Origin of the sequence: Planomicrobium okeanokoites (assembly GCF_003428875.1) — a bacterium.
Taxonomy (GTDB): Bacteria; Bacillota; Bacilli; order Bacillales_A; family Planococcaceae; genus Planococcus; species Planococcus okeanokoites.
On sequence record NZ_QQRS01000004.1, the window covers coordinates 57672 to 288357 of the forward strand.

The 230686-nt window shown below is 46.3% G+C and carries 236 protein-coding genes, 1 pseudogene, 1 riboswitch and 1 other annotated feature (2 of these 239 only partly in view); of the genes and pseudogenes, 66 read left to right on the forward strand and 171 right to left on the reverse strand.

The window, feature by feature from the left end:
- Both D2910_RS10205 and murB read right to left on the reverse strand, forming a co-directional pair.
- A protein-coding gene (locus D2910_RS10205) for a potassium/proton antiporter (RefSeq protein WP_084243071.1) crosses the window boundary here: on the reverse strand, positions 1–1311 show its 5' portion. 168 nt of this gene lie to the left of the window's left edge; the window shows 1311 of its 1479 coding nt (coding positions 1–1311); the start codon lies at positions 1309–1311; its stop codon lies beyond the left edge, outside the window.
- A 92-nt stretch (positions 1312–1403) separates the two neighbouring features.
- A complete protein-coding gene (murB, locus tag D2910_RS10210) occupies positions 1404–2321 on the reverse strand; it encodes a UDP-N-acetylmuramate dehydrogenase (RefSeq protein WP_084243072.1) in 918 nt (305 codons plus the stop codon).
- Positions 2322–2525: 204 nt separating this feature from the next.
- Here murB and D2910_RS10215 point away from each other — a divergent pair, with 204 nt between their 5' ends.
- The gene (locus D2910_RS10215) at positions 2526–3050 is read left to right on the forward strand and encodes a YceI family protein (protein WP_084243073.1); all 525 of its coding nucleotides are present in this window, start codon (positions 2526–2528) and stop codon (positions 3048–3050) included.
- A 597-nt stretch (positions 3051–3647) separates the two neighbouring features.
- Here the strand turns inward: D2910_RS10215 and D2910_RS10220 are convergent.
- From D2910_RS10220 to D2910_RS10235, 4 genes are all read right to left on the reverse strand, one after another.
- Entirely contained in the window at positions 3648–5189 is a 1542-nt protein-coding gene (locus D2910_RS10220) for an FAD-dependent oxidoreductase (RefSeq protein ID WP_117313431.1), read from the reverse strand.
- A gap of 115 nt (positions 5190–5304) precedes the next feature.
- Positions 5305–5934 carry an FMN-dependent NADH-azoreductase gene (locus D2910_RS10225; RefSeq protein ID WP_117313432.1) on the reverse strand — a complete coding sequence of 210 codons (630 nt, stop codon included), beginning with the start codon at positions 5932–5934 and terminating at the stop codon, positions 5305–5307.
- A 104-nt stretch (positions 5935–6038) separates the two neighbouring features.
- Positions 6039–6749 (reverse strand): DsbA family oxidoreductase, encoded by a 711-nt coding sequence (locus tag D2910_RS10230; RefSeq protein ID WP_084243397.1) that lies wholly within the window; start codon positions 6747–6749, stop codon positions 6039–6041.
- Between the two features lie 129 nt (positions 6750–6878).
- A complete protein-coding gene (locus D2910_RS10235; RefSeq protein ID WP_117313433.1) occupies positions 6879–7805 on the reverse strand; it encodes a manganese-dependent inorganic pyrophosphatase in 927 nt (308 codons plus the stop codon).
- Between the two features lie 377 nt (positions 7806–8182).
- Here D2910_RS10235 and D2910_RS10240 point away from each other — a divergent pair, with 377 nt between their 5' ends.
- Complete coding sequence (locus D2910_RS10240) at positions 8183–8995, forward strand: GNAT family N-acetyltransferase (RefSeq protein ID WP_233208568.1); 813 nt, start codon at positions 8183–8185, stop codon at positions 8993–8995.
- A 390-nt stretch (positions 8996–9385) separates the two neighbouring features.
- Here D2910_RS10240 and D2910_RS10245 read toward each other — a convergent pair whose 3' ends face one another.
- The 19 genes from D2910_RS10245 to D2910_RS10335 all read right to left on the reverse strand — a co-directional run bounded on the left by D2910_RS10245 (position 9386) and on the right by D2910_RS10335 (position 29228).
- Complete coding sequence (locus D2910_RS10245) at positions 9386–10681, reverse strand: arsenic transporter (protein WP_372869774.1); 1296 nt, start codon at positions 10679–10681, stop codon at positions 9386–9388.
- A gap of 15 nt (positions 10682–10696) precedes the next feature.
- Complete coding sequence (locus D2910_RS10250) at positions 10697–11035, reverse strand: ArsR/SmtB family transcription factor (protein WP_240633600.1); 339 nt, start codon at positions 11033–11035, stop codon at positions 10697–10699.
- A 236-nt stretch (positions 11036–11271) separates the two neighbouring features.
- Positions 11272–11799: a type 1 glutamine amidotransferase domain-containing protein gene (locus tag D2910_RS10255; protein ID WP_117313435.1), complete on the reverse strand. Its 528-nt coding sequence runs from the start codon at positions 11797–11799 to the stop codon at positions 11272–11274.
- Positions 11800–11868: 69 nt separating this feature from the next.
- Entirely contained in the window at positions 11869–12459 is a 591-nt protein-coding gene (locus tag D2910_RS10260; RefSeq protein ID WP_117313436.1) for a DNA-3-methyladenine glycosylase, read from the reverse strand.
- Positions 12460–12480: 21 nt separating this feature from the next.
- Positions 12481–13251 (reverse strand): tryptophan synthase subunit alpha, encoded by a 771-nt coding sequence (gene trpA, locus D2910_RS10265; protein WP_117313437.1) that lies wholly within the window; start codon positions 13249–13251, stop codon positions 12481–12483.
- The gene (gene trpB, locus D2910_RS10270) at positions 13248–15053 is read right to left on the reverse strand and encodes a tryptophan synthase subunit beta (protein WP_117313438.1); all 1806 of its coding nucleotides are present in this window, start codon (positions 15051–15053) and stop codon (positions 13248–13250) included. Before trpB ends, trpA begins: the two co-directional genes overlap by 4 nt.
- A complete protein-coding gene (trpC, locus tag D2910_RS10275) occupies positions 15050–15826 on the reverse strand; it encodes an indole-3-glycerol phosphate synthase TrpC (RefSeq protein WP_117313439.1) in 777 nt (258 codons plus the stop codon). Before trpC ends, trpB begins: the two co-directional genes overlap by 4 nt.
- Positions 15823–16815, reverse strand: a complete 993-nt coding sequence (trpD, locus tag D2910_RS10280) for an anthranilate phosphoribosyltransferase (protein WP_117313440.1) — start codon at positions 16813–16815, stop codon at positions 15823–15825. The genes trpC and trpD overlap by 4 nt, the downstream gene beginning before the upstream one ends.
- A 61-nt stretch (positions 16816–16876) precedes the next feature.
- Positions 16877–17110 (reverse strand) — a binding site (T-box leader).
- Between the two features lie 110 nt (positions 17111–17220).
- Positions 17221–18369, reverse strand: a complete 1149-nt coding sequence (locus D2910_RS10285; protein WP_117313441.1) for an acyl-CoA dehydrogenase family protein — start codon at positions 18367–18369, stop codon at positions 17221–17223.
- Between the two features lie 11 nt (positions 18370–18380).
- Positions 18381–19151 (reverse strand): 3-hydroxyacyl-CoA dehydrogenase, encoded by a 771-nt coding sequence (locus D2910_RS10290; RefSeq protein WP_117313442.1) that lies wholly within the window; start codon positions 19149–19151, stop codon positions 18381–18383.
- A gap of 19 nt (positions 19152–19170) precedes the next feature.
- Complete coding sequence (locus D2910_RS10295; RefSeq protein ID WP_117313443.1) at positions 19171–20319, reverse strand: thiolase family protein; 1149 nt, start codon at positions 20317–20319, stop codon at positions 19171–19173.
- Positions 20320–20459: 140 nt separating this feature from the next.
- Positions 20460–21365: a glycine betaine ABC transporter substrate-binding protein gene (locus tag D2910_RS10300; protein ID WP_117313444.1), complete on the reverse strand. Its 906-nt coding sequence runs from the start codon at positions 21363–21365 to the stop codon at positions 20460–20462.
- Between the two features lie 16 nt (positions 21366–21381).
- Positions 21382–22020, reverse strand: a complete 639-nt coding sequence (locus D2910_RS10305; RefSeq protein ID WP_276310422.1) for an ABC transporter permease — start codon at positions 22018–22020, stop codon at positions 21382–21384.
- A complete protein-coding gene (locus D2910_RS10310; protein ID WP_117313445.1) occupies positions 22017–22985 on the reverse strand; it encodes an ABC transporter ATP-binding protein in 969 nt (322 codons plus the stop codon). The genes D2910_RS10305 and D2910_RS10310 overlap by 4 nt, the downstream gene beginning before the upstream one ends.
- A 446-nt stretch (positions 22986–23431) precedes the next feature.
- Positions 23432–25072, reverse strand: a complete 1641-nt coding sequence (abc-f, locus tag D2910_RS10315; protein WP_117313635.1) for a ribosomal protection-like ABC-F family protein — start codon at positions 25070–25072, stop codon at positions 23432–23434.
- A gap of 238 nt (positions 25073–25310) precedes the next feature.
- Positions 25311–26150 (reverse strand): GNAT family N-acetyltransferase, encoded by an 840-nt coding sequence (locus D2910_RS10320; RefSeq protein ID WP_117313446.1) that lies wholly within the window; start codon positions 26148–26150, stop codon positions 25311–25313.
- A 133-nt stretch (positions 26151–26283) separates the two neighbouring features.
- Complete coding sequence (locus D2910_RS10325; RefSeq protein WP_084243092.1) at positions 26284–27513, reverse strand: MFS transporter; 1230 nt, start codon at positions 27511–27513, stop codon at positions 26284–26286.
- 159 nt (positions 27514–27672) lie between these two features.
- The gene (gene zupT, locus D2910_RS10330) at positions 27673–28482 is read right to left on the reverse strand and encodes a zinc transporter ZupT (RefSeq protein WP_101802129.1); all 810 of its coding nucleotides are present in this window, start codon (positions 28480–28482) and stop codon (positions 27673–27675) included.
- Between the two features lie 101 nt (positions 28483–28583).
- Positions 28584–29228, reverse strand: coding sequence for a uracil-DNA glycosylase (locus D2910_RS10335; protein ID WP_084243094.1), 645 nt, complete (start codon positions 29226–29228; stop codon positions 28584–28586).
- A gap of 150 nt (positions 29229–29378) precedes the next feature.
- Here D2910_RS10335 and D2910_RS10340 point away from each other — a divergent pair, with 150 nt between their 5' ends.
- Positions 29379–29720 (forward strand): P-II family nitrogen regulator, encoded by a 342-nt coding sequence (locus D2910_RS10340; protein WP_084243095.1) that lies wholly within the window; start codon positions 29379–29381, stop codon positions 29718–29720.
- A 12-nt stretch (positions 29721–29732) separates the two neighbouring features.
- The gene (locus tag D2910_RS10345; protein WP_084243096.1) at positions 29733–31016 is read left to right on the forward strand and encodes an ammonium transporter; all 1284 of its coding nucleotides are present in this window, start codon (positions 29733–29735) and stop codon (positions 31014–31016) included.
- 61 nt (positions 31017–31077) lie between these two features.
- On the opposite strand, the gene D2910_RS10350 is transcribed toward D2910_RS10345, so the two are convergent.
- From D2910_RS10350 to D2910_RS10380, 7 genes are all read right to left on the reverse strand, one after another.
- A complete protein-coding gene (locus D2910_RS10350; protein WP_117313447.1) occupies positions 31078–31713 on the reverse strand; it encodes a phosphatase PAP2 family protein in 636 nt (211 codons plus the stop codon).
- Between the two features lie 399 nt (positions 31714–32112).
- Positions 32113–32415, reverse strand: a complete 303-nt coding sequence (locus D2910_RS10355) for an antibiotic biosynthesis monooxygenase family protein (RefSeq protein WP_084243099.1) — start codon at positions 32413–32415, stop codon at positions 32113–32115.
- 304 nt (positions 32416–32719) lie between these two features.
- Complete coding sequence (locus D2910_RS10360) at positions 32720–33679, reverse strand: siderophore ABC transporter substrate-binding protein (protein ID WP_117313448.1); 960 nt, start codon at positions 33677–33679, stop codon at positions 32720–32722.
- 21 nt (positions 33680–33700) lie between these two features.
- Positions 33701–34462 (reverse strand): iron ABC transporter ATP-binding protein, encoded by a 762-nt coding sequence (locus D2910_RS10365; RefSeq protein ID WP_117313449.1) that lies wholly within the window; start codon positions 34460–34462, stop codon positions 33701–33703.
- Complete coding sequence (locus D2910_RS10370) at positions 34459–35409, reverse strand: iron chelate uptake ABC transporter family permease subunit (RefSeq protein ID WP_117313450.1); 951 nt, start codon at positions 35407–35409, stop codon at positions 34459–34461. The genes D2910_RS10365 and D2910_RS10370 overlap by 4 nt, the downstream gene beginning before the upstream one ends.
- Positions 35402–36352: an ABC transporter permease gene (locus tag D2910_RS10375; protein ID WP_084243103.1), complete on the reverse strand. Its 951-nt coding sequence runs from the start codon at positions 36350–36352 to the stop codon at positions 35402–35404. Before D2910_RS10375 ends, D2910_RS10370 begins: the two co-directional genes overlap by 8 nt.
- A gap of 241 nt (positions 36353–36593) precedes the next feature.
- Positions 36594–37457: a DUF6612 family protein gene (locus D2910_RS10380; RefSeq protein ID WP_117313451.1), complete on the reverse strand. Its 864-nt coding sequence runs from the start codon at positions 37455–37457 to the stop codon at positions 36594–36596.
- Positions 37458–37653: 196 nt separating this feature from the next.
- Between D2910_RS10380 and D2910_RS10385 the strand changes: the two genes are divergently transcribed.
- Positions 37654–39372, forward strand: coding sequence for an ABC transporter ATP-binding protein (locus D2910_RS10385; protein ID WP_101802140.1), 1719 nt, complete (start codon positions 37654–37656; stop codon positions 39370–39372).
- Between the two features lie 323 nt (positions 39373–39695).
- Here D2910_RS10385 and hflX read toward each other — a convergent pair whose 3' ends face one another.
- Positions 39696–40967 (reverse strand): GTPase HflX, encoded by a 1272-nt coding sequence (gene hflX / locus D2910_RS10390; RefSeq protein ID WP_117313452.1) that lies wholly within the window; start codon positions 40965–40967, stop codon positions 39696–39698.
- Positions 40968–41055: 88 nt separating this feature from the next.
- Positions 41056–41760 carry a VOC family protein gene (locus D2910_RS10395; protein ID WP_117313453.1) on the reverse strand — a complete coding sequence of 235 codons (705 nt, stop codon included), beginning with the start codon at positions 41758–41760 and terminating at the stop codon, positions 41056–41058.
- Between the two features lie 187 nt (positions 41761–41947).
- Between D2910_RS10395 and D2910_RS10400 the strand changes: the two genes are divergently transcribed.
- The gene (locus D2910_RS10400) at positions 41948–43498 is read left to right on the forward strand and encodes a BCCT family transporter (RefSeq protein ID WP_101802143.1); all 1551 of its coding nucleotides are present in this window, start codon (positions 41948–41950) and stop codon (positions 43496–43498) included.
- A 335-nt stretch (positions 43499–43833) separates the two neighbouring features.
- On the opposite strand, the pseudogene putP reads toward D2910_RS10400, so the two are convergent.
- Positions 43834–45354 (reverse strand): annotated as a pseudogene (gene putP / locus D2910_RS10405) (sodium/proline symporter PutP).
- A 109-nt stretch (positions 45355–45463) separates the two neighbouring features.
- Here putP and D2910_RS10410 point away from each other — a divergent pair.
- Complete coding sequence (locus D2910_RS10410) at positions 45464–45829, forward strand: DUF2188 domain-containing protein (RefSeq protein ID WP_084243110.1); 366 nt, start codon at positions 45464–45466, stop codon at positions 45827–45829.
- Positions 45830–45867: 38 nt separating this feature from the next.
- Here the strand turns inward: D2910_RS10410 and D2910_RS10415 are convergent, their stop codons facing one another.
- The 3 genes from D2910_RS10415 to desA all read right to left on the reverse strand — a co-directional run bounded on the left by D2910_RS10415 (position 45868) and on the right by desA (position 48713).
- Positions 45868–46467 (reverse strand): response regulator transcription factor, encoded by a 600-nt coding sequence (locus D2910_RS10415; RefSeq protein ID WP_084243111.1) that lies wholly within the window; start codon positions 46465–46467, stop codon positions 45868–45870.
- Entirely contained in the window at positions 46464–47600 is a 1137-nt protein-coding gene (locus D2910_RS10420) for a sensor histidine kinase (RefSeq protein ID WP_101802145.1), read from the reverse strand. The genes D2910_RS10415 and D2910_RS10420 overlap by 4 nt, the downstream gene beginning before the upstream one ends.
- A gap of 90 nt (positions 47601–47690) precedes the next feature.
- Entirely contained in the window at positions 47691–48713 is a 1023-nt protein-coding gene (gene desA, locus D2910_RS10425) for a Delta(5) desaturase DesA (protein WP_084243113.1), read from the reverse strand.
- A gap of 265 nt (positions 48714–48978) precedes the next feature.
- Here desA and D2910_RS10430 point away from each other — a divergent pair, with 265 nt between their 5' ends.
- Positions 48979–49209, forward strand: coding sequence for a hypothetical protein (locus D2910_RS10430; protein WP_084243114.1), 231 nt, complete (start codon positions 48979–48981; stop codon positions 49207–49209).
- A gap of 39 nt (positions 49210–49248) precedes the next feature.
- Here the strand turns inward: D2910_RS10430 and cydC are convergent, their stop codons facing one another.
- The 6 genes from cydC to D2910_RS10455 form a co-directional block, all read right to left on the reverse strand.
- Positions 49249–50955: a thiol reductant ABC exporter subunit CydC gene (cydC, locus tag D2910_RS10435; protein ID WP_101802146.1), complete on the reverse strand. Its 1707-nt coding sequence runs from the start codon at positions 50953–50955 to the stop codon at positions 49249–49251.
- Positions 50952–52697 (reverse strand): thiol reductant ABC exporter subunit CydD, encoded by a 1746-nt coding sequence (gene cydD / locus D2910_RS10440; protein ID WP_338088690.1) that lies wholly within the window; start codon positions 52695–52697, stop codon positions 50952–50954. Before cydD ends, cydC begins: the two co-directional genes overlap by 4 nt.
- 178 nt (positions 52698–52875) lie before the next feature.
- The gene (locus D2910_RS16915; protein WP_165850171.1) at positions 52876–53052 is read right to left on the reverse strand and encodes a hypothetical protein; all 177 of its coding nucleotides are present in this window, start codon (positions 53050–53052) and stop codon (positions 52876–52878) included.
- A 109-nt stretch (positions 53053–53161) separates the two neighbouring features.
- A complete protein-coding gene (locus D2910_RS10445; protein ID WP_084243116.1) occupies positions 53162–53887 on the reverse strand; it encodes a hypothetical protein in 726 nt (241 codons plus the stop codon).
- Between the two features lie 125 nt (positions 53888–54012).
- A complete protein-coding gene (gene wrbA, locus D2910_RS10450) occupies positions 54013–54630 on the reverse strand; it encodes an NAD(P)H:quinone oxidoreductase (RefSeq protein WP_117313636.1) in 618 nt (205 codons plus the stop codon).
- 210 nt (positions 54631–54840) lie between these two features.
- Complete coding sequence (locus D2910_RS10455) at positions 54841–56484, reverse strand: AMP-binding protein (protein ID WP_205854609.1); 1644 nt, start codon at positions 56482–56484, stop codon at positions 54841–54843.
- Positions 56485–56670: 186 nt separating this feature from the next.
- Here D2910_RS10455 and D2910_RS10460 point away from each other — a divergent pair, with 186 nt between their 5' ends.
- The gene (locus D2910_RS10460) at positions 56671–57828 is read left to right on the forward strand and encodes a class I SAM-dependent methyltransferase (protein WP_117313455.1); all 1158 of its coding nucleotides are present in this window, start codon (positions 56671–56673) and stop codon (positions 57826–57828) included.
- Positions 57825–58082, forward strand: coding sequence for a hypothetical protein (locus tag D2910_RS10465; protein ID WP_117313456.1), 258 nt, complete (start codon positions 57825–57827; stop codon positions 58080–58082). Before D2910_RS10460 ends, D2910_RS10465 begins: the two co-directional genes overlap by 4 nt.
- 43 nt (positions 58083–58125) lie before the next feature.
- On the opposite strand, the gene D2910_RS10470 is transcribed toward D2910_RS10465, so the two are convergent.
- Positions 58126–58548, reverse strand: coding sequence for a hypothetical protein (locus D2910_RS10470; RefSeq protein ID WP_101802149.1), 423 nt, complete (start codon positions 58546–58548; stop codon positions 58126–58128).
- Between the two features lie 142 nt (positions 58549–58690).
- Here D2910_RS10470 and D2910_RS10475 point away from each other — a divergent pair, with 142 nt between their 5' ends.
- The 5 genes from D2910_RS10475 to D2910_RS10495 are packed head-to-tail and all read left to right on the forward strand — an operon-like array spanning position 58691 to position 62359.
- Entirely contained in the window at positions 58691–59455 is a 765-nt protein-coding gene (locus tag D2910_RS10475; protein ID WP_117313457.1) for a hypothetical protein, read from the forward strand.
- 1 nt (position 59456) lies between these two features.
- Positions 59457–59816 (forward strand): GntR family transcriptional regulator, encoded by a 360-nt coding sequence (locus D2910_RS10480; protein ID WP_084243122.1) that lies wholly within the window; start codon positions 59457–59459, stop codon positions 59814–59816.
- A complete protein-coding gene (locus D2910_RS10485) occupies positions 59813–60517 on the forward strand; it encodes an ABC transporter ATP-binding protein (protein WP_084243123.1) in 705 nt (234 codons plus the stop codon). The genes D2910_RS10480 and D2910_RS10485 overlap by 4 nt, the downstream gene beginning before the upstream one ends.
- Complete coding sequence (locus D2910_RS10490) at positions 60514–61437, forward strand: ABC transporter ATP-binding protein (RefSeq protein WP_117313458.1); 924 nt, start codon at positions 60514–60516, stop codon at positions 61435–61437. The genes D2910_RS10485 and D2910_RS10490 overlap by 4 nt, the downstream gene beginning before the upstream one ends.
- Positions 61406–62359, forward strand: a complete 954-nt coding sequence (locus tag D2910_RS10495) for an ABC transporter permease (protein WP_240633601.1) — start codon at positions 61406–61408, stop codon at positions 62357–62359. Before D2910_RS10490 ends, D2910_RS10495 begins: the two co-directional genes overlap by 32 nt.
- Before the next feature lie 334 nt (positions 62360–62693).
- Here the strand turns inward: D2910_RS10495 and D2910_RS10500 are convergent, their stop codons facing one another.
- On the reverse strand, positions 62694–63308 hold the full coding sequence (locus tag D2910_RS10500) for an NAD(P)-dependent oxidoreductase (RefSeq protein WP_117313459.1): 615 nt from the start codon (positions 63306–63308) through the stop codon (positions 62694–62696).
- 20 nt (positions 63309–63328) lie between these two features.
- Complete coding sequence (gene nfsA, locus D2910_RS10505; RefSeq protein ID WP_101802154.1) at positions 63329–64060, reverse strand: oxygen-insensitive NADPH nitroreductase; 732 nt, start codon at positions 64058–64060, stop codon at positions 63329–63331.
- A 104-nt stretch (positions 64061–64164) separates the two neighbouring features.
- Between nfsA and D2910_RS10510 the strand changes: the two genes are divergently transcribed.
- Together D2910_RS10510 and D2910_RS10515 are read left to right on the forward strand one after the other, a co-directional pair.
- Complete coding sequence (locus tag D2910_RS10510; RefSeq protein WP_084243128.1) at positions 64165–64722, forward strand: M15 family metallopeptidase; 558 nt, start codon at positions 64165–64167, stop codon at positions 64720–64722.
- 57 nt (positions 64723–64779) lie between these two features.
- On the forward strand, positions 64780–65358 hold the full coding sequence (locus D2910_RS10515; RefSeq protein ID WP_117313460.1) for a hypothetical protein: 579 nt from the start codon (positions 64780–64782) through the stop codon (positions 65356–65358).
- A gap of 46 nt (positions 65359–65404) precedes the next feature.
- Here the strand turns inward: D2910_RS10515 and D2910_RS10520 are convergent, their stop codons facing one another.
- A complete protein-coding gene (locus tag D2910_RS10520) occupies positions 65405–66703 on the reverse strand; it encodes an ABC transporter permease (RefSeq protein WP_117313461.1) in 1299 nt (432 codons plus the stop codon).
- On the reverse strand, positions 66693–67391 hold the full coding sequence (locus D2910_RS10525; RefSeq protein WP_117313462.1) for an ABC transporter ATP-binding protein: 699 nt from the start codon (positions 67389–67391) through the stop codon (positions 66693–66695). Before D2910_RS10525 ends, D2910_RS10520 begins: the two co-directional genes overlap by 11 nt.
- Before the next feature lie 219 nt (positions 67392–67610).
- Between D2910_RS10525 and D2910_RS10530 the strand changes: the two genes are divergently transcribed.
- From D2910_RS10530 to D2910_RS10550, 5 genes are all read left to right on the forward strand, one after another.
- The gene (locus D2910_RS10530) at positions 67611–68657 is read left to right on the forward strand and encodes a bifunctional glycosyltransferase family 2/GtrA family protein (protein ID WP_117313463.1); all 1047 of its coding nucleotides are present in this window, start codon (positions 67611–67613) and stop codon (positions 68655–68657) included.
- Positions 68658–68811: 154 nt separating this feature from the next.
- Positions 68812–69633, forward strand: coding sequence for an STAS domain-containing protein (locus tag D2910_RS10535; RefSeq protein ID WP_117313464.1), 822 nt, complete (start codon positions 68812–68814; stop codon positions 69631–69633).
- 156 nt (positions 69634–69789) lie between these two features.
- On the forward strand, positions 69790–70614 hold the full coding sequence (locus D2910_RS10540; RefSeq protein ID WP_117313465.1) for an amino acid ABC transporter substrate-binding protein: 825 nt from the start codon (positions 69790–69792) through the stop codon (positions 70612–70614).
- Positions 70601–71305, forward strand: a complete 705-nt coding sequence (locus tag D2910_RS10545; RefSeq protein WP_084243135.1) for an amino acid ABC transporter permease — start codon at positions 70601–70603, stop codon at positions 71303–71305. Before D2910_RS10540 ends, D2910_RS10545 begins: the two co-directional genes overlap by 14 nt.
- A gap of 35 nt (positions 71306–71340) precedes the next feature.
- Entirely contained in the window at positions 71341–72090 is a 750-nt protein-coding gene (locus D2910_RS10550; RefSeq protein WP_084243136.1) for an amino acid ABC transporter ATP-binding protein, read from the forward strand.
- 377 nt (positions 72091–72467) lie between these two features.
- Here D2910_RS10550 and D2910_RS10555 read toward each other — a convergent pair whose 3' ends face one another.
- From D2910_RS10555 to D2910_RS10595, 9 genes are all read right to left on the reverse strand, one after another.
- The gene (locus D2910_RS10555; protein WP_117313466.1) at positions 72468–73247 is read right to left on the reverse strand and encodes a SurA N-terminal domain-containing protein; all 780 of its coding nucleotides are present in this window, start codon (positions 73245–73247) and stop codon (positions 72468–72470) included.
- A 129-nt stretch (positions 73248–73376) separates the two neighbouring features.
- Positions 73377–74372, reverse strand: coding sequence for a GNAT family N-acetyltransferase (locus D2910_RS10560; protein ID WP_117313467.1), 996 nt, complete (start codon positions 74370–74372; stop codon positions 73377–73379).
- 14 nt (positions 74373–74386) lie between these two features.
- On the reverse strand, positions 74387–75040 hold the full coding sequence (locus tag D2910_RS10565) for a Dph6-related ATP pyrophosphatase (protein WP_117313468.1): 654 nt from the start codon (positions 75038–75040) through the stop codon (positions 74387–74389).
- Between the two features lie 122 nt (positions 75041–75162).
- Positions 75163–76545 (reverse strand): class II fumarate hydratase, encoded by a 1383-nt coding sequence (fumC, locus tag D2910_RS10570; protein ID WP_101802165.1) that lies wholly within the window; start codon positions 76543–76545, stop codon positions 75163–75165.
- A gap of 257 nt (positions 76546–76802) precedes the next feature.
- Positions 76803–78296, reverse strand: coding sequence for a UDP-N-acetylmuramoyl-L-alanyl-D-glutamate--2,6-diaminopimelate ligase (locus tag D2910_RS10575; RefSeq protein WP_117313469.1), 1494 nt, complete (start codon positions 78294–78296; stop codon positions 76803–76805).
- Between the two features lie 279 nt (positions 78297–78575).
- Positions 78576–80090 carry a flotillin family protein gene (locus tag D2910_RS10580; RefSeq protein WP_117313470.1) on the reverse strand — a complete coding sequence of 505 codons (1515 nt, stop codon included), beginning with the start codon at positions 80088–80090 and terminating at the stop codon, positions 78576–78578.
- Positions 80091–80110: 20 nt separating this feature from the next.
- Positions 80111–80650 carry an NfeD family membrane protein gene (locus D2910_RS10585; protein WP_101802168.1) on the reverse strand — a complete coding sequence of 180 codons (540 nt, stop codon included), beginning with the start codon at positions 80648–80650 and terminating at the stop codon, positions 80111–80113.
- 440 nt (positions 80651–81090) lie between these two features.
- On the reverse strand, positions 81091–81804 hold the full coding sequence (locus D2910_RS10590) for a hypothetical protein (RefSeq protein WP_084243144.1): 714 nt from the start codon (positions 81802–81804) through the stop codon (positions 81091–81093).
- A gap of 127 nt (positions 81805–81931) precedes the next feature.
- Positions 81932–82441, reverse strand: a complete 510-nt coding sequence (locus D2910_RS10595; protein WP_117313471.1) for a P-loop NTPase family protein — start codon at positions 82439–82441, stop codon at positions 81932–81934.
- A gap of 228 nt (positions 82442–82669) precedes the next feature.
- Between D2910_RS10595 and D2910_RS10600 the strand changes: the two genes are divergently transcribed.
- A complete protein-coding gene (locus D2910_RS10600) occupies positions 82670–82870 on the forward strand; it encodes a cold-shock protein (protein ID WP_006830093.1) in 201 nt (66 codons plus the stop codon).
- Between the two features lie 297 nt (positions 82871–83167).
- Here D2910_RS10600 and D2910_RS10605 read toward each other — a convergent pair whose 3' ends face one another.
- From D2910_RS10605 to D2910_RS10635, 7 genes are all read right to left on the reverse strand, one after another.
- Positions 83168–84820: a serine hydrolase gene (locus D2910_RS10605; protein WP_117313472.1), complete on the reverse strand. Its 1653-nt coding sequence runs from the start codon at positions 84818–84820 to the stop codon at positions 83168–83170.
- Between the two features lie 96 nt (positions 84821–84916).
- The gene (locus tag D2910_RS10610) at positions 84917–85948 is read right to left on the reverse strand and encodes a P-loop NTPase family protein (protein WP_117313473.1); all 1032 of its coding nucleotides are present in this window, start codon (positions 85946–85948) and stop codon (positions 84917–84919) included.
- A gap of 273 nt (positions 85949–86221) precedes the next feature.
- Complete coding sequence (locus tag D2910_RS10615) at positions 86222–86674, reverse strand: GNAT family N-acetyltransferase (RefSeq protein WP_117313474.1); 453 nt, start codon at positions 86672–86674, stop codon at positions 86222–86224.
- Complete coding sequence (locus tag D2910_RS10620; protein WP_117313475.1) at positions 86674–87126, reverse strand: hypothetical protein; 453 nt, start codon at positions 87124–87126, stop codon at positions 86674–86676. Before D2910_RS10620 ends, D2910_RS10615 begins: the two co-directional genes overlap by 1 nt.
- Positions 87127–87263: 137 nt before the next feature.
- The gene (locus tag D2910_RS10625) at positions 87264–89894 is read right to left on the reverse strand and encodes an MMPL family transporter (RefSeq protein ID WP_117313476.1); all 2631 of its coding nucleotides are present in this window, start codon (positions 89892–89894) and stop codon (positions 87264–87266) included.
- Positions 89895–89897: 3 nt separating this feature from the next.
- A complete protein-coding gene (locus tag D2910_RS10630) occupies positions 89898–90341 on the reverse strand; it encodes a MarR family winged helix-turn-helix transcriptional regulator (protein WP_084243151.1) in 444 nt (147 codons plus the stop codon).
- A 110-nt stretch (positions 90342–90451) separates the two neighbouring features.
- Positions 90452–91531 carry an AI-2E family transporter gene (locus D2910_RS10635; protein ID WP_117313477.1) on the reverse strand — a complete coding sequence of 360 codons (1080 nt, stop codon included), beginning with the start codon at positions 91529–91531 and terminating at the stop codon, positions 90452–90454.
- Positions 91532–91681: 150 nt separating this feature from the next.
- On the opposite strand from D2910_RS10635, the gene D2910_RS10640 reads away from it, so the two are divergent.
- Positions 91682–92512, forward strand: coding sequence for an undecaprenyl-diphosphate phosphatase (locus tag D2910_RS10640; RefSeq protein WP_084243153.1), 831 nt, complete (start codon positions 91682–91684; stop codon positions 92510–92512).
- Between the two features lie 282 nt (positions 92513–92794).
- On the opposite strand, the gene D2910_RS10645 is transcribed toward D2910_RS10640, so the two are convergent.
- The 4 genes from D2910_RS10645 to D2910_RS10660 all read right to left on the reverse strand — a co-directional run bounded on the left by D2910_RS10645 (position 92795) and on the right by D2910_RS10660 (position 97894).
- Positions 92795–93922 carry a CAP domain-containing protein gene (locus tag D2910_RS10645; protein ID WP_117313478.1) on the reverse strand — a complete coding sequence of 376 codons (1128 nt, stop codon included), beginning with the start codon at positions 93920–93922 and terminating at the stop codon, positions 92795–92797.
- A gap of 188 nt (positions 93923–94110) precedes the next feature.
- On the reverse strand, positions 94111–95790 hold the full coding sequence (locus D2910_RS10650; protein ID WP_117313479.1) for a hypothetical protein: 1680 nt from the start codon (positions 95788–95790) through the stop codon (positions 94111–94113).
- A 115-nt stretch (positions 95791–95905) separates the two neighbouring features.
- Entirely contained in the window at positions 95906–96733 is an 828-nt protein-coding gene (locus D2910_RS10655) for a DUF368 domain-containing protein (RefSeq protein WP_084243156.1), read from the reverse strand.
- 90 nt (positions 96734–96823) lie between these two features.
- Positions 96824–97894, reverse strand: coding sequence for an NAD(P)H-dependent flavin oxidoreductase (locus D2910_RS10660; RefSeq protein ID WP_117313480.1), 1071 nt, complete (start codon positions 97892–97894; stop codon positions 96824–96826).
- A 132-nt stretch (positions 97895–98026) separates the two neighbouring features.
- Between D2910_RS10660 and D2910_RS10665 the strand changes: the two genes are divergently transcribed.
- Positions 98027–98281: a hypothetical protein gene (locus D2910_RS10665; protein WP_117313481.1), complete on the forward strand. Its 255-nt coding sequence runs from the start codon at positions 98027–98029 to the stop codon at positions 98279–98281.
- 251 nt (positions 98282–98532) lie between these two features.
- On the opposite strand, the gene D2910_RS10670 is transcribed toward D2910_RS10665, so the two are convergent.
- Positions 98533–99492: a nuclease-related domain-containing protein gene (locus D2910_RS10670; RefSeq protein ID WP_117313482.1), complete on the reverse strand. Its 960-nt coding sequence runs from the start codon at positions 99490–99492 to the stop codon at positions 98533–98535.
- A 133-nt stretch (positions 99493–99625) separates the two neighbouring features.
- Entirely contained in the window at positions 99626–100477 is an 852-nt protein-coding gene (locus D2910_RS10675; RefSeq protein ID WP_117313483.1) for a VOC family protein, read from the reverse strand.
- A 135-nt stretch (positions 100478–100612) separates the two neighbouring features.
- Between D2910_RS10675 and D2910_RS10680 the strand changes: the two genes are divergently transcribed.
- Entirely contained in the window at positions 100613–100951 is a 339-nt protein-coding gene (locus D2910_RS10680) for a winged helix-turn-helix transcriptional regulator (protein WP_117313484.1), read from the forward strand.
- Between the two features lie 34 nt (positions 100952–100985).
- Here the strand turns inward: D2910_RS10680 and D2910_RS10685 are convergent, their stop codons facing one another.
- The 10 genes from D2910_RS10685 to D2910_RS10720 form a co-directional block, all read right to left on the reverse strand.
- A complete protein-coding gene (locus D2910_RS10685) occupies positions 100986–101780 on the reverse strand; it encodes an STAS domain-containing protein (protein ID WP_240633602.1) in 795 nt (264 codons plus the stop codon).
- A gap of 54 nt (positions 101781–101834) precedes the next feature.
- Complete coding sequence (abc-f, locus tag D2910_RS10690; protein ID WP_117313485.1) at positions 101835–103469, reverse strand: ribosomal protection-like ABC-F family protein; 1635 nt, start codon at positions 103467–103469, stop codon at positions 101835–101837.
- A gap of 100 nt (positions 103470–103569) precedes the next feature.
- On the reverse strand, positions 103570–103707 hold the full coding sequence (locus tag D2910_RS16920; RefSeq protein WP_165850172.1) for a hypothetical protein: 138 nt from the start codon (positions 103705–103707) through the stop codon (positions 103570–103572).
- A gap of 112 nt (positions 103708–103819) precedes the next feature.
- A complete protein-coding gene (locus tag D2910_RS10695; RefSeq protein ID WP_084243163.1) occupies positions 103820–104773 on the reverse strand; it encodes a magnesium transporter CorA family protein in 954 nt (317 codons plus the stop codon).
- 80 nt (positions 104774–104853) lie between these two features.
- Positions 104854–105009, reverse strand: a complete 156-nt coding sequence (locus D2910_RS16925) for a hypothetical protein (protein ID WP_165850173.1) — start codon at positions 105007–105009, stop codon at positions 104854–104856.
- A gap of 64 nt (positions 105010–105073) precedes the next feature.
- A complete protein-coding gene (locus D2910_RS10700) occupies positions 105074–106243 on the reverse strand; it encodes a PstS family phosphate ABC transporter substrate-binding protein (RefSeq protein ID WP_240633603.1) in 1170 nt (389 codons plus the stop codon).
- Positions 106244–106259: 16 nt separating this feature from the next.
- Positions 106260–106673, reverse strand: a complete 414-nt coding sequence (locus tag D2910_RS10705; RefSeq protein WP_233208572.1) for an NUDIX hydrolase — start codon at positions 106671–106673, stop codon at positions 106260–106262.
- Entirely contained in the window at positions 106673–107179 is a 507-nt protein-coding gene (locus D2910_RS10710; RefSeq protein ID WP_117313486.1) for a GrpB family protein, read from the reverse strand. Before D2910_RS10710 ends, D2910_RS10705 begins: the two co-directional genes overlap by 1 nt.
- A gap of 127 nt (positions 107180–107306) precedes the next feature.
- On the reverse strand, positions 107307–107780 hold the full coding sequence (locus D2910_RS10715) for a GNAT family N-acetyltransferase (protein ID WP_101802184.1): 474 nt from the start codon (positions 107778–107780) through the stop codon (positions 107307–107309).
- A gap of 211 nt (positions 107781–107991) precedes the next feature.
- Positions 107992–108774, reverse strand: a complete 783-nt coding sequence (locus tag D2910_RS10720; RefSeq protein WP_084243168.1) for a LysM peptidoglycan-binding domain-containing protein — start codon at positions 108772–108774, stop codon at positions 107992–107994.
- 383 nt (positions 108775–109157) lie between these two features.
- Between D2910_RS10720 and D2910_RS10725 the strand changes: the two genes are divergently transcribed.
- A complete protein-coding gene (locus D2910_RS10725; RefSeq protein ID WP_084243169.1) occupies positions 109158–110666 on the forward strand; it encodes a BCCT family transporter in 1509 nt (502 codons plus the stop codon).
- A gap of 61 nt (positions 110667–110727) precedes the next feature.
- Here the strand turns inward: D2910_RS10725 and D2910_RS10730 are convergent, their stop codons facing one another.
- On the reverse strand, positions 110728–111366 hold the full coding sequence (locus D2910_RS10730; protein ID WP_165850174.1) for a Type 1 glutamine amidotransferase-like domain-containing protein: 639 nt from the start codon (positions 111364–111366) through the stop codon (positions 110728–110730).
- 437 nt (positions 111367–111803) lie between these two features.
- Positions 111804–112790: an NAD(P)/FAD-dependent oxidoreductase gene (locus tag D2910_RS10735; RefSeq protein ID WP_084243171.1), complete on the reverse strand. Its 987-nt coding sequence runs from the start codon at positions 112788–112790 to the stop codon at positions 111804–111806.
- A 182-nt stretch (positions 112791–112972) separates the two neighbouring features.
- Between D2910_RS10735 and D2910_RS10740 the strand changes: the two genes are divergently transcribed.
- Together D2910_RS10740 and D2910_RS10745 are read left to right on the forward strand one after the other, a co-directional pair.
- Positions 112973–113764, forward strand: a complete 792-nt coding sequence (locus D2910_RS10740; RefSeq protein ID WP_101802186.1) for an SDR family oxidoreductase — start codon at positions 112973–112975, stop codon at positions 113762–113764.
- 75 nt (positions 113765–113839) lie between these two features.
- Positions 113840–114283, forward strand: a complete 444-nt coding sequence (locus tag D2910_RS10745) for a peptidylprolyl isomerase (protein ID WP_084243173.1) — start codon at positions 113840–113842, stop codon at positions 114281–114283.
- 96 nt (positions 114284–114379) lie between these two features.
- Here D2910_RS10745 and D2910_RS10750 read toward each other — a convergent pair whose 3' ends face one another.
- The 8 genes from D2910_RS10750 to D2910_RS10785 all read right to left on the reverse strand — a co-directional run bounded on the left by D2910_RS10750 (position 114380) and on the right by D2910_RS10785 (position 120280).
- Entirely contained in the window at positions 114380–115108 is a 729-nt protein-coding gene (locus D2910_RS10750) for an amino acid ABC transporter ATP-binding protein (RefSeq protein ID WP_084243174.1), read from the reverse strand.
- Positions 115105–115749 carry an amino acid ABC transporter permease gene (locus tag D2910_RS10755; RefSeq protein ID WP_084243175.1) on the reverse strand — a complete coding sequence of 215 codons (645 nt, stop codon included), beginning with the start codon at positions 115747–115749 and terminating at the stop codon, positions 115105–115107. Before D2910_RS10755 ends, D2910_RS10750 begins: the two co-directional genes overlap by 4 nt.
- 237 nt (positions 115750–115986) lie before the next feature.
- Positions 115987–116778, reverse strand: a complete 792-nt coding sequence (locus tag D2910_RS10760) for a transporter substrate-binding domain-containing protein (RefSeq protein ID WP_101802187.1) — start codon at positions 116776–116778, stop codon at positions 115987–115989.
- An 89-nt stretch (positions 116779–116867) separates the two neighbouring features.
- A complete protein-coding gene (locus tag D2910_RS10765; protein ID WP_084243177.1) occupies positions 116868–117956 on the reverse strand; it encodes an AI-2E family transporter in 1089 nt (362 codons plus the stop codon).
- Positions 117957–118039: 83 nt separating this feature from the next.
- Complete coding sequence (locus D2910_RS10770) at positions 118040–118324, reverse strand: hypothetical protein (protein WP_084243178.1); 285 nt, start codon at positions 118322–118324, stop codon at positions 118040–118042.
- A gap of 95 nt (positions 118325–118419) precedes the next feature.
- Positions 118420–119139, reverse strand: coding sequence for a type 1 glutamine amidotransferase domain-containing protein (locus tag D2910_RS10775; protein ID WP_117313488.1), 720 nt, complete (start codon positions 119137–119139; stop codon positions 118420–118422).
- 119 nt (positions 119140–119258) lie between these two features.
- A complete protein-coding gene (locus tag D2910_RS10780) occupies positions 119259–119705 on the reverse strand; it encodes a YaiI/YqxD family protein (RefSeq protein WP_117313489.1) in 447 nt (148 codons plus the stop codon).
- Positions 119705–120280, reverse strand: coding sequence for a DUF1836 domain-containing protein (locus tag D2910_RS10785; RefSeq protein WP_117313490.1), 576 nt, complete (start codon positions 120278–120280; stop codon positions 119705–119707). The genes D2910_RS10780 and D2910_RS10785 overlap by 1 nt, the downstream gene beginning before the upstream one ends.
- 138 nt (positions 120281–120418) lie before the next feature.
- Between D2910_RS10785 and trhA the strand changes: the two genes are divergently transcribed.
- A complete protein-coding gene (gene trhA, locus D2910_RS10790) occupies positions 120419–121066 on the forward strand; it encodes a PAQR family membrane homeostasis protein TrhA (protein WP_117313491.1) in 648 nt (215 codons plus the stop codon).
- Between the two features lie 474 nt (positions 121067–121540).
- On the opposite strand, the gene D2910_RS10795 is transcribed toward trhA, so the two are convergent.
- From D2910_RS10795 to D2910_RS10825, 7 genes are all read right to left on the reverse strand, one after another.
- Positions 121541–122374 (reverse strand): STAS domain-containing protein, encoded by an 834-nt coding sequence (locus D2910_RS10795; protein WP_165850175.1) that lies wholly within the window; start codon positions 122372–122374, stop codon positions 121541–121543.
- 80 nt (positions 122375–122454) lie between these two features.
- On the reverse strand, positions 122455–123630 hold the full coding sequence (locus tag D2910_RS10800) for an MFS transporter (RefSeq protein ID WP_117313493.1): 1176 nt from the start codon (positions 123628–123630) through the stop codon (positions 122455–122457).
- The gene (locus D2910_RS10805) at positions 123623–124057 is read right to left on the reverse strand and encodes a MarR family winged helix-turn-helix transcriptional regulator (protein WP_117313494.1); all 435 of its coding nucleotides are present in this window, start codon (positions 124055–124057) and stop codon (positions 123623–123625) included. Before D2910_RS10805 ends, D2910_RS10800 begins: the two co-directional genes overlap by 8 nt.
- 194 nt (positions 124058–124251) lie before the next feature.
- Positions 124252–125520, reverse strand: coding sequence for an acetyl-CoA hydrolase/transferase family protein (locus D2910_RS10810; RefSeq protein ID WP_084243403.1), 1269 nt, complete (start codon positions 125518–125520; stop codon positions 124252–124254).
- A gap of 113 nt (positions 125521–125633) precedes the next feature.
- On the reverse strand, positions 125634–125849 hold the full coding sequence (locus D2910_RS10815; protein ID WP_084243186.1) for a hypothetical protein: 216 nt from the start codon (positions 125847–125849) through the stop codon (positions 125634–125636).
- Positions 125850–125979: 130 nt separating this feature from the next.
- Positions 125980–129066, reverse strand: a complete 3087-nt coding sequence (locus D2910_RS10820; protein ID WP_117313495.1) for an AAA family ATPase — start codon at positions 129064–129066, stop codon at positions 125980–125982.
- Positions 129063–130229 (reverse strand): exonuclease SbcCD subunit D, encoded by a 1167-nt coding sequence (locus tag D2910_RS10825; protein ID WP_117313496.1) that lies wholly within the window; start codon positions 130227–130229, stop codon positions 129063–129065. The genes D2910_RS10820 and D2910_RS10825 overlap by 4 nt, the downstream gene beginning before the upstream one ends.
- 422 nt (positions 130230–130651) lie before the next feature.
- Between D2910_RS10825 and D2910_RS10830 the strand changes: the two genes are divergently transcribed.
- The 3 genes from D2910_RS10830 (at position 130652) to cyoE (ending at position 132524) form a co-directional block, all read left to right on the forward strand.
- Positions 130652–130873 carry a transcriptional regulator gene (locus D2910_RS10830; protein ID WP_101802199.1) on the forward strand — a complete coding sequence of 74 codons (222 nt, stop codon included), beginning with the start codon at positions 130652–130654 and terminating at the stop codon, positions 130871–130873.
- Between the two features lie 59 nt (positions 130874–130932).
- Positions 130933–131373: a YtoQ family protein gene (locus tag D2910_RS10835; RefSeq protein WP_084243191.1), complete on the forward strand. Its 441-nt coding sequence runs from the start codon at positions 130933–130935 to the stop codon at positions 131371–131373.
- 254 nt (positions 131374–131627) lie between these two features.
- Complete coding sequence (cyoE, locus tag D2910_RS10840; protein WP_117313497.1) at positions 131628–132524, forward strand: heme o synthase; 897 nt, start codon at positions 131628–131630, stop codon at positions 132522–132524.
- Between the two features lie 173 nt (positions 132525–132697).
- Here cyoE and D2910_RS10845 read toward each other — a convergent pair whose 3' ends face one another.
- The 18 genes from D2910_RS10845 to D2910_RS10930 all read right to left on the reverse strand — a co-directional run bounded on the left by D2910_RS10845 (position 132698) and on the right by D2910_RS10930 (position 149020).
- The gene (locus D2910_RS10845) at positions 132698–133402 is read right to left on the reverse strand and encodes a class I SAM-dependent methyltransferase (RefSeq protein ID WP_117313498.1); all 705 of its coding nucleotides are present in this window, start codon (positions 133400–133402) and stop codon (positions 132698–132700) included.
- Between the two features lie 589 nt (positions 133403–133991).
- Complete coding sequence (locus D2910_RS10850; protein ID WP_117313499.1) at positions 133992–134492, reverse strand: HEAT repeat domain-containing protein; 501 nt, start codon at positions 134490–134492, stop codon at positions 133992–133994.
- Between the two features lie 83 nt (positions 134493–134575).
- Positions 134576–135259: a hypothetical protein gene (locus tag D2910_RS10855; protein WP_117313500.1), complete on the reverse strand. Its 684-nt coding sequence runs from the start codon at positions 135257–135259 to the stop codon at positions 134576–134578.
- A gap of 138 nt (positions 135260–135397) precedes the next feature.
- Positions 135398–135922 (reverse strand): hypothetical protein, encoded by a 525-nt coding sequence (locus D2910_RS10860; protein ID WP_117313501.1) that lies wholly within the window; start codon positions 135920–135922, stop codon positions 135398–135400.
- 158 nt (positions 135923–136080) lie between these two features.
- Entirely contained in the window at positions 136081–136371 is a 291-nt protein-coding gene (locus D2910_RS17105) for a hypothetical protein (RefSeq protein WP_117313640.1), read from the reverse strand.
- Between the two features lie 1229 nt (positions 136372–137600).
- Positions 137601–137909 (reverse strand): DUF4870 domain-containing protein, encoded by a 309-nt coding sequence (locus tag D2910_RS10870; RefSeq protein WP_117313502.1) that lies wholly within the window; start codon positions 137907–137909, stop codon positions 137601–137603.
- Between the two features lie 70 nt (positions 137910–137979).
- Positions 137980–138963 (reverse strand): zinc-binding dehydrogenase, encoded by a 984-nt coding sequence (locus D2910_RS10875; protein WP_117313503.1) that lies wholly within the window; start codon positions 138961–138963, stop codon positions 137980–137982.
- Positions 138960–139901, reverse strand: a complete 942-nt coding sequence (locus tag D2910_RS10880) for an ArsA family ATPase (protein ID WP_101802542.1) — start codon at positions 139899–139901, stop codon at positions 138960–138962. Before D2910_RS10880 ends, D2910_RS10875 begins: the two co-directional genes overlap by 4 nt.
- Positions 139902–139924: 23 nt before the next feature.
- Positions 139925–140188 (reverse strand): cory-CC-star protein, encoded by a 264-nt coding sequence (locus tag D2910_RS10885; protein WP_071152079.1) that lies wholly within the window; start codon positions 140186–140188, stop codon positions 139925–139927.
- A gap of 89 nt (positions 140189–140277) precedes the next feature.
- Positions 140278–142023: a carbon starvation CstA family protein gene (locus D2910_RS10890; protein ID WP_101802561.1), complete on the reverse strand. Its 1746-nt coding sequence runs from the start codon at positions 142021–142023 to the stop codon at positions 140278–140280.
- A gap of 109 nt (positions 142024–142132) precedes the next feature.
- Entirely contained in the window at positions 142133–143053 is a 921-nt protein-coding gene (locus D2910_RS10895) for a ketopantoate reductase family protein (RefSeq protein ID WP_117313504.1), read from the reverse strand.
- Between the two features lie 73 nt (positions 143054–143126).
- A complete protein-coding gene (locus D2910_RS10900) occupies positions 143127–144101 on the reverse strand; it encodes a quinone oxidoreductase family protein (protein WP_117313505.1) in 975 nt (324 codons plus the stop codon).
- 13 nt (positions 144102–144114) lie between these two features.
- Entirely contained in the window at positions 144115–145887 is a 1773-nt protein-coding gene (locus D2910_RS10905) for an acyl-CoA dehydrogenase family protein (RefSeq protein WP_117313506.1), read from the reverse strand.
- A complete protein-coding gene (locus tag D2910_RS10910) occupies positions 145877–146299 on the reverse strand; it encodes an acyl-CoA thioesterase (protein WP_084243203.1) in 423 nt (140 codons plus the stop codon). The genes D2910_RS10905 and D2910_RS10910 overlap by 11 nt, the downstream gene beginning before the upstream one ends.
- A gap of 9 nt (positions 146300–146308) precedes the next feature.
- Positions 146309–146881, reverse strand: coding sequence for a TetR/AcrR family transcriptional regulator (locus D2910_RS10915; RefSeq protein WP_117313507.1), 573 nt, complete (start codon positions 146879–146881; stop codon positions 146309–146311).
- Between the two features lie 18 nt (positions 146882–146899).
- Positions 146900–147673 (reverse strand): SDR family oxidoreductase, encoded by a 774-nt coding sequence (locus D2910_RS10920; protein WP_117313508.1) that lies wholly within the window; start codon positions 147671–147673, stop codon positions 146900–146902.
- A gap of 163 nt (positions 147674–147836) precedes the next feature.
- Positions 147837–147995: a YfhE family protein gene (locus D2910_RS10925; protein WP_084243206.1), complete on the reverse strand. Its 159-nt coding sequence runs from the start codon at positions 147993–147995 to the stop codon at positions 147837–147839.
- Between the two features lie 74 nt (positions 147996–148069).
- Positions 148070–149020 carry a threonine ammonia-lyase gene (locus D2910_RS10930; protein ID WP_117313509.1) on the reverse strand — a complete coding sequence of 317 codons (951 nt, stop codon included), beginning with the start codon at positions 149018–149020 and terminating at the stop codon, positions 148070–148072.
- Positions 149021–149167: 147 nt separating this feature from the next.
- Between D2910_RS10930 and D2910_RS10935 the strand changes: the two genes are divergently transcribed.
- On the forward strand, positions 149168–149725 hold the full coding sequence (locus tag D2910_RS10935; RefSeq protein WP_117313510.1) for an SLOG family protein: 558 nt from the start codon (positions 149168–149170) through the stop codon (positions 149723–149725).
- Positions 149726–149802: 77 nt separating this feature from the next.
- Complete coding sequence (locus D2910_RS10940) at positions 149803–151182, forward strand: Glu/Leu/Phe/Val family dehydrogenase (RefSeq protein WP_117313511.1); 1380 nt, start codon at positions 149803–149805, stop codon at positions 151180–151182.
- A gap of 360 nt (positions 151183–151542) precedes the next feature.
- Here D2910_RS10940 and D2910_RS10945 read toward each other — a convergent pair whose 3' ends face one another.
- Positions 151543–152472, reverse strand: coding sequence for a catalase family peroxidase (locus D2910_RS10945; RefSeq protein WP_117313512.1), 930 nt, complete (start codon positions 152470–152472; stop codon positions 151543–151545).
- Between the two features lie 115 nt (positions 152473–152587).
- On the opposite strand from D2910_RS10945, the gene D2910_RS10950 reads away from it, so the two are divergent.
- Together D2910_RS10950 and D2910_RS10955 are read left to right on the forward strand one after the other, a co-directional pair.
- Positions 152588–152857, forward strand: coding sequence for a GNAT family N-acetyltransferase (locus D2910_RS10950; RefSeq protein WP_117313513.1), 270 nt, complete (start codon positions 152588–152590; stop codon positions 152855–152857).
- A gap of 81 nt (positions 152858–152938) precedes the next feature.
- Positions 152939–154186 (forward strand): erythromycin esterase family protein, encoded by a 1248-nt coding sequence (locus tag D2910_RS10955; protein ID WP_117313514.1) that lies wholly within the window; start codon positions 152939–152941, stop codon positions 154184–154186.
- A 66-nt stretch (positions 154187–154252) separates the two neighbouring features.
- On the opposite strand, the gene D2910_RS10960 is transcribed toward D2910_RS10955, so the two are convergent.
- Positions 154253–154930, reverse strand: coding sequence for a hypothetical protein (locus D2910_RS10960; RefSeq protein ID WP_084243213.1), 678 nt, complete (start codon positions 154928–154930; stop codon positions 154253–154255).
- Positions 154931–155057: 127 nt separating this feature from the next.
- Between D2910_RS10960 and D2910_RS10965 the strand changes: the two genes are divergently transcribed.
- Positions 155058–155354 (forward strand): hypothetical protein, encoded by a 297-nt coding sequence (locus D2910_RS10965; protein WP_117313641.1) that lies wholly within the window; start codon positions 155058–155060, stop codon positions 155352–155354.
- A 299-nt stretch (positions 155355–155653) separates the two neighbouring features.
- On the opposite strand, the gene D2910_RS10970 is transcribed toward D2910_RS10965, so the two are convergent.
- The 3 genes from D2910_RS10970 to D2910_RS10980 form a co-directional block, all read right to left on the reverse strand.
- Positions 155654–156358: a hypothetical protein gene (locus D2910_RS10970; protein ID WP_117313515.1), complete on the reverse strand. Its 705-nt coding sequence runs from the start codon at positions 156356–156358 to the stop codon at positions 155654–155656.
- Between the two features lie 120 nt (positions 156359–156478).
- On the reverse strand, positions 156479–156865 hold the full coding sequence (locus D2910_RS10975) for a DnaJ family domain-containing protein (protein WP_084243215.1): 387 nt from the start codon (positions 156863–156865) through the stop codon (positions 156479–156481).
- 21 nt (positions 156866–156886) lie between these two features.
- Complete coding sequence (locus D2910_RS10980) at positions 156887–157366, reverse strand: PaaI family thioesterase (protein ID WP_084243216.1); 480 nt, start codon at positions 157364–157366, stop codon at positions 156887–156889.
- Between the two features lie 177 nt (positions 157367–157543).
- On the opposite strand from D2910_RS10980, the gene D2910_RS10985 reads away from it, so the two are divergent.
- Positions 157544–157741, forward strand: coding sequence for a DUF2188 domain-containing protein (locus D2910_RS10985; RefSeq protein ID WP_084243217.1), 198 nt, complete (start codon positions 157544–157546; stop codon positions 157739–157741).
- Here D2910_RS10985 and D2910_RS16930 read toward each other — a convergent pair.
- A complete protein-coding gene (locus D2910_RS16930) occupies positions 157738–157899 on the reverse strand; it encodes a hypothetical protein (protein ID WP_165850176.1) in 162 nt (53 codons plus the stop codon). The two genes, D2910_RS10985 and D2910_RS16930, sit on opposite strands and share 4 nt — an antisense overlap.
- A gap of 470 nt (positions 157900–158369) precedes the next feature.
- Here D2910_RS16930 and pepF point away from each other — a divergent pair, with 470 nt between their 5' ends.
- Positions 158370–160181 (forward strand): oligoendopeptidase F, encoded by a 1812-nt coding sequence (pepF, locus tag D2910_RS10990; protein WP_117313516.1) that lies wholly within the window; start codon positions 158370–158372, stop codon positions 160179–160181.
- Between the two features lie 868 nt (positions 160182–161049).
- On the opposite strand, the gene D2910_RS10995 is transcribed toward pepF, so the two are convergent.
- The 5 genes from D2910_RS10995 to D2910_RS11015 all read right to left on the reverse strand — a co-directional run bounded on the left by D2910_RS10995 (position 161050) and on the right by D2910_RS11015 (position 165350).
- On the reverse strand, positions 161050–162339 hold the full coding sequence (locus D2910_RS10995) for a purine/pyrimidine permease (protein WP_240633605.1): 1290 nt from the start codon (positions 162337–162339) through the stop codon (positions 161050–161052).
- 85 nt (positions 162340–162424) lie between these two features.
- On the reverse strand, positions 162425–162688 hold the full coding sequence (locus D2910_RS11000) for a hypothetical protein (protein ID WP_117313517.1): 264 nt from the start codon (positions 162686–162688) through the stop codon (positions 162425–162427).
- Positions 162689–162820: 132 nt separating this feature from the next.
- Positions 162821–163465: an NAD(P)-dependent oxidoreductase gene (locus D2910_RS11005; RefSeq protein WP_117313518.1), complete on the reverse strand. Its 645-nt coding sequence runs from the start codon at positions 163463–163465 to the stop codon at positions 162821–162823.
- A 47-nt stretch (positions 163466–163512) separates the two neighbouring features.
- The gene (locus D2910_RS11010; RefSeq protein WP_084243221.1) at positions 163513–164499 is read right to left on the reverse strand and encodes a cation diffusion facilitator family transporter; all 987 of its coding nucleotides are present in this window, start codon (positions 164497–164499) and stop codon (positions 163513–163515) included.
- A 116-nt stretch (positions 164500–164615) separates the two neighbouring features.
- Positions 164616–165350 carry an MBL fold metallo-hydrolase gene (locus D2910_RS11015; protein WP_084243222.1) on the reverse strand — a complete coding sequence of 245 codons (735 nt, stop codon included), beginning with the start codon at positions 165348–165350 and terminating at the stop codon, positions 164616–164618.
- Positions 165351–165470: 120 nt separating this feature from the next.
- Here D2910_RS11015 and D2910_RS11020 point away from each other — a divergent pair, with 120 nt between their 5' ends.
- The 3 genes from D2910_RS11020 (at position 165471) to D2910_RS11030 (ending at position 167442) form a co-directional block, all read left to right on the forward strand.
- Positions 165471–165797 (forward strand): YflT domain-containing protein, encoded by a 327-nt coding sequence (locus D2910_RS11020; RefSeq protein WP_084243223.1) that lies wholly within the window; start codon positions 165471–165473, stop codon positions 165795–165797.
- Positions 165798–165991: 194 nt separating this feature from the next.
- On the forward strand, positions 165992–167053 hold the full coding sequence (locus tag D2910_RS11025; RefSeq protein ID WP_117313519.1) for a YkvI family membrane protein: 1062 nt from the start codon (positions 165992–165994) through the stop codon (positions 167051–167053).
- A gap of 86 nt (positions 167054–167139) precedes the next feature.
- Positions 167140–167442: a DUF3219 family protein gene (locus D2910_RS11030; protein WP_117313520.1), complete on the forward strand. Its 303-nt coding sequence runs from the start codon at positions 167140–167142 to the stop codon at positions 167440–167442.
- Between the two features lie 501 nt (positions 167443–167943).
- Here D2910_RS11030 and D2910_RS11040 read toward each other — a convergent pair.
- From D2910_RS11040 to glgB, 7 genes are all read right to left on the reverse strand, one after another.
- The gene (locus D2910_RS11040) at positions 167944–168204 is read right to left on the reverse strand and encodes a DUF3006 family protein (protein ID WP_117313522.1); all 261 of its coding nucleotides are present in this window, start codon (positions 168202–168204) and stop codon (positions 167944–167946) included.
- 4 nt (positions 168205–168208) lie between these two features.
- Positions 168209–169291 carry an MBL fold metallo-hydrolase gene (locus D2910_RS11045; RefSeq protein ID WP_240633606.1) on the reverse strand — a complete coding sequence of 361 codons (1083 nt, stop codon included), beginning with the start codon at positions 169289–169291 and terminating at the stop codon, positions 168209–168211.
- 108 nt (positions 169292–169399) lie between these two features.
- Positions 169400–170209, reverse strand: coding sequence for an SDR family oxidoreductase (locus D2910_RS11050; RefSeq protein ID WP_117313523.1), 810 nt, complete (start codon positions 170207–170209; stop codon positions 169400–169402).
- Between the two features lie 42 nt (positions 170210–170251).
- On the reverse strand, positions 170252–171700 hold the full coding sequence (gene glgA, locus D2910_RS11055) for a glycogen synthase GlgA (RefSeq protein ID WP_117313524.1): 1449 nt from the start codon (positions 171698–171700) through the stop codon (positions 170252–170254).
- Positions 171697–172719, reverse strand: coding sequence for a GlgC family sugar phosphate nucleotidyltransferase (locus D2910_RS11060; RefSeq protein ID WP_117313525.1), 1023 nt, complete (start codon positions 172717–172719; stop codon positions 171697–171699). Before D2910_RS11060 ends, glgA begins: the two co-directional genes overlap by 4 nt.
- A complete protein-coding gene (locus D2910_RS11065) occupies positions 172697–173863 on the reverse strand; it encodes a glucose-1-phosphate adenylyltransferase (RefSeq protein ID WP_084243233.1) in 1167 nt (388 codons plus the stop codon). Before D2910_RS11065 ends, D2910_RS11060 begins: the two co-directional genes overlap by 23 nt.
- Positions 173860–175743, reverse strand: coding sequence for a 1,4-alpha-glucan branching protein GlgB (glgB, locus tag D2910_RS11070; RefSeq protein WP_240633607.1), 1884 nt, complete (start codon positions 175741–175743; stop codon positions 173860–173862). Before glgB ends, D2910_RS11065 begins: the two co-directional genes overlap by 4 nt.
- A gap of 280 nt (positions 175744–176023) precedes the next feature.
- Between glgB and D2910_RS11075 the strand changes: the two genes are divergently transcribed.
- Positions 176024–176593, forward strand: a complete 570-nt coding sequence (locus D2910_RS11075; RefSeq protein ID WP_117313644.1) for an SCO family protein — start codon at positions 176024–176026, stop codon at positions 176591–176593.
- A 3-nt stretch (positions 176594–176596) separates the two neighbouring features.
- Positions 176597–176926, forward strand: coding sequence for a hypothetical protein (locus D2910_RS11080; protein WP_117313527.1), 330 nt, complete (start codon positions 176597–176599; stop codon positions 176924–176926).
- A gap of 370 nt (positions 176927–177296) precedes the next feature.
- On the opposite strand, the gene D2910_RS11085 is transcribed toward D2910_RS11080, so the two are convergent.
- Both D2910_RS11085 and D2910_RS11090 read right to left on the reverse strand, forming a co-directional pair.
- Positions 177297–178343 (reverse strand): lactonase family protein, encoded by a 1047-nt coding sequence (locus tag D2910_RS11085; protein WP_117313528.1) that lies wholly within the window; start codon positions 178341–178343, stop codon positions 177297–177299.
- A 122-nt stretch (positions 178344–178465) separates the two neighbouring features.
- Complete coding sequence (locus D2910_RS11090; protein WP_117313529.1) at positions 178466–179875, reverse strand: hypothetical protein; 1410 nt, start codon at positions 179873–179875, stop codon at positions 178466–178468.
- Between the two features lie 310 nt (positions 179876–180185).
- Here D2910_RS11090 and D2910_RS11095 point away from each other — a divergent pair, with 310 nt between their 5' ends.
- A complete protein-coding gene (locus tag D2910_RS11095) occupies positions 180186–181094 on the forward strand; it encodes a proline dehydrogenase family protein (protein WP_117313530.1) in 909 nt (302 codons plus the stop codon).
- 49 nt (positions 181095–181143) lie between these two features.
- On the opposite strand, the gene D2910_RS11100 is transcribed toward D2910_RS11095, so the two are convergent.
- Together D2910_RS11100 and D2910_RS11105 are read right to left on the reverse strand one after the other, a co-directional pair.
- Complete coding sequence (locus D2910_RS11100; RefSeq protein WP_117313645.1) at positions 181144–182091, reverse strand: ring-cleaving dioxygenase; 948 nt, start codon at positions 182089–182091, stop codon at positions 181144–181146.
- Positions 182092–182188: 97 nt separating this feature from the next.
- Entirely contained in the window at positions 182189–182914 is a 726-nt protein-coding gene (locus D2910_RS11105) for a hypothetical protein (protein WP_084243239.1), read from the reverse strand.
- A 191-nt stretch (positions 182915–183105) separates the two neighbouring features.
- Between D2910_RS11105 and D2910_RS11110 the strand changes: the two genes are divergently transcribed.
- Positions 183106–184101, forward strand: a complete 996-nt coding sequence (locus D2910_RS11110) for an alpha/beta hydrolase (protein ID WP_240633608.1) — start codon at positions 183106–183108, stop codon at positions 184099–184101.
- Positions 184102–184143: 42 nt separating this feature from the next.
- Here the strand turns inward: D2910_RS11110 and D2910_RS11115 are convergent, their stop codons facing one another.
- Together D2910_RS11115 and D2910_RS11120 are read right to left on the reverse strand one after the other, a co-directional pair.
- Positions 184144–185475 (reverse strand): nucleobase:cation symporter-2 family protein, encoded by a 1332-nt coding sequence (locus D2910_RS11115; RefSeq protein WP_117313531.1) that lies wholly within the window; start codon positions 185473–185475, stop codon positions 184144–184146.
- Positions 185472–186059 carry a xanthine phosphoribosyltransferase gene (locus D2910_RS11120; protein ID WP_117313647.1) on the reverse strand — a complete coding sequence of 196 codons (588 nt, stop codon included), beginning with the start codon at positions 186057–186059 and terminating at the stop codon, positions 185472–185474. Before D2910_RS11120 ends, D2910_RS11115 begins: the two co-directional genes overlap by 4 nt.
- A gap of 147 nt (positions 186060–186206) precedes the next feature.
- Positions 186207–186308, reverse strand: a riboswitch (purine riboswitch).
- Positions 186309–186515: 207 nt separating this feature from the next.
- On the opposite strand from D2910_RS11120, the gene D2910_RS11125 reads away from it, so the two are divergent.
- On the forward strand, positions 186516–187772 hold the full coding sequence (locus D2910_RS11125; RefSeq protein WP_117313532.1) for an MFS transporter: 1257 nt from the start codon (positions 186516–186518) through the stop codon (positions 187770–187772).
- 401 nt (positions 187773–188173) lie between these two features.
- On the opposite strand, the gene D2910_RS11130 is transcribed toward D2910_RS11125, so the two are convergent.
- From D2910_RS11130 to D2910_RS11155, 6 genes are all read right to left on the reverse strand, one after another.
- Positions 188174–188788, reverse strand: coding sequence for a PH domain-containing protein (locus tag D2910_RS11130; RefSeq protein ID WP_084243411.1), 615 nt, complete (start codon positions 188786–188788; stop codon positions 188174–188176).
- A gap of 167 nt (positions 188789–188955) precedes the next feature.
- Positions 188956–191199: an outer membrane protein assembly factor BamB family protein gene (locus tag D2910_RS11135; RefSeq protein ID WP_117313533.1), complete on the reverse strand. Its 2244-nt coding sequence runs from the start codon at positions 191197–191199 to the stop codon at positions 188956–188958.
- Positions 191200–191346: 147 nt separating this feature from the next.
- Entirely contained in the window at positions 191347–192642 is a 1296-nt protein-coding gene (locus tag D2910_RS11140; protein WP_117313534.1) for a DUF4139 domain-containing protein, read from the reverse strand.
- A gap of 15 nt (positions 192643–192657) precedes the next feature.
- Positions 192658–192879 carry a hypothetical protein gene (locus D2910_RS11145; protein WP_117313535.1) on the reverse strand — a complete coding sequence of 74 codons (222 nt, stop codon included), beginning with the start codon at positions 192877–192879 and terminating at the stop codon, positions 192658–192660.
- Between the two features lie 173 nt (positions 192880–193052).
- Positions 193053–194018 (reverse strand): hypothetical protein, encoded by a 966-nt coding sequence (locus D2910_RS11150; RefSeq protein WP_117313536.1) that lies wholly within the window; start codon positions 194016–194018, stop codon positions 193053–193055.
- Positions 194019–194476: 458 nt separating this feature from the next.
- Positions 194477–194872: a hotdog fold thioesterase gene (locus D2910_RS11155; protein ID WP_084243246.1), complete on the reverse strand. Its 396-nt coding sequence runs from the start codon at positions 194870–194872 to the stop codon at positions 194477–194479.
- A gap of 280 nt (positions 194873–195152) precedes the next feature.
- On the opposite strand from D2910_RS11155, the gene D2910_RS11160 reads away from it, so the two are divergent.
- A complete protein-coding gene (locus tag D2910_RS11160) occupies positions 195153–196238 on the forward strand; it encodes a C40 family peptidase (RefSeq protein WP_117313537.1) in 1086 nt (361 codons plus the stop codon).
- Positions 196239–196288: 50 nt separating this feature from the next.
- On the opposite strand, the gene D2910_RS11165 is transcribed toward D2910_RS11160, so the two are convergent.
- Together D2910_RS11165 and D2910_RS11170 are read right to left on the reverse strand one after the other, a co-directional pair.
- The gene (locus tag D2910_RS11165; protein WP_117313538.1) at positions 196289–196498 is read right to left on the reverse strand and encodes a hypothetical protein; all 210 of its coding nucleotides are present in this window, start codon (positions 196496–196498) and stop codon (positions 196289–196291) included.
- On the reverse strand, positions 196476–197870 hold the full coding sequence (locus tag D2910_RS11170; RefSeq protein WP_117313539.1) for a protoporphyrinogen oxidase: 1395 nt from the start codon (positions 197868–197870) through the stop codon (positions 196476–196478). The genes D2910_RS11165 and D2910_RS11170 overlap by 23 nt, the downstream gene beginning before the upstream one ends.
- A 173-nt stretch (positions 197871–198043) precedes the next feature.
- Here D2910_RS11170 and D2910_RS11175 point away from each other — a divergent pair, with 173 nt between their 5' ends.
- A complete protein-coding gene (locus tag D2910_RS11175; RefSeq protein WP_117313540.1) occupies positions 198044–198604 on the forward strand; it encodes a nitroreductase family protein in 561 nt (186 codons plus the stop codon).
- Between the two features lie 173 nt (positions 198605–198777).
- Here the strand turns inward: D2910_RS11175 and coaW are convergent, their stop codons facing one another.
- Complete coding sequence (coaW, locus tag D2910_RS11180) at positions 198778–199614, reverse strand: type II pantothenate kinase (RefSeq protein ID WP_338088695.1); 837 nt, start codon at positions 199612–199614, stop codon at positions 198778–198780.
- Positions 199615–199748: 134 nt separating this feature from the next.
- On the opposite strand from coaW, the gene D2910_RS11185 reads away from it, so the two are divergent.
- The gene (locus D2910_RS11185; RefSeq protein ID WP_117313541.1) at positions 199749–200309 is read left to right on the forward strand and encodes a chloramphenicol phosphotransferase CPT family protein; all 561 of its coding nucleotides are present in this window, start codon (positions 199749–199751) and stop codon (positions 200307–200309) included.
- A 59-nt stretch (positions 200310–200368) separates the two neighbouring features.
- Here D2910_RS11185 and D2910_RS11190 read toward each other — a convergent pair whose 3' ends face one another.
- The 6 genes from D2910_RS11190 to D2910_RS11215 all read right to left on the reverse strand — a co-directional run bounded on the left by D2910_RS11190 (position 200369) and on the right by D2910_RS11215 (position 206042).
- Positions 200369–201370, reverse strand: a complete 1002-nt coding sequence (locus D2910_RS11190) for a S8 family peptidase (protein WP_117313542.1) — start codon at positions 201368–201370, stop codon at positions 200369–200371.
- A 121-nt stretch (positions 201371–201491) separates the two neighbouring features.
- Entirely contained in the window at positions 201492–203027 is a 1536-nt protein-coding gene (locus D2910_RS11195) for a solute symporter family protein (RefSeq protein WP_117313543.1), read from the reverse strand.
- On the reverse strand, positions 203024–203431 hold the full coding sequence (locus tag D2910_RS11200) for a DUF485 domain-containing protein (RefSeq protein ID WP_117313544.1): 408 nt from the start codon (positions 203429–203431) through the stop codon (positions 203024–203026). The genes D2910_RS11195 and D2910_RS11200 overlap by 4 nt, the downstream gene beginning before the upstream one ends.
- Positions 203432–204003: 572 nt before the next feature.
- Entirely contained in the window at positions 204004–204756 is a 753-nt protein-coding gene (locus D2910_RS11205; RefSeq protein WP_084243254.1) for an ABC transporter permease, read from the reverse strand.
- Positions 204753–205484, reverse strand: a complete 732-nt coding sequence (locus D2910_RS11210) for an ABC transporter ATP-binding protein (RefSeq protein ID WP_084243255.1) — start codon at positions 205482–205484, stop codon at positions 204753–204755. Before D2910_RS11210 ends, D2910_RS11205 begins: the two co-directional genes overlap by 4 nt.
- Before the next feature lie 60 nt (positions 205485–205544).
- On the reverse strand, positions 205545–206042 hold the full coding sequence (locus tag D2910_RS11215; protein ID WP_117313545.1) for a ferritin: 498 nt from the start codon (positions 206040–206042) through the stop codon (positions 205545–205547).
- 256 nt (positions 206043–206298) lie between these two features.
- Between D2910_RS11215 and D2910_RS11220 the strand changes: the two genes are divergently transcribed.
- From D2910_RS11220 to D2910_RS11230, 3 genes are read left to right on the forward strand one after another with little or no spacing between them, the layout of a single operon-like run.
- On the forward strand, positions 206299–207057 hold the full coding sequence (locus tag D2910_RS11220; RefSeq protein WP_117313546.1) for a GTP cyclohydrolase II: 759 nt from the start codon (positions 206299–206301) through the stop codon (positions 207055–207057).
- Complete coding sequence (ribD, locus tag D2910_RS11225) at positions 207044–208132, forward strand: bifunctional diaminohydroxyphosphoribosylaminopyrimidine deaminase/5-amino-6-(5-phosphoribosylamino)uracil reductase RibD (RefSeq protein ID WP_117313547.1); 1089 nt, start codon at positions 207044–207046, stop codon at positions 208130–208132. The genes D2910_RS11220 and ribD overlap by 14 nt, the downstream gene beginning before the upstream one ends.
- A gap of 13 nt (positions 208133–208145) precedes the next feature.
- Positions 208146–208718, forward strand: a complete 573-nt coding sequence (locus tag D2910_RS11230; RefSeq protein ID WP_240633609.1) for a 5' nucleotidase, NT5C type — start codon at positions 208146–208148, stop codon at positions 208716–208718.
- 180 nt (positions 208719–208898) lie between these two features.
- Here D2910_RS11230 and D2910_RS11235 read toward each other — a convergent pair whose 3' ends face one another.
- Positions 208899–209198: a hypothetical protein gene (locus D2910_RS11235; protein WP_101802490.1), complete on the reverse strand. Its 300-nt coding sequence runs from the start codon at positions 209196–209198 to the stop codon at positions 208899–208901.
- 153 nt (positions 209199–209351) lie between these two features.
- Between D2910_RS11235 and D2910_RS11240 the strand changes: the two genes are divergently transcribed.
- Positions 209352–210086 (forward strand): YwaF family protein, encoded by a 735-nt coding sequence (locus tag D2910_RS11240; protein WP_084243261.1) that lies wholly within the window; start codon positions 209352–209354, stop codon positions 210084–210086.
- Between the two features lie 33 nt (positions 210087–210119).
- Here D2910_RS11240 and D2910_RS11245 read toward each other — a convergent pair whose 3' ends face one another.
- Both D2910_RS11245 and hisC read right to left on the reverse strand, forming a co-directional pair.
- Positions 210120–211037 carry an NAD(P)/FAD-dependent oxidoreductase gene (locus D2910_RS11245; protein WP_244896206.1) on the reverse strand — a complete coding sequence of 306 codons (918 nt, stop codon included), beginning with the start codon at positions 211035–211037 and terminating at the stop codon, positions 210120–210122.
- Between the two features lie 109 nt (positions 211038–211146).
- Positions 211147–212256, reverse strand: a complete 1110-nt coding sequence (gene hisC / locus D2910_RS11250; RefSeq protein WP_117313549.1) for a histidinol-phosphate transaminase — start codon at positions 212254–212256, stop codon at positions 211147–211149.
- 149 nt (positions 212257–212405) lie between these two features.
- Between hisC and D2910_RS11255 the strand changes: the two genes are divergently transcribed.
- Positions 212406–213137 (forward strand): SurA N-terminal domain-containing protein, encoded by a 732-nt coding sequence (locus D2910_RS11255; RefSeq protein ID WP_117313550.1) that lies wholly within the window; start codon positions 212406–212408, stop codon positions 213135–213137.
- A 46-nt stretch (positions 213138–213183) separates the two neighbouring features.
- Here D2910_RS11255 and D2910_RS11260 read toward each other — a convergent pair whose 3' ends face one another.
- The gene (locus D2910_RS11260; RefSeq protein ID WP_117313551.1) at positions 213184–213468 is read right to left on the reverse strand and encodes a DUF6509 family protein; all 285 of its coding nucleotides are present in this window, start codon (positions 213466–213468) and stop codon (positions 213184–213186) included.
- Between the two features lie 169 nt (positions 213469–213637).
- Between D2910_RS11260 and D2910_RS11265 the strand changes: the two genes are divergently transcribed.
- Together D2910_RS11265 and D2910_RS11270 are read left to right on the forward strand one after the other, a co-directional pair.
- The gene (locus D2910_RS11265; RefSeq protein WP_117313552.1) at positions 213638–214285 is read left to right on the forward strand and encodes an SDR family oxidoreductase; all 648 of its coding nucleotides are present in this window, start codon (positions 213638–213640) and stop codon (positions 214283–214285) included.
- Positions 214286–214365: 80 nt separating this feature from the next.
- Positions 214366–214743, forward strand: a complete 378-nt coding sequence (locus D2910_RS11270) for a nucleotide excision repair endonuclease (RefSeq protein WP_084243267.1) — start codon at positions 214366–214368, stop codon at positions 214741–214743.
- A gap of 72 nt (positions 214744–214815) precedes the next feature.
- Here D2910_RS11270 and D2910_RS11275 read toward each other — a convergent pair whose 3' ends face one another.
- Positions 214816–215238: a GNAT family N-acetyltransferase gene (locus D2910_RS11275; protein ID WP_084243268.1), complete on the reverse strand. Its 423-nt coding sequence runs from the start codon at positions 215236–215238 to the stop codon at positions 214816–214818.
- Positions 215239–215363: 125 nt separating this feature from the next.
- Here D2910_RS11275 and D2910_RS11280 point away from each other — a divergent pair, with 125 nt between their 5' ends.
- The 4 genes from D2910_RS11280 (at position 215364) to D2910_RS11295 (ending at position 219349) form a co-directional block, all read left to right on the forward strand.
- Positions 215364–216221 (forward strand): dimethylarginine dimethylaminohydrolase family protein, encoded by an 858-nt coding sequence (locus tag D2910_RS11280; RefSeq protein ID WP_084243269.1) that lies wholly within the window; start codon positions 215364–215366, stop codon positions 216219–216221.
- 155 nt (positions 216222–216376) lie between these two features.
- A complete protein-coding gene (locus tag D2910_RS11285) occupies positions 216377–217645 on the forward strand; it encodes an ABC transporter substrate-binding protein (RefSeq protein ID WP_101802483.1) in 1269 nt (422 codons plus the stop codon).
- 4 nt (positions 217646–217649) lie between these two features.
- Positions 217650–218525, forward strand: a complete 876-nt coding sequence (locus D2910_RS11290) for a carbohydrate ABC transporter permease (RefSeq protein WP_084243271.1) — start codon at positions 217650–217652, stop codon at positions 218523–218525.
- 14 nt (positions 218526–218539) lie between these two features.
- On the forward strand, positions 218540–219349 hold the full coding sequence (locus D2910_RS11295) for a carbohydrate ABC transporter permease (protein ID WP_233208596.1): 810 nt from the start codon (positions 218540–218542) through the stop codon (positions 219347–219349).
- Positions 219350–219410: 61 nt separating this feature from the next.
- Here D2910_RS11295 and D2910_RS11300 read toward each other — a convergent pair whose 3' ends face one another.
- Both D2910_RS11300 and D2910_RS11305 read right to left on the reverse strand, forming a co-directional pair.
- The gene (locus D2910_RS11300) at positions 219411–219845 is read right to left on the reverse strand and encodes a DUF2269 family protein (RefSeq protein ID WP_117313553.1); all 435 of its coding nucleotides are present in this window, start codon (positions 219843–219845) and stop codon (positions 219411–219413) included.
- A gap of 117 nt (positions 219846–219962) precedes the next feature.
- Positions 219963–220586, reverse strand: coding sequence for a cell wall hydrolase (locus D2910_RS11305; protein WP_117313554.1), 624 nt, complete (start codon positions 220584–220586; stop codon positions 219963–219965).
- Between the two features lie 268 nt (positions 220587–220854).
- Between D2910_RS11305 and D2910_RS11310 the strand changes: the two genes are divergently transcribed.
- Positions 220855–221226: a PaaI family thioesterase gene (locus D2910_RS11310; protein ID WP_084243274.1), complete on the forward strand. Its 372-nt coding sequence runs from the start codon at positions 220855–220857 to the stop codon at positions 221224–221226.
- Positions 221227–221301: 75 nt separating this feature from the next.
- On the opposite strand, the gene D2910_RS11315 is transcribed toward D2910_RS11310, so the two are convergent.
- The 3 genes from D2910_RS11315 to D2910_RS11325 all read right to left on the reverse strand — a co-directional run bounded on the left by D2910_RS11315 (position 221302) and on the right by D2910_RS11325 (position 222963).
- Positions 221302–221928 carry a cell wall hydrolase gene (locus D2910_RS11315; RefSeq protein WP_117313555.1) on the reverse strand — a complete coding sequence of 209 codons (627 nt, stop codon included), beginning with the start codon at positions 221926–221928 and terminating at the stop codon, positions 221302–221304.
- Positions 221929–222073: 145 nt separating this feature from the next.
- Positions 222074–222610, reverse strand: coding sequence for a dihydrofolate reductase family protein (locus D2910_RS11320; RefSeq protein WP_117313556.1), 537 nt, complete (start codon positions 222608–222610; stop codon positions 222074–222076).
- Positions 222611–222675: 65 nt separating this feature from the next.
- Positions 222676–222963: a hypothetical protein gene (locus D2910_RS11325; protein WP_084243277.1), complete on the reverse strand. Its 288-nt coding sequence runs from the start codon at positions 222961–222963 to the stop codon at positions 222676–222678.
- Between the two features lie 152 nt (positions 222964–223115).
- Here D2910_RS11325 and D2910_RS11330 point away from each other — a divergent pair, with 152 nt between their 5' ends.
- On the forward strand, positions 223116–223613 hold the full coding sequence (locus tag D2910_RS11330) for a metallophosphoesterase family protein (RefSeq protein WP_084243278.1): 498 nt from the start codon (positions 223116–223118) through the stop codon (positions 223611–223613).
- An 81-nt stretch (positions 223614–223694) separates the two neighbouring features.
- On the opposite strand, the gene D2910_RS11335 is transcribed toward D2910_RS11330, so the two are convergent.
- The gene (locus D2910_RS11335; protein ID WP_117313557.1) at positions 223695–224087 is read right to left on the reverse strand and encodes a hypothetical protein; all 393 of its coding nucleotides are present in this window, start codon (positions 224085–224087) and stop codon (positions 223695–223697) included.
- 160 nt (positions 224088–224247) lie between these two features.
- On the opposite strand from D2910_RS11335, the gene D2910_RS11340 reads away from it, so the two are divergent.
- Complete coding sequence (locus D2910_RS11340; RefSeq protein WP_117313558.1) at positions 224248–225450, forward strand: DUF3238 domain-containing protein; 1203 nt, start codon at positions 224248–224250, stop codon at positions 225448–225450.
- Positions 225451–225781: 331 nt separating this feature from the next.
- On the opposite strand, the gene D2910_RS11345 is transcribed toward D2910_RS11340, so the two are convergent.
- The 4 genes from D2910_RS11345 to D2910_RS11360 all read right to left on the reverse strand — a co-directional run bounded on the left by D2910_RS11345 (position 225782) and on the right by D2910_RS11360 (position 228259).
- Positions 225782–226180: a thiol-disulfide oxidoreductase DCC family protein gene (locus D2910_RS11345; RefSeq protein WP_117313559.1), complete on the reverse strand. Its 399-nt coding sequence runs from the start codon at positions 226178–226180 to the stop codon at positions 225782–225784.
- A 65-nt stretch (positions 226181–226245) separates the two neighbouring features.
- Positions 226246–226596, reverse strand: coding sequence for a nuclear transport factor 2 family protein (locus tag D2910_RS11350; protein WP_101802474.1), 351 nt, complete (start codon positions 226594–226596; stop codon positions 226246–226248).
- Between the two features lie 114 nt (positions 226597–226710).
- Positions 226711–227259 carry a TraR/DksA C4-type zinc finger protein gene (locus tag D2910_RS11355; RefSeq protein ID WP_117313560.1) on the reverse strand — a complete coding sequence of 183 codons (549 nt, stop codon included), beginning with the start codon at positions 227257–227259 and terminating at the stop codon, positions 226711–226713.
- Between the two features lie 67 nt (positions 227260–227326).
- Positions 227327–228259, reverse strand: a complete 933-nt coding sequence (locus D2910_RS11360) for a phosphotransferase family protein (RefSeq protein ID WP_117313561.1) — start codon at positions 228257–228259, stop codon at positions 227327–227329.
- A gap of 209 nt (positions 228260–228468) precedes the next feature.
- Here D2910_RS11360 and D2910_RS11365 point away from each other — a divergent pair, with 209 nt between their 5' ends.
- The gene (locus tag D2910_RS11365; protein WP_117313562.1) at positions 228469–229776 is read left to right on the forward strand and encodes a cytochrome P450; all 1308 of its coding nucleotides are present in this window, start codon (positions 228469–228471) and stop codon (positions 229774–229776) included.
- 104 nt (positions 229777–229880) lie between these two features.
- Here the strand turns inward: D2910_RS11365 and D2910_RS11370 are convergent, their stop codons facing one another.
- Positions 229881–230686, reverse strand: partial view of a cation diffusion facilitator family transporter gene (locus D2910_RS11370; protein WP_084243286.1) — the 3' portion only. It continues 97 nt past the right edge of the window; 806 of the gene's 903 nt are visible here — the last part of the coding sequence; the start codon falls outside the window, past its right edge; it ends in the stop codon at positions 229881–229883.

Below are 230686 nucleotides of genomic sequence, written 5' to 3' on the forward strand. Positions count from 1 at the left end.
GATCGTCTGCACAAGCTGGCCGGCAAACGGTGACTTGCTGGTCAATTCAACTTCCAGCATTTCTGCATTCGCTTTATCCATCGACACCAACTCCAGTGAGTGGATGCGTTTGGGCGATGGCCGTCCATTCAATTTCAATTTATTTGCAAAGAAAGGAATGGTTGAACCTTGCAGCAAAGCGGAGGTTAAAACGATAAAGAACACGACATTGAAGAACAGGAAACTATTTTCCAGACCGGCAAGCATCGGGAACGTCGCCAACACGATCGGCACCGCACCACGAAGCCCTGCCCAGGACATGAACAATTTTTCATTCAATGAATAATCGAAGAAAATCGTCGATGCGAAGACAGCGATCGGCCGGGCGATAAAGATCAGCACAAGCGACAGGACAAGTCCTTTCCAAATGAGGTCCCAGTCAGCCAGCTGGCTTGGGAAAACGAGAAGCCCCAAGATGACGAACATCAGGATCTGCATAAGCCATGCAAGTCCTTCATTGAAACTGATGATCGAATAGCTGTGCGTCAAATCGCGCGTTCCGATGACAAGTGCCGCCAGGTAGACCGCCAACAGGCCGCTGCCGCCAAGAATAGCCGTAAAGCTGTAGATGAATATGGCAAAGCCGACAGACAGGACAGCATACAGACCTGAAGCATTCAATTTGATGCGATTGATTGTCCACGAAGCGAGCAGACCGAGCCCCACTCCTAAAATCCCGCCGACGCCCATTTGCAGCACAAAGCTGCCAAGCATCGTGAAGACAGAGGAGTCAGGCGTCAGGATCAATTGGATAAAGGCGATTGTCAGGAACATCGCCATCGGGTCATTGGTACCGGATTCCGCTTCCAGAGTCGAAGAAATCCGTCCTTTGATATTCTGCCCCGCCAGAACCGAGAAAACGGCAGCCGCATCGGTCGATCCGACAATCGAGCCAAGCAGAAGAGCTTCCAGAACGGATATGCCCAAAACATAATAAGCTGCAGCTGCCACTACTGCAGTTGTTATCAGAACGCCAAGCGTGGCCAGGACCAAAGATCCGCCAAGCACCGGACGTATATTCTTCCATTGCGTCTGCAGTCCGCCTTCAAACAATATGATGATCAAGGCCACTACACCAACCAATTGCGCAACTTCAGCATTGGAGAAATAAATGAGGCCGGAAATATCGCTGCCGAGGATCATTCCGATAATCATGAAGAGAACTAGGGAAGGGACTCCAGCACGTGCTGAAATTTTTGTCATCAGCACCCCCATTAACAGGAAAGCGCCGCAGATAAGGATGATTCCATTAATTGTATAGTCTATCACCATCAGCTCCCACGATTATTTATTATTCAATTATAGCATGATTTTGCGCCATTAAAAAAACGGGAGCCCCTTATTAAGGGCTTCCCGCTAATTATTCACACTGTATCGTCGCCGACAATTTTCACTTCAAGCTCCAAATCGATGCCGAATTTTTCCCGGACAGCCGATTTCACCATTTCAATTGTCTGGATATAATCATTGGCCGTCGCATTGTTTTTATTGACAATAAACCCTGCGTGCTTGGTCGAAACTTCCGCACCGCCGAATCCTTTGCCTTGTAAACCACTTTCCTGGATCAGCTTGCCCGCAAAATTGCCCGGCGGACGTTTGAAGACACTTCCGGCTGAAGGGAATTCAAGCGGCTGCTTGGATTCCCGCTGATGCGTCAAATCGGCCATTTTCGCGTCAATGACGTTTTGGTCCCCTCTTTCAAGACCGAATTCAGCCGACAAAACATAATAGCCTTTTTTCGTTATGACACTCTTGCGGTAATCCAGTTCAAGCTCTTCTTTGGATAGAAGAAGTTTATCGCCCGTCTTGGTCAGGACGGTCGCCTGAACAATGATGTCTTTGATCTCTCCGCCGTATGCTCCGGCGTTCATCGCCATCGCTCCGCCGACAGAACCCGGGATCCCGCATGCGAATTCAAAGCCCGTCAACGTGTTCAAAGCAGCGGCTTTAGAAACTTCCTTGATGTTTGCGCCGCCTTGCGCGTAGACATTCATACCATCGATGCGGATTTCGTTAAGGCTTTTCAGGTTCAATACAATTCCCCTTACTCCGCCGTCACGTACGACCATGTTCGAGCCATTCCCCAACAATAATAGGGGAATATTATTTTCATATGCATATTTCACTGTATAAGCAGTTTCATCTTCGTTTGTAGGTGATACAAAAATATCAGCCGGTCCGCCCATTCTTGTCAATGTATGGAGATGTAGCGGTTCGTCGATTTTCACGTGGCTGTCCGCCACAAATCGGCGAAGGTCTGATAACCATCTTTCTTTCGTCATTCCAAGCAAATCCCTTCTAAACGTTTAACTTCTAATAGTATCCGATTTTATTGCCCATTTGACAAGCTTTTATGGTCAGTTACGTTCAAAAGTCCAATAAAATATTTATCTCGAATTCGAGAATAATTAATTAAAGTATATTGACATCATAGTTTTATTGTTTTATAGTTTGGTTAGACATAAAAATATTGGAGGAAATCAAACATGAAAAAATGGACAGTAGACGCAGCGCATTCAGAAATCGGCTTTTCAGTAAAACACATGATGGTATCAAAAGTGAAAGGCTCTTTCGCATCATATGACGCAACAGTTGAAGCCGATGAAACGGATCTTCAAGGCGCATTGATCGATTTCAAAGTCGACGTGGCAAGCATCAATACAAACAACGAAGACCGTGACAACCACTTGCGTTCGGCGGATTTCTTCGATGCTGAACAGCATCCTCATATCACTTTCAATGCAAACGAAATCGTCAAAAAAGGTGACGACGAGTACGAATTGACAGGCGACTTAACGATGAAAGGTGTTACTCGCCCAGCCACTTTTGATGTGGAATACGGCGGCAAAGGCGTTAACCCATGGGGCGTGGAAGTTGTAGCATTCAGCGGCGAAGGCAAAGTGAACCGCAAAGATTTCGGCCTTACTTGGAACCAGACGCTTGAAACAGGCGGCGTGCTTGTAGGCGAAGACATCAAGATCACGTTGGAACTGCAAGCTAATCCAGCATAATTTATAAATCCATAGTAAAAGGAGCTGCAGATTTAATTGCAGCTCCTTTTTCAGGCTGTCGAGAAACATCAACTTCTTCAACCATTTCGCTGCAGCCGGACGCGTTCCGCAGGGAGCTGCCTGAGCCTCCTCGTCGCTTTGCGCCTGCGGGGTCTCAGGACTCGCTCTGTTTCCTGCAGGAAAGACATTGGCCGAAGCTTGCGAGGATAGGTCTTTGCGACGAAGCAGCGAAGCGATGCAGGAGCACATCTTTGCACTTCGCCGGCTGCTGCTACACTTTATATCTGTACAAGTAAATGAATATATTCTCAGAAAACAAAATTCTCATACCATGTCTTTATAGAAAGCGATTCTGAGATATGAAGCAAAACAGCGAAGACTCCCAGGGGATTAGAACCGGAGTTGGCTTTTCAACTCCGGTTCGAACGAAGTGCTGAGATCCACTCGGGCGAAGGGGACCGAGCACGAGTTAGCTCAGCTCGAGTCCCCAGGAAAGCGGAGCTGTTTTGTGGAATATCGGTTTTCTTTTTCTACAAATATTTAAAGGAGCTGCAGATTTCCTGCAGCTCCTTTCTCACTTTTTATTTCTATAATTAATTATTCTTCAATCCGCTTCAGCGGTTTGACGGCCGGGCCTTCCAGTACTTCACCTGTGTAAGAGAAGCGCGAGCCGTGGCACGGGCAGTCCCATGACCGTTCCGCGTCATTCCATTTCGTTTCACAGCCCATATGGGTACAGGTCGTATCAACAAGATGCAGCTGGCCATATTCATCACGGTAGCCGCCGGCCGCTCCTTTTGATGTTTTGACGCTTGCCCCTTCCCCTTTCTCAAGGGAGTCGGCCGTCTTCGTCGGGCGCTGCAGCTTGCCTTTGACCAGTTCTTTCGCAACCGATGCGTTGTCTTTTGCGAAACTTGCCATATCGGCAGGCTTCATCTTAGTGCGGGTCGGATTATATAAAGAGGCGTAGCGGTTTTCATTGCCAAGGATCTGATCACTTAACAGCATCCCCGCTAGAGCACCGTGGGCCATTCCCCACTTGTGAAAGCCGGTAGCGACCAGGATCTTCTCATAGCCAACCGTACTTGTACCTATATAAGGGACTTTATCAAGCGTCGTCATATCCTGGGCTGACCACCGATATGGAATATTTTCGATGCCGAAATATTCATCTCCCCACTCCGCAAGCTTTTGATAATTTTCCAGTGTATCTCCTTTATGCTTGCCCGAGCCATGGTCTTCCCCGCCGATCAGCAAAAACCTTTCTCCGTTGCCATCAGTTGCATACCGCAGTGAACGGCTCGGCTTATCCGTGCTGATGTACATATGTTTCGGAAGATCGCCTTTTACTTTTGCCGCCACCACATATGAACGTTCTACTGACATCCTCGCGAAATACATCCCGTCAGCGTCATTAAATGGATAATGGGTAGCCACAATCACTTTCTCACAGGACAGGTGTGACATGTTTTCCGTTTGGACTACCGGATCTTGTTTGCTGAGAATTTTTATAGCCCGTGTTTTTTCATAAACCGTGCCGCCGAGCCGTTCAAATTCCTTCACGAGTCCCGCCAGAAATTTCACTGGGTGAAATTGGGCCTGGTCGCGCATGACAATCGCTTCTTTGATGTCAAACGGCAACTCTGCTTCCGATTTCGCCAAACCACCGGGCAGTCCAAGCTGTTCATACGCTTCCGCTTCCTGCTCAATCAATTTGGCTCCGGCTTCCGTATTGGCATAGACAAACGCATCGTGATGCTCGAAGTCACAATCAATACCAAGTTCTTTTGCCGTGTTTTTGATGAATTCAAGTCCTTCGATGTTGGCATCATAATATTTTTTCGCTTCCACTTCGCCGGACATCTTGATTAAATCAGAATAAATCAAGTCATGCTGGGCTGAAATTTTCGCCGTAGTGTAGCCGGTGACGCCGTCAATCAGTTTTCCGGCATCGATCAAGGTCACTTTTTTCCCGGCCTTTGCCAAGAGATAAGCACTGATGATGCCGGCAATGCCACCGCCGACCACCCCAACTTCCGTCGATTCGTTCTTTTGCAGCTGCGGATAATTCGGTACATCTTTAAATGCGCGCCAGTAGGATTCTTTCGATTCTGGAATGTTCATGTTTTCATTCGTCATCGCCGCATGATACCTCCTAATATTTTCATTTACTTCCTATGTACCCTTCCGTCTGAAAATTAAGCGCAAAGAAAAACCCGGAAACGCATTTGCGCTTCCGGGTAAGTCCCTTCTGTTACACTCTTATTTTTTCAAGTGACTGAGCCATTTCTTCGACACGTTTCATGCCGTCCTCAATGATTTCCTGCGCTTTGTCAGGATACATGTTATGGCCTTCGATAATCACTTCTTCGATGTCTTCGATGCCGAAGAAGTTCATGATCATGCGCACATAGTTGACGCTCATTTCGCTTGGTGCCATTTCCGGAGTCGAGTAGACGCCGCCGCGGGCATTTAGGATGATGACTTTCTTTTCAGGTACAAGGCCTTGTGGACCTTCTTCCGTATATTTGAATGTTACGCCTGCGCGGTAGATGTAATCGATGAATGTCTGCAATGGCGCTGGAATTGTTTTATTCCATAACGGGAATGCGAATACGACAACATCAGCATCAAGGAAAGCGTCCATCGCTTTGTTCGCAGCTGTCAAAATGCGCTGCTCGATGTCATTCAATTCTTCAGCTTGCGCTGATTTCTGCATAGCGTCGAAGAAATCCTGGCCGAAATACGGCATATCTTCTTTGAACACGTCGAACGTTTTCACATTCGCGCCAGATCCCACATTATCCATAAATACGTCGTACATTTTACTTGAAACGCCCTCTGATGCGGGACGGTTATTGGCTTTTACTACTAAAACGTTCATGAAAAACAAAACTCCTTTATTTCTTAGTATTATTTATCTCAAATTAAAGACTTCTTAATTCTAATTAATTTTTATGACCTGGTCAATTAAGTTGCCTGGCAGACTCAGTCAGAAGAACAGGAATCTCCAGTGCAATAGCTGGTTTTTTTGCTGCCCAAGGGTTTTAAAGCAGGACGCAAGCCTTCTTCATCGGCGATTTGCTTGATGGAATCAACAAAAGCATCCAAAGGCTGTGCACCGGATATAGCGTATTTCCGATTGATGACGAAAAAAGGAACTCCCTGAACGCCCAATTGACCGGCTTCCGCTATATCCTGCTCCACATCGGCCATGAACTCATCAGAATCCAGGACGGCTTTGGCTTCATTGCGCGGCAATCCTGCTTTTTCTGCGTGATCCAATAACACATCATGCTTGCCGATATGCTCGGCATTTACGAAATATGCGTTCAGCAGCTGTTCTGTCAAAACTGCTTCAAGATTTTTCGTTTCTGCAAATTTCACCAGGCGGTGAGCGGCCAGTGTGTTTGCCTGCACCATATTGTCAAAGTCATAATGCAACCCGACTTGCTGTGCATGCTGAGCTACACCTTTCGTCATCTCTTTCGCCTGTTCCACGGACTGGCCAAATTTCGCGGCCAAACTTTCATATACTGGCATGCTGGAATCTACCGGAGTAGCGGGATCCAACTGATAAGCTTTAAAAGTAACTTCGGCCTGATTATTAAAGCCTGTTTTTAGAAGTGCCTGTTCCAGTGTACGTTTGCCTATGTAACAAAACGGGCACACGTAATCCGACCAAATTTCAATTTTCAACATCGTTGTTCACCTCGTTCTATACTATAGCAAGCACAAAAGGCATCCTCAATCATTCTGCTTGTTAAACTCCATTTACAATTCAGTTCTACATTTATAAATTAAAAAAAACTGATTCCCAAAAGGGAATCAGCTTAAGGCTTCCGTGATTACCGGAACGATCTGCTTCTTGCGTGAAACGATGCCTGGCAGCAGGACACGATTGTCGACAACGCTCGATTTGAATGCGCCTTCGATTATGCCGGAATTTCTTCCAAGTACGATCGCTTCCGAATTGTTGTTCAGAATATCCGTCACCACAAATACAAAGAGGTCAAGACCTTTGTCGGCAACCAGCTGGTTCATCAGCACTTCAATCTCGTGCTGGCGATCAAGGACTTCATTTACATCAATCGCATTCACTTGGGCCACTTCAAAACGGTGATCTCCTGCTTCAAATTCTTTTGAATCCAGCGAAATCAAGTCTTCAAGTGTTTTATTGCTTAAATCCGCCCCTGCTTTCAGCATAGCCAGCCCGTATACCTCAGCATCGACGCCGGCGATTTCAGCCAGTTCGCGTGCTGCCTGGATATCCTGGTCAGTGCAGGTAGGCGATTTGAATAACAGCGAATCGGAAATGATGGCGGACAGCATCAGCCCCGCAATATTGGCAGGTACCGTTACGCCATTTTCTTTGTAAAGCTTCAACAGGATGGTTGTTGTGCAGCCGACCGGCTCCGCCCGGAAGAACAAAGGATCTGTTGTTTCAAAGTTGGCGATCCGGTGATGGTCGATTACTTCAATCACCTGGACTTCATCAATATCGTCAGCACTTTGCTGGCGTTCGTTGTGGTCCACAAGGATTACCTGTGAAGCTTCCTCTGATACCCGCGTTACAAGCCGAGGTGCTTCAAAACCGAATTCCTTAAGTGCGTAAATCGTTTCGTTATTCATCTCGCCAAGGCGGATGGCTTCCGCTTCCATTCCTGTTTCTTTCTTGAGATGCGCATAAGATAAAGCGGAACAAATGGAATCCGTGTCCGGATTTTTATGGCCTAATACAAAAACTTTTGACATTTTTATGCCTCCTGATCATTGTTGGTTTCTGTGTAATTCTATCATAACTGTCCGGACAGCTGAACTTTCTGTGTTAAAGTCGCTTAAATTCGTCATTTCCTGTGATTTATATAAACCTAATGAAAAATTTAATAAAAAAAGCCATAGTGATTTTTTTCATTATGTAGTATTATATGACTACGCCTTTATAATTACTAAAATTGGTTTTATTGTTAAAACAAGTACTTTTAATGGAATTTTAAAGTAAAATATCTCTATATTTGAAATTATTATTATTCTGAATAGAATTTTTTTAGTATTAAGGGACAAATCAATATACTTAGCAATAGTACTAATGGTATAATTAATACAATTAAGCCATAAATTTCTGAAGGGAAGTGAAAATATTGACTATAATTCTGGAAAAGAAATACATTCCTTTAGCAAATTACTTTTCATCTGCCACAAATCCAACAATCAAGCTAAGCTTCAATGAAATCGAACAGATTATGGGCCAGCAATTGCCTAACGCTGCTTATTTGAATAGAAGCTGGTGGAAAAAGACCAAAGCGCCTGCCAAGCATTTCCACGCCTGGATGGATGCCGGTTATTTTGTCAGTGAAGTGGAGACGAATCGTTATGTCGTATTTGAAAAAATCGATTCTTCCAAAGGTAAAAATGCGAAGGATGGCAATGGTGATGAAGATATCCTATTGATCCGCAATGCTGAACACGGCGACGCACGTTCCCTTGCCGCTTTGATGAAAACGGTGGAAGCTGAATCCGAATTTATGCTGTACGGGAAAGACGAACGTACCCAGTCCACCCAAAAAGTCCGCAAACAAATCATTGAATGGCGCCAAAGTGGCCATTCCACGATCTTTATCGCTATTTTGAACGGTGAACATGTGGGCTTTTTGACAATCATCGGCAACGCAGCGAAGCGCGCAGCACATCGCGCTGAAATGTGCGTAGGCGTTCAAGCGGATGCCCGCCGCAAAGGCATTGCCACTAAACTGCTTCAAAAAGGCGAAGAATGGGCAGCTTCGAAAAACATCAGCCGCCTCGAATTGACTGTGGTCGAGAATGATAAGCCAGGCAGGAAATTATTCGAAAAAGCCGGTTATGTTTCCGAAGGGATTCGACAGGATTCCATGTTTATCAATGGTAAATATTATGATGAAATCTATATGGCTAAGTTTTTGGATTAAGCAAAAGAAAAGCGGAAGTGCCTGTTCAGCTCTGACGGGTATAAGACGAATCAGTGTAGTGGCGATCTTTGCCACGCAGCTGGTTTGACTTATATCCCGAAGAGCTAGGCACTGGAGACTAGACACAAAGTGGCTTATGACCCGAAGAGCTGGGCCGCTGGAGTCTGGACAATGTAAAACAGGCACTCTATTTCTAGGGTGCCTGTTTTTTATTATCAATAAAGTGAACCGATTTCACTTTTACTCCCAACTTTGTCCGATTTATTCCCAACTTTTATCGGTTTATTCCCAACTTCTATCGGTTTATTCCCAACTCTCCTGCTTTTATTCCCAACTCCGCCAAAAGGCCAAAAAGAGGTTCACCGTAACAGGTGAACCTCTTTTATTTATTTAGTTCAAGATTGTCAGCCACAAATACAGGCCGGTCAACGTGATGAACAATGTCGGAATCGTCAGGATGATCCCGATTTTGAAATAATAACCCCAACTGATGGTGACGCCCTTTGTTTTCAGGACGTGCAGCCATAATAATGTAGCGAGCGAGCCGATCGGCGTGATTTTCGGACCGAGATCCGAGCCAATGACATTGGCATAGATCAACGCTTCCCGCACGACGCCTGTCGTATTGGTTTCAGCGATGGCCAACGCATCGATCATGACGGTCGGCATATTATTCATGACTGACGAAAGGATGGCCGCGATAAAGCCCATGCCGATTGTCGCCGCATATAGTCCGTGCCCCGCCGTCCACTCGATTGCAGTTGCCAAAACCGAAGTCAAGCCGACATTGCGCAACCCATAAACGACTACATACATACCGATCGAGAAGAAAACGATCGCCCAAGGCGCACCCTTCAGCACGGTCATCGTCTCGACCGCTTCGCTTCTGCGCGCAATCGCCAGGAAAATGATGGCGACCGCTCCCGCGATGAACGAGACCGGAATATCCAACGTTTCACTTGCGAAATACCCGATCAGCAATACCGCCAGAACCACCCAGGACAGACGGAACATTTTCAGATCCTTAATAGCCGAGGCAGGTGTTTTCAATACACTGGCATCGAATTCTTTCGGAATATCTTTACGGAAATAAAGGTAAAGAACCAGCATGCTGGCCAGGATACTGAACAAGTTAGGTACAACCATGCGAATCGCATATTCAGTGAATCCGATATTGAAAAAGTCCGCTGAAACGATATTCACCAAGTTACTGATGACAAACGGCAATGATGCCGTGTCCGCAATAAACCCGGAAGCCATGATGAACGGCAGAATCATCGCATCCTTGAAATTCAAAGCTCTCACCATCGCCAGGACGATCGGCGTCAAAATCAATGCCGCTCCGTCATTGGCGAAAAGCGCCGCAACAATGGCGCCAAGAACTGTCACCAGAAAGAACATCCGAAGGCCGCTCCCTTTAGCCAAGCGGGCCATATGTAATGCCGCCCATTCAAAAAACCCGATTTCATCAAGTATTAAAGAGATGATGATCAAAGCGACAAACGTCAATGTCGCATTCCAGACGATGCCGGTCACATCCCAGACATCACCAAAATCAACCACTCCGAATAATAATGCTACCACTGCGCCGGCAATCGCCGACCAGCCGATTGACAATCCGCGCGGCTGCCATATGACAAAAATTAATGTGACGATAAAGATAAAACTTGCTAATCCAACTTCCACTATCCAAACAACTCCTTATTCACAAACTACTTTTTTTCCTTCCGCTTCCAGAGATTCCACTGTAATTTCCGGCTCAGGCAACAGGCTGAGCAAATGGATCAGCATCGGATAAAGCGCATGACGAACGTTCAGCGACCAAATGGTCCAACGCCCCCGCTTTTCTTCAGTCACCAATTCAGCCGTTTTCAACTTGCGCATATGCTGGCTAACCGCCGGCTGCGTCATATCCAGCAATTCCGTAAATTCACATATACAAAGTGAGTCTTTCGACAAGTACTTCAGTATCAGCATCCGATTATGATCGCTGATTGCCTTCAAATAGGATTCCATGTATGAATAATCCAAAGCATTCACCTTCTTTCAAGAGTTCCGTCACCCATTATATAAGTGTTTACTTATTTAATCAAGGTAAAATCCAGTGAATTTGCTGTTGTTTGTGCGATAGCAGAGGTTGTTTGCGGGATAATTACCGTTGTTTGCGTTATAGCCTTTGTTGTTTGCGTTATAACCCCGATTGTTTGCGTTAACCCGATTTTCCGCACCAAAAAACCCCGGCATCCGAAGCTGCCGGGGTTCCTTTACCTAGATTATTATTTTGACGAATACTGTTCAAGTACACGCAATGATTCACGGTTGAATGCCGGGATGTCATCCGGTTGGCGGCTTGTCACCAATTGATCCTGGCAAACGGCCACTTCTTCATCCACTAATTTGGCACCGGCGTATTCCATATCTGTTTGGATCGATTTGAAGCCTGTCGCCTTGCGGCCTTCAAGCGCTTTTGCTGAAATCAGCAATTGCGGGCCATGGCAGATTGCGAATACCGGTTTTTTTGCATCCATGAATGCTTTCGTGAAGTCCACGAAACGATCATCCGCACGCAATTGGTCCGGCGAAAATCCACCAGGCAGGAACAGCGCATCATAATCGTCCGGATTCACTTCGTCGATGCCCTTATCGATAGACACAACAGCTTCACCCTGCTTGCCTGTAACTTCCTTGCCAGCTTCTTTTTCAATCGTGAAAACTTCGTGACCTGCATCGTTGAATGCTTTCGATGGGTCGGTATATTCTACATCCTCAAACATATCAGTAATTAGCGTTGCAATTTTTGCCACTGTCTTCCACTCCTTTAATTTAATACTCTCCCTTATTATTCCACATAGAGAAATTACTAAACATGGCGCTTACCGGAATTTCGAGACATAAGGATTGTCCTGTTCCCAAAATCGATATGGGTAATGGACAGCTTCCTGTGAATTGCCGATGCCGACCCTCGGTCCGACAGAAACGGCATGCACCGGATCTCCTTCAGCGATATACAATGGGCGCTCTGTAAAATGATGGCCATAATAATCCATTGAAATCCCCATCGCCTTTGTCAGTTTGCCGGGACCGCTCGTCCATTGCTTAATCGGCAGATGCCGGCCGCGCAGGTCCGCCATCAAGTCAATCCCTTCAACCGGTTCCACTGCCCGGATCAGAATGGCACGTGGTGTGTCGACCGGACCGCTGACAACATTGATCAGCGTATGCGTATGCATTTGGTACGTATAGACAAGCCCTGACTTGCCGAACATGATTTCAGTCCGTTTCGTCCGCCTATTGCCGAAGCTGTGCGCCGCACGGTCTTCCGCTCCCATATAGGCTTCCGTCTCGACGATCCGCCCAGCGACGATTCCTTCCGGAAGCTCGTGTACAAGCAGCTGCCCCAGCAGGTTGCGCGACAAATCAAGAGTGGGCATATCAAAAAAATCCGCTGTGACTGGTTTGAACATCTTACATCCCTCCGGCATCCATTATACCGGGTTGCGCTGGGTCACTGCATGGATGAGGGGTTCGATGTCTTCGATTTTATTGTCGTGAAAAGCTTTAACAATCGCCGACCCCACGATGAATCCGTCGACGTCATCCCGCAGCATTTCAATATGTTCGGTTTTCGAAATCCCGAAACCCGCGTAAACCGGCACAGGGCTCTTAGAGCGTACCGTTTTCATGAATTCCTGCACTTCCTGCGTCATTTCGTCACGCACACCGGTAATGCCGGTTACCGTAACGGCATAAACAAATCCTTCAGCCGCCGCCAAGATGTCTTCGAGCCGATTTTCAGTGGTGGTAAGCGTAACAAGCTGGATCAGTGTGATGCCGGTCTTTTTCAAATAAGGTTCGACCAGCTGCTGGTGCTCAAATGGCAGATCCGGGATGATGACCGCTGAAACGCCGGCCTCCTTGCAGGACTCAGCGAACCGCTCCGCGCCGTAGCGGATGACCGGATTTAAATATGTCATGACGATCAATGGGATCTTTAAGTTGAAATCCCAGCTCTCCATTTCGAGTAAAACCTTATCCAGTGTCACACCTTCCGCGAGCGCACGGTTTCCTGCTTCTTCGATGACCGGTCCATCTGCGACCGGATCGGAAAAAGGAATGCCGATTTCGATCGCTGTTACACCTGTCGTCTGCAGATACTCCACTTGGCCGCGCAATTTATCGAGCCCTCCATCTCCCGCCATGATATAAGCGACAAATGCTTTATCTCCATTATCTTTCAAATCCTTCAAGCGTTTCATGCCAGTCCCTCCAATTTTTCCGCGTAGGTCGCCATGTCCTTATCACCACGTCCGGAAACGCAGATGATCAATATTTCTTCCGGCCCCATCGCAGCGGCTGCCTTTTCCGCTTCCGCCACGGCGTGCGCCGATTCAAGCGCCGGAATGATGCCCTCGAGTCTCGACAGCTTGATGACCGAAGCCAGCGCTTCTTCATCTGTTACCGCCTTATATTCAACTCGGCCGATGTCTTCCAAATGGACATGTTCAGGGCCTACACCCGGATAATCCAAACCAGCCGAAATCGAGTGCGCTTCCTGGACCTGTCCGTTTTCATCCTGCAGAAGCTTCATATAGGCTCCGTGCAGCACGCCTTCTGTTCCTTTTGTCAGTGTCGCGGCATGCCGGGCCGTATCAACGCCTTCGCCTGCCGCTTCCACTCCGATGAGCCTCACGGATTCGTCTCCCACAAAAGGATGGAACATGCCGATTGCGTTTGATCCGCCGCCGACACAAGCCAGGATGACATCCGGCAAGCGCCCTTCCTTGTCGAGAATCTGCTCACGCGTCTCACGGCCGATCACACTCTGGAAATCGCGGACCATTGTCGGGAACGGATGCGGTCCGAGTGCAGAACCGATGAGATAATGAGTATCTTCCACATTCGTCACCCAGTAGCGCAGCGCTTCATTCACTGCATCTTTCAAAGTGGCACTGCCTTTTGTGACACTCTCGACTTTCGCTCCCAAAAGCTTCATCCGGAATACGTTCAATTGCTGCCGCCTGATGTCTTCTTCTCCCATGAAAATGACGCATTCCAAGTCAAGCAGCGCACAGATTGTGGCTGTCGCCACACCGTGCTGGCCGGCGCCTGTTTCCGCGACAATTTTGCGTTTGCCCATCCTGATCGCCAGCAGCGCCTGACCGATTGCGTTATTGATTTTATGGGCCCCGGTGTGATTGAGGTCTTCCCGTTTCAGATAAACTTTCGGGCCGCCCCATGCTTCCGTCAGCCGCGCCGCATATGTCAGCGGCTGTTCACGTCCGACATATTCTTTTAAATACTTATGATAATCCGCCTGGAAATCGGCATCTTCTTTCGCTTCCGCATAAGCCGCTTCCAGCTCCTTCACAGCTTTCATCAATGTCTCCGGCACAAATTGGCCGCCGAAACGTCCGAAAAACCCTGTTACGTTCTCTGTTCCCGTTGCTTGCTGCATCGAATCACCCTTTACAGTTTTTATGAAACTTTTTATTTTATCTGCGTCTTTCTTGCCTTTAGTTTCGACTCCACTGGACACATCGACCATATACGGAGCCAGAGAACCGATTGCCTGTCCAACATTTGCCGAATCCAGTCCGCCCGCCACAATCAGTCTTGCGGGATCGATTGAGGATTTTTCCAGCAAGCTCCAATCGAAGGTCCGCCCGCTCCCCCCGCGAAAGTCGATTCCAGGTGCATCAACCAGCACATAATCCGCAATCGATTTTTCAAGTTTTTTTACATCTTCAATGTCACGGACCGAAAATGCCTGTATGACTTTTACGGGAATACTGCGAATAAACTCATCCGTTTCATCTCCGTGCAGCTGCACCATCGTCAACGGGACTTCTCGAACCGCTGCCAGCACTTCATCCAGTTCCGCATTTACAAAAACACCTATTTTTTCTACTGATCCAGGCAACTCATCAGCCAGGTGGGCAGCCTGTTCCACCGTTACCCGCCTGCGGCTCGGCGCAAAAACGAATCCCGCCGCATCAGCAGCGGATGCAGCGCGGACATGCACTTCTTCCTGCAAGCCGCATATCTTCACCTTCGTCATTCCCCCACCTCCAGCGACGTCACCGCTGTAATCCAGCCACCTGCATCTTCCGACCGCATCAGCGCTTCACCGACCAGAATGCCGGCCGCACCTTTGCCGAATGCAAATGCCGCGTCGTCTTCTGTAAAAATACCGCTCTCACTGATCAATAAAGCGTTGCTGTCCGACGGGAAACATTCGGCGATTTCCGCTGTCTGCTGCAGTGATACTTCGAACGTTTTCAAATTCCGGTTGTTGACGCCGATCAATTCCGCTCCCAAGTCCACTGCAGCCTGAAGTTCTTCGGTGTCATGCACTTCGACGAGCACTTCCAGCCCTTGTGTCTGCGCATATGAAAACAGGCGTTCAAGTTCTTTTTGCTGAAGTGCCGCAACGATCAAAAGAATGATCGTCGCTCCCGCATTTTTCGCCCGGTCTATCTGAATTTCATCTATGATAAAGTCTTTACAAAGCACCGGCACTGAAACGAGCTGCGCCACATTTTTCAAATCTTCAATCGATCCTTTGAAATAAGATTTATCCGTTAAAACCGAAATCGCGGCCGCTCCTGCCTGTTCGTATTGCTTCGCCTGCCCCGCGACATCAACGTCCAGCCGGATATCGCCTTTTGACGGTGAAGCCCGTTTGATTTCCGCGATGACACCCGGCCCTTGCCGCAATCGTTCGGCCAAGCGGAATTTCTGAGGAAATGCATTCCCTTTAACTTGTTCAACTGGTGAATAACTTTTTATTTCTTCACGTTTTGCCACAATGATTTCATCCAATATATTCATACCAACACCCCCACTGCCTGACGGTGCGCTTCAAATACACGGCCTGTTTCTCCGGAAAGGATGGATTTTCTTGCTGCGTGTACGCCTTCCGCAATCGTTCCGGCGTTGCCACTTGCGAAAATGGCGACTCCCGCGTTCAGCGCCACTGTATCCAGGTATGCACTTTCGCGTCCTTCCAGCACTTCCATAAAAATCGCCGCGTTGCGTTTGGCGTCTCCGCCTCGGATTGCCTCAACCGGCGCCAGCTTCAAGCCCGCTTCTTCCGGATGAAACTGGACCGCCTTCTTGCCATCTTCATCAAAAAACAATAATTCATTGGTGCCCGCCAGCGAAAGCTCGTCCATGCCGCCTGCTCCGTGGACCATCACACCGCGTTTTCTGCCGAGCCGCATCAATGCATCCGCCATCGGCTCCAGCATATCGCGCCGGTACACGCCGGTCATCTGCACTTCAATCGGTAACGGATTGGCGAGTGGCCCGACCAGATTGAAGATGGTCGGTGTCGCGATGCTCTTCCGCACTTCCCGCAATTTTCCGAGCGCCGGATGGATAGCTGGCGCAAATAAAAACGCGATTCCCGTCTGGTCAATCAATTCAGGAATAATTGCCGGATCCGCTGTCGTCCCAATCCCCAGTTCTTCCAGCACATCCGCGCTGCCCGTCTTGCTCGAAACACTGCGGTTGCCGTGCTTCGCCACTTTCATGCCGCAACCCGCAAGTACGAACGCCGTCAGCGTGCTGATATTAAAACTGAACGAACGGTCGCCTCCCGTGCCGCATACATCAATCAACAGCCCCTCCGTTTCCGGCAAAGCCACCGCTTTTGAGCGCATCGCTTTTACAAGGCCGACCATCTCGTCAGCCGTTTCTCCTTTAGCATGCAAAGCCACAAGAAATTCCCTGATTTCATGGTCTTCCATCCGTCCGTCCAATATTTCCATCGATTTGCTGTACATTCTGTGCTCACTTAAATTCTCTGCTCGTCTCATCTTCATCTCTCCTCAGCTCTTTTGGAATACAAAAATCCCCGCAACCGGAAATAGATCCGGTTGCGGGGACGGGTTTAAAAAACCGCGGTACCACCACGCATTAATGCATTTCTGCACTCACTCAAACAGGCTGTTCGCCTTTCCCTTTAACGCAGGGCATACGTCTGCCTTACTCATTTTCATTTTCAGGCCAGCTCTCCTAAGTCCATTCGTGCAAGAATTCCAATCAGCTCCCACCAGCCGCTGACTCTCTAAATAGAATCCATTGCCTACTCGTCTCAATCCTCGATTTTGCTCTCTGCTATTCTAGTCTTCTCTGGGCTCTTCTCTCAAATAGACTTGCCGCTCTTCCAACAAGTTGATGTTCAGATTAAATTAGTTTGTTTATTCTGTCAAGCAGAAGGTTCAAAGACCCATCCGCTTCGCGACAATCGTTTTCATGATTTCATTGGATCCGGCATAGATCGCTGCCACCGGAATGTCGCGGTAGCGGCGGGCGATTTTGTATTCTTCCATATAACCGTAGCCGCCGTGCAATTGCATGCATTCGCCCGAGATTTTTTTGGCGGTATCCGTCAGCCAGTATTTGGCCATCGATACTTTGGACACGATATCCTTGCCCGCCATATGCTCTTCGATCAACGACTCAAGGAATGAATGCCCCAGTTCCACTTCAGTAGCCATTTCAACCAACTTGAATTGCGTGTTCTGGAAAGCGCTGATCGGCTTGCCGAATGCCTGTCTTGATTTTACATAGTCGACGGTCATTTCCAGCATATCTTCTGAAGCCGTCTGGGCTGCCATCGCCACCACGAGGCGCTCCTGCTGTAATTTTTCCATCAAATAGGTGAAGCCTTTGTTCTCTTCACCGATCAAATTCGCTGCCGGCACGACACAATCCTCAAAATATAATTCGGAAGTATCCTGTGCGTGAAGGCCGACTTTATCCAGTTTGCGCCCTTTTGTAAAGCCCGGCATCCCTTCTTCGATCATCAGCAAGGAAATTCCACGGTGCTTCGGCTCCACTTTTGTATCGGTTTTTACGACAACAACCACATGCGTCGAATTGATGCCATTGGTGATAAAGGTTTTTTGGCCATTGACGATATAATTATCACCGTCACGTACAGCCGTAGTTGATATATTGGCCAGGTCAGAGCCCGCTCCAGGTTCCGTCATCGCGATCGCCGTGATGTAATCCCCTGAAATGCAACCTGGCAGCCAGCGCTGTTTCTGTTCTTCATTGCCGTAGGATTCGATATACGGCACAGTGATATCGTTGTGAAGTCCGACACCGGTGAGGCTGGCGCCGACCCGCTCCATCTCTTCGCCGATGATGACGGCGTAACGGAAATCAAGCCCGAGGCCGCCATACTGCTCTTCAACCTGCGGGCATAGGAAGCCCATGTCCCCAAGTTTCTTCCAGAATGATTTCGGAATCAGGCGATCCTGTTCCCATTGCTCATATTGTGGCACCGCTTCTTTTTCAAGAAATTTCCGCAGCGACTTACGGAACATGATATGCTCATCTTCTTCAAAACGATATTTGCCCATTTTAATGCCCCCTATTTCGGCTGCATGCGGATTGCTCCGTCCAGCCGGATTGTCTCACCATTCAGCATCGGATTCTCCACGATGCTTTCCACTAATTGCGCATATTCCTCCGGCCGTCCCAGCCGCGCCGGGAATGGCACCGCCGATTCGAGAGACGCGATTGCCGCTTCCGGCAGACCGTCAAACATCGGCGTCTTCATAAGTCCCGGTGCAATGGCCATAACCCGGATGCCGTCACGCGCGAATTCACGGGCAATCGGCAGTGTCATGGAGACGATGCCGCCTTTCGAGGCGCTGTAGGCTGCCTGGCCGATTTGTCCTTCATACGCCGCAACAGAAGCAGTCGAAATGATGACGCCACGCTCTCCGTGTTCATTCGGTTCATTCTTTTGCATGGCAGCTGCAGCCACGCGCAGGACGTTGAAACTGCCGATCAGGTTAATGCGGATCACTTTCTCGAATTGTTCGAGCGGCTGAGGCTGTCCTTTTGAAACGACCTTGCCTGGCGTCCCGACACCCGCGCAATTGACGACAAGATTGACCGAACCAAACCGTTCAATGACAGCGGCGGTTTGCCGCTCCACTTGAGCAGCATCCGTCACGTCCGTTTCGGCATACCAGACCGATTTTTCGCCAAGTTCTTTGATAAGTTTCTCCGCTTTTTCAGAATTCAAATCAAAAATCGCCGCTTTCCCGCCTTTTTCCACGATACGGCGGACGGTTGCTTCACCAAGCCCCGATGCTCCGCCCGTGATGATCGCTTTCACTTCACTGGTTTTCATCTCTTTGCCCCCGAACCTTTTATAGTCGTTCAATGATTGTCGCGTTTGCCATACCCATGCCTTCACAGATTGCGAGCAAGCCGTAGCGTCCGCCGCTGCGCTCCAATTCATGCAATAAAGAAACCATCAGTTTCGTGCCGGTTGCACCCAGCGGATGCCCAAGCGCAATCGCCCCGCCGTTGACATTCAATTTTTTAGGGTCTGCCCCGATATCATGGAGCCATGCCAGCGGCACAGGCGCAAATGCTTCATTCACTTCATAGCGGTCCATGTCTCCGATTCCGAGCCCTGCTTTTGCCAGCACTTTTTTCGTCGCTGCAATCGGCCCAGTCAGCATCAAGGTCGGATCCGAACCGACTACGGAGCGGGCAATGATGCGTGCTTTCGGTTTCAGTCCCAATTCATTCGCTTTTTCACGCGCCATCAAAAGAACCGCTGATGCTCCGTCACTCATCTGGCTCGCGTTCCCTGCTGTTATGACGCCGTTTTCATCAAATACCGTTTTTAAACTGCCAAGAACTTCCATGGATGTTCCCGGCCGCGGCCCTTCATCTTTATCGACGAGGCGTTTTTCACCGTTTTCATCCTGCACTTCAACACCGATAATTTCCTTGTCATATCGGCCGGAACTGATGGCATCAATTGCCCGCGCATGGCTCTGTACCGCAAATTCATCCAATTGCTGACGGCTGAATCCCCATTTTTCTGCGATGCGTTCTGCAGACAGCCCCTGGTTGATGATTTCGTATTGTTCGGTCAGCTTCGGACTCGGTTTGGCGCCTTGCATATTTGAAAACATCGGCACCCTTGTCATACTCTCCACACCGCCCGCAACGACAATATCCATGTCTCCCGCAAGAATGGCCTGCGCGCCGAAATGGATCGCCTGCTGGCTTGATCCGCATTGGCGGTCAATGGTTACGCCTGGCACATAATCCGGAAAACCAGCAATCAATGCAGCTGTCCGCGCAATATTTCCGCCTTGCTCGCCTGATTGCGAAACGCACCCGAGAATGACGTCTTCCACATCTCCTTTGCTGACGCCTGCCCGCTCCACCAGCTCATCCAGAACCAACGCTGCCAATTCATCCGGCCGCGTTTCAGAAAATGACCCTTTTCTTCGGCCAACTGCCGTTCTTACCCCTTCAACGATTACCACTTCCCGCATATCTATCCACCCCATCATCATTTATCGTCAATTATAAAATCATTTTAAATTGAATGACTATTCATTCAATTTAATTGTACTCGAATTCCTTCTTTGAAACCATATAAAAATCCCGCAGAATAATCTGCGGGATTACCTCGTTATTCTTCAATTAAACCCTTTTCAATCAAAAAGTCCCTCGCTATGTCCTGCGGCTGGTCTTGGTCAACATCGACGCGCGCATTCATCGCAAGCATTTCTTCTTCACTGATCTGCCCTGCAAGTTCATTAAGTAAATCTTCAAGTTCAGGATATTGTTCCAAAGCTTCCAAGCGCACTACAGGCGCCGCATCATATTTCGGGAAAAAAGATAAGTCATCTTCGGTTGTTTCCAGGTCGAATAACCCGATCCGGCTGTCCGTCGTAAATGCCGGGATGACATCCACCTCGCCGTTACTCACCGCTTCATACATGATTGCCGGATCGAAGCTCTCAGTGGCCGAAAATTCAAATGGGTAAGTAGCGATCAGATCGTCATAGCCATCTCCCTTGCGCTCATAAAATGGATGCGGTGCACCGAAACTCATGTCTTCAGACTGCGAAATCTCCGCCAGATCCGAATAGGTTTCGGCATCGTAGCCGCTGTCTTTCGAGTAGGCTAATGTATAGCCATTTTCAAAACCGAGTGGTTCAAGCCATGTCGCACCCAGTTCTTCCTCGTATCCCTCACGCACGCGTTGCAATACTTCTTCGGAAGACTGGCCAGGTTCCGAGTCCTGCTTCAAGACGTCTTTTAACCCCGTTCCGGTATATTCAACATACAGGTCGATGTCTCCTTGCTCCAGCGCCGGAGTCAAGATGGAAACTTCTCCGAGCCCTTCTTCATATTCAACCGTATAATCCGAGTTCGCTTCGATATACTGTCCCAAGATATGCGGAAGAATGTATTGTTCCGTCCACGGCTTCCCGCCAATCACAATCGGCTCCGATTCCTCGCCGCCCGTCGAGCCACATCCCGCCAAAATCAAAGCGCCTGCTGCGAAAACACCAATCAATTCTTTTTTCATCCTTCTATTCCCCCTTTTAATTTTTCAAGCCTTTCGGCGTAGCCCTTTTCTCAATCCACTTAAGGATCAGATCAAAACCGATCGCCAGCAATGCCACCGGCAGAGCTCCGGCCAGGACCAATGAATTATTATAGGATTGGAGTCCGCGGTAAATGATGTCCCCCAGTCCGCCTGCCCCCACAAAAGTTGCCAGCGTTGCAATTCCCACCGTCAGGACAGTCGCTGTCCGAATCCCGGCCATGATGAACGGCAATGCCAGAGGCAATTCAATTTGCCTCAGTATCTGGGTGCGCGTCATTCCCATACCGCGTCCCGCTTCGATAGTCGAGCCGTCAACACCCGTTATGCCGGTGTATGTATTCCGCAGAATCGGCAATAATGCGTAAATAATAAGTGCAATCAAAGCTGTCGGTGAACCGATTCCAAGAATAGGCACTAAAAAACCGAATAACGCGAGACTTGGTATGGTTTGAAATATGGCGGTCACACCGATGACCGGTTCCGCGTACCGCCGATACCGGGCGATGATGATACCTGTCGGCAAAGCGATTGCTATCCCGATTGCCACAGCTACGAAAGATAAGTAAATGTGCTCCAAAAAAGCATCCTGGATCATGTCCTGACGGCTGACCAAAGTATCAAAAAAGTTCCTCACACATTTTCAACCTCCTCTTTTCGGAGAGCCGCTTTTACAAGATCCCGGTCACTGGCATAGGCCAATACCCTGCCATCATCCACTATCTGCAAATTGGCGTATCCGCTTGATTCGAGTTTGGAAAATGCCTCATCAATTGTCGTTTCCAATGAAACCTGCAATGCGTCACCGATCGGTTCCATCCCAAAAACAGATAGAAATTCCTTCAGTTTGCGTTCGCCGAATGTACGCTGCCGATTAATGCGATCCAATCCGATAAAACTGCGCACAAAATCATTGGCCGGCTCATTGATCAATTCTTGGGGAGAACCTGTCTGTTCAATTTTTCCATCGCGCATCACGACAACCATGTCGGCTATTTTCAGCGCTTCATCCATATCATGCGTGACAAATACGATTGTCTTTTGTATTTCCTGCTGTAAATTACGCAAATCATCCTGCAATTGTTCACGGCTGATCGGATCCAGCGCAGAAAATGGTTCGTCCATCAGAATAATATTAGGATTTCCTGCCAATGCCCGGACAACCCCTACCCGCTGCTGCTGGCCACCGCTCAATTCCAGTGGATATCGCTCCTTATACACTTCCGGTTCCAATCCGACCAGCTTCAGCAGTTCTTCCACTCTTGCCGCCGTCTTTTCTTTGTCCCATTCCAGTAAACGCGGCACTAACGACACATTATCTTCTATTGTCATATGGGGAAATAGCCCGATGCGCTGGATGACATAACCGATCGACCTGCGCAGCTTCACTTCTTCAAGACCAGTAATCGACTCCTCATCAATAAAAATATCGCCCGCAGTCGGCGTTTCCAACTTATTGACCATTCGCATCAGCGTCGTTTTTCCGCAACCGCTCGGTCCGATGACGACCGTCAATTTGTGGGTCGGAAATACCACTGATACATCTTTCAAGGCTTCTGTCCCATCCGGGAACTTTTTTGTAACTTGTTCAAAACGGATCATAGCATCCGCCCCTTCCTGTAACTTTCCTACTATCTTTTCCATTACCCTATTTGCTTTGACTGTAACCGTGCATTTTTCGGAAACCCGCCTTAATAACCAATAAACTCTACAGAGGGCGCAGGCACACCTCATAAAGAAAAAAGCGGCTGCATGAACGCAGCCGCTCTTTAAAGGCAGTCGAAAAACTATATCAACATTTTCAATTTATATCCACTTACTACCCAACTCCATTTTAAGAAGACAAATAGCGATATGGAGCAAAACAGCGAAGACTCCCAGGTGACTAAGCGAAGTGCTGAGATCCACTCGGTCGAAGTGGAACGAGACCGAGTTAGCTCAGTGCAAGCCACCAGGAAAGCGGAGCTGTTTTGCGGAATATCGGATTCCTAGTTTTCTTTCCCAACAATCCGTAAAAAGCGGCTGCATGAAAGCAGCCGCTCTTTACACTAATGATTATTTTTTCCGATCATCTTAATGGAAGCAGTCAATTCATTAAATCGCCGGTCCAATCCTTCATACTCCTTGTTCACTGGTGTCATGAAGCTCAATTTCCCCAATACTTCCTGCCTTTCCCTCTCCAGCTGCATCAAATCCAGCCGCTCCGCAGCACTCTCCCGATCCATCCACTCTGAATAGCCGCCTTCATATTTAGACAATGTGCCTCTTTCGAAAACAAGTAATTTATCGCTCAGCTTTTCCATGAAATAGCGGTCATGGGTAGCAATCAGCATAGTCCCCCCAAAAAAGCTGAGCGCACGCTCCAATTCTTCCCTGGAAGGTAAATCCAAATGGTTCGTAGGTTCGTCCAGCAGCAATACATTACACTCCGACAACATAAATTCCATCAGCTTCAGCCTGACGCGTTCGCCCATGCTCATATTCAGAATCGGCTGGTCCCAATGCACTTTTTCGAAACCCAGATGATCCATCAAATTGCGGATCTTGCCTGTTTCTTCATAACTCGGAGCCCAAAACAGCTCAGAAGGCGTTTTTTCTTCCGGCAAGTCAAAAACATCCTGGCTTAAATAGCCGATTTTCATGCCTTTGCTCAACCAGACCTCCCCGTCGTGTCCACCACTGCCGAGCATCATTTGAAGGAGGGTCGTTTTCCCGCTGCCATTAGCGCCAAGCAAGCCGACCCGTTCACCATGCTGTATGGTGAATGTTGCCCGGTCGAACAGCAGTCTGTCTCCATAGCTTTTGCATACATTTTTCAAGGCGATGACTCTGCGTCCTTTCTTCGCAGCATCATTTATATCAAATGAAATTTGCAATTCGTCCTTCGGCTCAGACACCTGCTCCTGGTCCAGTTCCGCCTGAAGACGCTGTCGTTTGCTGCGGATTTGAACATCTTTTTTCTTCGCTTTCATTCGGAAATATTCTTTTGCCCCATCTTTTTTCGTTGATTCGGCATGCGCTTTGTCAGACCATGATTGTAATTGAGCAATCTGGTTTTCCACCTGCGCAATTTTCGCCTGTTGTTTATCGTATTTGCGTTTCTGCGTATGCCGCTGGTGCGCTCTTTCCACTCTGGATGCAGAATAATTCCCTTCATACTCAATCAAAACCGCGTCTTCTATTTCCCAGACATGCGTTGCTACCCGGTCGATAAAATGGCGGTCATGTGAAACAAAAATCACTGTTCCTTCCATTTCTTTAATGCTGTCCGCCAGGGTTTCCAGACTTTCTGCATCCAAATGATTGGTCGGTTCATCCAGCAGATATATATCTCCACTCTGCGCCAAAGCATTCGCGAGCCTCAGCTTCATAGTTTCCCCGCCACTCAGTTTATGCCGTTCGGCAGGAACACGCCACTTCCTTTCCATCGCCCTTGTTTCCGCATCCAAATTTGCCTTCTCGACATCTCTGACCTCTTGCTCCATATAAACAATTTCAGGGTCACTTCCCAGCCAATGGACTCCTTGCGCACCTCGCGCTATCGCTTCAAGAACACTGGTCTTTCCTGAACCGTTTGCTCCGATCACAGCAATTCTTGATTGCTCATGGATAACGGCTTTAGCTTCTTCTACAATCACTCGATCCATATAACGGATGGTCAATTTGTTTAATTTGCCTACGATGGCCATATCAATCTCTCCCTTTTCGGAGAAATAAAAAATTCCTCCGATTGATTTTCGGAAGAATTCGGCAACCCAAATAAACTGCATTAATTCGGATTAAATAAAAATTGGGCAGACGAATCCTATTTCTTTCAAGCTGAAAAAACTTCAGTTGCTCAGAAAAAGGATTTTATTTCATCGTCCACCCGTCACCTCGTTTTCATTGATATTGATATTTTACCACTATTCAGAATAATTGCCACCCCTATTTAAACCGCAAGTGGACCGGGTTGGCAATTTGTTCGTAGCCGATTTCACTGTAGATCTTATTGGATGTCGGATTTTTCAAGTCTGTGTACAGCATGACGAAGTCGAATTCCAGCAGCAATTCTTCCGTCACTTCTGCCACCAGTGTCCGTGCATACCCCTTTTTTCTGTATTTTTGTGGTGTAAACACAAACCCCACTGAGATTCCGTGCTTCGAAGGCCGTGATTTCTTCATGCAGGAAACCACTTCCCCTCGGACTTCCCATACATAAATTTCTTTGTCATCCAGAAACTGCTCGATTTTCGCCGCCGCTTCTTTATGGCTCGACGAACCAATGCCCGTGTCCTTTTCAAATAACAGATACCATTCTTCCAATAGATCAGCATCGCGTTTATTGGCGACCCGCCAAGTGCCGGGACTTTTTTCGAGACCTTTTGTCACCGCATCAATGCGGTACAGCCCTTCATCCATCTGCAGTTCAACGGCAACTCCTGTTTCAGCTGCCCACGCTTCCGCAAATTTCTGCGCCGCAGCCTTATCGCCGATCACTCCCGGAATATCCGCATTTTCTTTTTTCAGCTGTCTCGCAAGCGCCGCCGCTAACTCCGGCATTTCATTCAAAATGATCAATTGCAGCGGGTGCGGCGGTGTCATCATCACTGCTGCCAGCACCTGAGCGCCTTCGGTTGCCAGACCCAGGAAATATTCCTCGTATCTGCCGTTTCTTATCTGGCTGAGTATCCCAAGGAACAGGCTGTTCCTGTCTTCACCTTTATACAGCAGACTTTCAATCTGTTCACTGAAAGCCATTGGATCTTCGTATCTTTTCCAGTCCATAAATCCACACTCTTTTCTTATTAATTCATTTGTTAAGTATTGGCTATCGCCTTAATTTTTCCTGCCGGTTTCCGGAAAAAAATAAAAAATAGCCGCCGGCAGCTTATAGACTGCCGGCAGCCGTTCAGAAATTTCATTCCAATTCTTTCTGCTTGGTTTCAGTGCCGAGAAAAGCCACCGCCAATGCCGCAATAATGATGGCAGTGCAGAATATCGCAAATATTACATTAACACCGATTCCTGCAGTCAGCATGAATCCGACGAGGAGCGGTCCAAAGATACCGCCGATACGACCGAACGAAGCGGCCATACCCGTACCCGTTCCTCTTATGACTGTAGGATATTGTTCCGGTGAATAGGCATACAACGCTCCCCATGCTCCGAGATTGAAGAAGGACAGGAAGGCGCCCGCTGTAATCAGCATCGCAAGCGACTCCGCGTTGCCGAATGCAAGCGCACTTGCCGCTGTACCCAGCAAATAAGTGACGAGCACAAATTTACGGCCGATTTTTTCAATAAGCCAGGCTGCCGTGAAATATCCCGGGAGCTGTGCCAATGTCATAATCAGGACGTACTGAAAACTCTTGATCAACGTAAAGCCTTTCAACACCATGACACTTGGCAGCCACAGGAACATTCCGTAATAGGAAAATACGACCATGAACCATACAATCCAAAGCATCAATGTGGCTTTGACATATTTCTTCGACCAGACATCTTTGATATTCACCGAAATTGAGCGAAGCACATTTTTCTTCGCCGTAAATTGCGGAGAATCAGGAAGATTGATCCGGAGGTAGAGCGCATAAAGAGCCGGCAATGCCGTGATCAATAATGCGATTCGCCAGCCATATTCTGAGGCAGGTATAACAAAATAAGAAATGATTGCCGCAAGCAGCCAGCCGGCCGCCCAAAAACTTTCCAACAGAACGACGACACGCCCGCGCTCTTTTGCAGGAACACTTTCCGACACTAATGTCGAAGCCACCGGCAATTCACCGCCGAGTCCCATGCCAACAAAGAAGCGCAAGATCATAAACGCTGCCAAAGTCGTTGTAAAAGCGGAAATGCCGCTTGCCAACGAGAACAACAGCAACGTGATGATGAATATTTTCTTTCTTCCCACACGGTCCGCATAAATTCCGAAGACGAACGCACCTACAGCCATTCCGATGGAATTAATGCTGCCGATCCAGCCCATCTGATCAGTAGACAGATTCCAATCCTGCTGGAGAGCTGCGATGATGAAAGACAGAATCCCTACATCCATGGCATCGAACAGCCAGCCGAGCCCAGCTACCCATAATAATTTGTTGCGCGAAATCGGCGCAGTACTTTTTTCATTGCTTGTAATTGCAGACATTTGCATTCTCCTTGTCATAAGCATTCACTTAGGTGTCTTTACACCTTATTACTATAACCGTAAGGAGAAAATGACACAAGTTTACATTTCTCTTCATCTCCACATAAATAAAAAAACGCTTCCGCGCTCCAGAAAAGGAGACGGAAGCGTCCAGATTTGTCAAACCAATAACACAAGACTCACAGCCATCACGGCCATACCGGCCACCAGGCCATAAATCGACAGGTGAGCTTCATCATACCGTTTCGCCGCCGGCAATAATTCATCCAAAGAGATGAAAACCATAATACCGGCCACCGAGGCAAAAACGATACCGAAAAGGGTGTCACTCAAAAACGGCATCAGGAACAGCCAGGCTGCAATTGCGCCAACCGGCTCCGAAATCCCGGATAGCACACTATATAACAATGCCTTCTTCCGGCTGCCGGAAGCATAATAAATCGGCACAGAAACCGCAATACCTTCCGGAATATTGTGGATGGCTACAGCGATGGCTATCGCAATGCCAAGCGCCGGATCCTGGATGGCAGACATGAATGTCGCGATTCCTTCCGGAAAATTGTGGATGCCGATGGCAAGAGCCGTAAAGACCCCCATTTTACGGAGTCTGGCATATTCGTCATTGCTCGGCCCTGTATCCATATCTTCCACCGTTTTAACTTCGTGCGGATTCCCAAGCTGCGGCAGGAGCCGGTCCAGCAGGGCCATGAAGACCATCCCGCCGAAAAAACCAGCCAGCGTCAACCAATAACCAGTCGCTTCACCATGCGCCCCTGTTAAGGAATCTTTTGCTTTAAAGAAAATTTCAATCATCGATACATATATCATTACACCCGCTGAAAAACCCAACGAAACGGATAAAAATTTTGTGTTGGTCCGCGATGCAAAAAACGCCAGCAAACTGCCGATACCGGTAGCCAAACCGGCAAAAAGCGTAAGCCCCAAAGCAAATAAGACCGTATTGTCCATATTCCATGACTTCCTTCCACTTCTGCTGAATATGGTTATTGTACGCCTAAAGTTTCCTTAGTGCAACATTTTTTAACAAAGAAAGATATTCGACTATTCCTTCATCTTTTCAACTTAAGAATTTCACCCAGTTTCCGCCAATCGTCTTCTTTTAAATAGCGTACAGGCGGATTATAAAAAACGCTGGCCGGATGGAAAGTGGGGAAAATGTGGTAATTCTCCATCGTTTCCTTGAAAGCCCCTTTTTCTTCATCCCACCTTAAGATTGGCGTTTCCAAAAGCACGCCATGCAATTCTGTCACTTTTGCCTGAGAGCCGATCAGGCGTTGCAGGCCGACATTGCCCAAAGTCACGATCAATGGCGGCTGGATATCGCTTATTTCCGTATCGAGAATCGGCGCATGGGCGATAATCTCTTTCTTCGTCGGTGCACGATTGTATTTTCTTTCTATAGTTTCCCCGTTCCGCTTTTTCTTCGTTCCCCATTTATAGGGCCGGCTTCTTACAGCACTTGTTATATAGACATCATCCCGGCTCAGGCCGACACTCGATAAAGACTCCATCAATTCTTTTCCTGCTCTGCCTGTAAAAGGGATGCCGGTTTCCAGCTCATTTTCACCAGGAGCTTCCCCTACAAGCATGACCGCCGGCTTCAAGGGGCCACTGCCTCTGACAAACCCTTCCACTGGAAAGCCTTCTATTCGCTTCACTCCCAGAGCGACAAGTTCTTCACTGATTTTATACATAAGAATCACCTCAATTTCATTTTATCATATCCATTATGTTAACTTTCCTAACATTAATTTAAATTAAAACTTGATTTATCAGAAATATTTATATAATATGTTAAGAAACCTAACATTAGTTAGAAGATTATGAAAAAGGAGGAGAAGAATATGAAGAAAATCGAGACAATTATTCGACCGACCGTCTTTGAAAGTGTTCGGCAAGCTTTGGCTCTTGAAGGTATTGATGGCCTGACCGTCACTGAAATTGCCGGCATCGGCAAACAGGAAGGGCGCATCGGCATGTTTCGCGGAAATCCTTATAAAATGGAATTTTCACCAAAGCTGAAACTGGAAATGGTGGTGGAAGATGCTAAAGTCGAAGCCATTATTGAAGCGATACTTGAATATGCAGGCACAGGCGAAGTCGGTGACGGAAAGATATTCATCTACCCAGTGGAGGAAGCGATCAGAATACGAACGAAAGAACGCGGCAGAGTCGCGATCGGATAAGGAGGAGATTGGATGGAAGCAGTTCAAAGTTCAGTAGATATGATTTGGGTGATGCTCGGAGCCATGCTCGTGTTCTTTATGCATGCAGGCTTTGCCATGGTGGAGACCGGCTTTACGCGCTCTAAAAACACATTGAATATTTTAATGAAAAACCTGATCACCGTTTCACTTGGCTCTATTTTATATTTCATCATCGGCTTCGCTTTAATGTTCGGAACTTCCGCTTTCGGTTTGATAGGCACCGAAGGATTTGCGATGCTCGGGCGTGAAGACGTCGGCTTCTTCGTGTTCCAGGCGGTGTTCGCCGCAACTTGCGCAACGATTATTTCCGGCGCCGTAGCCGAACGCATGAATCTCGGCGCCTATATTTTATTGACAGTCGCCATGACAGCGATCATCTATCCGATAGTCGGCCACTGGGTTTGGGGCGGCGGCTGGCTGGCTGAAATCGGCTTTATCGATTTTGCCGGTTCGACTGTAGTCCACTTGACCGGAGCTGTTGCAGCTTTTGTTACTGCCTGGAAAATCGGTCCACGGATCGGCAAATACAGCGGCAAAATCGTCAATTCCATTCCCGGCCACAATATTCCTTTAGGCGCTTTGGGCGTTTTCATCCTTTGGCTTGGTTGGTTCGGATTCAATGGCGGAAGCACATTGGCTGCAGATCCGGCACTCGTGCCACCAGTCATCGCCAACACGCTTCTTGCCGCATCCGCCGGCGTACTGGCGACAGCGGGTTACACCCGTTTGCGCTACGGCAGAATTGATCCATCGCTCACTTTGAACGGTGCACTTGGCGGTCTCGTCGGCATAACTGCCGGCGCAGCCAATGTCTCATTTATTGGAGCAATCGCCATCGGCCTGATTGCGGGCATAATCATGACCGAGGCCATCCACCTTCTCGACACAAAAATTCGCATCGACGATCCCGTCGGCGCAATTTCGGTTCACGGCATCGCCGGAATCTGGGGCACACTGGCAATCGGACTCTTTGACACAAGCGGCGGTCTTCTTTACGGGGGCGGTGCAGAGATTCTGGGCATCCAAACACTCGGTGTTCTGGCAGTAGTCGCCTGGACCGCCGCTGCCACTGGATTGGGCTTGTTATTGATTGGAACAATAGTTCCGCTGCGTGTATCAGCGGAAGATGAAGAAAGCGGGTTGGATTTCGCTGAGCATGGTTCACAGGCCTATTCAATGCAAGGTGTCTTAAAAGGAAATTCATCGACACCCGAAACGTCTTTTGCACATCGGCTGAATCAATTGGGCGATGATCCCGAAGTCCAGAAATCCTGAAGATCGGGAACTTAAGAAACAGAAAAAGGGCGACCCTATAGCGGTCGGCCCTTTTTTCAACTTATTCAAAACTTTCTTCTTCAATTTCTTTTTTGAAACTTCTCTCCCTCATCTCATACCAAACTGCTACGGCTGCAAACAGCGAATAGCCGATAAACCAGCCAGCCAGCACATCCGAAAAGAAATGCTGTCCGCTTGCGACTTGAGATAAGCCAACACCTGCAACGAATAATGTTGTGAAGATCCAAATTGCCCAGCGGACACCATTATTGCGAATGAGGCCAGTTATGAAATAAACGGCTGTGAACAAGTATAATAGCCCAACCATTGCATGGCTCGAGGGAAAACCGAACGTTTCAAGCCCTCTCGGAAGGTCGGGTCTTTGCTCAGTAAAGAAATATTCCATCAGCTGACTCAATGCGTTTCCGATACCGACTGTCAGGAATACAAATAGCATGCCCCTGTAATTCTGTCTTTTGAGCCAAAGGAAAACCATCAAGCCCAAGCTGACAATAAAAATCATCCACCGTTCTCCAAAAACCGACAACGCATCCAGAAAAACGTTGCCATGGAGCCATTCCATCGTACGCAGATCAAGTTCCTGAAAACCATCGTTCGTATAACTCATCAAGATTGCAAAAAAACCGATCAAAGTCGCCATTCCCAGTGCGTAGAATAGACGTTTGATAGCCTTCACCCTCTTTCTTCAGTATATTCAGTTTATCACAGAAGGACTTCCGCATCATTTATTGAGACAAAAAGGCGAACCGGATCTTCCTTAGCATCGAGTAAAACCGATATTTCGCAAAACAGCTTCGAAGACATTAGCCGAAGCTGCGCGAGGCTAAGTCTTTGCGACGAAGCTAGCGCAGCGATGCAGGAGCACGGGGTTTCACCCTACCCTGTCTTCGCTGTTTTGCTTCATATCTCAGATTGTTTTCTAGAATGGAATAAGGGTTTAAGTTCATGATTTAAAAGTTAATCCTGCCCTTAATAATGAGAATTAAGTGGAGCGGAATGAATGTATTCTTTCTAAAAATTTCATTACAAAAAGGCGAACCGGAAATCCGGTTCGCCTTATGTTTTATTCGCTTGCTCAACCATGTACATGGTAAGTGTTTTGGGTGACTTCAATAATGTGATCTGGTTTCGGCTTGCCGATTTTCGCTTTATGGCCAGCGATATGGTCGGGGTGCTTCTCCCAGTTCTTCCAGTCCTCTTTGGATTCCCATCGCACATAAAGGACCACTTCTTCATCACCGCGGCGAACATCCTTTTTCAGGATTGTACGATCAATAAACCCAGGCTGCTCCGCCAATTTATTCTGCCCCGCAAAACGGTCCAGCACAATCTGCGAAGTTCCTTCTTTTACAACAAAGGTTTTCATTTGCACGAACATCATAGTATCCCCCTATTCATATATGCAGAAAATATTTCCTCTGCAATTTAAACTAATTTTTTAGTAGTCGATATTCCGCAAAACAGCTGCGAAGACATTAGCCGACGCTTGCGAGGCTAAGTCTTTGCGACGAAGCAGCGTAGCGATGCAGGCGCAGGGTTTTCGCCTTCGAGCTAACTTACGAATAAACTCCGAGTGGATCTCGCCCTTCGTCGAAACGGAATATAAATGTTATTAATTCGATTAAATATATTTAGCTAAAACAATACTCAGCGGTAAGCAGCCCGCTGAGTATTGTTCGCTCTTATTCGAATGCAGATTGGATTTCCTTGACCATTTCGCTGACAGATTGCAGTCCGCCACCAGACAGGTACCAGTAATCCGGATCAAGGTAGATGATTTTATCTTCTTTATAAGCAGTTGTTTTTTGCACCAATTCATTTTCAAGAGAGTCTTTCGCACTTGCATCCGTACCGACTGCAGCGTTGCGGTCGACGACAAACATCATATCCGGGTTTGTTTCAAGGATATATTCAAATGAGATGCTTTGTCCGTGAGTGGAAGCTTCGATGCCTTCGTCCGCTTGTGCCACACCGAAAACATCGTGGATGATTCCGAAGCGCGAAGCCGCTCCGTAGGCACTTACTTTGCCTTCATTCGCCAGAACGATCAAAGCTTTTTCATCTGTTGCGCTTGCTTTAACCTCTTCAATTTGTGTTTCAATTGCAGCCAGTTCTTCTTTCACTTCATCTTCTTTACCGAAGATTTCACCCAGCGTGTTCATGTTGCTTTCGAAAGACTCCATGTATTTCGTCGTATCCACACCCAAGTGGATTGTTGGCGCGATATCAGTAAACTCTTCGTACATAGCAGCCTGACGGCCAGAGATGATGATAAGATCCGGATCCATTGCATGGATCGCTTCAAAATCAGCTTCCTTCAAAGTACCGACATTTTCATATTTTTCAGCGTCAGCGAATTTTTCAAGGTATGAAGGAATGTTTGCCTGTGGCACACCTGCTACCGCTTCGATGCCCAGTTTATCCATCGAATCAAGGATACCGAAGTCGAATACGACCACTTTTTCAGGATTTTTATCGAAAGTCGTTTCACCAAGTTCATGAGTAACTGTAATCTCTTCAGTTTCCGCGGATTTTGTATCCGCTGAAGCCGTGTTTGAATCCGTCGCTTCTTCATCCGCCCCGCATGCTGCAAGGAAAGCAGCCATCATCAATGTGAAGGCAATCAATAATAATTTTTTCATTTTTCGTCGAGCTCCTCTTTTTTAAGAATTGAAATACACACAAATCCGGCAATTGTTCATCTGCTGAATTGGAATATCCATATCGTAGATTTCTTTTAATGCTGCACTTTGGATAATTTCTTCTGTCGGCCCGTCTTTTACGACCCGGCCATTTTTCAATGCCACAATCCGGTCCGAATAGACCGATGCGAAATTGATGTCGTGCAAAACGATGATGACAGTTTTGCCTAGCTCATCAACAAGGCGGCGCAGAATTTTCATGATTTGTACTGAATGTTTCATGTCCAGGTTGTTTAAGGGCTCATCAAGAAGCACGTAATCCGTATCCTGGGCAATGACCATGGCAATAAATGCACGTTGGCGCTGGCCGCCGGACAGTTCATCCAGATAGGCATGCTCCATTTCAGCCAAATCCATGTAGGCAATTGCCTGATCCACCATTTTTTCATCTTCCGCGTTTAAACGCCCCTTAGAATAAGGAAAGCGTCCAAATGACACCAATTCGCGGATTGTCAGCCGCACGTTCATGAAATTCGACTGTTTCAAAATCGATACCCGTTTTGATAATTCATTGGATTTCATTTTTTTCGTGTTTGTCGAATCAATCAGCACTTCACCGGTGTCCGCATCCAGAAGCCGGCTGACCATTGATAAAAGCGTCGATTTACCGGCTCCGTTCGGGCCGATGAAAGACGTGATCTGGCCCCTTTGGATATCAACAGTGACATTTTCCACGACTTGTTTTTTTCCGTAAAGCTTGCTCAATTCACGTACTTGGATCATTTAGCCCGACTCTCCTTTAATAGCAGATAGATGAAGTAAATTCCACCGATGAAGTTGATGATGACGCTGAGCGTCGTGTTGAAAGTGAAGAGCCTCTCCACCACCCATTGCCCGCCGACCAAGGCGAGAACACTGATGACGATGGCGCCCAACAGCAACACTGAATGTTTGTAAGATCTGAAAAATTGATAGGACAAGTTCGCTACGATCAAGCCGAAGAACGTAATCGGACCGACAAGTGCTGTAGCAACCGCGATCAATACCGCGGACAGGATAAGCATGTAGCGGACAAGCGAATCATAATCGACTCCCAGGTTGAGCGCTGTATCCCTTCCCAGTGATAATACGTCCAGTGACGCGTTATGCCTCCAGGCAAAGGCGACCAGTATGATGATCACCAGCAGAGACAGCCAGACCAGATCGGAATTGACATTATTGAAGCTCGCAAACATCTGGTCCTGCACAATCTGGAATTCATTCGGATCGATCAGGACTTGCAAAAAGGTTGAAATACTTCCGAAAAACGTACCGAAGATGATACCGATCAATAACAGGAAATAAATCGGCTGGTTCCCTTTTTTAAATAGGAAATGGTAGAACAATAATGCAAAAACGATCATTGCCGCTATAGATAAAATGAAATTGACTTGTCTGTTCATGATGCTGATATGATCGGACCCGAGGAAGAAGATCAGCAAAGTTTGAAGCAGCATGTAAAGTGAGTCCAGTCCCATGATGCTGGGTGTCAGGATCCGGTTATGCGTTATGGTCTGAAAAACCACTGTCGCATAAGCGATCGCTATTCCTGTCAGCACCATGGCGAATACTTTGACGCCGCGTCTCGGCAGTGCATAATCGAAACTTCCATTCAGGTCATGGAACAGGTAAACGCCACAAGCCACCAGAGCCATGGCCACTAATATGAGCATCTTATGTAAATCACGCATACGCCTTCCTCCTAAACAATAAGAAGAGGAAGATGAAGCTTCCAATAACACCGACCATCAGGCTGATTGAAATTTCATACGGGTAAATCAAAACTCTTCCTAAAATATCGCACATCAGCAAGAAGATAGCTCCGAGCATTGCTGTATGCGGCAATGTTTTCTGCAGATGGTCGCCTTTGAAAATCGAGACGATGTTCGGGATGATCAACCCAAGGAATGGGATGATGCCCACTGTTAAGACGACTGTCGCCGTTATGAGGGCAACAAGGACCAAGCCGATATTGACGATGCTGCGGTATTTCAGTCCAAGGTTCTTCGAGAAATCCTCACCCATTCCAGCAACCGTAAAGCGGTTGGCATACAGATAGGCGATGATGAACACCGGGACGCTGATATAGAGCAGCTCGTAGCTTCCTTTCATGACCATCGAAAAATCTCCCTGCAGCCAGGCGGACATATTCTGGATCACATCCGCTCGGTAAGCGAAAAACGTTGTAATGGAAGAAAGGATATTACCGAACATCAAACCGACCAATGGAATGAAAATCGCATCTTTGAATTTGATCCGGTTGAGAATTTGCATAAAAAGGAATGTACCCGCTAAAGCAAATACGAAAGCTACAGCCATTTTCTCAATCATGGACGCATTGGCGAACATGAGCATTGAAACGAGAATCCCGAGTCTTGTAGCATCAAGAGTACCCGCTGTCGTTGGTGACACAAATTTATTGCGGCTCAATTGCTGCATGATGAGTCCTGCCATACTCATCCCTGCACCCGCCAGCAATATGGCAACCAGCCTTGGCAGACGGCTGATCAGGAAAATCTGTGTTTCTTCCGATCCGAAATCCAGCAGATCAAATGGACTGATACTGCTGACTCCGACAAACAGCGAAATGACAGACAGTATGAATAATACTGGTATTAAATATCTTTTTTTCATGACTGACCCTCATCCGTGTCCAGTAAAAACTTACTTGACTGATTATGATAGTGATAATCATTATCACTTACTCACAAATCTTAGTATAGCAGTTGGAAATTCACTGTCAACGAATAATTGAGAATAATTTTCATTTAGAAGAGAAAAAAGACATTTGTCGTTCTTTTGCCACAATTGGACAGGGGTAAAAAAAACACGTTCCACCTTTTAAGGTGAAACGTGCGGCTAGTTAGAGCGGTTTTTAGTAGCTATTCATTTCTTCGGCATTCTCAATTACTTCTGCAGGTACAATAATCTCATCAATTCCATTGAAATTACTGTATTCCGCTTGCATATCGCTTTGGATATTGACGGACTCGCCTTCCATTTCCATGTCAAAATCCATCGTCATATTAATCGTATTTGGCTGGTAAGTTTCTTTATCAATGAAAATCTCGTAATAGATTTTATTGATATTCATGCCATCCATGATTTCCTGCGCTTCGACGTCAAGTTCGCCAAGCATCTGGCCCATCTCTTCAGTAATGAGCTTTTCGTATTCTTCTCCCGCAGCGTCCAGCGTCAAAACGAATTCATCTCCGGTCTGTTCGAATGTGAAATCATCCTGAAAGGCTTCCAGCTGTTCCAATTGACCCGCCAGGTCGCCTGATTGCTGCTCCATCATCATCAATGCCTCCAGATCTTCCATCTCATCCGCCGGCAATTTGACCCACATATCCATCATTGGATCGTAACTGAAGAGGCCATCAGCCGTGTAGTACATTTCTGTTTCCATGGCCGGCATATCATCCATGCCTTCCGAGACAAAAGTGGACTGGGCTTTTTGATAGAATGCCAGTGGCTCGACAGTCATATCCATGGAAACGTCCATTTTCATGTCCATATCCATTTCTGGCCCCATTACCATGGTCTGGTTGGTCACCATATCCATGTGAAAACTTTTCGCTTCTTCAGATGCTGCAGTCGTTTTGGCAAACAATTCTTCCAATGTGAGATCGCTTGTCTCATTCGGATCTGTTTCTTCAGACGGTTCCGCCGATTCACCGCAACCAGCCAAAGTCAGGGCAATGGCACCCGCTCCCATATAAGCTATCCATTTCTTCAAATCGCTCATCCTTTCCAATTTCTGTGTTACTGAATAATACGAAGCAAACCTCAGGAAGTTTCAATAAATAATTCTATTTCCGAAATTTCAATCGTTTATTTTCCTTATTTGGACTATACTTTTCTTTGTGAGAAAAAATTTCAGCATTCAGATTCCCGTTCTGCGGGCTGTTAAATAAACACAAGAGGTGAATTTTTTGAATTTAAAACATTTTTTCAAGTACTACAAACCGCATAAACGTCTGTTTATCGTCGATTTCACGAGTGCGGTGATTGTTGCGATTTTGGAATTGGCTTTTCCGGTAGCCGTCCAATATTTTATCGATGAATTATTGCCGAGCGGTGAATGGAGCACTATCGTTACCGTAAGTATTCTTTTGCTGGCCGTATTCCTGCTCAGTACTTTCCTGCAGTATGTCGTCAGCTTTCTCGGACACAAGCTCGGCATCAATATTGAAACCGATATGCGTGAAGAACTTTTTACTCACGTACAGCGGCAGTCTTTCCGCTTTTTCGACAATATTAAAACCGGCCATATCATGAGCCGCATCACCAATGACTTATTTGATATCGGCGAACTTGCCCATCATGGTCCCGAAGATTTCTTCATCGCCATCATGACGTTCTTTGGCGCTTTCGGCATCATGTTCTGGATCAATCCGAAATTGGCGCTTGTTACACTGATTGTAGTGCCATTCCTGATTTGGCTGATCACTTATTGCAACATCAAGATGAATTCGGCATGGAGCAATATGTACGGCAAAATCGCCGATGTCAACGGACGGGTGGAAGACAGTGTTTCCGGCGCCCGCGTCGTGCAATCCTTCACCAATGAAGAATTTGAAATCAACCGTTTCAAAAAAGACAACGGCAGTTTCCGCCTTGCCAAGCTTGTCGCTTATAAAGTGATGGCTGCGACCCATTCCAGCATCTACATGATGACACGTCTTTTGACATTGATCGTCCTGGTTTACGGCGCATGGCTGAATTATCAAGGCGAATTAAGCTATGGTGAACTCGTCAGTTTCGTGCTGTTCCTGAATGTACTGATCAAGCCGATCGATAAAATCAGCGCGCTGCTTGAACTGTATCCGAAAGGAATGGCCGGCTTCAGCCGCTTCCGCGAACTGATTGATCAGGATCCCGATATCGTCGATAAAAAAGGCGCCAAGCCGATTACAGGTTTGCAGGGCAATATCACTTTCGATAATGTCCATTTCGGCTATGACGAACATAAAAAAGTGCTCAACGGCATCGATTTGAACCTGCGCGCAGGCGAAACGATCGCTTTTGTAGGCCCATCAGGCGCCGGCAAGACGACCATCTGTTCATTGATCCCGCGCTTTTATGACATCCAGCAAGGCTCGATCGCCATTGATGGAATCGATATCCGGGATATGACCAAGCATTCCTTGCGTTCCCATATCGGCATCGTGCAGCAGGACGTTTTCCTGTTCACAGGTACAATCCGCGAGAATATCGCATACGGCAGACAAGGCGCGAGTGATGAAGAGATTCTTGCCGCGGCCCGCAAAGCCCATCTTGAAGACTTCGTCAATAAATTACCGGAGGGCTACGAAACCCAGATCGGTGAACGCGGACTGAAATTATCAGGCGGCCAGAAACAACGGCTTGCCATTGCGCGCATGTTCCTGAAAAATCCACCGATCCTGATCCTGGACGAAGCGACTTCCGCGCTGGATACGGAAACTGAACGTGTAATCCAACTGGCTCTCTCTGAGCTTGCCGAAAACCGCACCACTTTGATCATCGCCCATAGACTGGCAACGATACGCGACGCGGACCGTGTCATCGTCGTAACAGAAGACGGCATTGCGGAACAAGGCGGCTACAGCGAACTCCTTGAACACGATGGCATCTTTGCGAACCTGCACAGGATCCAGTTTCAGCAATGAAGAAAAGCGACGGCACCCGTTAAGCTCTGAAAGGCATAAGACAGAATAGCGCAGCGGTCCTGACCGCGCAGCTAGGCTGGCTTATGACCCGAAGAGCTGGGTCGCCGGAGACTGGACAATGAAGAACAGCGACAGTGCGACCGGTCCTTCCGGTCGCGCTTTTTTGCTGGTTGGGCGTATTCCCTTTGAAGTTGGGCGTATTTCGGGTAAAGTTGGGCGTATTTGGACCAGAGTTGGGCGTATTTGGACCAGAGTTGGGCGTATTTCAAAAATCAATCAAAACAAAAGCAGACTTCCGCGTGCGGAAGCCTGCTTTTTCGTTTTCATTTCCCTACAACGAACTCCTGGTAGCGGTCGTAATCCGCCCGGCTAAGTTCCACCCGCAGCGAAGTGCCTTCTTCTTCATACTCCGTTTCCCGGATGGTGGCTGTCTCGTTCAGGTAGGCGACTACATCACCGCGGTCGAATGGAATGACCATCCGGCAAGTCACGTAATCGGCGAAAATGCGCTGTTTGACCATTGCCAGCAGTTCATCAAGGCCCCTATCGTTTTTCGCCGAAATCCAGAGCCCGTCCCCGTTTGTCCGTGGATGCGGGATACCGGCAAGATCTGATTTATTATAGACATATATCGTTGGTATGTTTTCAACCCCCACTTCGTGGAGCGTCCGGTTGGTGACATCCATCATGTGGCGATGTTCCTCGTGGGAAACGTCAACGACATGGAGCAGCAAATCGGCATTGCGCGCTTCTTCAAGCGTCGAACGGAACGCGCGCACCAAGTGATGCGGCAGTTTGCTGACAAACCCTACCGTATCGGTAAGGAGGAAGCTCTTATTATCATTAAGCAAAATCTGGCGGACAGAAGTTTCCAATGTAGCGAAAAGCATGTCTTTTTCAAATACCTGCTTATCTTCCTGCTGTCCCGCTTTCTTAAGCAATTCATTCATTACAGTAGATTTCCCGGCATTCGTATAGCCGACAAGCGACACGACCGGCATGCCTTTTTTCGTGCGCTGTTTGCGCTGGGTCACACGCTGGTCTTTGATATGCTCAAGTTCCTTATGAAGTTTGGAGATCTGGTCTTCAATTTTCCGGCGGTCAAGTTCAAGTTTCGTTTCACCGGCACCGCGGTTCGCGACTCCCCCGCTGCTGCTGCCGCCTTGGCGGCCAAGCGAAGCGCGAAGTCCGATCAGCCTTGGCATCATGTATTGCAATTGAGCCAATTCCACCTGCACCTGCGCTTCACGTGTTTTCGCGCGGCGCGAGAAAATATCAAGGATCAGCATGGTGCGGTCGATGACCTTGCATTCCAGATCTTCCTCGAGATTCCGGATTTGGGAAGGAGATAATTCATCATTGAATATGATGAGATTCGCTTCAGTTTCCTCATAGAATGCTTTGAGTTCATCGACTTTCCCTTTCCCGACATAATGGGACGGGTTAATACGCTCCAGGTTTTGGGTAATATCACCGAGCACTTCGACGTTGCAGGCTTCCGCCAGATTTTTCAGTTCATCCATTTCGTAATCGAAATGAGTGTCTTTCTGAAGCTGAACACCGACAAGTACCGCTTTTTCAATCAATGTATCCATATGCACATTCTCCTTTACAGCCGCTCTGCGATGCAGATTCTGTTCTTCCCATCTTATCACATGAGTCAGGGTCTTTAAATTCAGCCCGTTAAACCAGGTAAATTCCTTTTTCGTATACTATCTGTTCTTTACCATTTTGATAATGGACTTCTTCCAGCCGTTCTTTCTGTCCCGTCCGCTTACGGAATTCTATCAGGCAATTCGCCAATTGCAGGTTGCCACCAAGAAGTTTTTTCCACTTTTTGACCGCTGCCTTTTCATCATCCACTCCAAATATACAGCGCTGCAATGTCCGGTTTTCATCTGCCGGGGCAATAGCGCCCACAGCACGCAGTCCCGCGTATCGCTCATCATCCCTTTCACTCCATTCAATGAAGAAGGGGTTCGGCAGGCGGTCCGAAAATTCCTCATCGATGAACAGCATTTTCCACTCAATAAGTTTCCCTTCCGTTGTCCGCCGGCTGCCGTCCAGAATTCCACTTGTCTGAAAGCCTTCTGCCGTTAAGCGCTCTTCCAGGTCTTCAATGGATTCAACGCGGAAACACACGGTGCCAAAACCAGCTCCATTATGAAGCAATAATTTCGTCAACGGATGGGAGGCGGATTCAGCAATTCGCCGGTTCTCCAGTGACAGCCATTCAATATAACTGTCTTTGCCATACCTTAAGGCGTTCCGGGTTCCCCAGTTGTCATGGCGTCCGCCAATTACTGCATGCTGATTTTTTCGTTGCCAAAATTCGACTGCCTGTTCCGGTGTTTCTTCTATAAAATGTATGACGTGATCAAATTTCATCGTTTCCACTCCCTTTACGCTGTTACTATAAGCTTTCGCCATGTTCAGTTAAAAACCTTCCGGCTGATTCCTGTCCATCGATTTGGGCGATATACCACCTTTCTTGCCATATGGGTGGTTTTCAAGCGTTATTTTCGATAGGCTGGGGTATATAGAAAATATCTTTTCATTAACTCAGGAGGTCGACATGGACAAAAAATTATGGACAAATCCCGTTTTTCTGGTTTCAACAGCCGTGATTCTGTTGCTGGTGGTGCTCGGCGCACTCGCCAACGAACAATTCCAATCAGTATCCGACACGCTTTTCAACTTTACCACCAATAACTTCGGATGGTTCTACCTGCTTGCTGTATTCATCATTACCCTCTTCCTCATCTTTATATCCATCAGCAAATACGGCAATATCCGCCTTGGGGCAGATACGGATCGCCCCGAATTTCCCTTTTTCACCTGGATTGGCATGCTGTTTTCAGCCGGTTTCGGTGCAGGCCTTGTGTTTTGGGGCGTCGCTGAACCGATGAGCCATTTCTTCACCACCCCTTTTGGCAATGAAGCGCAAACGCCGGAAGCGGCCCGCATCGCAATGGGCTATTCCTTCTTCCACTGGGGCGTCAGCCAGTGGTCCGTGTTCGCCATTGTCGGACTCGTCATCGGCTTTCTGCAGTTCCGGAAGAAAAAATCCGGATTGGTTTCGACCGCCCTTGAGCCGGTGACCGGTTCAAAACCACTGATCAAGCAATCCATCGATTCCCTGGCCGTCATCGCAACCGTCATGGGGATTGCCACATCTCTGGGACTCGGTGTCCTGCAGATGAACGGCGGGTTGAACGCCGTCTTCGGCATCGAGAATTCATTCACCATCCAATTGATCATCATCGGCGTCATGTTTGCCGCCTATACGCTATCGTCATCGACCGGACTGCATAAAGGCATCGCCTATCTCAGCAATTTGAATCTTGGCCTGGCCCTCGTGCTGATGGTATTCGTCTTTTTCGCCGGCCCTACTGTGTTCATCATGGAAACCTTCACTCTTGCTTTGGGTGATTACATCACCAACTTCGTGCAGTACAGCCTGCGCATGGAACCATACGCGGACGGTGAATGGGTCCGCGGCTGGACCATCTTCTACTGGGCCTGGGCCATCGCCTGGTCGCCGTTTGTCGGCGCCTTCGTTGCCCGCGTTTCACGCGGGCGCACAATCCGCGAGTTTGTGCTCGGCGTGCTGGTCATTCCGCCAGCCATCGCATGTGTGTGGATCGCCGTCTTCGGCGGCACCGCTTTGTATTATGATTTGAACAACGGCACAGGAATCGCGGAAGCGGTCAATAACAACCTGACTTCGGCGCTATTCCAGACCTTCAGTGTCTTGCCACTGACTACGATTATGTCAATTCTCGCGATTCTTTTGATCTTTACATTCCTGGTAACGTCTGCTGACTCCGCCACTTACATCCTGGCGAGCATGACGAGCCACGGAAGCCTGAATCCGCCAACTGCTTTCAAAATGATCTGGGGCGTATTGATGGCTGCCATTGCAGCAGTCCTTCTTTACTCAGGCGGACTCGAAGCGCTGCAAACCGCTTCCCTGATTTCGGCCCTGCCGTTCACCGTGCTGCTCCTGCTCATGGTATGGTCGTTCGTGAAGCTGCTACGCGATGAAACACCGCCGATCCGCAAATCGGATTTGCGCCAGTTTAAAAAGATGGAACGCGAAGCCCGCAAGGATCAGCGAAAATAAAAGAAATTAAAAAAGCTCAACCCTTTCCAAACGGAAGGGTTGAGCTTTTTTGTGGTCAGATGCGGCCCGGCTTAACGGGTGCCGTCGCTTTTCTTTGTCCAGACTCCAACGGCCAACTCCTCGGACTTAAGCTGCCCTTCCTGTGCGGCAAAAGACGCCGCTTCGGAAGTTCATCTTAAGCCTGTCGGAGCTTAACGGCCGTTTCCGCTTTTCTTTGTCCAGACTCCGGCGACCCAGCTCTTCGGGTCATAAGTCAGCCTAGCTGCGCGGTCAAGACCGCTACGATATTCTGCCTTATGCCTTTCAGAGCTTAACGGGTGCCGTCGCTTTTCTAATTACTTATCTTCATTGATCAAACGTAAAGTTTCATCGAACTCTGTTTCAATCTCAGGGTTCGGTTTGTAAGTGACAAGACTCACCAACCAGGCAACCAATAGACAAAGGATGAATCCTGGAATGATTTCATAGACACTGCCGATGAAATTAGTAGTCGCTGTTGCACCAGCATCTTCTGGAGTCGTACCTACCAAATCCCAGATGATGACAGTTGCGGCACCGACGATCATGCCAGCGAGTGCTCCCATGCTCGTGAACTTACGCCAGAATAATGACAACAGGATCAGCGGACCGAATGCGGCACCGAAACCTGCCCATGCGTAAGCAACCAGTTCTAAGATGGTTGCATTCTTTTCCCATGCAAGTACAGCAGCTAACAAAGCTACGATCAATACACCCGCACGGCCAAGATTTACTACAACTGTATCTGAAACTTTCTTTTTGAATGCGATTTTATACAAATCTTCTACCAGTGCCGAAGAACTTACAAGCAATTGCGAAGATATTGTACTCATAATTGCCGCTAGCACCGCCGCCAACATCAAACCGGCAATTAACGGGTGAAACAGGATCTGTCCAAGCGCGATGAATACCGCTTCCGGATCCGTCAGTGTAGCACCTGGATTCTGCTGGAAATACGCGATACCGACAAGCGCTGTTGAAACAGCTCCGATCAGGCTCAGAATCATCCAGCCAATACCGATGCGGCGAGCAACACGGACTTCTTTCAAAGTCTTGATCGCCATAAAACGGACGATGATGTGGGGCTGTCCAAATTAACCAAGTCCCCATGCTACAGCTGAAATGACACCGACAACTGATACACCGGTAGTGAAGTTAAGCAAAGTCGGATCTACAGCACGAATGCTGTCTGCAGTCCCTTCAAAACCGCCAGTCGAAAAAATTCCGATGGACGGGATTGCGATCAATGCCAGGAACATCATGATTCCCTGGACAAAGTCAGTATAACTGACGGCAAGAAATCCGCCGAATAATGTATAAGCTACAACTACTGCGGCTACGATGACCATCCCAAGCTGATAGCTCAGCCCGAATGAACTTTCGAAGAATACGCCTCCTGCAACCATACCTGAAGATACATAGAAAGTGAAAAATATCAAAATGATTATGCCTGAAACGATTCTTAATAATCTCGAAGAATCTCTTAACCTGTTTTCCAAAAAGCTTGGAATGGTAATGGAATCTTTTGTTACAAGCGAATAAATACGTAAACGTGGTGCTACGAAATACCAGTTCAAATAGGCTCCGACCGTTAAACCGATCGCTATCCAAACTTCCACTAGGCCTCCGACGTAAATGGCACCCGGAAGACCGAGCAACAACCATCCCGACATATCGGATGCTCCTGCACTGAGTGCGGCTACGGCAGGTCCAAGACCCCGGCCACCCAGCATGTAATCTGACAAATTGACGGTTTTACGATAAGCATACCATCCGATGAACAACATAGCGATGAGGTAAATAATTAGCGCTATGATTTGATAAGTTAAATCTGACATCTTATCTCCCCCTTCCACACCATTGTAACATCCTGAGTCTTTAATACCAGTAAATTTTTGTTTTATTTCCTATTAAAATGGGGAAATGAGAGGCAAGGAGGCGATTATTGTGCCATGGAATAAAGACGATTATCCGGATTCATTCAAAAATTTGAACGCTGACGTGCGCAACAAAGCAATTGAAATCGCTAATGCGCTCCTCAGAGATGGGTATGAGGAGGGGCGTGCAATTTCAATTGCCACAGCTCAAGCTCAAAAAAATGTGGAAGGGGAAGGGGACCATCCCATTTACGAAATCCGCTCCCACGATGATGGCTGGCAATTGAAGAAAAAGGACAGTAAAAAAGCAATATTAATTGAAGAAACCAAAGAGGAGCTCATGGATGAGGCAAAACGCTATGTCACCAAGAACCACGGTGAACTCCATATCTATACTAGTTCCGGTGAGCTTCAGGACACACTCTACGAAGATTAGAACGACTATAAAAGCCGCTGTCAATTGACAGCGGCTTTTCATTTGAACCAGCCTTTTTCCTTGAAACGCGAAATGGCTTCAATCCGGTTGCTGACTTCCAATTTATCAAGGATAGTGGAGATGTAATTCCGTACTGTCCCCGATGTGATAAACATCTCTTTCGCGATTTCGTTGGTGCTGCGGCCTTGCGCGATCAGCTCCATCACTTCTCTTTCCCTCTCTGTAAGGGGATTGTCACCCGCATAAGCAAGATCTACAAGCTCAGGAGCATAAATGCGCCGCCCTGCCATGATGCTGCGGATCGATGTGGCGAGATCTTCACTCGGACTGTCTTTCAGCAGATAGCCGCTGACTCCAGCGTTTCTGGCACGTTCAAAATAACCCGAACGCGCAAAGGTCGTCAGTATGATGACTTTGCAGGGATGCTCTTTCAGATGTTCAGCTGCATCCAACCCGCTTTTCAATGGCATCTCGATATCCATGATGCATATATCCGGATTCAGCTCTGCTACCAGGTCGATTGCTTCCTGACCGTTCGCAGCCATCCCCACCACTTCCATATCTTCTTCAAGATCAAGCAGGGAGCCTAAAGCTCCAAGCATCATTCGCTGATCTTCAGCCAATACGATTCGGATCATACCATCTCCTCCTTGGAATTATGAAGAATTACATTAGGGACACGTATATTCAAAGTCATCCCCTCAGTACCTTTGATATCCGCTGAGCCGTTGATGAATTCAAGCCGCTCCCTCATTCCGGCCAAGCCATTGCCTTGCATGAATCCACCGGTTTCCGGCAAGCCGACGCCATCATCCTGCACCTGCACCAGCACTTCCTGCGGTGTTTGCTTGATAAGGATGATACATCTTGTTGCCCCGCTGTGCTTGACAACATTATTGACCGCCTCTTTCAGGCACATGCTGAGGACGTTTTCCACCAGTAAAGGCGTGTTCTTAAGTTTCGGGCTGCCGTACATCACAAAATCGATTTCAGCGGCTTTAAGTATTTGCTGCACCCGCAGCAATTCATCTTCCAATTTCGTCCCTCGCATATCCGACACCAGTTCACGCACTTCTTTCAACGCCGTACGCGCTGTTTGCCTGACATCATTGATTTCATTCAGCGCAGCTTCCGGATCCCGGTAAATCAGCTTGCTCGCCAAGTCACTTTTCAGTCCCATCAAGGATAGTTTTTGACCGAGCGTATCGTGCAGATCCCGGGCGATGCGCTCCCTTTCTTCTATAATGACCAATTGCGAAATACGCTTGTTTGCATCTTCCAGCTGCCCTTCCAGCTTTTCACGTTTATTGCGGTTATATGTGTTGAACGGCAAAAGGATGACCCCGAGAATTGTCAGTACAATGAAAGGCAATTGGGACATGAACAATACGCTGTGGAAGGCGATGCCAAAAGCCACAGCCGTGATCGTGGTGCCAATATGAATCCCATAAATGATGAAGAAGCCTATTTTATTGCGGATATTGCCAATGAAAAACGCTACGAAGATCGCCAGATAAACATAGCCGAACAGGTAGGTCAGGACGATATTGACCGCCATCTCCATGCTCACCCAGACATAGACAAAACCGGTTCTCGAATTTACAGACAGGCGATAGGCCAAAAAGAACAGCCCTAACAGGGCGATGCCTACAAAAATTTCGATTGCCGATGACGAACGGAAAATGAAGAAGAAAGGCAAAATACAAAAAATCACCCAAGCATACAGACTGAGCCATGGGTTTTTCGGAAATAATTGATACCAGCTTTGCATAAGCTCCTCCTCGTATTGCTATTATTATCCATCATACCAAAAACTGAATCAAAGAAAAAACCATTCCGGAGAGGAATGGCTTTTCAATCTTTAGTTGGCAGCTGTCTTCTTGGAATCCTCCAGAAGATGTTTAATGTCGCCAAACGTAACAAAGGTTTTATTTTTTGCGTCATATACTTTATAACGCAGTGATTTAAGACTGGATTTAATGTTAATCGTTGTCGCCTGGTGAAGAGGCGGAGTTGAAACATGCGCTTTTTCCAAATTGTAGTTCGGTACACGCGGGCTCAAGTGATGTACATGGTGGAATCCGATGTTTCCTGTCACCCATTGCAAAACTTTTGGTAGCTGGTAATACGAACTTCCTTCCACAGCAGCTTTTACATAATCCCATTCGCTTTCATCTTCGAAATACGAATCTTCAAATGTATGCTGTACGTAGAACAGCCAGATGCCTAGTGCTCCGGCTACGAACATTGTCGTGCCTTGGACGATCAGGAATGCCTGCCAGCCGATTGCCCAAATCAGCAGTGAATAGATCACCACTAATGAGATGTTGATCAGGTAAGTATTGTTGCGTTCCTTTTTGCGAGCGTCTTTGCGGTTGAAACGGCTCGAAATCAATACAAGGAATAATGGCCCTAATCCAAACATGACCAGCGGATTACGGTACATGCGGTATTTGAAACGTTCCCATTTTGATGCTTCAACATATTCCTCGATCGTCATAACCCAGATATCGCCGACTCCCCGTTTGTCGAGGTTGCCGCTTGAAGCATGGTGAATTGTATGTTCGCGTTTCCACTTTTCAAACGCGAATAATGTCATGATGCCTGTGATTGTGCCTACAATGGCATTCGCTTTTTTGTTTTTAAAGAAAGATCCATGTGTACAATCATGGAAAATGATGAACGTTCTGATTACAAATCCTGCGGCTACGATGGATGATGCAATGCTCAGCCAGATCGACACGTCCAATGCCTGATACGCAAGGAACCAGAACAGGATGAAGGGAGGTATGGTATTGACCAATTGACGGACGCTTGCTTTCACATCTGCCTGCTCAAAAGGTTTCACGAATTTACGGAGTTGCGCTGTTTTTTCTTTACTCATGATTTTCCTCCTTATTCGGACATTTGGAGTCCGCATAACTTATTAACCTAATCATAAAGAAAGAATCAGGTATGAATAAGTCATAAACGCACGGATTTATACATGACACTTGTCATGTATGTCACTTACACGTGAGTTTTCTTTCCAAATAAGCAGGGTATTATAAGATTAATATGAATACATAAACTGGACATGACAAAACCTTTCAAACAGCAATCTTAAAAGACGATAACTCCTTTACACATTAAAGAAAGAGGTGGATTCCATGATTTATCTGGTTGCAGTCATTATGATCTTTTCCATACCGTTAGCCGCGATCATCACATCACATTTGGAAACGCAGACCAAACTGAAACATAAGATGATCGAAAGCGAAGTTGAGCTGGAAAAGCTTAAGCATGAAAACTATGTTATTGAAACGCAAAAATTGCGGTTGGAACTGGAACAGATGAGACTGGAAGACGCGAAAAAGGAGCAGGATTTTTTAGCGAAATAAAAAGGCAGAGCTGAAAAATCAGCCTTGCCTTTTTTAAATTTATGCCATTACTTGCTGTTCAATTTCCTTCAATCCGTAAAAATAGCCTTTGCTTCGCATCAATTCATCGTACGATCCCTTTTCCATCAGCTTCCCATTTTCAAGCACAATAATCTGGTCCATCTTTTCAAGTCCGGTCAAGTCGTGGCTGACAATAATAAACGTTTGCTCTGGATAGTCATTGAAAAGGCGTTCATATATAAGCTGCCCTGTTGCAGAATCGACAGAAGAAACGGGTTCATCCAACATCCATACTTCCCCTTTTTTCAATATCGCTCTTGCTATTGCCAGACGTTGTTTTTCGCCGCCTGAGAAATTCTGTCCTTTTTCCTCAACATCCATTTCAAGGGAGAACCTGCCAAGTTCCACCCTTTCCAAAGCCGCTGCCAATTGATCATCGTTTGCTTTCGAATCGGCAATCTTCAGGTTGCTGCGCAATGTACCTTGGAAAAAGTGATTTTCCTGCAGCACCACGTTCAAGCTCTGCCAGATGCTTTCCTGTGAAAATTTTTCTGAATTCGCACTATTAATCAATACCTGGCCACTTCGCGCCGGCAATATATCCATTAACACAGCCAGCAAAGTCGATTTCCCTGAGCCACTCGGTCCGACAATTGCAGTTTTACTGCCTCGCGGCAAATCAATGGAGACATCATCGAGCGCCGGCCGCTGCTCATCCGGAAATACATAAGACAAATTCCTGGAGGAGATTGAAAGTCCACCTTCCGGCAAATCTGAACTTCCCTTCACGCGTGGCATTTCATCGACTATAGAGTCCAAACGGACTGCCGCTTTGCGGCTTTCTTCGAAATGGGATGGGAAGGCCGCCATAGGTGCCATATTTTCAAAAACGCCGAGCGAAATCATCACCAGCATAGCAAGGAATAAACCATCCAATTCTCCGGCCGCTGTAAAATAAGCTCCGCTTGCCAGGATGGCCAAAGAAATTACCAATGCGATAAACCCATTCATCGATTGGCTGTAAACTTCTTCTTTGCCTTCATTTCTCTGCTCTTCATTATAGAAATCGATCAAATCGGATATTTGCTGTTCTTTGCCAGCCAATTGCCGGTGAATCTTCAAATCCCGGAAGCCGTAAAGGAACTCAGCTGCTTCCGCTGATAATGCCCCCCTGCTTTCTCTCGTCCGCCAATCACGACGACGCTTTCGCCAGGCAAAATAAGCTGGAACCGCGACCGCGGTCAATAGATAGCCGATCGCCAGCAGGATCGCTGTGTAGATTGAAAAGTACACTGTAAAAAGAATCGTTCCCATAAATACAAGCAACAGGACGACTGGCGGATAAAAAACACGCAGCAGGAAATTCTGCAGGCTCTCAACATCCCCGATAATCCGCGCCAATAAATCTCCGCTCCGGTATTTACTGTAAAGTTCCGGCGCTAATGGCGATAGCCGCTCAAAAAACGAAACCCTTAAATTTCCCAGCATAGTAAAGGTTGCTCTATGAGAGAACAGTCTTTCTGAATAACGGCTGACTGCCGAACCGAGACCGAATAACTTCAGGCAGGCGCCTATTACAATCAATACGGTCATTTGGCCGGTCAACGCCGCTTTGGAGATCAAGTAACCACTTGAAGCAAGCAATGCTACACTGGCCAATCCTGCCAGCACACCAAAAACGATGGCCAGTGAGACATCCCTTTTTTCGCGTAATGTAAGTTTCAGCACGTGCGTCAATTCACTCATCGCATTGCACCTCCTGTTTGAAGCGGCAGAAGATTTTGATATGGCGTGAAGTTTGCAGCCAGCTCCTCATGTGGACCGACAGCTGCCACTCTGCCGTTATCAAGATAAACGATCTGGTCTGAATCGCGGATTGTATGCAACCTGTGCGCCACCGTTATAACTGTCGCGTTACGTGAAAGTTCAGCAATCGATTGTTGCAGAATCCGTTCTGTCTGCAAATCCAAACCAGTCGTCGGTTCATCGAACAGGATTATGGTCGGTTTTTTCAAGAAGGCGCGGGCCAGGGCGATACGCTGTTTTTCCCCGCCCGACAAGCCGCGTCCCCCTTCGCCAACACGTGTATGGTAGCCTTCAGGCAATGACTCGACCAGTTCGTGTATCCCCGCTTTTCTCGCAGCTTCATCAATTTCTTTCGCGCTCGGATTTCCATTGACTCCAATTGCGATATTTTCTCTGATCGTACCGGCGAAAAGATAAGGGGATTGTGAAATATAACTAAGTTGTTTAAACCAGGAAGATTCATCGATTTCTTTTCTCGGTTTTCCATCAATCAGGATATCGCCATCATCAATCGGCAATAATCCCGCAATCAGGTTCATCAGAGTGGTTTTCCCTGAACCGCTTTTTCCGATAACCGCAATTTTGCTGTAAGGCTTTATGGCCAATGAAACATCGGCCAGTTCAAATTGCTGGCCATATGAAAAACTCAAATGTCCGATATCCAATTGAGGGACTTTCCCATCCGGCAATTCGATATCCCCCCACTCCACTTGTTTGCGTTCTTTCGAAAATTCTTCATTCATCATTTGTGAAGCAGAGACACTTCCGCGCGCTGTATGGAACGCGCTGCCGAAATCTTTCAGCATCGTAAAGAAATCAGGAACCAGGATCATGATGAAAAACGCACTGAAAAAAGTGAGATTATCGAATACAACCAGCCGCAAACCCACTTCCAGGGCGATGATCCCGATACTCAGCATCGAAATATATTCAAGGGTCAATGAGGACATAAATGCCGACTTCAGCACATCCATGGTTGAATCCCGGAAATTTTTGCTGCTTTCTTTTATTTTTTCTTTTTGTTTTTCTCCTTGACCGAATAGGCGCAAAGTCGTCAGCCCTTGCAGGATATCAAGAAAAGTTCCGGAAAATCTGTTGAGCTGCACCATCTTTTCATCCGCTTTTTCTTTTGTCCGCTTACCGACAATTGCCATGAAGACCGGGATAAATGGAGCTGTCACCAAAATAATCAAACCGGTCGTCCAGTTTTGTGAAAAAATAGCGGCCAACAGCATGATTGGAATAATATAACTTTGAATCAACTGGGGAATATATTTACTGAAAAAGCCATCCGTCTCATCCACCGCATCCATCAATAAGCTCACTTTTTGGCCGGAATGGCTTTCAGTTGAAGATAGTAATGGATCTTCTTTGAACGATTGGATCAACCTTAAACGAAGCTGCTTTTTAATCGAAGCTGCCATATCGACACCCGTCCGACCGATCAGATAGCCTGTACCGGAACGGATGATAATGGCAAGTAATAATCCGATCAGAAACGGAGTGATTTCTTCAAAAGAACTATTTTTTATAAAGACGCCATCTACAACAAGAACGAAAAATACAGCCTGACCAATCATTGCGGCTCCTCTAAGGGCAGACATCACAATCAGCAGGCTTATTGCACTTTTTTGTTCGAAAGCAAGTTGTTTCAAGTCTTTCATGCCGCTCTTCCTCTCCATTCGTATACCCCTATTATAAAGCATAGCCGGTTATATTCCGTTCCATGCGCCTGTCTTGCAGCTATAAATCCCCGATTTTGTTACAGCCTTGTTAACAAACTTCCTGTGTTTTATTTCCCGGGAAATAGTATCATTTATCGCAAAGAAAAAACCCACAACAATGTATGTTTGCGGGTCTTCAGAATATATTGTCTTGTCTATCCAATTCATTGCCGGAATTTGAAATCACTTTTTGAAGCAGGGCTATATCCTCTCTGATTTGCTGGCGCATGGAGAGGTCAGTGCATTTCCGATATTCGTGCTGCAGCTTATCCAGTTCGTAAACGAAAACGACTTTTTCCTCTTCTTTAACCATAATGGCCACCTCATAGTATAGTAGTTTTAAAGGCTTATACTATAGTACCTATTTATTTGAGTTGAATTATACCCTACCTAGTGATAAATTGCTATCTATTTGCTATTTTTTAAATTAATAGAAGTACTACAGAGTATGATAGCATTCCGATTCCAAAAGAGACGAAACTGCTTTCACGCTCTTCAGGCAGCTCTTCTTTCATTACGTTAAGAATGACGCCGCCTGCCAACAGCGCTACAAGAAAGGAAACCACGACATCCGACACTTCTGTAAAAATACCTGTCAGCCAGCCGACGACGATTGCTGCAGTCAACAGCCATCTGCCGTATTTGTCATAATCCGCTTCATGTGAGCTTCGCAAAGCTTTGTCGTTCGTTATAAAATGGAGACCCATCGCCACGAAATAAAAGAAAGTGCCCCAGCTGTTTTCAAAATGGTCATGAACCAATAAATATCCAATCAGTGAATTATATAACGTGAAAGAACCGATATGGATCCAGAAAACCCCGGAGCCTCCCTTCACTTCGCCGCCTTCACTTTTTTTCGATTTTTTGACCATCACTTCCAGCCCGTAAAAGATTGCGAGTCCGATCATTGCAACAATATAGATATGGCTCTCAATGAAAGCCCAGGCGCTGCCTTCCAGTTCACCTTCCAGCTCACTTTGGAAATGGCCAAGCTCCGGAAGAAGATGCAGAAACACATAAGCTACTGAAATGCCGCCGGCAACGGACAAAAAACGGCTGCGTGGAACAACTTTAAGAAACTTCATATATTTTGAAAATAAATGAATAAGTACAAAACCGATAATATAAATAAGAGTAGTCCAAAACATCTGAATCGCTCCATTCGTATCTTGACAAGAGGTTATTCCCGTCTAGCCGATGGGATGAAATAGATTAAAAGAAGAAAAACAGGTGAGGATTTTTAAACTCACCTGCTTGCTATACAAAGCTGCCCTTACTGCTGGCCGCGTCCGTTCTGAATCCATTGTGCCACTTCGACAGTGTGCTTCGCCTGGTAATGGACAGCATCCTGTACATCTTCGACCATATTGCCGTCCTGATCGACTGAAACACTTGTGCCGTATGGGTTTCCTCCAGCTTTAAAGAGAACGGGATCTGCATAACCCGGTGCCGCCACTATTGCGCCCCAATGGAACATTGAGGTGTACAGTCCAAGAATCGTAGCTTCCTGCCCGCCATGCGGATTTTGCGCGGAAGTCATCGCACTGACAACTTTATTCGCTAATTTCCCTTGTGCCCATAAGCCGCCGGTCGTATCAAGGAATTGCTGGACCTGGGACGATACGTGGCCGAAACGAGTCGGTACACTGAATATAATGGCGTCTGCCCATTCCAGCAGATCGACTTCTGCTGTAGGTACATCCGTTGTTGCATTTAAATGTTCACGCCAGGCAGGGTTAGAGTCGATTGCTGCATCCGGTGCATTTTCTCTCACTTTCGCTACCTTCACTTCTGCTCCTGTTTCCTTAGCCGCTTCTTCAGCCCATCTGGCCAATTGATAATTGGTCCCTGTCGAGCTGTAATAAATGATTGCCAGTTTCACATTTGCCATTTTGAACATCTCTCCTTTATATAAGTTTTCCCGTGGCAGTTGCAGTCCAATTAAATATCCTGCATTCAAGATATTTGTTACTCTATCAGTTTCCCCTGTATTGACTTCAATTAAACAAATTTTCACTGTTTTCATCACAGAAAAAGGCGCCGCAAAAAAAATGCGGCGCCCTTTTTCCTTCGATTCCCAATATGGCTCAAAGTGGATTCCTTATACCCCGCTCCTCTGTGTAAGTTCCACTGACAGTTCGCGCAGTTTGAATTTCTGGATTTTACCGGATGCCGTCATCGGATATTCTTTGGTGAATTCAAAATAACGCGGAATCTTATGGCGCGAAATCTTTCCTGTGCAATAATCCCGAAGCTCTTCCGCGTCCAGACTTTCGCCTTCTTTTAAAATGATCCATGCCATCAATTCTTCCCCGTATTTCGGATCCGGCACGCCGACTACTTGGACATCCTGGATAGCGTAATGGCTGTAGAGGAATTCCTCGATTTCACGCGGATAAATATTTTCTCCTCCGCGGATGACCATATCCTTGATCCGGCCGGTGATGGCAATATATCCGTCTTCATCCTCCACCGCAATGTCGCCCGTGTGCAGCCAGCCTTCCGGATCGATCGCATTTCTGGTCGCTTCTTCATTTTGATAATAGCCCTTCATTATATGGTAGCCTCGTGTGCACAATTCACCCGGCACACCAGCAGGCACCGTTTCACCTGTAGCAGGATCGATGATTTTCACTTCGACTTCAGCATGCGGTTTGCCGACAGTGGAGACCCGTTTCTCGATATCATCGTCTGCCCGTGTTTGTGTGATGACCGGTGAAGATTCCGTCTGGCCATAGGCAATGGTGATTTCTGATGCCCCCATATCACTGATCACTTTCTTCATCACTTCGATCGGACACGGTGAACCGGCCATGATGCCAGTACGGAGAGTCGACGTGTCGAACGATGCGAAATCCGGATGGTTCAGCTCAGCGATGAACATGGTCGGTACACCGTGCAGCCCTGTGCATTTTTCATCTTGCACCATTTGCAGCACACGTTTCGGTTCAAACTGTTCAGCAATGACCATCGTCGTCGAATGCGTGACGGCCGCCATCGTTCCGAGAACGCAGCCGAAACAATGGAAGAAAGGCACCGGGATACACAAACGGTCATGCTCGGTCAGGTTCATCGTATCACCGACCAGTTTACCGTTGTTGACGACATTCAGATGTGTCAGCATGACTCCTTTGGGGAATCCTGTCGTACCGGAAGTATATTGGATATTGATGACATCATCCGGATCCATCGATTGGAATCGCTCTTCCAATTGTTCGTCTGAGACCCTGTCTGCGAAAGCTTCGAATTCACTCCACGTAAAAATACCGGGATATTGATTTTCGCTCATGACGATGACCCGCTTGAATTTCGGCAGCACCGCGCTGTCAATTTCGCCTTTCCGGGATTCTTTCAGTTCCGGACAAACAGTATTAATAATATCGATATAATTATTCCCTTTGAATTCTTCCCCTAAAATCAATGTCGTCGAATCGGATTGCTTCAATAGGTATTCCAGTTCGCTCGACTGGTAGCTCGTATTGACGGTCACCAGCACACCGCCCATTTTGCCTGTAGCAAATTGGCTCAACAGCCATTCACGCTTATTATCCGACCAAATGGCGACATGTTCCCCTTTTTCAATGCCGATGCCCATAAAAGCTTTGGCCAGCCTGTCCGTTTCTTCATCAAATTCCTTGTACGTTTTACGGATGTTATGCTCCGGATAAACATAAGCCTCGGTATCGGGATGAAGAGTCGCCCGCTCACGCACCACTTCTCCTACGGTCTGTTTTAAAATCGCCATTTCCATACCCCCATGTTGTAAACGTTTTCAAATTCCTTATTATTTTATCATAAAATTCTAAATTATTTTAACCCTTTAGTATATAAACTCTGATCCTGTTCATCTATTTCCCGCCAAACAGTTGCTGTCTCATTTACTAAATTCCATGATAAACTTGTAGTATCATGAAACAGGAAAGGAACTGCAATGGAATTACAACAAATGCATCAAAACCTGGCTGAACGAATCGGCCGGCAGGAACTTGTTTCTGCGACCATCAGCCAGCCGCGGCAGAAATCGAACGATTTGAAACGCGTTAAAATAAAGCCTGTAGAAATTAAAAATGATTATCATATACAATTCGAATACCAGCATGAATATGTATTGAAACACAAAAACATGACGACGGAAGAAGCGACAGGAGAACTGGAGAATTTATTCACGGAGTTTCGCCAAGGGCTTTTCCAGTTCACTGAAGAAAAAGTGCAGCTCCAGCTTTCCAAGAAATTCAAAGTGAGCTGGAAAACCGAAGCAACCGAAAAAACAACAGCACAGCTATCGCATAACCGCAAAAAGCAATATCTGCTTGAAGACGGCATCCCATACCCATTTCTTGTTCGCCTCGGTGTTCAGAATCCCGATGGCAGCGTCAAAAAGCAGAAATACGATAAGTTCCGCCAGATCAACCGGTTCATCGAATTCATCGACGACGCACTGATCCATCTTCCAAAAGACCGGACTGTACGCATCCTTGACTTTGGTTCCGGTAAATCATATCTGACATTCGCACTCTATCATTATCTGCGGGTGGAAAAAGGGCTTGACCTGCGGGTGACCGGCCTCGACCTGAAAAAAGAAGTGATCGAAGAATGCCGGGGGATTGCGGAAGATCTGAACTATGAGCAATTGGAGTTTCTTGTGGGAGACATCAATGATTACAACGAGGAGTCCGCAGTCGATATGGTGGTTACATTGCATGCTTGCGACACTGCAACAGATATGGCGCTGTCCCGGGCGGTTAAGTGGAACGCGAAAGTCATTTTGAGCGTCCCTTGCTGCCAAAGCGAACTGAATCACCAGATTGACGCGCCGGAACTCGGCATCATGCTGCAGCATGGTTTGATCAAAGAACGCTTCAGCGCCTTGGCGACCGATTCCATTCGCGCTGAACTGCTGTCGCTCGTCGGTTATGAAACGCAATTGATGGAGTTTATCGACATGGAGCATACGCCGAAGAATATCCTGATCCGCGCCTATAAAACCGGACGGAAACCCGCAGACGGCCAGTTGGAACGCTATCGCCAGTTTACCGGCATGCTATCGGCAAACCCTTATCTTGAAAACGAATTGAAGGAGCTGCTATGAAAAGAATCCACATTGTCAACGGCATCATTTTAGCGTTTTCCGTCATACTGGTACGCTATATCGATGTGCACGTCTATGATATGCACATCATACTCAACTTGCTCGTTTTGGTCGGACTGATTGTCGGCGGGATGAAAATCGCTGAGCGCTTTCCGGCACTCGATTACGATGTCAGCAGAAAAACCGGCATGATCATCAACACGATTGTCGTACTGACGATTTTCCTGGCGTTTTTCGTTTTAGAATTAGGATGAAAAGAAGCATCCCTCCGTTTTTCGGAAGGATGCTTCTTTTCTGTTAAGGCGAATTTTCATTCGGCTTTTTATCTGCCTGTTCCTGAATGACTTCCATTACATATTCTTCCACAGGCTTCAAAGTGAACTCCAAGCCGCTCGTCTTCAAATTATTTTCAAGGTAATCCAATTGATGGTCTTCAACGGACTCAGACTGAAGATTCAAGGCGTTGTTGACGTATAGCATCCCTTCATTGGTTGCCATCGGGCTGTCCACCCCATCTTCTTTTTTGCGGGCTTCCGCTTTTTCGATGCCGAATACCAGCCCTTCACCTTCCAGTTCCTTCATCGCTTTTTGATAACGTTCTTCACCTATCGCGCCGGACAGCCGCTTATCAAGATTTTTTACGTCATCCAGTGTAGCGCCTTTGAAATATTGCGCGTAATAAGCGATTAAGATCTGCTCTTTATCCTGCAATTCCTTCATTGCAATTCCTCCCACATGAAAGCTGTTTACACCTCCTTTCCCCCTTTGTCGGTTCATTAGACATTTATTTGGAAATTCTATTGCAATCAGCATTGTCTCGGTGTACTATTTAATTAATACAGTAAGACAAGGAGAGGTAATTATGAATCAATTGCGCGGCTTATTCATGAAAGACTGGACCATCATTAAAGGTTATCTATTGATAGCATTGCTATTGGATGTCCTTATACCATTCGGTTCAGCGATGCTGTTTCAAGTGGAGTTTTTTGAAGGTTTGCTGGTTTTTTCGGGTACAGTGATGGCATTGCATGCACTGCTGCCGATTGTCCTGCTTTCCATTCTTTTCACGAAAGATATGGACCGCCCTGATATCTTCTTTCATTCCAGTGCGTCGATACACACAATCAATGCCAGCAAATTTGCCGCGGTTCTTTTGGCTACAGCCATTTCGCTGGTCTGGATCAGCTTACTGACATTCGTATTCCTGCTTTTTGCACCTGATTTGGAGGAAATGAAGAGTTTTATCCCTTCCGGCGCCGCTTTTGCAGCAGGAATCTTATTTTTCTCATTATTGATTACAATTATCTATTATTTCTATCTAACAATGTTCTATACCATGAAACCAAAAATTGGCGGTTTTGCCTATATTGTCACGTTTGGCCTGTTTATCTTCGGCCTTGAAATGTGGGATCGCTTCATGGCGACGGATCTGTATGCCGCTGCCACAGACTTTTGGGTAATCCAGCTGAACGAGTCTGAGCTTCTGACGAATATCGGACGGGGCATGATGATATCTTTCGAAAATCAGCTTACGCTGCACGTCGGCCAATTACTGGTCAGCACTTTATTATTGATCCTGCTATACCTGATAGCGGCTTACTGGTTCGAGAAGAAAGTGAGGGCTTGAGATGGGGCTCGATTTTGAAAAAGACAAACCGATCTACCAGCAGCTGATCGACCGTCTGTCAGGCGATATCATCCGTCGCGTAAGAAAACCCGGCGATAAACTCCCTTCTGTGCGGGAATATGCAATCGACGTCGGCGTCAACGCCAATACCGTGCAACGCGTATACAAGGAGATGGAATCGATGGAACTTATAGAAACCAGGCGCGGCCAAGGGTCATTCATAACTGAAAATGAAGAGCGCCTGCAGCTGCTGCGCGACAGTAAAAAAGAGGATTTGGTCAAATCGTTCATAGCCAATGTGGAAGCCTACGGTTTTTCGAAAGATGAAATCGTGGAACTCGTCAGGAGGGAAATAAAATGATTGAACTGAACAATGTAAAAAAAGCGTACGGATCCACCAAAGCCCTGAACGGCATCAATCTGCGCCTTGAACCAGGAAAGATCATCGGCATTGCCGGTGAAAACGGCAGCGGTAAGTCGAGTCTGCTGAAAGCAATCGCAGGTGTCAGCAAAATCAGCAGCGGCTCTGTTTTAATTGACGGAAAGCCGGTCTCCCGAAAGGATGCGGCACGAATCGCCTATCTCCCTGACGCCGATATGTTCTATTCTTATTTTACCGTCGGGCAATTGTTCTCCTATTATAAGAGCCAGTTCGCCGATTTCAATGAAACGAAGGCGAAGGAAGTATTGGATTTTTTGGAAGTTCCGCTTTCTTCGAAAATGAAGAACCTGTCCAAAGGAATGCGCGGACGGGCAAAAATGGCTGCAACTTTAGGACGTGAAAGCCGTTATTATTTAATGGACGAACCTTTCTCCGGACTTGACCCGATGGTGCGAAGCGATTTGATCAAAGGACTGATCCGATTTACAGACCTCGAGCGCCAGACCCTAATCTTGTCGACGCATGAAATACGCGAAGTCGAAACTTTGCTCGATGAATTGGTTTTATTGAAAAACGGCAAGGTTCTGGCACACAGGCATTTGGATGAAATCCGCGGAGAAACGGGAATGGATACAGTGGAATGGATGACAAAAGAGACGAAAGCAGGTGCGGCTGGATGAATGAACAAGCATTGGTGCAGATAAAAAATCTGTCAAAGACAATCGGCAGCAAGAGGATCATCAAGAACTTGAATCTCGATTTGTACAAAGGCCAGATCACGGGATTTCTGGGCCCGAACGGAGCAGGTAAAACGACGACGATCCGGATGATGGTCGGACTGATGAAACCGTCTGAAGGCGACGTGCTTATCGACGGAAAATCAGTGAAGCACAATTTTGAAGAGAGCATCGAAAAAGTCGGCGTGATCGTCGAAAACCCGGAAATGTATAAATATATGTCCGGTTATAAGAACCTGCTCCATTTTTCAAGAATGCATAAAGGCATTTCAAAAAAACGGATTGATGAAGTGGTCCACCAGGTCGGCATGAAAAACCGCATCAATGAAAAAGTCGGTTCGTATTCACTCGGCATGCGGCAGCGCCTCGGTTTGGCACAAGCCCTCCTGCATGACCCGAAATTCCTGATTCTCGATGAACCCACCAACGGACTCGATCCGGCCGGCATCCGGGAATTCCGTTTATATCTGCAGAAAATTGCACGTGAGAACGGCGTGGCTGTTTTTGTTTCCAGCCATTTATTGTCGGAAATCGAATTACTGTGCGACCGGATCGCCATTATCCAAAATGGTGAGTTGATCGACATCAAAAACGTAAAAGAGCTTCAGCAGTCCCGCTTCCTCTTTAAAGTTGAACCTTTGGCTGAAGCGGAAGAAATACTGACCGGCATCGGTTTTCCGGTTTCCCAATTCGAAGGTGGATTATTGGTCGAAACAGAGGCGGAACATGTTCCCGGGGCAGTGAAAATCCTCGTGAATGCGAACATTTCAATATTTGCGGTCCAGCCTTTCAAGGCGACTTTGGAAGATCAATTCCTTGAAATGACAGGAGGTGGAGACATTGCTCAAGCTCACTCAAAATGAATGGATGAAATTATGGAGCCGTAAATCCTCCTGGATCATGATCATCCTATTGGCCCTCATCCTGCTGGCATCTGCCGCCATCACCAAATGGGTCGATAACTCGATGGATATGAACAACACAGAAAGCTGGCAGGAAGTAGAAACCAATGAAATGATATACAACCAAAGCATGCTGGAAGACAACAGCCTGAGCGAGGCGCAGCGCGAGTTTTACGAAGGTGAAGTGGCCATTTCCGAGCACCGCCTCGAGAACGATCTGCCTCCGTATGAATACGACAGCATGCAGCAGGGCGTCATCGACTCGCATATCATGATGTCAGTTGTCACTTTGTTCACTGTCATCATCGCCGGCGGCATTGTCGCTGCGGAATTTTCGCAAGGCACCATCAAGATGCTCTTGACGCGCCCGGTAAAACGCTGGAAGATTCTGACCTCAAAATATATCGCCACGATGCTTTATGCGATTCTGCTGGCGATAGTTTTATTTATCGTCACCGCCATCGCCGGATTGATCTTTTATGGCATCAGCGACGGGACATTCCTGACGTGGAACGGTTCTGAAGTTGTTGAAGGGTCGTTCTGGCTGGAAGGACTGAAATTGCTTGCACTCAGTTTTGCGAGCGTCTGGATCATCGGCACATTCGCCTTTATGCTGGGCACTGTATTCCGCTCCAGCTCGCTTGCTATCGGCTTGTCGATCTTCCTGATGTTCACGGGAATCCAGGCAGTATTCCTGCTGGCAAATTACGAAATCGTCAAATACTACCTCTTCACCCATACTGACCTGACGCAATATTATACTGGCTTCATGCCGGTTGAAGATATTACGATGACGATGTCGGTGATTGTGCTGATTGTGTATTTCATCATTTTCATGGCGATCAGCTACCTGACGTTCAGCAAACGGGATGTTACAGCTTAATATAGAAAAGCGGCAGCGAAGAGATGGCCCAGATTTTTGGGTCCATCTCTTTGCGACGAAGCAGCGCAGCGATGCAGGAGCAGCCTTTGGCTGGCTTATGACCCGAAGAGCTGGGCCGCTGGAGTCTGGACACAGAAATACCCTTTCCCAACAATGTTAAACTGAAACAAACTAAACCGCGCAGGCAACGATTGCCTGCGCGGTTTTTTCGGTTATTTTGGCGAGTTGGGCATATATGAGGTAAAGTTGGGCATATTCTGATGAAAGTTGGGCATATTTCACCCTAACTTGGGCATAAATAAAAACAGCCCGAAATTTCCAGGCTGTTCCCTTATCAATAAGCTATACCGACACGGCTCCGGACAAAAGTGGATTCCTCCAATTGCCGATAAGCGAATTCACCGGTGTCGCCCGTGCTGATTTCCTTGCCGCCTTCAGGCAGAAAGTCTTTCTCGACGCGGTAGCCGCCTTTCGCTTCGCCGTCCGGAAGATATGTCGGACAAACGATGGTCCATTCAAGATTCGACTGCTCCAGCAGGCGGAAAGCTTTTTCGTGCTCTTCGGCCGCAAAAGTCATTTTGCGGTTCGAGTCGCCGCCCTGGTAGCGGAGTTTTCCATCCTCAAGCCGGCTGTCCAGGATGCCTGCTGTACCGATTGTGATAATCCGTTTGATGCCGTGACGTTCCATCGATTCGATGATGAACGGCAAAGCATCGGTCAAAGTGGTCGTCTTATCTGTTCCCAATGCGCTGAAGACCGCATCCGCCCCCGTTATCACGCGTTCAATGTCTTTTCCTTCCCTTACATTGCCGAATACAGTTTCAAGGTTCGGGTGTTTGTCGAGTTTAGGAGAACGCTGCAGCGCCGTAACTTGGTGCCCGTCCGCCAAAGCGCGTTTCAGGATTTCACTTCCGACTCTGCCTGTTGCTCCAAATATCGCCAGTTTCATCGTATCGCCCTCCTTGCAGATTATTTAAAACTATACCCTTTTCTCGCCAATACTTCTTTAATATCCGGACGGTGCGGTTTATTCAAGAAGTTGGCCATTTGCTGCGACCAAGTTGCCGTCTTCTGATTGGAACCGCGGCTGCCGTAATATTCCTCGATGCTCTTGTCGTATTCAGGCAAAATCGTTTCGTATTTCTTCTCATCATAATCATTTTCATGAAGAATCGCTTCCACCGGCAAGCGCGGTTTCACGCCATTGCTTTCATTCGGTATGCCGACCGTCAAACCGTAGACAGGGAACACGCCTTCCGGCAAACCGACCAGCTCGCTGATGGCTTCCATGTTATTGCGGACGCCGCCGATATAGCAGATGCCGTAGCCTTTCGATTCCGCTGCAAGTGCCAAATTTTGTGCCAGTAAACCTACATCCGTCACAGCGACCAGCAGGTTTTCAGCCTGGTCGAATACAATCGATTCCCCTTGCATTTCAACGGCATGCTTCAAACGGTTGTAATCCGCGCACATCAGGAACACCGCACCGGCGCCTTCCATTTGCTTCGGATTTTTCGAGAGCTCACCAAGCTTCCGGCGTTTCTCCGGATCTGTCACCCAAACCACTGAATAAGCCTGGACAAAATGTGAAGTTGCCGCGTATTGCGCCGCTCCGATCAGCTCTTCCACTTCTTCTCTTGTTAATTGTTTTTCTTTATAATCACGCACTGAAGCATGCGATTTCATCAACTCGATCACCATATGTATTCCTCCTTAACATTATTGCTTCTATCGTACCAAATTCTTTCCGAGGATACTGTTCCAACGATTTTTGATAAAATAAAATCTATAAGAGGTGATGGATAGTGAAAAACGCAAAAACCGCATTTACAATACTTTTTCTTTTACTGCTTGGCGGTTTTTTGTTTATTTGGATTCAGCGGGAAATTGAGTTCCGTGAAGAACTGGAATCCAGGCCATTGCCTGATTCTCTCCATCCTATAGTAGCTGAAAAGAGCCGTGAACTGGTGGATGCCGCCGAAGAGATCGGCATCGATATCGTCATCACAGACGGCTTCCGTTCGTTCGAGGAACAGGACGCCCTCCACCAGCAGGGGCGGACATCAGACGGCAATATCGTAACTTACGCGGAGCCCGGCGAATCTTATCATAATTACGGGTTGGCCATCGATTTCGCTTTGAAGCTCGATGACGGTTCAGTCGTCTGGGATATTGAACGCGACGACAACGGCAACAGCCGGTCCGATTGGTTCGAAGTGGCGGAAATCGGCAAAGAGCTCGGCTTTGACTGGGGCGGGGATTGGAACCGCTTCAAGGATTACCCCCATCTCGAAATGCCTTTCGGATTATCGATTCGCGAGCTGCAGAAAGGCTGGCGTCCGGAAGATACGATGGAAAAATGAGTGTAACTCTTTCCCCCGCCACTACGTCTTCTTCAGTAAAGAGGGGGTGACGTTTCAATGAAAAGACTTTTACATTTCCTGTTGCTGCTGTTAACCCTGCTGCTTGCTGCATGTGGAACAGCGGAAGAACCTGCAAATGGAGATTCATCTGCAAGTGTTGAGGACTATACAGTCAAAGCCACCGAAGCTGAAGCAACCGAAGGAGATTTCATTTACCGCCTGGTTTCTGAAAAAGAAGAATACGCGAGCGGTGGTCCTGTCGAGCTTTATGCTGAACTGGAATATATCGGCGATCTGGAGACCATCGACATTTTCCATGCCGCTTCCCCTTTCTACTTTCCCATGGAAGAAAAGACACGTAGTTATGAAATACATTACGGAATGGAAGAACCTTTGATAACGACAACCCTGACGAAAGGGGAGCCTCTTCGTGAAAAGTATTCCGGCAGCGGCGGCTACAGTGACCAGGATGACGATGCGTATATCGAGTTCACCAAAAATATAATGAATAAGCAGTTTCTAGAGGGCTATTATGTTGTTGAAGGCTATGCCGATTTTTATACAGAACCTCCCGAGAATGGTCAACCAAATTACAAACTACAGGCAGAAATCGATTTCAAGGTAGTCGACAAATAGTGAAGAGCGCGCTCCCGACCGGGAGCGCGCTCTTCTTTTTATGGCATTACATTTCCTGTCTCAAAGCCTGAATGATATCGATCTGCGTCGCTTTTCGTGCCGGACGCCAGCCTGATACCATCGCCACCCCGATGCTGATAGCGGATGCAATTACAACCAGTTGCCATGGAATTGTAGAGATGACAATCGATATTCCGGCAGCATCCTCTTCTCCCAGCGAACTCAAAATAATGATCGGTACCAGCCAGTTCGCAAGCACACTGATACCGTATGAAATAACCACCGCCAATGCCGTACCAATCAGACCGATGGCCGCACTTTCCATGAGGAATAGTTTGCGGATCAGCTTCGGCTGTGCACCGATTGCTTTCATCACACCGATTTCGCGTGTGCGTTCCGTTACTGCCATTGTCATCGTATTGAAAATACCGATGGAAGCGATCAGAACCGCAATGGTGCCTACAAAAATGAGACCAGCTTTCAATGCGGTAAAGAAGACATTCATCGTCCCTAACTCTTCCGTTACGGAATAGACGTAAAAACCGTCTTCTTTCAAAGCATCTGTGATTCCCCCGACATTCTGTAATTCGTCAGCATAAACCAGGATATTCTTAAAGCCTTTCTCCAGTCCCAATTCTTCATTGAATATCGGCGCCCATGAACTGTCTGCATAAATAGCAACATCTGTCATCCAATCCTTTGCCGGTTCTTTGGCAATGCCTGTTACGACAAACTCCCACGTTGACGATTCCGTTCTTTCTTCGCCTTCATTCAAGAATGGCGTCAATTCCAATTCAACAGTCTGGCCAATGAGGCTGCCGGCAAATCCCTCGACCTCTTCGCCGTTCGCTTCCTTTTCCATTTCCGCTTCTGTCAGCAATCGTTCGGCCATATGATAGCCTACTACGACTTCTCCAGCTTTAGCCGGCATCTTCCCTTCAGAAAGAGCAAAGCCCGCTTTTTGTTCTTCTTCCATACTGGATAGCACAACTTGCGAATATGTACTGCGATTGCCAATCATAATTTCCGCTTCCGCTTCAGGCTGGTTGCGCTCCACCACCGCTATGACATGTTCCATCCCTTTGATCTGCTGAAGTTCAGCATCTGGTATGTCGGCCGGAGCAAGTTCTGTGTCCCCATCCGTTTTACCGGCAACTTCAATTTGTGTCACCATATTATTATCCAGGACATCATCCGTGATGGTCTGGTGCAGCCCAAAACCGACGGAGGCCAGGACGATCAGAAAAGCGCAGCCCATTGTCGCAGCCAGAATCGTTGTAGCGACACGCAGTTTATTGCGTTTCATATGCTGTCTGATAAAGTCGATCTGATCTTTAAACTGCATGGCGCTGCTCCCCTTTCACTAATTCGCCGTCGTGCAGACGGTATTGACGGTCAGCCACCGCGGCCACTTCTTCGTCGTGTGTGATGATGACGAACGTCAAACCCAGTTTTTTATTCAACGATTGAATCAGCAATAAAATCTCTTTTTCCGTTTCCGAATCCAAACTTCCGGTCGGCTCATCAGCCAGGATGATCGGCGCATCCGTTATTAATGCTCTTGCAATACTGACCCGCTGCTGCTGTCCGCCGGAAAGTTCGTTCGGATAATGGCCGGCCACTTGATCGAGCCCCACTTTCTCAAGCAGTTTCTGTACTTTCATTTTGCGTTCCGTTTCTGCCATCCCTTTTATTTTCAGGGGCAATTCAACGTTTTCGAAAGCGTTCAGTCCGGGCATCAACTGGAAATTCTGAAAGATGAAACCGAAATTCGCCAATCGGAAGCTCGCTTGTTCCGCTTCCTTCAGAGCCGCTGTTTCCTGTCCGTTAACTACGACAGAGCCTTTTTCCGGAGACATGAAGCCCGCCAGTATATGGAGCAAAGTCGATTTTCCCGAGCCGCTTTTACCGAGGATGGCGACAATTTCCCCTTTTCCTATTTCCAGTGTGACACTTTTTAACACTGGCACATGCCGTTCGTTCCCTTTTTTGCCGATTTTAAAATGATGCTGTAAATCCTTTATTTTTATCATTCTTTATTCCCCTTTCCCTGATAACATTAGTATAGGAATAAAATCTTAATAATTATGAAGCAGGTTTATGAAGATTTCCTTAAGATGCTGTGTGAAAGCGCCGCTGCTTGGGTATTCTTATATATATGCACTTATAATCAGCGCTATACTTAACCGTAAGGACGATTCATAAATTGGGGTATTCCCTGCAAATCAGCAGGACCGGAAAGGAGGTCATACATGAATCAATTCGCTATTATTATTCCAGCATACAAACCAGATCAAAAATGCCTGAATACCGTCGAGAAAATCATCGACACCGGCTTCGACCGGGTCATCATCGTCGATGACGGCAGCGGAACAGAATACAAACATATTTTCAATTCACTCGAAACATTTGAAGAAGTGACGGTCCTAAAACACGCCGTCAATAAAGGAAAGGGCCGCGCCTTGAAAACCGCTTTCCGATACATACTCACCAATCAATTTCCTTTCGAAGCCGTCATAACTGCGGATGCGGATGGCCAGCATCTGGCGAGTGATATGGTGAAACTGTCTGAACAACTGCTGGAAACGCCAGATAAAGTTGTACTTGGCGCCCGTGATTTCAGCAAAAAGGAAATTCCGTTCAGGAGCCGGTTCGGCAATCGCTTTACGCGATTATTGTTCAGGCTGTCGACCGGCACCGTCCTCACTGATACACAAACCGGTTTAAGGGGCATTCCGGTTAAATACCTGTCGCAATTATTGGAGGTCAAAGGTGAACGTTTTGAATACGAAATGAATATGCTTGCCTCTTTGCGGAAAAATGAGGTCGAGGTAACAGAAGTAACGATTGAAACCGTTTATATCGACGACAATAAGTCGTCGCATTTCAACCCTTTGCGTGACTCCTATCATATTTATAAGATTTTCATTTTCTATGGTTTATCAGGCGGAGCTTCTTTTGTGCTCGATATCGGCTTATATTGGATATTCATCCAGCTGCTGCGGGAACCTGCCCCCATTCTTTTCATCATCATGGCAACAATTGCAGCACGAATCCTGTCCTCCTTATTCAATTACTACATCAACCGGAATAAAGTCTTTAAGCAGGGATCCAGGAAATCATTGATCCGTTATTTCGCTTTAGCCGCATTCATCATGCTCACTTCAGCCGGTTCTGTACATTTGTTATACGCAGAATGGCTCGGACGCGGAGAAGTGATTTTAAAAATACTGGTGGATACAATCCTCTTTATATTCGGATTTGTAGCTCAGCGTGCCTGGGTGTTCCGTAAGGAATGAGTTGACAGTTTCCATATCCCCGGACAGAAAAGAACTTTTCTGTCCGGGTTTTTTACGCCTCAACAAATCGACAGGAAAGTTTCCTGAATGAAGCCCATTTTTTACATTATTAGGCTATACTTGAAATATGAATTCAAGTAAAGGTGTGAAGGGTATGTCAAATGTCGATCAGTTTTCTTCATATATCTCTGAAAACGCCCATTCCATTTCAAGAGAAATAGTCGAATATGTGGTAGACCACTGCAAGCCGTTGATATCAGACGAAGAAAAAGAGATGGCTTTATCCATGTATGTAAAGCTTTTGGACTTTTACAGCGAATCGCTGAAAAACAAAGACGAAAACTTTATACCAGACCATTTAATCGAATGGAGTAAAAACAACGCTCAAATGCAAGTAAGCAATGGGGGAAAACTTTCTGATATCATTGTGCGCTATCCCCTGACCCGCGATGTAGCTACAGAAATAGTGATCCGCATAAGCCTTGAAATTGGCCTTACTACCGTTGATACAGCGACTGTATTAAAAGGGATCAACCAGATACTTGATGTCAGCCTCAACGAAACTGTCTTTGCATTCGAACAGCTGTCCGAACAAGCGAAACAGGAATTGCAGGAAGAACTGATTTCATTATCAGCCCCGATCGTTCCTGTCCACGATGAAGTGGTAGTCATCCCTTTGATCGGTTATATTGACGAAGACAGAGCCGCTTTCATCATGGACTCGGTGATTCCTCAGATTGCCGAGATGAATGTCGATTATGTGATTCTGGATTTCTCCGGTGTGATGACCATTAATGGGCACGTCGCGGAATCACTTCACCAGATTGGCAGCGTCTTTCGGATAATGGGGATAAATATCATCATTACCGGTCTGCGACCCGAGCTCGTGCAAGTCGCCATCAGCAGCAATATCAGAATTTCATCCGCCTATGCTTTCAGCACTGTCAAACAGGCGCTAGAAAACATCGGAAAATAATAGAGATTGATCAGCTTCTCCTAACAGGAGGAGCTTTTTGTTATTTTTTTTGCTTTTTGAAGAATCTTTAATTGAGCGGAACAGAACAAGATGCTATACTCAAACAGCAAAACTTTTAATGCCGACAAAAACTATAAGAATTAGGGGAGATAAATCATGAAGAAATCACTTATATTTATTTTGATGTTGCTTGGAGCAGTTCTTTTACTTGCTGCATGCGGAGATTCGTCAGAGGACACCACTACTGAAGAGAACCCGGAAACTGCCGGTTCTTCCGAAGATTTATTGGCGAAAGTACAAGAAGAAGGCAAATTGGTTATTGGGACTGAAGGAACTTACCCTCCATTCACTTTCCACGACGATTCCGGCGAATTGACAGGCTTCGATGTTGAAATAGCACGTGAAGTGGCTGAACGCCTTGGCGTTGAAGCGGAATTCCTTGAAACACAATGGGATGGAATGTTCGCAGGTCTCGATTCCGGAAGATTTGATATGGTGGCAAACCAAGTCGGTATCCGCGAAGACCGCCTGGAAAGCTATGATTTTTCAGATCCATACATCACTTCAGCAGCTGTCCTAGTGACCAGCGAAGATGAAACAGAAATCACATCATTTGAAGATTTGGAAGGCAAAACATCAGCCCAGTCACTGACCAGCAACTATGCCGATATTGCAAAAGAATACGGTGCTGAACTGACAGGTGTTGAAGGGTTCAACCAAGCCATCGAATTATTGGTATCAGATCGTGTCGATGCAACAGTAAACGACAAAATTTCTGTGCTGGACTTCATGAATCAGCGTCCGGATGCACCAATCCAAATTGCTGATGAATCAGATGAAGCTTCACAAAGCGGACTGCAATTCAGAAAAGACAGCGGCGCAATCGTAGATGAAGTGAACAAAGCACTTGCAGATATGATCGAAGACGGCACGTACGACGAAATTTCACAGAAATGGTTTGGCGAAAATGTACTTGAATAGTATTTTCACAAATCCCGAGAGATTGGAACGGTTACTGGACATTGCCCAGTCATCGTTCCTTCCTTTGTTGGAGGGAGCTATCCAGTACACGATTCCTTTGACTTTGATTTCATTTACAATCGGACTTATTTTGGCTACATTGACGGCATTGGCACGAATATCCACTGTAAAGTTCTTTCAGATCATCGCGCGGATTTACGTTTCCATCATCCGGGGCACACCTCTATTGGTTCAATTATCCATTCTGTTCTACGGCCTTCCGACAGTCGGCATTACACTGGAGCCTTTCACGGCAGCCATTCTCGGATTTTCGCTGAACGTTGGAGCATATGCTTCCGAAGTCATACGGGCGGCAATCCTGTCGATTCCGAAAGGCCAATGGGAAGCCGCCAATACAATCGGCATGTCCTATAGCCAGGCGCTGAAGCGGATTATCCTTCCGCAGGCGTCGCGCGTATCCATTCCACCGCTGTCGAACACATTCATCAGTTTGGTAAAAGATACGTCTCTTGCTTCGTTCATCCTTGTGACAGAGATGTTCCGCCGTGCACAGGAAATTGCCGCTTTCAACTACGAATTCCTGCTGCTGTATTCACAGGCCGGCCTCCTTTACTGGATTTTCTGTTTCCTTCTGTCGTTAGTACAGGGACGCCTGGAGAATCGTTTTGACCGTTATGTATCGAAAGCTTAATGTATGTACCCTATAAATTCAGAAAGGAGATTCCTATGATTGCCATAAATAACCTGCATAAAAGCTTCGGGGACCTCGAAGTTTTGAAAGGCATAGACCTCAACGTAGAAAAGGGCCAGGCTGTTGTTGTCATCGGTCCTTCGGGTTCCGGCAAGACAACATTTCTTCGCTGCCTGAATATCCTGGAAACGCCTACCGCTGGAACAGTGGCGATTGACGGCCATATGGCTGATTTCTCGAAATCTTTGCCCAAGAAACAGATAATGGAGTTCAGAAAACAATCCGCTATGGTGTTTCAGCATTATAACCTCTTTCCACATATGACCGCCTTGGAAAATGTCATGGAAGGCCCTGTCACCGTCCAGAAAATCGACCGTGCGGAAGCACGTGCGAAAGCGGAAGAGTTGCTGACAAAAGTCGGTCTGAAAGAAAAAATGAATGAATATCCTTTCCAGCTTTCCGGCGGACAGCAGCAGCGTGTCGGCATTGCCCGCGCGTTGGCGCTCGAGCCGAAAGTGATGCTGTTTGATGAACCGACTTCAGCGCTCGATCCGGAACTCGTCGGAGAAGTGCTGCAAGTAATGAAAGAATTGGCTCTCGAAGGCATGACGATGGTCGTTGTCACGCACGAGATGCGCTTTGCTAAAGGCGTGGCGGATGAAGTCCTGTTCATGGATGCGGGCCGCATCATTGAGCGCGGCACGCCACAGCAGATCTTTGACCACCCGAAAGAAGAGCGGACAAAACAATTTTTGAACCTCATCCAAAATGCCGATACCATCTAAATACAGAACGACAAAAAGAACCAGGTCCCGTTTGGGGGCCTGGTTCTCAAATTTGGTGAGAAACGTCACCTGCTGCTGCACTTTATCTCAATGGTAACGTATGAATATCCTTCTCACAAAACCAAAATAATTAGACTACTTCTTTATAGAAAGCGATTCTGAGATATGAAGCAAAACAGCGAAGACTCCCAGGTGGATAGGGGGAAAAACCGTGCTCCTGCATCGCTCCGCTGCTTCGTCGCAAAGACTTGTCCTCGCTAGCTTCGGCCAATGTCTTCGAAGCTGTTTTGCGCAATATCGATTGTTTACATTTATCTTTTTCTCAACGAACTGAAGAACCAGGTTCCCGCTACGGAAACCTGGTTCTCTTTTTCTTATTAAATGTTAATCGTAACTTCCGCGCCTTCGCGCAGTTCAGCCACTAATGCCTGAACCGCTTCGTTCTCTTTTTGCTGCAGAAGCTGTGCTTCCAGCTCTGTTTTGATGTCTTCAAGCGGCGGCACTTCTTCGCCGCCCATTTCTTCCTGCTGTGCTTTCACTTGATCATAGAACTCCTGAAGTTCTTCTTCTGAAACTTCAGTGTCTCCTGTTTCTTCAGCAATCAATTTATCCACTTTCACTTGTGAAGCAACTTGTTCTCTGACTTCTTCCTCCGAAAGATCCTGCTCTTCAAGAGCAGCTAAAAACTCTTCCGATGACGCCATGCCATTCTGTTCTGCCAAAGTAGTCAAGGTTTCATCGACTTCTTCTTCAGAAGCTTCGATTCCACGGTTTTCCGTTTCCTGAACCAGCAGCTTCTGGCTGACCAGACTTTCGGCAATCTGCTCTTTCAATTGCGCCTGATCAACTTCCTGACCGGACATTTGTGCCTGCATAGCCATTTGCTGGAACTGGCCGACGTATGCCGTTTCAAACTCCTCTTTTCCGATCTCTTCACCGTTTACTTCAGCGACAACATCAGGAATGCCTTCCAAATCAGGTTCCGGCATTTCCGGCTGTTCAGCCGTTTCACCATTTTCTTCAGCTGCCTGCTCTTCTGTTGCTTGTTCCTCTGTTGCAGTTTCTTCTTCATTTGTATTTTCATCCGCATTGCCGCATGCCGCCGTCACAAGGACTGAAACACCGATCAATAGGCTCAAAAGCATTTTCTTAGTCAAAATTCATTCCCCTTTCAATCATAATGGACGTAATTGTATCACATACAGGCTCTAAGTAAACTGAAAACCCTTGTGACCACTATGCTTTGAGGGGCGAATGATTATCGGGTACATACTTTTTCTTACTTGTCAGTCCCCATGCGCCCAGGCAATCCGCGGATCTATTTTACGGGACATCCTGATCATGAAAGGTTCAAATCCAAGCTGCGGCCAGAAATAGGAAGCAATTTGGTTCGGTGTATGCCAATCCGCGTAGAGGTAATCGAAACCTTCTTTTTTCATTTCTTCAAAACAATGATTGGCAAGTACACGGCCAATCCCTTTGCCCCGCATGTCGGGGTTAGTGGAGGCTGCCGGCAATACCGCACAATTTGGCGGCGCAGACAGGCTGGTCCCGTCTTCTTTCCGGAAATACACATGGAAACCGGCAACGCGTTCACCCAGTTCCGCGATCCATAGAAATGCCTCTTTATCTTCAGACAAATCCATATAGCTTCGTTTGATGTTTTCCATCGTTTCTTTAGTAATCGGATGCCAGGAGGGAGCAGCAGCCTGATGGATGCTGTTCCATAGGGCCACTTTCTTAAGCAAAGGAGCATCCATCCGGCCGCCTCTGCGGATTGCCACTTTATCATGTTCAAGATTTTCTGGCGCTTCAAAATCCTCTAATTGGAGGATTGCGTATTTCTGTTCATAACTGAAGCCCTGCTCGAGCCATTGTTCCACCAAAGCCTGTTCTCCGAGCGGAATCATCAAGACATGCGTGAAGTAGCCATGCTGTATCCATTCGGCTCCGGCATCCGCATACAGCAGCCGCAGCAGGCTCGGATGTTCCTTATCACTGATTGCGACAGATTCATAGTTCATCAGTATATAACGTCCACGATCGGTATCTTCCTTGAATTCATAGAGCAGGTAGCCGATGACATCAATTCCACGCACAGCCACAATTCCGCTGACAAAAGGTTTATCAAGCTCTTTACGGATTACATTTTCTGCCTCATCGATTTCTTCAAATATCTGCGGCAAATATGGGAAGACCCTCCGCTCTTTCTCATGCCTTTTTGCCAATAAAGCCGACATCTGTCGAATGTGAATTTCTTCGACTCCCACAAATTGAATCATGGCCCCCACTCCTCTTATTGAAGTTTCACTTCCAGCACCCGATATTGACCTGCCTCTATCACTTCACCGAAAACCGCCGGAACCGCTTCGACGAAGATCGGTCCATCAACTATGACTGTATGGAATTCCCCTTCTTCACCACAGGCATCGATTCCGAGAGCCTCCAGCTCTTCAATCAATTCCAGCGTAAACTCCCTGCCAAGGAATTTCGGATCCATTCTCGCTGTATCCACCACCGTTATCACGGCTTTGAATCCTTCCGCAATCAATTCCTCCAGCAGATTCCTTCGAGGTTCTCCCCAAAGCGGATGGCTGACTTCGATATCCGCTTCATTACTTACTTTTTGCACCCAGGCCCTGTGATCTTCCAGATCGATATCACCGTATACGCCCATATCGATGCCTTCACTTTTAAAATTCTTTAAAAGGCTGATGAATTCCTTCTCATAATTATTCCAGTCTGCCTTACCGATTCTTAACGGCAGTCCCATCCGTTCTGCCTGCGCTTCCATGATCTCGAGCGGCAGGCCGTGCGATCTCGATTTTGATCCATCTTCCTCGAACATTGTCAGTAAAGCCACCGGCACATTCCCATCCAGCACAGCCCGGTAATATGCGAGCGCAGAATCCTTGCCACCGCTCCATGACATCAAAAAAGTTTTTTGCATAATGCACCTCTTCCGTAAATTCTTACCTGTTAATAAACTTCGACAATCGCGGAATAAACCCTTTCCACATCGCATAAACATAAAAAGCGGCCGGAAAAGATTCCGGCCACCCCAATTTCTACTTATTTCCCAACCATGTTTTCCGGTTTAACCCATTCGTCGAATTGCTCAGCTGTCAGATGTCCGCTCTTCACAGCAGATTCTTTCAATGTTGAGCCTTCGTTGTGGGCCTGCTTTGCAATTGCCGCCGCTTTTTCGTAACCGATATGCGGGTTCAATGAAGTCACGAGCATCAATGAATTATTCACATGGTTTTGGATAACATCAAGGTTCGCTTCGATGCCCACTGCGCAGTGGTCGTTAAAGCTGACAAGGCTGTCTGCCAGCAAACGGACCGATTGCAGGAAGTTATAGGCGATGACCGGTTTAAACACGTTCAATTCGAAATTCCCCTGGCTGGCAGAGAAACCGATTGTCGCGTCATTACCCATCACCTGTGCCGCAACCATCGTCAACGCTTCACTTTGTGTCGGGTTAACTTTCCCAGGCATGATGGAGCTTCCTGGCTCGTTAGCTGGAATCGTAATTTCACCGATGCCGCTGCGTGGTCCGCTTGCCAACCAGCGTACGTCGTTGGCGATTTTCATCGCGTCTGCCGCAAGCGCTTTGATGGCTCCGTGCGCATAAACCATTTCATCATGGCTTGTCAGAGCGTGGAATTTATTTTCAGCTGAAGTGAACTCGGAACCAACCGCTTCCGCGATGAATTCTGCCACGTAACCGCCGAATTTCGGATCTGCGTTGATGCCGGTTCCGACCGCAGTACCACCGATAGCCAATTCGCGCATATAATTGACGCTTTCGCTGATCATGCGCTCACTTTTCTCGAGCATATGTTTCCAGCCGCTGATTTCCTGGCCCAATGTCAACGGTGTCGCATCCTGAAGATGCGTACGGCCGATTTTGATGATGTCATCGAATTTCTCCGATTTCTCAGCCAACGTGGCTTTCAATTTCTGAACAGCAGGGATCAATGTTTCGGTTACAGCCAATACGCCCGCAACGTGCATTGCCGTCGGATAAGTGTCGTTTGAACTTTGGGACATGTTTACATCATCGTTTGGATGAAGTTTTTCTTCGGAATTCTGTTCCGCTAAAATTTCGTTTCCGCGGCGTGCCAGAACTTCATTCATGTTCATATTCGACTGCGTTCCGCTTCCTGTCTGCCAAACTACCAATGGGAAATGATCGTTCCATTTGCCTTCGATTACTTCGTTGGCTGCAGTTTCGATCGCTTTCATCTTCGCATCAGAAAGTTTTCCAAGTTTATGGTTAGCTTTCGCTGTCGCTTTTTTCAATTGGGCAAACGCAATTACCACTTCATGCGGCATACGCTCAGTACCGATTGCAAAGTTCTGGACACTGCGCTGTGTCTGAGCTCCCCACATTTTGTCGGCTTCAACCTGAATTTCACCAATGGTGTCTTTCTCTGTACGATATTGCATTCCATTCACTCCAATTCTTATGTCTAATTAAACCTTCTCTTCTATTAAACACAAAAAAACGTGAAAAAGCGACTTCTGTATAAGAAAAGTCGCTTTAAGTCGTATGAAAAAAATATGTTTTAACAACTGATATTACACAAACCAGCTTTAAACACCTTTGCTCCTGTCTCTGCATCGCTGCGCTAGCTTCGAGACATGAAAGTGCGTTGCATCGCTACGCTGCTTCGTCGCAAAGACATTGATCTCGCAGGCTTCGATCAATGTTTTTGCTGCAAAAAGAATTCCTCGATAATCTCTTCATCCGAATGCGGGATATATTCACCTTTAATAATTTGCGCACCATTGATGCAACCGCTGGATAACAGGACGATGTCATCCGGTCCGCTCGCTTTCAGCGCTTCTATTACAGCATCCCTACGCGAAGGAGCCGTCACCACTTCCTGTTTATAAGGGATTGTAAAACCTTGTACCACAGCTTCCACCACTTCGTTTGGATCATTGTATCCCGGATGGTCCACCGTTACGACGATCGTATCCGCTTTGCCTTCCGAAGCTTTCGCCATTTTCGGCATCTTGGAAAAATCCCGGATTCCAATACCCGCAATCATCGCAATAAGTTTGCGATGCGGCAGTTTTTTCGCTTCCTTCAGCACCAGATCGATAGCAACCGGTGTATGGGCATAGTCGAGGATAATTTTTCTGCCCTCAGGTCCGGCAAGCACTTGGAAACGCCCTTCCACTTGAGGCATATCAGGTAAAACTGCCAATATTTCATCGATGGTCTTGCCTGCCAATAAAGCAGCGGCAATCGCCGCAGCCAGGTTTCCGGCATTATACTCACCAAAAATGGGAACCTGGACTTGCCGCGAAATGCCTTGATAGATCAAATCGAAAGCCAGTCCGGCGTCCAATGTCCTGCAATTCCCCCAGATCAGGTCTGCTCCCGAATTCGGGTCAGCACTGTAGGTAAGACAAGGATACTGTACAATCTCCAATATCTCCCGAGACATGCCGGCATCATCCAGATTTACGACAGCAGACTTCGCCTGCTTGAAAAGTTCCAGTTTTGATTGGAGATAATGAGTGAAAGTTTTATGGTATTCCATATGCTCCTCAGAAATATTCGTGTGGATTGCTACGTCAAAGATGATTCCTTCCACCCTTTTTTGGTCCAGGGCAATAGAAGAAACTTCCATTGCAGCAGCCACATCTCCTTGGGCATCAAGCTGCGAAAAGATATTATGTATGTCAGAAGAGATCGGTGTAGTCGGGGTGCTTTTCTTATAGGCAAGCTTGCCCGTTGATGACCAAATCCCAGTTGTGCCTAAAAATCCGCAAGGCAAGTCCAATAAGTTAAAAAGGCTGTAAACAAACGTGGCTGTTGTTGTTTTACCATTTGTCCCTGTAACACCCACCTTGATCAACCGGTCCTGTGAATTGCCATAAAAGTAATTGGAGATATGCGCCATGGCCACTTTTGAATTTTCCACCTCTAAAAATGTCACATGTGGAGACATTGCGGAATGATGGTCCAATATTTCTTTATTCGTGCCAATAATGGCGCATGCACCATTTCCGATGGCTTCTTCAATATATAAGTGGCCGTCCGTATTTTCTCCGGTCACGCAAAAGAAAGCGGATCCTTTTTTCGTCTCCACTGAATTATAAACGATTGAAGTGATTTCCTGTGATTCTGGTCCGCTTACGGAAAGAGGCGTCAGATGAGGTATTTCTGTAAATTGTATGTTCATAGGGTGCTCCTTAAAAAAATGTTTTTATCACGAAATTATCATTTAAAAGATATTACCATCAAATTCTACCACCCTAATTAAATCTACAAAATGACAGAGAAGCAACAATCCAGCATAAATGATAATTTCATACTATATCGTCTATCTTTTCCCGCTCAGCGGTTCTCTGAAACCAAAAACCAGCCACAAAAAGCAAAAGCTTTTTGTGGCTGGTTTATAATGGAAATATTCAATGTAACTATTTTCCTTGCATACAAATTAATGTATGTGAAATTGTATTTACTTAACAGGTGTTTCTTTTTCCGCCAACTCATAGCGTAATTGTTCAATTGTAGCTGCATAGTCAGATTTGCCGCTCATATTCTCGAGCATCTCACGGACATCGATGCCGGAAGATTCCTTCAGCGTCTCCTGAAGTGATGACATCAGGTTCGTTGCGTAAGACGTCACTTTATTGGCGCCGCCGCCTTCACCGCTTCCAGTGTCCACAACTGTAATTTTATCGATGTTTGAAAGTGGACTGGCAATCTGTTTGGCATATTCCGGCAGCATCTTCACGATCATATCGAGGGTAGCGGCCTGGCCGTACATTTCGAACGCTTCTGCAATTTTACGCTTCGCTTCAGCTTCGGCAAGACCTTTCAGACGGATGACATCCGCTTCCGACTCACCTTGTGCCCGCTGTGAATCAGCTTTCGCCATACCATCCAGCCGGACTTTCTCTGCATCAGCTTTCGCCATCGCTTCCACACGGTACTTCTGGCCATCAGCATCTGCAAGCTGTTTCGACTTCTCAGCTTCGGCTGCCTGCTCCACAGCGTAACGGTCAGCATCCGCTTTCTTCTTCACTTCCGAGTCGTATTGGCGCTCACGGCGCTGAATTTCTTTCTCTTCCAACTCAATCTGCTTCTGGCGTTCGATAATGCGGATCTGCATTTCCTGTTCGACCACTTCCTGTTTCGAACGCGCTGTTTCCAGTTCATACGCCTGATCGGCACGGGCTTTTGCACTGTCCTGCTCACGCCGGTATTCTGCCACTTTCAACTGATTCTCTTTTTCTGCTTCGGCGATTTCAGTCGCACGCTGAATCTCCGCACGCTGCGCTTCTTTGCCGGCTTCAGCACGTTTAATGCGTGTTTCCATTTCCGATTCGGCGGTAGAAATATCCGCATCCCGTTTCACTTGTGCAATGCGCGCTTTCCCCAATGAATCCAGATAGCCGTTTTTATCGCGTACATCTTTAATGGTGAACGATACGATGATCAAGCCCATTTTCGCCAAATCATGCGACGCTACACGCTGCACTTCCTGCGAGAACTTATCACGGTTCTTATAAATTTCTTCTACTGTCATCGATCCAAGAATCGAACGAAGATGCCCTTCCAGAACTTCTTTCGCTTCATTTTCCCGGTCTTCTTTGGATTTCCCTAAAAACTGCTCGGCAGCTGTCGCGATTTCAGAAATGGAACCGCCGATTTTGATGATTGCCGTACCATCCGCCATAACCGGAACACCTTGCTCCGTATAAACTTCCGGTGTCGTCACTTCTAATTTGCTGGATAGTAAGCTGAGCGGTGCCGCTTGCTGAAACACCGGCAGCAGGAACGTGCCTCCGCCTCTGATAATCTTGATGCGATTGCCTGAATCGTCAGTATGTACATTTTTCGATCCCAGATAACTTCCCGTTACAATCAATGCTTCGTCCGGGCCTACTGTTTTGTATTTCGTGACATAAACTCCGATCAGCGCCAGTAATATAGCTGCCACTACTCCAATAGCGATCCACACTTCCATTCTGATTCCCCCTGGTTTTTCTATTTTTTATTTCTTAATACAAAAGGCTCGTATTCCCTGACATAAAGCGTGCCGTCAGCGATTTCAATGATCAGCACCTGTTCATCCTGCGCAATCGGCTCGTTATCGTACCCGGCCGCCCGTTTCGAAATCATGCCGCTGTATGTTTCCAGCACCACTTCGCCGTAACCGTCGACAGGAATCGGTATAATCACCCGCGCCACTTGGCCGAGAAGCGATTCTTCAGTATAGGCGATTGAAGATTCCGCAGACTTCAACGGCAATAACACAAAGAAATAAAGAAGGAAATCCAGCACTGCGGCTGCTGTCGCTGAAATCAGGATGATACTGGCACTATTGAGTCCACCCGCTTTTTCAAGCACGAAAGCGGTGGCGAAAAACAAAGTGAAGAATGCCAGGAGGACAGCTGGATTCAATAACGGAAGCCCTTCACCGGCATCTGCCATATCGCCGAACAGCACATACAATAAAGTTAGCCCTGCCGCAATCAGCAAGCCGTACATATAAATTTGCTCCACTCCAACACCAAACAATTCCATCCCAATACCTCCCATTCCCGGTAGCTCTTTTCCATCTTATCTTATATACGGTAAAAAGGGCGTGAAGTTTCAGAATTATTTATTATTTTTACTTTAATAATTAGAAATATTAAAACCGATATTCCGCGAAACAGCTCCGCTTTCCTGGGGGCTTGCGCTAAGCTAACTCGGACTCGTTCCACTTCGCCCGAGTGGATCTCAGCACTACGCTCGAACCGGAGTTGAAAAATCAACTCCGGTTCTACTCCCCTGGGAGTCTTCGCTGTTTAGCTTCATATCTCTAATTACTTTCTATAATAGAGAAAGTTTAAATACAATATTCGTTTTAAAAGTAATCATTTCACTTCTTCAAGGTTATAAAATGAAGCGGAAAGCATCCGCCTAGAGCTTAATAGTTAGAGAAATAAAAGTTCTCTAGACTCTAAAAAAACCCATCCTATTTAAAGAATGGGTTTTACAAATTGGATTTCATGGAAACCGTTTTTCATTTGAAAGTTGATGCCCACATACCCGGCATCGAATAATTGATGCTGCCTGGTGAAGTCGTCCAGTTTGGCTGCCGCATATTCCTCGTAGCTCATTGAAGGATTCTCCAGGTCTTTTACACAGACATAGCGTTCTTTATTGCCATACTTCTCAGTCAAGGCACCGATGTACATGTCCTGCGTGAATTTGTCTTTCAGGCTCGGAATGTTCATCGGGGCGACGGTGCAGCAGACATACCTGAAGTTCCCCGGAAGTTTCGGCAGTTCTTTCATGATGACATCCGCCAGTTTCTGCTGCAGACGATTCCCCCTGAAAGCAGGCAGCACAGCCGAAATCTCCTGATAAATCACTCTTGGCAATTCTTCTTCAGCCAGGCCGATATCGTAGCCAAGATGCTCTTCATCGATTTCAGGGATCAGCAATGCGCGGAAACCGATCAATCTATCTTCCGCATAGGCACCAACCATCAAGCCGCGTTCATTGAGGATAAAAAGGAATTCTTCTGTCGATAAAGGCTGTAAAGCTGTTTTTTCCGGCATCGCCGCAACCACTGCTTCCTGTACTTCTTCAATAGCCGGCAGATCTTCAAGATAAAGCCGTTTCATGTGCAGAGGCAGTTTTTTCCGAAGAACCTGGTGAGTGATAGTACCTTCATATAAAACTTTCATCTCCGCTCCCCCAACCGTTCAGATTTGTACTTTTATGATACCATTTAATTTTTTCTATGTAAGTGAATATTTTAATTTTTACGGCAAATTAGATAATAATTTGATATCCACTTCTCTAAACAGGTATCTATTTCAAGAAACCGTCTATCTGCTTTTGTGTTTGCAGAATTATCGACTGGCGGTCAGGTCCTCGGCCAACAAAATCTTTAGCCCGTTGCCTCATCTCAATTTTTCTGTCTGCATACGTAGTGATGATGAACTTCAAAAACTCTTTGTCCATCTTTTCTGGGCAGCCCTCCGCCATATCAGGGCGGGTCTTTCCGTAGTGCAGCACCCACCGTTTCAATGCTCGGTAGAGACAGACCCTCAGCGGCAGCTCCAAATAAATGAACGTATCCGCTTCCGCCAGCCGGATTTCCATGGAACTGGCATAGTTCCCTTCAATGATCCAGCTGTCTCCTTGAACAAGCTGACGCTGCTTGTCCCTGAATTCCTCCGTATCCCTTTCCACCCATCCCGCTTTCCAATAATAAGAATCCAGATGATGCACAGGCATTTCAAGCTTTTCCCCCAGCTTTCTTGCAAATGTGGATTTTCCGGCACCCGCTGAAACCCCGCACACAATGATTTTCTTCATCTTGCCACCCCTTTCCCCTCTATCATTCTACCAGTATAATTAAATATAAGATTTTAAGCCCGAGACCCAATTTTTACATAAAGCTTGCATTTTTAATATACCCGTGTTATTCTAAGGAAGAATTATTTTTGTTCGGATAACTTTTAAAAAGTGTCAGATGTTCATCTGCAAGATTTGAGCAAGGATAGTAATACAATGTATGCTTACGCATACGAGGAGGAAACACACATGGAACAAGGTAAAGTAAAATGGTTTAACTCAGAAAAAGGATTCGGCTTCATCGAAAGAGAAGGCGGCGACGATGTATTCGTACATTTCTCAGCAATCCAAAGCGAAGGCTTCAAGTCTCTTGACGAAGGCCAAGAAGTAACGTTTGATATCGAGCAAGGCCAACGCGGTCTTCAAGCTACTAACGTACAAAAAGCTTAATCTAAATATATTAATGGATTCTTCTTCGGAAGGATCCATTTTTTTATTTATTTTCCAAAAAAATTTTTAGCTCAGATTTTTATTCCATCGATCAGGGATCTAAAATACATTTTCAGAAAAACATTAATATCCATGACAAAACAAGAGGTGATCCAATTTATGCGGACCACCTCTTGTTTTTTTATCAATTCAGCATGAAATACAGCTGGAAAACCACGAAAATCAATACGGCTACGCCAATGGTGCCGAATATAATGGATAATGCCAGTTTTTTACCGCTCATGGACTTCTACTCCTTTACGATTGCCAGTTCATTTTTTCCTGTTCGATCAATCGGATAACATCATAGGCACCCGCGCTTTTATTCGATAATACCGTTAATGTGCTGCCGTTGGAAGGATAAAATCCTGAATGGAAACTGACGCCAGGGTCGTAGCCCATTACATGATATTTAAGAACTTCGCCTTCTTCTTTTTTTATCCAGACCCCATAGCCGTAATGGCTTTCTTCATCTGTTGCATGCACTTTCAGTAAATTGCGTGTCCCTTCCTCGGAAAGCAGGTTGAAATTCATTAATTCCTGCCAAAAAACTGACATGTCCGCCGCCGTCGTATACGCGCCGCCGTCAGCGCCGCCCTTGATCGGAATGGCGTATTGGTTGGTGCGCCATTCCGACCCTTCATCTATATAACCCGTTGCCGTTTCTGCCGGCAAGCGGTCCAATTGAAAATAACCCGATCGTTCCATGCCAGCGCGCTGAAAAATCCGTTCTTCAATTACATCCGTAAATTTTCTGCCGGTCAACTTCTCAACCACCATGCCGAGCGCAATAAAGCCAGCATTATTGTACTCGAAGTTTTCGCCCGGTTCAAACTTCATCGGCTTATCCTTGAATAAAGGAAGAAAGTCTCTCGTGTTTTTCATCCGATACATCGGCAGCTCCTGCCACAGTTCTTCAAAGTCATCCATGACGGACTCATCGAAATAATCCGGAATTCCCGACATATGCGTCAGCAATTGGTGGATGGTTACAGGAAAATTCGGGAAATCTTCAGGAAGCAGGTCAGACAGGACATCATCAAATGACAGTTTTCCGTCCTCGACCAATTGCGCAATTGCCACTGCGGTAAAAATTTTGCAGCCGGAAGCAATTCCGAAACGGGTATTCACTGCATTCGGCCGCGCATTTGCCCGTTCAGCCATACCCTTGGCTATCGCCCATTCCTCATCCGTTTTCAGCATGGCAGCTCCTGAGAACTCCATTTCCTCCAGACGGTCCGACAACGGATTTTCCGAAACCGCTGAACGGAAGTGCCCGCCGTCATCAATATCAATTTGACGGCCGTCCGTCAATTCTATCGACACCGGATGGACTTCACTCTTCTTCTTCGAGAAATACCAGGTTCTTTTCGGTGCAACGAGAAGGATGAACGCCGCTCCCTGCCCAAGAAAATTCAACGAAGCAGGGTCTATGCCTTTATTGCCGCGGACCGGAATATCCATATCTTCGATTTGTTTGCCGACTTCCGCTACATGCGCGGTCGTGATACTGACTTCACTGATATTCAGCAATGAATCCACCGTGAAGTTCCCCATTCTGTCGGTATTCCGGCGTCCGAGAAATTCAACGATATTTCCGGCGGGATCTTCAAAGTAAAATGCATCCGCATCGAAATTCGAGTAGTAGATTTCATCCATCCCTTCCTGGCGGTTCAACTCCACACGCGAACTTGCCCAGCCTTTGGCGAGAGTGAACTGATTGCCTGGTATGTTGAAAGCAAAGTGATAAAACGCCGGCCGATCGGATTCGCGGAATATGAGCTGGGATTCCCCGATTGCCAGCATAAAGCTGGATTCGTCTTCTTCAACAATCCGGAAACCCAATTGATATTCGTAAAAGCCTTTTACTTCGTTAAGCTTATTTGTATACAAAGTCACTTTCTTGAACATGTCATCACTCCTTGCTTCAAGCATACCTAAATTCTCCGTTTTTTTCCTCTTTTCCTGATTGTTTTTTGCATGAAAAAAAGGAGCGCCTGGGCTCCTTTATAATGATCCTATAAATTGAAGCTGCGCTACATCCTGTTCATCTGTCCGGCCATCCATTATGGCTGCAACATCCGACAGTGTCTGTTCAAGCGGCACTGTTTTCCCTGCTTGCCCTGTGAATTCTTCTGCTACATAAAACGGCTGGGTAAAATAGGCTTCCAGCCTTTCCCCTCTGCGGTAAGTCTCCACTTCAGCGGACGGCAGGCGTCCTTCGCCTTGCGACTGCACAATAGACCGCAGCTCACGGTAGCGCCGGAGTAAATTACGCGCACGTTGACGGAGTTGGAAATGCTGTTCATCCGCGTCTCTCTCATCAAGAATTGATGAAGCGGAATACAGCGGGCTGAGCGCTGGATATTGGTGGCGCGCAGCCAAATCAGCATCCAATTGCCACACTGTTTCAAGAGGACCGAATGGGAAATCATCGTCTGATACTTTGCCTGAAAGGTCGACCAGCAGAGTAGTGGTGCTGTCCTGATTACCCAATGCCTCCTGCAGCTCAAATAACAATCCGGAATCTACATGCTCTTTGTCGGTAACCAATACGGCCTGCTCCCCGAATCGGCGGATTGCTTCAAGTGTATCTTCAAGTCCGCGGGTGATTTGATCCGCCAGTTCAATCGTCCCTTCAAGTTCAGGATGCTCATCTGTCGGCGCCAGAAAAACCGTTTTTAGATCTGTTCCTTTAAAGCGATGCAGCAATTCTGCCAGTATCACTACCTGCCCCATGCCCGGACGAGCTACTAGTCCTGTTGTCCCGCCTTTTACCAATGGCGCAAAAAAATCCAATGCTTTAATCTTCGTTTCAATCATTTTCCTCTTCTCCCCCCGAATGATCAGGTCGTCGATTTTGCAATTAGCCAATTCCGCCAACCCTACCAACGTTTTCACTTCCGCTTTACCTAAATCAATTTTGCCGGTGCATAGATTTGAAACAGTAGCCGGGCGCATTCCCGCATTTTTGGCCGCAGTGGTCAAATTGGGGACACGCTTTCTGAGTAAACTGACATTTAATCTGATTTCTTCCATCCAATCCCTCCTTGTTACTTTATATAGTAAAATAAATTACTTTTAAATGCAATAAACATTACGTTTAAAAGTAAATATATTTTCTTTTAAATGTTTTTGAGGGAGGATAATGATTTTTATCGGCGATTTTCTGAGGTTTATCGGCGATTTTTTTGCTTTTATCGGCGATTTTTCATAGTTTATCAGCGATTTTTTGAGGTTTATCAGCGATTCTCTATTTATCGCCTTGCTTCCCCTAAACAAAAAACTCTTCCCCGAAAGGAAGAGTTCACATTAAAAAGTATAAACCAGGCGGATCATGTCGCGGCACTGGATGCCGTTTTCAAAAATCGGTTCCGGATAATTTCGCGTAAAGAAATCCCGGTCAATCGAGTCGATGCGAAAGCCGCATTTCTGATACAGCATCAGCTGGTCGACACTTGAATTGCCGGTGCCTATTTCGACATTGCCGAAGCCCAAGCGTTCCGCTTCATACAATGCATGCTGGATCAGCCGTTTGCCATAGCCTTGTCCTCTCGCATCTTCTGCGACTGCGATATTCTTGATTTCCACGATTCCGTCCGTTAATGGCAATAAAACATATAATCCCATTAATTCATCATCGACAGCCGCTTCATAGACAAAGCCGTTGCTGCAGTATTCCCTGACAAGTCCTTCAGAAGGGTCCGCTTCCAGCAACAAGTCCATTGGCAGGCCAGCAGCCTTTTTCAATAAACGGATTTCCATTATTTCGGCTCTTTGAAACCTTGGTCGATCAAATAGTCTTCAGCATCACTGAAAGTGCCGAAGCTTTCTTCCAGGTTTTTGCCGGTATAGATATTCCAAAACGGCTCTTCATAGACCAGATCCAGTTTCACATTGTCGCGGTTCGACCAGGTTTTGTCGTAAGGCGGTTCCGGCTCCAATGATAAATAATCCAAAGCATCAGCCAGGATGCTGCGCAATTCTTTCTCGGAAAAATCCCGGATATTGACGAAGCCTTTATTGTCCGCTTCGTACTGCGGCAAGTTGCCGACATAGACAAAGCCGTTGCCATTCGGATGCAGGTGATAGACGACGATTTTCTTGTCGTACAGGCTTTCTTCGTAATGGAAATTGACGCGCTTCATCGACACGTCTTTGCGTGCCAATTCCGGAAACGATTCAATGATTTCCAGTTTTTGCTCAAATGTAAGCATAGTGCATATACCCCGTTTCATTTTTTCATTCTTTTACCATTATAGCATGGCTGCTATAAATCCTTCATTAACAGAAAAAAGCTGCTGGTGAACACCCATTTCAGGTGCCGCCTGCAGCTTCAATCTATTATTCATCTTTATTTATGATCGCGTTTACGATTGCCGAACGGCCACCAGACCCCGCGGTCGAATGACACCGAAATTGCCGGAATGAGCAGCGGCAATACGACTAAGCCGTAAAGCAACAGACCCGTCACGACAATGGTCGCGATCTGCACAAGGCTCAATACACCCGAAGGCATCATGGCACCGAACGTGCCGGCAAGGATGATGGCTGCCGTGATGATGACTGTCCCCATTTTCGCCATCGATGTGTACATCGCGTCACGAACCGAAATGCCGTTGAAAGATTCTTCGCGGAAACGGTCGAGAAGGAAAATGGAATAGTCGACCCCAAGAGCCACCAGCATGACAAAGCCGAAGAACGGCACGGCCCAGCTGATGCCGTCAAAGCCAAGTCCGTTGACGAAGATCAATTCCGCAATGGCTATGGACGTATAATACGTCAGCAGCAACGAACCGATCATGTATAATGGCATGATCAACGAACGGAACAGGATAGCCAATACAATAAACAAGCTCACAAGCATGATGATGACTGTGTTTGTAAAATCGTTCGAAGAAACATCCTGCAAGTCGCTGTTGATGCTGGCGATTCCGCCGAACGCAACATCTGCTTCTTCAAGAGGTGTTGCCGCTATGCTGCGATTCACGGTGTCTTTAATTTCCGCTACGGTGTCGATCGCTTCCGGCGAATATGGATCTTCAGCAAGGATGACTTCCATCATCACGCCCGTTTCATCAGCGAATGTATAGCGGTCAAAGACCTGTTCGAACCCTTCTTCATCCAGTGTTCCTTCGGGAACGAATAAACCCGTCGCACGAACGGATTCACTATCGCTCATCGACTGCATCATATCTGACGCTTCTGTAAGGCCGCCTTCGATTTCAGCGAGTCCTTCGTTGGCGGATGCGAGACCTTCAGCTAATTGACCGAGACCTGCACCAAGCTCCCCTGTCTGTCCGGCTGCTCCTTGGAGGCCTTGCTCAATTTCAGTAAGGCCGCCGCTGATTTGCGTCAATGCGCCAACCGTCTGCTGGATATTCCCAGTCTGTTGCAGCCCCTGTGTAACTTGACCGAGCTGGTCGTTCAACTGGCCAAGGCCTGCCGCAGCTTCACCAAGTCCACCCGAACCGCCAGCCTGGCCGGCAATGTTGGCCAGATTGGTTTCAATTTCCGTAAGACCTGCCTGGACTTCCCCTAGACCGTCACGGGCTTCAGTCAGTCCGTCCGCCAGCAAGCCCAATTGTTCGTCAACATACAGTTCCTCAATTACCTCTCCTGTCGGACGTGTAATGGCTCGAACCGAATCGACACCTTCGATTTTTTCAACTTCGCGGCTGACCGATTCGAAATATGGAATCGTGTCTTCATCCGTCAGAGCACCATCGGATTTGAACAGAACCTGGACCGGCAAAGATTCACCTTTGCCAAAGCCGTCTTCAATAGCGCGAAGGCCTTTCACCGATTCGTATTCTCCGCCGATTTCATCAACGGTGTTGAAAGACAGATCATTATCATAAGTAAACAATAACGGTACAGTAATGATCGCTACAACCAACATCGACAATAACGGCCGGTTGATGGACAGCTTGCTCATCCAGATCCAGATTTTGCTGTCCGAATGCGAAGCTGATTTTTTTGAAGGCCAGAATAATTTTTCCTTCAAAACTGCCATGAAGAATGGCACGACGGTAAACAGGACGATCAGCAGGACGAAAATCCCGACTGCGACAGCTACCGCTGATTTGAAAATCGGAAATTCGGCAAAACCGATGGCAGAAAATCCAATGAATACAGCAAGTCCACTGATCAGCAATGTACGCCCTGCAGTTTTATAGGTATTGATGATTGCTTCTTCAACGCCATGTCCGGATGATAATTCCTCCTTGTAGCGGCTGAGCAGCAAAATACAGTAATCGGTCCCGATCCCGAACAGGATCGCCACCAGGAAAATTTGTGTATAGTTTGAAACCGGGAAGCCGAACCAGTCAATGAAAAACGCCACAATCGATTGGCTGAGCAAATACGTAATCCCTACTGCTACAAGCGGTATGAACGGTGTGACAAACGACCGGAAAACTGCCAGCAATAAACCGAAAATCAATACGACTGTAATGATTTCAGTCCGCTTCAAGCCTTCTTGGGCACTGATATTAACATCATTATTAATGATGGCTTCCCCCGTGATATAAGCTGTTAAACCGGAAGGGATGACATTCTCACGAATTTCATCCGCCACTTGATTTACTTCTTCATCGGAACCATCCAAGGTGATTGGGATCAGGATCGTTTCCCCATCTTCCGAGATCAATTGCTCTTCCAGCTCTTCACTTTCGACCGGATTCAACACGGATGTTACTGGTTCTCCGATCGCTTCGATATCGGCAACCATCTGTTCCAGTGTATCGCGCGTCGAATCATCCAGTTCCGAATCCATCGGCACGACAACTGAAATGGTTTGCGCGGCAGCTCCTGCATCTGCCAGAATATCAGCGGCTTGCTGTGATGAAGCGTCGTCAGACAGCTGGAAAGATCCCGCTTCTTCCGCCTGCTCGGTCAAGTTTGGAGCCAACAGGAAAAGAACGGCTGTTAAGGCGATTAAACCGATCAGGATCGGCCATTTGAATTTTAATACTGTTTTCACAATTTACACTCCATCCATTTTTAGTATCTTCTTAAGCTTGCGGAAGATGATCAGGAACTCATCTATTTCTTTGTCCTCGATCTGCTCCGACATCAGCTTTTCGATGTAGTCGGTCAAAGCCTTGTCCGACTGCGCCAGTACTTCCTCGCCCGCGTCTGTTATCTCAAGCATCTTCGTCCGCCTGTCATCCGTTTCGGCAATGCGGATCAGCTCTTTCTGCAGCAGCTTTTTTATCCTGCTGGAAATTGCTGATTTATGTACGGATTGCAGCACTGCAAGACGGCTGGAAGTGACACGTTTCTCCTTGCTGATCAGTTTCAGCATCTGCATCTGTTCAGGTGAATACTCTTTCCACAGCGGATGATCGACTGATTTGATGACTTTTTCTGTACCGTAGACCATCACATCCGTGAAGAGATCCACCGCTTCCTTTATTCGTTGATCCAAAATAGTCTACCCCCTCAACTATTAACAGTTTAGGGGGTAGACTATTTTTCGTCAAGACATTACCATCACAAAAATAAACCCCCATGAATAGTTCATTCATGAGGGTTCTCTTAAACATCTTTTGTAGCTGTCTCTCTAATTTCCTGCCGTCGCGCATACACATTTTTGGCAATCGACTTGAGCACGGCGTAAGTTGGAATCGCAAGGATGATTCCCCAAAGGCCAGCAATGTTCCCCGCTGCCAGTATCAGCGTAATGACTGTTAAAGGATGAACATCCAGCGCATTCCCCATGACATTCGGCGTGATCAGATTGCCTTCGATCTGTTGGGCCACCAGCATGATGACCAAGACCCAGATTACTTTAACGGGATCCGTCACCAATGCGATGATAATAGCCGGAATGACTGCGATATATGGTCCAAGGAAGGGGATGACATTGGTCACCATGCCTATCAGTGCCAATAACAACGCATATTCCAGACCAATGATCCAATAACCGATCAGCAACATGATCCCCACCAGGAAACTGACGAATAACTGCCCTTGGATATAAGATCTCAACGTACGGTCTATGTCCTGCAAAGTCTTGATAATCCAGGATTTTCGTTCACCTGAAAAGAAACCGGAGACGAACGGCACAAATCTCTTATGGTCTATCAACAGGTATATCAGGAAGAACGGCACCAGAATAAGTGTCACCAATCCCGATATCAAACCTGTTATAAAAGAAAGCAGCACAGAACCGATATTGGATGCCCAATCACCGATGCTGCTTGTCATTCCATTGATTTGTTCCTGAATGCTGTCTGGCAGCCGGCTTCGTTGATCCAGCAGATATTGCGCATAGTTTTCAACATCTTCAACAATTTCCGGCGCATTGTCCACCAGTGAATTTACTTGCTTGGTCACCATCGGTCCGATCATTACATAAAAAAGCCAAAAGACCAATACAATAGCTAGAATGATACTGATTATGGACGCCCATTTCGGCAATCCGCGCTTTTCAAGAAAATAAAGAATGGGACGTGTCAGGTAAAACAGCACTCCGCCCAGAAGCAGCGGCACAAAAATCGTTTTTGCGATAATGAACAGCGGGTCGAATATCCCTTGTACTTCTATAAATAGACGAATGATGACTAAAGCCAGGATAATTCCGACTCCTGCTTGGAACCAAAGTTTATTTGTCAAAAGTTTCCCTCCTTTTATTTCTACGGTATACCCAGTTTAACATGAAATTATGTTATTATTGTTCTTTGTGAAAGCGAACTTTACGGTTTCTGTTGCGTCTATACCAGTGCCCATACATAATCATAAACATGCAGAAGGAGTTATTTTCAAATGGAACAATTATGGCTTACCATCAAATTTTTATTGCTTGGCTTATTTCAAGGATTGACGGAACCGATTCCGATTTCATCCAGCGGCCATTTACTGATCGCCCAATACTTCCTTGATGTTGAAATCGAAGGCAGCGTCTCCACATTTGCGCTGCTCGTCAACACCGCGTCGCTTATCGCTGTACTCATCATCTACCGCGAAGATATCCAGCGCCTGATCGTCAATGGCTTGAGATTCTTCAAAGTAAAAGACGAAGAAACCACACGCGACTTCATGTTCATCGTTTACCTGGTGGTGGCCACCATTCCAGCAGCCATAATCGGTGTGCTCTTCCAGGACACGATTGATGATTACCTTTCCACTATCGTAACTGTCGGCATTACGCTGGTCATCACTGGTGTCGCGCTCTGGCTGATCCGCGACATCCACGGCAAACGCAAAGACGGCAACATGACGATGAAAGACGCCATCATTATCGGCTTGGCTCAATCGGTGGCACTGATTCCCGGAATCAGCCGCAGCGGTGCTACAATCGTCGCAGCCATGGCACGCGGCATCAATCAGGAAACAGCGTTGCGCTTCTCTTTCCTGCTGTTCATCCCAATCAGTCTTGGAGGCGCCGTTCTCAGTATTTCCGATATCCTGAACGATGACAATCTTGCCACGTTGGCCGTACCTTACATCATGGCTTTCATCGGCTCTCTGATCGCTTCGTACTTCTCCCTGAAATGGTTCATGAACATCATGGCCAAAGGGCAGTTGAAATACTTCGCAATCTACTGCTTCATCGTCGGACCGCTTGTCGTACTGGCATGGTTCCTGCTTAACTGATGAAATAAACGATTTGTTAGCTGACCTTTTGACAAAGGTCAGCTTTTTTATGTATTTGACACTCTTATCATACGCTTCTGACAGGCAATGGTTTCAATCCCCCCGATAATTTTTGTCGATTTTCAGTTTATGCCCAACTCTGGTCCGAATATGCCCAACTTCGGTCGAAATATGCCCAACTTCAGCTAGTTTATGCCCAACTTTCACTTAAATACGCCCAACTCGCTAAAAGCACGCCAAAAGAGCCGATCCGCTAAGCGGACCGGCTCTTTCTTTGCCACCTTATCTATTAAAGAAATTAGCTGTATAAAACGGCTGGTTGTCGCTGTTGAAAGCCGCACCGACACCAAGATAGCCAAAATCCGGTTTGACGATATTTTCACGATGGCCCATGGAATTCATCAGCCCCTCGTGTGCGAAGATGCTGCTGTATTGGCCATAAGCGAGGTTTTCACCAGCGACGAAAAAGTCGATGCCGTCATCAGACATCCGGTCGAATGGTGACTCCCCTTCTTTATTGGTATGGCTGAAATATTCTTTTTCAGCCATATCCTCACTGTGCTTCCGCGCAGTCAGCATCGCCTGCTCATCCCATTTCAAAAGAGGCAGCTCCCGCTGGATGCGGGCAGAATTGGTCAACTCGTATAATAGGAATTCATAGCCTTCACGCAGATCGTCATCAGGTGCGGCATAGATTTCCGGCCGGTCTTTCTCCAGATCTTCATGGATGACCTGCAGGGCAGTCACTGTGTTTTCCTCATGGATATCGTAGAAAACCGTGATATACAGATCGCCGACTTTGAATAAATCGTATTCTTCGCGGGTGTCGAGAATGTACTGTACATTCCCTTTTTGAAGGCTTTTCAGCGGAACCCCCAATTTACTGCGTACTTCTTCTTTATTGGAGGTCATCGTAATGCCTTCAGTGGAGGAAATTAAATTCTGGTTGGTGAACATGCCATTGACATTGCCGTCTTTATCATAGGCCAGCAGCACGTAATTCTGGAAATTTGTATGATAACTGTGCCAATCGGTTCCATATTCATTCTTCATCAGCCGAAGCGGCAACCCCACTTTGACCTGAGCTTCTTCTTTTGACATCCCAAGCGTCACATTATGGATGGCGAACAGAGAATCAGTTTCGGACAGTTCAGGTTTTTCGACAGCTTCCGGCATTTCAGCCGTATCTGACCTCACCAGTGATTGCAATTGGCTCGCGAAACGTGTGGTAAATCCTTTCGCCTCGTCGAGTGCTTCTGTCACATTCGGGCCGTCAGCGAGATTTCCAACAGCGTTTTCAATGGTATCAAGTAAACTCAAATCCACATACTCGCCGACCGGTTCTTCCCAAAGCGGCCGTGCGAAATAAACCAGAGCGACAATGACCAACAATAAGAATAGTTTCCGCACGCGCAATCACCTCTTCTGTTCAGTTTAATCTCTCCATGCCGTTCTATAAAGCGAAAAGAACTTTGAAGAAAGAGGAAAACGTAATATAGAAATAAAAAGATAGATATGCCCTCTTTTATTTCCAAATAGTTGAATTTAATCTTATCAAAATAAAAACTCTTTGCCTTCCAAAAAGCAAAGAGTTCATCTTATTCGATTGCTTGAATCTGCAGCACTTTGACCGGCAGGAATAATTCACCTGTATCAGCATAAGTGATGTTCACTGCGTCGCCGGCCTCGAGATAAATCGCCAGCGGATTGCTTTCAGATGACACGATATAATTCGTTCCGTCCTCAAGCAGGAACGACACAATCGTAAAGTCGCCGGTCTTTTCCTTGAAGACGCGCTCGACAGTACCTGCGGCTTCCGCTTCAGGTGCCTCCGACGCGCCATCCACTATGCTGCCGCCTCTTTGGAGAGCAGTCTGATATAAACGCAGCGCTTCGTTCGGCGTTTCCGCAAATACGGAAATTTCCGGATTGGCCGCTGAGACGATGAAATAATTCTGCAGGAAGCCGTTGGAATCCAGGACCGGCGTCAACCAACTGGCTTCGCCGTAGAAGTTGTATAATACCGGCATTTCACCGGACCATTCCTTCTCGATGAATTGCTTTTCAATGATCTGCAGATTCCCCTGCGAATCCATATAGGAATCTTCCAGGCTTCCAGTGAAGAAAGTCGAAGAACCTGTGTGCGCATTCGTCAGCGAGTATCCGAGCATGGAATCCACGCCTTCTTTCGGACTGGTGAAATCCGTGAAATAGTACATTTCGCCATCAGCATCGAAGATCGGGCTGACGTTTGCTTCCGTTCCTTCATCGGAAGGCAGCTTGACGTCTTTCTTGCTGAATTTGCTGTTCCAGAATCCATTCGCGTAATTGCCGTAATAACTGTTTTCAAGACTGACCGATTCCGGGGAAACCGCTCCATCAATAAAACCAGGCACGTCTTCCAGCGCATAATTCACGTTTTCACCGTTTACCGGGTCGACAACAGCAATCCCCTTCACATCGAAACCGTTTCTCGCTGAAATGAATTCCCCGTAAGACCGGATGTAAAATGGCTTACCTTCTTCATCGACTTCCAATTGCGGCTCCCCGTAAAACACTGCTCGAGGATTTTCGCTGCGCATTTTCCGTTCGATGTTTTTCCCGAAATAGGACGAAGGTGTATAGTTCATTTCTTCTTTGATGAACTTCGGGTTTGCCGCGGCGTCTGTAGCGCTCATGGTGAAATAACCCGGTGTGGAATCGGCATTCCACCATTTAAAGAAGCCGGAAAACTCGACCGGAGCAATATAGACATATTCTCCGCCCACTTTTTGGATCTGCAGGTTGCCGAGTTCATAATAACTGGTGTCCGGCACTTGCCCGAAGGCTTTCTTCATTTTATTGCGCGCAAACTGCGGAGGCACGCTCGCCGGTGTTTTTGTTTCATCGAACGCTTCGAGCTCGACTTCCTCTTTCATTTCCACTGACTCGAATTTTTCCGTCGCGTTGAACAGCGGGGCTGCCAGGATATAAGCGGCTGCCCCCGCTGCGCCTACCAGCAGCAGGGCTTTTGCTTTCTGCTCGGTTCCTTGGGCAAACATAGTGCCCAGAACCGTTGCCGCCAAAGCAATTGGCCATAGCGATGTGAGATTGCGATCCATATTAAAAATATAATAGTATATTCCAATAGCAAAAAACGCCGTTACGAAGACAATGGCAAACATCGCAAAAATAGCAGAAGTGTTTCCCTTGCCTTCTCTTCTCCCTGCAGTAATCGGCGTAATGATAACTGCCGCCAGTAAAGCGCTAAGAGCGCTGAATAATAGAATGCTGCTCATAATAAAACCTCTCGTCTTTTTTAAAATTTTTCTTATATAGAGTTATACGGATGCAAAGACAGGAAGTTTCAAAAAAACAGCCCTCTGCTATCAGAGGGCTGTCCTTATTTATTGCTTAATCTGTAATGACGGTTTTCTTCGGTGAACTGAACAGCAAAGTGAAGACCAATCCGACAGTGAAGGTGATCAGGCTTGTCACCAAAGTCATCGTATCAGAAGCGAATCCTGGGAATACGACAAACAATGAACCCAGGATCAACCCGATAATGGCCGCATATGTCACATACGTAAAGTTTTCCAGCAAATAGCGGATTGCTTTACTGCTGACGATAAATCCGACAATGACACCGGCACCGATTGCCAATGCAACAGGAATATTCAAAGTGGACAAAGCGTTGATCGCTGTCGTATAGACTCCCAGCAGCAAAAGGATGAACGAGCCGCTGATTCCCGGCAGCAGCATTGCCATACTGGCCAGCCAGCCGGAGAAAAAGAGGGTGAAGAAGACCGGCACGCTCAATTGCTCGATCGGCGCTACATCTTCGTTTGTCCCGATGAACGCTGTTGAAGCCAAAGCGATTCCGATCAGGATCAGAACAGCGAAATGGCGTTTCGTGAAATTCTGTTTTACCTCAGCCTGCTTCATGATATAAGGGATGACACCTAATATCAGTCCCATGAAGAAGAACTGAGTCGCTTCGTAATGATGCTCGAGCAAAAATTCGATGACCCGGCTGAAAAGAAGCAGCGTCACGCCAACTCCGATGACGAGCGGAATCAAAAAGCCAAGGTGTTTTTTCCATTCCCGGCTGAAAAACCCGCTGATCGCTTCAAGCAGACGATCGTAAATCCCTAAAATAAATGCGATAGTTCCTCCGCTGACGCCGGGAATCAAGTCACTGATGCCCATTAAAATGCCGCGGTATATATTTTTCCATTCCATTTAGCCAATCTCCTCTGTTTAAAAAATCACATGTATAAGTATAGCATGCCCGCCCGGATATTCCTGCAGAAATATGCTGATGCCAAAGCGCTATTCTCCAATGATGCCGCGGGCGTCCTCCATGATTTCGCGAATCATTTCAGCTGCCGGGGATTTGCTGTTTATAAGTCTGAGTGATTGCCCTGCCCACAAGGACATGAATTCGCTGTTGCCTTCTTTAGCGGCAGCTGTCCGAATATCTCTCGTAACTGTATTATGAGACGGAAACGGCAGTGGCCGGGTTCCCGTTTCTTCAAATTCTGCCAGAAAGCGATTTTTTATGGCGCGTGCGGGACGCCCCGAGAAGCTTTTCGTTATTATTGTATGTTCTTCATTCGCATCAATGACTTTTTGCTGGTAGGCAGGATGCGTACCTGCTTCTTCAGCCAGCAGGAAGCGCGTCCCGATTTGCACGGCCTCTGCGCCGAGTGCCAGTGCTGCGATAAGACCGCGACCATCAGCGATGCCACCCGCTGCAACGACAGGGATTTTAACGGCATCAACTATTTGTGGAACGAGCGACATTGTGCCGATCTGTGCACCTGCCGGATGAGCTTTGAGGGAAAATGTCCCCCTGTGGCCACCCGCTTCACTTCCCTGTGCCACTACTGCGCCAACTCCTGCTTTTTCAGCCAGTTGCGCTTCCTCCACAGTTGTCGCCATAGCGATTATTTGTATGCCCGCTGCTTTGGCCGCCTCCATCTGCTCCGTTTCCAATAAACCAAAAGCCGTGCTGACGACAGGCACCTCCATTTCCAGGCAGATGTCGAATTGCTGACGGCTCCAATCTGATGAGCTTGTGATGTGAGGTTCTTCAATCTTCATTTCTTTACGGAATGGAGCTAATGCGCGCTGCACCTCCACCAGACGGGAGAAATCGTCTGTGTCTTTGGAGGCAAAGATATTGACCGCAAATGGCTTGTCCGTGGCTTCTTTTATGTCAGCGATGGCCTTGCGCAATGCTTCGGGCTCCATATAGGCCGCCCCCAATGTCCCCAGACCGCCCGCTTCACTCACAGCCGCAGCCAGCTTGGCAGTTGCCGGACCTCCAGCCATACCAGCCTGGATGATGGGCACGTCGATGCCGAATAAATGACAAATTCCCGTTTGCAATGACAGCAAACCGATTCCCCCTTTTACTGATTGTATTTGCTAAAATAAGTATCACCCACACGGCGGCATACATCAATAGGGAACCTTTCTGTTTGCTCTGCGTTCCATATAATAAGCAAACACTAGAAAGCGGGGTTTCATATGAAGGGGTTCCTTTCATTTTTGGGCATCACTTTAATCACCGTTGCATTTGGATCGATCCTGCTTTTGTTCTACGGCAACCCGTTGGAAGAGTTAAAGAGCCAGGAACGCCAGCTGGCCTATCAGGAAATGCGGGCGAATTCCTCGGATGACACAAACCGTCATGCAATCTCTCAATTATCAGCTGACAACGCTGACAATATATTTTTTATGGAAGATGGCCAAAGCTGTTCGAAGCTTTCTTTTGGCCAATAGAAAAGGTATGCGCCTGATTTGGCGCATACCTTTTTTATATTTTCATTCATAATTAGGGCGTTTCTCCATTCTTCAAGCTATTGCATTTTTAATCAGATGATTTTTCGAATGAAAAAAGCCAAATACATGCTTTTCGCAAGCGAAAAGCGACCGGACAGAGATTTGTGATCGGCTACCAACCATTTGTGATCGGCTACGGACACTTTATGATCGGCTACCACTCATTTGTGATCGGCAAAGGTAATTTCTCCTCAATTTGACTGCTTAACCCGATATTTCCTCACTTTTTGCTCACCGATTTTCTCCATGTCATATTTCAACAGGATTCTGGAAGCGGCATGGCGGGATTCCAACAGCGAGAATTCCCTTAGTTCGCTATTGGAAATCATGTGGCTTACCAATGAAAAGTATTCTTTTATTGTATTATTCATCGCCTGTGCATCAGCATGACCGCATATATTGCAATACCAATAAATTCTTTTTATTGTGCCGTTCCCAAAACTTCCGCATTTCACACAGCGAACACCTTTGATCAAAATTGCTGGATCAATGCGGTAATAATCGCAAAGAGGGATTCTTTTATAAGGAGTCTGCTCGCTTTCGATTATTTTTTTGAGCTTTTTCAGATTGACTGATGGCTGTTGGGAGCTTGCACCAAGCATGCTGTAGAGATAATCGTGAAGTTGATATGTCTTGCAGACGGGGATTTTCTGCGGTTTAGAGATGAATTCGCATTCTTTAGATGTAAAAACGATAAGACCTTTTACTGAAAGGTCCAGTTTCTTTGATTTCAGCCAAGCATCGAAAAAACGGATATTTCTTTTCAATTGGATCGCGGGGTTCTCCATCACCGTCTTTTTACCATCATTATCGTAACGGTAAAATTCGCCGGTGGAGTCGTCAAAATGGATTTTCCCATGAATATTTTTCGATTCAATGATGATTGCTTGCGAATGCGTCAACAATAAGCTGTCCATCTGAATCTTTACATCACCTCGGCTTAAACTGACATCTGGAAGGATTAGATGGTTTTCCTTCCAATTAAATTCAGCCAATTTTTTAAGCAGTTTCTCCTCCCCTCGCTTACCAGCACTTGTCCGGTGCAATTCCACTTCCAAGAATTTCTGATAAGAATGTTGTGCAGGCAATCGGCTGATTAGGGCCTCAAGCGCTTTTACGTCCGGCAATAAAACCGCATCAAACTTTCCCATTCCACACCCCTTTCATTCGGATACAGAAAATTATAGCATCTTCTCCTCCAGTTTTTTAAACTTTCAGAAAATATAATCCAATAAAAAAAACCCTGCTCAAAGTCCAACTGAGCAGAGGCAACACTATATTTCATTAAACTGCCATTCTGATTTTATTGCCGGATGGATCGCGCGTTTCCCAGTAATCCGCTGCTTCTGTCACTTCTGCGCCAAGTGCGCGGAGGCGTTCAGCGGTTTGGCTTCGCTTCGTTTCATCAGCGAAAACCAGTGTGTAGAAATCCAGGCCGGCTGCTTGTTCCGGAAGAGCCGGTATGCCGGTGCCATTCCAGACATTGAGGCCGATATGGTGATGGTATTTTTGGTCGGACAGGAATAACGCTTGGCCGCCCATCGAGGTCACCACTTCAAAACCGAGACCGTCCGTATAGAACTCTTTCGCTTCGTTAAGGTTTGAAACATGCAGATGGACGTGCCCCATCAAAGTGCCCGATGGCATACCGCTCCAACTTTCATTGGATAAGGCAGCTTCCTGCACCACACCTTCAGCATCAATCGGATCGACCGCCATCGCCACTTGACCATTGCTCCAATTCCATTCTTCCGGATCACGGTCACGGTAGATTTCGATGCCGTTGCCTTCAGGATCCGATAAGTATAGCGCTTCACTCACCAGGTGATCGGATGAACCAAGACGAATACCTTGCTGGTGGAGATGCAATAGAATTTTGCCCAGTTCTTTGCGGCTTGGCAATAAAATCGCGAAATGATACAAGCCGGCGTATCGATCCCGTTTCGGCTCTACCCCATCACGGGCTGTCAATCTGATCAGGCTCTTCCCATCTGTACCCAGTTGCACCTCGTTGTCCTGTTCGGAAATCACCTGGAAACCGATAATGTCCTGGTAAAACTTCTTCATTCCGGCAAGGTCGAGCACCTTTAATCCTACTTCGTCTGTGTAAGTCACAGGCTTTTGATGAAAATTCATATCTTATTCCTCTTTTCATATATTAGTTACTTTATGTAACCTATTGTATTTTAGTTACTATAAAGTGTCAAGTAAGTTAATTCTTTTATATTAGAACTAAGCTGTGCTATTATATGAAGAAAGGAGTGAGCACTCATGGACACATCCGTTATATGTCCTCGTTTCGAATCTGCTATTTCCATCCTCAGCCAGCGTTGGACAGGGTTGATCATCTATCAGCTTTTATCAGGTCCGAAGCGCTTCAGCAAGTTGACCGAAGTGATCGGTATCAGCGGACGCCTGCTTTCTGAACGTCTGAAAAACCTCGAAGCACAGGGATTGGTATCACGCACTGTCTATCCTGAAACGCCAGTCCGCATCGAATATGAACTGACCGAAAAAGGAAAGTCATTGAAACCGGTGATGGATGAAATCCAAAGCTGGTCCCAGGAATGGATCGAAGCGCCACCTGAAACTACTGCAGAGACAAAATAAAGCGGCACATCTGAAATTCAGATGGCCGCTTTTTTTATTCCCCTTGTTTCTCCATTATATAATGCAGTCCTGAATAAGCTGAACTGAATGTCGGGATATTGCTTTCCAATTGGACAATCGACATTGCCAGTTGCGGGTTGATGCCAACCAATATGCAGGAGGTACCTATCAAACTGAGACTATCCGCCATCATTTGGATCTGGTACCGCACCTGGTTCTCAAATTCCGTTATACCGCTTAAATCAAGAAGGACATATTCAATGCCTTTTTCGGCGCATTCAGTCAGGACCGAAGCAGTCAATTGGTTGGAACGCGCTTTATCGAATTCACCGATCAACGGAAGCGCGAGCGTCTTGTCCCAGATATGAAGCATGGGAATAGATAATTCTTTGAGCAGTTTCTCCGTCCGTTCCTTCTCTTCCGCTTGGGTCGTGACATCCATCAGCATAATGATATAGCCATCAATACTGCCTTCTTCTTCCTTAATCGGCGTGATGACAATATCCGTGACAAATTCATTTCGGATGTTGATTCTTGCGCGGTGGACGTCTTTTAATCCGTCCATCACTTTTCTTTGGTGATCAGGCATTCTATGGAATAAATCCATATTCATCCCGATCATTTCTTCACAGCCCGATATGCCGAATAAAGGCGCAACTTCATTCAACAGACGGCAAGCTTCCGAATTCATCCACTTGATATTATAGGAAGTATCCGCAATCATGATCGTTTCCCCGATATGGTCTAGTGCACTGAGTAAAGATATATTAGTCGGTATTGTACCAATTGCAGCCATAACTCCATTTGCTCCTTCGAAAGTCAAATTCATAACTTCCCCCATTATGCCATAACTGCGAGTCTTACAAGCTTAACGGAAAAAATATTATTTGACCGACATCAATCCACGCTTGGTTCTCGCCGCAGAATAACCGCCTTCGAAACGCTCAATCTGTTGGTCATGGAGCCAATAGGTCACCGGAAACAATTTATCCAGGAAGTAGCGGTCATGCGAGACCGCAATAATCGTCCCAGGAAAGTCCGCCAATGCCTCTTCCATAACTTCTTTTGCTTCCAGATCCAAATGGTTGGTCGGCTCATCCAGTACCAGCAAGTTATGGTTCATGTGCATCAATTGCGCCAGGCGCAGCCTCATTCGTTCTCCGCCGCTCAATTGCCGGACCGGTTGAAAGACCATATTGCCAAAGAACAGGAATTTCGCCAATAAATGCCGGGCTTCAAATTCGGAAACCGGCACTGCATCCCTGAATTCGTCTATGATGCTCCGGTCGTTGTCCATTTCAAGCGTATGCTGTGATAAATGGCCGACAGATAAGCTGCTGCCGGTTCTGATTGTACCGGCATCTATCTCTTCTTTGCCAAGTATAAGATTGAGCAAGGTCGTTTTGCCTGTTCCGTTGGAGCCGACAATTGCCACACGTTCGCCGAATCGGATATGGAGTGAAGCATCGTGGAAAAGGATGCGGTCACCATAACCTTTCCAAACGTCTTCCATCAAAACCACATCCCGGCCGCTTCGCTCGCCGGATTGAAAATCGAGGGCCATCTGTTTTCTTGAAAGAACCGGCCGGTCGAGCACTTCAATACGCGCCAATGCCTTCTCCATGCTTTTCGCTCTTCTGTGCATGCCCGCATTCGGCGGATTGGCCCGGTTCGCCCATTCTTTCAGCCGCTTGATCGTTTCCTTCATTTTCTGGATCTTCTTCTGCTGATCCTGGAACTGTTGAAATTCGATCAACAACCGAGCTTCCCGCTCTTTCACGTAAGCGGAATAATTTCCCGTGTATTGGATCAGGTCCCCCTGATCCAATTCCCATATATGCGTAACGGTCTCATCAAGAAAATAACGGTCATGCGAGACAAGGACGACAGTCCCTTTATAATGGCTGATGAACGAGCCGAGCCACTCTATCGCTTCCAGATCAAGGTGATTTGTCGGTTCGTCCAGCAGCAACAGATCCGGTTCCTGCAGCAATAATTTTGCGAGTCCCACTTTGGTGCGCTCTCCGCCGCTCAGATGGTCCCAGCTTTCGTTTTTCAAGTGGCTGACTTTTAATCCGTTCAATACCTGGTCAATCCTGACATCGATTTCATAACCGCCGCGCCGGATAAACTCATCCTGAACACTGCCGTAACGGGACAGCAATTTCTCAAGTTCTGCCGGTGCTGCCGATTCCATCCGCTTCTCCATCCCAATCAACTGTTCTTGTGTTTCTTTGAGATCGGAAAAGACAGCGGTCAATAATTCATGGACTGAGATATCTCCTTGTTCATCCGGTGTTTGCTTCAATAAACCGGCGACACTCCCCTTTTTCCAGGTCACTGTGCCTTCTTCCGGTTCCAGGTCGCCGGCCAGAATGTTCAACAAGGTGGTTTTTCCTTCCCCATTGCGGCCGACAAGGCCGATTCGTTTGCCTTCCGCAACTTCTCCTTTTATATGGTTAAATAATTTATGTGTAGCAAAATGGCATTGTAAATGTTGAAATTGGCTGATTATCATAGTTCTCTTCCTTTCATCTATGGAAGAGACGCCGGCCAAAACAAAAAAGGCATGTAAAGACGCATGCCTTTTGGTCTTTCCGTTTGCAGGCAGATGTCTCTTACTGGTAAATTTCACATGATTCGATTTGCTGAAAAAGGACAGACTCCCCCCTTGCATCGATTCCAGTGAAAGTGACGCCATGCAGAATGTAGAGATATTCCTGACATTCCGTCATGCGCTTACCAGTTTGATTCATCATACCCACCTCCTTCGTTCATTTGTTCCATTTTAATCGATACCGGTCTAACCGTCAATACGAAATCAGAATATTCCATATGGATCGATTTCAAGTAAAATAACCGGCAGAATCATTCCCGCTGGCTATTTTTGATCGAGCTTTCCTTTTTTATGGACTGCAGGATATCTCCCGTCCATCCTTTGCTTTTCAGGTAATAATAGAGAATAGCCGTTGAAACTATGATGATGATCAGCGATATCAAATAACCGAATGTCCAAGTCAATTCGGGCATATGCTCGAAATTCATGCCCCATAATGCACCAAAAGCCATCACTGGAGTAAATAATGTCGTCAGTACTGTCAGCGTCTTCATAATTTCATTGCCTCGGTAATTGGCAACGACATTTTCCATGTCCACCATATTATTCACTTCATCTTCATACGCGTCGATCAGCATGCTGATCCGGTCAATCCGCGCAGCGGTACGGTAATATTCAGGACCATCCGTTACATTTCTGCCGAAGGTTTCGGGCATAACCAGCTTCATTTCGACAAATCCCAAAATGATATTTTTCCACAGCAGAATTTCGTGGCGGATATTCTCAATTTCTGCAAGCGTCTGTTTATTGTTCTGCTCCCTGATTTTCCACAGCAGATTGCGCAGCCTTTCTTCAAAACCATCGATTTTATGCAGTAAAGATCCTGTCATTGCCCCGAGTAAAATCATCAATAACTCTAAAGGCGTCTCTGCCTCGTCCATTTGCTGAAGAATTTTTTTCTTGTCCATATCTTCGTCTTCATCGTAATCGAGTTTATTTGTCAGCAGGATATCCGTCGATAAAAAGAAATGCAATGTCCTCAGGTCGTTTTTATCATCGGGGTTCTGTCTGTAAATCAACGATCCCCAGATCGCTTCTTTCCCCCGTTTTGCTGTATCCGCGTGGAGTATATTGACGGTCATCTCCTTCGATTCGTTGAGCCAGGAATGGCTGAGGATATTTTCCGGCAATAAATCCATAAATCCTCTTTCTTCTTCTGATTCTTCTTCTTGCCAAACCGCATGTTTGAATGTATATTTTGGCACAGCCGGACCTCCTCTGTTAACGGCAATATATAATAGTTAAAAAAAGCAAGCCCGCGAAGACTTGCTTTTAAAAGTAATTATTAATTTTGGTCTCTGTATTTTTCATTGGAGTTTTCTTCATACTCCAATTCACGATCCGGCATCGGATCCATTTCTTTATCTTTTGGCGCATTTCGACGGGGCTCGACTTCAGGAATCAATTCTTCACCTTCGTGATTTTCTTTATCCTTCTTCATGCCTTCCCCTCCTCTAATAATGTGTCACTTTAATAAAATACCCGCTTATTTGATTTCTAATCCTTTACTTAACAGAGACGAAACCGGTGCGTTCCACCAATTCCTGTCCTTCTTCCGAAACAATCCACTCGATAAAAGCTTCAATATTCGGGTTGTCGGACCCTGCCGTAACGGCATAGAACTCTGAAGCCATCGGATATTCATCGGAACGAATCGTTTCAATGGTCGGCTCTACACCGTCAATCGCCAACAATTTGATTTTATCGTTCTGCACCATATCCACTGCGAAGAACCTGAATGTATAACCAATGGCATTCTTATAGTTCCTGTAGCTTGCCACTTCACTGATGATGCCGCCCATACCCGAAGCCATTTCTTCTATTTCCGGCTTCTGGACAGGAGTATCACTCATGAATTTCAGGAAAGTGGTCTGGCTGCCGCTGTCGACCGGCCGTTGAAAAGCACGGATTTCATCATTCTTCCCGCCAAGCTCTGACCAATTTGTCATTTCCCCTGAGTAGATCCTCTTAATTTCTTCGCTCTTCAAACCGTCAACCGGATTTCTCGAATTGACGAAAAAGACAAAAGCTTCCCGGCCGATCGGTGTCATTTTCAGTTCAACCCCCAAGTTCTCGGCTTTTTTTAATTGGCCACTGGACGGGCCGGCAACGAAAATGATATCTGCCTTGCCTTCGATGAGTCGGTCATACGCTTCAGGAGTAGTCGTGGAAACTACTTTGCTGAAAGCGGGATCATAAGGCGGATATTGTCCTCTTGGATAGACTGCTTCAGTAAATGCAGCATACAGCGGATAAAGCGCTGTAGCACCGTCAAGCTTCGGCAAGTCGTTTTCTATTTTAAAACTGGATGGTGAATCCGGCTGCGCCAATTTTTCGCTGTCTGTAAAAGGCTCATATTCATAAAGATCCACTTCCCCGTCGACCTTCGCAAAACTTTCCTTATAATAATGGGGAACAGAAAATGCAGCTCCAATCAATAGACAAAAAGCGATAATTCCTGTTGCAATTCTCTTTCCATTCGGCTTTTTATACAAATCTATATCTACAAACAGATACAGCAGCCACAATGAAATTACGACAGCAATCACAAGGCCGATAAACTGGAAGTCGCCATTCAGTGCTACGATCAGCAACACCAGGAGTCCCATCGCCCCGATCAAAGCACCAATAAACAACGCCATCATTATGCGTCCGAACATCTCCAAAATTTCCATCCCCCATATTCCATCTCTAATTTTCGATTACAGATTTGATCAGTGCCGCTTCGTCAGGATCTGCGAGGTTCAATGATTCCAGCTCTTCAATCGGCTGCCACACAATATCCTGAATCCAAGGATCTTCTTCTGGCATAATGATTTCGCCCCTGAGAACCTCCACCAGAAAATAATGCAACTCTACAGATACATCAGCGTTGTCAAAACTGTCATTTTTCACTCCCGCGCTTTTAAGCACTCGTACCTCCAGCCCAGTCACTTCAAAGAATTCACGAACACAGCTTTCTTCCAGTGTTTCGTTTCCTTCCGGCGGTCCTGAAGGCAACCCCCATTTCTTTTCCTCTTCCGGCGGCCCTTGCAAAACCATCAAAACTTCCTGCTGCCTATTGAAACAAATTCCGGCAGCACCTTTCCAATTCGACATCTCCATCACGTTTCACCTCTGGCGTTTTTTTCGATGCGGGCAACCAATCTTTCTTTGCCTGCAATGTATTGTTCGATATCATATGGGAAATCATGTGCCAGTTTCTTTTTCAAGATACCATATTCTTCCGCCTCTTGGGGATTTTCCCTTAAATAATTCCTGAATGCTAAATGCCTGTCTATTTCAGGATTCCCTGCGGCATAAATATGGACGTGATGGATGCGTTCATCGCCGCCCCGCTGGAAATATCTGCGGCCAGGCAATCCGTTCTCTCCTTTTGATTCATAGCCCCGCTTTTCCATTTCACTTATCAATCCGTCAACAACTTCTATTTCACGTACCACCGGCATCAAGTCAATCACCGGTTTAGCCGCCATTCCTTCTATTGAAGTGCTGCCAATATGATGAATTTCAATGCATTCCGCTCCGAATAATTCTCTCAGCTCTTTTGCCGCAAGCTGAAACTGCTGTCTCCATTCGGGCTGGTAATCTGTTACCGTCACTTTTCTCATATTTCATCTCTTTTCATTTTTTATAAGCGATTTGTTATTTCAATAGTATTGATTTATATCTAATTAATCTATATGCAAAATGAAAAAGCTGCCGAAAGTTTCCGGCAGCTTTCAAATTTATACTGATTTATTTCGCTTCTTTGGAGAATTCATTATCCAATACAATATGATGTGTAACATCAGGCATACCGAGATCGCCGGAGAACCCGTTCGCCCTGTAAAAAGCGTCCGCAATGGATGAATCAGTCCGGACAACGATTTCACTGAAATGGCCTTGTCCATAATTTAAGATCTCTTTCAGCAATTTCGTGCCTATGCCTTGTCTGCGTGCATGCTCAGAAATATAAAATCTTCTCAGTCTGCCGATTCCGCTTTTATCCGAATAAGGATCTCTGTTCAATCCGCCGATTGCCACCAATTCCCCTGCCGGATCCCATACACCGTAAAGCACTTCACCGGCTTTATTGAATGTATTGGTCCCATCTTCATATTGCTTGACCAATCGTCTCAGGAATCTGTAACCTTCCGCTTCGCTCTCCTCCACTAGTTTGGAAACATCCAACTTGTTTAAATCCTCAATCACTTTAATATCCATCGCCATGCTGCATCCTCCTATGGTACATATTTTTTCCCATTTACGGATTCTACTTCATTGCATCTTCGTTCTCTTCCAGTGTATCGAATTAAACAATTGAATTCCACTAAATATCGGAATCTTCTTACAAATTAATCATCCGTTTTAACACAAACCGGTTTTTTTCCATAAAAAAAGGCCAAGGGAATGGTCACCTCGGCTTTGTAGCTAGTTTATTCTATTCAAGAATTTTGATTGTTACGTTTTTGCGGCCCCATTGAAGAGCTGCATCTCTTGACGGGATGAACACGTCAATTTTGTTTCCTTTGATAGCTCCGCCAGTGTCTCCAGCGATTGCTGTTCCGTAGCCTTCAACCCATACTGTAGATCCAAGTGGAATAACTGTTGGGTCAACAGCGATTACTTTTTGGTTCGGGTTCGCACGCAAGTCGATGCCAGTTGCAGTAACACCTGAACATCCTGTGCAGAATGCTGTATATGCTGTTGCAGATACTGTCATTTCTTTACCTGATTGTGGTGCTTTAGCAGGTGCAGATGATTGTGCCGGTGCAGTTGACTGCGCTGGCGCTGGTGCTGAAGTTTGTGAAGTCGCCGGTGCTTTAGGAACTGAAATTGCTGTTCCGCCGCTGACTACCAATTTGTCACCAGGATAGATCAAGTGGCCTGTTATGCCGTTCCAGCTCATCAGCTGGTCTAAAGAGATGCCATGATTGACTGCGATGCGGTATAACGTGTCACCGCTTTTAACTGTATAAGATGATTTCTCTGTTGCTGCTTCTTGCTTTTCTTCGCCAATGCTAAGCTGTTGTTTCGGGAAGATCAAATCTGACGAAAGATCGTTCCACCCTTTTAACTCACTTACTGATACATTGTTCGCTTGTGAGATGCCCCACAGAGTATCACCGGATTTGACTGTATACGTTGAATCAGCGCTTGCCGTTGTTGCCGCGCCTACACTAAGAGCTGCGATTGCCGTTAGTGTCACGATTTGCTTTTTCATATAATGAAATTCCTCCTTTTCACTAACACAAGACAAACTATAACACCTAAACATTTCAGTACAATGACAAAACGACAGTTCTAATTTAACAATTACGTTACGTGAAAGTGCCATATATTACAGCTTGTAATAAAACTATTTATTCGGGGTTCGAGATATTTTTCGGGTTTCCTTAATTCCCCATTTCATTATTTGCGTTTACAGCTGCAAAAAATAGGCTAAACCAAGTAAGAAGCAAACCCTTTATACATAGCATCGATTTGCGTTTTCAGGGGTTTTTTGCAAGAATACAGTTCAGCTGTAATTTTGAAGGTTTTGTTTGGTCAGAATATTTCCAGCAGGTATTCCACTGGTCAAATATCCTTATTAAAGGAGGAGTCAATTTGAGAAATGTTACATCCGTGTTCTGGATTTCTTTGGCAACCTGTATTGCCCTTGTAGCCTGGGGCTTCATCGCTCCCGAAAACTTCAAGGAAATGACAGGGAATCTGACGGCCGATATCTCAAGCGTGTTCGGCTGGTACTACTTAACCACTGTTTTCATCATTCTTGTTTTCTGCATCTACCTCATCTTTTCACGCTTTTCTTCTATTAAACTGGGAAAACAGGACGATGAGCCGGAATTTTCGCTGCTTTCCTGGTTCGCCATGCTCTTCAGTGCCGGAATGGGAATGGGTTTGGTTTTCTGGACCACCTCCGAACCGATATCACATGCTTTCATCAGTGCTCCCCGCGCTGAAACCGGCACTAACCAAGCAATTACTGAAGCCATGCAATTTTCATTTTTCCATTGGGGCTTGCATGCATGGGCTGTGTACGGCCTGGTCGCGCTGGTATTGGCGTATTCGAAATTCCATAATGGCGCTCCCGGTCTTATCAGTGCTACCTTAATACCTTTGTTCGGCAAAAAAAGCATGGCCGGACCGCTCGGTAAACTAATTGATGTGTTGGCGGTCTTCGCCACCATAGTAGGTGTCGCTTCTACACTCGGTTTCGGTTCAGCCCAAATCAATGAAGGCATGCACTTTCTGTTAGGAACCCCCAATACCTTTCCGTTTCAATTATTGATACTGGCAGTCGCAACTGTTTTATTCATCATCTCTGCCTGGTCAGGAATCGGCAAAGGGATTAAATACCTCAGTAATATCAATATGGTGCTCGCTTTTGCCCTTGTCCTCCTGTTATTGATTGTCGGACCGACGCTCTATATAATGGATACTTTCACAAACAGCCTGGGTGGTTACTTATCTAACTTCTTCTCGATGAGCTTCCATTTGGAACCATTGAATACCGATCGGCGCGCTTGGGTGAACGGTTGGACAATCTTCTACTGGGCATGGTGGATTTCATGGGCGCCTTTCGTCGGAATATTTATCGCCCGCATCTCCCGTGGTCGCACAGTAAAGGAATTTGTACTTGGCGTCTTATTCGTTCCTTCTATAGTATGTTTCATCTTCTTCGCCGTATTCGGTGCATCAGCACTGAACCTGGAGCAGAACGGGATTGCTAAGATTTCCGAATATAGCCTGGAAACAGCCACTTTCGGTGTTCTGCAGAATTACCCGCTTGGAACCGTGATGTCGATCATGACCCTTTTCGTAGTCGCCATCTTCTTTATCACTTCTGCGGATTCCGCCACTTTCGTATTGGGCATGCAGACGACCGGCGGAATGATCAATCCTCCGAACCTTGTGAAAATCACCTGGGGACTGATCCAATCGGCAGTCGCAGCAATCGTCATCTTCTCTGGCGGTACACAGGGATTACAGAATATCCTGATTATCGCGGCCTTGCCGTTTTCCGTAGTCGTCCTGCTGATGGGCATTGCATTCTTCAAAGCCGCTTCGCAGGATCCATTGGTCAATAAAACCAAGAGAGTCAGAAGACAATAAACAAAAAGCATTTCCGCTGACGAAGCGGAAATGCTTTTTGTTTTTTCGTCATTCTTGTCAATTACTCACCGTTTAAGGCAATAACGTCTCCGATAAATTGAATTTCGCCGTCCTCTACGATCAGGCCATCTCCATCATTTCCTGCATAGACTATGGTTCCGGTTGCTCGGACATAGTCTAGCACCTGCTCCTTAAATATCTCATTCCACCGATTATAATGCGGAAGGAACTCAAAATCGACGAATCGCAATGCTTCCATCGTTTCACCGGAATCATCAGCATACAGCTGAAATAATTTCGTCGACTTGCCGAATTGCACAGCTCCGGCACTTACTCCAACCAAAAGTCCACCTTGATTGAAATACGCCTTTAAATGTTTGTCCATTCCCCTGCGCCTCAAGGCTTGCCGCAGTTCAATCGGATTTCCTGCAGAAAGGTGGATGATGTCACATTGCAGCAATTCTTCAATTTTCCCCGAATCAAATTCACTGTACAGGTCGAAAAACATCATATTGCGAATTCCATAGCCACGGTAATATTCCGCTTTAAGTGTGTAATACTTTTGTTCTTTATCTTCTGTGGAAGGAATATAGGCGATTTTGGCCGTCTCTGGGTCCAAGCCCTCCAGAAGCCGTTCATCCAGCCTTCTATTCCCGGGTGTTTCAGCTATCTGATCACTGTAAAAGAAAAGTTTACCCATATTAACCGCCCTTGTCATTAAGTTATTGCTGGTTGTGGCATGAATGTTTTTTACTTATTATAACAATTTAGTTAAAAAGAAAATATTGAACTGAAGTAAGATTCATCATGGCTTTTTGATTTATTTGCATTTCCATTGAAGTTCTTCAGATTTTTAAGCCTGTTAGGGCAGCATTCTTCAATTTAAGCGATTTTTTGTATAAAAAACTTAAACGCACAGCTTAAAATGTCCGGCAGATGAGTTTATGATCGGCTACGGGGCGTTTGTGATCGGCTAGCAGCTGTTTATGATTGGCTACGGAAAATTTGTGATCGGCTAGCAGCTGTTTATGATCGGCTACGGGATTTTTCATTGTCCTGCGCTACTTCAAGAGCCCTTTCGATTAAATCTCCTTTGACTATAAAAAAAATTCCCGCAAAATGCGGGAATTTTCTTCATTATTTAAACACGCTCGTACTGTGAAGCGGTTGGACTTTGGATTTCGGATCAAGATAAGCTTTGGCGTTATTGATGGCCGTCGGCGCTTCACCAAATCCTACTGCAATCAATTTCACTTTACCTTCGTAAGTGGCCACATCTCCGGCAGCATAGATGCCTTCGATGCTTGTTTCCATTTTGGAATTGACGACAACAGAGTTTTTCTCCATCTCAAGGCCCCATTCTTTCAACGGTCCAAGAGACGTAATATTTCCGTAGTTGACGATGACGTGGTCAACTTCAAGACGCTCTTCGTTGCCTTCTTTATCGATCAGTACCAATTCGCGGATTTCTCCGTTTTCACCGACCAATTCCTGGACGCCATATGGCTTCATGACATTTACAGTTGATGCCATCATTGTATCTACATTGGCTTCGTGAGCCGTCATTTTATCGCGTCGGTGGCTAAGTGTCACCTGATCCGCTACATTTTCCAGCATCATTGCCCAGTCCACTGCAGAATCTCCGCCGCCAAGGACGACGACTTTTTTGCCGCTGAACAATGTCAGGTCCTTCACTCCGTAATGCAGCGTTTTTCCTTCAAACTCTTCAGCGCCTTCAACTGCCAATTTCCGCGGCTGGAAAGCCCCGACTCCCGCAGTCAACAGGATCGTTTTCGAGTAATGTTCCCCTTTATCGGTACGGATCACAAAGTGGTCTCCGTGGCGTTCCGCCGCTGACACTGTTTCTTCAAGGCAAATTGTCGGATCACCGTAGTTGGCTTGAACAGTCAGGTTATCCACCAGATCTTTCGCCAGTACTTTGGAAAATCCTCCGACATCGTAAATATATTTATCAGGATAAAGTTCAGTCAATTGGCCTCCGAGTTGCGGCAGGCTGTCTAGAATCTTCACCTTCATCTTGCGCATACCGCCATAAAAGGAAGCAAACAAGCCTGTTGGCCCGCCGCCGATAATCGTAATATCAAAAATTTCGCGTTCTTCCATTTAAAACACTCCCATTAGTATCAATATTTATATCCTATCATATTCTATCCTATTTCACGCTATTGGACTATTGACGGAGATATACGAAGGAAAATTCAGAATTCCAGCACGATTGAACTGCAATATGCCACTTGATTCGGTAAACTGGGAATTGTAGATTAAATGGAAAGGGTGAAGAACAGATGGATTTGGGATTGAAAGATAAAGTGGTGGCGGTCATGGCATCCAGCAAAGGACTTGGAAAAGCGACAGCGATGGAATTTGCCAAAGAAGGCGCCATCGTTTTCATTTCAAGCAGAAGTGAAGATAAATTGCGGGAAACTGCGGAAGAAATCAAACAGCAATCGCAGAACGATCAAGTCTTCTTCAAGTCGTGTGATATGACAGATGAAAAGGACATTGCGGATTTCTTTGCATTCGTCGCTGATAAAGCGGGACGCGTGGATGTTCTGATCAATAACACCGGCGGACCGAAAGCAGGCGGATTTGATGGCGTAACGGATGAAGATTGGCACAAAGCTTTCGACCAGAATCTGCTCAGTTACATCCGCGCATCCCGTGCTGTTCTCCCTTATATGAAAGAACAGCAATTCGGGCGCATCGTGAATGTATCATCTTCGTCGACGAAAGAAGTTCTGGACGGACTTATTTTATCGAACACCTTCCGCGCGGGAATGGTCGGTTTCGCGAAAACCCTGGCGCGTGAAGTGGCTGGCGATAACATCATGGTCAATACAGTCGGACCGGGCAAAATCTCGACGGACCGGGTAGCTGAACTCAACCAGATTGCCGCTGACAAGCAAAATCTGACGGTTGAACAGGTCGTTGAAAATACCGAGAAGCAGATTCCGAGAGGACGTATGGGAGAACCTGAAGAGTTCGCGAAAATCCTTGTGTTCCTTGCTTCTTCCGCTAATTCTTACATGACCGGCCAATCACTGATTGTCGATGGCGGATTGCTGAAAGCGCTGTGACCGTCAAATCATTATACACAGACCGTCAAAATCGCTATACTTGAGAATGAACAAACCGAAAAGGAGATGTTTTTAATGGCGAAAAAAGGCCACATCCACATGGAAAACGGCGAAATCATCAATTTCGAACTTTTCCCGAATGAAGCACCAAACACTGTAGCAAACTTTGAGGAACTGGCTAACTCCGGTTTCTATAACGATGTAACATTCCACCGCGTTATCCCTGGCTTCGTAAGCCAAGGCGGCGACCCGACTGGAACAGGCGCTGGCGGCAGCGGCAAAACGATCAAGTGTGAAACTGACAACAACCCGCATAAACACCAGGCAGGCAGTCTGTCGATGGCACACGCCGGCAAAGACACTGGCTCAAGCCAATTCTTTATCGTACATGAGCCTCAGCCGCATCTTGACGGCGTTCACACAGTGTTCGGCCAAGTTGACGCTGCAGGCGTGGAAGTTGCACGCGCAATGAAAAACGGCGACAAAATGACGAAAGTACATGTGTTTGACGAAGAATAGAAAAGTGACGACGCCCGTTCAACTCTTCGGAGTCTGAACACAGAAAAGCGACAAACAAAAAATCCTTACCGAAATCTCGGTAAGGATTTTTTCTGTCTATAAAACTTTGCTCAAGAAAGCTTTCGTCCGTTCGTGCTGCGGATTGCCGAATAATTCCTTCGGAACGTTCTCTTCGACGATGTATCCGCCGTCGATAAACAGGACGCGGTCGCCCATCTCGGCAGCGAAGCCCATTTCGTGGGTTACAACCACCATTGTCATGCCTTCCCGCGCAAGTTCCTTCATTACATCCAGTACATCCCCGACCATTTCGGGATCAAGCGCAGATGTCGGCTCATCAAACAACATGATTTTCGGGTCCATAGCCAGTGCCCGTGCAATCGCGACGCGCTGCTTTTGGCCGCCTGAAAGTTCACCCGGATAAGCCTGCGCCTTTTCGCGCAACCCTACTTTATCGAGCAGCTCATTCGCTTTTTTCTCAGCAGTGGCTTTATCCATGCCCTTCAGCTTCATAGGAGCCAGGACAATATTCTGCATCACGGTCTTATGCGGAAACAGATTGAATTGCTGGAACACCATGCCGACGTCCTGCCGGATTTTATTGATGTTATTCTTTGGATCGGTAATATCGACGCCTTCGATATAGACATGGCCGTCCGTGATCTCTTCCAGCCGGTTCAAACAGCGAAGAAAAGTACTTTTGCCTGAACCGGACGGGCCGATTACGCAAATGACTTCCTTTTCTTCGACCACTGTACTCATATCTTTAATAACTTCAAGGTCGCCGAATGATTTTTTTAGGTTTTCAACTCTGATCATAGTCATCGTAATACAAACTTCCTTTCTACAAAGCTCGCCAGCATGGAGAGCAAGTATATGACGATGAAGTAAATGATACCAAGAAGCAAGTAGATTTCAAACGCCTGGAAAGTCGCACTTGCCTGGATACGCCCTTCCTGGGTCAAATCGGCAACACCGATTACAGAAAGAAGAGATGTATCTTTCAAGGAAATGATTGCCTGGTTGGTGAAAGTCGGCAGCATCCGTCTGAATGCCTGCGGCAAAATGATGTGGCGCATGTTCTGAGTCGAATTCAACCCCAGTGAACGAGCCGCCTCCGTCTGCCCTTTATCGATTGATTGGATACCAGCACGGATGATTTCCGAGAAATAGGCCCCGGCATTGATTGCTACGGTTACAATACCGGCTGTGGTATTGTCCATCGAAATGAATTCCAGAGAGTTCAATCCGAAATAAATGAAGAACAATTGAACGATAAACGGCGTTCCGCGAATCGCATCAACGAAAATCTTGGCTATCCAGTTCAATATCTTGAACGGCGACAAGCGCAGCAAAGCCATAAGCAAACCGATTAAAAATCCGATAATGATGGCGATGAAGAAAATATAAAGTGTAATCTGCAAGCCTTCCAGTAAATATGGCAAGGCATTAATCCAAGTTTCCATTCACGTTGCCCCTTCCATAAAAAAAGCGAAAGCGTCCGTTAAGCTCTGACGGGCATAAGGCGATTTGGCGAAGCGGCGTTTTTCAGCCGAACAGCCGAAGTGACTTATGATCCCAAGAGCTAGGCCGCTGTAGTCTGGACAAAATCCGCTCCCTTTAAAGCTTTCTTAAACTTAAAAATGTACAATTTCTTATCCTATAAAAAACGCAGCGCGCATCTGCGCGCTGCATCCCCTGTGTTATTCAGAAATGTATTTGTTCAAAATTTCGTCGTACTCGCCGCTGTCACGCAATGCCTGAAGACCAGCATTGATCTGTTCAAGCACTTCAGCATTTTCGCCTTTCAGCACTGCGATACCATATTGGTCACCAGTCAGGCGGTCACCTACAGTTTTCAGATCAAGACCACTTTCAGCAATCGCATAAGCGATGACAGGGTAGTCTTCAAGAAGGACATCCGCATTTCCGTTCGATACTTCCTGGAACATGGATGGGCTGTCTTCGAATTGTGCAATTTCATAACCATATTCTTCTTCGTTATCACGGGCAAATTGTGCTCCCGTTGTCCCGCTCTTAACCGCAACTGTTTTGCCTTCAAGATCTTCCATAGAAGTGATCTCCGAGTTATCCGATTGAACAACAAGCGTCAATCCTGCATCGAAATAAGGATCGGAGAAATCCACTACTTCTTTACGTTCATCCGTAATACTCATCCCTGCAATCGCAATATCCAATTGACCGGCCTGCAAAGCTGGAATGATTCCGCCGAAGTCCATCGGGTTGAATTCGATATCAAACCCTTGATCTTCAGCAATCGCATTGATCAGGTCAATATCAATCCCTGTATATTCCCCGTCCACTTCATATTCGAACGGCGGGTAAGTCGTGTCTATTCCCACTTGATATGTTTTGCTTTCGCCGCCTTCAGTACCGCTTCCTTCTCCCCCGGAAGTCGATTCATCATCGGATCCACATGCCGCGATAAACAGCATCAATGCTAAAAGCATCACAATAAAACTGAACTTTTTCATCATATTTCCCCCTTTGTATAAATTAAGTACATTACTAATATATCATAATATTCTCAAACTTAATAAGATAATCATATATTTCTCTGTGGTCAGTCAGAACTTTGTGCAACTTCCCGTTTCTTTCTCAGCCTGATAAAAAGCCTGAAATTATGAACCAGTGTTTTTACTACGGCATACAGCGGGATAGCAATCAAAAGTCCGATAAATCCATAGAGGGCTGCTGCGATCATCAACAAGAGGATGATCGTCAAAGGATGAATATTAAGGCGGTTACCCATGATGTTCGGCGTAATCAGATTGCCTTCCAATTGCTGAACAACGAGCAGAACGAGTACAACTTTGACCGCCATCAATGGTTCGCCATTGACCAGAGCTACGAATATGGCAGGAATGATGCCCAGAATCGGTCCCAAAAAAGGGATTATGATCAGGAACATCGCAAAAATAGCTAAAGATAATGCGTACTCCAACCCAATAATCCAATAACCGATAAACATCAGCACACCGACGGTCATTGCCACCAGTGCCTGTCCGACGATATAGGCGGATAAAGTCGCATCCACATCGCTCAATAGTTTCCTGCCTTCCGGCTTATGTTCTTCAGACAGATATTTCGTAATATGCGGAACAAGTTTTTCGTCATCTTTCAATAAGAAGAAAAGTATGAATGGCACGACGATGATGACGACTGCAATATTCATCAATGCAGTTAAGATGCTGGCAACATTGTCGACCAGCCCGTCCGAAGCGGATTGTATATAAGATAATGCCCTTGCGCGAATTTCAGATCCCTGGAGCCCCATGAATTCGAATCTCGCCATAGCTGTTTCAGATTCCTCTGTCACTTCCTCCACTTTTTCCGGCGCCAATTCCAAAAAGCTCTCTACCTGCGCCTTGACTGTCGGTCCAAAAAAATAGATTCCAATTGCAAAAATGGATGCGATGACAGCAAAAACAATGGCGATGCCAGCTAATTTCGGTACATAGCGCCTCAGCAGATTCACCAGCGGACGAAGCAGATAATAAAACAGGCCAGCGATTAAAATAGGCGCAAAAAGTGTAGTAATTATAACTTTGAACGGCCACAGCGCATAATCGATCTTGCCAAGGAAAAATAGGATGATCAATATCAGCAATGCGCCAGTGGCATACTCAAAAAATGGTTTTCTAATCCACAAATGGCTTCCTCCTCCCTCTAAATGAAACCGCCAAAAAGAGCGAAAGTAAAAATCTCTTTACTTCCGCTCTGAAAATCCATGTATTATTTGTCTTTTTCCAATTCTTCAAGCTCTCTGTGTGTTTGCGGGAAAGCATTAGCCTGCCATTCATCACGGTAGGCCGAATCCAACTGGGTCAAACCTTTTTCCGCGTCATCTTCATCCGCTTCAACACTTTCGCGCTGGTCGATTTCCTTGCTGTTATGCATATGCACATCTTTATCGAGCGCTTCCTGCTTCGCTTTTTCCTGATAGGATTTATACACAAAAATCCCGGCTGCAGCCGCAAAAGCACTGGTCAATAATGAAATCATTGTTGAATTTTTCATCGAATCCCTCCAAATAAAACTTTATATTTCCACTATATAATGTTGTATACCCTTAAAAATTAAGTTTAATTAGGAAAAACGAAGATTTTTCATCTTCACAGTACATAGACGTCCTTATTTTCTTTCTGCCTGAACGTTTCAAGCTGTTCCAGCAGCTTCAGGGCAACACCTTTTGCCGAAGCCGGATTCTGGCCGGTTATGAGTCTGCCTGAAACCACTGTGCAAGCGGCCATGGGTACAGAAGCTTTTTTATAAAGCCCGCCTCGCTCCTTCAATACCTGCTCGAGAGAAAAAGGGATATGCTTATACATGCCCAGCGCTTTCTCTTCCACATCCGAGAACCCGGTTACGACATGGCCCGAAACCAAAAGCCGGCCATTCGAAAGCCGCACGTTCTGGATGCCGCTTGGCCCGTGGCAAACAGCGGCCACATAGCCGCCCTGTTCATAAATCTCACGGGTCAATTCCTGCAAATCTTTGTCGTCCGGAAAATCCATCATCGTACCGTGCCCGCCGGTAAAGTAGATTGCTGCATAATCTCCAGGATCCACTTGTTCAGGCACCAACGGTTTTTTCAGCTGGACCATGAAATCATCATCCATATAATAATTCCGTGTCTGCTTATGTGTCACAGCCCCCACCAAGCTTCGCGGATCAATCGGAACCCGGTCAGCTGCTGTGCTGACGATATCCACTCCATAACGGTCTTTGACTTCATGGTAAAAATCCGTAAGCTCTCTCAACCATAATCCTGTTTTCTTCCCTTTTGGTCCCAGCGCCGAATGATTTGTCACGACAATCAATATTTTATCCATGCCAATCCCCTTTCGGATATTTTCCGTATTTTTTACATTATTCCCTCTTGAAAAGTTTTTACTCCCTGCAAATGAAATGAAAAACGATGGGACAGCCTATGCAAGGCCATCTCCATCGTTTAACGTGTTCCTATCTTTTCAATCAACCCTTCCAGGTTCATCGTGAATTTTTCATTGTCTTCCGGTTTACGCTTTTTCGGACCTTTCATCCGGCCGCCGCCCTGACGGATTTTTTTGGCAATATGCCGGCCATGCAAAAGCTGGTCAATGTTCTCTTCCGAGTAGAGCCTGCCGTTCTGATCAATCGGATAGCCCTGCTTTGCCAGTACCATCGCAGCCAGGCCATAATCCTGCGTCACGACTATATCCCCTTTTTTCACCCGATTGACCAGCACGAAATCGACGGCATCCGGACCCTTGGAGACAGTCACCGTTTCAGCGCCTTCCCTGTACATCTCATGTGACGTATCACATAACAGAATCACATCCAGCTTATATTTCCGCGCAGCAGCGATTGTCTGATCCACTACCGGGCAGCCGTCTGCATCGATCAATACTTTTACCATCAGGCTTCTTCCCCTTCCACCATTTCATCGACCAAAATTTCAGCCGCTCTTCTGTAAAGATTGCTCATATGGACGAGCGACGCAATCAGCAGAACTTTATCGATCTCTTCGCGGTCATCACCGAAATCCGCCGATTCCGTTTGCGCCTTTTCCATCTGCTGCTCCACATTCTCTTTGAAAATTCCGTCGTTATATCGCTGAATCTCCAGATAACTTTCATAAAAACCGCTAAGATCGATTTCTTTCTGTGCCGCTTTTTCATTGATGCCCGCAAGCACTTTTTTTACATCATTGATCGATAATGCGCTTTTCATCTGATAAATCAAGTTGATTAACATTACATGATTCCGGGAATATTTTTTATTGGTCACCGGATAGAATAATTTCCCTTTGGCATAATTATTGATCATGGTCTTGGTCAGGATTTTCTCCTCCGGATTCCTCTTCGTTTCAGCAAAACCCGTATCAAACAATTGAATGACTTGATCAATGTACAAATCTATTCTGGGAATTTCTTCGGTCGGAATTTTTTTCTCCAGCGCGAGCTTGTCTATTAACTGTTTGGCATCCGCCATATTCGAATCCCCCCTCATCAAAAGCGATTGCTTTAATTTTATACTATGATCACCGAATAGCCAAACTTGACTAGCAAAATAACTACGTATATTATATTAAGTAGTTATTAAAACTATGTAATGAAGAGGAGATATTTTATGGATACATATTTCAGAGAACCTTTTAACGCTATATCCCATCTAATCGGTGGTGTCCTTTCCATCGCGGCCCTATTAGCTATGGTCATCAAAGCGAGCTCCACTGGACTGCCGACTCTCCACATCGTGTCAGTCATCATTTTCGGTGCGAGCTTGATCTGCCTCTATACGGCCTCGACTGTTTATCACGCGGCAAAAGGGAAACCGGAAACCATTGCATTCCTGAGAAAATTGGATCACTCGATGATATTCCTGTTGATCGCGGGCTCATACGCTCCTTTCTGCCTGATTGCACTCGACGGCTCACTCGGCTGGATCGTATTCTCTCTGGTGGCTGTTCTTGGAATCAGCGGCATCCTCTTTAAAATGGTCTGGTTCCACTCACCGCGCTGGCTTTCGACGGCTATCTACATTGTAATGGGCTGGATCATCGTATTTGCTGTTGTGCCTTTGGCAGAAAATCTGTCAGCGGTCGGCTTATCCCTATTGGTCGGCGGCGGTATCATGTATACAGTAGGCGGCATCATTTACGGGTTGAAACCAAACTTCCTGTCTTTCAAATACGCCGGCTTCCATGAAATTTTCCACATCTTCATACTGCTCGGCAGCCTGTGCCATTTCCTGGCCGTTTATTATTATGTACTTTAAATGAAAAAAACCAGCCGCAAGATTTAACTTGTGGCTGGTTTTTAGGCTGTCGAGAAAGATCATCTGCTTCAATCATTTCGCTGCAGACGGACGCGTTCCGCAGGGAGCTGCCTGAGCCTCCTCGTGAGCTTCGCTCTCTGCGGGGTCTCAGGACTCGCTCTGTTTCCTGCAGGAGTCGCCGTCTGCTGCTACATTTTATATCTATAGAAGCAAGTGAATATTTTTCTCAAAAACAAAAATAGTTAGATTACTTCTTTATAGAAAGCGTTTCTGAGATATGGAACAAAACAGCGAAGACTCCCAGGTGACTAAGCGAAGTGCTGAGATCCACTCGGGCGAAGTGGAACGAGACCGAGTTAGCTCAGCGCGAGCCACCAGGAAAGCGGAGCTGTTTTGTGGAATATCGCTTTCCTAATTTTCTTTTTCAACAAGCCGAAAACCAGCCGCAAGCGTTAACTTGTGGCTGGTTTTTTTCTATTCTTGAGTCTCCAAAGCACGCATCAGGTTTGCGTGGACTTTGATGTCTTTGAAATTGATGCCCAATGTAATGGCGGTCTGGGCAATTTCCGGCCGGATGCCTGACAGCACCGACTGCACACCGATGATTTTCAGCGACTCCATCACTTGGAAAATTTGCTGCGCCACCATGGTATCGATGATGGCCACTGCCGATAAATCGATGTAAAGCGTATCGAGTTGCTGTTTCACGCTTTGTTCCAGGGCGGTTTCCAAAATGATTTTAGCGCGGTGGGTATCGATATCTCCCACTAACGGCAGGATGCCGACCCCTTTTTTGATCGGAATGACAGGACTGCTCAGTTCGTAAATCATCTGCCGCTGACTCTGGAGCATCCTTTGATCGGCTTCGTAATGCCGGATGGCGAAGCGCTCGATAATGTAATCGAAAGAGTCGTTCAAGACTTCTGCCCAGTTTAACGCATCGTCACTGTTTGCATCAAAATCCTCATTGAAGAACTTGCGTACATAGCCCCAGTAGATTCCGCGGAATACCCGAATCTGCGCAATCACTTCATGCAAGGGCACGGATTGGCGGGCACGCGCTGTCGCGATTGTTTCCACCCATTCTTCCAGTTCCACAAGAAATTCATCTTCACTTTTGATGAAAACGGAAGTCACCGCTTCTATAAAAGCATCATTCTGTTTCTTCAATTGTTCTTCCACCTGAGAAGAGACATTACTCGAATACATGGAGCCATCCGCTTTTTTCCGGCTGCCCAGCCATTCCTCCGTCAGCTTTTTTTTATTGCTAAGTATGTAATTATATAATTCCTCATTTTTTTGTCCCATGAAAAACAAAAACCCCTTCTGCTTGCAGACTATCTTTTCAGTATAATGTATTTTCCATATTAAATAAAACCTGACCCGGTTCAGCTTCTTGCAGAACCGGCAGTTCTGGCGCTTATCCATTTATAATAAACACCGATCAGCAAGACAAAAATCGCCAGGGTCAAATACAGTTTCGAATAGCCGAGAGCAGAAGCCATCACGCCGAGGGCAACCGCTCCAATAGCAATACCGGTATCATAAAAGGCGAAAAAGGTGCCTGTTGCGTATCCGCTCCGGTGTTTATCGGCAGCCTCGATCGCCAGCGTCTGAAAACTCGGCAGCAAAGTCCCATACCCCAATCCGATCAACGCCCCCGACAACAGCAGCATCCAGGAAGATGTCGTATAACTGAGGGTCCATAAGCCGATGGCGAAGACGATGATTGAAGGAATGATGACATAATCCGGGCCTTTTGCGTCAAACAGCCGCCCAGTAAACGGCCGTACCAGCAGCATCGCCACTGCATAGACGACGAAGAAGAAACTTGCCGTCTGTAAAAGACCTAGCGCATCGGCATAGACCGAGATGAATGTGATGATGCTGGCATAAGCGAAAGAAATAAGGAATCCGACACTGGCAATCGGCATACTTTTCGTTTCCAGAAAATTGCTGAGGGCAAGCTTGCGACGAGCCGCTGTTTCTTTCGGTATCTTCTCCACCTGGACCAGCAAAGCGCAGACAAAACCAATAACCATGATTGCCCCGAAAATGATGAAGATAACCCGAGAGGACACTAACGGCTGCAAAGTCAGCGCGATGAACGGTCCTGCCACCACAGCCAGGTTCATGGCAATGGCATAATAACCCATGCCTTCACCGCGGCGCTCAGGCGGAATAATATCAGCTGCGATTGCACCCGCCACCGTGGTTACAAGGCTGAACCAGATGCCGTGGAAAAAGCGCAGAAGGAGCAGCGCCGCAAATGTGCCGATGAAGATATAGAGAATCGTACTGATGGCAAACATCAGCACTGAAAACACGAGCACTTCTTTATTGCCGAATTTATCGAGGATCATTCCCGCAGCCAGACGCATGATGATGGCACTGACCAGGAACACGGACGTGGCCATGCCGCCTTCCGCCACCGTACCGTTTAAATCTTCCAGCACATACAGCGGCACAAATGTCAGCAACGCGTAAAATACTGTAAAAATAAAAAAAGTGCTCACAGATATATTGATGAAGCTTTTTGTCCAAATCGGTTTTCTCTCAATCATTTGTTACATCCTTTTCAGTCCGCTCTGCAGAATGGATCTTTTTCAGCAAAGCTTTTAATTGCTGCTGTTCTTCCCGGCTCAAATACGAAAGCATGCCATTTTCAATCGCCGTGACCCGTTCTTCGATTTCAGCAACTTTCGATTCTGCCTTAGCTGTCAGGCAGACAATGCGCTGGCGTTTGTCGCCCCCTTCTTTCCGTTCGGCCCAGCCGCTTTCCTCCAGCTTTGAAACGGTCCGGGTAACGGTCGGTGCCTCCACGTTCAAGTACTGCCAAATTTCCTTTTGTGTCATCGGGCCAAATTGCTTCAAGCAAAATAAAATCGACCATTGTGCACTGTATAATTCATATCCCTTCAGAACCTCATTGACTTCTTTAATCGCCAAGCGGGATTTCTGATGGATTTCATGAAACAAAAGATTCTCCATGCTAACTGCTCCCTGTAAATTATTTACCTAAGTAAGTATATTGGGTTTTACAGGGAAAGTAAAGGTTGTGTCTTGAGCTGTGAAGCGCTGCAACCTCATCAGGCAGCCACTTTCTGACATCCACGATAAAAAACCGGAGAAAGCAGCGCTTTCTCCGGTCCAGTAATCATAGGCTGTCAAATGACTTTATTACATCAAATAATAATTCCGTTCTTCTTGGCGTCAAACATCAATTCTTCACGAAATTTCGGATGAGCGATGCTGATCAGGCGCTTGGCGCGTTCTGAAATAGAGACGCCGTGGAGGCGGGCCATGCCGTATTCTGTGACGATATTATCGACATCGTTCTTGCCGGTCGTGACGACGGAGCCCGGCGCCAATTGCAGCTTGATGCGGGACAGGCTGTCGCCTTTGGCAGTCGACGGCATACAGATATAGCCTTTGCCATTTTCCGCGAAACGCACGCCGCGCGCAAAGTCGACTTGTCCGCCGCTTGAAGAATAGTATTTTCCGCCAACTGTCTCAGAAGCGCATTGACCGAAAAGATCCACTTCTGTTGTGGCATTTATCGAAACGATATTCTTTTCTTTAGCGATTTCCCGTGGGTCATTTACCGTGCTGACCGGCAGGAATTCAACCACCGGATTATTATCGAGGAAATCATATAGCTTCTTCGAACCGTAGGCAAAAGTTGCGATGACTTTTCCCCGGTTCGTGAATTTACGTGTGCCATCGACAGCGCCGGCTTTCACCAGATCCACGACGCCGTCCGGCAGCATTTCCGTATGGATACCGAGGTGGCGATGATCTTTCAGCATGCTGATGACGGCGTTCGGAACCGAGCCGATACCGATTTGCAGCGTATCGCCATCTTTAATGTCTTCAATGATCGATGACGCAATTAATAAATCCTTGTCACTGATCTCCCCTGCTTTTTCTTCAGATAAAGGTGCATGGTGCTCGACGAAACCGGCGATTTGGCTGATATGAATTTGGTTGTGGCCGTAAGTTCTCGGCATATTTTCATTGACTTCAAGTATAAACGGAACTTCCCCGACAAATTCGGCCACGTAATCAGCTTGAGTGCCAAACGTGAAATAGCCATGTTCATCCATTGGCGAAGCCACAGTCATGATCATGGACATTTTCGTCGTCTTTTTCAACATCTTTGGAATTTCATGAAAATTATTCGGCACTAACTCCATCTTCGCCTGCTGATAAACTTTGCGGGTCGCACCGCTCAGGAAATAGGATACATGCTTTAATTGTTCGAGCTCCCCTTTAATATAGCTGCGTTCACGCAAAGCCAGCATCTGATGGATCTTTACATCATTCAGCTGATCCGCCCTCTCTTCCAGGATATCCAGCAATTTGATCGGTTCACCGTTGGCAATCGGGATGATGATATCGGCTCCTTGACCGATCAGTCCGACCACTTCTTCAGGATTCAATTTCTTCGTCATTCTCTTCACTCCCGCTTCTTCTGTTACCAACCACTTTATCATATATATTGCCTGCTTCCGTATTTGCAAACTTTCCCTTAAATTCGGTTTTTTCCAAAAAAAGAAACGCAGACCTATTGTCCGCGTTCCTTCTTCCTCTTCGCCATCGTATAAAAAATACCGCCCAGGCCGAATGCCACCATCAGCCCCCACAAAACGAGCAATACATAAGAGCCGGTCCCCACTTCATTGTTCATCACTGCATAAAGCTGCAGCAGGAAAAATCCAAGGCTGAAAAAAGCGATCAGCGCAAAATACAATATCCTGGATCTGTAGCTGAATTTATTCATCATCAGGACCTCTTTCCGTTCCTTTATAATTATTCAGAACACGACTTCCATCCAGCATTATTCCGGAATTTACCTGTTACTTATTCAATTCACGTTCCGTCAGAGTTTTAAACGCCTAAACAAAAATCTGCTATTTAATATGGAAGCTCGTTTTACTGAAGCCTTCCTTCGACTTTCTCACTTCCAGAATCGCCGGTATCGCCGCCTTCAATTCCTGGACATGCGAGATAACGCCGATCATGCGGCCAGACCGCTGCAGGTCAATCAATGTTTCAATCGATTTGTTCAACGATTCTTCATCGAGTGAACCGAATCCTTCATCGATGAACATCGTATCGATGGAGACGTTGCCCTGGAAGCTTTGGATGACATCGGCCATGCCGAGCGCCAGACAGAGCGATGCATTGAATTTTTCACCGCCGGATAAAGTTTTGACATCGCGCGTCTGTCCCGTATAGGAATCGTAGACATCGAGGCCGAGGCCGCTCTGTTTGCCCCGCGCTTCCTGCCGGTCGCTGCGGATCAGGTAGAACTGGCCGTTCGACAGATTGCGCAGCCGTTCATTGGCCGCCTGGATGATCTGTTCGAGGTATTCAATCTGCAAATAACGCTCGAACGAAATTTTGAGGCTGTTCTGTCCACGGATCATATCGTGAAGATCCGCCACACGATTCCATTCCGCTTCGGCTTTTGCCGCTCCTTCAACAGCTCCGTTGATCTGTTCAATCAATACTTCACCTTTCACGCAGCAATCTTTCGAATGGTTCAACTGTGATAACGCCTGTTCATAATCGGATTTCAATTGTTCCAGTTCCGCTTCCGCCAGCGACAGGTCTTCATTTTTCCGACCGGCCAGCAGTTCAGTGAGTTCGCTGATCTGCTGCTGGAGCGTGTGGCGGTCCTGGTTGAAACGCGTGATTTGCTGTTTCATCTCTTCTATTTCGGAGTCGCGCATTTTCGCCCGCTGATAAGCTTCTTCCGTTTCGAATTCCGATTTCTCCAGCGCCTGCTTGAATTCCGCTTCCGCTTTTTGGCGCTTGGCGGTCATTTCTTCAGCAGTGGTTTTCGAATGCTGCAAAGCCATTGCAGCTGAAGCCAATCGCTCTTTCGCTCCCTGGAATAATTCCTGGGCCGCAGCCCAGGCTCTTTCCATGTCATCCCTTTTAGTGATAGCCTGGCGGATTTCCTGTTCCAGAACAGCAAGCGAGCGCATCTCTTCCGGAATCGATGCCAGCTTTTCAGCCAGCACTGCTTTCGCCGATTCAGCAGATGATTTTTTCTCATTCATCTCCGTCAGGAGGAGCGAGCGGTCCTGCTCTGCTGTCTCCGTCTCCTTCACCCCATCCGCAAGCTTCGTTTTCCATTCACGAAGTTCCGTTTTCCAGCGCTGCAAAGTTTGCACATCTTCCTGCAGTTGCTGTTTGTCTTGCTTCAGCAATGCACTATCTTTCTCTGCATCGGTGATTCCGCGCTCTTCCGCTTCCGTCTTCTTGCGGCTCTCCTGCTCTTCCAATGAAACAAGGCGTGCCGAAGCATTTCGGTAAGCATTATCGAGTGCATCCAAACGGGATTTCTCCTGGTCCAGCTGTTCTTTTGAAACTGCCGTTTCCGACGCTCCCTGATGTTTTACAGGATGCTCATGGCTGCCGCAAACCGGACAGGCCTCGCCGTCTTTCAATTGTACAGCGAGAAGATGCGCCTGGTTGGCAAACCAGCTCTCTTCAATGAGTTTGTATTTCGTCAGCGCTTCGCTGTATACCTCTTCTTTTTGGTCCCTCACGGCTTGTTGGGCTTTTACTTCCGTCTGCACGGCCAGCAATTCCCCGGCAATGCGCAGACGATCCTCAGCCACCCGGAGTTCTTCAGGCTTGCTGTCAAAGCTGTCGGTTTGTTTTTCCAGTTCACTGACCTTCCCGGCAGCGGCTGTTTTCTGCTCTTTTATATCGGCCAATTGCTTTTCAATTGCCTGAAAACGACGTTCGGCAACCTTCACCGCGCTGCTCAAAACGGCAACTTCTTCCTCTTTCGCCGCCAACTCCTGCACCTGCGGCAATAATTGCTGAAGGCGCAGCACCCGGTCCTGTGCAGTCGATCGTTCGTCGCTGCGGCCCTGCTGCTCCAGGAATTTCTCTTCTGCCGCCAGCTTCGCCTCCTCGGACTGCTGTTGTTCATCCACCGCCCGTTCGAGCAATTTGTGTTTGTCCATTTCATTGGTTACAAGTTCCCGGTAAAGATTTTCGATATTGGCAATAAAACCTGCACGTTCCGCCTGCTGCACCGCTTTTTCTTTTTCAGCGATTGCCGGCAGCTGTTCCGTCAACGCGTTGTAGCGCCGCTCTTTCTCGAGCTTTTCATCAAAGCGGCCATTCCATTTTTTCGCTTCGTGAAAGCTATCCAGTTTTTCCTGATGGTTTTTGTACAGCGTTTCGTGCTGAATTTTGTCATCCGCGATTTTTGCTTTATAGAAAGCTGTTTCCAGCTGGAGTGCCGACAGGATCTGATGGATATTGCGCTGCTCCCTCCCCAACACTTCGAACAATTCGGAATCCCGTTGCGGAAGCGAAGATTCGATGCTGCGCAGATGGCTGTTCAGTACCTGTTCTTCCAATCCATAGGCATCTTTTGCCGCGTCGCGCTTTTGTTTCAGCCGTTCGCTGATCATTTTATACGGTTCTGTCTTGAAGATCCGGCGCAGAATTTCTTCTTTATTATCCGTTTCAGACGTCAATAGTTTACGGAATTCCCCTTGCGGCAGCATGACGATCTGGCTGAACTGGTTTTGCGTCAGCCCCAAAATCTCTTCGACCCGCTGGTTGATTTCTGAGACGATCTGCCTCTCCACACATGGCTTTTCGCCGTCTTTATGAACCTCAAAAAATTCATAGCGTTCACCTGTTGGGCTTTTATTCCCTTTTTTGACGTGCGGCATCTGGCGCAGAATCCGGTATCTCTGGTTATGTATCTCGAATTCCATCTCGACACAGGTATGCACAGCATCATCTGCGAAGTCACTCCGCAGATTACGTGTTTCACTGCGGTCCGAACCGCTTGCCCCGCCGTACAGTGCAAATGAGATTCCATCAAAAATGGTCGTCTTCCCGGCTCCTGTGCTGCCGGAGATAACGAACAGCCGATTTTCCCGAAGGTCATTAAAGTCGATCGTTTCCGTTTCTTTATAAGGGCCGAATGCCGTCAGCTTCAGTTTTAAAGGTCTCATGCTTTCACCTCTTCTTTTTCAGCAGGCTCTTCCTGCAGGAATTCCTGCAGCACTTCTTCAAAAATCTCCGCGGTTTCGTCCGACGCTCCTTCGCCTTTCACTTCTTCGTAAAATGCATGGAATAAAGACAGGGAGTCCATCTGACGACGAGATTCACCGTTCCCTTCCGATGCCTCTCTGACAAAGTTCTTCCGTTCGACATGCATCGCGTTCGGGTAGACGGAACGGACCTTCTCCATCGGAAACAGGACCGGCGCATCGTCCAGCAAAGTCACGAATACGAAATCCTCACTCACTTCGTGGCGAAGGATCGCATCAATCGTGCCTTCCACACGGCGCATATTGCGACGCGGCTGGAGCAGTCTTTTTTCAACATTGGCATTTCCGTCGGCATCCAACTCAACCACTAAATATCCTTTTTGATGATGCTCTTCCGAAATCGAATATTTCAACGGAGACCCCGCGTAACGGATGGTTTCATTGCGCACAAAATGGGCTTTATGCAAATGGCCGAGCGCCGAGTAATGGAAATCTTCCAAATGGGCGGCGCTGACATGCTCCGCTCCACCGATCGCCAGCGGACGCTCAGAATCACTCGTATTATCTTCCTGTTCACCGTGGGAAGTCACAAATGCATGGCCCACAAAAACGTGGCGCGCTTCCGTGTCCCAGTTCGATTTGATGTTCGCTGTGATGGTCTGGAGCGCGTCATCATGCGTGCGAATTGCCGGGTCATCAAAAATATAGCGGACCATCGATGGGTCGGTATATGGCACCAGGTGGAAATGAACTTCGCCGTGTTCGTCTTCGAGTACGACGGGCTGCGGGTCTTTCTGGACATGGCCGGCGATGTGGATGCCTTTATCCTTCATCAGACGGCTGCCGAAGTTGAGGCGCCCCGGGCTGTCGTGGTTGCCGGCGACTGCCAGTACCGGCGTCTCCAGCTCGAGCACAATTTTTGCAAGCAGCTCATCAAGCAGATTGACGGCATCTGTTGGAGGCACTGCGCGGTCGTAAAGATCGCCCGCGATGATCACCGCGTCCGGCTTTTCTGTTTTGATTGCTTCTATAAATTGCTGCAGCGCGTAACGCTGTTCCTCTGTCATGTAAATCCCCTGGATGAGCTTCCCTAAATGCCAATCGGCCGTGTGAAATATTTTCATGGTTTTGCTCCTCTCTTTACTCTGAAAAGAATATATGTTCGTTCCATTATACACGATTCTGTTTAGTTGTTTTAGGGGGTAATTTGATTTATAATGAGAACAAACGTTCTTGTTGATGATTTATTAATACTCGATATTCCGCAAAACAGCTTCGCTTGCCTGGTGGCTTGCACTGAGCTAACTCGTGCTCGGTACCCTTCGCCCGAGTGGATCTCAGCACTTCGCTTGCTCACCTGGGCGTCTTCGCTGTTTTGCTCCATATCTCTAGAGACTTCTCTCAGCGCCGGCGCGTCCATGGACTGGGCGGAGTAATAAGACGAGTGTTCTTCTCGGCTTATTGCGGGAGCCTTGTCCTAAGCGCCGAAGCGATATGCACAGAAATCTTTATTATCTAGAAAACCAAACCCAAGGAGGGAAATGAAATGAAAGCACAGATCCTGAAGGCTTTTAAGTACCAGCAGCTTGTCGACATGATGTATATAGCGAATGACGGGGGCATCAGCAAACGCCGTATTAAGATCCTGAAAGTGAGCGGAGAAACGTTTCAGGCGTATTGCTTTTTGCGGAAAGAAAAGCGTACTTTCAAGATGGAAAATGTGCTTTCAGCCATTCCTGTCATTACGAAAGAGCGCATGATAGTCTGATTCCAATCCCTTTCTGAAAATATGATACACTGGAAGAAATAGGTTTTGGAGGGTGAATCATGAGACTGACCGTTTATCTTGCAGGCGAAATTCACAGTACATGGCGCGACGAAATCAAAAAGAAATCTTTGGCACTCGATCTCCCGGTTGATTTTGTCGGTCCGATGGAAGACCATGACCGTTCCGACAATATCGGCGAAGAAATTCTTGGGGAACAGCCTGGCGCGGTCTATAAAGATGCCGCCGCCTCGAACTTCAATAATCTGCGGACAAGTGTACTGATGCACAAAGCCGATCTGGTTATCGCTCTGTTCGGCGAGCAATACAAACAATGGAATACAGCAATGGATGCCAGTGCCGCCCTTGCAATCGGCAAGCCGGTCATCATCATCCGTCCGGAAAAATTGCACCACCCGCTGAAAGAATTATCCGCTAAAGCAAATGCAACGGTGGAGACATGCGATCAGGCGATTAAAGCTTTGGCTTATATCGTGGAATAGATTTCAAATGAAACGGAGAAAAGAAGCTTGTTGTGAGCTTCTTTTCTCCGTTTCATTTGATATAAGACCTCGTTTTATTTATGCTGCTTAAGAAATTGCGTGTTCAAGCAAATTCTTTCGACAACCTCATTAGCATTTGGGCAGATAGACTTAAAATGTTCAAATTAATATCCATAAAAGAGCGAAAATGATGGAGCTTCCCTTGCCCGCTGGGTTATAGTAATGCTGTGGATATAAGAGGAGATAGTAGTGCAATGAAAAAGCAATCGCAAAAAACATTATGGGCTCAAGTGGTGAAAACGGGAATCATCAAGTCGAATCTGATACCGATGGCCGCCGGATTGATGCTCGCTTTATATACGTATGAATACAGTTTTATCGATAATATCGGAAATATCATCTTAGCGTTTTTAGGAACAACCGCCATTATCGCAGCGTCCGGTTCTTTCAATAATATCTATGACCGCGACATCGATGCCATCATGGCACGGACGAAATCACGGCCGACAGTGACAGGCGCCATTTCGATCAAAAAGGTGGCGATAGCGGCGAGCTTGTTTTTGGTGATCGGATTGATCCTGCTGTACATCGCTTCACCGTTAGCCGCATTGCTCGGATTTTTAGGCGTATTTTTCTATGTGGTCCCCTATACGATGTGGACAAAACGCTACACAATCTGGAATACCGAAGTCGGCAGCATTTCAGGTGCTATGCCTCCTTTACTCGGCTGGGCAGCGGTAGCCCCTGACATTTGGCATCCCGCCTGCTGGGCCTTGTTCTTAATCATGGTGATCTGGCAGATGCCGCATTTCTATGCCATCGCCATCCGAAAAGAAAAAGATTATGCGGCGGCGAAAATACCGATGCTCCCAGTCGTCAAAGGCGCAAAGCGCACGTATCTCCAAAGCAATATCTATTTGGTTTTACTCGTGCTCTCCAGCTTCTTGTTCCTGCCGCTCAGCCTCGGCCTGACATTGGTATCGCTGATCTTAGGCTTAATGTGGCTGGCACTCAGCCTATTCGGCTCCCGCAAACTGGGAATCGAGGCCTGGGCCAATAAAATGTTCTTTTTTTCCTTGGTGCATATGATGGGTGTATTCTTCACTGTCATCATTTACGCATCCATTGGCTTGATCCTTGCAGCCATTTGATGAATTTACCGGTATACCAAAGAAGACCTCCAGCCAATGATTTTTCACCGGTTGGGGGTCTTTTTTGTTTTATTAAAAGTTCTTGAAGAGTATGGGTAAAAATAGAATACAGTTTGATTTAATTTACTTCCGATAATATGTCATATGTAAACCAACTTATTTTTATAAATGACTTATCTTTTTCTAAACAAAGCTGTCCATAAAGCAGAAACGCCAAAAACTTCTTCCGTTTCTCCTGCTGCTCTCATTTTTCGAATTTCAATTTCCTCTAAACTTTCAAAAATGGTACGCAGCTTTTCTTCTGTAAAACCTAATCCACCATTAAGGCTTTTCTGTCTGTAAACTTCCCAATCCGTAATATCCGATCCACCCAGCTCACCACCTTCTACAAAACAAGTAATAGCAAAGTGACCTCCCGGTTTTAAAGCTTTCATTACCAGTTCAATGTAATTGCTTCTCCGATGAGGTGCAATATGATGAAAACATCCGGAATCATAAACAACGTCGTATGTTCCTTCATTTATCTGAACATCGAAGATATTGTTAAGAATGAAATTCACATTTACTCCTCGCTCGCTTGCTCTCTCTTTTGCCCATTCAATCGATTCTTCTGACAGGTCCACTGCATCAACATGGCAACCTTTTTCAGCAAAATAAATGGCATTCCGGCCTGGACCACTTCCTAGTTCCAAGACATTCCCCGACTTCATCAAACCTTTATTAAAATAGTCCACTAAATTCTCATCTGGTTTGTTCACAAAAAACGGTATTCCCTTTTCTCGGTTAGAATAGAATTCGTTCCAAAAGCCGGAAGGCTCTCTTAATAATGAATCCAACATATCCAATAAATCCTCGTTAGTGCGAATCGTTTCGCTCAATTTTACCCCTTCTTTCTTTTGTTTTCATACTATTCAATCATACTAATAATTCCAGAATGCATAGTTTCGAGCAGATTACATTTGTATTAATTCGACTCTCTTTAGAGAGGTCTTTTTACCTGTTTACACATTGCTACAAGCTTTCTAAGGTAGTTTTAACTGTTTTAATATCCTCTATATAACCTTATGTTGCAGAATTATTTCCATAGCTTAAAAGCAGGTTGATGATAGTTTAGAACAGACTCGCAAAATATTTCCGTTACTCATTATTACAATTGTTACATTTAGATTACATGAAGAACTGATGTTTAGAACTAGAAAGAATTATCAAATTCACACGGGTATGTAAATTACACGTTCGTCGGTAAAAAGGGAGAGAAAAGGTGCTTGAAGCATCCTTTTCTCTCCCTTCGTATTTGAATAGCTTCCGATAACTTCTGATATGTAAACTCTTATTCACTTATAAACACGATCTTAAAGCTTTAGAATATAGCCTTTTGAATGTATCATTTTTTCTAACAAATTCACTTTCCCGTGTTGTATTGCTACCTTCTTTAAAATAGGGATTCTGAATGTAACTTAATTAGGATTAAGTTACATTCAAATCAAACAGAAAATCTAATACGTCAGTATGTAATTCTTGTTGTCTTTCAATTTCGTCCAGTCGCTTTTTTACCTTTTGCAGGGATTTCAATAATACATCACCAGATACGTTTCCGTTCATGGATTCTATAAGTTGAAAAGCACCTGCTTGGACTTCGAAATTTCCAGTCAAAAACTGATGAATAATTATCTCTAAATGCGCTGTACAATCAAAAGGTTCTAATGCGTACAACAAAGTTCCCCTACTTCCGAGTGTCCTGGAATCGCTGAGCAAATTAATCAAAGGAGAAATTGCTTCTTCATTTCCAATACCTCTTAGGGCGATAGCAAGCAAATTTCTTAAATTCTTGTCTTCAGTTTGGGTGAGGTGCTTTATCAGTATTTTGGTTGCTTCCTGATGTTGATCAGCGGACATTCCATCCAATAATTGTTCTACTTTTTCCACGTTATTATTTTCTAATGCTTTTTCTAATACGCTGAACTTCATTTGCCTCTCCCCCCTTTAATAGTCAATCTGAATGTAACTTAATTGCTAATAAGTTACATTCAAAACAAAAGATTTTATTTAGTTTAAAAGCCTTCATAAATTGTTATTTTCCATGGCAGCCACATCAAGTCTTCTTCCGCCATCCCCTGTTCAGCGAGCACCTCATTCGTGTAACGGGCAAGAGCTTGTGCCGTTTGCAGTTCCGGAAACAAACCGTATTTATTGATTGAAAGGTTGGGATCGAGTGCCAGATAATCCTTGAAAAGATGATTACCCAAGAAAGAGAGAAACCGGCCGCCCAATTCATAGCCTGCAATGTCGTATCCTGCGAATATCCCACCGCTAGTAATAGGCTGCTTTTTTTTCAAACAGTAGACGACTCCCTCTCCTTCTCCAGTTTCGTCATTGATAGCGTCCCGCCAGTCGTGAAAGTCCGAAAGATGCTTCTCGTCAAGGCTGATGCCGATCAGACTCACCGATGGTTCCTGGGGTCTTGCTTCCCGATAGCCTTCCAGTGCTTCTTCCAACGTACCAAATACCATGGATACCAAGACCTTATCCAGCACCGTTTTGGATAAGACGGGTGTCGGCCTTTTAGACTTTCGGCCCGCCCAAATGTCAAAGATATTGGGAAAAACACCGCCCGCTTCCTCATCCATCGAAATCAGCTTTTCAACGTGGAATCCGCCATCTTCCACTTGGGCGAGATAAAAGGGTTGATTGGCGCTCGCTGCCGAAAGAAGAAAATAGCCACCACTGTATTCCATCCGTTACACCTCCATTTTTGATCTTCCGTTTTGCAACTAAAGAAATTGCCAAAGTGAATGTAACTTAATTCACAATAAGTTACATTCAAAACTAAAGAAAAGTTCATAAAAGATTTCCGTTATTGGGTAATTTAATTTTTAAATATCAAACTCTGTTCCCTTTGGATAAAGGCCGATATATTCTTCGTCCTCATCCAAAAAAGCGATTTTAACATTTGCCAGTAGATTCTCCTCAGTAAGTTCCTCGAGTATGGTCTTCAGCGCTTTTTCTACGTCGATTACATAATTGAAAATATTCGTCGTGCCACTTCCAATATCTCCACCATCGCATGCACCGTTCCCAGTCCATCCCAAACAATTATTCATTAAATCTTCAACTTGTTGTCTCTTTTCAAGCGCTTTTTCCATGTGTTGTTCCTCATATGGATATTGAAGCACGAGTTCAATTAACTCGTCTTCGTCCAGATAGTCATAGCCCTCTGCCAACTTCTCTTCCGCTAATTCTTCCATGATCTTTTCTGCTCTTTCGAACATCTTTAGTTTCACTTCTTCCGCCTCACCCGTTTCACCTACAAAACCGGAATGAACCGTTAATTTTTTGCCGTCTTTCCATACTTCCCAATAAGCCACCGTATTATCTACTTCTTTAACTAGTTTAATCACTTTTATTGCCTCCTTATACACGTCTAAATTTAATGGAAATCAACTTGCTAGCTAAAAATTGAATGTAACATAACTGCACATAAGTTACATTCACTTTCGCTAATATGGCCCTTTCATTTGTTCCATATCTTAGCCTATAAACATCTTGTAAAATTTTCCTACCATTCCCGCCATTCTTCTGTAATGTCTTCCTCCGTATCCAAACCGGCTTGCTGCGCTTTTTCCATGATGAAATCACAGAGTTCCTCCCGCTCCAGAGTTTCAATGAAAAAGTCGTATTTTTCATTCAGCGCATTTAAACGGAGGACCGCTTCCTTCACTTGTTTTATGATTTTCTTTTCGGATGGCTCTTGAAGGTGGGACAGTCCATCCATATAGTTTTGGAGCACGGTTTCGGTTGCCGCTAAATTTTCTTCGGTAAACTGGTCATCCCCGTCTTCCATCCTCATTCTCCACTCTTGCGATGGCAATGGCTGTTCCCCCTGCTTTGCGTTTTGCGGAACCGGTCCAGTGTCTCCCGGTCTGGATCTCTCTATAAAGGAGTGAGGGTCATTGATTCGAGGCCCCTCTTTCAGGCGATGAGAATAATGTTTTTTATTCGTGAAATAGGTGTATTCCAGCCCGATACACGGGGAGACATCTCCATCCACTACATAGGTATCCCAAAACCTCATGCTTCTCAAGTGAGGAAGTTGCTTGATGAATCGGATGGATGGAATCGTTCCACAGTTATTTAAACCTAAACGTTCGAGCGACTGGACTTTTCCGATTGCCGAAAAGTCTTGTATGTTTTTTGCCGATTCTATTTCGAGATCCGTCAGATTTTTCGATAAATGCTGAATCGCGTCGATGTCCGTCAGGGCCCTCATTCTGAACAGTGCTAGCCGACTCAAGTTCTTCAATCCTTGAATCCCATCCAGGGAAATGATGTTGGAGCTGATGAGCTCGAGATCTTCAAGCGCTTTCAGGTCTGTGAACTCCTTCAGGTTTTTCCCTTTTGGCTTATAGCCCCAGATCTGCATTTTCTTCAAGTGGATCAGGCTGCCGATGGCCACAACTTTTGACGGCATTGTGCCGTAGATCTCTTCCAACGTGGTCAATTGGTTGAAATCGATTGCCAAGGAAGGGGCAGTATCATTAATTGCAAAAGCTTTAAGCGCCTTTAAATGATAGACTCCACTCAAATTCTTCACATTCGGGCCTTCTAGTGAGAAAGATTCAATGCTTGGGCATTCACTCAAGAAATCGATTTGCGATTCTTCGTAGCTATAGGTAACCTCTGCACTTTTGATTTGGTGTGTCTGGATATAATGAATGGATTCCCGTACATTATGTTTACCGATCAACACGGTGATTCCATCCTCGTCATTTCTTACACGAAGTTTGCTTTTTTCCATAGGTCCTCCTTATTTATCTTTTACCATTAGGATTAAAACTCTTACGTTAAATATACGTAGAACTAAATATAATATCTAGATATTTCTGGAAATAAAAGCGTTCGTAAAAGTACACGTTTACGAACACTCCAAAACCCCCTCTAAACCCATAAAAAGAACGTTCGTAAATGTGCAAAAACACTTTACGAACGTTCGCCATCTCCCGTACACCTTTACGAACGGTTTTCTACAAAGAAAAAAAGCCCCGAAGGACTTTTCTTGTCTAGACTCTGCCGCTTTCCTTAGTAATACCAGCTGCCAACGATCGGATAGCTGAAGTGCTGGTCGTTCAAAGCAGTGATGATGCCGAGGATCGGAATGATCACACCGATGAGACCGAATACAATCAGCATCGGGATACCGATTAATATGATGGTGAGCAGACCGGAAATAAATAGCAGCACTCCCAGGACAAGCTGGAACAGCAAAGCCTGGATGGATAGGCGTTTTACATCTTTGTCTTCAGAAATTAGAAACACGATAAACGGCACAAGGAACGGAGCAAAAAACGCACTGGCGTGGACGAGGACTTTTAATCCTTTGGTTTCCATTATTCATTACCTCCAGTAATGTTGGTTCTTATACTCCTTAATACGGATGAAAGGCTGTCAGGTTTCATTATTATGAGCTGATTCGCAAAATAACTTTGCCGAATTGCTTGGCGTCTTTCAAGTAATCGAATGCCTGCTGTGCTTCGTTGAGTTCGAAGACTTTACCGACAATGGGATGCATCTTGTATTGATCAAGGTGATTGATCATTTCACGCAATTCGTCGCGGCTGCCCATGGTCGAACCAAATAATTGATATTGGCCATAGAAGAATTTCCGCAGATCGAAATCGACGACGTCATCTGTTGTCGCACCAAAAATGACAATTCGGCCGCCTTTTTTCAGGACATCGAGTGTGCGGTTGAAAGTGGCTGCACCGACGCTGTCGATGGCAAGATCAATTGTTTCATTTTCCAATTCCTTTACCCAGTCACTGTCGGTCGCGATGGCCAGGTCCGCCCCAATCTCCTTGGCATGGGCCAGCTTGTCTTCGCTTCTTGAGGTGACAATCACGCGGGCTCCGATATTTTTCGCAAACTGGATCAGAAATGTGGCAACACCGCTCCCCGCTCCCGGGATGAATAGCGTATCACCCTTTTTGACTTCTCCTTTTGTAAATAAAGCCCGGTAACCGGTCAAAGCCGGCAGCGCAAGGCCACCCGCTTCTTCCCATGTAAGATGATGCGGTTTTTTCTCAACCTGTTCTGCAGATAATGCGATTTTTTCCGCAAATGTTCCGTGGTCGGGCATGCCCAGAATATCGAATTCCGCAGGAGGAGCATCACTATTTGCAAACCAGCGGAGCGCAGGATTGATGATGACTTCATCGCCGACTTCAACGTTCGACACACCTTCTCCCACCGCTTCCACAACACCTGCCCCGTCTGATCCGATAATCAGCGGCTCCGGCTTATTGCCGTGGCGGTTCACCAGGTTCAAATCGCGGCGGTTGATGCCCGCGGTTTTCAACGCGACGAGCACCTCACCTTTTTTCGTTTCCGGTTCCGGCATATCTGTTATCTTCAGTTCTCCTTGTTCAATCACAAATGCTTTCACGCTATTCCTCCTTGCTCAAAATTTTCGCTGAACATTTTCAACTGATCCATGCTGATGATGTCCTGTGAAAATAGCGGGATGAAAATCAGCTGTTGTTTCGGAAAGGTTTCCCGGATCAGTTCCATGTATTTCTTTTCGTGCTTCTTGCGTTCCATCAAAAAGTCGCCATCCGCTTCTTCCGGCAGGACTTTATTGATGATCAGCGTTTTCACGTGCAAATGGTATTGATGCAGCAATTCCAACGCTTTTTTCGTCTCCAGGATCGGCAGGCGTTCCGGATTCAATACGAAAATAAAACCGGTTTCCTCTTCATTCAATAAAATATCACGCGCTTTTGAAAAGCGTTCCTGGCGCTCACGCAGCACATCGTAAATCGGGTCTTCACGCGGTTCGCCGTCATTCAACAGCGCAGAATAATTTTCGTTCGTCTTGCGCCGCTTATCGAGCAGCCCCTCAATCCAGACGCCCATCAATTCCGGCAATGTCAGAAGACGGATCGTGTGGCCGGTCGGTGCTGTATCAAATACCAGTTTATCGAAGTTCTGGCGCTCTTCCAGAATAATGTGAATCAGCTTATCAAACAGCGCCGCTTCGTCGGCGCCGGGAGAAGCTTTCGCTGTATCAAGCTGACGGTTCACTTCTTCCATCATGCTCGTGTGAACGGTCCCTTTGATGTTCTCTTTCACACCTTTGATGTACTTCTCCGTTTCGATTTCCGGATCAATTTCAAGTGCATAGAGATTTTTGGCGATTTCTTTCGTATTGCCGCCGATTTTCTGGTTGAAGATGTCCCCGACGTTATGGGCGGGGTCTGTTGAAATCAGCAAAGTTTTAAAACCGCTGTCAGCGGATTTGGAGGCGATGGCGGCAGCCGAAGTCGATTTGCCGACGCCCCCTTTGCCACCGACAAAAATGATGCTTTTCGATAAAACGTCCATTCCTTAACCTCTTTTCATTGAAATTAGCAGCAGCGGATTCCGGAAAGCGGTGATTTTTCCATGCCCATGCGCAAATGCCAGTCATGGAATTCTTCGATCATATAAGGATACAGTTCAAGCGTGTAATAATAGGCGGGATTCGGAATACCCAGCATTTCCGAGTATAGCATCAGTAGAAACAAATCGTCTTCTGCCCGCAGTTCCCGCGCGATTTCCGTTTTATGCGGATGTTCGAGCACCGCTTCATACCATTTGATCAACCTTTTCAAGTTATCGGTGATCGGCATTTCAACACCTCTTTTCCAGTAAAGAATATGTATGCAACTGGACAATAAAAATGGAAGGGATCACATCAAGTATGATCCCTTCTCCATGATTATTCTATTTTTTCGTTTCCGAGCAGTTTTGAATTGTCTTTACTTGCGAGCACCTGTATCGCTGTAATGATGATCCATAACGCGAAGACGAAAATGATGGCTCCGAATACGAACAGCAGCATATTAGGAGCTGCAGCGTACCATGCCCATTGCAGGAATACCTGCTGGAACATCGCCCAAAGCGTCATGAACATCAGGAATATCATTGGCACAATGGTGATGACGTAGCTGCGCCCTAGCTGTCTCAGCCATATGGAGATGAGCAGCAAGCTGATGCCAGCCAACAGCTGGTTCGAGGTACCGAATAACGGCCACAGCAGATACCCGCCTGAACCGAAACCGTTCGGCCCTTCCGGAATCAGCACAAGTGCAGCACTCGCTACAACTGCGATTGTTGTGGCAACGTGTTTTTTCTCCAAAGACGGGATATTGTACTCGACTCCCAGTTCTGAAATGATGTAACGCATTAAGCGGACAGATGTATCAAGCGTAGTCGCCGCAAAAGATACGACGATGACAGATACGATTGTTGCAGCGATGGCAGAAGGGATCATCAACCCCGTAGCCAACTGGGACGCACCTTGGATAAACGAGCCAAGTCCGGAACCGCTCGAAGCAGCGAAACTGCTGTAAGTAGCCAGGAATGCTTCGCGGTTAGGGAAAAATGTGATAACGGCGATGATTGAAATCAATGCCAGAATACCTTCCCCGACAGCCCCAAGGTAACCAACGAAACGTGCATCCGTTTCTTTATCAAGCTGTTTGGATGAAGTTCCCGAAGAAACCAGTCCGTGGAATCCGGAAATCGCGCCACAGGCAATCGTGATGAACAGCAGCGGGAACCAGGAAACATCCGTTACCGTATTTGTCATCGGGGCTGTAATTTCAGGATTCGTGAACAATAAGCCAAGATACAGGATTCCCAGACCGACGATCAATTGATGGGAGTTGATGAAATCACGCGGCTGAAGCAATTTCCATACCGGCAAAGTTGAAGCGATGTAAACATAAATCATTAAGACGATGATCCAGATAAAGAAGGCGGTGGAAATCGCGCCGAGACCGAATAATCCGGCTCCTTCTTCTCCGCCCATGTAGCGGACAAGGTCAATCTGAAGAAATTCATATTGACTTGAGAAAATGGCGGCGCCATACATTACTGCCAGAGCAATCAGCGAAGGCACAAGCATTTTCGTATTTCGCTTGTAAACTGCGTAACCGATCCAGACAGCAAGCGGAATCTGGATGAATACCGGAATGACACTTGCCGGGAATGAAATGAATAAGTTTGCGATAACCCAGGCAAACACGGCATTAACCATCAGAACAAGAATCAGAATGATGAAAAGGAATAGGACTTTGCCGCGCTGTCCGATCAAGCGGTGCGCAAGTGTGCCGACAGACTGGCCTTTATTTCTTACAGAAAGGACGAGTGTACCGAAATCGTGTACACCTGCAGCGAATACTGTTCCCAGAACTACCCATAATACAGCTGGGAGCCAGCCCCAGTACACAGCGATCGCCGGTCCCAGAATCGGTGCGGCTCCGGCAACGGATGTAAAATGATGTCCCCATAAGACAAATTTATTAGTTGGAACGAAATCGACGCCATCCTTGAATTTATGGGCCGGCGTTACGTAATTCGGATCCAGGCGGAAAATTTTCTCTGCTACAAATTTAGAATAAAAGCGGTAACCTAAAGCAAAGATAAAAAGTCCAATGGCCGCGAGTGCGATAGCATTCAAATCTTTCAACTCCCTCTTCTTTTTGAATTCAGCAAGCGCTTTCACACTTGCCCTTTTATCATAGGTCAATGAAACAATTTTGTAAATGTTCCGTCTATTTAATTTTCAGTTAATTATTTACACCTTTTTCATATAGCTTCAGTTTTGTGTAAACCGTTTCCAGAACCGGGGCGTCTACTTCCACTTCCATCGCTTTTTTCAGCAGATAGCCCTGCAGATGATCGGCTTCAATCGGCATGGCTTTTTCCGCATCACGCTGCATCGAAGATTTCATTCCTTCACCCAGGCTGTTGATTTTCTCGAGCAGCTTTCTGGATATCCCTTGCTCGATCGGGGCGCCGAATTTCGCCATCACATTTTCCAGTTCGTCCAGCAGCGCCGCAATGGTCCGTTGGCCGGATTCCAGTTCACGGATCGGACCGATCGGTTGTTCAAATAAAGTCGTAATGCCCGACATCGTCGTAATGAACAAATATTTATGCCACATTTCCTGATTGATGTTATTGCTCAGGATAAATTCAGCTTTTGTGTTTTCAAAAGCTTGTTTCAAGCGTTTGATCCTGTCACTTTGTTCACCGTTCCGCTCTCCGTAAACCAGTTGATTCAGCGGGCTGGTTTGGACAATCTCCCCGTTTTTACCCAGAGTCGCTTCCACAAAGCATAAACCGCCAATGACCTGCTGTTCACTGAAAGCTTCGGTCAATTGATCGATATGGGAGATTCCGTTCAATAACGGCAGCACCATCGTTTCGTCTCCGACAAACGGCAGTACATCTTGAATAGCCCCTGCCAGCTGGTAGGATTTCGTCGACAGCAGCACCACATCATAGGTTTCCGGCTCACTGTCTTTGGTGATCAAGTTGGGTGTGAGGAGGCAGTCGCCATTCACACTTTCTATTTTCAAACCAGTTGATTCGAGTTCTTCTTTTCGTCTGTCCCGTACCAAAAATGTGACGTCTTCCCCTTTTTCAAGAAGGCGCCCACCGAAATAACCGCCAATGGCACCGGCGCCGACAACGAGTATTTTCATTATTATTGCCTCCTTTTAGAATTGCGCACAAAACTCTCACCTTAAGTTAGAGATGAGAGTTTCATTGCGTCTGTTATGGCTTGAGAACCAGTTTTCCTATTGTCTTGCGGCTCTGCAGCAGACGATGGACGTCAGCTGCATCAGCCAGTGGATAGCTGCCGCCGATTGTCAGTTTCAACTCGCCGCTTGCCATATAACCGAGCAGCTCCTGCAAACTCTTTTGGAACAAGTCGGGTTTTCGCATGATCTGCGGCAGGAAAAAACCGATTACCGATTGGTTTTTTCTCATCAATTGCCCTGGATGGAATTGCGCCTGTTCACCGCTGGCAGCGCCAAAAATGACGAGACGCCCGAATGGCGCCAGGCATTTCAATGTTTTGTTGAATACTTCGCCGCCGACCATTTCAAGCGCCAGGTCGACTCCTTTGTTATCGGTGATGCTTTTCACTTCTTCGACCCAATCTTCTTTTGTGTAATCGACGAGATGTGTCGCGCCAAGTGCTTTGGCATGTTCCAGCTTTTCCGCTGAGCTGGCTGTGGCGATAATTTTTCCGGCACCGAATAATTTCGCGAGTTGGACGGCAATCGCTCCGACACCGCCTGCTGCGGCATGAATCAATACCGTTTCCCCTTTTTCGAGGCGGCCCATCGTCGTCAAGACATGATAGGCACTCAAACCCTGCAGCGGCAGTGCAACCGCTTGTTCAAAATCTACTTCATCCGGAATCGGAATGAGTGTATTCGCGTCGATTGTTACAAAATCAGCATAGGCACCGGATTCGATCAGCGCTGACACGCGCATCCCTGCTTCGAACCTTTTGACCTTGCTGCCCGTTGCCACAATTACACCGGCTGCTTCTGAACCAGGAATGTATGGTAACGGCGTCGGCACCACGTATTGCCCTTCGCGGCGCGCCGTATCCGCGTAGTTGACACCAATCGCCTTCACTTCAACCAGCACTTCATTATCGCCTGGCTCCGGACGTTCCGCTTCTGTATATTGCAGAACTTCAGGTCCGCCGTATTTTTCGAATTTAATTACTTTCATCCCTTTTTCCCCCTTAACTTATATACTGCTCCGCTTCGAGAACAGCCGCCGCGATATGTCGTTTGGTTGCATTGCTTTGTTCCGCGTGAAGGCGGCTGAGTTCGTTGCTGACAAGCGCCATGCTGTCTTTTAATGCGCGGCCGCTTGAAATTCCCTGCATCATTTTACGAGCAGACATTTCAACCGTCAGCAAAGCTTCGTCGAGCAGTGCTTTAGTCAATTCGACTTTCAGCTTCTCTTTTTCTTCGCCATTTTTGGCAAGCGCTTTTTGGGTCCGCAATACCGCTGATTCTGCCGCGTACAGCTGGATGCCGATGTCCGCCAGCTTCATCAATGTTTCCTGCTGTTCCGCCAGACCTTCTCCGAAAGTTTCAAAGGCCATGCCTGCAGCAAGCAGGAAAACTCGGCGGATGGCGAGTACGGCTTCTATTTCCCGGGAAATAATACCGATGGAACCGACTTTCGGGTTGTTCATTTCGGCGACTGCCTGTGCGATATACTCCCCTAACGGCAGAGTTCCTTTGCCCGCCTGTTTTAATAATCCGCCTGGTATCAACAGGCGGTTCACTTCGTTCGTTCCTTCAAAAATCCGGTTGATCCGTGAATCCCGGTACATCTGCTCCACTTTGTATTCTTTGATATAGCCGTAGCCGCCATGCAGCTGCAGCGCTTCATCCGCTACAAAGTCGAGCGTTTCTGAACCGTGCACTTTGCAGACTGCGCATTCAGTGGCATATTCCATCAGGCGTTTTGCAATCAGCGCATGGTCTTCACTGTCATAAAGTCCGCCAAGTGCATCTTCCAGATAACCGGCGGTGCGATATTGCAGCGATTCCGATTCGAAGATGCGGACCGCCATCAACGCCAATTTCTCCTGGGTTGCCGGAAACTCCGAGATCGCTTTGCCGAATTGTTTCCGTTCTTTCGTATAGCCGGCTGCCAGATGCAATCCGTATTTCGCGGCGCCCATACAGGCGGACCCCAAATTGAAGCGGCCGAGATTCAGGACATTCAAAGCGATGACGTGCCCTTTGCCCACTGCACCCAACAGATTTTCCACCGGCACTTTACAATTATCGAAGCTGACCGTACGCGTCGAAGATCCCTTGATGCCCATCTTCGCTTCTTCGGCTCCCAGAAACAACCCCGGGAAATCTTTTTCCACGATAAAAGCGGTAAAAGCAGTGCCATCTACTTTTGCATACACGATGAATGTATCTGAAAATGCCGCATTGGTGATGAACATTTTACTGCCGTTCAGTAAATAATGCGTTCCTGCTTCGTTCAACACTGCCGTCGTCCGGGCAGACAGCGCATCAGAACCCGCTTCCGGTTCAGTCAGGCAATAAGCGCCGATGAATTCACCGGATGCCAGCTTCGGCAAATAATATTCTTTCTGCGCCGGCGTGCCGAAATACGTAATCGGCAATGTCGCGATGCAAGTATGATTCGAATGGGCAACGCCGTAGCCGCCAGCTGACCCGAGGTTTTCTCCAACAATGCCTTTGCTGATTTTATCGAGGCCGAGGCCGCCATATTTTTCCGGCACACTATGTGCCAGCAACCCGAGTTCGCCCGCTTTTTGCATGAGTTCCCTTACCAGTTCGAAATCCTGCTGCTCGATCCTTTCATTATTAGGGCGGATTTCCTTTTCCAAAAACCGTTTGGCCGTTTTGCCGATCAGCAGATGTTCGTCACTCACATCTTCGGGTGTAAAAACCGCTTCTGCCTCTGAAGGCTGGTAAAGAAAACCTGCGCCAGGATAATTCAGTGTTTCATTGGTCATGTACTACCGTCTCCTTCACTAGATGTTTTTCGAGCACGTCGCGAAGATGATCCGGAATCTTTTCTGATTTCTGTGCCTTAAAGTCATAATAGACGGCACTCGCTTCCCCTTTTGCGATCAATTCGCCGTTTTCCGCATCTTCAATCCGGTGGACAATTGTGAAGCTCGACCGTCCGATTCTCTGGACTTCAGAAACCACTTTCAGTTTTTGATTGTAATATCCCTGCCGCACAAAATCGCATTTAGCGGAAGCCATGATGACTTTCCAATCCTCCAGATCTGCTCCGAATCCCAGTTCAACAAAAAAATCAGTACGTGCTTCCTCCAGATAGATAAAATAACTGATGTTGCTGATATGTCCGAGTGCATCGGTTTCACAAAAACGCACTTTCACGTTCGTTTCGTAGGCCATTTCTTCATCTCACCCTCCGTTACGCATATTGATCCCATCCAGAATAATGCTGCTGTATTGTTCAGCAAGTTCATCCGCCGTCAGTTCGCCGGCTGTATTGAACCATTGATAGGTCCAATTGGTCATCCCCAATACCGCGAGTGCTGTTATATCCGGCTGCAATCGCTGCTTGAATTCACCTTTTTTCGCACCTTCCCGAATAACTTCTTCTATATTAAGGCGGAATTGCTCGCGTCTCTTTTTGATTTCCGTTGCATTTTCATCTGCCAGATGGCGCATTTCACGGAAAAACACTTTGCCGCTGTCCCCGTTTCTCGCAATATCTGAAATCAGCAAGTGGATGATCCCTTTCAGCTTGGCGTTTTGGCTTTCACCACTGTCGATGATTTTCTGCTGGCGCTGCAACAGGTCGTCGATATACTCTTTATGAATTTCCATCAACAGCTGTTCTTTGCTGCTGTAATAATAGTAGAACGTGCCTTTTGTGACATTCAGCGCTTCCACGATATCCTGGATTGACGTTTCACTGAAGCCCTTTTTCTCGAAAAAGATGATGCTCTGCTCTTTGATCCTGTCTTTCATTGCCTTACCTCACATTCTTCAAAGGACGTGCATGCCTCCGTCAACGACGACGACATCTCCTGTAATATAATCGGATGCACTTGAAGCCAGGAATAAAGCGGCTCCTTTTAAGTCTTCATCCGTGCCGAAACGGTTCAGCGGCGTCTGTTTCAGAAATTGCTCTTTCCCACGTTCGATCAGGACCTCCGACATTTTCGTCGGGAAAAATCCTGGCGCAATCGCGTTGACGTTAATATTATGCTGGCCCCATTTTGCAGCCAGATCTTTTGTGAACGTGATCACCGCGCCTTTACTTGTGTTATAGCCGATCGTATTCATCAGCTCCGGATCGATGCCGCCGAGTCCCGCGACAGAAGAAATGTTGATGATTTTCCCGCTCTTTTGTTTGATCATCACTTGGCCTGCAGCACGGCTCATCAGGAATGTCCCTGTAACATTGACGTTCATCACTTTCTGCCAGGCTTCAAGCGGCATTTCTTCCGCCAGTGCGCCCCATGTCGCTCCTGAATTGTTCACCAGTATATCGACCGCACCGAATTCTTCGACGGTTTTTCGGATGACGTTTTCCACATCCTGCTCGTTTGTAACGTCACATTTCAATGCCAATGCTTTGACACCTAGCCCTTTCAGCATCTCTGCTGTTTCTTCGCACGCCTCTAATTTTCGCGAACAAACAACGACGTTTGCCCCTGCTTCCGCGAATCCCTGTGCGATTTGTGCCCCGAGTCCCCGTCCTCCGCCGGTGACAATAGCGGTTTTCCCTTCTAACTTAAACAGATCCATTACATGCATTCAGCTTCCCTCCAGCCATTTTAAGATTCAACATACCTACCAGTTGGTATGTTCAGAATACTTAAACTTCATTCTACATTTGCGTCCTTTACAATGCAATGATGACCGGGAAATTGTTTACACAAAAAAGCCCCAGTGATTATTTGATCACTGGGGCTGCAAATTATTTATCGTCTTTTTTCTTCTCGTCATTTTCCTCACGTTGCTGTTCGCCAGCTTTATCCGCTTTTTTAAAATCTTCGCTGTAAAGGACTTCCTGAGTGTCGTTCAAGCCGTTGTTCTTCTCTGTCAGCTTTTCATGAGGCTGTTTGTTGTCTGCCATCTTGATCCTCTCCTTTAGTCATCGATAAATTTTGTTTATACTACTCTTTTCCCGGCACGTACTCTGTTAAACGTCTAATCGGGCAGACAGGTGCGGAGTGCCGGCAAGTCGATATTGCCGCCAGAAAGGACCACGGCAATTTTTTCATTCGGCTCTCCCGCCTTCCCTGTCAGGACTGCGGCGACAGCGGCAGCCGCAGAGGGTTCAATGAGCTGCTTGGTGCGTTCAATGAAAAATTGCATCGCAAATTTTATTTCTTCTTCTGTGACCAGGACGATGCCGTCGATATTTTTTTGCAGGATCGGAAATGTCAGTTCACCGGGTTGCGAAGTGCGCAAACCGTCCGCGATGGATTGGCTGCCCGATACTGCCATGATTTTTCCAGCTTCAAGCGACAGGAAAGTGTCATTGCCGCTTTCCGGTTCGACCCCGATGACCCTGACATTGGACTTGCTTTCTTTTACAGCCATCAAAATCCCGCTGATCAACCCGCCTCCGCCCACCGGCACAACGATGAGATCGACATCAGGCAATTGTTCGAGGATTTCGAGGCCGACTGTGCCTTGCCCCGCGATGATATAAGGATGGTCATAAGGCGGAATATAAACGCCATCGTTTTCTTCCGCTAATTTTTTTGCGCGCGGGATGCGGTCAGCGGAAGTGAAGCCGCAATACTCCACTTTTCCGCCGTATGCCTCGATAGCCGCCACTTTTGCGCGATTCGCGTCTTCCGGCACCACGATTACAGCCGGAATCCCCAGCCTTCCGGCGATATAGGCGACCGCCTGCCCGTGATTCCCGGATGAAGCCGCCGTGATGGATTTTGCGCCTTTCTGGACCGCCTGTTTTACAGCGTTCACTGCTCCCCTTATTTTAAACGACCCCGTCTTCTGCAAATGCTCGGCTTTCAGGAATATCCTCCTGTCCGCTTGTGCATTCAGCAATTCCGATTCCAGCAGCGGCGTCTGATGGATAACATCTTTTATTTCTTTACGGGCATTTTCAATATCACGTAAATTGACCATCTGCTTCACTCCTTTATGCAGGAAATTTTAACACAATCCGATTGATTATTCTGTTAATAAGAAAAGCCGATTGGTTGCGAGTATAAAAGGAAGCAGGAGTACGGTAGACTGGAAATATGAAAATTTAACTGGTGCGAGGTGAGAATTTTGTTGAAACGATTAGTGGTCACCGGATACAAACAGCATGAGCTCGGAATTTTCGACGATAAGAATCCTGGCGTGCGCTTTATAAAAAAAGCCTTGGAAAATCGCTTTCGCGCATTGCTTGATGAAGGCTTGGAATGGATTCTGGTCAGCGGACAGCTGGGCGTCGAGACATGGGCGGCAGAAGTGGCCATCGAGATGAAAGAGGAATTTCCTCAATTGAAGTTCGCGCTTCTCACGCCGTTTCTGGAACAGGAAAACAAATGGAATGAAGCCAATCAGGAAAAATACAAAGAAATCGTTCGGCAGGCGGATTTCCATCGAAGCCTGACGAACCGCCCTTACGAAGCTCCGTGGCAATTCATCGAGAAGAATAAATTTTTCCTGCGGAATTCGGATGGCATCCTGATCATGTACGATGAAGAAACGGACGGCTCCCCGAAATTCATTAAAAAAGAAGCGGAGCAATACGCCGAGAAGAACGATTATCAGGTTATGTTCATCACTGCCGACGATCTGCGTGTGGTCACGGAAGAGGAACAATACGACAGCTGGGAATAAACCGGAAATCTCCTGTGCATATTTCAATTCGGACAGGGTATGGAGATAGGAGATACTAATTTCGGAGGTGCAGCAAAATGGAAGAACCGACAAATGCAATCATCCAATCTTCACTCGATGCATTAATGCAAGATGAAAGTTTTTTACCGGAGCTGAACGAAGGGATGCGTGAGCAAGCTTTCACTTCACTCAGTTCCATCCTGTCAACACCGAACAAAGTGCATAAATCCTATTTGCGCGTTCCATTGGATAATGGAAAAGTCGTGCGGATCCCATCTTTCCGGGTCCAGCATAACGATGCGCTTGGCCCTTATAAAGGCGGCATCCGTTTTCATGAATCGGTTAACGAAGAAGAGGTCATGAACCTGGCTTTCCTGATGACATTGAAGAACGCTTTGCATAACGTGCCATTCGGCGGAGGCAAAGGCGGCATCGTCATCAATCCCCGCAATTATTCCGAGAAGGAACTGAATGCGATATCCCGTAAATACGTCCGGTATTTCGCTGATGTCATCGGACCGGACAAAGATATTCCGGCACCGGATGTCGGTTCCGGAGAACGTGAAATGGACTGGATGATGGCTGAATACAAGAAAATTCATCACGGTACCCCTTACCTGGGCAGTTTCACCGGTAAATCGGTGGTGAACGGCGGCTCTAAAGGCCGACGGGAAGCGACCGGTAAAGGCGTCTACTTTTCATTCCGTTATATGATCCACGATTTCCTGAAGGAAAAAGAGGAATTATTATCTTCAACGGACAACGTCTTCGCCAAAACCACATTGGAAATGGCGCACCGTCCATTGAAAGTGGCCGTACAAGGCTTCGGTAACGTTGGTTCCGTTACAGCGCATGAAGCTTATAAATGTCCATTGGTCGACAACACGGTCGTTGCTGTCAGTGACCGCAACGTAACTTTATATAATGAAGAAGGCCTGAACATCCCGGCATTGATCGCCTTTACCGCGAAAAATAAAGGAGACCTTCCGACAACAGAAGAGCAATTGGCTGAAGCCGGAGCAAAAGCCGAAATCCGCGGACGCGATGAGCTTCTTACGCTCGATGTGGATGTATTATTCCTTGCTGCACTGGAGAACCAGCTGCACGAAGGCAATATGGAAAACATCAAAGCGCGGATTATTGTAGAAGGTGCAAACGCGCCGACTACAGAAGAGGCAGATAAATACTTAAGCGACAAAGGCGTCGTAATCATTCCTGATATCCTGGCGAATGCCGGCGGAGTTATCGTGTCATATTTCGAATGGCTGCAAGGCCGCGAAACCCGCTACGATACTGAAGATGAGATCTACCAAAAACTTGTCGCACAGATGAAGAAAACTTTCGATATGATCCTGCCGCAATTCTACGGAGATCCATTCCCGCTCCGCCAAAATTGCTATATCCACTCAGTTTCGCGTTTATCTGAAGTCCTTTACAGACAAGGGAAGCTTTATTGATAGAAAAGCTGAGGCGCCCGTTAACAATAAAAAGCTGAAGTCCTATTGGGCTTCAGCTTTTTTGTGTCGAGAATGAGTTGATTCTTCACTTTTGAGAGCCTGAAATGTTTTATTTCTTCGGATATGATTGATTTGAAGAAGAGGTTTCTTAAAAAGCCCGTTGCAAGAACGAATAAAGCTACCGAACTAAGAGGAAAAAAGTTCATTTTTGAACAATTAGCAAGTTGTGATCGGCAAGCGAGAGTTTATGATCGGCTACGGGGCATTTGTGATCGGCTACGGTCGATTTGTGATCGGCTACGCCCACTTTATGATCGGCTACCTGCCATTTATGATCGGCAAGCAATATATGCCGCTTTTTCAGCTTCGGCCCGCCTGCTTCTCCTTTTCCCTCCGCATATAGGAAATAGCGTATGCTGGGTTGCGGAAATGCAGGATGGGGTCATCCGTACATTCAACGCCTTCCGCCAGGACAGTCGGATCAAACAGCAACCCTTCCGCATCGTCAGTCTTTTCCGTCAGCACCAGGCGTCCCAGTTCAACTTTCTTTCTGTCTTTAGCCCAGTCTTTTGTTGGGTCATCTACAGGATCCCCTGCATCCCCGATCACCGCTATCAGACGGAAAGCTGTTTCACCCCGAGCCACGCGCTCTTCAAGCTCTTTTTCAAAATCCCCTTTTTCCACAGAGGCAGCCTCTGCCGGATTCAGCGATTCCTCGCCCGCTTCCGGCTGCCATTGGAATTTGACAGGTCCGCGCTGGCCGGTACCGTTCACCAGGTAAAATGCGTGAATGGAATGGTAGAGGCCAGTCGCGAAACTCGCCGGGCTCTGCATTTTACGGATGATGCGGATGGCCGCTCGGCTTTCCGGATATTTGATGAATAAGGTGATGAGGTCCCGCAATCGCGGCCGCCCCTTTTTAAACGATTTCGCGATATCCAACATTTCGGTAAACACTTCCGGTGTACGCGAAAAGAATATCGGCGAAGTGACGCCGACACTGTTCATCACTTGCCCGTCCGGCAACTGAAATTGCACAGCCATGCCTTTTACCGGCGATAGATTATCCGTCCAAAAAGGATCTGGAGCACTGTGCGAAAATCGTACTGTTGCATCTGTCTCCCCTTCCCGCAGATGCTGCGCCACGGTCCATTCCTTCCCTTCGCCGTTTGCCGTAAAAACGGCTCTGTACCCTATCCCTCTTGAATGTGCACGCCTATAGGTTTCATGCTCTCCAAACACTTTCTCGATTTTATTGACTGCAGTTTCGGCAAGTCTTTCATCTGCCATTCGATCACCTCATCCTGACATATTTTTAGATGAACCATGCCTTTCCATACCCGCTATTGAATACTTTTAACGAGAACGGGAATACATCACTATAAATGAAAAAGGAGGCAATGCAATGGATGTGAAACACGACAACAATAAATTCTACGTTGAACGGGACTCAGAGGAATTGGGTTCACTCGCTTATACGCCATCCGGTGATGTGCTGACAGTGACTCACACAGAAGTTTCGCCTGAACTTTCCGGACAAGGCGTCGGCAAGCAATTGGTGAGCGAAGTGGTGCAATATGCCCGTGATGAAGGAAAAAGCATCGATGCCCAATGCCCTTTTGCGCGTGGCGTCATTGAAAAGACTCCGGAATACCAGGATGTTCTGAAGAACTGATTCTCAAAAGCATATCCGTTACGCGGATGTGCTTTTTTCGCCATTTTGACCTCCGATCATTTTTTGAAAGGAAGTGCAGGCATGGATCTTACATTGGAAGAAGCGATCAGCCGGTTTGCACAGCCTGTCAACGGGATAGAGGATTTGGATCCATTGATGGAAGCTGTAGGCGACGCAAAAATTGTCCTGCTGGGCGAGGCAACCCACGGGACATCGGAATATTACCGATGGCGCGCCGAATTCTCGAAAAGGCTGATTCAGGAAAAAGGTTTTTCACAGATTGCAGTAGAAGGCGATTGGCCGTCCGCTTACCGGGTACATCGCTACATCAATAATTTTGCCGAAGCGGATGAAACTGCCCGAAATCTGCTCAAACAAGCATTTACCCGCTGGCCAACCTGGATGTGGGCAAATGAAGAAATTGCGGATTTTATTGATTGGCTGAAGGTTTATAACGCTTCGGAAAATAAAAAAACCGGCTTTTACGGGATCGATGTGTACAGTCTGTGGGAGTCGATGGAGGAAGTGATTCATTATCTGAATGATGTGGATCCCGAAGGCGGCGACGCGGAACTGGCAAAGCAGGCATTTTCCTGTTTCGACCCGAGCAATCGGGAGCCGGAGAAATACGCGATTTCGTACGCAACTTTTTCGGAGAGCTGCATCGAAGAAGTCACCCGGCTGCTGGCTTCCATCCGGAGTAACGCGGAGAATTACACGAATGATGAAGAAGCCGACCTGAACTTGCAGGTCAATTCACTGGTTGCGAAGAACGCGGAAGCTTATTACCGCGCCATGATCAGAAGCGGTGCGGATTCATGGAATGTCCGTGACCAGCATATGGTGGAAACGGTCAATGAATTGCGGAAGTATCACGGCGCAGATGCCCGCATCATCATCTGGGAGCATAACACGCATATCGGAGATGCACGGGCGACAGATATGAAAGAAGATAACATGGTCAATGTCGGGCAATTGCTGCGCGAGCAGAATCCGCCCGCAGATGTATTCGCTGTCGGTTTCGGTTCGTACGAAGGCACTGTCATTGCAGCTGAAGCATGGGAAGCACCGCACGAAGAGATGGTGCTGCCGCCTGCTGCGAAGAACTCATGGGAAGAATTGCTGCACCGCACTGGCGCGCATGATAAATTTCTGCTTTTCGATGACAGCAACCGCCGTTTGTTCGATCGCTGGGTCGGACACCGGGCAGTCGGTGTCGTATACAATCCGGAGCATGAAGCTTATGGCAATTACGTGCCGTCCATGATGTCAAAGCGATACGACGTGTTCCTGTTTTTCGACCGTACCGAAGCGTTGAAGCCGCTTTAGAATGCAAAAAGCCAACTAAGGAATCGTCCTTAGCTGGCTTTATTAGAATGCATTAATTGCTGCGAATTAACGGAACTCGCCGTCAACCACGTTATAGAGGAAGTTCCAGTTATCCGCTTTGTAGAGTTCATGGAATGTCAGGCGGTCTCCATTGCCGAGTGTTACGTCTTCACTCGAAATCGCCACTACCATTGCAGTTGAAGCGTCATCCAAGTTCAGATAGACGTCCCCGATGGACGGACGGATCGCATCGCGCTCACGGATTTTTTCGATCAATTCTTTATCCGCTTCCAGCTGGCTGGCATCGACTTTCGACTTATCGTAATAAGCGATGTCTTTGCTGCCTTGCGCCTCGCCCGGTTCCATAACGAAAAATTCCCTGAATTTCACTGTGTTTTGTCTGGTCGTCACCACATTCTTGCCTTCCACCGATTCCACTTTCTCGAACTCATTCAGTGAATAATGATCCATATAATCAGGATCCGGTTTGCTGATCAGGATGTAGCCGCCTTCATCCGGGGCAATATCATCGCGCAGCGTATAGCGGCTCCCGAAAAACAGGAACGAATCGAGATGCTGCGGCTTGTACAATGATACTTCATCCGCTTTACAATCCACTTGCTCCATATCTTTGATCCGGAACATGTGAACAGATTTCTTGGCCAATGGTTTGACCGAATAGACTTTATGCAATTCGTTATTATAGTAGACGAACTGCCCTTTTCTTACTTGAATTAATTTCATCTTTTTCCCTCCGATACTCTCATGCGTCTTGCGTTAAATTCTAGAGGATTTTTTCATGGAAGTCCAAGCATCCATCTATATTCTTTTAATATTTAAGGTTAAAATTGCTGATAAGGAGCTGATACGTATGGAATATGAAAATCGCGACGAATGGATCATCAAAAAATACCAGCAGGATGAAGCGACAATGATCCAGCTTTTCGTCACCTGGTCCCTGCAAAATGAGCTGGATCCGGTTCAGCTTTACCAAAGAGCTTATCCTGCCCAATCCAAAAACGAAGCACTGGTACGTGCTGTCGAAGAAGCCGATCCGACTGAATTCGAAATCAGCAACGAGACGCTTCTTGATGTGCTGCAATTGTTCGGAAATGACGACCTTGCTTTTGTTGCTTCCGAGGAAATTGAAAAGTTGGATCGTAAATAAAGGAAAGCGGAAGCGCTGGAGCTGGCTCCGGTGAAAAACGGGTTGGCGATCACAAATGTCGCGTAGCCGATCATAACTCTCCGCTTGCCGATCACAAAGTGGGCGTAGCCGATCACAAATGGCACTCCTGCAAAAAAGCGAATCGATTTCCGCTTTTATTCGTGCCAGTTTTTTTATAAAAGAAACGGATACTCGGAAAAACAAATAAATTAAACGCATTACCGTCCTTGTATCATTCATTTGCCGTCAAAAGCTTCTATTCCGGAAGATCCTTTTAACAATGAACAACACTCGACTTGCTATTTACGTTTTTTCCGCAGCTCTTTCGCTTTGTTTTCTATATAACTTGTACGAAGGTTTTCATATTTATTGGAAGCTACATTGCTGTAAATTTTACTGAAACGGGCAGTTTCATTGTTTTCTTCTTCCTCCGGTTCTTCTGGAACTTCTTCCACCGGCTCTGGTTCAGCAGCAGCTTTTTCTTTTTTCGCAGATTTTTTGGGTTTTTCCTCTGCCTTTTCAACCGGTTCTTTAGCGGCTGGCACTGGTTCTGCTTGAGTTTCTGCTGGTTGTGGCGTCGGTTCCGATTTCGGTTCTGGCTTCAGCTCTGGTTCCGCTGCGGGCTCCACCGTCTTTTCTTCCGCTTCCGGCACTGGTTCAACGCGGGTTTCTTCCACAACCGGTGCAGGTTGAGCCTGCGCCTCTTCCATAATCGGATCCGGTTCAACCGATGTTTTTGCCGGTTCCGCAACAGGTTCTTCAGTTACCGGTGGCGATACAGCTTCTGTTTCAACCACTTCAGCAGCCGGTTCAGGCGTCGATTCCGACTTCGGTTCTGGCTTCAGTTTTGGTTCCGCTTCCGTCTCCACCGCCCTTTCATCCACAGGCGACGCTGGTTCAGCCGTCGGTTCGGTCACTTCCGGCACCGGTTCGACAGACGGCTCTTTCACTTCCTCTGATTCTGGTGTTTTATTCAATTCTGTTTTTTCATCTTTGTTCTCCATAATTGCTCACCCCTGCCTTTCTGGTTCCTGTTAAATAGACTCATGTGAAAAATTCCCTAATCCTTGCGCTGTTAAACCAAAAACGGACGCCAAACAAGTTGGGTCCGTTTTGATACCGTACTATTCCCACCGGCTTGCCATTCTGCTGATATTTTCAAGCGTTACGGAGCCTTTTTGCAAGGGCGGCGGACAGGATTTATTGAATTCATGGATTTTCTCGTTGATTCTTGCAATCCGAAGAGGAAGGTCCTTTGTCTTGCCAGCTTCCAGCTTGCCAAGCGCCTCTTGGATCTGACCGCGGATTTCATGCTGCAATTTCAGCCAATGCGGTTTGTATCCCTGCTCGTTCGCGATGCGCTGAAAATGCTGAAAAAGGTCTCCTGAAAAATATTCTGCCGGCAGCGGTTTCCCGGCCCCCGGCAAATTGTCCATTCCGCCTGTCTTCTCGTATTCCCTTAAAATTTCTCCAATCAAATCTGTTCGGATCTCCTGTTTTTCTTCCGCCATTTCCTTCAGCCCCTTAGAGAATTATTTTCCGAATGAAGAAGGCATGACAACCGCTACTACCGTCCCCGTTGCGCATATTGCTCCGTCAGCTGTAACTTCTATAGTCACTTTGAATTTTTTCGGATGGATTTCTTCCACTTCTCCGACTGCTTTCAATGTGACGCCTTGGGGAGTCGGCTTCAGGTAATCGACATGCAGAGATGCCGTAACAAAGCGCGGCGGCTCCTCACCGCTGCCTGGTTCAAAACCGTTTTTCCGATGCAATGCCAATGAAGCCGAGCCTGTTCCGTGGCAGTCGATAAGTGAAGCGATGACGCCGCCGTAAACGAATCCTGGAATAGCTGTATGTTCATTGCCGGGTTCATATTCAGTATAGGTTTTATCTCCTTGCCATATTGTCCGGAAATGATGTCCGGACTCATTTAAGCGCCCACATCCATAACAATGCGCAAATTCCTCTGCGTATTCATCCTGAATTGCTGTAATCGTTGTTTCACTCATTCTTTTCTCCTCTTTTCTTGAGATATTTGCATTTATTTCTGTAAGATATTACCTCAATTTTAACATAAGCACCGAGTAAAGGACGAACTATTCTGAATTTCATTGGCATGGCGAATTGTTTAAAACCATAGAGTGCGGGAAAACAAAAAAAGAGATCAGGAAAGGAGTTTGATATGTATGAAATGTTATAGTGTAGCACCTGACCAGGACGCAACGCGCTGGATCGTCAAACTGGAGGACGTGGCTCCGACCGAGTCATTCCCGAGCAAAGACGGAGCGATTGCCGCAGCTGAAGAACTCGCTAAAGACAATACACCCAGCAAACTTCAGATTCTGGACAAGGACCATAATGTGGTTGAAGAACGAGAATACTAAAAAACAATAAGAAAAAAGCGGATCGCCCCAAGCGGTCCGCTTTTTTGATGAAATTGAACAAATAGAAAAGCACAGCCCTTTTCATCAGGCTGTGCTTTCCCTGTTGCAGCTTCTCCACTCTCGGAGAAGTTTGCGCACGCGGAAAATTTGTCGATCATACTTCTACATTCTTATAAAGGTTGACGAATGTTCTTATCCCGTCAATACAGCTTCTTGTACTGTCTGCATCTTTAGATTTTAGTCGCATCTACCTCTCAGCGAATCCGATGTTCTGCAGTCAGATATTCAGTTGCACTTACACAAAAAACTTACCAAACTTCGTTTGAAACACTTTCTCTTCAGAAAACTTTACAAACTTGGTACCCGACGAGATCACAATCGTCAGTAAAGCAAATTTTCCGCCAAGGCTGTGCATGTCCTCGTCTGGAGGCGATTGTAAACTACTAAACCGTTTACTCGTTTCTCCCTACGGTGGTTCCGCCTTGTATAATCTAAATACCACCTTCAAAATTTTTTAAACCTAATTTATAAGAATTTTTAAATTTATTCGATAAATAGTTTTTACTTTTTTCCGCTTGCCCGCTATACTTGGAATAGTTCGATAACCGTAATAAAAGGAGCGAGATAAATGGTCAAGAGTATGCCCGCACGTTCAGAAGTCAGCATTGATGAAACATGGGATCTGCAGTCTTTATTCCCATCAGATGAAGCTTTTCACGAAGCGCTTTCTGCGCTCGAAAAAGAAGTGGATACATTCGCCTCAACTTATAAAGGAAACACGAAGGATGCGGCTTCAGTAAATGAATTATTGAAAGCTTACGCTGAAATAAACGAAAAATTCGTGCCGGTGGGTACATACGCAAGCCTTAAAATCAGCACAGATCAAACCGATGACGAAGCCCAGATGCTGTCGAGTAAATTCGGTTCATCAGCAGCCAAAGTGAACAGCAAGCTGTCGTTCGTCACCAGTGAATTGCTGGCATTGCCGGAAGAAACGCTGGAACAGGCCATGCAGGAATCCGACGAATTCAAAGTGTATTTGGAAAAATTGATCCGCAAGAAGCAATATCAATTGCATCCGGAAGTGGAAAAGACACTGGCCGCTTATTCATCGACGTTCAACGCGCCATACGGTCTCTACAATACGACAAAAATGGTGGATATGTCATTCGACGATTTTGAAGTGGACGGCAAAAGTTATCCATTAAGTTACGTGTCGTTCGAAGGCGACTGGGAAGCAGAAACGGATACTGCCAAACGGCGCGCCGCTTTTGATGCATTTTCGAAGAAATTGAAAGATTACCAGCACACCACTGCGAAAACGTATGATATGCAGCTGCAGACGGAAAAAACGACTTCCGACCTGCGGGGCTATGATTCCATCTTCGACTACCTGCTGTTCAATCAGGAAGTGGACCGTTCGCTGTACAACCGCCAAATCGATTTGATCACCAGTGAATTGGCGCCGCATATGCGCAAATACGCGAAGCTGCTGCAAAAAGCGCATGGCCTCGAAAAAATGACATTCGCCGATTTGAAGATTTCACTGGATCCGACTTACGAACCGGAGATCACAGTGGAAGAATCGAAGAAATACATCAACGACGCACTTGGCATCATGGGGGAAGATTATCTTGAAATGATCGAACGTTCTTATTCGGAACGCTGGATCGATTTCGCGCAGAATAAAGGCAAGTCGACTGGCGCTTTCTGTTCGAGCCCTTACGGCAACCATCCGTATATCCTGATTTCCTGGACCGGCCGCATGAATGAAGTGTTTGTGCTGGCGCATGAACTTGGCCATGCCGGACATTTCTATAACGCCAACCGCGCGCAGAACATCTTCAACGCGCGTCCATCGCTCTACTTTATCGAAGCCCCTTCCACGATGAATGAAATGCTGATGGCCAACCACCTGCTCGAGAATTCGAAAGACCCTAAATTCAAACGCTGGGTCATCTCTTCCATCGTTGCCCGCACGTATTACCATAATTTCGTGACGCACCTGCTTGAAGCTGCTTATCAGCGCAAAGTGTATGAGCGCATCGATGCCGGGCAAAGCGTAAATGCGGGAATCCTCAACAATCTGAAACGCGGGGTTCTCGAGGAATTCTGGGGAGACACTGTAGAAATCAATGACGGTGCCGAACTTACCTGGATGCGCCAGCCACACTACTACATGGGCTTGTATCCTTATACGTACAGCGCAGGTCTTACTATTTCCACGCAAGTATCTAAACGCATCTTGGAAGAAGGTCAGCCTGCTGTCGAGGAATGGCTGGAAGTGCTGAAAGCCGGCGGAACCAAATCACCGGTCGAGCTGTCCAAAATGGCTGGCATCGACATCACAACCGATCAACCATTGCGCGACACAATCGCCTATATCGGCGAATTGATCGACGAGCTGGAGAAATTGACTGAGGAAATCGAAGGCGAATAAATAATTTTTGATTATATAAAAAGCGTGCCGCATCTCACCGATGCGGCATGCTTTTTAGTATATTGAGAAACATCAACTTCTTTAAACTTTTCGCTGTAGGCGGACTCGTTCCGCATGGAATACATTGGCCGAAGCTTGCGAGGACAAGTCTTTGCTACTAAGCAGCTCAGCGATGCAGGAGCACATCTTTTACCTTCGTCGCCTGCTGTTGCATTTTATATCTGTAGAAACACGTCAATATTTTTTCTCAGAACACAAAAATAGTTAAGCTACTTCTTTGTAGAAAGCGATTCTGAGATATGGAGCAAAACAGCGAGACTCCCAGGGGATTAGAACTGGAGTTGGGGTTCCAACTCCGGTTCGAGCGAAGTGCTGAGATCCACTCGGGCGAAGGGGACCGAGACCGAGTTAGCTCAGTGCAAGCCCCCAGGAAAGCGAAGCTGTTTTGCGCAATATCGGTTTTATTTTTTAAAAGCTAATAGCGTGCCGCATCTCACCGATGCGGCACGCTTCTTAGTATATTGAAAGAATCCCGACATAAAATAGCTGAACGCTGATATATTTCTCTGAACGCCGATTTATTTTGCTGAGCGCCGATATAATTTTCTGAACGCCGATATAATTCGCTGAGCGCCGATATAATTTCCTGAACGCCGATATCCGCTATTTGGCGCCCGACACAAAGAAAATAAGCAGCAGAAAAGCTGACAATTAGCTTTACTGACTTCGGAATTCCTAAAAAAGCTTAAATCTAAAGATGATTAGATGCTTTTCGCGAGCGAAAAGCGAAAGAAACATGCTTTTAAGATTTCTTTTTTGTTAACAAGCTAAAAGCGTGCCGCATCTCACCGATGCGGCACGCTTTTTATTATTTTTTGTTCTTTCTCCAAATTAATGCCTGCTCAAGAATGATCGCGATGATGGTACCTGTGATCAAACCGTTTGATAGAGTCGAAGCGATTACGCCAGGAAGTTCAGCCATGCTTTCCTGGGGAACGAACATGATGCCGACGCCGATCATCAAGCCGAAAGCAGAAACTTTATAGGCCTGCATCCGGTCAGCTTCCTCTTCCAACTCCTTGAATGCCATTTCCACCATTTTCGTGAAAATCGCAAAGATGACCGCATAGGCGACCGGCGCCGGCAAGGCAGCCAGCAATGCCATGATATTCGGGAACAAACTGATGGCGACCACTAGAAAACCGCCGACAATGAACGGTTTCAATGACGGGGTACGTGTCGCACTGACAAATCCGGCTGCTCCTGAGATCGGCACAGGTCCGATGGAAGAGAACAAGCCGGCAATGATGTGGTTCAATCCGGATGCGACGGAACCTTGTTTGACCCGGTCCGGCTGATGGATGCCGAATTCATTTTTCAATAAATACTCCATGACCCGCATCGATGCCATCATATTGGCGATCAGCAGCAGGGTTAAAAACAAGGATGTGACGAACATGCCGCTGTCCCAGACGAGCGGACCGAATACCAGCATCTTCGGCAATGAGATGAAAGTGCCCGCTTCGAACGGCACGGATTCCGTTTTGCCGATTAACAAGAACAGGAGCCAGCCTGCCGCAATTGCAAACAGTACGGAATAGCGGTTGACCCACGGGATTTTATTGCCCATGAAATAGAAAGTGGCGATTACAACCGCGATTCCGGCCATAAAGACGACGAGATCGACAGGTTCTGCTGGTGTCGTGATGCCAAACAGGCCCGACATGATCGATTCGCTGATTTGCAGCACCAATAATAATAAATAGACAAATGTGATTGTCGGGGTGAACAAACGGCGCATTTTGCCTACAAGACCGGTGTAAGCGAAAATGATGAACAGCACCCCGCTGTATAGCATGCCGCTTTGCAGCGCCTGCAGCGCGTTTTCGGCCGTGGCGTAAAGTGAACCGACCAATCCTGCGTAAACGATATAGATGCCCCACCATAATCCGGCCGGCCCTTCGTTGATCGGCATCTTATGGCCGATGAATGCCTGCAGCAAAACCGCGACTCCCAGAACGAAGACCGTTCTCTGGACGAATAATGCCGTATCCGCCGTATCCATCCCGAATACGCTGGCGATGGCGATCGGTGCGGCAATGGATGAAGCTAATAGAAATACGGCCCATTGCAGGCCGCCAAAAAGATTTTTTATCATATGTAAATCTCCAATTCGTTAAATATAATCATGCGGTATCAGTATACACCGATTTCCCTTCAACAAAAAGAAGTCCTGATTTTTGTCAGGACCCCTTTTTGCCGTTATCGTCTTCAGAAGTCTGTTTCACTTCATCCTTTTCCGGCTTATCATCTATAGACAGCGGATCGTCGCTGTTTTTTATATCGTAATTAACGGAATACCCTTGATCTTCCAAGTTCTGAACTTGTCTCTTCGAAGCCCTGACCAATAGCCAGATAATCAGCATTGAGAGAATGAAGATAACAATTACGGAAATGATGCCCGGGATGTACTCGGATTTATCTTCTGGAAAGTATAAAAAATCCATCGTGCTTACCCACCTTTATCTTCAAGTTTCAATTTATTATACATGATTCAATTACGCTTTGAAGAAATGAAGGTGAACGTTTAGTGAAGAAAAGCAGCTGCCGGAATAAAAATCCGGCAGCTGCTTTCCGTATCATTCACTTTCCGCTACTACGGTAAACCGTTTATTGATATGCCAGCCGTTTTCGATTTCATCGACCAGCGCAATTGCGTAATCTTTATAGCTGATGTAACTTTTGCCTTTCCTGTTTACGAGAAACGCATCTTCCCCGATTTGGTAACGGCCTGTACGCTTGCCTTCAGGATCGAAAAAAGCTGCCGGACTCAGGAATGTCCATTGAACTCCTTCCGCTTGCTCTAAATCCGCAAGGTTTTGGGACTGATTCAACGCGATGGCTTTGAAAGCCTCAGGAAACTCAGGAGTCTCATTCAATCGTGTTGTTCTGGCTTCATCGACGAACAGGCTGCCTGCGCCTCCGACCACCAAAAGACGCGTGTCTTTTGCTTCTTTCAGTGCATTGATCAGCGACCGGCCCGCTTCTACATGCTGCTCCGCTTTTTCAGGCGGCACGCCGAAAGCGTTGACGACAGCATTGAATTGTTTCAGATCATTTGCATCAAGGTCAAAAATGTCCTTTTCCAAAACCGCGGCATCTTCTTCCTCAGGGAGTTTCTGTGAATTCCGCACAATCGCTGTCACTTCATGGCCTCTGGATTTTGCTTCCTTCATGATGAGGCTCCCAGCTTTTCCAGTTGCGCCGATGATTCCGATCTTCATTAGAATCCCTCCAGTTAATTCGCTAAGGTTTGCTTTATATCCACTGCTTATTCGACTGGTTTTTGCGTTGTTACTTTTTTCCAATGAGTAATATCATCATCCTGGTCAAACTCAATAATGATATCTGTAACATTCGGAACACGTTTATTGATTTCTGACGCTATATACTCCCGGATTTCATCCGCTTCCTGAATCGTCATATTTGGTGCGACTTCCACTTTCAATTCAACATGAAGATCATCGCCTTCGCGAATAACATCAATATCTTGAATGTCATTTATTTTTGGATGCTTCATGATTTCATTGCCCATGCGATCCTGCATATCGAGATCTGCGACACCAAGAACGCCAGCGGAATTATCAAGGAAAATACGTCCCACTACAACTAGAAGCATAAGGCCGATAATGACTGACGCATAGCCTGTCGCACTATGGAACGGGGTGTAAGTGGCAATCACGATTGCGACAAGTGCGAGCACTGCACCACTGACTGCGACCATATCCTCAAGGAAGACAAGTTTTGTTGCAGGATTGGCTGATTTCACGTTTTTAAAAGATGCGGAAACGATTTTCAAGCCTTTAGTTTGTTCTTTTGGCAAGTTATGTGTAATTTCTTTCATGGCTTTATGCAACACGAACAATTCCAATACGATCGCTATGCCCAACACACCGACGTTCAACCAGAACCAATCTTCGGAATGTGTCGCTGATTGGATATGGTGAATCCCTTCAATAATCGTTTCATAGGCAAGGATCCCGACAATCAGCACGGCTCCCAGCAAGACCAGATTGACGAGTCGCCCAAATCCTCCAGGGAATCGTTCCGTCGGACTCTTTTTGCTGAGCCCTGATCCGATGAATACGAAAAATTGGTTGGCCGCGTCACCAAAACTGTGCATCATTTCAGCGAACATGGCGACATTTCCTGTAATCAGGTAGGCAGCTGTTTTAATAATGCCGAGAACCGTATTTATAATTGCTGCCCATAGCGCTGATTTAGCGCCGAATTTCATCAAACCGAATAATTCCCTCATAATAAACCGTGCCCCTTTCAATAGCTTCTATATTACTAACTTCCCATTAATGAAAGTTAAAACACCTATTCATTCAACTTTTTTCTCTCAAGTAACGTATCTGCTCTCTTAAACAATTAAAGCCGATAGGTTTTACCGATTTCAGCAAATTCAACCGGACCGGAAAATGCTCCTTTGGCAGACTCCAAAATCTCCTCAAGTTCACCATATTGCGGCAGATGGGTTAACACCATCTGTTTCACATTGGCTCCTGAAGCAAGTTCACCCGCCTGGCGCCCGCTCATATGGCCCTGGATGATGCCGACGTATTTTTCATAAAGATTCGATTCGGCAGCAATGAAGTCGGCTCCAGCCGAAAACTCAACGAGTTCATCTTTCCATGCCGTATCGGCTGTGAAAACCGCTGTCTTGCCGTTTGAAGAGAATTTCAATGCCAGGCAATAAACCGGATGAATCGTTTCACAGAAGGATACTTCCCACGGCCCGATCTGAACCGGTTCAGTTGCATGAATCTCTTTGCCTTCCGTGACCCCTTTATATGACAGGCTGTCAAAACCCGCAGCATCCCGGTTATGTGCATAAATCGGCAAAGGTGTATTCCACTCTTTCAATTGCATTCCCACCATTGCCGCATGCTGAAGCACCCCGATATCCGCTACATGGTCCGGATGATAGTGAGTAAGTATAACCGCATCCAATTCACGCAGTTCCACGTAGTTCTGAACCGCCGCCAGCACCCCGCTGCCGCAGTCGATTAAACAGCGGAACCCGTCCTGTTCGATTAAGAACGAAGAGGTCGCTTCGTTTTTATTTGGGTAGCCGCCCCAAATCCCGATAGTCGTTATGTTCATGTCAACTCTCCTCCCAATGCTATTTTCTTTAGTATAACGCATGAGGAACCCATACACTTGTTTAAGGCGGGCGGCTGCGTGGTAAAGAATAAGTGGATAGAAAAATTAGGAGGGATTATTTTGACTATTAAAATGACAGTTGAGAACGCACTCCAAGCAAAAGCAGAAATCGACAAATTGGCAACACAAGGATACGACCATGACGACATCTATATTTTCGCGCATGATAAAAAGCGCCAAAAAGATGTAACTGATGCCCTTGATACTGAAAGCGTCGGCATGAAAGAACAAGGTTTCCTGGACAGCATGAAGAACATGACCAGCTCTCGCGGCGATGAACTCCGCGCGAAGATGGAAGGCGCTGGCCTGACGAAACAGGAAGCGGAAGAATACGAAGAAGAACTCGACAAAGGCAAATTAGTCATCATCGCAAATAAAAACGATTAACTATAATTTATTATGAGAGGATACCGGAATTCCGGCATCCTCTTTTCATTTCCAAATAATTTTTAAATGTTCTCACAATAATATTATTTCGCGCCAAAGTCTTGAATTTTCAAATATATTTTGTCAAAATACGATTTTTTTGCTATATTTACATAAGTTTTAGAATCAAGTTCGCACACATCAAGGGGGACAACATGAAGAAAAGTTTAAAAATCGGCAGCGCGTTTATCGGTATTATCGTCGGTGCAGGATTTGCATCCGGCCAGGAAATACTTCAATATTTCACAAGCTTTGGTTATCTCGGTATTTTAGCGGCTATATTGGCCACTGCTCTTTTTGCCTATATGGGAATGAGTCTGACGAGACTCGGCAGCCGCATGCAAACCACTTCGCACAAAGATGCGCTCTATGGCATCGGCGGCAAATACGGCGGTTTCATCATGGATATCATCATTATCCTGACATTATTCGGCGTGGGAGTTGTAATGATTGCCGGAGCCGGTTCAATCTTCTCCCAGCAATTCGGTTTGCCGGCAGTTCTTGGAAACACCGTGATGGCTTTGATCGTCATGGGCACGATCATGCTCAATATCCAGAAGATCATTGCCATTATCGGCAGTATCACGCCATTTTTAGTCATGGTGGTTATCGGTCTTGCCATTTACAGCCTTCTGACAATGGATGCTTCGTTCGCTGAACTGAACCCGATTGCCAAAGAACAGGATTCAGCTTTATCCAACTGGTTTTACTCAGCAATCAATTATGTTTCCTTCAATATAGCCGTCGGTGCTTCCATGGCCATCGTCATGGGCGGAATCGAAAAAGACGAAAAAATCGCCGCCCGCGGTGGATTGATCGGCGGACTTGGGCTTGGTGCATTGATCATCTTGAGCCACTTGGCTATTTTTTCAGCCGTCGACAGAGTCGGCAGCTCAGATATGCCGATGCTTCAAATAGCCAACGATATTTCTCCCTTGCTCGGGTTCTTCATTTCATTGATTCTTTTTGCAATGATTTACAACACAGCCGTCAGTATGCTGTTTTCGTTCACTGCCCGCTTTGCGGAACAGAATACGGCACGCTTCAAAATTACGGTTGTCATCGCAGTGACACTTGCCTACCTGCTGAGCTTCAAAGGATTTACAGAACTCGTCAGCCAGTTTTATCCGATCATCGGATTGCTTGGGCTGTTTCTTGTTGTCACGCTTGTAGTGGCAAATATCCGCTACGCGCGCAATAAAAAAGCGGCAGCCTGAATATGGCCGTCAAATCCTTACACAAGGGTTTGACGGTTTTTTCATGTTAAAGTTGAACCATAGAATTTTGGAAAGGTGGTTTTTCCATGGAGACAGCCGTTTGGATTGATGACAAACAGATTGAAGCAACAGACTTTAAAAATGAGCAAGTCCAACTTGCAGGTACAGAAAATAAAATAAACAAGATTTCTTTTTCATTTAAAGTGAATAGTGAGGAATACCACGATGTGGCTGTTCTTCTTTATAAAAATGATTTTGAGGTACGGGTGCCGGATTTGAATCTCGAGTTCCCCGCTACCATCCATAATTATGCGACTGATCGAACAGACCTGTACCAAGAAGGGCAAATCGCGGATTACTATCTCGAGTTGATCGAAAAAACAAATTAAAATGACGATGCCCCGGACTGCAATCGGTCCAGGGCATTCAGCTTGTTGAGAAAAAGATAAAGGCAAGTAATCGATATTGCGCAAAACAGCTTCGCTTTCCTTGGGGCTTGCACTGAGCTAACTCGGTCTCGGTCCCCTTCGCCCGAGTGGATCTCAGCACTTCGCTCGAAACGGAGTTGGAAAGCCAACTCCGTTTCTGCTCCCTTGGGAGTCTCGCTGTTTTGCTCCATATCTCAATTCGCTTTCTATAATAGAAATGTCTTTTATTTTTGATATCTAAAGGAGACGATCCTTCAGTTCAGACTAAACTTAAATGAAGCGTCAGGCGGCGACTCCTGCAGGAAATAGAGCGAGTCCTGAGACCTCGCAGGAGCAAAGCGACGAGGAGGCTCAGGCAGCTCCCTGCGGAACGCGTCCGCCTAAAGCGAAATGATTTGAGAAGTGTCGAATTCTCGACAGCCTAAATGCCCCGGATTGTAATCAGTCCAGGGCATTTTTAATTTAGTCTCTTTTATATTTACTGCCGCTGCTTTTCATCCTTAAGTTACCGGTCAATTCATCTGCCAATTGCTCTTTGTGCTGCCGTTCAGCTTCATCCAGCAAGATGGAGAAGTCGCCGTTTTCTTCATAGATGCGGAACCACGAGCCGATGGCGCTCCCATGCGGAAGTTCCTTGAACGGCACAATAATTTCGAAGCCTTGCTCTTCCAGCAGAATGACTGCTTTTCCTCCGTCTTCCATCCTGTCCAAATAGCCTTTCACGTGATCACTCCTCTACACATGCCAGATTCTGCTCTTTGATCGCTTCCACTGTCGCCTGGCCGATGCCGCTTATGTCATCTAAATCTTCAATCGCTTCAAATGGCCGTAAGCGAATAATTTCTTTTGCATACGTTTCACCGATTCCCGTAATCTGCTGGAGTTCAGCGGTGGATGCGATGTTGATGTTGATGCAGCGATTCTCCCCTTCAGTCGGGATTCCGGTGCGGCTGGTCACTACATTATAGGAACTGCCATCTGTTTCAACAATAATCGTGCCATTAACGTCAGTGCCATAAACTTCAGCACCGCTATTTTCGACTGCCGCCAACACCTCTGCGTGAGGGTGACCATAGGAATTATCCGCTCCCGCACTGTAAATCGCCACTTCCGGTGATACCGCATCCAGAAAAGCACTGCTGGTGGATGTATTCGAGCCATGGTGGCCAAGGTGAAGAATTTTCGCTTGCAAATCGGTTCCACTGTCGATCATTTGCTGCTCTTCTTTTACCCCGGCATCTCCAGTGAAAACAAATTGAATTTCTCCGTATGTCAACTTCATGGAAATTGATTCTTCATTGGCTGCACCGGTAATCCGTTCAGGATAGAGAACATCGATGCGCATTTTCCCTACGTCAAAAACATCTCCCGCTCTCGGTTCGTAATAATCGGTTCCACTTGCATCTATCGACTGCAGTACATTCAAATAGGTATTGGATGTACTTGGATTTCCCGACAGCCAAACTTCTTCCACGCTGAATTCGCCGATAATTTGTGCGAGCTGGCCGATATGATCCGCATCAGGATGCGTACCTACAGCAATATCAATCGCTTTGATGCCTGCTGTTTTCAGGTAATCGACAGCTTGGTCAGACTTCCAATGGCCGGCATCAATCAGGATTGCATGCCCGTCGAACTCAAGCAATGTCGCGTCTCCCTGCCCTACATCGATATAATGCACAGTTAATGTCGAATCCATCGACTCTTTAACCGAATCCCCTTGTTCAGCTGGTTTCTTCGGTGCAACAGTGTCCTGGCATCCCGCCAGAAAACCAAGCAGCGCAACAGTTAAAATCAAGATTCTTTTCAAAAACTCACTCCCTTAGTTACAGTGAATTTTATCACAGCTGCTTTAAAAGCGGAGATATAGGAAGACATGAAAAATCCGCCAGAAAGAATATTCCAGGCGGATCTGCAATCAGGTCGACATATAATCTCCACCATTCATATGGAGAAATTGCCCTGTCATATAGGAATTTTGCGGGTCTGCCAAGAAAACGTAGGCTTTTACGAGCTCAAAAGGCTGTCCCGGCCGCCCTGCTGGTACATCTTCCCCAAAGTCATCCGCTACGTTAGGGTTTAAATCCCCGAATGTCTTCGTAATCAATGGCGTCCAAATCGGGCCTGGGGCAATACCATTTACCGCGATTTCTTCCCGAACCAGACGTCTTGCCAACGAACGGGTCATGGCCACCATCGCGCCATTCGCACCTGAATAATCGATCAGATCCGAATGTCCACGGTAGGCATTGATGGAAGCTGTATTGATGATGCGGGACCCTTTTTTCAGATGAGGCAGCGCCGCTCTTACTAAATAGAACATCGCAAAAGCTTTGATTTCGAAAGTTTTGAGCATCTGTTCATCCGTGATATCCAACGGTGAAGTTTGTGGGTATTGATAGCCCGCATTATTGACGAGAATGTCAATCTGGCCGAAAGTTTCAAGCGTAAATTGAACAATCTTTTCGCATTCGGCCGATTTCCCCAAATCTCCTTGGAACGCTTTTGCCTCGCCGCCATATTTTCCGATTGTCTGCAGGGTTGCACTGGCTCCTTCTTCATTGCCTTTGTAGCCGATGACAACTTTTGCTCCTTCTTTCGCGTAGGCTATGGCCACCGCTTGCCCGATACCGCTGCTGGCGCCAGTGATAATCGCCACTTTCCCTTCCAGGGCACCGCTTGCTTTATAATCAGTCAAATCTGTGTTATCGAATGATTTATCTGCCATCAGATCACCTTTCCTTTGGTCGTTCGATAGTGAATTCCCAGGTTATTTTGCGCTAAGGTTTTTCGTCAATTCCTGATAGAGTCCCTCATATAATACGGCAGACTGTTTCCAGGAATAATCCGCCTCCATGCCATTCTTTTTAATCGCTTCCCAATGTCCCGATTCCTGATAGAACGTTAATGCCCTTCTCACAGCTTCTGTGAAAGTCTCATTCCCTGTGAAGTCACTCAGAAAACCATTGCCCGTTTGGGTGACGCGGTCATATTCAATGACTGTATCTTTCAAACCGCCTGTTTTATTGGCTACAGGAACGGTTCCGTAACGCATTGAAATGAGCTGACTTAAACCACAAGGCTCAAAATGGGAAGGCATCAGGAAGATGTCGGCCCCTGCATAAAGCTGGTGTGCAAGGTCTTCGTCGAAGCCAATATGCACCGCTACTTTATCTGGAAATTCTTTAGCCAGCTGCACGAAAAAGTCTTCAAATTTCTCTTCCCCTGAACCCAGCAGGATAAATTGCAGTTCATTGGATTGCAGCAATTCCGGCAGAGCCTCCTCCAGGATATCGATTCCTTTTTGGCCCGCAAGCCGCGAAATCATGACGGTCAGCGGAACATCCCCTTTCACCGGCATACCCATCAATGATTGAGCCTTGCGCTTATTGACCGCTTTTTCTTCGATCGATGAATGGTCATACTCCATTTCAATCGCCAGGTCTGTGGCGGGATTATAAAACTGAGTATCCAATCCGTTCAGGATTCCGACCAGATCGCCTTTACGTTCCTTAAGCACATCTTCCAGCCCTTCACCATATGCAGCTGTTAAAATTTCGTCCCGGTAACTTGGACTGACAGTGGTCACTTTATCGGCATAGGAAATGCCGGTCTTGAGCATATTGTAGTTTCCATTCCATTCAATGGAAGAAAGGTCGAACCGGTTTTCATCCAGTTCAAATCCTTTTGTGAAAACAGTAGTGGCAAAATTGCCTTGAAATTGGAGATTGTGGATCGTCAGAACTGTTTTAGCGCTTTCTCCAAGCACTTTGAAACGGTTGTCTTTTTTTATCAGCAATGGAATGATGGCTGTATGCCAGTCATGGACGTGGATGATGTCCGCTTTTACTTTCATCTCTTTCATTGCGGTCAGGACAGCGATGCTGAAAAAGTTGAAACGCTCCCCATCATCCGGCTCGCCATATATTTTGGACCGTCCGAAATATTCCCGGCTTTCCAGGAATAAATAACGGATATTTTCATCATTGTACTTGTAGACACCACATGGTTTGATTTCTCCGCCGAAAGAGACAGGAATTTCTTCAATCAATGAAAAATGCTGGACGAACTCTTCGGCTATCACATTGTATTTAGGCAGGAATACCGTGACATCGTGTCCGTTTTTCGCCAATTCCTTAGGCAATGCCCCAATCACGTCAGCCAGCCCTCCTGTTTTTGCAAAAGGTACACACTCTGCCGCTGCCATACTAATTTTCATAGGACTTCTCCCTCCGAAACTTCGCTGCCTTTGCGGATAATTACCGGTTTTTCTTTTGTCCCATGCAGTACACTGCCAGCTTTGATGCGTACATCTTTATCCGCAACTACATAAAGCAAATCACAATTATCTTCTATTACACATTTTTGCATGATGATGCAATTTTCGAGTTTTGAATTCCTGCCGATTTCCACCGCTCTGCTCAGAATACTGTCACTGACCTGGCCTTCCAATAAGCTTCCGTTTGCAACCAGGGACCGCTTAACACTCGATCCCTTCATATATTTGGTCGGCGGTTCATCTTTGACTTTCGTATAGATCGGTTTTTCGGGCAGGAACAGCTGCCTCCATGTCACTTCGTTCAACAGCGCCATCGATTCATTGAAATAGCTTTCCATTGAATTGATCAGCACGAAATAACCTTCATATTGGTATTGCGAAAAGGTATATGGCTTTCTCTTAAGATTCACGATATCTTCAACACTCACAACCCGATTTTCCCGGAAACTCTTGATCATCTCCATTAATAATTCCTTGGATAAGATGTAAGATTTCATGCATTCCCCGTCCCGGACCGCCTCTGTAATATCGGCTCCTGACGCTAAATGGGCATCCAGCATATCGTTATAATCCAGTTGCGAAATGGAAAAGGCACTGGTTACAACGACGTAGGGCTGCGTGCTTTTCTTGAAGAAACTGAGATGGTCCTCAAGCGCCGCAAAGGAACCGACACTCAATTGGTCGCCTTCCCGTTGTGAGGTGGGCAAAAAATAAAGTCCGTTTCTGCGGCGGTCCAGATCCCAGCTTTTCCCTTTCCCTATATGATCCATCAGCGAAACACTTTGCTGTGAAGCAAAGACTCCGACTGAACTGATATCCGAATTCACAATATTGGATAATGCAAAATCGATTAAGCGATACCTGCCTGCAAATGGAATCGAGGCGGACGACCGGTACATCGCCAATTCCTTCAGTCCCGGAATCGTGACAGTCGCATCAATTACTGCTGCTAAGCGCATCGTCTTCACTCCCTTCCCAATTCCTGATCGTTTCTTTTGTTAAAAGAGTGATTTCCCCATCTTTTTTCTGCAGCGTAAAATTGGCGGGAATTCTGAGATCAGGCGTTATGATCGCCCTGCTGATTTTTGCACCCGATCCGACTACCGTCCCTGCCATTACCACACATTCATCAATCTCTGCCCCTTCTTTGATATGGACATCCTGAGAAATAACGGATCTCCTGACTTTGCCTTCGATGATGCAGCCTTCATTGACAAATGATTCCTGAATTTCACATGTCGACGTCACTACTTGCGGAGGCAGCTGAGGATTGGATGAAAAAATCCTCCAGGCCGAATCGTGGAGCACGAGACCCGAGTCCAGTTCCAGCAAATCCATATTCGCTTCCCAAAGACTCTCCACTGTCCCCACGTCTTTCCAATAGCCTTTATATGGATAAGCGACCATTTTTTCATTGTTTTCAAGCATGGCCGGAATGATATCTTTGCCGAAATCATGGCTCGACTCTTCTTGTTCCGCGTCTCTTGCCAAGTATTCCTTCAGCTTTTGGTAATTAAAGATATATACGCCCATAGAGGCTAAATTAGTTTGTGGGTCAGCCGGCTTTTCCACAAATCTCTTAATCTGCATTTCTTCATCCGTCTCCATCAAGCCAAAGCGGCTGGCCTCTTCCCATGGCACTTCAATAACTGAAATCGTGGCATCCGCCTGATGCTTGATATGGAAATCGAGCATCAGCATATAATTCATCTTATATATATGGTCACCCGATAGAATCAGGACATATTCCGGTTGATGCGCCTCTAAAAATTTCATGTTCTGATGAATCGCATTCGCGGTTCCGTCATACCATTTGATGCCGTCAGCTTCAGCATATGGCGGGAGCATCGTCACACCACCGTTGCGGCGGTCGAGATCCCATGGGGTTCCAAGACCGATATACTGATGCAATAAATGCGGCTGGTATTGCGTCAAAACTCCAACTGTATGGATTTCTGAATTTGTGCAATTGGATAATGGAAAATCTATAATGCGGTATTTCCCGCCAAATGGAATGGCTGGTTTTGCAACCGCGTAAGTAAGTTCTTTCAACCGGGTTCCTTGACCACCGGCCAATAGCATTGCAACAATCTGCTTTTTCAATCCGCTTCGCTCCCTTTCTCCATCAATTTCCAGATACACATTGTAAATGCAGGCAACTCAATTTCTATGGATTTTTCCTGCCCATCCGCTCCAACATCTTCAGCTGCAGCCGTCTGCATGCCGCCTTTCTGGATGCCCCCATATTTGGCCGCGGCGCTTGAAAAGACCTGTTCATACAGACCGGCACCCGGAACCCCGACACGAAATCCGGGATAGGCGAGGTGCGAAAAATTACACAGGACGATGCATTCATCTCCCGGCTCCTTTCCTCTTCTGATGAATGAAGCGACACTTTGTTCGTGATTATCCGCATCAAGCCAAACAAATCCTTTCGGATGATCATCCAATTGATGCAGTGACCTTTCCCTTTTATAAAATGCCAACAGGTCTTTCGTAAAATAAGCCGTCTTTTGATGCGCCGTCTGTTCCAGCGAACCCCAATCCAGTTCCGGCTTAAATTCCCATTCATCGAAATGCCCGAATTCCTGGCCCATGAATAATAACTTTTTACCGGGATGGGTAATCCAAAAACCAAGCAGCAAACGCAATTGGCTGAACTTCTCTTCCATTGTTCCCGGCAATTTATTCAGCAGCGATTTTTCTCCATGAACCACTTCATCATGTGAAAAAGCCAGGATATAACGCTCATCATACTGATACATCAAGGAGAAATTCATCCTTTCATGGTGATCCGAGCGTTCCGACGGCTGCTCTTTCATATACGAGAGCGTGTCATGCATCCATCCGAAATTCCATTTATAATCGAAACCGACTCCATGTTCTTCCGGTGCATGCGTTACTTTCGGATGCCCCCATGCATCTTCGGCAATAAGAATCGAATCGGGAAATTCTTTTTTTACACTCGAAATTAATGTTCTTAAAAAATTTTTGCCCTCTTCATTAAAAACCCGCGACTCGTCATTTGGTACGAAAAGCTGGGTAATGACTGCATCCATCCGAAAGCCGTCGAACTTGAATTCCTCCATCCAATAGTGGGCGCTCGAAAGCAGGAAACTCACCACTTCGCCTCTTTGAATATCGAAATTCAATGTGCCCCAGTCGTAGTTCACCCGTCTCTCTTCACGGGATTCTTCGTAAAGCGGTTTCCCGTTGAACAACGAAAGCGCAAAAGCGTCACTGCAGAAATGTCCCGGAATCCAGTCCAAAAACAGTCCGATGTCATTTTCTGCGCAAACAGAAACGAAATACTTCAAGTCATCAGCGATGCCATAGCGGATTGTCGGCGCAAAATAGCCGGTTGCCTGGTACCCCCAGGACTCATCTAGAGGGTGCTCAGTAATCGGCAGGATTTCAATATGCGTAAAGCCCATGCTCTTCACATAAGGAACCAGTTCATCAGCCAATTCCCGATAACTCAAAAAACCTCCCTGGTCATTCCTTTTCCAGGTTCCGATATGCAATTCATAGATCGCCATCGGTTTTTCAACGTGGTTTTCAGCCAGTATTCCCTTCTTTTTCATGACTTCTTCCTGCCAATCATGCTGCGAAGCTTCGGCGATTACGGATTTTATCCGCGGTCTCATTTCTCCCTGTCTGGCATAAGGATCAGATTTCTCAAGAAGTTCGCCATTGGACAGAAGAATTTCATAAATATAGGAATATCCCGTCAAATCCTCCGGGATCCGGGTTTGCCAAATCGTTTCATCATGCGGCAGGCGTTTCATTTCATAAGAAACCTTTTCATTGCTGCCAGGCTTATAGACCGAGGCCGTTACCCTTTCAACATCAGGGACCCATAACGTGAATGAGGTGCAGCCCCTTTCGACTTTGGCACCGAAGTATCGGTAAGCATCGTTCATCTTGCCGTCATGGAAGTCCTTCAATTTATCTGCCGTCAACTCTTCTTCCCGGATAATCACACGAACTCCTCCTAACATCGCCTTTCCTTAATTATCTATCTTTAGTAGATTCTACACGCCGCATGATAATCCTTTGTAAATTAACTAAATTTTTCGTAAATTAAATTACAAATATTTATTTTTTTTTTGATTTTCGAGTCGATTTGAACGCTATGAATCCTTCTGTTCGAAATATTTACACATGTTTTTGGAGTCTGGTACTTGTTTGGCGGCTTTATATCCACTACGCTTATAAGGATTCACGATAGCAATTCAGAAAGGACGGGTACTATTGCTGAAGATGAAGTGGTTTGCCCTTTTAATAACGTTAAGTCTTTTTCTTGCCGGCTGCGGCCAGGAAATAAAAGATCCCGTCAATTGGGAAATAGAAGATTTCACTTTCACCAATCAGAATAATGAAGATGTGAGTCTGGAAGATCTGGAAGGCGAGGTCTGGCTGGCAGATTTCGTATTCACCAATTGCACGACTGTCTGCTTGCCGATGATGGCGAATATGACCGAATTGCAGGAGCAATTGAAACAGGAAGGTCTTGATGTGCGGATTGTTTCGTTCAGTGTGGATCCAACGATTGATACACCAGAAGTTTTAAAATCCTATGCTGAGAATTACGGCGCAGATCTGAACAGCTGGGACTTGCTGACAGGCTATTCTCCCGAAGAAATCGATGCATTCGCAATGGAGAATTTCAAAAGCGTCGCCAGAAAGCCGGCAAATGAAGACCAAGTTGTCCACGGCACTTCTTTTTATCTCGTCGATCAGGAAGGTGTCGTCCGCAAATTCTATGATGGCATCGATCCCCCGACAGAAGAAATCATGAGCGATATCGAAATTCTTTTGGCGGAGGAATAAGCGATGAAAAAGATGAAGATCTGGATTTTGCTCGGCATTTTGGCTGCAGCCGCTTTTTTGATTTTCCTTTTCGTTCCGCGTGAGAATGTTCCCCCACCCAACACTCGGGTGGTTCTTGAGCATACCCACCGGACTTATATCGCCCCTTCGTGTTTCCAGGAAGCGGACGCGACAAATTACCTCGAAGAGTCGACGCTTGAGCAAGCAAAGGAATTAAATTATCCGCCGCATACCGACTGTACGGCAGAAGCTTTTGAAGGAAATGTGGAAAGCCGGTTCACAAGCATCTTGAAAGAATTCGGCGTCATCGAAAAAGAATCAGTGGACTGGTAAACAGAAAACAGGCCGCGGACATTTGTCCGCGGCCTGTTTATTCTTTAAGAACAGGAAGAATATAAACGATATTGCGCAAAACAGCTTCGCTTTCCTGGGGACTTGCACTGAGCTAACTCGGTCTCGGTCCCCTTCGCCCGAGTGGATCTCAGCACTTCGCTCGAAACGGAGTTGGAAAGCCAACTCAGTTTCTGCTCCCTTGGGAGTCTCTCTGTTTTGCTCCATATCTCAGATACCTTTCTACAAAGTATGTCTTTTCAAGTCTGTTTCAAATAAGAAGTAGATGTTTTGAATCTGCACAAAACCAGCACAAAATAACATGGAGTGAATGACAAAGACATACTCCCTGAATCACCATTTCCTCTTTTTTCTATATTTCCGGTTCGATGATTTTCACACAGACTGGCGCCTTAGTTTTTATTTCCTGTGCAAGTTCGATCGCCCGGCCGTCTTCCAGTTTCAAAACTGTGAGGGTATCCGATTTCTCGTTAGCCGCAATCAGCCATTCCCCGCCTGGAACCAATGAGAAATGGCGCGGTCCCGCTCCACCGCTGCTCGTGAATTCCGGACTGCGGAGTTTGCCGCTTTCATCGATTTCAAAAGAGACGATGCTGTCATTCCCTCTGTTCGAAGCATAAAGGAATTTTCCATCTTCGGATACAACCACTTCCGCAGCCGTATTTTCTCCCTCGAAAGCTGTCGGCAGAAGTGACACGCGCTGAATTGGCTTGATTTCACTTTCCTGTCCAACCGTCAGAACCGTCATCGTCGAATCCAGTTCACCCAGCGAATAAATCAGTGGCAATTTCGGATGGAATGCCAAATGCCTCGGACCGCTTCCCGGTTCTGTATCTACTGCGTGATCAAGCGCCAGTTTCCCGTTTTGCATATCAAGCTGATAAAAGTAAATTGTATCCGTTCCAAGATCCGAGACAGCAAACAGATTTTCCCCTGGCACTTGAATGATGGAATGCGGATGGGCAGCATCCTGCCTTTCATGATTCGGCCCCGTTCCTTCATGCTGCACTGAGTCGGTCATTCCCCCGATGGACCCGTCTTCTTTCAGTTCAAAGACATTCACGTTCCCACCGGAATAATTGACAGACAGCAGCCATTTGCCGCTTCGATCAATCGTGACATAAGCAGGATGATCGCCATTTCCGCTGCTGCGGCTGTGTTCCTGTATCATGCCGTTATCCGAATCCAGCTTGTAGGATACCAGTTCGCCATCGAAATCTTCACTGCCGGATACCGCTAATTCCTGTGATGGATGAATCGTGAGGAATGATGGACGTTCAATTCCGCTGACTCCTGCCACTTCCTTGAGCGTCCCAGAATCCGTATCGAACTCCCACAGTTTGATGCCTTTTTCTTCTCGGCCCGAATATGAACCTGTAAGCATATGAAGAATTGCCAAACAAAACTCCTCCTTCTGCGTCGCCGACTCCCACTCGTCAGCCGCTCAATTTATATATAGCCTATCAAACCGGATTGGTTTAAGCCACAAAAAATCCACCTTGTGACAGGTGGATGATTGGCTTATAAAAGAATGCTCGTCTGTATAAAAAGCTGGACCATTATATAGAAAGCGATGGCATATCTTAAATTGAAACGGATGCCGTTCCGGATGCCGCTCAAGCCATTCATGCTGCTCAAAATGATGACCGGCATGACGAACGGCGACAGGATGATGGAAATGACGCTCCCTGAAGTTACTGCCAGCACAATCAATTCCGGCGGATACGGCAGCACCGCCCCTTCCAGAATCCCTGTCACCAAAACAATGACAGGCAATGGACCCAGTCCGATAAACCCGAGAACGATCAGGATGAAAGGAAGCAGCAGCAGGATATTCAGAAACGGGATGAGTTCCGTGATGTAATTCATGCCATCAATTACGTATGCGCCTGTCCCTGATCTATTCAGCGCGTAAATCATTAATCCTGCGGACAGCAGGATACTGAACTGCTGTGCCTGCCGTGAAATCCCATTCGAAAAATAAGTTTTACCATCCGCCACATAATTCCCCATCCGCTTTTTAAGCAGGAAATAAAGCAATGTCCAAAACAGAATGACAAGTGGAATCACTACCAGAAAGTCGACCCTCCAGACTTCGTGAATGAAAAATATCGTACCGAACAGGGACACAAACAGAAAAGCGAATTCCGCCACATCCCGGTTCCATTTGCCAGTGTTCCGCGAGTTCTTGATTGCTTTGCCAATTTCAGTGCGCAGGACCGCCGAAAAGTCATCTCCATCTCTCTTCTCCTGACGATAAGCAAAAAATGCACCGAGCAAACTTCCACCTATAGCCGCGCTAAACCCCAGCGCGACTGATTTCCATAAAGTGGCGCCTAAAGCCTCCACCGCAAAGATGAAGCTTGGAATGCTGATGACCCATAGTGTGGACAGAGCAAAGCCACGCAAAATGGCCGTCCCCTTGAATTGTTCCCACGCTTCGCTTTTTTGTTCTTTCAAAAATGAATCGATGAAACTGTACATCATCGGAACCGCTCCAAAAAGAAGGAAATGGGAGATGATTTGGGTCATGCCCGTTAACCCTAAATAGAATTTCCGGCTTTCATTCAAAAATTTATGGCCATAGCTCATGATTTCATCGATATAAGGTTCTTCATTCAACACCCAGCTGATCATCGGTACAATCAGCAATAGCGAAATCAGGCTGCGCATCTGTAAAAAACCTTCTGCCAGCCCTTCCAGCAAAGAGCCATTTGTTAATAACATGACGCCGACCGCAATTGTGGAGAGAAAAATCGGCAATTGCATTTTATTGAGCGGCAGCAGAATCAACCCGAACACTAAGGTCAGTGATCCCAGGACAGATAATACATTGAACAAAGCCTCGTTGAAGAAGAAATAGGTGATGAAATGGAGCAGCGCATAAACCGACACCGAAAAGGTAAAACCTTTTGCTGCGATACCTTTCATACACTCTCTTCCTTTCCGTTTTACCCCTAAGTTATCCTCTATTCTACACTTGTAAAGCCCGATGAAAAGTTTACAGGACTAAAAAAAGACATAAAATTATTTTTTTTAATAGGAATAGTTTTAATTCTATAATATTTAATGATATGCTGACTTCAAACAATCAATTATAATATATCTGGGATACGGGCGCACAGCGTTCTTCTGGATTTTCTTCATGAATTCCCGATGGAAAAAGCTGTATTCAATTCTTTGCCGATCTTCTAGTTTTTCGAGATAAATTAAGTCGTTTGATAGTATAGGAGGAAATATTGTGGGTGTAACTAGAGACTTTTTTATTGCTATGAGCAAAAACCAATTGTTGAACAGCGGTGCAAAAAAATGGGGATTAAAATTAGGTGCCAGTAAGATGGTTGCCGGTACTGATATTGACAGTATGATGAAATCGGTTAAAGAATTGAACAGCATGAAAATCAGTGCGACAATCGACAACCTCGGCGAATTCGTCTACAGCAGAGAAGAAGCGACTGCCGCCAAAGAAGATATCATCAATACTATTGAAGCTATTCAAGAACATGGCGTAGATGCCCATATGTCGATTAAGCTGACTCAAATCGGACTGGATATCGATTACGATTTCAGCCTTGAAAATATTCGCGAAATTGCAGCTGCAGCCGAAAAATACGATATATTCATCAACCTGGACATGGAAGATTATGCCCACCTCCAGCAGACTCTCGATATTTTAACTGCACTGCGTAAGGATTATCCGAATGTCGGTACGGTAATCCAAGCTTATTTATACCGTTCAGAAAAAGATTTGGAGCGTCTGGACGATGTCCGTCTGCGCCTCGTAAAAGGTGCTTACAAGGAAATTCCGGATGTTTCCCTGCAAAGCAAGCAGGATATTGATGAAAACTTCCTGAAATTGATCAAAATCCGGCTTCTCGGGAAAGCGTTTACTTCCATCGCAACCCATGACCATAATATCATCAATGAAGTGAAGAAATTCGTTGAAGAAAACAACATTCCTCATGACCGCTTTGAATTCCAGATGCTTTATGGTTTCCGTACGGAAATGCAGAAAGAGCTGGCCGCGGAAGGATATGCTTTCACAACGTATGTGCCTTACGGGAAAGACTGGTACGCCTACTTCATGAGAAGATTGGCGGAACGCCCGCAGAACATCAACTTGGCTTTGCGCAGCATGGTATCCAAATAAATAGAGTGCAAATTAAAAAGGGGCCGCGGAATATAATCCGCGGCTCCTTTTATTTGTCTTCATCCAAAGTTCTGACACGCAGCGGCGGCAGTTCCTGCGACAGCCGTTTGCGGAATTGCTCATATTGCGGCGGAAGCTTCAGCTCCTGCCCGAGTGTTTCAACCGGTTCATCTACTGAGAAGCCCGGCGGGTCAGTGGCAATTTCAAAAAGGATGTCCCCGTATTCACGGAAGTAAATCGAATTGAAATAATTCCGATCCTGCACCGGGGTGACACCGAGCCTCCAGTTTTCGATTTTTTCCTTCCAGTCGAGCTGATCCGCATCGTCTTCAGCCCGCCAGGCAATGTGATGGACGGTGCCTACTCCCATTTGGCCGGTACCTTGCCGCTCCGTCATGACATCCACGATATTGCCGATTTCTGCCGTAGACTTAAAGCGGATGATATTGCCTTCTTCGCCAATTTTTTCGAGTCCCATGACGGACTCCAGCAATTCCCATGTTTTCTCGGCATTCGCTGAGAAAAGAAGGGCTCCAGCAAATCCTTTGATCGCTTTTTCTCCGGTAATTCCGCCGAAATCCCACGAACTTTTCTGGCCTTCAGTCCGTTCCACCAGCTCCAGAAGCAGGCCATGAGGGTCTTCGAAGCCTATATATCCCTCGCCGAATCTTTCATTTTCAGTAAATGGAACCCCGAATTTAGTCAGGCGCTCCTTCCAGAAACCAAGGCTATTCGGCGGCACAGCAAATGCCGTCACCCCGACCTGCCCGTCACCAATTTTTCCGCGGTAAGCATCGCCCCAAGGAAAGAAAGTCATGATCGTTCCAGGCGCTCCTTCTTCATTGCCAAAATAAAGGTGATAAGTCCCTGGATCATCAAAATTGACTGTTTTTTTCGTCAGCCGCAATCCTAAAACACCTGCATAAAAATCCACATTTTGCTGCACATCACCGACGATGGCTGTAATATGATGAATTCCCGAAATTTTCTTTGCCATCATTCACACACTCCTTTGCTAAGCACTTCACCTGCTATCATCATAGCAAGTATTTATCTCGAATTAAAGACATTAAACCCTTTCCCCTTCATCTCTATTATTCAGGCATGTTTTTCTCATGCTTTTTCTTCTTGGCTTGTTCATGTTTTCCCGCTTTTTCCAGATCCTCAATTTCATCTTGTTTAACTTTTTCAATTTCCGCTTTTTGTTGTCTTTCTTCATATTTGGTATCCGCTTCTTCTGCCGCTACATCTTTCTGGTGTTCTTTCACTTCTTCTATCTTCTCCATTTCTTCTTCATATTGTTCTTCCACTTCACTAGTCGCAGGAATGAAAGGCTCCTCATTAAAATCAGTCCGTTTGCCATAACGCAGCATTTCATAGATGATCAGCCCGTTATTCGGCATCCCGTTGGCTGTTTTCATCGGAACGACATCAAATAGGACATAATAGAACGCATAAAAGATAAACCGATTCCAGAAAGTTTCATATTCCTGGAGCATATCGTTCGCCAGCATGGCGTTGATGACTAACGCCACCACAACGTTCACTAAAATTGGGCCAGCGTACAATAAGATATAAGCAAACTTCCCTTCCCTTTTAAGGGAATCGTAGGAAAACCAACTGTATAGATGATAATATTTCCGAATATCGAACATTCCGACCTTCACGATTCTTGGCCCGGATCCTACCGTTAAACGGGGATTTTTTACACCAAGCAGCACGCCCACAATTACGTATCCCATTTCACGGAGGAATACGACGACCGGCAATATGATGAATGCCGATATCACTAGTGCCACTAAATCCGATAACCCGAACATATAAATCCCCCTTTTCCCTTACAACTTCTTTAAAACATCACCTATTTATTTACCCCTTCTTTATAAAAAGAACCTTAAATCGCACATATTACAACATTTAGGCAGTTAGTCTCTTTCTTTATTACAATCATTACAGATAGGATGAACTTACTAGCCCGAAATCGACAGATCATGACGTTGGGATGTGCTTCATGAAAAAACCAGCTAACTTTATGCTAAATAAAATATGGATTTTCCCTGTTATCATAGGATTGACGCTATTGGCGGTTCTTTTCATGGAAGACATGATGACGCCGAAAGACGCTGTCGCTTCCAGGGAGCCAGCCGGGTCGGCAGTGTTTGCTCCGCCTCCTTATATAGAAGAAGTGCGGGCGGAAGTCACTGTAATCCCAGACCTCATTTACGAAGAGGAATCAGATGCGCTTTTGGACCTTTATATTCCCGCAACGCTGGACGAACCGGTACCAGTGATTTTGTGGATTCACGGCGGCGGTTATGTCGGCGGTTCAAAAGACAGCCGGCGTGATTATGCCATGACTCTTGCCCATGAGGGCTATCTTGTAGCCAATATGGATTACGGCCTTGCTCCTGAACAGCTTTATCCAGGACCGATTTTCCAGGCAAACGCTGCACTGGCATATCTTCAGAAGCATGCCGCTGAGTTTGGCGGAGATATGGACCGCATATTCATCGGCGGTGATTCTGCCGGCGCGCAAATTGCAAGCCAGCTCAGTGCCGTTATCTCAAATGAAGGATTAGCTTCCAGCATGGGGCTTACGCCCTCCGTTGATTCCGAAAAGCTGCGCGGCGCTTTATTGTTTTGCGGATTATATAATATGGCAACAGTGAGTGACACCGGATTTCCCAATATCGATTATTTTTTGAACACATACACCGGAACCACGGCGTTTGAAAACTTCAGGGATTTGGAAGAGCTGTCGACAGTTAAGCACATTACCGCTGATTTTCCGGATACATTCATTTCAGTGGGAGACGGAGATCCACTGGCTTCGCAATCAATCGAACTGGCAAGCATCATCCGTTCACACGGAATAACGGTTGAAACGATGTTTTTCGAGGGTTCGGAAAAAAATCTGCAGCATGAGTTCCAATATGCGCTGGACACACTTGATGCGCAAGAAACATTAAGCGAAACTTTGGATTTCCTTTCAGTTAAAAGCAGATAAAAAGACTCCAATTGAGCAATTTCCGCTCAATTGGAGTCTTTTTCAGTTCTGACTCAGTAATTTTTTCGATGTTGCCGATTTAGAGCTTGGCACATCCGCTTTTGCTTTGCTTCTGGCTGGAATCATATTGAACACGATGTTCAATGCGATTGCCGTTACACTGCCTGCCACAATGCCGTTGCTCGTCAGGATCTGAAAGCTTGGCGGCACCATCGCAAAAATTTCCGGAACCACTGTTACCCCCAGCCCGATTCCGACAGAACAGGCAACGATCATCGAGTTTTCCGTAGATTCACCCATCACTTTGCCAAGCATTTTTATTCCCTGGGAAATAACCATACCGAACATCGCAAGCATCGCTCCACCCAGGACAGCTGTCGGGATGATTGTCGTCATGGCCGCAATTTTCGGTACAAACCCGAGTGTGATGAGCATCATCGCGGCGATGAAAATAATTTTCCGGGATTTGACGCCGGACATCTGGATCAGTCCGACGTTCTGTGAAAATGCCGTATAAGGGAAAGCATTAAAAATGCCTCCCATCATTATAGCCAAGCCTTCCGCCCGGTAGCCTTTCGCCAAATCCTTCTGTTCCAATTTCTTTTTCGTGATATCGCTTAACGCGAAGTAGACACCCGTCGATTCAACCAGCGATACCATCGCCACCAAGCTCATCGTCAGAATGGCGGACCATTCGAAAGTCGGCATGCCGAAATAAAACGGTTTGACCATATGAAAATATGAAGCTTCGGCGATTGGCGCGAAATTGACCAATCCCATGAAACCGGCAACGAGCGTCCCACCGACAAGACCAAGCAGAATCGAAATGGCTCTGACAAAACCGGTTGAGAACTTGTAAAGCAAAATGATGAATAGCAGCGTGCCGAATGCCAGAGAGATATTGACAGTGGAACCGAAATCAGCCGCACCTTGCCCTCCGCCCATATTATTGATGGCAACAGGAATCAGCGTAATTCCGATGATCGTCACCACAGAACCCGTGACGATCGGCGGGAAGAAGCGCACAAGACTGCCGAAGACACTGCTGATCAGGACGACAAAAATTCCTGATGCTATGATCGCCCCATAAATTGCGGAAATTCCAAATTCGCCCCCGATGGCAATCATCGGACCAACTGCTGTAAACGTACAGCCAAGAACCACCGGCAGGCCGATTCCGAAAAATCGGTTGCTGACAATTTGCAGCAAAGTTGCAATCCCACACAGTAAAATATCGATTGATACTAAGTAAGTCAGTTGTTCAGAGTTGAGGCCGAGTGCGCCTCCGACTATTAATGGAACCAATACGGCTCCCGCATACATCGCCAGTACATGCTGCAGCCCCAGAGCTGATTCGCCTAATAATTTTTTCATCGGACCATCGCCTCCTCAAAGAACTCTGCTTTGCCATTTTCCATTGTCTTGATGTTCGCGAGCGTTTCCACGCGGATGCCGCGGTCGCGGATTTCTTTGCCGCCGGGCTGGAAACCTTTTTCGATGACAATGCCGACACCTGCAAGCGACGCTCCAGCTTGTTCAATGATATTCAATAACCCCAAAACCGCCTGGCCGTTAGCCAGAAAATCATCCAAAATCAGCACCACATCATCTTTATCCAGAAAATCTTTTGAGACCGATATTTCACTAGTGACATTTTTGGTAAACGAATGGACGCTTGCCGAATACAAATTATCGGTTAATGTGAGCGACTGGCTTTTGCGCGCAAAAACAGGCTTAACGCCCATTTTGAGGCCCGTCATTACGGCAGGGGCAATCCCTGAAGATTCGATTGTCAATATTTTAGTGACGCCGGCATCCGAGAAGCGCGAGGCAAACTCTTCGCCGATTGCATCCATCAGCACCGGATCGATTTGATGATTCAGGAATGAATCCACTTTCAAGACTGATTCAGATAATACTCTTCCTTCTGATACTATTTTCTCCTGTAACTGCTTCATATCGCTGGTTCCCCTTTCGTCACGGCCGAGGGCATAAAAAATAGCCCTCAGAACCGTGCATCCATTCATAACCATGAGCGGAGCAATGTCCTTCGAGCTGAATTCGAAAGGAAACGCAAAGAAATATGCGCCAAAAAGGGCATAGTCCATCGTTTCGTTGCTTCTCATAGTCGGTTTATTTACGGTAAACCGGTAGAAACTCGCGAGCCATATCCCCGCTATTATATGAGTGAATATTATTTTTGAATGGACCAATTATAGCACGCCTCAAAAATCATTCAAGACAGAATTGAAATATAAAAATTTTCAGATATATGAGCTGTTTGAGGCAATCGTGAAGCTATATTCCTTTTCAAATAATTTTGACCGAAAATAATCGGAATGGATTGATTTTATTTACATCTGACTATATATTTAGAGAGGCGAAATAAATTTCTGCAGAAAAGAGTGGATTAGATGAAATCCTGGTTCATGGACTGGAAGACTAAAATCCTTTCCTTTAATCGAAACGTTAAACTGTTTATGCTCGCCAATGTCCTGATCCAAATCGGGTTGGGCGTTTTCATGGTGATGTATAACCTCTATATAAAAGAACTCGGCATGCCTGAAACCGTCAACGGCAAAGTGATTTCCATGACCGCTCTGGCTTCGGCCATCATGCTGATTCCTGCAGGTTTCCTCAGTGATAAAATCGGACGGAAATGGATCATCATTGCAGGTGCTTTGTTCGGTGCCGTCACTTTATACTATCGAAGCTTTGCGGTTCTGGAATCCCCTCTTGTTACTGCAGCTTTTTTCACCGGTCTTTTCATGGCTTTCGTCCAAGTTTCCGGTGTACCGCTTCTCGCCGAGAACTCAAAATCTTCTGAGCGTGTGCACATGTTCAGCATCTATTTCGCTTTGATGACAGCCGCAAATGTTGTGGGCAGCCTGCTGGGCGGCATCGTATCCGACGTATTCCAAGTCTATCTGTCGATGTCCGCAGTCGACGCCATCCGCTGGTCGCTGCTTTTTGGGGCCACCCTTTTTACAGCAGGGCTCTTGCCTTTATTCGAATTGAACAATAAAGTACCTGAACCTTCCGAAAAAGTGGAGACAAGGATCGATATCGAACCGGATGATCCTGGGTTAAGGCGAAATTTGATCGTTATTTTCCACTTCTCATTCGCCAGCCTGCTGATCGGCCTCGGCTCCGGTTTGGTTGTGCCGTACCTGAATCTTTACTTCGCAAACCGTTTTGACGCTTCCAATGCCTACATCGGTCTGGTGCTATCACTCGGTTCCGCCATGACCGCAGTTGCCATGCTGATTGGTCCGATGCTTGTCCGGCGGGTCGGCAAAGTCAAAGCTTTGATCATTTTCCAGGTGCTTTCCATTCCATTTTTGATCCTGACTGCCTATACGACTTCCTTGTTCCTGGCTTCGTTAGGCTTTTTGCTGCGCCAGGCATTGATGAATGCGGGCAATCCCATCCAAAGTGCGATTGCAATGGAAGTCGTCCATGATAAATATAAAGGGCTTGCGAATTCCGTGAACCAGATGGTCTTTAATGTCGGCTGGGCCACGATGGGTCCGGTTGCGGCAGGCCTGGTCATCGCTTTCGGTTCGTATTGGGGCTATGCCTACGCGTTCTCGATCACAGCCGGATTGTATGTCATTTCATCCACTTATTACTATTTCATTTTCGGAAGAAGGAAGCTGAGTGAGAAGTAAAAAGAAAAGCGGAAGTGCCTGTTCAGCTCTGAAAGGCGTAAGACGGTACAGTGAAGCGATCCTGATCGCGCAGCTGGGCCGGCTTATGACCCGAAGAGCTGGGTCGCCGGAGTCTGGACAATAGAAAAGCGACGGCACCCGTTTAGCTCTGAAAGGCGTAAGACGGTACAGTGAAGCGATCCTGATCGCGCAGCTGGGCCGGCTTATGACCCGAAGAGCTGGGTCGCCGGAGTCTGGACAATAGAAAAGCGACGGCACCCGTTTAGCTCTGAAAGGCGTAAGACGGTACAGTGAAGCGATCCTGATCGCGCAGCTGGGCCGGCTTATGACCCGAAGAGCTGGGTCGCCGGAGTCTGGACAATAGAAAAGCACCGAACCACTACGGGCCCGGTGCTTTCAGCTTAATTGTTAATATACTTTTCAAATACGTCCCCGAAATCTTTAACATGATACTGATTTCTTACTGATGTCAGCCAAGTGAATCCGAAATCGGTCAGTTTTGAATATTGCTCGTCCAGCGCGACATTCGAAGGACGTGAGCTTTGGAGAATTCCAGCCGCTTTATCGAGGCTTTGATTGGCCATGTCAATGACGATGCCGTTCTCATAAGTCATTTCTGATATCCGCAATAAAGATTTATATAAGTCTTTCAATTGTTCGATCTGGTTTTTCTGGACATCAATTTTAAATTGTTCTGCTCCCAGTTTAAAAGCGATCTCTACATCAATATCGATCTTCCCTGCCGTTTCCAAGAAAACATCGGCAATTGGATGTCTCGAATAAGGATAACGTTTCAAAGTTCTTTTTGAAGAAACAGCGCTTTCCCCGTCAACATGGATCAACGCAAGATTTGTAAAACAATATTCATCCGCTCTTGTTTTAATCAGGAAATAGATCTTTTCCTGATCTTCATGCATCACATAATCATCAGAATCCGTCTTATCAAAGTCTTTCGGATCGATTATCTTCCCCACATCACTTAAGCCTAAAGCGTCTGAAGCCATTTTCTTGAACACTTCGTCTCCCCCTTTTTCTTTTGAGAACATTCACATCTCTATTTTATCAAACATACCCAGTTTGACGAACACCTGGGAATTAAAAAATTTTATCATCATGAAAAACAAAAGCTGTTCCGTAAATCCGGTTAAGGATTACTGGAACAGCTTTTCTGCTTTGCCATCCTTTATTGCATCGGAGCAATGACAGAGTTTACATATTCAGCAACCTGCTGAATTTCTTCTTCTGATAGCACGCCTTCAAACGCCGGCATGCTGGATCCCCCATTTCGAATCCGTTCAAGTACTGTATCAAGATCTTCAGCTGCTTCACTCTGCTGGAGGTTCGGTCCATTATGCCCACCAGCTCCCTGGTCACCGTGACAAGACAGACAGTTGCTTTCATAAATGGCCAATCCAGCATCTGTTTCAGCTTGAGCTGTATCGCCTTCTTCCCCGTCAGTCCCTTCTTCACTTTCACCTTCTACATCGTCATCCGCTTCAGGGTTGCCTTCGTCGGTGTCATCCACTTTGTCATCGAAAGCCTCATCATCTTCGACCGGGGCTTCTCCTCCTACCGTTCCGGAGTCGATTTCACCATCCAATGTGAATGTATAGATTTTGTCACCGTGTTTGGAACCAGCCAGCGAGTTACCGGCAGCCAATACGGAAATGTATTGTACACCATCAATTTCATAAGAAATGGAAGGTGCATTTACACCGGCATCCGTCTGATATTCCCAAACCTGGTCTCCTGTTGTAGCGTCATAAGCGATCAGGCGGCCATCGTTATGACCGGCAAAAAGCAAATTCCCTTTGGTCACCAAGAGACCGCTGTATGCAATAGCGTCCCAATCCACTTGCCAAGCAATTGTGTTGGTTTTTACATCCAGTGCTGTGACTGTCCCTCTTTGAGGTGCGTCGGACACCGGCTGCCACACGCTGCCGATATATTCGTCCCCTTCCGAGAACTCGTTTTCACTTCTCGTTAATGAGAAATAATTATCGTTGCCTAATACATAGAAGTATTCAGTTTCTGGGCTATAGGCCGATGGCGGCCAGTTTGCACCACCTTGAGGTGATGGTTTCACTGTCACAGGTTCTTCCCAGAACGGTGTGAACAGTCCGCCGATTTCACCATCGAATTCCGGTGCCAAGTCGCGCTCCACGTCTTCTTCCGTCACTTCCTGCGGCACAAACCCGTCACCTACCGGAATTGGCTGGGTCGGTGATGTTTTTTGCCGTTCGTCCTGCGGCACTTCCTGTTCTTCAATACCCACTAAAGGTTCTCCATTTGTGCGGTCGAGGAAATAAACATAGCCTGTTTTCCCGGCTTGAGCAATCCCTTTTCTCATTTCACCATCCATTTCCACGTCATAGAGAATGACCGGGTTCGCCGGATCCAAATCCCAAATGTCGTGATGGACAGTTTGGAAATGCCATTGATATTCCCCGGTATCCACATCTAACGCAAGAATGGAATCGGCAAACAGATTATCGCCTTCCCGCTGGCTGCCATCCAAATCGGGCGACGTATTGCCTGTCGCAAAGTAAATCATATTCAGTTCGGGGTCGACTGCTGGCGTCTGCCATACAGGTGCGCCCCCAGTCATCCATGCATCGTTATCATCGGGCCAGGTATCGCTTCCAGGTTCGCCCGGTGCAGGTATTGTATAGAAACGCCATACTTCACGTCCGATGTTGGCATCATATGCCATGATTCTTCCACGTATGCCATATTCGCCACCAGCTACGCCGGTATAAACCTTGCCATCATAATACAACGGCGCATTCGTGATGGTATAACCTTCATTCCACTGTGCAACCACCGTCTCCCAAATCACTTCGCCTGTTTCGATATCCAAAGCTACTAAGCGGGCGTCCAGCAGCGTGGCAAAGATCATATCATTCCCCACCGCTACGCCACGGTTATTCCACCCGCAGCAAACGGTGTCCAGACCTTCGGCTATTTCCGGCCGATATGCCCAGATTTCTTCGCCCGTCACTGCATCAAGCGCTATAACATCGTTCGCTCCTGTTGTAACGTACATGACGCCTTCATAAACGATTGGCGTAGCTTCACCGGAATATTTGAATTCAGTTCCAGATCCTAAACTGGCTGTCCATTTACCATTGAGATCACTAATGTTGTCCGTATTGATGGAATCTAAAGGCGAGTACCGGCGGCTGTACATATCTCCGCCATGGAACGCCCAGTCGCTGGTTGGATATTCCACTTCAGGAACTTCACCTTGCTGGGGATCTGATGCGCCCAGCTGCGTAGCTGCTGTTCCTTCGCCAGTGCCAGCTGTTTCTGTACTGCCGTCTTCCTGACTTTCCTCATTACCCAATAAATTAGGTAAAAATACGATTCCTCCGACGATAACAATCAGCGCAATCACCATGACAGTGACAATTTGCCAAGTTTTCATATCTGCACCCCTTTCTACTGGATCGAATATCCTTCGATATAAATTAACACTTCCTTTCGTTGCGTACTACCTTGGATGAAGGGACATTCAACTCCTTTTTTCCCTGTTTACTTTGAAGAAAAACCAATTAAATTGATTATTCTGAATTTAAAAACCGCTATTCTTTTCCTTTTCCCCTTTCACTTTATAAGTGAATTCAAGCTCTACTGTTCTGTCCGCACCCATTCGCACATGAAATTCCAGAGTATGGGCATTTTTCACTTCATAATCGTGAGTCGAAGACTCCATCTCCCAAATGGGATCACTGATCACATGTTCGACAAGTACGGCCACGTTCTCAGTTTTGGTATTTTTAATTTTGTAAATAAAGGTGACGTATTCAAACCCGCCGGTCAGATTGCGGCTTTTTTCAAAAGATTCATTGGTCAAATCGAAAGCTTCACCCAGCATGACTGAGATTTTCCTTTTAGCAGCCGTGTGGCTGATTCTGTCTTCGCCGATAAATTCCAGCTCTTCTTCATTGCTGCGTCTGTATACTTTTATGGTTCCCGCGGGAAGCGGCATATGCGCTTCCCCGCCAACGGCACTGATAAACTGCAGCTGTACCGATGCATTCATATTCCGATTTTCAATTCTGTAGATTTTCTGAAATCCGGCGCGCTGGCCGCGAAGAAATTTAACCTGTTTCAAGACGCTTTCTTCAAGCGAAAAAATTCCATCCAGGCTGTAGACAATCCCTTCTGAAAAACTGGCGGGTTTCAATTCATGAGAAAAGTTTTTTGCGCTGTGCCGCCCGATTTCCTGTAAAGGGGAAGCCGCTTCGACCCTATTGAAAATACCGGCTACCGCTTTGATGCGGCAATTATCGAAATCCGCTCCTATATAGTTCCTGATTGTTATCCAGCCATTCAGCAGCAGTTCATCACCCTCAAGTTCCGCAATATAATTCGCTTCCCAGCTGAGCCCTGAAACGAAATAGTACAGTTCGATTTCCGCATCCCCCTGCAATGGTTCGACGCGGCAGAAAAACGCAGACTCTGAAGGCACTACCTCTGCACTTGCCGGCAGAATAAGATCTCCGGCGGGATTTATGAGGATTTCACCTGTTTCCATAATTTCTCCAATAAAATCCGGTTCCGCCTTCAGTAAACGCACTTTTATTTCACTGCCCGCCTCTGCATTCCTGATTGTCACCAATCCGCCGACATACTTTTTCAGCAGCCGGTTTTTATCCATTATGCCGTCTTGGTAGTCCTGTTCAAGGACGGCTGCCCCTTTAATGAAAAAAGACTCTGCTTCAATTCCAGCCGGAAGGCCTTTGATGGCCAGGCAATCGATTTCTGAATCCGCATGCAGACCCCTTACTTCCCTGACAGCCGTAAAGTCATTATAAATTGTCAGCTCCACCGATTTTCTGCTGGCTTTCCCTGACTGAAGCTCCATCCTGCACCTCCTTTGTCATCGATCAAAATAAACTTTTAAATATTCTATGGTTTCAATCCGGCATGATTCCGAAAGCGGCGATCTTTTATCATGAACCAGATCGCCGTAAAGTAAATCATCCAGAAATCGAACTTCTTCCCGAAACGTTTTTTTCTGCACATCATCAAACACTTCTAAATCCACATAAATGGAAGCATCTTGTTTTGTAAAATCGATGATTATCACTTGATTGTCCATGTGTCCCTCCTGAAAACAGATGTGCTCCATAACAATTAAAATCTCCCTATAAGAGAATTTTATCACTTTCAAATTTTATTGCCATAGATTTCTGATTATTCAAATTATATTTTATTTTAAAAAGCCGATGATGAAACAGGATTGCTGTTCCACCATCGGCTTCAAATCTGTTATTAATAATAATAGCTTCCTTCACTGACCAGCAGTTCAGGAAAATCCTTTTCAATCACTTCTTCAAGGCCATATTCCTGCAGGATCTCAAGCAGCTCTTCTTCATCAACTTTGCAAGAATCCAACAGCTCACTCCTGTCATGGCTCTTAAATTTCAAAATGTATTTTTTACGGCCATTCTTTGACAGCACATAAACGTCCATCGGCACATAGCTTCTGATCGTCCTAAAATCCTGATGCTCGATTACCGATGCTGCATCCATTTTATCCAAGTGGGTATAGATAAAAGCTTCAGATCTTTTTTCTTCCGCTGAAATGAAACTCATCTTTGCATGATGCCTGTTGATGAAGCGTTCAGATAATCGCTGATGGAATGTGATTGTTTCCCATTCAACTTTGGTGCGATATTTTTCAATAAACAATTCTGACAGCACTTGGTGGCGGGTTACAGCAGTCCAGTCCACCCGTTCGGGATGACGGTCGATCAACGACATCGGCAAATGCTGGCAAGCCGATAAGGAAGGCCAGGACAGTTTTTCACTGTGCCGTTCGATAAAAGCTGGCGAAAGACCTTTTGCATTCAACATTTCTTTTTTGCGCGAAACAATTTCCCAATACTGTTTAAGATTAAACGGACTTGCTTCATTTTCCCTTGTCTTGGCTTGTCTTTTGCTTAACTTCTCCGTATCCGCGCTCCATTTTTCCGCCTCAGCAAATTCCTCGATAAACGCCTCTGACACTTTCTGGGTGCGGATGACTTCATCCCAATACAGGCGTCCGCTGAATTCGCGGATAAATTCTTCCGATAATTGCTGATGTCCTGAAACCAGATACCAGTTAACCTGCGCTTCATTCTCCCGGATGAATTCCTCTGATAATTTTTCTGTTTCGCATATTGTATTCCACGAGATTGAACGTTTGTCTTTAATCGCTCTCGCTTCCATTAGTTCGTTCAAATCATCAAACATTGCGTCCACTCTCTTTTCAAATGATATTCCTTTTTCCTCATTCTCCGGCGGCTGACTGTTTATACGAATAAAACCCGCATACCGGTATAACCCGAAACGCGGGAAGCAGATTCTTATTGATTCTTTCTTCTGGTTCTCGACTTTTTTCCATCTATTCAGCTTGCATTATAGAAGCGATTGATTTAATGTCCGGCTGCTTTCGCCAAATATCCGAATCAATTGCCTGATATAGTTTTTCATCATAATTGCTGCTCTCAAAAACCTTCTCTCTTATGTTAACTCTCTTATTCCCCAAAGAAAAGGACTAAAACAGAAATATGTTGTTTTTGATAGTAAATTGACTCTTTATTATGCTAAAACATTCGTTTCAGGGCTAAAGATAAAAAAAAAAGAAAGTCGAAACCGGCTGGAATTTCCAACGGGTTTTGACTTTCTTCTATTAGTATAAAAGTAACAAACTATTTTTTCACCTTTACGATCGCCACTGTACATCTTGAAACACAAACAAGCCGCTCTTCTTCATCTACGATTTTGATATCCCATACCATTGTCGTCCGTCCCTTATGCAAGGGCGTACCAATGGCAGTAACGATTCCGTCACGCTTCCCTCTGATATGATTGGCATTGATTTCAAGCCCTACCGCAACTTCATTTTCCTGATCAACCAGATTCCAGGTGCCCATACTGGCCACCGTTTCGGCAAGTACGACAGAAGCTCCCCCGTGAAGCTGGCCATAGGGCTGATGTGTTGAAGAATTGACCGGCATGGTCGCTGTCACTCTGTCTTTCGTCACTTCCCCCATTTCGATCCCTAAAACTCCGGCAATCGTTTCTTCCATCGGTTTAAGCTTCATTGTTCTTCCTCCTCTTAATATTGGATTGTTCTTGTTGCAAGCATGTCAAATATTACATCTTTTGGCAACGCCTTTTACTTTTGCTGTCTTTTTTTAAGGAAAAACCCGATACATTCATTCTTGTTTCCTTTTAAACCTTGTTTTCATTTTTGTAATCTAATTGTAACAATAAATCGTATTGCCTATTCTATTCGTTGCAGATAGAATAGAGAGTACTAAAATTACTAAGTATACTTTACTGTTTAACTATAAAAAATTTACAAATAAAGGGAGAGAAACTATGAATAAGATTGCCTTTTCAGTAATTGCATCCGGCTCCTTGGCCCTTTTAATCGGAGTTGCAGATGCAGAAGCAAGTTCAACTTACACGATCAAATCAGGCGACAGCCTATGGAAAATTGCCAGCCAGCATAACGTTTCAGTAGCTGATTTGAAAGCATGGAACAAACTGACTTCAGATGCCATTTTCCCGAATCAGGTTCTTAAAGTGGCAACGGCTGCAACGGGCAGTTCAACAACCACTCCGGCACCTGCGCCGACACCGGCTCCTTCCCAGCCAGTCAGCAACACGACCAATACATATACAGTAAAATCAGGCGATACTTTATCAAAAATTGCATCTTTACATAAAACGACCGTCAGCAAAATCCAGGAACTCAATAAGATTTCCGGCCACCTGATTTACCCGGGACAAAAACTTACTGTCAGCGGAGCGGTTTCTGCCCCTGCAGTCACTGCACCAACTCCGCCGCCGGCCACAGCAGCACCAGCTCCAGCTCCATCAGCTGGAACTGCGAGAACTTATAAAGTTGTCAGTGGTGACACATTAACAGGAATCGCTTACCGCAACGGTATTTCGGTGACACAATTGATGAACTGGAACGGTCTTACTTCCAGCATGATCCGCGTTGGGCAAGTTCTAAAAATTGAAAACTCCACAGCGGCTCCTTCACAAACAACGCCTGTATCAAACCCGGCTCCACCGGCAGCGACTGATACAGTCGGCAAAATTGTGGAAACAGCAAAATCGCTTGTCGGAACACCATATGTATGGGGCGGCTCGACTGCCAACGGATTCGACTGCAGCGGGTTCATCTACTATGTCTATAACCAGGCGGGCATCAAAATTCCACGCACCAGCACAACTGGCTATGATTCACGTTCATACGACATCAGCTCACCACAAGTCGGCGATCTAGTGTTCTTTGAAAACACATATCGCGCGGGAATTTCCCACATGGGAATCTATATCGGCAATAATCAGTTCATCCACGCAGGCGGAGACAAAGTTCAAATCACAAGTTTGAGCAACAGCTATTGGAGCAAGCACTTCTCTGGCTATAAACGCCTTTATGCAATGGATTAATATCAACCTTCAGCCTTTCTTCCGTAAACTCGGAGGAAAGGCTTTTTATTTTAATGGCCGATTTTTTGCGGTTTTTCGGTGAATTTATGGAGTTTGGCGTATTTGGCCTTAAGTTGGGCGTAAATCGATGAAAGTTGGGCGTATTTCACTCGAAGTTGGGCATAAATCGATGAAAGTTGGGCATAAACTACAAAAAGGATGCCGGCACCATTCGTACCGACATCCTCTCTCCTTCTTTTATTCGCGTTCCATTTCCGCAACGAGCGCTTCCGCCAGATCCTTGCCGTTCTGGATGCACGCACCGATGCCGACTCCGTAATAAGAGGCGCCAGCCAAACGGACATTCGGCAGCTGCTCAGCCAGTTTCCGCTCCAACCCTTCAACAGCCGCTTTATGATGCATATTATAATTCGGCATATTGCCATTCCAGCCTGTGACTTCCACCGATTTCGGTTCAGCCTCCAATTTCAGGCTCTTGCGGATGTCTGCCATTGCAACAGCGGCCAGCTGCTGTTCCGTCATCCCTTTCAATTCATCGAATCCTGGATTTGAACTCTTATAGAACAAGCGGACCAGCAAGCGGCTGTCCTTTGACGTATGCTGCCATTTCCGGCTTGTCCACGTGCAGGCGTTGCAGCGAAGATCCGTGTTATCGGAAACAATGAACCCTGTGCCGTTCGCGGGCAGTTCCGCATCCGGAATATCAAAGCCGAGGTAGATGCTGATCAGTGATGAATTGTGTAATTCATTGAATTCAGGCTCCAATTCAGGCATCTGCAATACCTGCTGAGCCGAATGATGCGGAGTCGTCAGGATGACGTAATCCGCTTCCACTGCATCACCGCTCTCCAATTCGAGCGTTACAATTCCATCGTTTTTCCGGATCGATGCAACTCCTGTGCCTTTCATAATTGCGGCATCCGTCAGGGTTTCTTCCAGCCGGTCGATCAACACTGCCATGCCGTCATCAAACGACAGGAATTTTTTATTGGCCGCGCCCTGGAACTTGGTCCGATTGGCACCCAGTCCTTTAATGATGCTGCCGTATTCATTTTTATAATCGACCAGGTAAGGCAAAGTCGAAGCCAGTGTCAGCTCGTGCAATTTGCCCGAATAGACGCCTGACAATACAGGCGCAATCTGCTTCTCAACCAGTTCTTTCCCCAAAAAGCTTTCGAGAAACTCGCCGATTGAACTGTCGCGTGTGAAATGCTCATTCTTCGTTTCGAAATCCTTTAGCGCCTCCTGCTTGCCCTGTTCGGAAATCAGCGTCGAACTGAACAGCGCCTCTTCATCCATCGGGATGCCGAACACTGTATCTGCCGGTATCGGATGCAACCCGCTGTCCGTGTACAGATATGAGATGCCTGTGCCGTTATAGACCACGCGGTCCTCGAGTCCCAGCTCTTCGACCAGCGGCCAGACACTCCCGTGTCGCGCCACAATTGAGTCCGCCCCTGTTTCCATGATGAATTCAGCGTCTCTGACGGTACGGATTTTGCCGCCGAGCTCTATATTTTTTTCGATCAACACCAATTCAACATCCAAATTCTTCTTACGTTTCAATTGCTGGAAATAATGCATAGCTGAAAGGCCCGTAATGCCGCCTCCGATAACCGCCACTTTCTTCATGCCAACCTCACTCCTTACTGTTGATTCCATTTTAACAATAAAACCGGCAGCCTGCAGTCGGTGATATTTGTATTCTACGTGAACGAATAACAGGCAGTTTCATTTGTTAGATGCCATTCCGTAAACATGATAGTATGGTAATAAAGTAATACAAGAATGAAGGAGAGTAAAAAATGCAAAACCCTATCGACAAAACGATCATGGATAGACGTTCCATCACCAATTTCAAGTTGGACCCGGTCGACATCGATGAAATCATCGAGCTTCTCGATATCGCCAAATGGGCTCCCAATCATAAAGTCAATGAACCTTGGCGTTTCCTGCTATTTGCAGAAGCCGGCAAAGAAAAATTTGTGGAGGCGTTTCTTGGCGCCGCTTCAAAAGTCAACGGCGCACCTGCTCCGGCTGCGCTCAATAAAGCAGAATATTTCCGTGACATCCCGCTTCACTTGGTCGTCGTCATTTCTGAAGATCCGCGACAAAAACAGCGCGATGAAGATCTTGGCGCTGTCGCTTCCCTGCTTCAGAACTTTCAACTGGCAGCGTGGGAGCGCGGAATCGGCATGATCTGGCGTTCCAACGACTGGATTTATAAGCCGGAATTCCGTGAGGCGCTTGGCGTCCAGCCAGGAGAGAAAATTGTCGCTACGATGATGATCGGCTATCCGCAGACGGTTCCGCAAAAACGCGAGCGGACGCCTATCCGCGAAAAAACGACGATTATTACCGAATAGACAGCAGCAGGCAAGGCCCCGAATCTGAATTCGGGGCCTTGCTTTTGTTTTATTCCCAACTTTGGTCCGTTTATTCCCAACTTTGTCGCTTTTATTCCCAACTTCGTCGCTTTTATTCCCAAGTCACAAATTCCATAAGAAAAGACGCCGCAGATGACGGCGCCGTCCCTCTTTTATTTCAATACCGACATTGCCCCGACTGCTCCTGAGTATTCTCCGTTCTCCAGAAACAGCGGCACGGCGCCTCTTAAAACCGTGTAGCTTTCCACTACTTCTTTTAGCAATGGATTGTGGAAGAAAGATGAGCCGATGTAGATGATTGTGGAATTATTGCACTGCTTCGCCGCATGCACGCTGACGGTGCTGACAGTTTCCCCGACCAGACCGATGACAGCGGCGAGCAATTCCTCTTTCGACAATTCATGTGCAACTTCAAAGATTTTATTGCCGAAATTACTGGCCGTCAGCTCGCCGGAAATCGGCGGCGTTTTGCCTTCGTAAATATGTTTCACTTTCAGATCGATCCGGTCCCGCGACCCTTTGCGCGCCAATGCAACCATTTCTTCATAATCCATCACGCCTGTCAATAATCGGCTTAAGCCGACCAACGTGCCGCCGCCAATCCCGGTGCCGCCGATGCGCTCCTGCTGATTGTTTTCGACACAGTGGATGGAAGTTCCCGTTCCCACGTTCGTTAAGAGATAGGAATCATCATCCCGGCCCATTTTTTCCAACAGGAATTGCACACCCAGATGAGTCGCTTCAAATTCGACCATTTCCAGCGCTTTTTTATCCAATAAAGAAAGAAGAACTCCCGACTTTCCTCCAGTAATGCAAATGTCACTATCGCTCAAATCGTTTACCCATGAAGCCACTTGCTGAATTTCCGCAATTGGATACTTGTCAAAGTGGAGCGTTCCATTTTCGGTGTACGCAACTTTGATCAGCGTACCTCCTGCATCTATTCCGACAATCATACTTGCACCTGCTCTTTCCCGCATTTCAACCATCAAAACGCCAGCTAGTTGTAAATCACATGATGAAATTCTACCACAATAATGACAGCAATGTGAATCACCTGACCTTTCGCAACACGAGATAAGCATATATAATAATTCCATAATGAACTGCGGAGGAACAAACCATGGGTAAAGGCAAAATTATTTTATTAAATGGAGTTTCAAGTTCAGGAAAGTCTACCCTGGCGCGCGAGCTGGTCAATCAGCTGGATGGCTATTTCCATTTAAGCATTGACGATTATGACGGATTTATTGAAAAGGCGGAAAACAGGGAAACGGGACATCTGATTCCTGTGCCGACCGAATTTTTTTACCATCGCACGATTGCCATGTTTTCTGATTTAGGCGTTAATGTCATTGCTGATCAGATTTTACATGATGTTTCCACAACAAAAGACTGCTTCACCGTCTTACAGAGATACCCTGTATTTTTCGTCGGTGTGCATTGCCCGCCTCCGGTTCTTCAGCAAAGAGAAAGCCAGCGAGGCGACCGTCCGATAGGCCTGGCTGAAATACAATTAAATTTTATTCACCAACAAAGGCACCTTTACCATTTGGAAGTGAATACGTACAAAGACACCATTGCAAACTGTGCAAAACAAATTCAGAACGCTTTGCAAGAACATCATCCGCTTGTGGAATGGGCAATTGCTGAAGAATATACACAAGCCATAAAGGATGTTTGATCTTTCATTGAATATGAAAAAGGAAGCTGCCCACTTTTAGGACAGCTTCCTTTTTAAATTTACAGCTCCTTTTCCTGCTTTAGCGCAAAGCCATACGACGAGTTGAACAGCTTGAACAATTGCTCAAATTTGCTCAGGATATCGAGCGCCAATAAGCCGTTTCCTTCAGCTGTTTTCGGATAGCCCAGCGGCACTGTGCGCCGTACGAGCTGGGCATACAGTTCCGCTTCTGTCAGGTCACGGGCGAATTCATTTTCTGCGATGTTCTTGATGAGCGCCAGTGCTCCTGATACATGGGGCGCCGCCATGGATGTACCGGACAGGCTGGCGTATTTGCTGCCGGGATACGCCGAATAAATATCGGTGCCGGGCGCCACCAGATCGATCTCATTATTAGTGTTGCTGAACGGGGCAATCTTCCGTCCGAAATCGACCGCGCCAACTTGAATGACTTCACCGTAAGCACCGGGATAGACGAATTCATCCGTTTGCGGACTGTCATCACCTTCGTTTCCGGCGGCACAGACGACCGGAATCCCTGCATCCACCGCACGCTTCACCGCTTCATACAGCTCCGGAATATCCTGCGGTCCGCCAAGCGACATCGAGATGACGCTGGTCTTTTCACCGTTCGGACCGGTCCAATCCACCGCATAGTGAATACCATTGATGATGCCTTCATAATCACCGTTGCCTTCACCGCTCAACACCTTTAAGATAAGCAAATTCGACTCTGGAGCCACTCCTGCAATACCGCCGGTTTCCTGATGCGAAGCTGCTGCTGTTCCCGCTACATGTGTACCGTGACCATTATTGTCATCAAAATTGGATGGATCTCCGCCAAAATCAGGCGTGAAATTCCTTCCTTCGATGATTCGGTCTTTCAGGTCCGGATGATCCGGCTGACAGCCCGTATCCAAAATCGCGATGACATTCCCTTTCCCTTTTTCCGCGGCATCCCATACAGCAGGCGCCTGAATCATCCGGACACCTTCCGGAATCTGAGGCGCTCTCGATGAAATTTCTTCTATACGATATGGTATCAAATGAATATCCGGCATTTTAACTCCTCCTTTTGTTTTTTAAAAAATAAAACCCGGCATAAACGCTGCCGGGTCTGATTTACACTTCGCCTAGCATACGGGCGCAATGGCGTCCGTTCGGCATTAGATTGAATGCATATTATAATTGTTTGAAGCCGCCTGTATTCGCGCGTACTTTGACTTCCGCAAATTTCTTCTCATCGATTTCACGGGAAACCAGCGTGCCGACAAATCCTCCGATAAAGCCAAGTGGAATGGAGACAATCGCCGGGTTAGTCAACGGAAACAGCGGAGTTCCGGTAAGAATCGCTGCACCAGCTTCCGGGCTTAAGACACTCGGGCTGACCGATACCAGCACCAGAGCGGAAATCAAACCGGTCAGAATGGCTGAAACAGCTCCTGCCGTATTGAATTTTTTCCAGAAAATCGTATAGACGATAACCGGCAGATTGGCGCTTGCCGCAATACAGAATGCCAAAGAAACCAGGAAAGCCACGTTGAGGCTTTGAGCGAAAATCGCCAGCAGGATGGAGAATGCTGCCACACCGACAGATGCATATCTGGCCGCCAGCATCTGCTGGCGTTCTGTCGCTTCCCCTTTTTTGATGATTTGCCCGTAGATATCATGGGCAAACGCTGAAGCACCGGACAGCACTAGTCCTGCAACAACAGCCAGGATGGTCGCAAAGGCCACCGCCGAGATGAATGACATGAGAATGTCTCCTCCCAGCGCTTGGGCCAGTAAAGGCGCTGCCATATTCCCGGCCGGATTTGTTGAAGTGATCAAGTCAGCACCCACAAATGCTGCTGCGCCGAAGCCAAGGAATATGGTCATGACGTAGAATATGCCGACGATCCATGTCGCCCACATTACGGAACTTCTTGCCGTCTTCGCATCCCTGACTGTAAAGAAGCGCATCAGGATATGCGGAAGGCCAGCCGTCCCAAGAACCAAAGCCAGCATCAGGGAAATCGTATCCAACGGGATTTCATATTTCACGCCAGGTTTCAAGTAAGCTTCCCCATGAGGCGTCGCCGTTTTCATTTGTGTGAACATTTCCATGATATTGAAGTTGAAATTCTTCAAAACCAGGAATGACAGCACAACTGTCCCCAACATCAGCAGGACCGCTTTGATGATCTGCACCCAGCTTGTGGCAGTCATGCCTCCGAACAATACGTAAATCGTCATCATGATTCCAACAAGCAGCACCGCCCATAAATAATCGATGCCGAAAAGCAGCTGGATCAGCGCGCCTGCACCCACCAGCTGGGCAATCATATAGAAGATGACTATAGTGATCGAGCTGAGCGCCGCAGCGCCGCGTACTTTTTTGGCGTTGAATCTGGCATTGATCATATCAGCCAGTGTATACTTCCCAAGATTCCGCAAAGGTTCAGCCACAACGAATAAAACCACAAGATAAGCCACTAAATAACCGATTGAAAAAAGGAAGCCGTCAAAACCGAATAAGGCGATCGAACCTGCAATACCCAGGAAAGACGCAGCGGACAGGTAGTCACCGGCAATCGCCATACCGTTTTGCCAGCCTGTGAGTCCGCCGCCCGCTGTATAGAAGTCGCTGGCGGAATTCGTTTTCTTGGCTGCGTAATATGTAATGACCAATGTCATCGCGACGATGACTAAAAATATGATTATGACCGTAGCATTCATCGGATATCCCCCTTCTCTTCATAGCCGAATTCCTTCAATGTCTCTTCGGCCATCTTATCAAATTGGGCAGCCCGCTTCATGTAAACGGTTACAAGTATCCACGTCATCGCGAATAATCCAAATGCAAATACCCAGACCCATGGAATGTCGCCCGCAATCGGCGCATCCAGCCAGTTCGTATAGGAAATAACAATATTAAAAGCCAGATATAAACCTAAAAATAAAGCGGTTGCCGGAATAAGAAACATTTTCTTTTTGCGCATCAAATGTTTGAATCCTTCAGAGCGCTCGATCTTTTCAAAGTCCGGTACTTCCGCTGCTCCTCCCGCGCTTGCAGGTTTCACTTCATTTCCTTCTTTCGTCAAGGGCCCTTGCAGCGCTTCGCCAGTAATCGTTTTTGCCATCCATTCTTCCCTCCAATTAATTAAATATTTTTAATTTAATGATAATTAAAGCACTAACATACCGACCGGTCAATAAACAAATTGGAAAAATTTAAAAACAGTTCATATTCCATAAATTTAAAATATTATCCAACTATTAGGAGGACTTTTTACACCTTTTGAAATCTAAAAGTCCTAAAATAAAAAAGCCGACCATAGGGTCAGCTTTTTTATAGCTTATGGAAAAAAAGGTTAATCTAAATAATCGAAATTGCGCATAACAGCTCCGCTTTCCTGGGGGCTTGCACTGAGCTAACTCGGCCTCGGTCCCCTTCGCCCGAGTGGATCTCAGCACTTCGCTCGAATCGGAGTTGGTTTACCAACTCCGATTCTAATCCCCTGGGAGTCTCGCTGTTTTGCTCCATATCTCAGAATCGCTTTCTATAAAAAGTAATCTAACTCTTTTGGCTTTCTGCGAAAAGGCAAAGTTGTGCTCCTGTCTCTGCGCTGGCTTCGGGAGATTAAAAACTATACATCGAAATGATTGAAGTAGATGAAATTTCTTGTGCGCCTGGAAAAAGCCGAACTCACGGTCAGCTTTTTTGAATCAATTGCATACGTTGGTTGAACAGGGTCGGATACGATAAGAAACCGAGCATTACACTGGTGACTGACGCTGTCGTCAGCAACAGGAACATGATCAGCAATTGGAATTGGACAGCCTGAATCGGGTCGGCGCCTGCAATGATCTGGCCGCTCATCATACCGGGCAATTGGACAAGCCCAACCGTTTTCTGGCTTTCGATGGTCGGGATCATACTGGCTTTGATCGAGTTGATCAATTGGTTATGGATGGCCTGCTTCGGTGTGCCGCCAAGAGATAAGACCAATTCCGTTTCATCCTGATGCGATTCGACTTCCGACGTAAATCGGTTGAGGAAAAGGATCGACAGCACCATCGAGTTGCCGATGACCATGCCGCTGATGGAAATGATGTACTGGGCCGTCGGCGGTGTAATATTCAGGCCGATCAGGATGCCCTGAGTCAGCACTTCGACAAAAATGAGCGTAATGGCCACTTTCCAGGTGATCCCCTTGATGGAAGCACCTTTATTGCGCGCGTTATGCGTAGCGGCGACAATCATCAATGTCACCATCAGGAAGATATAGAGGAGGCTTTCCGAATCAAAAACGAATTTCAGGATAAAGCCGACAAGCAGCAGCTGGATGATTGAACGGACTGTTGCAATAATGGTATCGCGTTCAAGCCCAAGATTCAGGGTTTTTGAAAGGACAAGCGGAATGACAACAAAAATCAGTGTGATCGATAACGTCAGATAAGTCATTGCGCTCCCCCCTGAACAAATGATTTCACGCGGTCATTGGACGGTGCCCGCAATAAATCGCTTTCGCCGGTTTCAACGACTTCACCGTCCATCATCACCCAGGTAAAATCTCCGATATCAAGCGCCTGCTGAAGATTATGCGTTATCCAGATGATGGTCGTGCCGTATTTCTGATTGATCAGCGTAATCAATTCTTCCACTTCCTTCAATGAAGTACGGTCCAGTGAAGACGTGATTTCATCGAGCAGCAAAATTTCCGGTTTGTTGACAAGCGTCCGGGCAATGGATACTTTCTGCCGCTGGCCGCCAGATAGATCTGTGACTTTGCGGTCCAGGAATTTTTCTCCCAGTCCTACATCGCGCAACAGGTTCTCCGCTTCTTTTTTATCGTATTTCTCTCCGCGCAATTCCACTGGCAGTGCTAAATTTCTATAAACTGTGCCACTGACCATCGGCGCACTCTGCAAAGCGATGCCGACTTTCCGGCGGAGTTCGACCGGTTCGAAGCTGTTGATTTGTTTGTCTTTAATGTAAATTTCTCCGGATTCAGGCGACAACAAGCCATTGCACAATTTCAGCAAAGTTGTTTTGCCGGCACCTGATGGCCCGACAAGCGTCGTAATTTTCCCTTCCGGAAATGAACCTGTAATCCCACGCAGTATTTGATTGTCATTGATTGAATAATCCACGTGGTTAAAATGGATGGCCGGTTTGTAATCCGTTGTCACCTTATCATCTCCTTAAAAGAAAAACAGCACACAGTCAGCAGTGTGCTGTTTTCTTTACAACTATTCTTCCAGTTTTCTGGCTGCGAATTCGTCGTCCATTTTCAGGAAGTACTCGCCGCCTTCTTCGATTCCTCTGACGCGTGTAATGATGTCACGGAATGTTTTCTCTTCTTCCATCTGTTCTTCTATAAACCAGTCAAGGAAAGATAAAGTGGCATGTTCCTGCAATTCATCCGCCAAAGTAACCAAGGCATAGATGTTGCTGGTCACTTCTTTTTCCTGCGCCAATGAACTTTCGAGAACGTCGATTGCACTTACGAAGTGGTTTTTCGGTTCAGTCAAACTTTGCAATACCGGCTTTTCGTCCATAGCTGTTAAATAATGATAGAACTTCATTGCATGGAAATGTTCTTCACGGGATTGGACCAAATAGAAATTGGCAAATCCGTGAAAGCCTTTTTTCGAAAAATAAGCTGCCATGGCTGTGTAGGCATGAGCTGCCTGCAATTCATTGTTAAACTGATCGTTCAATGCATTTGTAAGTTTTTCAGGTAACATGTTTAATTCCTCCCTTTTCTAAATAATAATTATTCTAATGTAGACAATATACCATACCTTTATATCAAAAGAAAGTAATTGAGAATTATATAATTTAATTGAGAATAATAATCATTTACCACTGAATTCATTTTTAATTAAACGATAATAATTATCGTTTAAAAAAATAGTTTGATTTCGAGAGAACTCTTTACTTACTTTTAGTAACCGATTGTAGTACTATGTTTTTATTACAGAAATTAATGGGGGAATTTGAATGCCACAAATGAAATTGGAACCGCAGGTATTTGCGGTCTTAAAAGATAAAATACAAATGATCAAATCACAGGAAGGTGCCATTTACCTGGTCGGGCCGATTCGTCTGCCGGTCAATCTGGACGGCGATACAATTATTTTCAACTGGTATTGCTGGTTAAACCTTGAAGAAGTCACAGAAGACTACGAGAAAATCATTGAAAAGCTGTCCTCCGCCAATCTGGCTGAATATCAGCAATCCAGCGTACTCGTCTATGGAGATTTTGAAAACAGCGAAGACGCTTTGATCCGTATGCATTCGATTTGCCATACCGGAGATATTTTCGGCAGTAAACGATGCGATTGCGGTTTCCAGCTGAAGCAATCGATGAAACGCATCGCACAGCATGGCAGCGGCGCCTTGTTCTACCTTGCAAATCATGAAGGCCGCGGCATCGGCTTGTTCAGCAAAGCGATGGCATATGTGCTGCAGGAGAACGGTTATGACACAGTCGAAGCCAATGAAAGCCTTGGGTTTGTAGATGATTCCAGAAGTTACGATGATGCGATAGCAGTATTAAGCGCATTGCGCACCAAACCTGTCACGTTAATGACCAATAACCCGAAAAAAGTGGACGCTATTGAAAAAGCCGGGTTGGCGATCGCTTCCCGCACTTCCTTATGGGGAGACGAATCTGAATATAACGCCGCTTACCTCGATACAAAAGTAAGACGTTCCGGCCATATCAAAGGGGAGGACAGCGTCCATGCCAAATCATGAGTTATATATGGATCTCGCGCTGAACAATGCACGGACCATGAAAGGGCAAACAGACCCTAACCCGCTCGTCGGCTCCGTCATCGTGAACCATAACCGTATTGTTGGTGTCGGCGCCCATTTAAAAGCGGGCGAACCGCATGCAGAAATCCATGCTCTGCGGATGGCCGGCGAAGAGGCGCACGGCGGTACGATTTATGTAACGCTGGAGCCCTGTTCCCATTTCGGGCGGACCGGTCCTTGCGCGCAGGCGATCATCGATGCCGGGCTTAAAAAAGTCGTGATTGCCGCTCTCGACCCTAACCCCCTCGTCTCCGGCAATGGTGTAAAAATGCTGGAAGAAGCGGGCATTGAAGTCGTTTCCGGTATCCGGGAGCAGGAATCCTTTAAAATGAATGAAGTGTTCAATAAATTCATCACCACTAAAAAGCCCTTTGTTACTTTAAAGGCGGCTTCAACGCTTGATGGGAAAATCGCGACCCATTCACTCGACAGCAAATGGATCACATCCGAAGATGCCCGCCGGGACGTCCATGAATTGCGCAGTGAGCATATGGCGATTCTTGTCGGCGTCGGCACAGTGATCGAAGATGACCCGGAGCTGACCGCACGCATCCCGAACGGCCGCAACCCGATCCGCGTCATTCTGGACTCTTCCTTGCGCTTGCCGCTGGATTCCAAAGTGGCTGTGGACGGCGCTGCCGAAACCTGGATTTTCACGAGCCGGACATATGACCGCTCCAAAAAAGAGCAGCTGGAACATTCCGGTATCCGCATCTTTGAAACTTCCGGTGAAACACGTACCGATGTGAACGATATGATGCGGATTCTCGGCGAAAACGGCATATCCTCTTTATTCATCGAAGGCGGCGGTACGGTCAATTCCGCATTTCTTGAAAATGGACTGATCGATAAGGTGGTCCTCTATTTCGCCCCGAAGCTTGTCGGCGGCAAGAATGCCCCCACCTTCCTTGAAGGCAGCGGATTTGAGTTGATGAAAAATGCTGTCGATTTGGCAGACGGAGAATTTACGAAAATCGGTAAAGACTTTAAATTTACCGGTTACCCTGAAAAGTGAGGAATCAGAAATTATGAAATTCGGTTTTGATGTAGATGATACTTTAATCAATCTAAGAGAATATGCTTTTCATTATTACCAGGAAAAATTGGGTCAGAAAGTAGCTATTGACGTGTTCCATGAACTGGACCGCGTAGAGATCCATGAAGCGTTCGGCCTGACCGATGAAGAAGGCAGGAATATGTGGAATAAGTCAGTCGATTATATCTATTACACTGATTGTCCGACTTACCCGGGAGCAGTCGAAGTGCTGCAGCAGCTTAAAGCTGAAGGGCATGAAATCTACTATATTACGGCGCGCTCGGCAAAACACGGTGAAGACACAAAAGCCTGGCTGAAAAAACAAGGGTTCCCTGTAGAGGACGACCGCTTCTACTGCGGGATGAAAGATGATGAGAAAGTGAAAATCATCGAAGAACTCCAACTGGATTATTATTTCGATGACAAGCCTGAAGTGCTTGAAACTCTTGCGCGTGACGGATTGAATGTTTTTGTCATGGACCAGTCCTACAACCGCCACATGAAGCTGCCGCGTTTCAGCAATTGGACAGAGCTGCATGAATTGATCAAAGATGAAATAAAATAACCCGCTTGCCTTGGTTGGAACAACCGCACAGTTTTAAAACGGCCTGGATTTTCCAGGCCGTTTTTCTATTTCCAGAATTTCATTTATCCCATTCTGTCTTCTTCACCCATTGCGCAATATCCCAAAGCTTCATCAAAAAAAGCTGCCAACAGATTATGGCAGCTCTCAAACTCAGCCGATTCAATAATCGGCGTTTTTTATTTTTTTGAAGACGGTCACGAACGTCCCCGGATCATTTGGCACCTTGTAAGTGACAACACCTCTATGTGTATGCAGATAAAGAAGATTGGCATCATCCGAAAAAGACTTGTACGAGATATCCCAGACATTGTTCAAGTTTAACGTAGCAGTGGGGGAAACAAGGACATCTTCATACAAATGAAGATCGAACTCGCTTGTGGTAATTTTCAACTCTCCCGCTTCAATGGAACGTTCCGTATTGACATAAGTGATAGTGGACAATAAATTCGATTGCTCCATTTCTCCGGAAGCCTCCTTCAACTCTTTGTATGAAGTCTACCGCATTCCAAAAGCGTGGCGCAACCAACTCGGGCTGCGAAAAAGCAGATAGACGGCGCAACGGAACAAATGATACAATTTTCACACAAATCGATTTGACGGAGGCTCATGCGCATGGACAGCTGGTTCGGTATAACATCCCAACATTATTTTACGCCGTTCTCAGCCAGCCACCTGACTGTGCTTGCCATTGCTGCTTTGGGTATATTCCTGCTGATCGTATTCAGAAAACAATTAATGTCCCGCCCCCTTCCATTCCAAGTTTTGCGCTGGATCTTGTTTTCATTATTATTGCTGTCCGAAGTTTCCTATCAATATTGGACCATTTCAAACGGAATCTGGAATTTCGCCGGACATGTGCCCCTCCACTTATGCGGAGTGGCTTCGATTACGGCCATGATCGGGTTGTTGACCATGCGCCGGAGCTGGATTCAGATTTCCTTTTTCATCGGCATTGTTCCTGCCTTTCTTGCGCTGGTCACACCGGACTTGCCATTTGATTACCACCACTTCCGTTTTTGGAAGTTTTTCGTTCATCACACCGCCATCCCTTGGGCTTGCCTGTTCCTGGCTTTGGCAAAACCTGAAACTATTACGCTGCGTTCCGTTATCAAAGTCTTCTTATTGCTGGTCGCTTATGCGCTTGCCATCGGCTACCTGGTAAACCCGTTAACCGACGCTAACTACCTGTACCTTATGCAGCTGCCAAATACCGTTACTCCTTTAAGCTTCTTCGGCGACGGCATCTGGTATTACCTGAATTTAGGCATCACGGCTTTGCTGCTGTTCCTGCTCCAGAACTTCCTCTGGAACCGTTATATCAATAAAGACAACAAAAGACTCCTGTAAGGGGAGTCTTTTGTCTTTCCTGTATGGCCCTTATCATTCCGTGTCAAAGTATTCGTTCGTCAGATCGCCATTGACGCCAATCCCTGCTGCACTGCCTTCTCCTGCAGCAATGATCAGCTGGGACGGCACGATCTGGGAAACATCCCCTGCTGCATAAACGTTCCAGACGTTTGTCCGTCCGTAATCATCTGTAGCAATTCCGCCGTGATCGTTTATTTTGCAGCCAAGTTCTTTACCGAATGGAGTCGTGTGGCTCCATTCCGGCGTAGTAAATCCGCCTGCCCGATCTACCAGCGTTCCGTCTTCGAGCCTGACTCTGCGTAATTGCCCATTTTCGCCTTCCAGGCCATCGATCATTTCTTCATGAACTTTTATGCCTTTCGCTTCGAGTTTTGCTTTTTCATCTTCTTCCAGCCTGCCGACGCCATTTGTGAAAACGACGAGATCTTTGCTCCAGTTATATACTTTCTTGGCAAGCTCATAAACCATTTTATCAGCGATGATTGCCAACGGCTGATTTTGAATTTCCCATCCGTCGCAGTACGGGCAACTGTACAAACTGGTGCCGTAAAATTTTTCAATGTCCGGTATATTCGGCAATTTTTCCTTTACTCCGGTTGCCAAGATGATTTTTACGCTATGGAAAGTGTCGCCATCCGCTGTTTCCAGCTGGTAATGGGTTTCAGTGATGCGCTTGATGCTGACAACCCTCTTTTTCTTTAGCTGTACACAATCATATTTTCCCACATCTTCGCGTCCAAGCTTTTTTAATTCCGATGGCTGAATGCCGTCCCGAGTCAGAAAGCCGTGTGCTTCCCATGTCACCAGGTTGCGTCCATGATCATCATCAAACAGCAGTGTATTCCGCTTCGAACGGCCGAGCACCAAAGCCGCACTCAATCCCGCTGGTCCTCCGCCAATTATGGCACAATCATATATCAAGCCTTCCACCTCTTCCTAATTAAGCTTTTCCCGTGCTTTTTCCCGCATCTTCCAGTTCATAAACTCCATCAGAAAAATCAAAAAAGCCGGCTCCCATCAATCAGGAGCCGGCTTGGATTTATTTTAATGGGTTCAATATTTCCGTTAATGTATCGATGAAAAATTCATTTTCTTCATCTGTACCGATGGTCACACGGATATGTTCAGGCAAGCCCCAGGTTTTGCCGTAGCGAACGATAATCCCTTTCGCCATCAGCTGCTGATAAACCTCTTCCCCGTTTGCCCCTATTTGCACCAGGATGAAGTTGGCAGTTGTTTCAGTGTACGGCAACCCCAGTTTTTCAAAGTTTAAGTATAAGAAATCGCGTCCTTTTCTATTGGCGTTGAATGATGCAGTGACATGCTCCGTATCCGTAATTGCTGCCGAAGCTGCAATTTGTGCCAAAGTGTTGACGTTGAACGGCTCTTTCACTTTCAGGATGGATTTGATGATTTCTTCCGAAGAAATGCCATAACCGATCCGCACGCCGGCGATGCCATAGATTTTAGAGAAAGTCTGTAAAGCGATTACCGGCTGCCCCTCGGCTACAAATTCAAGTCCGTCGGTATAGTCTTCTTCATCGGCAAATTGGCTGTAAGCCCCGTCAAATACCACCAGGATATCTTTAAGCTCCGTTAATAAACGCGCCATTTCTTTCCTGGCGATATATGTGCCCGTGGGGTTATTCGGCGAACAGATATAGATGATTTTCGTTTTTTCAGTAATGGCTTCGAGGAGTTTATCTACATTATATTGAAAGCCTTCATCAAAAGGCACTTGTTTAACGACCGCTCCCATAATATGCGCTCCGAAATCGTACTCGCTGAATGACGGAGAAGGTACGATGATTTCATCCCCTTGTTCCAGAAAAGCTTCAGATATTAATGTAATCAATTCGTCAGCGCCGTTGGTCGTAATGACCTGCTGTTTTGCAACGCCGTATTGGTCGGCAATCGCCTGGCGCAGGACACTGGCGTCTGCATCCGGATAGCGGTTCAGGTCCGCAAGGCTTTCCTGAATGGCTTTGACTGCTTTTGGAGAAGGCCCTAACGGATTTTCATTGGAAGCCATTTTGATGACACGGTCAAGCCCCAATTCCTTCTGCACTTCCCATATCGGCTTTCCAGGTGAATACGGCTGGATTATATCAAGTGTTTTACGTGTTTTGATATTGCTGCTTTTCGTCATTCGAATTCCTCCATGATGGTTATTATTATTGAAAGAAGTAATTAATTAATCATACCATCTTTTTGTATCATAGGAATACGGAAGTATTTGTAACCTTCGAACAAATGTGGTTTACTTTAACGAGAAAGATTGAAGAGGAGAATTGCACGATGAAAAAGATGAAGTTAATGGCTTTACCCCTTTCTTTACTATTAATGCTTGGTGCTTGTTCAGACGAAGATAAAGCAGAAGAAACTTCTGAACCCGCGGAGTCAGAAGCAGTTCCGGAAACGGTAATTGATGAACCTGCTACGGATCTCGACTTGCCGGCTGCCGATGATGTAGTAGTTATCGTGAACGGCGAAGAAATCAAAGGCACTGTCTATAATAGTGTAGCCCGGCAATTGGAAAGCTCTGTTGCCACCCAGGGCAAGAAAGCCGATGATCCGGAAGTTGCGGAGCAAGTGAAAGAGCAAGCCATCTCTGTCATTGTGGGCAATAAATTGGTTATCCAGGATGCCATTGAGAAAGGCCATGAAGTGGATGAAGAAGTTTTGGAGCAACGTTTTGAAGATTTGAAAAATCAATTCGAAAACGAAGAACAGATGAATGTTGCGCTGAAGAGAACCGGTTTCACATTGGATGATATGAAACAACAGCTGCGTGAGCAATTGATCTACGAAAGCTATCTTGCGGATGAAATAGAAGGCGCAGAAGTGACAGAAGAAGATCTTAAAGAAGCTTATCAGGGTTATGTCGACTCCACTGAGGGAGAAACGCCAGAATTCGAAGAAATGAAGCCGATAATCCTCCAGTCCCTGGAAGACCAGAACGAAAAACAAGCAGTCTATGATCGCATTGAAGAACTGCGGGAAGCTGCTGATGTGGAAGTTAAAATTTAAATAATAGTAAGAAAAACCTCCAACCCGCTCGGTTGGAGGTTTTTTCTTATAAGGAAAGTTTATCGCGGCAGTATGCCTGCACTTCTGCTTCTTCATCGTCTTCAAGCGCAAACTCCATCGCTTTGCCCGTTTGCTTGTCCATGAAGTTATAATGCGCGATGCGGGCTCCACTTTCATCGGCAGCCATAATGACACGCAGGTCAAGGCCGGCTTCTGTGTAAAGTTCATCATCTTCATCCACTTCGACAGTAAGCAAAAATTCGTAGCGATCGCTTTCCATTATTCCTGTTGGATCATTGATTTTGTGAAATGTAAAATCGATAATTTCCATATGGTCCACCTCCGTCTTATTTCTATTCTAGCCTTTTCCACTTCGTTTTAACAGCTTTAACGGCAAATGCCTGCCTCACTTTCCCTTTACCTTCTTTGCACATTGTTTATTCATTAAAATAAAGGGAATAATAATAAGATAATGATAAATTAGAGGAGTGGAAATTTTAATGGATGTTTTAGTAATTGGAGCAAATGGACAAGTAGGCAGAAATATCGTCAAGGAATTGGCAAATACAAATCATAATGCCGTTGCAATGGTCAGAAAAGAAGAGCAAAAAGCCAAAATGGAGGAGCTCGGCGTCTCCAAAGTAGTATTGGCTGACCTTGAAGAGGACTTCAGCAATGCTTTCGACAATGTCGATGCTGTAATTTTCGCAGCCGGTTCAGGTCCGAAAACCGGAGCTGAAAAAACGTTGACCATCGACTTATGGGGTTCAGTAAAAGCTGCAAAATACGCCCAGGATAAAGGTGTGAAACGCTTTGTTCAGCTAGGTTCCGTCGGATCCGATAATCCGGATGCGGGCGGCGAAGAGATGAAACCATATCTTGTGGCAAAACGCACTGCGGACGAACTTCTGCAGTCAACCAATCTCGATTACACTATTGTACGTCCTGGAGCTTTGTCGGACGAAGACAAAACAGGAAAAATCGAAGTGTCGACAGAAGGTTTCAAGTCACTTGAAGGCCGTTCAATCCCTCGCGCGGATGTTGCGCATGTGCTTGTAAACGTATTGGAACGTGAAAACACATATGGCAAGGTATTTGAAATCCTGCAAGGTGAAGAAGACGCAGAAAATCAATTAGGGACTGTCTAATAGAGCAAGCTGAGAGCGGATGGATTTCCGCTCTCTTTTGTGTTAAAATGAGCATTACGATAATAGAGGACGTGATAAGCATGATTAATATTCAACCACCAAAAGCTGATGTGACAATTACACAGCGCAAACAGGAAATTACAGGCGACGAAGCGGTGATCAAGCCATTGTACGGTTTCATCGACCTTCACGAGATTCCGCGCGATAAAGGCGGCATCATCCAATTCTTCAACCACAGCGGCGAATTGCTGTTTGTCGGCAAAGCCCGCAAACTGCGCCAGCGTGTGAAAAAACATTTCGAGGACAATGTATCGCCACTTAAGAACCACCGTGACGAAGTGCATCGCATCACTGTATCCATTGTGGAAGATCCGATGGAACGCGAAATTTATGAAACCTACCTGATCAACACGCAAAAAGCGAAATACAATGTGGATAAAGTCTTTTATCAGGAATAAAGAAATATTGAAAAACGGCCACCCACTAAGGTGTCCGTTTTTTATTTTCTATAATACATAACTCCTCAATAATTACTCAGTCAGCCGCTTTTCAAAATAATGCTGGCTGTGGCCGGCTGGATGATCTTCGAGCGTGCCGAATTCCCGGAAACCCTGTTTACGGTAGAAACCAGGCGCCTGGAAGCTGAACGTATCCACCGTCATCAGCCTGCACTTCAATTCCCGCGCGTACTGCTCCATCTTCGCCATCAATTCTGCAGCGATGCCGCTTCCCTGCTGTGCCGGGTCGACCCACAGGAAATCAATATGCATGTGCTGCCAAAAATAGGTCCCCGTAATGCCGCCAATAATTTCCCCTTCATCACCTCTCGCAATGAAACTTGTATTACCATATGGACTTTTCAGCTGTTCCGGCAAACTGTTTCTATTGTGTTCGACCACTTTCTGCCGGATAAAATCCCGGTCTTCCTGAATTTCCTGCTGTGTTATTTTCATATCTAAAATCTCCTTTGCTGCGGTTTCTTCAAGTTCACTTCCAATCTTCTCATTTTACAGGTTTTAATTCACCACCAAAACGGGAATAACGTTAGTAATAACTAGAAATTTTGGAGGAAACTATTATGTCAGCATTCACAAAATCATCACCGTCGGCCAGGTGCAAAAGCGAATATGATTCTTTACGACGTGTACTGTTATGCCCGCCGGAATATATGGAAATAAAAGACGTCATAAATGACGTGCAAAAAAGATACCAGGAAGAAAACATCGATACAGACAAAGCCATGCGGCAGCACAAAGAATTTCTGGACGCTTTGCAGCGTGAAGGTGTAGAAACAGATTTACTGAACCCTTCCGATGCTTTTCCCGAGCAGGTTTTTACACGTGATATCGGTTTTACTGTCGGTGATACAGTTTTCATCGCTGAAATGGCTTCTGAAATCCGCCAAGGTGAAGAAGGAGTTCTTCAAAAATGGCTGAAGCAAAATAATTTCAATGCGGAAACACTTAATGGAAAGCGGGTTGAAGGCGGCGACGTCCTGATTGACCGCGATACCGTCTTCGTCGGAATCAGCAGCCGCACCAGCAAGAATGCCATTGAAGGATTAAAAAAGAAACTTCCTGACTTCAATATAATCCCGATTGCTTTTAACGAGAAATACCTGCATCTCGATTGTGTCTTCAATATCCTTTCACCAACCGAAGCTTTGATATTTGAAGATGCACTTGATCAAGAGACAATTGATATGCTCTCTAAACGCTATACTCTATTGCCGGTTGACGCAAAAGAACAATTCGCCCTCGGCACAAACGTCCTGTCCATCGGCGGGCGCCGGGTATTCAGCCAGCCTCAGAACACTAAAGTAAATACACTCTTGAGAGCAAATGATTTCCGCGTCATAGAAGTGGATTTTTCAGAAATCATCAAGTCCGGCGGTGCCTTCCGCTGCTGTACACTTCCCCTTGTACGGGAAGAATGAAGAAGAAAAAAGCGCAAGCCCATAGCTTGTGCTTTTTCATGTCCTTCTTTTTATTGGCAGGCCATACATAAAATCTAATTATTCTGTCATTTTTGACAGATTTACGGTATAACAGGTAATAAGGATATATAAATAGAAAAAGGGAGGATTCTGACATGATAAACAAAAAAATTTCCATTACTTCATTACTTATTATGCCTCTTCTTGCGTTGGCAGGCTGCGCCGGCGAAAGTCCCGACAGCAGTTCTGAAAGTGAAAGCGGATCGGAAGACCGGACACAAATCAGCTTCATCCATTGGCGCGGAGAAGATAAAGAAGTTTTTGATGATATCATCGCCCAATTCGAAAAAGAATATCCCGAAATCGGCGTCGAAATGAATATCTATCCATCTGAACAATATCAGGCAACCGGCCAGCGCATGCTGACAGACGGTTCGACAGGGGATGTTTTCACTTCTTTCCCCGGAGCGCAATTTGAAGCTATTGCAAATGCCGGTTTTTTTGAAGATCTGAGCGGAGAAGATTTCGTCGGAAATTTTGATGAGAGCTTGATCAGTGTCGGTGAAAAGGATGGCCAGCAATTGGCTTTGCCGTATCAATTGGTGTTCAATATGCCTGTCTATAACAAAGGCATGTTCGATGAGCTTGGTCTGGAAGTGCCTAAAAGCTGGACTGAATTTCAGGAAATGGCCGATACCCTGCTCGAGAACGATATTACGCCTATCGCTTTTCCAGGCGCTGATATCGGACCCAATCAATTTATGAACAGCATGATGATGAATAATGCACCTGATGAAGAAGTTTTCCAAAAGTTGCAGAATGGCGAAGAATCCCTGACAAATGAATGGTGGGTTAAAACGCTGGAAGATTTCCAGCTGCTTGAGCAAAAAGGCTATATCCAACCCGATGCGCTTGGTACCAGCCAAGATTCTGCCATGGCAATGGTAGCTAATGAAGAAGCCGCCATGCTCGCCACCGGATCTTATCATATGGCGTCGCTTCTCGATTTGAATCCTGATCTTGAACTCGATTTGATGGCGCCGATTACAGTTGAAGAAAGTGAAGCCGAATATGAAGGAATCAACACCGCCACTTTCATGCTGGCAATCAACAGCAACTCCGAAAAAAAAGAAGAGGCGAAAGAGTTCATCCGGTTCCTCAGCCGACCTGAAATCGCTTCACAGTACGCCAATGAAACCGGGCAGCATTTGACTGTGAACGACGTAGAATACGAATCAGAAGTGCTGCAGAATACCGCTTATTGGATTGATGAAAGAAAAACACGGTTCCAGCCCCGGTTCCTTATCACCAATGCGCAAGTTGAAGCAGCTGTTTTGAGTTCCATTGAAAACGTCCTTGGAGGCGCCGATCCGATGGAAGCGGCGGAGGAAGCACAACAAATTGTCGAAGAAAACCTGGAATAGCTGAATGAAGATTTCAAAGACGATTTATCTGTTTTTCTTACCGGGGCTGCTTCTTTACAGCATCTTTTTCCTGTACCCCACTGTCAGTGCCCTGTTCTATTCCTTTACCGATTGGGATGGGCTGAGTGACGCTTATCAATTTGTCGGAGTCGGAAATTACGAACGGGCGCTGACCGGTGATTCTGTATTTCGGAAGACAGTCGGCAATAACTTGAAGTTCATGCTGATGGTCGTTGTCTTCCAGACCTTGACGGCTCTAGTTTTTGCTATGATTGTTTTGAAAAATACGAAAGCCAATTTATTTCTTCGGGCGCTTTATTTCTTTCCGACTATACTTTCTTCTGTTTCAGTCGCTTTTATCTGGGCGTTCATCTACGACCCTTCTTTAGGGATCCTGAATCAGATCCTGGAATTGCTCGGACTCGATTTTCTTCAGCAGAATTGGCTCGGAAATTCTGATATCGCCATCTACTCCTTGGCTGTCACACAAATCTGGTTCCACGCCGGCCAGATGCTGATCATTTTTGTCGCCGGCCTGCAGGCGATTCCGGAAGACCTTTATGAGGTGGCGAAAATTGAAGGGGCAAGCAAATGGCAGACGTTCCGGAAAGTCACCTGGCCGCTGCTCGCTCCTTCCGCCACCATCGTCATTGCGTATACGACCATTCAGTCCTTCAAAGCGTTTGACCTGGTGTTCGCCATGACTGGAGGCGGTCCGAATAATTCAACGGAAATTATCGCCACTTACATTTTTGATGTCGCTTTCCGAAGTTATAATTTCGGATATGCCAGCGCCATATCGGTTCTGTTCATGATTATTATTGCTTTCATCACATTCCTGCAGTTTAAAGCCTTGCGCTCTGACCGCATTTCTTATTAGAAGGAGGGGATTTTTTGTTATTCCGAAAATTTTCGTTGGCGGTTTATGCTCTGCTGATCTTGATACCGCTGCTGATGGTTGCCCTCACTTCTGTTAAGACATTGCAGGAGACGTTCAGGGACCCGCTCGGATTGCCGGAAGACGGCTTCCAATGGAGCAATTACAGCGCCATCTTCCAGGAACAGACGATGGCCGGGTATTTTATGAACAGCACCATTGTCACTTTGTTCTCAGTTGTTTTGACTTTATTCTTTGCTTCGATGATCGCTTTTGGCATCAGCCGCCTGAAGAACTGGATGGGCAATATTCTCTTCGGCCTGTTTACGCTCGGCATGATGGTGCCAGCCCAGGTTAATATGGTTCCATTGTATTCACTTATGCTGGATTTGAATTTGACGAACAGCCTGCTTGGGTTGATCCTCGTCAATATCGCAGTCACCTTGCCCATCGCGGTTTTCATTTTGACAGGCTTCATGAAGACGCTGCCAAGAGAATTGTTTGAAGCTTCGACGATTGATGGAGCCGGAAATTGGCAGATGTACACGAAAGTGGCCATTCCGCTTTCTCTGCCATCCTTATCGGCCACGGCGATTTTCCTTTTCGTTATGCATTGGAATGATTTACTCTATCCTTTGCTGTTCATCACCGATAACGCCTATAAGACATTGCCGCTTGCCTTGCTTGAATTCCAAGGCGAGTATTCGACCAATTATCCGATGCTGTTCACCGGCGTCATCATCGCATCCGCTCCAATGGTCATCGCCTATGTCTTTCTCCAGCGCTTCTTTGTCGCAGGCATGACCGCAGGCGCATTGAAGGGATGAATTTTCATCGAAATAAAAACTGATGTCCTGCCCATATTGGGGCGAGACATCAGTTTTTCGTTTATTGCCATAGAGTCGGTTTATCCACCATGAACCACAGCATCAGCAATAGCAGCATTATGTAAATCCACAGTGAGCGCTTCAATTTTTCGGCCAGAGCGGATTGATCAGCCTCCGGTTCAGCAAACTTCTTCAGCACGGGAGAAAACGCGCGCGCAAGAAAAAATACCGAAGAAAACATTACCACGAGCGTCATCAGAATCCACGGGGAAAGCCACGGCCAGGGTCCCAGCCAGACCAGCAGCACACCCGTCGCAACCAATACATGTCCAGCATGCATCACCAGCCGGGTAGCCGAGCGGAATGTAGCAACCAGGCCGGATAAGGATTTCGTATCCGCTTCCCTAATTCGATTAACTAGAGGAATCAATACAAAGAACGGTCCGATTGATAATGCTGCACTTAATATATGAGCATATAAAATCACCGTATACATCTCTCTATCTGCCGCCTTTCTTAAGCTCTGGCTTCATTATAATAGAGAGCCCTTCCTTACAATAGGGTTTTGGGCAGTAAAAAGCCTGCCTTTTAGAGATAAGGCAGGACTGTTCACTTATTTGGCAAAAACGTGCTTGCCTATTTTCGTAATGGTAGTCCGGGAAAAAATCCAGCTGTCCGTCACACCGCTTGGATTATAGTAATAAGTCGCACCGTGACTCGGATCCCAGCCTTTGACCGCATCTTTCACAGCTTGATAAGCCGAGCTGTCAGGTACAAGGTAATATTGTTTATCATTGACTGCCGTAAAGGCATTGCGCTGAAATACTACACTCTCGATAGAATCGGGAAATCGCGGAGATTGGCCGCGATTCAAAATGACTGCCGCGACCGCCACTTTTCCTGCGTATTTTTCACCACGCGCTTCACCGTGGACTACGCGTGCCATAATTTCTGTTTCCGCCATTCTGCTTTGTGTCAGCGGGCCATAATAACCGGTAGCAGGAACACCGAAATCCGTTTGATAACCGATCAACGCGTTTTTTGTAATTTCACCGAAATAACCGGTCGGCACCACGTGGAAATAACCAAGTTTCTGCAAATCCCTTTGAAGGGCTGTTACTTCCTCTCCTGCCATTCCGGTATGAAGATCCGGGAAATGAGCTTTCGTTTCTGTTTGAGAAAAACTTAAAAATGCGAATACCATTGCTGTGAATAAAAATGCTTTTACGAATTTCATTTTTTCTCTCCCTTCATTCGATTAACTATATTTTTCATTCTAACCAGTATAGATTTTAAATCAGTTTTTATGTATCCAACAGACTTCCTTGATTTGCTGGGCAGAAAAGTTCAAAAGACCGGTTTACATAAATAAATGTAATTTCAAGACTTTCCAGGGACTCCATTATGACCAGATGAAATGGCATGTTTCAGTAAAAAGGAATCAAAGGCATCAGAAGCGAATAAGGATTGTAGAGAGTTAAGAAGTGTTGAAGGAGGCTCCAGCTATGTTTATCCGCCAGCCATTCGATAAGTTTCTTGAAATGGAATACGAACGAACAACAGAAAACAGTGTAAAGGTGACTTTGCCGATCAAAGAATTATACATCGACAGCGCCGGACTTATACATGGAGGCATCATCTCCACGCTAGCCGAAGTCGCTTTATGCAATACGGTCGCTCCTGATGAACAGGGCCGGCAGCAGGCCGTGACCGTCGACTTGAATGTGACTTTCCTGAAAAGCAGCAAATCTTCAGTGCTGACCGCCCGTGCATTTGCAGTAAAGGAAGGACGCAACCTCATTCATGCAGATTGCCTGATCTACGATGATGAAGACCATGTCATCACAAAAGCAAAAGCGGTTCTCTTTAACAAATAAGTCAGCTTACGCGAATAAAAAAAAGCCACTCCCGGGTGGCCTTCATTGTTTCATATGAATAGTGAATGCAAATTGTTATTCTGCAAAGAAATGGCGGCCGATCTGTGTGAGGACAGTCCTTGAAAATATCCAATCGTCAGTGACCCCTGCTGGGTTGTAGTAGAATACAGCTCCCATTGTCGGGTCAACGCCTTCCATCGCTTCTTTGACTGCATCATAAGCGCTCCTGTTCGGAGTCAGCAGGTATTGATCGTCAATTACAGCCGTAAAGGCATTGCGCTGAAAAATGACTTCTTCCGTACTGTCCGGAAAATCAGGCGATTCGATGCGGTTCAAGACCACAGCCGCCACGCCGACTTTGCCAATAAAGCTTTCTCCCCGGGCTTCCCCGTGGACAATCTTCGCCATCATTTCAACATTTTCCAATTTCATCTGAGTGAGTGGTCCGACAATGCCTGTCGGCGGCAGACCGTAGTCTTCCTGAAATCTCGTGACTGCATTGCTGGTGATGAAATTAAAATAACCAGTGACGTCTTCGTCATAATAGCCCATTCGAGCCAGCTGCTCCCGAATCTCTTCCCCATTATCCACGCCAGGCCCTGAAATCCGGTGTTGAGCCGCTTGGGCTTCCGCTAAAGGCAGACATAAAAAAACAACGGCCAGGACCGCTCCACCAAATATGTTCTGATTCAAGATTTTCATAGTTCCTCTCCATTCTAAAAACTTCCATGCCCGTACATGCGCATTCGGATAGTTTTGTCCTCTAACTAGAAATTCCCTATGAAAATAGATCTAAACATTTTATTTTTAATTCGAGGGAAATTCCCTCTTGATCAGCGGGAGGATTTTACTTCGAAATGTAATGCAATTGCGCGAACTCCCCGTATCTTTTCACCTCTTTCAATCTGTATTCCGTCATCAGGTCGGATTTCTGAAACAAAGGAATCCCTCGGCCGATCACTACGGGAGCGATGGAGATGATAAACTCATCTATCAAACCGGCATCCATGAAGCCAGCCAATAACTCCGATCCGCCAATAATCCAGATATTTTTACCCGGCGTGCTTTTAAGCATATCCGCAAATGCCGGTATGTCCATATCGATGAATTCGATATCACCGCCGACAGACTTGTCTGATACAGACCGTGAATAGATATAAGATTTGAGCCCTTCATAAGGATACTCGCCTTTTTCCATATCCATCACCCAGTCGTACGTTCTTCTTCCCATTACCACCGTATCGATTGTTTCCATGAACTCCGCATACCCGGCATCGCCTTCTCCTTCCACTTTGAACAGCCAATCCAAGGAATCATCTTCTGTTGCTATGTAGCCATCAAGACTTTCAGCTATATAGCAGACAATTTTACGTTCATCAGCCATATTACACTCCTCCTGATTTAAAAACTTCGGACTAAGCCGCTTCCTGCCGCATATATTTCAAGCTGTCATTTACCGCTTTCCAAATTCTCCAGCTCCCGATGTGTTTGCGGAAACCCATTCGCCTGCCATTCCGAACGGAAAGCGGAATCCAATTGCGTCAGCCCTTTTTCCGCTTCATCGTACTGGGCGTTTACACTTTCCTCACGGTCCACGGTAACACTGTTGCGCATATCGTTGTCTTCGTAGACCCATACTTTTTTCCCATTCTTTTTCCTGATATTCCTGAATAGGACAATGCCCCCTGCAAAAACTGTACCAGCGAAAACCATTTTATTCAGACTCGTTTTTTTCATTGTTCATCCCTCCACACTGTACTTGTAAACTGTAATATACAGTTTCCCTTTCGCCCGAATATTAACCATGTCAGTTCTGTGACACAGGCTTAGACTTAGGGCTTACTGTTTGATACAGTAAGGTAAATCCAATTTACTGGAGGCATTTGCTGATGAAAAAAGTTTTGATTTTGTCCGACACCCATATCCCTGCAAGAGCAAAGCAACTTCCGAAAATCCTTTTGGACGCCTGTGAGGAGGCAGACTTGATCTTACATGCAGGGGATTGGCAAAACCTTGACGTCTTCTTTGAGCTCTCTGCTTATACAGAAACTATCGGCGTCGCGGGAAATGTCGATCCGTGGGAAATAGTCGACCGCTTCGGCAAAAAGAAAATTGTTACTGTGGAGAACTTGAAAATAGGAATCGTGCACGGGGATGGCACAGGTAAAACTACCGAACAGCGCGCTGTCGAAGCTTTTGCCGAAGATGAAGTCGATTTGATTGTTTTCGGCCACTCTCACATACCGCTGATGAAAGAAATAAATGGGGTGACTCTTTTCAACCCCGGTTCCCCGACAGATAAACGCCGTCAGCCGCAATATTCCTTTGGCCTGTTAGAAGTGGGTGAAAAGTGGACAGTGCAGCATATTTTCTTTGATAAAGAATAGAAGTTAAGGCACAAAAACCGGAGCTCCTGATAAAGAGGTCCGGTTTTTTATAATGCCATAATATTTTAAATGTCATTTGAATTATTTCGGTGAATGATCGATCGACAATAATCCCTCTGCCGGATTCTCCCGCTGCGATTTAAGAAATTGTAAAAACTCCTGTGGATTCCCACGTGAAATATAAGACATTTCCATGTGTCCGCCGTCGATAAGGTGAATAATCATATTCACCGTTCCCGTCAGTTCCGCTTCTGCTTCTGCAACTTCACTCAGAGGAACTTCCATTACATAGGAGTCTTCTCCTGTACCGCCACTTTTAAAGACTAATGATTCTTCACTTGCCGCAAGCAACCCTTTAAATCCATCCACTTTATCAGATCGGCTTGTATGAAAAATACCGAAAATCCAATGGTCAATCGAAGCGTTCGGCTTATTTTCTTTTAACTCTTTGAGCATTTTTGCCGGATGTGCCATAAAAACGCCTCCGTATATTGTAATTACCTATATTATACAATCTGTTAGACCATTTATATGTTTTATTTCTGTTACAAATGTTTCATTCTTACTAATTATGGGTTCAAGATTTTGGAATTCCGGGTATTGAAAAGAAAAATCTAATGAGGAGAGGTAGATTATGCCGATGCGCCTGGAACTGGAATTACTTGAACAAACCGATACCTCGATATTTTTCATCTGGTCAAATACCGGAGGCACCTGCCGGCTAGAACGCGATGGAAAAGTAATATATAAAGGCACAGACAATTCTTTCAAAGATGAAGGGCTGACGCCAGGTGAAATGTATATTTACTCCATCGAAAGGCTGGACCTTGATGAAAAAGTGATTGACCGAATCAAACTGCAGACGGGAACTGAAAATTATCTGGATGATTTTATCAATCGCCTTCAGCAAATCACCGTAAGTACGATTGTCTCTGATTCAAAAATCGCCATTGCCTGGGGAGCAATTGATGGCATTGCCAGTTTTGATATTTACCGTGATGGCGAATTCATAACGGATACTGATAAAAATCAGTTCACGGATTTGGAAGCGGACAGCAAGAAAGCCTATACGTATTGGGTGCACGGCAAGCGGCCGCTGGAGAAATCCGAAGAAAAGATGAAACACAGAAAATCATTACTGGCGACAGTTTTCGGCATGGTCAATGTGAGATCATCACAGGAGCAGGCGGCGATGGAAGAATTCTGGATTATTAAACGTGTAGCCAAGAGGGAACAGTTATTGGCTGAACAGCCGACCCAAAAAGATCATATCCAGCAACCTGAATGGCAGCTGCGCTATTTAACATTCATTGGAGAAGAAATAATGCCAAACCCAAACCTCATGTCCTTAAACCGCTTTTTTAAAGGGGATGGCCGCAGCTTTGATCCCGTGTCGCCTGAATACAGAACACGCGTCGACCTGAGTGTCCGGTTTACCGAAGATGGGGCTTTAGTGGATTGTTCAAAAGATGTGGGAACAACCACAGCCTATAATTGGAGAAAAAAATTCCGCAAAGCAGATGTCGCTTCTGCGGCGGGCATCGAATTGAAAGAAGTAAAAGAAGACCACCATAAAATTGCCATCGATCTGAAGCATTCCGTTGGCAACCCTTTAGTTGCTTCACCGGACATCGATTATCAGCTAACCGCAAACTTTTACCGGAACGGCGTCTATGACATTATCGGCATCCACGACCAGGCTCCCAATCATGAAGTATATCTGAAGAGCGGACGCAATGCGGAGTGGGGGCAAATCCATGAAGCCGAGGATAAAGGATTATCCTGGATGGCAGGTCCCATTGCCAGCCAATATTGGCGGATCAGTAATTTTGAGTAAGGAAAAGCGACTGCGCCCGCTTAGCTCTGAAAGGCATAAGACAGAACAGCAGAGTGGCGCTCTTCGCCACGGCAGCTGGGCTGGCTTATGACCCGAAGAGCTGGGCCGCAGGAGTCTGGACACTGAAAAGCGACTGCGAAGAGATGAACCAAATAGAATTTGGGACATCTCTTTGCGACGAAGCAGCGAAGCGATGCAGGAGCACGGTTCCGAATTGGTTTAGCGAGTTTTCGCCACAGCAGACTCAAAAAGCGGAAACGCCCAATGGAAACCAGACACAAAAAAGCCAGGATAGAAAGGCAATCGCTTTTCCATCCAGGCTCTCTTATTTTCATTTATCCAAAAATCGTTTGCGGATATGCGGCGGCGGCAACATGCAGCTATTCAGCTTTCCAAATACTTTGTAGCGGTTATTGGCAATAACGTCATATGCGCCATCACGGATCACTGCAGGAAATGGCCGGAGGTGGTATGCCAATTTCCACAAACCTGTAAAATGATGGGAAATCAGCAGCGCTCCTTCAGATTTAACATAGGCTTCCCCATTCTCTATAAGAACAAGACTGTCGACATCGTCCGGTATATTGTGTTCACGCGACAGCTTTTCACCTACTTCACTTTGCAGCGAAGCAAATTGGAAATAGCCTGCCGGGTCATGATTGATGATGAATTGGACACTTGAATCGCAAAAATTGCAATCGCCATCAAACAGCACTATTGCATGGTCCATTGTCTTTTCCTCCTCTGCAAAACGTCTTAGGTTTATAAATAGCCTTTATGGTTTCTATCTAAACCCTACACGGCTGCCACAGTGCCTTGATGGAAAAATAACTTCCAGCCATTCGGCCGTTTTTTCCAGACAGAACTGCGGATTGTGTTTCTGCCAGTTGTCTTATTTTTAATACGGTACGTTGTCAAAACCGCTTCTTCGCCCAACTGGTGCATTTTGAAATCAGAGAGTTCCATGTGATCGGGACTTAAGGGATGATCTCCGTCATATTCTGATCTCAGAATAATTCCGCCGCTGCTGCCGAACTCGTAAAATTCATCATCCAGCACTTCCGCCAGCTTTTCTTGGGATATTCGAACATCCGGCGAAATATGCCGGCACTCCAATTCATAGATTTCACGTTCCAAATCTTTCATCCAGTACCCCCCTGTCATATTTCCCGGGAAATATTTAATTCCCATTTATAATTAAACAATACCTCTTAATACTGGAATAGGAAATACCCCGGTCACGAAAGACCGGGGTATTAATCAATCCTTATCGTCTTCATTTTCGCCATCGTAGAAATCTTTCATCTGTTCATCATCGCCAGGCTGGTCCTGCGGTCCATCTGATGATCCGAAATCTTCAACATCTTCAAAGCTATTATTGAAGTCCCGGACTCTTCCATCCTCTTTTTCAACTGGCTGGTCCGTTGAACCCTGTAGCACTTCTTCTTCAACAGGACGGCTTTCGAGATCCAGTTCTTCATCTGCGTGGTCGATGCATGTCAATGCTGTCGGCAAAGCTTCCATGCGTTCAAAAGGGATTTCCTTGCCGCAGACTGCACATTTACCATATGTTCCATCTTCCATTGCAGATAGCGCTGCTTTGATGTCTTCTATTTCTTCTTCTTTGAACTGCGTCAATGCCATCCCTCTTTCCTGGTCGAAAAGATCTGTCGCATTATCCGCTGGGTGATTATCATAATTTGAGAGTTCCGTTCTTTCAAACTCCTCTGTATGCTCTACGCGATCTTCCAAAGTCTCTAATTGGTCAGTCAATTGTTTCTTCAATTGTTTCATCTGTTGGTCAGTCATGCCGATTCCTCCTCAAAAACTACTTGTTCTGTATATTTCCTAATTGAGAGAAATCAAACCTGTCCGTTCAATCATCAAACCGGTCAAGCAGGCTCAATAAGTATTCATCAAGACGGTGGCGGATCAGCTCATCCGATAATCCGGTCATGCCGAGGCCCGTCCATCCTTCGTAGACTTTTGGCGGACCGTCCAACGTATCCGTCAACGATAAAAGATCCCAGTAAGGATCGTAGCGGAAAGTGTCATCCGCGTATTTGATATACGATTCCAGAAAATCATCTGCTGCAGACAGTCCATACAATTGCGTCAGGTTCACCCGGCAGTGGCCAACGTCCACTCCAGCAGGTCCGCGGCAGGCATTAACCCAGTCCACCACTCCAGAAATTTCTCCATTCTGCCAAAGAATATTGGCGGGATGATAGTCTCGGTGAATCAAGCAATATTCCGGCCGCGGACGGACTCCTGCAACGATATAAAAAGCCCGCATCCAGTCATCCTGGAATTTCGACCATAATGGTTTTTCCAACCTTAACGCATCGTTATAGGAAAAATACTCATATTCGAAATCCCCGGCTTTCTGCTGATGAATCTCCACCAGGCACTTAGCCATCTTATCCAGCCAGTCTGCTCTGTCTGAAGGCTGTAAAATAGTATCTCCGGCAAGTTTTGTCATCAGCACCGCAGGCATTCCACACTCTTCACCGGTTTCATCAAATGCGATAATTTCCGGCGATGGTATTGAGAGAGCCGCTGCTTGCCGGAGGCTTCCCGCTTCGTGTCTGGCCAGATCCGGTTCCATCTCCAACCAGTCTTTTTTATGGAACAATCGAAGAATCAAATTCCCTTGCCGACTTTCATCCTGAAAAGGGATATCGAATACAAGCGAAGAAGTACCTCCCTGCAGCCTCTTTATCCCTTCTCTTTTCACTGGCTTTTCAATAATCGCTTCAGTCCACTCGATGCTTTCTGAAGTCGGTTCCTTATAATTTTGTATGTTCATAGGTCTCACCACTTTCTCACTTTAGGAACATGGATTATATCTCCACTTCATCTTATAACACATCATCGATGACTTCACTCTCCAGCCATCGCAGACTGTATCAGCGTTTAGGCAGAGACTGGAAGGGTATGCTTTTTATATATTATAAATCGCAAATTCACTGCTTTTTTCAGCCATTCGGCTTCATTTCATAAGGAGGATAAAAATCGATGAGAGTTAAAAAACCTATTCCAAAAGCCAAAGAGTTCGACAGCACGATGCATTTGATCAATGAAGGCTTCAACTTCCTGCCAAGCCGCCGTAAAGAATTGGAGTCAGATATCTTCGAAGCGCGTTTACTTGGCAAGAAATCTCTTTGCATCGCCGGGGAAGAAGCGGCGGCAGTTTTCTATGACAATAAGTATTTCAAGCGGGAAGGTGCGGCTCCAAAACCGCTGAAGAAGACCTTGCTCGGGGAAGGCGGACTGCATGGACGCGACGGCGAAGACCACCATCACCAAAAGCGCATGTTCTTATCCATGATGACGCCTGAAAGACTGGAAGATATGAAACGGTTGGCGATAGAAGAGCTGGATAAAAAAGCAGCACAATGGGAAACGATGGACGAAGTCCTGCTGCTCGATGAAATAGAAGAAGTGCTGGCGCGTTCAGTCATGAATTGGGCAGGACTGCCTTTAAAAGAAAGCGAAGTAAAGCAACGGACGCAGGAACTTGTTGCAATGGTGGACTCTTTCGGCGGATCTCTCACCCGGTTCAAAGAAGGGGCTGAAGCACGGAAGAGCCATGAAGCATGGCTGAAAGGAATCATCCGGGACATTCGGTCACGCGTCTATTCACCGCCTTCCCATACAGCCGCGTATATTGTCGCGATGCAAAAATCCCCGGATGGCAAATTACTCGACCTTGATGTTGCAGCTGTCGATTTGAACAATGCCTACAGACCGATTATCGCAGCCGCTTATCTGATTGTTTTCGGAGCTTTGGCTATCCATGAATACCCTGAAATGAAACCGAAATTGCAAGCCGATGAAAAAAATTTCAGTAAACTGTTCGCACAGGAAGTACGCCGCTATTATCCTTTTGCTCCAGCAATGGCTGCAAAAGCGAATCGCGATTTCATCTGGCACGGTTACCATGTAAAAGAAGGCATGCTGGTCGTACTGGATCTTTTTGGAACGAACAGGCATCCGGATCATTGGGAAAACGCTGATGAATTCATACCTGAACGCTTTGAAAACTGGAAAGGCAGCCCTTTCGCTTTCGTACCGCAAGGTGGCGGCGACCATCATGCCGGCCACCGTTGTGCCGGTGAATGGATGACCGTGATGGTGATGCAGTCCTTCTTTAAATATCTGACAGAAAATATCACGTATAAAGTGCCGGAACAGGACTTAAGTTATGATATGGCGAGAATGCCGACTATGCCAAAAAGCCGGTTCATCATCAGCGAAGTCCAAAAAATCCGTCAGTCACCTGATAACATCATCAAGCACCGTCACAGCCAGACAGTCATGTAAAAAAGTGTATATTTAATCTCAGCAAATTCCAGATTCAAAAAAAGCCCTTTCTCAAGGGCTTTTTTTTGCGGTTATTTAATAGAAAAACAAACACTTACCAAAGGTTATACTTTTAACTCTTGATGGCTGAAGCCAGGTTTTTCAATCTGGATTGTTGTGTGTTCAATTTTGCAGTTTTTATTGACCAGCGCCACAGCTTCTTTTAAGATTTCTTGTTCCTTTGCGTGTTCTTGTATATCCAAATGGCAGGTCAGCAAATCCATACCGGAAGTGATCGTCCAAATATGGAGATCATGGACATCCTGCACCCCATCAATGCCCATAAGCATCCTTCTGACTTCTGCCACATTGACCGTAACAGGCGAGCCTTCCATTAAAATATGTATGCTGTTCTGCAATACACCCCATGCGCTCTTCAAAATCAGCAAAGCCACTAAAACCGATATAAGCGGATCGGCAATGGTCCAGTCGAACAATAGGATCAACACCCCGGCAATAATGGCACCGACTGAACCCAATGCATCTCCAATTACATGGAGATAAGCGCTTTTCATATTCAAATTGCCTTCGACATCCGCTTGTCTGCTGATCACCCAGGCGCTCAGAATGTTTGCCAACAGCCCAATGGCTGCAATTGCCAGCATCCATCCACCCATTACCTCCGGTGGGTTATAGAAACGCTCGACTGCTTCGTATATGATGAAGCCAGCCATAACAAAAAGTGTGATGCCATTGAAAAACGCCGCAAGGATCTCAAAACGGTAATAGCCGTAAGTCTTGTTGGCAGAAGCGGCTCTGCCCGCAAACCAGATAGCTCCAAGGCTCAGGAGCAGTGATGCGGCATCTGACAGCATGTGTCCGCTGTCTGCAATGAGCGCAAGGCTATTTGTGAAAAGACCCCCGAAGAACT

What these genes read in the sequence shown, in the direction of transcription:
- murB (WP_084243072.1), bottom strand. Translation starts at nt 2,321, where the DNA reads ATGACGAAAGAAAGATGGTTATCAGACCTTCGCCGATTTGTGGCGGAC.
- D2910_RS10215 (WP_084243073.1), top strand. Translation starts at nt 2,526, where the DNA reads ATGAAAAAATGGACAGTAGACGCAGCGCATTCAGAAATCGGCTTTTCA.
- D2910_RS10220 (WP_117313431.1), bottom strand. Translation starts at nt 5,189, where the DNA reads ATGACGAATGAAAACATGAACATTCCAGAATCGAAAGAATCCTACTGG.
- D2910_RS10225 (WP_117313432.1), bottom strand. Translation starts at nt 5,934, where the DNA reads ATGAACGTTTTAGTAGTAAAAGCCAATAACCGTCCCGCATCAGAGGGC.
- D2910_RS10235 (WP_117313433.1), bottom strand. Translation starts at nt 7,805, where the DNA reads ATGTCAAAAGTTTTTGTATTAGGCCATAAAAATCCGGACACGGATTCC.
- D2910_RS10260 (WP_117313436.1), bottom strand. Translation starts at nt 12,459, where the DNA reads ATGTTCAAACCAGTCACAGCGGATTTTTTTGATATGCCCACTCTTGAT.
- trpA (WP_117313437.1), bottom strand. Translation starts at nt 13,251, where the DNA reads ATGAAACGCTTGAAGGATTTGAAAGATAATGGAGATAAAGCATTTGTC.
- trpB (WP_117313438.1), bottom strand. Translation starts at nt 15,053, where the DNA reads ATGACGAAGGTGAAGATATGCGGCTTGCAGGAAGAAGTGCATGTCCGC.
- trpC (WP_117313439.1), bottom strand. Translation starts at nt 15,826, where the DNA reads ATGAATATATTGGATGAAATCATTGTGGCAAAACGTGAAGAAATAAAA.
- trpD (WP_117313440.1), bottom strand. Translation starts at nt 16,815, where the DNA reads ATGAGACGAGCAGAGAATTTAAGTGAGCACAGAATGTACAGCAAATCG.
- D2910_RS10285 (WP_117313441.1), bottom strand. Translation starts at nt 18,369, where the DNA reads ATGGGCAAATATCGTTTTGAAGAAGATGAGCATATCATGTTCCGTAAG.
- D2910_RS10290 (WP_117313442.1), bottom strand. Translation starts at nt 19,151, where the DNA reads ATGAAAACCAGTGAAGTGAAAGCGATCATCACGGGCGGAGCATCGGGG.
- D2910_RS10295 (WP_117313443.1), bottom strand. Translation starts at nt 20,319, where the DNA reads ATGCGGGAAGTGGTAATCGTTGAAGGGGTAAGAACGGCAGTTGGCCGA.
- D2910_RS10300 (WP_117313444.1), bottom strand. Translation starts at nt 21,365, where the DNA reads ATGAAAAAAGAATTGATTGGTGTTTTCGCAGCAGGCGCTTTGATTTTG.
- D2910_RS10310 (WP_117313445.1), bottom strand. Translation starts at nt 22,985, where the DNA reads ATGATCCGTTTTGAACAAGTTACAAAAAAGTTCCCGGATGGGACAGAA.
- abc-f (WP_117313635.1), bottom strand. Translation starts at nt 25,072, where the DNA reads ATGGCCATCGTAGGCAAATTAAACAAATTGACCATCCGTTATATGGAT.
- D2910_RS10320 (WP_117313446.1), bottom strand. Translation starts at nt 26,150, where the DNA reads ATGGACTGGAAAAGATACGAAGATCCAATGGCTTTCAGTGAACAGATT.
- D2910_RS10325 (WP_084243092.1), bottom strand. Translation starts at nt 27,513, where the DNA reads ATGTCTGCAATTACAAGCAATGAAAAAAGTACTGCGCCGATTTCGCGC.
- zupT (WP_101802129.1), bottom strand. Translation starts at nt 28,482, where the DNA reads ATGGACAATACGGTCTTATTTGCTTTGGGGCTTACGCTTTTTGCCGGT.
- D2910_RS10335 (WP_084243094.1), bottom strand. Translation starts at nt 29,228, where the DNA reads ATGTATAAAATCAGTGAAGAACTTGTCGCTCTGGGAGTGAAGCGAATA.
- D2910_RS10340 (WP_084243095.1), top strand. Translation starts at nt 29,379, where the DNA reads ATGAAGAAAATCGAGACAATTATTCGACCGACCGTCTTTGAAAGTGTT.
- D2910_RS10345 (WP_084243096.1), top strand. Translation starts at nt 29,733, where the DNA reads ATGGAAGCAGTTCAAAGTTCAGTAGATATGATTTGGGTGATGCTCGGA.
- D2910_RS10355 (WP_084243099.1), bottom strand. Translation starts at nt 32,415, where the DNA reads ATGTTCGTGCAAATGAAAACCTTTGTTGTAAAAGAAGGAACTTCGCAG.
- D2910_RS10360 (WP_117313448.1), bottom strand. Translation starts at nt 33,679, where the DNA reads ATGAAAAAATTATTATTGATTGCCTTCACATTGATGATGGCTGCTTTC.
- D2910_RS10365 (WP_117313449.1), bottom strand. Translation starts at nt 34,462, where the DNA reads ATGATCCAAGTACGTGAATTGAGCAAGCTTTACGGAAAAAAACAAGTC.
- D2910_RS10370 (WP_117313450.1), bottom strand. Translation starts at nt 35,409, where the DNA reads ATGCGTGATTTACATAAGATGCTCATATTAGTGGCCATGGCTCTGGTG.
- D2910_RS10375 (WP_084243103.1), bottom strand. Translation starts at nt 36,352, where the DNA reads ATGAAAAAAAGATATTTAATACCAGTATTATTCATACTGTCTGTCATT.
- hflX (WP_117313452.1), bottom strand. Translation starts at nt 40,967, where the DNA reads ATGGATACATTGATTGAAAAAGCGGTACTTGTCGGTGTTCAGCTTCAG.
- D2910_RS10395 (WP_117313453.1), bottom strand. Translation starts at nt 41,760, where the DNA reads ATGAAATTTGATCACGTCATACATTTTATAGAAGAAACACCGGAACAG.
- D2910_RS10400 (WP_101802143.1), top strand. Translation starts at nt 41,948, where the DNA reads ATGGACAAAAAATTATGGACAAATCCCGTTTTTCTGGTTTCAACAGCC.
- D2910_RS10415 (WP_084243111.1), bottom strand. Translation starts at nt 46,467, where the DNA reads ATGATCCGAATCGTATTGGCTGAAGATCAGCGAATGATGCTTGGAGCT.
- D2910_RS10420 (WP_101802145.1), bottom strand. Translation starts at nt 47,600, where the DNA reads ATGCAAAGCTGGTATCAATTATTTCCGAAAAACCCATGGCTCAGTCTG.
- desA (WP_084243113.1), bottom strand. Translation starts at nt 48,713, where the DNA reads ATGAGTAAAGAAAAAACAGCGCAACTCCGTAAATTCGTGAAACCTTTT.
- D2910_RS10430 (WP_084243114.1), top strand. Translation starts at nt 48,979, where the DNA reads ATGATTTATCTGGTTGCAGTCATTATGATCTTTTCCATACCGTTAGCC.
- cydC (WP_101802146.1), bottom strand. Translation starts at nt 50,955, where the DNA reads ATGAGTGAATTGACGCACGTGCTGAAACTTACATTACGCGAAAAAAGG.
- cydD (WP_338088690.1), bottom strand. Translation starts at nt 52,697, where the DNA reads ATGGAGAGGAAGAGCGGCATGAAAGACTTGAAACAACTTGCTTTCGAA.
- D2910_RS16915 (WP_165850171.1), bottom strand. Translation starts at nt 53,052, where the DNA reads ATGGTTAAAGAAGAGGAAAAAGTCGTTTTCGTTTACGAACTGGATAAG.
- D2910_RS10445 (WP_084243116.1), bottom strand. Translation starts at nt 53,887, where the DNA reads ATGTTTTGGACTACTCTTATTTATATTATCGGTTTTGTACTTATTCAT.
- wrbA (WP_117313636.1), bottom strand. Translation starts at nt 54,630, where the DNA reads ATGGCAAATGTGAAACTGGCAATCATTTATTACAGCTCGACAGGGACC.
- D2910_RS10455 (WP_205854609.1), bottom strand. Translation starts at nt 56,484, where the DNA reads ATGGCGATTTTAAAACAGACCGTAGGAGAAGTGGTGCGTGAGCGGGCG.
- D2910_RS10460 (WP_117313455.1), top strand. Translation starts at nt 56,671, where the DNA reads ATGGAATTACAACAAATGCATCAAAACCTGGCTGAACGAATCGGCCGG.
- D2910_RS10465 (WP_117313456.1), top strand. Translation starts at nt 57,825, where the DNA reads ATGAAAAGAATCCACATTGTCAACGGCATCATTTTAGCGTTTTCCGTC.
- D2910_RS10470 (WP_101802149.1), bottom strand. Translation starts at nt 58,548, where the DNA reads ATGAAGGAATTGCAGGATAAAGAGCAGATCTTAATCGCTTATTACGCG.
- D2910_RS10475 (WP_117313457.1), top strand. Translation starts at nt 58,691, where the DNA reads ATGAATCAATTGCGCGGCTTATTCATGAAAGACTGGACCATCATTAAA.
- D2910_RS10480 (WP_084243122.1), top strand. Translation starts at nt 59,457, where the DNA reads ATGGGGCTCGATTTTGAAAAAGACAAACCGATCTACCAGCAGCTGATC.
- D2910_RS10485 (WP_084243123.1), top strand. Translation starts at nt 59,813, where the DNA reads ATGATTGAACTGAACAATGTAAAAAAAGCGTACGGATCCACCAAAGCC.
- D2910_RS10490 (WP_117313458.1), top strand. Translation starts at nt 60,514, where the DNA reads ATGAATGAACAAGCATTGGTGCAGATAAAAAATCTGTCAAAGACAATC.
- D2910_RS10500 (WP_117313459.1), bottom strand. Translation starts at nt 63,308, where the DNA reads ATGAAACTGGCGATATTTGGAGCAACAGGCAGAGTCGGAAGTGAAATC.
- nfsA (WP_101802154.1), bottom strand. Translation starts at nt 64,060, where the DNA reads ATGGTGATCGAGTTGATGAAATCGCATGCTTCAGTGCGTGATTATAAA.
- D2910_RS10515 (WP_117313460.1), top strand. Translation starts at nt 64,780, where the DNA reads ATGAAAAGACTTTTACATTTCCTGTTGCTGCTGTTAACCCTGCTGCTT.
- D2910_RS10520 (WP_117313461.1), bottom strand. Translation starts at nt 66,703, where the DNA reads ATGCAGTTTAAAGATCAGATCGACTTTATCAGACAGCATATGAAACGC.
- D2910_RS10525 (WP_117313462.1), bottom strand. Translation starts at nt 67,391, where the DNA reads ATGATAAAAATAAAGGATTTACAGCATCATTTTAAAATCGGCAAAAAA.
- D2910_RS10530 (WP_117313463.1), top strand. Translation starts at nt 67,611, where the DNA reads ATGAATCAATTCGCTATTATTATTCCAGCATACAAACCAGATCAAAAA.
- D2910_RS10535 (WP_117313464.1), top strand. Translation starts at nt 68,812, where the DNA reads ATGTCAAATGTCGATCAGTTTTCTTCATATATCTCTGAAAACGCCCAT.
- D2910_RS10540 (WP_117313465.1), top strand. Translation starts at nt 69,790, where the DNA reads ATGAAGAAATCACTTATATTTATTTTGATGTTGCTTGGAGCAGTTCTT.
- D2910_RS10545 (WP_084243135.1), top strand. Translation starts at nt 70,601, where the DNA reads ATGTACTTGAATAGTATTTTCACAAATCCCGAGAGATTGGAACGGTTA.
- D2910_RS10550 (WP_084243136.1), top strand. Translation starts at nt 71,341, where the DNA reads ATGATTGCCATAAATAACCTGCATAAAAGCTTCGGGGACCTCGAAGTT.
- D2910_RS10560 (WP_117313467.1), bottom strand. Translation starts at nt 74,372, where the DNA reads ATGATTCAATTTGTGGGAGTCGAAGAAATTCACATTCGACAGATGTCG.
- D2910_RS10565 (WP_117313468.1), bottom strand. Translation starts at nt 75,040, where the DNA reads ATGCAAAAAACTTTTTTGATGTCATGGAGCGGTGGCAAGGATTCTGCG.
- fumC (WP_101802165.1), bottom strand. Translation starts at nt 76,545, where the DNA reads ATGCAATATCGTACAGAGAAAGACACCATTGGTGAAATTCAGGTTGAA.
- D2910_RS10575 (WP_117313469.1), bottom strand. Translation starts at nt 78,296, where the DNA reads ATGAACATACAATTTACAGAAATACCTCATCTGACGCCTCTTTCCGTA.
- D2910_RS10580 (WP_117313470.1), bottom strand. Translation starts at nt 80,090, where the DNA reads ATGGAAGTGTGGATCGCTATTGGAGTAGTGGCAGCTATATTACTGGCG.
- D2910_RS10585 (WP_101802168.1), bottom strand. Translation starts at nt 80,650, where the DNA reads ATGGAATTGTTTGGTGTTGGAGTGGAGCAAATTTATATGTACGGCTTG.
- D2910_RS10590 (WP_084243144.1), bottom strand. Translation starts at nt 81,804, where the DNA reads ATGAAAGTTTTATATGAAGGTACTATCACTCACCAGGTTCTTCGGAAA.
- D2910_RS10595 (WP_117313471.1), bottom strand. Translation starts at nt 82,441, where the DNA reads ATGAAGAAAATCATTGTGTGCGGGGTTTCAGCGGGTGCCGGAAAATCC.
- D2910_RS10600 (WP_006830093.1), top strand. Translation starts at nt 82,670, where the DNA reads ATGGAACAAGGTAAAGTAAAATGGTTTAACTCAGAAAAAGGATTCGGC.
- D2910_RS10605 (WP_117313472.1), bottom strand. Translation starts at nt 84,820, where the DNA reads ATGTTCAAGAAAGTGACTTTGTATACAAATAAGCTTAACGAAGTAAAA.
- D2910_RS10610 (WP_117313473.1), bottom strand. Translation starts at nt 85,948, where the DNA reads ATGGAAGAAATCAGATTAAATGTCAGTTTACTCAGAAAGCGTGTCCCC.
- D2910_RS10615 (WP_117313474.1), bottom strand. Translation starts at nt 86,674, where the DNA reads ATGGAAATCCGTTTATTGAAAAAGGCTGCTGGCCTGCCAATGGACTTG.
- D2910_RS10620 (WP_117313475.1), bottom strand. Translation starts at nt 87,126, where the DNA reads ATGCTTACATTTGAGCAAAAACTGGAAATCATTGAATCGTTTCCGGAA.
- D2910_RS10640 (WP_084243153.1), top strand. Translation starts at nt 91,682, where the DNA reads ATGGAACAATTATGGCTTACCATCAAATTTTTATTGCTTGGCTTATTT.
- D2910_RS10650 (WP_117313479.1), bottom strand. Translation starts at nt 95,790, where the DNA reads ATGAGCAGCATTCTATTATTCAGCGCTCTTAGCGCTTTACTGGCGGCA.
- D2910_RS10655 (WP_084243156.1), bottom strand. Translation starts at nt 96,733, where the DNA reads ATGGAATGGAAAAATATATACCGCGGCATTTTAATGGGCATCAGTGAC.
- D2910_RS10665 (WP_117313481.1), top strand. Translation starts at nt 98,027, where the DNA reads ATGAAGGGGTTCCTTTCATTTTTGGGCATCACTTTAATCACCGTTGCA.
- D2910_RS10670 (WP_117313482.1), bottom strand. Translation starts at nt 99,492, where the DNA reads ATGGGAAAGTTTGATGCGGTTTTATTGCCGGACGTAAAAGCGCTTGAG.
- D2910_RS10675 (WP_117313483.1), bottom strand. Translation starts at nt 100,477, where the DNA reads ATGAATTTTCATCAAAAGCCTGTGACTTACACAGACGAAGTAGGATTA.
- D2910_RS10680 (WP_117313484.1), top strand. Translation starts at nt 100,613, where the DNA reads ATGGACACATCCGTTATATGTCCTCGTTTCGAATCTGCTATTTCCATC.
- D2910_RS10685 (WP_240633602.1), bottom strand. Translation starts at nt 101,780, where the DNA reads ATGAATTTGACTTTCGAAGGAGCAAATGGAGTTATGGCTGCAATTGGT.
- abc-f (WP_117313485.1), bottom strand. Translation starts at nt 103,469, where the DNA reads ATGATAATCAGCCAATTTCAACATTTACAATGCCATTTTGCTACACAT.
- D2910_RS16920 (WP_165850172.1), bottom strand. Translation starts at nt 103,707, where the DNA reads ATGAATCAAACTGGTAAGCGCATGACGGAATGTCAGGAATATCTCTAC.
- D2910_RS16925 (WP_165850173.1), bottom strand. Translation starts at nt 105,009, where the DNA reads ATGAAGAAGGATAAAGAAAATCACGAAGGTGAAGAATTGATTCCTGAA.
- D2910_RS10700 (WP_240633603.1), bottom strand. Translation starts at nt 106,243, where the DNA reads ATGGAAATTTTGGAGATGTTCGGACGCATAATGATGGCGTTGTTTATT.
- D2910_RS10705 (WP_233208572.1), bottom strand. Translation starts at nt 106,673, where the DNA reads ATGGAGATGTCGAATTGGAAAGGTGCTGCCGGAATTTGTTTCAATAGG.
- D2910_RS10710 (WP_117313486.1), bottom strand. Translation starts at nt 107,179, where the DNA reads ATGAGAAAAGTGACGGTAACAGATTACCAGCCCGAATGGAGACAGCAG.
- D2910_RS10715 (WP_101802184.1), bottom strand. Translation starts at nt 107,780, where the DNA reads ATGGCGATGGATATTAAAGTGATTGAGGATTTAAACAAGTTGGATGTT.
- D2910_RS10720 (WP_084243168.1), bottom strand. Translation starts at nt 108,774, where the DNA reads ATGAAAAAGCAAATCGTGACACTAACGGCAATCGCAGCTCTTAGTGTA.
- D2910_RS10730 (WP_165850174.1), bottom strand. Translation starts at nt 111,366, where the DNA reads ATGGGTAAACTTTTCTTTTACAGTGATCAGATAGCTGAAACACCCGGG.
- D2910_RS10735 (WP_084243171.1), bottom strand. Translation starts at nt 112,790, where the DNA reads ATGGAAGAACGCGAAATTTTTGATATTACGATTATCGGCGGCGGGCCA.
- D2910_RS10740 (WP_101802186.1), top strand. Translation starts at nt 112,973, where the DNA reads ATGGATTTGGGATTGAAAGATAAAGTGGTGGCGGTCATGGCATCCAGC.
- D2910_RS10745 (WP_084243173.1), top strand. Translation starts at nt 113,840, where the DNA reads ATGGCGAAAAAAGGCCACATCCACATGGAAAACGGCGAAATCATCAAT.
- D2910_RS10750 (WP_084243174.1), bottom strand. Translation starts at nt 115,108, where the DNA reads ATGACTATGATCAGAGTTGAAAACCTAAAAAAATCATTCGGCGACCTT.
- D2910_RS10755 (WP_084243175.1), bottom strand. Translation starts at nt 115,749, where the DNA reads ATGGAAACTTGGATTAATGCCTTGCCATATTTACTGGAAGGCTTGCAG.
- D2910_RS10760 (WP_101802187.1), bottom strand. Translation starts at nt 116,778, where the DNA reads ATGAAAAAGTTCAGTTTTATTGTGATGCTTTTAGCATTGATGCTGTTT.
- D2910_RS10770 (WP_084243178.1), bottom strand. Translation starts at nt 118,324, where the DNA reads ATGAAAAATTCAACAATGATTTCATTATTGACCAGTGCTTTTGCGGCT.
- D2910_RS10775 (WP_117313488.1), bottom strand. Translation starts at nt 119,139, where the DNA reads ATGGATAAAATATTGATTGTCGTGACAAATCATTCGGCGCTGGGACCA.
- D2910_RS10780 (WP_117313489.1), bottom strand. Translation starts at nt 119,705, where the DNA reads ATGGTAAAAGTATTGATCGATGCAGACGGCTGCCCGGTAGTGGATCAG.
- D2910_RS10785 (WP_117313490.1), bottom strand. Translation starts at nt 120,280, where the DNA reads ATGGCGGATGCCAAACAGTTAATAGACAAGCTCGCGCTGGAGAAAAAA.
- trhA (WP_117313491.1), top strand. Translation starts at nt 120,419, where the DNA reads ATGGATACATATTTCAGAGAACCTTTTAACGCTATATCCCATCTAATC.
- D2910_RS10795 (WP_165850175.1), bottom strand. Translation starts at nt 122,374, where the DNA reads ATGGGACAAAAAAATGAGGAATTATATAATTACATACTTAGCAATAAA.
- D2910_RS10800 (WP_117313493.1), bottom strand. Translation starts at nt 123,630, where the DNA reads ATGATTGAGAGAAAACCGATTTGGACAAAAAGCTTCATCAATATATCT.
- D2910_RS10805 (WP_117313494.1), bottom strand. Translation starts at nt 124,057, where the DNA reads ATGGAGAATCTTTTGTTTCATGAAATCCATCAGAAATCCCGCTTGGCG.
- D2910_RS10810 (WP_084243403.1), bottom strand. Translation starts at nt 125,520, where the DNA reads ATGACGAAGAAATTGAATCCTGAAGAAGTGGTCGGACTGATCGGTCAA.
- D2910_RS10815 (WP_084243186.1), bottom strand. Translation starts at nt 125,849, where the DNA reads ATGAATAAATTCAGCTACAGATCCAGGATATTGTATTTTGCGCTGATC.
- D2910_RS10820 (WP_117313495.1), bottom strand. Translation starts at nt 129,066, where the DNA reads ATGAGACCTTTAAAACTGAAGCTGACGGCATTCGGCCCTTATAAAGAA.
- D2910_RS10825 (WP_117313496.1), bottom strand. Translation starts at nt 130,229, where the DNA reads ATGAAAATATTTCACACGGCCGATTGGCATTTAGGGAAGCTCATCCAG.
- D2910_RS10830 (WP_101802199.1), top strand. Translation starts at nt 130,652, where the DNA reads ATGAAAGCACAGATCCTGAAGGCTTTTAAGTACCAGCAGCTTGTCGAC.
- D2910_RS10835 (WP_084243191.1), top strand. Translation starts at nt 130,933, where the DNA reads ATGAGACTGACCGTTTATCTTGCAGGCGAAATTCACAGTACATGGCGC.
- cyoE (WP_117313497.1), top strand. Translation starts at nt 131,628, where the DNA reads ATGAAAAAGCAATCGCAAAAAACATTATGGGCTCAAGTGGTGAAAACG.
- D2910_RS10850 (WP_117313499.1), bottom strand. Translation starts at nt 134,492, where the DNA reads ATGAAGTTCAGCGTATTAGAAAAAGCATTAGAAAATAATAACGTGGAA.
- D2910_RS10855 (WP_117313500.1), bottom strand. Translation starts at nt 135,259, where the DNA reads ATGGAATACAGTGGTGGCTATTTTCTTCTTTCGGCAGCGAGCGCCAAT.
- D2910_RS17105 (WP_117313640.1), bottom strand. Translation starts at nt 136,371, where the DNA reads ATGAGGATGGAAGACGGGGATGACCAGTTTACCGAAGAAAATTTAGCG.
- D2910_RS10870 (WP_117313502.1), bottom strand. Translation starts at nt 137,909, where the DNA reads ATGGAAACCAAAGGATTAAAAGTCCTCGTCCACGCCAGTGCGTTTTTT.
- D2910_RS10880 (WP_101802542.1), bottom strand. Translation starts at nt 139,901, where the DNA reads ATGGACGTTTTATCGAAAAGCATCATTTTTGTCGGTGGCAAAGGGGGC.
- D2910_RS10885 (WP_071152079.1), bottom strand. Translation starts at nt 140,188, where the DNA reads ATGCCGATCACCGATAACTTGAAAAGGTTGATCAAATGGTATGAAGCG.
- D2910_RS10895 (WP_117313504.1), bottom strand. Translation starts at nt 143,053, where the DNA reads ATGAAAATACTCGTTGTCGGCGCCGGTGCCATTGGCGGTTATTTCGGT.
- D2910_RS10900 (WP_117313505.1), bottom strand. Translation starts at nt 144,101, where the DNA reads ATGAAAGTAATTAAATTCGAAAAATACGGCGGACCTGAAGTTCTGCAA.
- D2910_RS10905 (WP_117313506.1), bottom strand. Translation starts at nt 145,887, where the DNA reads ATGACCAATGAAACACTGAATTATCCTGGCGCAGGTTTTCTTTACCAG.
- D2910_RS10910 (WP_084243203.1), bottom strand. Translation starts at nt 146,299, where the DNA reads ATGGCCTACGAAACGAACGTGAAAGTGCGTTTTTGTGAAACCGATGCA.
- D2910_RS10915 (WP_117313507.1), bottom strand. Translation starts at nt 146,881, where the DNA reads ATGAAAGACAGGATCAAAGAGCAGAGCATCATCTTTTTCGAGAAAAAG.
- D2910_RS10920 (WP_117313508.1), bottom strand. Translation starts at nt 147,673, where the DNA reads ATGCATGTAATGGATCTGTTTAAGTTAGAAGGGAAAACCGCTATTGTC.
- D2910_RS10925 (WP_084243206.1), bottom strand. Translation starts at nt 147,995, where the DNA reads ATGGCAGACAACAAACAGCCTCATGAAAAGCTGACAGAGAAGAACAAC.
- D2910_RS10930 (WP_117313509.1), bottom strand. Translation starts at nt 149,020, where the DNA reads ATGGTCAATTTACGTGATATTGAAAATGCCCGTAAAGAAATAAAAGAT.
- D2910_RS10940 (WP_117313511.1), top strand. Translation starts at nt 149,803, where the DNA reads ATGGAAGAACCGACAAATGCAATCATCCAATCTTCACTCGATGCATTA.
- D2910_RS10945 (WP_117313512.1), bottom strand. Translation starts at nt 152,472, where the DNA reads ATGGCAGATGAAAGACTTGCCGAAACTGCAGTCAATAAAATCGAGAAA.
- D2910_RS10950 (WP_117313513.1), top strand. Translation starts at nt 152,588, where the DNA reads ATGGATGTGAAACACGACAACAATAAATTCTACGTTGAACGGGACTCA.
- D2910_RS10955 (WP_117313514.1), top strand. Translation starts at nt 152,939, where the DNA reads ATGGATCTTACATTGGAAGAAGCGATCAGCCGGTTTGCACAGCCTGTC.
- D2910_RS10960 (WP_084243213.1), bottom strand. Translation starts at nt 154,930, where the DNA reads ATGAAATTAATTCAAGTAAGAAAAGGGCAGTTCGTCTACTATAATAAC.
- D2910_RS10965 (WP_117313641.1), top strand. Translation starts at nt 155,058, where the DNA reads ATGGAATATGAAAATCGCGACGAATGGATCATCAAAAAATACCAGCAG.
- D2910_RS10970 (WP_117313515.1), bottom strand. Translation starts at nt 156,358, where the DNA reads ATGGAGAACAAAGATGAAAAAACAGAATTGAATAAAACACCAGAATCA.
- D2910_RS10975 (WP_084243215.1), bottom strand. Translation starts at nt 156,865, where the DNA reads ATGGCGGAAGAAAAACAGGAGATCCGAACAGATTTGATTGGAGAAATT.
- D2910_RS10980 (WP_084243216.1), bottom strand. Translation starts at nt 157,366, where the DNA reads ATGAGTGAAACAACGATTACAGCAATTCAGGATGAATACGCAGAGGAA.
- D2910_RS10985 (WP_084243217.1), top strand. Translation starts at nt 157,544, where the DNA reads ATGAAATGTTATAGTGTAGCACCTGACCAGGACGCAACGCGCTGGATC.
- D2910_RS16930 (WP_165850176.1), bottom strand. Translation starts at nt 157,899, where the DNA reads ATGATCGACAAATTTTCCGCGTGCGCAAACTTCTCCGAGAGTGGAGAA.
- pepF (WP_117313516.1), top strand. Translation starts at nt 158,370, where the DNA reads ATGGTCAAGAGTATGCCCGCACGTTCAGAAGTCAGCATTGATGAAACA.
- D2910_RS10995 (WP_240633605.1), bottom strand. Translation starts at nt 162,339, where the DNA reads ATGATAAAAAATCTTTTTGGCGGCCTGCAATGGGCCGTATTTCTATTA.
- D2910_RS11000 (WP_117313517.1), bottom strand. Translation starts at nt 162,688, where the DNA reads ATGGATTTTTTATACTTTCCAGAAGATAAATCCGAGTACATCCCGGGC.
- D2910_RS11005 (WP_117313518.1), bottom strand. Translation starts at nt 163,465, where the DNA reads ATGAAGATCGGAATCATCGGCGCAACTGGAAAAGCTGGGAGCCTCATC.
- D2910_RS11010 (WP_084243221.1), bottom strand. Translation starts at nt 164,499, where the DNA reads ATGAGGGAATTATTCGGTTTGATGAAATTCGGCGCTAAATCAGCGCTA.
- D2910_RS11015 (WP_084243222.1), bottom strand. Translation starts at nt 165,350, where the DNA reads ATGAACATAACGACTATCGGGATTTGGGGCGGCTACCCAAATAAAAAC.
- D2910_RS11025 (WP_117313519.1), top strand. Translation starts at nt 165,992, where the DNA reads ATGAAGAAAAGTTTAAAAATCGGCAGCGCGTTTATCGGTATTATCGTC.
- D2910_RS11030 (WP_117313520.1), top strand. Translation starts at nt 167,140, where the DNA reads ATGGAGACAGCCGTTTGGATTGATGACAAACAGATTGAAGCAACAGAC.
- D2910_RS11050 (WP_117313523.1), bottom strand. Translation starts at nt 170,209, where the DNA reads ATGGCAGATAAATCATTCGATAACACAGATTTGACTGATTATAAAGCA.
- glgA (WP_117313524.1), bottom strand. Translation starts at nt 171,700, where the DNA reads ATGAAAATTAGTATGGCAGCGGCAGAGTGTGTACCTTTTGCAAAAACA.
- D2910_RS11060 (WP_117313525.1), bottom strand. Translation starts at nt 172,719, where the DNA reads ATGCGCTTAGCAGCAGTAATTGATGCGACTGTCACGATTCCGGGACTG.
- D2910_RS11075 (WP_117313644.1), top strand. Translation starts at nt 176,024, where the DNA reads ATGAAGTGGTTTGCCCTTTTAATAACGTTAAGTCTTTTTCTTGCCGGC.
- D2910_RS11080 (WP_117313527.1), top strand. Translation starts at nt 176,597, where the DNA reads ATGAAAAAGATGAAGATCTGGATTTTGCTCGGCATTTTGGCTGCAGCC.
- D2910_RS11090 (WP_117313529.1), bottom strand. Translation starts at nt 179,875, where the DNA reads ATGAAAGGTATCGCAGCAAAAGGTTTTACCTTTTCGGTGTCGGTTTAT.
- D2910_RS11100 (WP_117313645.1), bottom strand. Translation starts at nt 182,091, where the DNA reads ATGGCAAAGAAAATTTCGGGAATTCATCATATTACAGCCATCGTCGGT.
- D2910_RS11105 (WP_084243239.1), bottom strand. Translation starts at nt 182,914, where the DNA reads ATGTTCGGGTTATCGGATTTAGTGGCACTAGTGATATCGGCATTCATC.
- D2910_RS11110 (WP_240633608.1), top strand. Translation starts at nt 183,106, where the DNA reads ATGAAAAAACCAGCTAACTTTATGCTAAATAAAATATGGATTTTCCCT.
- D2910_RS11115 (WP_117313531.1), bottom strand. Translation starts at nt 185,475, where the DNA reads ATGAAAAAATTATTAGGCGAATCAGCTCTGGGGCTGCAGCATGTACTG.
- D2910_RS11120 (WP_117313647.1), bottom strand. Translation starts at nt 186,059, where the DNA reads ATGAAGCAGTTACAGGAGAAAATAGTATCAGAAGGAAGAGTATTATCT.
- D2910_RS11125 (WP_117313532.1), top strand. Translation starts at nt 186,516, where the DNA reads ATGAAATCCTGGTTCATGGACTGGAAGACTAAAATCCTTTCCTTTAAT.
- D2910_RS11135 (WP_117313533.1), bottom strand. Translation starts at nt 191,199, where the DNA reads ATGAAAACTTGGCAAATTGTCACTGTCATGGTGATTGCGCTGATTGTT.
- D2910_RS11140 (WP_117313534.1), bottom strand. Translation starts at nt 192,642, where the DNA reads ATGGAGCTTCAGTCAGGGAAAGCCAGCAGAAAATCGGTGGAGCTGACA.
- D2910_RS11145 (WP_117313535.1), bottom strand. Translation starts at nt 192,879, where the DNA reads ATGGACAATCAAGTGATAATCATCGATTTTACAAAACAAGATGCTTCC.
- D2910_RS11150 (WP_117313536.1), bottom strand. Translation starts at nt 194,018, where the DNA reads ATGTTTGATGATTTGAACGAACTAATGGAAGCGAGAGCGATTAAAGAC.
- D2910_RS11155 (WP_084243246.1), bottom strand. Translation starts at nt 194,872, where the DNA reads ATGAAGCTTAAACCGATGGAAGAAACGATTGCCGGAGTTTTAGGGATC.
- D2910_RS11160 (WP_117313537.1), top strand. Translation starts at nt 195,153, where the DNA reads ATGAATAAGATTGCCTTTTCAGTAATTGCATCCGGCTCCTTGGCCCTT.
- D2910_RS11170 (WP_117313539.1), bottom strand. Translation starts at nt 197,870, where the DNA reads ATGAAGAAAGTGGCGGTTATCGGAGGCGGCATTACGGGCCTTTCAGCT.
- D2910_RS11175 (WP_117313540.1), top strand. Translation starts at nt 198,044, where the DNA reads ATGCAAAACCCTATCGACAAAACGATCATGGATAGACGTTCCATCACC.
- coaW (WP_338088695.1), bottom strand. Translation starts at nt 199,614, where the DNA reads ATGGTTGAAATGCGGGAAAGAGCAGGTGCAAGTATGATTGTCGGAATA.
- D2910_RS11185 (WP_117313541.1), top strand. Translation starts at nt 199,749, where the DNA reads ATGGGTAAAGGCAAAATTATTTTATTAAATGGAGTTTCAAGTTCAGGA.
- D2910_RS11190 (WP_117313542.1), bottom strand. Translation starts at nt 201,370, where the DNA reads ATGCCGGATATTCATTTGATACCATATCGTATAGAAGAAATTTCATCG.
- D2910_RS11195 (WP_117313543.1), bottom strand. Translation starts at nt 203,027, where the DNA reads ATGAATGCTACGGTCATAATCATATTTTTAGTCATCGTCGCGATGACA.
- D2910_RS11200 (WP_117313544.1), bottom strand. Translation starts at nt 203,431, where the DNA reads ATGGCAAAAACGATTACTGGCGAAGCGCTGCAAGGGCCCTTGACGAAA.
- D2910_RS11205 (WP_084243254.1), bottom strand. Translation starts at nt 204,756, where the DNA reads ATGACTTATCTGACGTTATCGATCACACTGATTTTTGTTGTCATTCCG.
- D2910_RS11215 (WP_117313545.1), bottom strand. Translation starts at nt 206,042, where the DNA reads ATGTTACCTGAAAAACTTACAAATGCATTGAACGATCAGTTTAACAAT.
- D2910_RS11220 (WP_117313546.1), top strand. Translation starts at nt 206,299, where the DNA reads ATGCCACAAATGAAATTGGAACCGCAGGTATTTGCGGTCTTAAAAGAT.
- ribD (WP_117313547.1), top strand. Translation starts at nt 207,044, where the DNA reads ATGCCAAATCATGAGTTATATATGGATCTCGCGCTGAACAATGCACGG.
- D2910_RS11230 (WP_240633609.1), top strand. Translation starts at nt 208,146, where the DNA reads ATGAAATTCGGTTTTGATGTAGATGATACTTTAATCAATCTAAGAGAA.
- D2910_RS11235 (WP_101802490.1), bottom strand. Translation starts at nt 209,198, where the DNA reads ATGGAGCAATCGAATTTATTGTCCACTATCACTTATGTCAATACGGAA.
- D2910_RS11240 (WP_084243261.1), top strand. Translation starts at nt 209,352, where the DNA reads ATGGACAGCTGGTTCGGTATAACATCCCAACATTATTTTACGCCGTTC.
- hisC (WP_117313549.1), bottom strand. Translation starts at nt 212,256, where the DNA reads ATGACGAAAAGCAGCAATATCAAAACACGTAAAACACTTGATATAATC.
- D2910_RS11255 (WP_117313550.1), top strand. Translation starts at nt 212,406, where the DNA reads ATGAAAAAGATGAAGTTAATGGCTTTACCCCTTTCTTTACTATTAATG.
- D2910_RS11260 (WP_117313551.1), bottom strand. Translation starts at nt 213,468, where the DNA reads ATGGAAATTATCGATTTTACATTTCACAAAATCAATGATCCAACAGGA.
- D2910_RS11265 (WP_117313552.1), top strand. Translation starts at nt 213,638, where the DNA reads ATGGATGTTTTAGTAATTGGAGCAAATGGACAAGTAGGCAGAAATATC.
- D2910_RS11270 (WP_084243267.1), top strand. Translation starts at nt 214,366, where the DNA reads ATGATTAATATTCAACCACCAAAAGCTGATGTGACAATTACACAGCGC.
- D2910_RS11275 (WP_084243268.1), bottom strand. Translation starts at nt 215,238, where the DNA reads ATGAAAATAACACAGCAGGAAATTCAGGAAGACCGGGATTTTATCCGG.
- D2910_RS11280 (WP_084243269.1), top strand. Translation starts at nt 215,364, where the DNA reads ATGTCAGCATTCACAAAATCATCACCGTCGGCCAGGTGCAAAAGCGAA.
- D2910_RS11285 (WP_101802483.1), top strand. Translation starts at nt 216,377, where the DNA reads ATGATAAACAAAAAAATTTCCATTACTTCATTACTTATTATGCCTCTT.
- D2910_RS11290 (WP_084243271.1), top strand. Translation starts at nt 217,650, where the DNA reads ATGAAGATTTCAAAGACGATTTATCTGTTTTTCTTACCGGGGCTGCTT.
- D2910_RS11300 (WP_117313553.1), bottom strand. Translation starts at nt 219,845, where the DNA reads ATGTATACGGTGATTTTATATGCTCATATATTAAGTGCAGCATTATCA.
- D2910_RS11305 (WP_117313554.1), bottom strand. Translation starts at nt 220,586, where the DNA reads ATGAAATTCGTAAAAGCATTTTTATTCACAGCAATGGTATTCGCATTT.
- D2910_RS11310 (WP_084243274.1), top strand. Translation starts at nt 220,855, where the DNA reads ATGTTTATCCGCCAGCCATTCGATAAGTTTCTTGAAATGGAATACGAA.
- D2910_RS11315 (WP_117313555.1), bottom strand. Translation starts at nt 221,928, where the DNA reads ATGAAAATCTTGAATCAGAACATATTTGGTGGAGCGGTCCTGGCCGTT.
- D2910_RS11320 (WP_117313556.1), bottom strand. Translation starts at nt 222,610, where the DNA reads ATGGCTGATGAACGTAAAATTGTCTGCTATATAGCTGAAAGTCTTGAT.
- D2910_RS11325 (WP_084243277.1), bottom strand. Translation starts at nt 222,963, where the DNA reads ATGAAAAAAACGAGTCTGAATAAAATGGTTTTCGCTGGTACAGTTTTT.
- D2910_RS11330 (WP_084243278.1), top strand. Translation starts at nt 223,116, where the DNA reads ATGAAAAAAGTTTTGATTTTGTCCGACACCCATATCCCTGCAAGAGCA.
- D2910_RS11335 (WP_117313557.1), bottom strand. Translation starts at nt 224,087, where the DNA reads ATGGCACATCCGGCAAAAATGCTCAAAGAGTTAAAAGAAAATAAGCCG.
- D2910_RS11340 (WP_117313558.1), top strand. Translation starts at nt 224,248, where the DNA reads ATGCCGATGCGCCTGGAACTGGAATTACTTGAACAAACCGATACCTCG.
- D2910_RS11345 (WP_117313559.1), bottom strand. Translation starts at nt 226,180, where the DNA reads ATGGACCATGCAATAGTGCTGTTTGATGGCGATTGCAATTTTTGCGAT.
- D2910_RS11350 (WP_101802474.1), bottom strand. Translation starts at nt 226,596, where the DNA reads ATGAAAGATTTGGAACGTGAAATCTATGAATTGGAGTGCCGGCATATT.
- D2910_RS11355 (WP_117313560.1), bottom strand. Translation starts at nt 227,259, where the DNA reads ATGACTGACCAACAGATGAAACAATTGAAGAAACAATTGACTGACCAA.
- D2910_RS11360 (WP_117313561.1), bottom strand. Translation starts at nt 228,259, where the DNA reads ATGAACATACAAAATTATAAGGAACCGACTTCAGAAAGCATCGAGTGG.
- D2910_RS11365 (WP_117313562.1), top strand. Translation starts at nt 228,469, where the DNA reads ATGAGAGTTAAAAAACCTATTCCAAAAGCCAAAGAGTTCGACAGCACG.